The following is a 226,794-nucleotide window of genomic DNA, read 5'->3' as shown; positions in this document are numbered from 1 at the left end:
CTGGCCGACGGCCGCGAGGTCGACCGCGGTCGCTGCGCCGAGCTGCTCGGCTCCCCGACGGTCCCCGAGACCCGCACCCTCGTCGAGGCCGCCACGCCGCCCCCGCGGCGCACGCCGTCGGCCGCCACCGGCGACCCCGTCGCCGAGGTGCGGGGGGTCACCCGGCGCTACGGCACGGTCCTCGCCGTCGACGACGTGTCCCTCGCCCTGCGCCCCGGCGAGATCGTGGGCGTCGTCGGACGCTCCGGCTCCGGGAAGTCCACCCTCGCCCGGCTCGTCGCAGGCCTCGAACCCCCCGACACCGGCACCGTCGCCCTCGCCGGGCGGACGACCGCCGGTCGGCGGCTGCGCCCCGGCTACGTGATGCCCGTCTTCCAGGACCCCGTCGCGAGCCTCGACCGCCGCTGGCCGCTGTGGCGGACCCTCGCCGAGCCCGTCCGGGCCCGCGGCGACACCCTCAGCCGGGAGGCCGCCGCCCGCGCCCTCGCCGACGTGGGGCTCGACGTGGACCTCGACCGCCGCCCGGGCAGCCTCTCGGTCGGCCAGGCCCAACGGGTCGCCCTCGCCCGCGCCCTGCTCGCCGAACCCGCCCTCCTGGTCGCCGACGAACCCACCGCCAGCCTGGACGTCGCCACCACCGCGGCCGTCACCGACCTACTCCGGCACCTGGCCGACCGCGGCACCGCCCTGCTCGTGGTCAGCCACGACCGGGCCCGGCTCGCCGGCTACGCCGACCGCGTCCTCACCATGGCGGCGGGGCGGCTCGACTGACCCGCCCCGACCGCCGTCAGCGCGCGTGGAACGTCGGCGCCGACCGTTCCAGGAAGGCGTGCAGGCCCGCGGCGTAGTCCTCGGTGCCGGCGGTGAACCCGCTGGCCAGGGCTTCGGTGACCGCGGCGGGGGCGCCTGCGGCGGCGGCGTCGACGAGCTGCTTGGCGACCTGTTGGGCGATCGGGGCCGTGCCGAGCAGGTCGTCGACGTACTGACCGACCTCGGCGTCGAGCGAGCCGAAGGCCACCCGGTTGACCAGCCCCCAGGTCTCGGCGGTCCCGGCGTCGATCCGACGCCGGGTGAGGATGAGTTCCTTGGCCCGCGAGGCGCCGACCAGGGCGGTGAGTCGGGCGGTGCCGCCCCAGCCCGGGATGGTGCCGAGGCCGCCCTCGGGCAGTCCGAGGCCCGCGTTCTGGTCGGCGATGCGCAGATCGCAGGCCAGGGCGAGCTCGAGCCCGCCGCCGACGGCGAGGCCGTCGAGGACCGCGATGGTGGGCTGGTGGAGGCGGGCGAGCCGGTCGAGGACGCGGTGGCCCAGCCCGATCCAGCGCCGCCACATGTCCGGGGCGGAGAACCGGGAGAACGCGGCGATGTCGGCGCCGACGGAGAAGACCTGGTCCCCCGCGGTGCGCAGCAGCACGACGCGCACGTCCGAGGTCTCGATCTCGGCGATGCCCCGCTCGAGCTGGTCGAGCATGTCGAGGGTCAGGGCGTTGAGCTTCGCGGCCCGGTCGATCAGCAGGGTGGCCACGTGGCCGCCGCGCGTGTACTCGACGGTCACCGAGCCCACGGTGCCGGTGTCGGTGACGGTCATCGGGCCGCCTCCGCGGTCCGCGGGGTGGCGGTGCGGGCGTGCGGCGCGGCGGGGCTCAGGGTCGGCCCGAGCCACGCCGGGGCGGACGACGCGGTGTGCGTCGTGGCCGGTTCGTCCGCGACCCGTAGGGGGACGGTGTACGCGCGGACCGGTCCGTCCGCCGCGGGCAAGGCGATCGCCGTCATCACTACTCCTGTAACCGGTTACTTGTGCTGTCCGCCGAGACGGTATACGGTCCTGCTTCGCCAGTACAAGGGTGCGTCACCGCAGTTCTGGCTGATGAGTATCCGGTTACCCTTTGATCCGGCTCCACCGGCGCAACACACCAAGGAAGGTGTGCCGACATGACCTCCACTCAGGACGTCCGGGGCGGGCGGGCTCCCGGGCCGGATCGTCGAGCAGGTCACCGCGGCGGACCGGGAGCGATCGCCACCAGGGCCGGGCTCCTGCAGCGCACGACGGGCCCGGCCGTCGAGCTCGGCCCGCTCGGGCGGCCCGCCGACGGCGGAGACGCCGCCTGTTCCGTGACCGGTGCCGCGGTGCCGGTCACGGCGGCTACGCGATCCCGTGACCGCACCCTGATCCCGACCGCCTGACACAGAGAGATCGATGACGATGACGAAGCCCGTTCAGGCCGACATCCCCGCCCCGCCCGACCACGACCCCCAGGTCACCACCGCCGACCTGCGGCGCGCCGCCTGGGCCAGCTCGATCGGCAGCGCGCTGGAGTACTACGACTTCGCGCTCTACAGCCTGGCCTCCGCCCTGATCTTCAGCCCGCTGTTCTTCCCCGGCGCGGACCCGACCACCGGGCTGATCCTCAGCTTCAGCACCTACTTCATCGGCTTCCTCGTCCGGCCGATCGGCGGGATCGTCTTCGGGCGCCTGGGCGACCGGCTCGGCCGCAAGTTCGTCCTGATGACCACGGTCGCCATGATGGGGGCGGCCAGCACCCTGATCGGCGTGCTGCCGACCTACGACGGCGCCGAGGGCGACTGGTACGGCGCAGGCGGGGTCGGCATCCTCGCCCCGATCCTGCTGATCCTGCTCCGCGTGGTGCAGGGCCTCGGCGCGGGCGCGGAGATGGCCGGGGCCTCGATCCTCATGACCGAGTACGCGCCCCGCAGACGGCGCGGGTTCTTCGCCTCCCTGCCGTTCATGGGCGTCCAGGTCGGCACGGTCGCGGCCGCGTTGATCTACTTCCTGCTCTACTCGGCGGGCCGGGAGAGCATCACCGCGACCTGGCACTGGCGCATCCCGTTCCTCGCCAGCATCGTCATCATCGCCGTCGCGGTCTGGCTGCGGCTGCGCCTGAAGGAGTCCCCCACCTTCCGCAAGCTCGAGGCCCGCGACCAGATCGCCGACCACCCGCTGCGCGAGCTGCTCTCGAACTCCCGCCCCACGCTGCTGCGCGGCATCGGTCTCCGGCTCGCCGAGAACGGCTCCTCGTCGATCTACCAGGCCCTCGCCGTCGCCTACGTGACCAGCGCCGCCATCGGTGTCACCGGTCCGATCGGCGCCCTCTCGCTCGTCTTCGCCGCCACCCTCGGCGCGATCATGGTGCCGGTCGCCGGTGCGCTCACCGACCGGTTCGGCCGCGTCCGGGTCTACCGCGGGTTCGCGACCTTCCAGCTCGTCGCGGCCTTCCCGGTGTGGTGGGCGCTGAGCCGGGGCAGCACGGTCCTCACCATCGTGGTCGTCTCGCTCGCCCTGGGCATCGGCACGTGGGGCATGTTCGGCTCGCAGAGCGCGTTCATGACCGAGCTGTTCGGCGCCCGGCACCGCTACCTGGGCGTCTCCGTGGCCCGCGAGGTGTCCGCCGTCCTCTCCGGCGGAGTCGCTCCGCTGGTCGGGGCGGGCATCATCGCGGCCGTGGTCGCCGCCGACGGCGGCTCGGGCACCCCGGGCGCGGGCCTCGGCTCCTGGGTGTGGCTCGCGGGCTACACGGCGCTCCTCTGCGCGATCACCGTCGCCACCACCTTCGTCACCCCCGATCCGAAGGGCCGTGACCTCGAGGACCATCGGGACGCCGTCGACGCGCTGCGGCACACCTGATCCCCGCCCGACGGCGCCTCGCAGGACACGGCCCGCGAGGCGCCGTCGCACGGCCGCGCGACCTCCCCGGGCCGTGGGTCGGCGATGTGCCGGACCGCCTACCATCGGGACCCCGGTCCCGGCCCGGGAAATGAGGGAGGCACCGCGTGGCCAGCGACACGACGCCGACCTCGTCCGCCGCGCGCAAGGCGACCATCCGCACCGTCGCCGCGGCCGCGGGCGTCTCCACCGCCACGGTCTCCCGGGTCATGAGCGGGGTGTCCACGGTCAACCCCGAGCTCGCCCAACGGGTGCGCCGCGTGGCCGAGGACCTCTCCTACCGTCCCAGCGAGGCGGCGCGCGGCCTGGCCCTCGGCGGCCTGCGCAACGTCGGCGTCCTCATGCCGGACCTGGGCAACGCCTACTTCCACGACGTCGTCAAGAGCATGCACCGCGCGGCGTCCGACTCCGGCTTCCGGCTGCTCATCGCCGATCACACCGGCGACCCGGCCGACGAGTTCGCCACCGCCTGGGACCTCATGGGACACGTGGACGGCCTGGCGCTGCTCTCCTCCCGCATCGACCTCCCGCGCCTGCGCGAGCTCGCCCGCCAGAGCACCCCCGTCGTCCTGGTCAACCGCGTGGAACCGGGCATCGACCTGCCCATGGTCGGCGTCGACAGCTTCACCGCCATGCTCGAGATCTGCGCCCACCTCGCCCGGCACGGCCATCGACGGGTCGTCTACCTCTCCGGCTCCGCGCTCGCCTGGCAGGACCGCGAACGGTGGCGGGCGGTGCAGACCAGCGGACGCCTCCTCGGCCTCGACCCCGTCCGGGTCGAAGGCGACGGCACCCTGGAGACCAGCCATGCCGTCGTCGACGAGGCCCTCACGCACGACCCCACCGCCCTGATCTGCTTCAACGACCTCGCCGCGGTCGGCGCCCTGTCCCGACTGCGCGAGGTCGGTCTCCGGGTCCCCGCCGACATCTCCGTCACCGGCTTCGACGACATCGCCATCGGTCGCCACATCTCCCCCACCCTCACCACGGCCAGCAGTCCCCGCGAGGAGCTCGGCCGCCGCGCCTGGCAGCTCATGCAGGCCGCCCTGGACGAGGTGAGTCCCAGCGAGACCGCCACGCTCCTGCCCGCCACGCTCATCCCGCGGGAGTCGAGCGGCCCGGCGCGCTGAGCGGCCGCGCGCCGGGCCGCTATTCAGTGTTGCGGAGTACCGGTACTCGGTGTAGCTTCATACCGGTAGTCAGCGTCACCGAGTAGATGGGAGGTGAGCGATGGCGAACCAGATGACCGAGATGCTCAAGGGCACGCTCGAAGGCATCGTCCTCGCGGTGCTGTCCGCGCGCCCGGCCTACGGCTACGAGATCACCGCGCGGCTGCGCGAGCAGGGCTTCGCGGACATCGTCGAGGGGACCGTGTACGCGCTGCTGATCCGGGTCGAGAAGCGCGGCCTGGTGGACGTGGAGAAGGTCCCCTCCGAGAAGGGCCCGCCGCGCAAGGTCTACACGCTCAACCCGCGAGGCCGCGCGCAGCTCGAGGAGTTCTGGACCACCTGGGACTCCCTCACCGCGCGGATCGAACGGCTCCGCACCGAACACCTGACGACGAAGGAGACCTGATGGCCGCCAAGTGGATCGACACCCTGACCGGGTCGCTCGAGCAGAAGAAGCAGTACCGCCGGGACCGGGACCGCATCGCGGGCCTGCCCGAGCCCTACGGCACGGCCGCGAAGGCGATGCAGCGGTACCTGACGTACTTCGGGGGCATCGTCGACGGCGACATCCTGATCACGTTGCACACCGACCTGGCCGACCTGTGGGAGCGCGCCGCGACCGACGGCACCCCGGTCCGCGAGATCGTCGGTGACGACCCCGTCGGCTTCGCCGAGGACTTCGCGCGGGCCTACGAGGCCGAGCACTGGATCGACAAGGAGCGGGCCCGCTTCACGCGGGCGATCGAGGACGCCGAACGGAGTGAGCAGAAGTGAGCACCGAGACCGCGATCCGGGCCCGCGGCATCCGGAAGTCCTACGGCGACCTGGAGGTCCTGCGCGGCGTCGACCTCGACGTGGCCGCCGGGAGCATCGTCGCCCTCCTGGGGTCCAACGGCGCGGGCAAGACCACCCTCGTCCGGATCCTGTCCACGCTGCTCGGCGCGGACGCGGGCACCGCGACGGTGCACGGCTTCGACGTGGCCACCGCCCCCGCGGACGTCCGCCGGTCGATCAGCCTGACCGGGCAGTTCGCCGCCGTCGACGAGATGCTCACCGGCCGGGAGAACCTCGTCCTCGTCGCGAGGCTGCGCCACCTGCGCGCACCCGGCGCGATCGCCGACGACCTGCTCGCACGCTTCTCCCTGACCGACGCCGGACCGCGCCGGGCCGCCACCTACTCGGGCGGGATGCGCCGCAGGCTCGACATCGCCATGAGCCTCATCGGCGACCCGCCGGTGATCTTCCTCGACGAGCCCACCACCGGTCTCGACCCGCAGGCGCGGATCGAGGTGTGGGACGCCGTCAAGGACCTCGCCCGGGGCGGCACGACCGTGCTGCTGACCACCCAGTACCTCGACGAGGCCGAGCAGCTCGCGGACCGGATCGCGATCCTGCACCGGGGCACGATCGTGCAGCACGGCACCCTCGCCGAGCTGAAGCGGCTACTGCCGCCCACCGAGGTCGTCTACGTCGAGAAACAGCCCACCCTGGAAGAGGTCTTCCTCAGCCTGGTGGGCCCCGCCCCGCACCACGAGGAGTCCTCATGACCACGTACGCACTGGCGGACACCGGCACCCTGACCGGCCGCTCGCTGCGCCACATCCTGCGCAGCCCCGACACGATCGTCACCACCGCGATCACCCCGATCGCCTTGATGCTGCTGTTCGTCTACGTCCTCGGCGGCGCGATCGACACCGGGTCCGGCGGCTCCTACGTCGACTACCTGCTGCCCGGCATCCTGCTCATCACGATCGCCTCCGGCGTCGCCTACACCTCGTATCGGCTGTTCCTCGACCTGAAGGGCGGGATCGTCGAGCGGTTCCGGTCGATGCCGATCGCCCGGTCCAGTGTGCTCTGGGCGCACGTGCTCACCTCGGTGGTGGCGAACCTCGCCTCCGTCGCGGTCGTCGTCGCCGTCGCGCTGGTGATGGGCTTCCGCACCGGGGCGTCGGTCGGCGCCTGGCTCGCCGTCGTCGGCATCCTGGCCCTGTTCACCCTCGCGCTGACCTGGCTCGCGGTGATCGCCGGGCTCTCGGCGAAGTCGGTCGACGGGGCGAGCGCCTTCAGCTACCCGTTGGTCTTCCTGCCGTTCGTGAGCTCCGCGTTCGTGCCTACCGACTCGATGCCCGGCCCGGTGGCGTGGTTCGCCGAGCACCAGCCCGTGACGTCCATCGTGGACACGCTCCGCGCCCTGTTCGCGGGGCAGCCCGTCGGCGGAGGGATCTGGGTGGCGCTGGGCTGGCTGGTCGGCGTCCTGGTGCTGGGCCACGTGCTCGCCGTCGCCACCTACCGGAAGCGGATCGGCTGACAGTGCGGGGGCACGGCTCGGGTCACAGCGCAGGTCACAGCTCGACGCGGGAGCCCATCACCACGGTCCGGTCCACGGGGAGCTTGAAGTAGCCCGCGGGCGTGGCGGCGTTGTGGGCCAGGCCGATGAACAGCCGCTTGCGCCACGACCGCAGGCCCGGTTGGGTGCCGCGCTCGATCGTCATGCGGGACAGGAAGTAGGAGGCCTCGGCGGGCTCGAAGTCCAGCTCGTCGGACAGCCCGCGCGCCTCCTGCAGGACCGCCGGGATGTCCTGGGAGTCCTGGAAGCCGAACCGGGCGCTGACGTGCACGATGCCGTCGTCCTGCGGGCCGAGCTGGTCGACGCTCGCGCGCTCCCCCGCCGGCACGTGGGGCACCTGCTCGGTCAGCACGGACACGATCACCACGCGTTCGTGCAGCACCCGGTTGAACCGCACGTTGGCCCGCAACGCCAGCGGCGCGGTCTCGCTGGTCGGGTGCGGGAACACCGCCACCCCGGCCACCCGCGGCACCTCGTGGTCGCGCATCTCGTCCACGAACTCGGCCAGGGAGCCCTCCAGGTCCCGGCGCCGGGCGGTCACGATCCGGCGACCGCGCTGCCAGGTCGTCATCACCGTGACCACCACGACGGCCACCAGGATCGGCAGCCAGCCGCCGTGGGCGATCTTGGTCAGGTTCGCGGCGAAGAACAGCAGCTCGAGCCCGCCGAACACCACCGCCGTCAGCGCGATCCGCCACCACGGCCACCGCCAGGCCGTCGCCGCGTAGACGAGCAGCAGCGTCGTGGTGAGCAGCAGCGTCCCGGTCACCGCCAACCCGTAGGCGGTGGCCAGGCGCTCCGAGCTGCCGAACACCACGATCAGCACCACCACGCCGCCGTAGAGCAGCCAGTTCACCGCGGGCACGTAGATCTGGCCGCTCTCCTGCTGGGACGTGTGCCGCACCGTCAGCGCGGGCAGGTAGCCCAACCGCACCGCCTGCCGCGACACCGAGAACGCCCCGGAGATCACCGCCTGCGAGGCGATCACCGTGGCCAGGGTCGCCAGCACCACCAGGGGTAGCTGCGCCCAGCCCGGCGCCAGGAGGTAGAACGGGCTCCGCGCGGCGGACGGGTCCTCGACGATCAGCGCCGTCTGGCCCAGGTAGTTCAGGATCAGCGCCGGGAAGACCAGGGCGAACCAGACGACGCGGATCGGGCGGCGGCCGAAGTGGCCCATGTCCGCGTAGAGCGCCTCGGCACCGGTGATCGCCAGCACGACGGCGCCCATCGCCAGGAACGCCGTGAACGGGTGGTCGACGATGAACGCCACCGCGTACGTCGGGGACAGGCCGAGCAGCACGCCGGGGTGCGCGACGATGTGCGGGATCCCCAGCACGGCCAGCGTGAGGAACCACAGCACCATCACCGGCCCGAACAGCCGCCCCACCCGGTGGGTCCCCCAGCGCTGCACCACGAACAGCAGCGTCAGGATGCCCAGGCCCACCGGCAGCACCAGCTCGGCCAGCTGCGGCCGGGCGATCTCGAGGCCCTCCACGGCCGAGAGCACCGAGATGGCCGGGGTGATCAGCGAGTCGCCGTAGAACAGCGACGCGCCCACCACGCCGAGGGCCAACGCGACGGCGGCGCGGCGGGCGAAGGGCCGCGACACCCTCTGGACCAGCGCGGCGAGCGCCATGATGCCGCCCTCGCCGTCGTTGTCCGCCCGCAGCACCAGCGTCACGTACTTGATCGTGACCACGACCGTCACGGCCCAGAAGATCAGCGACACGACGCCGTAGACGTCGTCCACCGTCGGCTTCACCGCGCCGTCGTCGATCGAGAACACCGTCTGGACGGCGTAGAGCGGGCTGGTGCCGATGTCCCCGAACACGATGCCGAGCGCACCCAGCACGAGCCCGCCCCAGCCGCTGCCGTGCGCCGCGGGATGGAGATCGTCTCGCGCGGGCGGCGGCGCCGGGCTCCCGGCCGCCGGAGCCTCGGCGTCGGGCCCGCACGACTCGACGGTCGTGGGCTCGGACGAGGTGGGTGCGTCGGACTGGTCCACGGGCGCAGTCTGCTCCGCCGACCGCACCCGGGCACGTCGGCCCGCCGGAGCGGGCCGGACGGGGCCGTCAGCCCTCGCGGATGGTCATCGTGGCGATCTTGTCGCCGTCGACGTCGAAGACGAACCGGGAGCGTCCGTTCGCGTGGTTCGATCTCCAGTCGCCGACGACGGTCACCGTGCTCCCGGCGACGTCGACCTCCTCGACCGTGAGGGTGCCACGGGAGCCGATGAACTCCTTGTCGCTCCATGTCTTGATGGCGGCCCGCCCGGTGAAGGTGCGCCCCCAGTCGTCGACCACGCCCTCGGCGACGAAGGCGTCCAGGAACGCGCCGTCGTCGTGGGCGTTCACGTGCTCGATGAACGAGGCCACCGGTTCGGGCACCGTCGGTGTGGTCATGCTCGGATCCTCCTCCGCACGTCGGGATCGCGGTCAGCGGGTGGTGTACCCGCCGTTGGCGAAGATCGTCTGGCCGGTGATCCACCAGCCCTCGGACGCCAGGAACCGCACGATCGGGGCGATGTCCTCGATCTGGGTGAGCTGCCCGCCCATGGCCTGGGACTTGTGGAACTCCACGCGCTCGGGGGTCTCCTGGCCGTAGAAGAACGGGGTGTCCATCGGGCCCGGCGCGACCGCCGTGACGGAGATGCCCCGACCCGCGAACTCCTTGGCCGCGGCCCGGGTGAAGTGCTCGACCGGCGACTTGCCGCCCGCGTAGGTCGAGTACCCGTCGGTGAAGGCGGCCAGCAGGGCGGTGACGATCGTGATGATCTTCCCGCCGTCGGCCAGGTGCCTGCCCGCCTCCTGGATGAAGAAGTACGCGGCCTTGGCGTTGATGTCGAACATCGAGTCGTACTCGTCCTCGGTGGTCTCCAGGATCGGCTTGCGCAACACCTTGCCGACCGTGTTCACCGCGACGTCGATGGTCCCGATCGCCGACTCGGCGGCGGTGAACAGCGCGGCGACGTTCGCCGGGACCGTGAGGTCACCCTGGAAGATCGCCCCCTTCACCCCGAGCGCCTCGACGGCCGCGAGGGTCTCCTCGGCCTCCGCCCGGCTCGAGTCGGAGTTGTAGTGGATCGCGACGTTCGCGCCGGCCGCGGCCACCTGGCGGGCGATCAGCCCACCGAGGTTCTTCGCCCCGCCACCGACGAGAACGTTCTTGCCCTGGAGCGTGTGCTCGACCATGTGCTTCCCCTAACGCTGATATGCATCGAAGTATCATCGATACAGGGGCTACCGTAGCAGCGTGGCGGAGCACGCGGGAGGTGACACCCGGCAGCGACTGATCGCCGCGGCCGTGGACCTGATCGCCGCCACGCCGGGCGAGGACTTCTCGTTGCGCGCGGTGTGCGACGCGGTGGGCGTGAAGCTGCCGACGCTGTATCACTTCTTCGGCTCGAAGCAGGGCCTCGTCGACGCGGTCGTCGAGCACGGCTTCGATCTCTACCTCGGCGGGAAGGCCGCGACCGAGTCCTCCGGGGACCCGATCCAGGACATCCGGGCGGGCTGGGACGTCCACGTCGCCTTCGGGCTGGCGAACCCCGGCTTCTACACGCTGATGTACGGCAAGGTCCGACCCGGCCACTCCCCTGCCGCACAGGCCCGCCCGAGCGAGATCCTGCGCGCGCTGACCGGTCGGGCCGCGGCGCAGCACCGGCTCGTGGTGCCCTCGGAGCAGGCGGCGGCGCACGTCCTCGTCGCGAACATCGGCGTGACCCTGCGCCAGATCGTCCTCGCGACCCCGGACCCGGCGCTGTCGGCAGCCGTGCGGGAGGGCGTGATCGCGGCGATCACCGGCACCGGCGCCCTGCGGGACGACCCGCTCGCCGCCGCGATGGAGATCGCCGCCGCACACCCCGACGTGCTGGGCCGCACCCAGACGACGCTGCTCATCGAGTGGCTCACCGCGCTGGCCGAGCGCCGGTCGGACTGAGCGTCGCGACCCGAGTGCGACAGTCTGTCGGATCCGCGCCACGGAGATTCCTCTCGGCGCCCGTGGTGGGCTCCTCCGGAATGCTGGACCTCCGAGCTCACCCGCCGGACTAGAGGCGGCCCCGGCGGCCCGACCGGGCGGCGAGGCACCCGTCCCGCCCTGGATGTGGTGTCGGCGATCCGGGCGGCGGCACGCATGCGGCCCGTCGACGACGTCTCGGGTCACCAGACCTACAACCGCAAGGCATATCGGCGCCCGGTCGGCGTGACGGTCGCCGCCCCCTCCACGCTCCACCCGGCCTGTTCGCGAACCTGGTTGTGGAAGGCACAGGTGCCGCGACCGTTCCCCAAGCTCGTCGCACCACCCTCGGACCAGCGTCGGCGATGGTCGAGATGTTCGATCGGGGCGTCACAGCCCGGTCCGGTGCAGCGGCCGCGGTCCCGGGCGCGGATCCAGTCCGCGAGGACCCTGCCGAAGGCGCGGCGGCGGGAGTCGCCGCCGATGACGATGCCGTCTCGAGTGGCCAGCCTCCGCCAGCCCACACAGCGGGCCTCGTCCAGCAGCGCGGTGGGGCCGAACCCGGGGATCTCCGCGGGCAGCGGGGAGTCGGGGTCCAGCAGCGACTCCACCGGCACCAGGACCTGGATCTCCACCTGCGCCGGGGTCGCGGCGGTCTGTCCGGTGAGGGGTTCGACGAGGGTGTCGGCCATGATCTGCCCGCGGGTGCGGGTGACCGGCTCCGAGGACACCCAGTGTTCGGTGACCGCCTTGCGCAGCGCCGCGTAGCAGCTGATGGCCTGTTCCATGGGCAGCAACGCCCTGATGAGGGCCATGCCGTCCTCGGCCGGGCTGATCGACACGTGCCGGTCGCGGCGGGCGGCACGGGCGCGTTCGGCGAACGTCTCCGGTGCCACCGCCGCCGCGATCGTCCGGGCGAGGTCGGTGATCCGTCGCACCCCGAGCAGGGGCCGGTCGTGCGCGGCGAGGCGCTGGTCCAGTTCGGCGCGTGGGGTGGGGTCGAGGTGTCTGGCGGCGGCGACGATCGCGGCGACCCGACGCTCGTCGAGCTCCCCGGCCGCGAACGCCTCCCGGATCGTGTCCAGCCCGGCGTGCAGGTCCCGCGCGAGCCGCAGCTGAGTGCGTGCCCGTGTCGGCGAGATGCGCAGGGCGAGCCCGAGCTGCCCGACGATGCTCGTTTCGATCCGTTCGGGATCGGCCAGCGCCTCCTCCAGACGGGCCTCGACTTCCCGCTGCGCCGCCGCCCGGACCTCCTCGGCGATCTCCGCGTCGATCCGGTTCCGCAGCGCGACCAGCCGCTCGATCCGCCCGAACCCCGCGGCCCGCTCCTCCCGCGACGGCACGACACGTGTCGCCGCAGGAGAATCCGCCAGGGTTGTGACCATGCAGCCATAGTAGCAGCTCAGAGCACTTGACGCGAACATCTGTTCGACTCCTTCACCTCTCCGCCACCGCTCCTCGAGGCGACGTCTCAGGTCTCGCGAAAGATCCGCGCCACCGCCGCCGTGGAAGGCGCCGCCGCCAGGCCCACCGCGGCCGTCTTGGCGTGCACGCTGATCGGGCGGTGGTCAAAGCCCGGACGCCTCCAGACGGCCCGCCCCACGACCGCCGGTGCCTCGATCGCTCGGCCGGCCACCGCGACCGGGGCTTCAGCACGGCCTCGGGCCCGTCGTCCCGGGCACGCTTGCCGAGCGACGCAACCAGGACGACGGGCAGGCCGTCTCCGCGGTCCTGACGACCCATCGCAGCGGCGTCGCCGTCCGACACTCTGTCGGGATCGCGGTCGGGTCCGCTCGTCAGCGGACGGTTGTCCGGGTGCGGCGCCGCTCGGCACGCCGGCCCGCGATCCTGCCCGGCCTGATCGACACGCCGCTGGTCGGCGCCCAGCTGCACCTCGACGACGCCGTCCGCGCCCGGGCGGACCGGAACGCCGCCAGCCCGACCGGCCGGATGGGCACCCCCTGGGACGTGGCCCACGCGGCGGTGTTCCCGGCCTCCGACGCCGCCGCGTACGTCAACGGCGTCCTCCTCCCGGTCGACGGCGGCCTCGCCGCGACGGTGGCGACCGGCGGCTGACGACGCCCGCCGCCCGCGTGCACGCCGAGCTCCCCGACGCGTGTCCGGGCGCACCGCACCGCAGGACCGGCCCGGCGGTCAGTCCGCGGGTCCGGGCGCCGAGCCGACGGGATCGCAGGCGGGGGGCCGCCCGACGAACTCGAGCAGAGCCGGGTTGACGATCTCCGCGTGGGTGACGGCGATGCCGTGCGGTCCGCCCTCGATCTCGACGACCTCCGCCGCGGGCACGAACTCGGGCACCCTGCGGGCGCCGAACACGATGGGGATGTTGGTGTCCTCGGTGCCGTGCAGCACCAGGAGCGGCACCTCGATCGCCCGCAGGTCGTCCCGGAAGTCCTCCTGCCACGAGTCGACGCAGTGGAGGGTGGCGTACGCACCGGCGTCGGCGGCGACGCGGAAGTTCTGCCTCAGCGCCGCCCGACTGATGCGCCAGCCGAGGTTCTGCGCCGCGACGTAGTGCTGGAGGAGGTAGTTCTCCAGGTACTGGAAGCGGTCGCGGCGGATCAGGCCCTGGATGCCGGCGAAGACCTCGGCCGGGATGCCCGCCGGATCGTCGTCGGACGCGACGAGCTGGGGACCGAACGCCGAGAGCATGACGAGGGAACGCACCCGGTCCGTCCCGTGCCTGCGGACGTAGCGCCCGATCTCGGCCGTCCCCATCGAGTGGCCGACGAGGGTCGCGTCCCGCAGGTCGAGGTGGGCCAGCAGGGCGGCGAGATCGTCGGCGAAGGTGTCGAAGTCGAACCCCGTCGTCGGCCTGCTGCTCCGGCCGAAGCCGCGGCGGTCGTAGGTGACGACGCGGTAGCCGGCCTCGAGCAGCGGGATGGCCTGCGGCTCCCACGAGGTGCCGTCCAGCGGGAACCCGTGGCTCAGCACGATCGGGCGGCCCGATCCGTGGTCGGTGTAGTGGATCTCGATGGGGACGCCGTTCTCGGTCCCGACGGTGACGGTGGGCATGGTCTCGTTCTCCCTGGTCGATGAGTGGTGGGCGGTCCCGACGGGGGCTCAGGTACGGCCGATCACGAACGGCCGGTCGTCCGGTGCCGCTCGACGCGCGGCGAGGATCGCCGTCGCCGCGTCGCCCAGCGGGATGCGCAGCGGCAGGGAGGCGACCTCCGCCGCGTCCGCGACGCCGACCGCGACCTCGTGCGGGCTCATCATCGCCCGGCGCGCCGCACCGGGCTCCAGCAGCGCGGCGTACGGGTCGTCCGGCAGCCGGTAGGTCCTGACCTCGTCGAGTGCGCCGGAGCTCACCGCGCCCGGCTCCAGCAGGGCGACCTGGATCCCGAAGGGCGCGACCTCGATGGCCAGCGCCTCCGCGAGCGCCTCCAGCCCCCACTTCGTGGCGCCGTAGGCGGCGCCCGGCGGCAGCACGATCCGCCCGGCGACGCTCGAGGTGAACAGGAGTCTGCCGCTCCCCCGGGCCCGCATGCCGGGCAGGACGGCCTGGGCCACCCGCAGGGCACCCAGGGTGTTCAGCTCGAACAGCCGCAGGAACTCCTCGGCCGGGATGGCCTCGACGGCGGAGTAGAAGATCTCCCCGGCGTTGGAGACCAGGACGTCGATCTCCCCGGCCGCCGCGACGGCGTCCCGGATGCTCTCCGGGTCGGTGACGTCGAGCGCCAGTCGGCCGTCGACATCGAGATCGGCCAGGGTCTCCGGCTTGCGCGCCGTCGCCACGACCCGGTGTCCCCGGCGGCTCAGCTCGCTCGCGATCGCCCGTCCGATGCCCTTGGACGCTCCGGTGATCAGCACCGACGCCATCTCGCACCTCCTGAGTTCAGATTTTGAACCAACAAGGCGGTACGCTAGCACAGTGAGTTCAGATTTCGAACCGACCGGGGTGCGGATCTGCGGCATGGCGGACGCGCTGCGGGTCGTCGGCGACCGCTGGGCACTGCTCGCGCTGCGCGAGGTCGGCTTCGGCGTGACCCGGTTCTCCGACATCCAGCGGCACACCGGGGCACCGCGGGCGAGCCTGTCCGCCCGGCTGCGCGACCTCGAGGGACACGGGCTGCTCGAGCGACACCGCTACAGCGAGCACCCCCCGCGGGACGAGTACCGGCTCACCGAGGCGGGGCGACAGCTACTCCCCGTCCTCGGGGCGCTGCGGGAGTGGGGCGAGCGGTACGCCCGGTGACGGCTCCGGGTCGACCGGTCAGCGCCGCCGGCTGCGGGTGGCGGCGACCGGGTCCACCGTGGACCAGTCGGCGGCCAGCGCGATGCTCTCCTGGCGGCCGGAGGTGACGTGCTCGAACATCAGGTGGGCGGCCAGGTCGGCCTCGCCGCCGGCGACCGCCGCGTAGATGTCGTGGTGCTCCTCGCACTGCAGCACCAGGTCGCGGCGGTGGGTCAGCGCGAACAGCCACTGGGTGCGGGCGGCGAGCGGCCCCATCATGGCCGACAGCAGGGGGTTGGCCGCCATGTCGACCAGCACGCGGTGGAAGCCGGAGTTGGCGGCGGCGGTCTCGGGATCGTCCCCCCGGGCGATCGCCGCCTCCGCGAGCGCCATCTGCTCACGCAGCCGGGCGAGCCCGGGCTCGGCCGCCCGGGTGGCGGCGAGGCGGACGGCGAGGACCTCCAGGGACTCCCGGACGTCGAACAGGTCCCGGACGTCGTCCGCGGTGAAGGGGGCGACGATCGCGCCCTGCCGCGGCACCAGGACGACCAGGCCGTCGCTCTGCAGCTGCTGCAGGGCCTCCCGCAGCGGGATCCGGGAGACCTGCAGCTCGGCGGCCAGGTCGCGTTCGACGAGCCGCTCGCCCGGCTGGTAGGCCAGCGTCACGATCCGGCGGCGCAGCTCGGCGTAGGTGCTGTCACGCAAGGAGCCGGTCACGCCGACCACGGTAGCCGGAACGGTCAGGGTCCGAGATCGAGCGCGAGGGCGGCGTAGGCGAGATCCTGCAGGGCGACGCCGACGGAGTTGAACAGGGTGATCTCCTCCGGACCCGTGCGGCCGGGCCGCCTGCCTGCGAGGACGTCACCGAGCTCGGTGGCGTAGTGGTCGGGGGTCGTGCTGCCGTCGGCGATCGCGAGACGCACCTCCCCCGACTTGGCGAGCTGGATCTCCCGGCTGTCGACGACGACGGTGGCCCGGGCCATGCCCGCGGAGTCGATCTCGCGGTGGTCCGGCCGCGGCGGGGCGCCGACGGCGTTGACGTGCAGCCCGGGCCGGAACCAGGCCCCCTCGACGACCGGGGTGCGGGCGGGGGTGACGGTGCAGAGCACGTCGCAGGCCTCGACCGCGGCGCGCGGGTCGGCCGCCGCGCGGACCTCGATCGGCGACACCCCGTCGGCGGCCTCGCGCTTGCGCAGCGCGGTGCGGAACTCCGCGACCCGGTCCGCGGTGCGCGACCAGACCAGCACCGTGTGCAGGTCGCGGACCCGGCGCAGCGCCGTGACGTGCTCGACGGCGAGCGGGCCCGCCCCGATCATGCCGAGCACCCGGGCGTCCGGTCGGGCCAGCGCGTCGGTGGCCACGGCGGTGGCCGCCGCGGTGCGCTCGCGGGTGATCCGGCCGCCGGTGAGCACCGCGCGGCGGGCGCCGGTGCGGGCGTCGAGCAGCACGATCGTGGACTGCTGGGCGGGTCCGTCGCCGGGCCCGTTGGCCCGGGCGTCGGTGAGGATCTTGACCGCGGTGAGCCCGAGGCGGTGCGAGGTCGCGATCATGGGCAGCAGCACGGTGTCCGGGCCGGTCTCGGTGAGCGTCGGGACGGGTTGGACGGCGCGGCCGAGGGCCTCGTCGACGTGCACGGCCCGGACCGCGGCGATCAGGGCGTCGGTGTCGACCAGACCGTCGAGGTCGTCGTCGGTGACGATCACGGTCATCGGTACGCCTTCATGAAGCTGTCGTCCGCCAGCTCGGCGTAGCCGGGGGCGCGCACGACCATGTGGCTCTCGGCGAGCATCCGCATCCAGCGGTCACTGGCGGCCGGGTCGATCGCGACGGTGTCCCAGGTCCGCCCGGCCCGCATCTGCGCCACGGCCTCGCGCAGCACGGTGATGTCCTTGCCCGGCCAGCGGGCGGCGAGGACGCCGTCGACCGTCTCGGCCGGGGTGTCCGGCAGCCGGGCCATGGAGGTGGCCAGGCAGGAGACGAAGCGGGTGATCCGGTCGCGGAGCTCCTCGACGCGGTCGGTGCGGCAGTAGTAGACGCTGTTGGGCATCAGGCCGCCGCTGTCGAGGTGGCGGTACACCACGTGCCCGCGGCCCGCGCGCTCCAGCTCGATGGCGGTGACCAGGTCGAGGACGATCGCGTCCCCGAGCCCGGCGTGGAACAGCTCGACGAGCATGGGACCGGACAGGTCCCGCACGAACCGCACCTCGTCGAGGTCGACGCCGGCCTCGCGGATCAGCCCGGCGGTCACGGCGTAGGGGCCGCTGCCGCCGGCACCGGGGGCGAGCACGGTCTTCCCGCGCAGGTCGGCGAGGGTGAAGTCCGGGTCCGGCGCCCGGCCGACGACGACCTTGGGGCAGGTGTGGTTGACCTGCCCGACGACGGTGAGCCTGCGGGGGCCGCCCGCGTACATGCCGGGTACCCACAGCCCGCCGAGGGCCAGGTCGGCGGCGCCGGAGTCGAGGTCGTCGAGGACCCCCGTCCACGGGTCGCGGTCCCGCGCGGTCACCGCCAGGCCCGCCTCGGCGAAGATCCCGGTGACGTCGGCCAGGTACTCGGGCAGGTAGTTCAGTCCGTTGGCGGTGGCGGAGATGCGCAGCTGGTCCATGGCGGGGGTCCTCTCTCAGACGGTGGCCGGCGTGGGCACCGGGGCGTGCTCGTTGACCTGCTCGAGGGTGCGGCCCCTGGTCTCCGGGGCGAACCGGGAGGCGATCACGAGCAGGGCGTACATCACCGCGACCATGCTGAACACCCCGGCGAGTCCCCAGGTGCCGAACAGGGCGACGGCGAGGAAGGGCATGACCGCCCCGGCGATGTTGCCGATGCCGTTGACGATCGAGGTGCCGCTGGCCCGCACGGCCGTCGGGAACAGCTCCGGGGACCAGACCGCGAGCGTGGTGTTGGTGATCATCGTGAAGAACTGGAAGACCGCGCCCAGCACCAGGATCCACAGCGTGGTGTGGCCGAAGGCCGCGAACAGGACCGCGGTGGCGCAGCCCAGCAGCGCGGCGCCCCCGACGGCGGAGCGGCGCCCGACCCGCCCGGCGAGCAGCGCGGCGGCGACCGCGCCGAGCAGCGACCCGATGTTCATGATCATGGTGAAGAGCAGGCTCTCGGAGATCGAGTAGCCGCGGGCGACCAGCAGCGTCGGCATGAGGAAGTTCAGCGTGACCTGTGCGCCGAAGGCCATCCAGGACGCCGCGCCGAGGGTCAGCGTGCGCGGCAGCACCGCGCGGGCGAACACCGCGGCGGGCGAGGACTTGAGCTGGCGCTCCGGGATGTCGGCCTCGGTCAACGGGCCGGTCGGCGGCGTCTCCGGTGCCCGCAACGAGTCCGACGTCAGGGTGGTCAGCGACAGGTTGGCCTCGGCGACGCGACCCTTGGACAGCAGGTAGCGCGGGGTCTCGGGCAGCAGCCTGCGGTAGAAGACCACCAGCAGCGCCGGGGCCGCCAGGAACAGGAAGGTCCAGCGCCACACCGTGTCGTCTCCGCCCAGACCCGCCGCCAGCGGACCCAGGAGCAGGAAGAACAGGCCGTAGGACACGAAGTTGCCGACGCCCCCGGAACCGATGTTCAGGGCCGCCACCAGTGTGCCGCGGCGCTTGGTCGAGACCATCTCCGACAGCATCGCGATCCCGATGGTGAACTCGCCGCCGAGCCCGATGCCGACGATCAGCCTGCTCGCCAGCAGCACCTCGTAGTTCCAGGACACCGCGCTGATCAGCCCACCGAGGGTGTAGATCAGCAGGTTCACCGACAGCGCCGTGCGCCGGCCGTAGCGGTCCGCCAGCCAGCCGCCGAGCAGCCGCCCGATCAGACCGCCGACGACCGTGAAGGTGTTGATCAGGGTCAGCTCGGTGTCGGTGATCCCGAGCGAGAGCTTGAGGTTGGCGCCCATGGCGCCCACCGAGTTCTGCTCGAGGGTGTCGAAGAACATCCCGGCCAGGATGAGCATCAGGACCCAGAACTGGGCGCGGGTGAACCCGGCCCTGTCCAGAGTGGTGGCGATGGTGCCGGAGGGCTGCTCCTCCGGGAGGTGGTTGGCAGACATCTTCTGTGGGCTCCACGTCGGGTGGGTGGCCCTCCCACCGGCGGCGAGGAGGGGCAGAACCGGCCGTGCAACGAACAGTGATAGTGGTATACCGCTAACGTGTTCGGAGGATGTCCTCGCGTTTCACCGACGTAACAGAGCTCGTATATCACTGGACGACATGAGGACCCGCCGGCTGTTGTACGCTCATGTCAGCAACAGCTGACACTTGGAGGGCCGGACGTGGACTCGAACATGGCCTTCGACGCCCTGGCCGATCCGGTCCGCCGCGACATCCTCGGGATCCTCGCGGCCGAGGAGGAGTGCAGCGTCGGGGCGATCGCGGAGCGCATCACGAGCGTCGGTCGCACCGCGGTGTCCACCCATCTGAAGGTCCTGCGGGTCGCCGGCCTGGTCAGCGAGCGCCGGGACGGGCGCTTCCGCTACTACTCGATCGACCCCTCGGGTTCGGCGCGGGACGTGCTGACCCTGCTCCACCAGGTGTTCCGGTCGGGCCTGCGGTCCGTCGGCGACGCGGTACCCCACGCCGTCGAGCACGAACGCCCTGCCTGACACCCGGTAGACTGCGCGTCCTCCCCACGCGACCCGCCGCAGTCTCGACTCCTACCGTCCGGCACGACTGACACCCCACGGGGGCTCGATGTCCGTCCTCACGCTGACCGCGCAGGAGGAGGTGCCTGCGCCGCCGCACGTGGTCTTCGGCCTGTTCGGCGCGGGGGCGGGCGCGGGCTGGGTGTTCGACGCGCTGTGCGACCGGGTGGTCCCCGGCGCCGCCGTCACGTTGCGGGCTCCGCTCGACCCGGACGGCGCCCTGGTCGAGATCGTCGGCCGGATCGGCACCGTGCGGACCGGCCGGATGATCGAGATCGTGCACGACCAGCCGTGGCGCGGCCGGACCGTGCTGCGGTTCGCCGCGCACGGCACGGGCACCCGGGTCCGGCTGCAGTCCGAGCTGGACCAGCCGGGGTTCGAGTGGCTGATGCGCAGGCGCGGGCACGTCCTGCGCACCGCGGCCCACGAGAACACGACCATCGGGCTGCTCACCTCCAAGTCCGGGCCCGGCAACCTGTTCGCCGCGGCCTCGGACAACATGGCCACGCTCGCCCTCGAGGAGATCAACGCCGACGGCGGGCTGCGCGGCCGCCCGGTGGAGCTGGTGGTGGGCGACGACGCGACCGACCCGGCGACCGGGGCGCGGGAGGCGCGCAGACTCGCCGCCGCGGGCTGCCGCACCATCCTCGTCGCGACGACCTCGGCGACCTTCGTCGCCGTGTCCGCCGCGATGGCGGACTCGGGCGTCCTGCTCGTCCAGACCCTGATGAACGAGGGCGGCGTGTCGGGCGGCCTGCGGGTACAGCTGGGTGAGCGTCCCGCCGAGCAGCTCGCGGCGGCGGCCATGCCGATGATGCGGGCGGCGGGCGGGCGGCGCTGGTTCCTGGCGGGCAACGACTACTGCTGGCCGCGGGCCACCCACGCCGCGGCCCGGGACGTCCTGCCCCGGCTCGGCGGCACGCTGGTCGGGGAGCGTCTCGCGCCGCTGGGGACCACGGAGTTCGCCGCCGTCGTCGAGGCCGTGGAGCGGTCGGGCGCCGACATCGTGCTGTCGACGTTCGTCGGCGCGGACGCCGCGACCTTCCAGCGGCAGTGCCACGAGCGCGGTCTGCACCACCGCTGCCTCACCCTCGCCCCGGCCATGGACGAGTCCACGCTGGCCCGCATCGGCGCGGAGGCGACCGCGGGCCTGCACACCGTGTCCGGCTACGTCGAGTCCCTCGAGACCGAGCACAACTCCACGCTGCTGCAGCGCTACCGGGAGCGGTTCGGCCGATGGGCGCCGCCGCTGTCGACCCTGAGCGAGTCGGTGTACGAGGGCGTCCGGATGTGGTTCGCGGCCGCGCTGCGCGCCGGGAGCGACGACCCGCGCGCCGTGGCCGGCGCCATGCACGACGCCCGCTTCGAGATGCCGCGCGGCACCGTCACCCTCGACGCGAACGGCGTCGTCGGGCAGCGCATCCACGTCGCGGAGGCGGTCGGCACGGACCTTCGCGTAGTCACCTCCTTGTAACAAGTCAATATGTCGCAACCCGTTGACATGTGAAGCGGGGTGTTCGTAGATTCACCCGCACCTACGGACGACAGGAGCCCACCTGTGGCTGTTCCCCCACCCGAGCCGGAGCGGCTCGCCGAACTGGGCGCCGACCTGGGCCTCAGCAGCGCGGAGCTCGCGGAGTTCGCCCCCGCCGTCGCCGCCAGCTTCGCCGCGTCCGACGCCGTCGAGGCGCTCTACCGCCGCACCGCCCCCACCGCCCCCGTCCGGGAGTGGCAGCCCGGCGACCACCCCCTGAACGCCTGGGCCGTGACGGCCGAGGTCTCCGGGGTCACCGAGGGGCCGCTCGCCGGGCGCACGGTCGCGATCAAGGACAACGTCGCGGTCGCAGGCATCCCGATGGCCAACGGGTCCGCGACGGTCGAGGGCTTCGTCCCGACCCGGGACGCCACCGTGGTCGAGCGCCTACTCGACGCGGGCGCCGTGATCGCGGGCAAGGCGGTGTGCGAGGACCTCTGCTTCTCCGGTGCCAGCTTCACCTCCCAGCCCCTCCCGGTGCGCAACCCCTGGGACCCCACCCGGAACGCGGGCGGCTCGTCCTCGGGCAGCGCGGTGCTGGTCGCGACCGGCGAGGTCGACCTCGCCCTCGGCGGCGACCAGGGCGGCTCGGTGCGGATCCCGAGCTCGTTCTGCGGGACCGTCGGGCACAAGCCGACCTTCGGCCTGGTGCCCTACACCGGCGCGTTCCCGATCGAGCAGACCATCGACCACCTCGGGCCGATCACCCGCACCGTCGCCGACGCCGCACTCATGCTCGACGTGCTCGCCGGTCGGGACGGGAAGGACCCGCGCCAGCCCACCGTGATCGACCCGGTCGACTACTCGGCCGCCCTCGCGGAACCCGCCGCGGGGCTGCGCGTCGGGGTCGTCACCGAGGGGTTCGGACACGCCAACTCCGACCCCGCGGTGGACGCCGCCGTGCGCGCCGCCGTCGACGTCCTCGCCGCGGCGGGGCTGTCGGTCGGCGAGGTCTCGATCCCCTGGCACCTCGACGCCATGCACGTCTGGAACGTGATCGCGACCGAGGGCGCCGCCTACCAGATGGTGGACGGCAACGCCTACGGGATGAACTGGTCCGGGCTCTACGATCCCGAGCTGATCGCCCACTACCGGCGCGGGCGTGCCGAGCGCGGCGCCGAGCTGTCCAAGACGGTCAAGCTCGTCGCGATGTCCGGCAGGCACACCTTCGCCGTCGGCGGCGGCACCTACTACGCCATGGCCCAGAACCTGGTGCCGGAGGTGCGCGCGGCCTACGACGCGGCGCTCGCGGACTACGACGTGCTCGTCATGCCGACCCTGCCCTACACGGCGCGGGAGATCCCGCCCGCGGACGCCGACCTGGGCACCTACCTCGACACGGCCCTGTCGATGATCGCCAACACCGCCCCGTTCGACGTCACCGGGCACCCCGCCTGCAGTGTGCCGACCGAGCTGGTGGACGGGCTGCCGGCCGGCCTGATGATCATCGGCAAGCACTTCGCCGACGCGACGGTGCTGCGTGTCGCCCACACCTACGAGCTCGCCCGCGGTGGCTTCCCCGCCCCGCGACAGACGACGGGAGTATCCGGATGAACGGTGTCTTCGACCTCGGTGGCACGGACGGGATGGGCAAGGTCCAGACCGTCGAGAACGAGCCGGTGTTCCGCGCGGAGTGGGAGAAGGCCGCCTTCGCGATGTTCTCGAACTGCTTCCGCGCCGGCTTCTTCGGCGTGGACGCGTTCCGGCACAGCATCGAGAAGATGGACGCGGCGGAGTACCTGCTCTCCAACTACTACGAGCACTGGGTGCACGTCGTGGAGGACCGCGGCGCGCAGAAGGGCGTGATCGACCTCGCCGAGCTGGAGGAGCGGACCAAGTTCTACCTCGAGAACCCGGACGCACCGCTGCCGGAGCGCGAGGACCCCGAGCTGCTCGCCTTCGTCGACGCCGTCGTGAAGAGCGGGGCGCCGGCGAACCGGCCGACCGACAAGATCGCCCAGTTCAAGGTCGGTGACCGGGTGCGGGTCAGCGACGACAGCCCCTACGGGCACACCCGCCGCGCGCGCTACGTGCGCGGCCGCACCGGCGAGATCACCGGCGCCCACGGCGCGGCGATCTACCCCGACAGCGCGGGCAACGACGGCCCCGAGGCGCCCGAGCACCTCTACACCGTGCGGTTCACCGCCCAGGAGCTGTGGGGGCCGGACGCCGCCGAGCCCAACAACACCGTGTACTTCGACGTGTGGGAGCCCTACCTCACCCTCGCGTCCGACGACAGGAGCTGACGATGAACGCGCCCACCGACACCCGCCTCCGCACCCAGGAGGAGATCACCGCCCGGGTCAAGGCCCTGGAGGCGATGCTGATCGAGAAGGGGATCATGACCACCGAGGCGATCGACCGCCTCGCCGAGATCTACGAGAACGAGGTCGGGCCGCAGCTCGGCGCCCAGGTCGTCGCCCGCGCGTGGACCGACCCCGAGTTCAAGGAGCGGCTGCTCGCCGACGCCTCCGCCGCCTGTGCCGAGATGGGCATCGGCGGACTGCAGGGCGAGGAGATGGTCGTCGTCGAGAACACCGACACCGTCCACAACGCCATCGTCTGCACGCTGTGTTCGTGCTACCCGTGGCCGGTGCTCGGCCTGCCCCCGAACTGGTACAAGGCCCCGGCCTACCGGGCGCGCATCGTCCGCGAGCCGCGCAAGGTCCTGGCCGAGGACTTCGGCTTCCCGATCCCGGACGACGTCGAGGTCCGGGTCTGGGACTCCAGCTCCGAGCTGCGCTACTGGGTGCTCCCGCAGCGCCCGGCGGGCACCGAGGACCTGGGCGCCTTCGAGCTCGCCGCGCTCGTCACGCGGGACTCGATGATCGGCGTCGGTCCGGTCGGGACGCCGTGATGCGCACCGACACGACCGAGCTCGGCGACGCCCGACGCCGGGTCGAGGCCCTGGTCTGCGACCTGCCCGGCGGCGGGGTGGACGAGCGCATGTTCAGCGAGCCGTGGGAGCTGCGGGCCTTCGCCATGGCCGTCGCGGCCTACCACAACGGCAAGTACGAGTGGAGCGAGTTCCAGCTCTCCCTGATCCAGGCGATCAAGCAGTGGGAGGGCGGCGGCGCAGGCGAGCCGTGGAGCTACTACGAGCACTGGCTGACCGCGCTGGAGTCCGTGCTCGCGGACAACGGCGTGCTCTCCGACGCGGACGTCGACGCGCGCACCCGCGAGGTCCTGGCCGTCCCGAAGAACGCCAACCACCACGAGGCACACCGGGAGCCGGTGGCCGTGTCGCCCGCACGCGGCTGACCCCGCACGCCGCGCGGCCTCCCCGCCCCCCGGGAGGCCGCGCGGCCCTCTCCCCTTCCGCCGCGTCCGTCCGGGAACGCGAGGGCACCACGGAGGACGTCGCCGACTCCGCCTGACCCGTGAGGGCCGACGCGGCCGATGTCCCGGCCCGGCGGGATCGAGTGACCGCCCCGGACAGCGGAGTTGCACACGGCAATCATGGCACTGTGCAATGATGTCGCCGTGCAACGAGTCGACGAACCCTCCACGGACGAGCTGGTCGACGCGGTGATGACGGCGAGCCGCGCGCTGCTCGCCGTCGTCGCCCGGTCCCTCGCCGCGGTCGACGAGGACGTGACGCTCCCGCAGTACCGTGCGCTGATCGTGCTCGCCCAGCGCGGCGCCCGGCGCCCGGTCGACCTGGCGGGCATCCTCGCCGTCACGCCGTCGACCGCGACCCGGATGTGCGACCGCCTGGAGGCGCGCGGCCTCATCGGCCGCGACCGGGTCCCGGACGACCGCCGCGAGGTGCGGGTCAGCCTCACCACGCGCGGCCTCGCGCTGGTCGACGAGGTGACCCGGCGGCGCCGCGCCGAGCTGGGGACCCTGCTCGCCGGCATGCCCCCGGGCGACCGGGACGCGGTCGTCCGCGCGCTGCGCACCTTCGCCGAGTCCGCGGGCGAGGTTCCCGAGCAGGAGTGGGCGGTGCTGCCGTGACGACGCTGCGCCGCGTGCACGGGTGGCTGGTCGCCAGCCAGTACGGCCTCGTCGGGCTCGCCCTGATCATCGGTGCGGGCGCCGGACTGGGTGCCGTCGTGTTCCGCTACCTGATCCTCGCGATCACGAACCTGGTCACGGGGCGAAACGACTACGGCGCGGCGGGCCGCGTCGCCAGCCTGCACCTGCCCGCGCTGGGACCGTGGTTCCTGCTGCTCGCCCCGGTCGTCGGCGGCCTGCTCTACGGACCGCTGGTGTACCGGTTCGCCCCCGAGGCCCGCGGCCACGGCGTGCCCGAGGTGATGCTGGCCGTCGCCCAGAACGGTGGTCGGATCCCCGCGCGGGTCGCGGCGGTCAAGTCGCTGGCCTCGGCGCTGTGCATCGGGACCGGCGGGTCCGTGGGACGTGAAGGACCGATCGTCCAGATCGGCTCCGCGCTCGGCTCCTCGATCGGGCAGTGGCTGCGCGTCCCCGAGCACCGGTTGCGGTTGATGGTCGCGTGCGGGGCCGCGGGCGGGATCTCCGCGACGTTCGACGCACCGGTGGCCGGGGTGTTCTTCGCGCTGGAGATCATCCTGCGCGCCTTCACCGCCGAGGCCTTCGGTGTCGTCGTGATCTCGTCGGTCACCGCGAACGTGATCGCGCACGCCCTCGTCGGGCACGACCATGTCCTGCAGCTGCCCGCGTACTCGCTCGGTTCGGCCGCCGAGCTGCCCCTGTACGGCGTCCTCGGTCTCGCCGCCGGCGTCGTCGGCTGGGGTTTCGCCCGGTTCCTCTACCTCGTCGAGGACGTCTGCGACCGGGTCTGGCGCGGCCCCGAGTGGCTGCGGCCCGCCGTCGGCGGCGTGTTGCTCGGCGCGGTCCTCTTCGCGCTGCCCCAGATGTACGGCGTGGGCTACCCGGTCCTCGAATCGGCCGTCTCGGGGTCGTACGCGCTCGGTCTGCTGGTGCTCCTGCTGGTCGGGAAGATGGTCGCCACCAGCCTCACGATCGGCATCGGCGGCTCCGGCGGTGTCTTCGCGCCCTCGCTGTTCGTCGGCGGCATGCTCGGCACCGCGTTCGGGGTCGTCGCCCAGGCCGTGTTCCCCGGACTCGCCCTCTCCCCCGGCGCCTTCGGGCTGGTCGGGATGGCCGCGGTGTTCGCCGCCGCGAGCCACGCCCCGATCGCGGCCGCGCTGATCGTGTTCGAGCTGACCGGCCAGTACGCCGTCATCCTGCCGCTGCTCGTGGCCGTCGCGCTCGCGACCGGGCTGAGCCACCTGATCTCCCGGGACACCATCTACACGCTCAAGCTGCTGCGCCGCGGCATCGACATCGACGGTGCGGCGGAGCCCGAGCGGCTGCGGCGCGGGTAGCCGCCGGCCCGACGCCGCACTCGCCCCGGTCCACGACGCCGGGGGTCAGGCGGCGTGCTCTCGGCAGGTCTGTGCTTCTGGGCGGGCCCTGAGGCGCTCGTCGTCGATCTCGCGGCCGCACACCACGCAGCGGCCGTACTCGCCGCGGTCCACGCGGTCGAGGGCCTCGCCCACCTCCCGTCGCTGCCTGCGGATCGTGTCGACCGAGAGCTCGCCCTCCGTCGTGTGCGCCAGGTCGGCGCCCGCGTCCCCGAAGTCCTCCCCCGCGGCGCCCTGCTCGGCCAGGGCGTCCCGGCGCGCGGCCTCGTCGGCCGACTCGGTGCGCAGCTCGCCGTCGAGCCGGTCCCGCTCGGCGGTCAGCAGGTCCCGGGCTGTCGTGTCGTCCATTCCCGACCGCTACCCGCGCCGCGGGGCGTCCACACCGCGGGGTTTCGGCGCCGGTCCGCGGGGAAGTGGGGGCGGTGATCGCGATGGTGCAGGGCGGAGCCGACCCGCGGCCCGACGCCGTGCCGCACACCGCCGAGGTGGGTGCGGGTGCCTGAGCAGATCCTGGTCGTCGAGCTGTCGGGCGGGCTGGGCGACCTGGTCATGGCGCTGCCGGTCGTGCACGGCCTCGCCGCCCGGTTCCCCCGCGCCGCGCTGCGGGTGCTCACCCACGACCCCGGTGCGGCCCTCCTGGACTCCGACCCGACCGTGACGGAGGTACTCCGGGCCGCCCGCGGCGCCGAGCCCGAGACGGTCTCGGCGGCGCTCGACGACACCGACCTCGTGGTCAGCACGACCCGGCTGCACGGCATCCCGGAGCTGGTCGCCGAGCGCGGCACGCCGGGCGTCACGGACCTGTGGCGGGATCCGCCGCCGGACGAACCGGTCTCCCGCCGCTACGTCCGGATCCTGGCCGCGGAGGGCCTGCTCGCGCGCTGGTACCGCCCGCCGCGCCTGCACCTGACCGCCGCCGAGATCGCGGCGGCCGATGCCGCCCTGCCCGCCGGCGTGCCGACCGTGCTCGTCCCCGGGGCGGGGATGTCGGTGAAGGTGTGGCCGCACTGGGCGGCGCTGTGCGGGCTGCTCGACCCGCCGGTGGTGGCGGTCGGACCCGGGACCCCGGCGCCGGAGCTGCCGCCGACCGACCTGCGCGGGCTCGCCGCCCGGTTCGCCGCGGTGGGCCGCCGCGGTGGCACCGTGATCGGCGGCGACACCGGCCCGACGCGGGTCGCCGCGGCCGTGGGCGCGCGGACCATCGGGCTGTTCGGGCCCACACTGGCCGAGCGCTACGGGCTGGACACCCCGGCGGTGAGCCTGCAGGGCCTGCCCGGCTGTCCGCACCGGCTCCCGAACGCGATCACCGAGCAGGTCTGTTGGGGGAAGGCGCGCTGCCCGGTGGCACCGCTCCCGGCGTGCCTGGTCGACCTGTCGCCCGCGGCCGTCGCGGCAGCAGCCCGTCGGCCGTGACCGAGCGGCCCGGGATCGCCGTGACCGTCCCCCGCCCGAGCGCCCTCCTGCGCGTGTGTCGGACGGGCGCGGTGTCCGGGTTCCTCCTCGAGGTCTCGGTCCCGGCCCGATCAGGCCTGCGTCCACCGGCCCTCGCTCCGGCGGACCGCGGCGGCCCCGCCCGCGGCGACGAACCGTCCGGTCTCCTCGACGGCCGCCGTCACCCCCGCGAGCAGGTCGATCCCGTCGGCGAGGGTGGCGGCGAGCCGCCCGGCGAAGGCGTCCCCCGCGCCGCGGGGGTCACCCTGCTCGGCCGCGACGGCGGGCACGACGATGCAGTGCGCATCCACGACCAGCACCGCGCCCCGCTCCCCCCGGGTCACGACGACGGCGCGGCAGCCCTGCTCGTCCTGCAGGCCCACCGCGCCGCCGACCGCGTCCCCGTCCTCGTCGACCAGCCCGAGCGCCGCGGTCGCCTCGGCGGCGTTTGGGATGAGGACGGTTCCGGGAACGGGCTCATGGCCCCGCGGGTGCGGGTCCCACACCACGGGCGTCCCGCGGTCGACGGCAGCGGTGAGGAGCTCCCGGACGACCGGGTCGGCGGTGACCCCCCGGCCGTCGTCGGACACGAGCACCGCCCCCGCAGCGTCGAGCGCGCTCCGCAGGCCGTTCCGCACGGTCGCGCCGAACCCGGGGGCCGGGGTGCCCCCGCCGGTGTCGGTGCACAGCAGCGGGCCCTGCGGGCCGTGCCACCGACGCGTGGTCGGGGTGTCGCCCAGGGCCCGGCCCGCGACGACGCGGACGGACGGCTCGAGCAGGCTCCGCATCCCATCCCCGTCGTCGGCCAGGGCGGTGACCAGGGTGGTCGGCACCCCGGAGCCCGCGAGCACGGCCGCCGCGAGTCCGGCTCCGCCGGGCCGGGAGCGCTCCTCGACGACGTCGAGGACGGGCACCGGGGTGTCCGGGCAGAGCCGGTCGACGGTGCCGTGCACGTCGACGTCGAGCCGCACGTCCCCGACCACCACGACCGGTCTCACGAGCCCGCCCCACGGGCGACGGTCGCGGGGACGTCCCCGAGCACCGCGGGACCCGCGAGCAGGACGTCGCCCGCGCGGTCGCGCACACGCCTCACGCCGCGTCCACGCACGGTCCGTGCAGCAGGTAGTCCACCGCCCGCACCAGGTCCGAGGCCACGACCGGGGCCCGCCCGACCTCGTCCACCCGGGTGGCGGCGGTGGGCACGAGGACCGCGACCGCGCCGGCGGCGTGCGCCGCGTCGACGTCCGCGCCGATGTCCCCGACCACCGCCACGCGGTGCGGCGGGAGGCCCAGGGCCGCGGCGGCCGCGAGCACCAGCCCGGGCGCGGGCTTGCGGCACCTGCAGCCCGCGGCGGGGGTGTGCGGGCAGACCTGCCAGGTGTCGAACGGCCCCAGCAGGCGGTCGACCTCGCGGTTCACGGCCTCGACGTCCGACCGCCGGAGGAGACCGCGGCCCACGCCGGACTGGGTGGACACCACCCCGACGGGGAGCCCGCGGGCGCGGACCGCGCCGAGCGCCCGCGCCGCGGTGCGCATCGGTCGCACGGCGGACGGGTCGTCGCAGTAGGGCACGTCGACGACGAGCGTGCCGTCCCGATCGAACAGGATCGCCGCGGGTGGGTTCCAGACCGTGGTCATGGGCGGTCGTCTTGCCTCAGTCTCCGGGCACAAACTCCTCCGGGCGAACTACTACCCTCCGTGACCACCGTGGCGTCGCGTGCATGAAATCGCGACGAGCGGGAAGGCGCGGGCCCATGAGCACGAGGGAACCAGTCGGGGCGCCTTCCCGGTCACCCCGCGGCGCCCGGGGGGTGAGCCGCCGTCCGACCTACCGGTCCCCTGCCACGGCGCCGCTCGAGCACCCCGCCGCCGTCGCGGGCGCGCCGATCCGGTGGGGGCAGGTGCGCAGGCTGCTGGTGGTGCGTCCGGACAACCTCGGAGACGTCCTGCTGCTCGGCCCGGCGCTCGCGGCGCTGCGCGCCGCCGTGCCCGACGCCCGGATCGACCTGCTGGCCTCCCCGGCGGGCGCCGCCGCGGCGCACCTGCTGCCCGAGGTCGACGGCGTGGTCGTGGCCGACGTGTCCTGGCAGCGGATCGCCACCGCTCCCGGACCGCCCGACCCGGGCCTCGTGGGGCGCATCGCGGCCCGCCGCTACGACCTGGCCCTCGTGTCCACCTCCTTCTCCCAGTCCCCCTGGGCCGCGGGCTACGTCTGCCAGCTCGCCGGCATCCCCGTGCGGGCAGGCGCCTCGAAGGAGTTCGGCGGCTCCGCCCTGACGCACTGGGTCCCGGCCCCCGACGACGCCGTGCACCAGGTCGACCGCACGCTGCTGCTGCTCGAGCGGCTCGGGGTGCCCCGGGGCGGCACCCGGTTGCACGCCCGGGTCGACGAGGCCGCCCGCGGTGCCGGGCGGCGGGCGCTGACCGGCGCCCGCCTCGCGACGCAGTGGCCCTACGCCGTGATCCTCCCGGGAGCGTCCTGCGCGTCACGGCGCTACCCGGCCGCCCGCTTCCGGGAGGTCGCCCGCAAGCTGGTGGCGGGCGGGTTGGGGGTCGCGGTGTGCGGCCCCGCGGCCGAGCGCGACCTCGTCGGTGAGATCGCGGCGGACCTGCGCGGCTGCGTGGCGCTGGCGGGCGGGCTGGCCGTGCCCGGCCTCGCCGGACTCCTCGCCGGGGCCGCCGTGGCGGTGACCAACAACAGCGGCGGCATGCACCTGGCGGACGCGGTGGGCACCCCCGTCGTCGCGCTCTTCGCCGGGACCGAGGACCTCGACCAGTACCGGCCCCGGTCCGTGCCTGCCCGGGTGCTGCGCGTCCCCACCGTCTGCACCCCCTGCCGCCAGTTCGCCTGCCCCTACGGCCACGAGTGTCTCGACGTGCCGGCCGCCCGGGTGGCACGGTCGGCCCTGAGCCTCGCCCGAGGCGGTTGAGCGCGTCGCCCCGGTCAGCGGCTCGGCCTCCGGCCCTCCTCGCCGGGCGGCTCGGCCAGCAGCCCGCGCCGCAGCCGCGCCAGGGTCTGGGTCAGCAGCCGGGAGACGTGCATCTGGGAGATCCCGATCTCCTGGGCGATCTGGGTCTGGGTGCGGTCGCCGTAGTAGCGCAGCATCAGGATGCGGTACTCCCGGGCGGGCAACCGTTCCAGGAGGGGCCGCAGCGACCGGAGGTCCTCGACCAGCTCGTAGCCGCCGTCGACCTGGGGGACGCGGTCGGAGACGGACGGCTGTCCGTCCTCGGGGGCGGCGTCGAGCGCCATGGGATGGTGGTCGTCCTCGGCGCGCAACGCCTCGACGATCTCCTCCCGGGGGACGCCCAGCCGTTCGGCGAGCTCGGAGGGGCGCGGCGCGCGGCCGAGCTCCTGCGACATCGGACCGGTCACCTTCCGGATCGCCACGTGGAGGTCCTTGACCCGGCGCGGGACCCGCATGGTCCACGACTGGTCCCGGAAGAACCGGAGGATCTCGCCGCGGACGCACGGGACGAGATAGCCGAGGAAGTCGCCGTGGGCCCGGTCGGGGTCCCATCGGTCCACGGCGCCGACGAGGGCCGTCCGGCCGATCTGCAGGAGATCGTCTCGCGCCCACGGCGTCGACGCCGCCTGCCGCGCGGCGATCCGCTCGGCGACCGGGAGGAACCGCAGGATCAGGGTGGTGCGGAGGGCGTCCCGTTCGGGGTCGTCCTCCGGCAGCGCGGCCATTCTCCGCAGCATCGGGAGGCCGTCGTCCAGGTCGTTCTCGTCGTAGCCGGGTGCACGGGACGGTGCGGACGCGATCGTCATCAACCCTCTCCACAGACCGAGGTGTGGAAGGAGGCGCTGGTTTGACCTCGTCGGCGACTGCCGATCGGACGCACGCTACCGGGTTCCGGGGTGTCCTGCAGCAGAAATTCCCGATGTGTATCCCGGCCCGGTCGGGTTAGTGGGCGGCCTGCAGGGCTGTGCCGGCGGCGGACGGCCTGTCACACTCTTCCGCGACGCGTGTTCGACCACCAGCGCCCGTCTCCGGAACGGAGGCGTCATGCTGCTGCACGAACCGACCGTCCAGTGCACGCCGACCCGGGACGGTCGGTGCGCGATCCTCTCCGTCCGCGGGGAGGTCGACCTGGCCACCCTCCCGGGCTTCCGCCGCGCCGTCGGGCCGCTGCTGGACGCGGCCCCGGTCCTCGTCGTGGGCCTGGACGAGGTCGGCCACCTCTCCGCCGCCGGAGTCCGGTTCCTCGAGGAGATGCGCGCGGTCAAGGAGGACCGGGGCGGTGGGCTGCTGCTCCAGTGCGGCGAGCACCGGCCCGCCCGGCTGGTCCTGCAGGCGCTCGGCATCCCCGTGATCACGGAGCTGCCCAGCCACCTGCGCGCGGGCGCGCTGGTGACCCCGCCGTGAGCCCCGTCCTCAGCCCGATCCCTCGCGCTGGGAGAGCAGGTGCACGGAGGTCCCGCCGGGCAGGCGGTCGACGCGCACCTCCGCCATCAGGGCCGACATCAAAGCGATCCCGTTGCCGCGCCCGGGCACCGAGCCCACCGGTCGCCAGCTCCCCCGGTCCGACACCGCGACGCGCACCCGGCGGCCCGCCTGCCCGTTCTCGACCACCAGCTCGACGCTCACCGTGCCCGGTTCCTCGGTGCGGTAGGCGTGCTCCATCGCGTTGCCTGCGGCCTCGCTCACCGCGGACACGACGGGGCGGATGTCCGCAGGGCGCCAGCGGAGGTTCGTCAGCCAGGCCTCGATCCCCCCGCGGACGACCGCCAGCAGGGCAGGCGACGCGTCGACGACGAGGGTGAGCCAGGGCTCCGTGGTGTTCGGCTCTGCCGTCATGGTGGCCTCCACCCTCAGCCACGGCGCACGGTACCGCCACCGGGGCGCGGCCGGTGCGTCGGCGCGGGTTCGACCCGGGCGGCGCGGGTAGCCGACGACATGCGTTCTCCCCTGCCCGGCCCCCTCGCCGACCTCGCCCGGTCCTGCGACCCGGCGGCCTCGTGAACACCTCCGACCCCACCGCCGGGTTCGACCGGCTGCCGCACCCGGCGCGGGAGCGACTCGCCCGGCTGGCGCGGGCGGCGGCGCTCGGCGCGGCGACCGGGGGACGCAGCAGCGCCGGTCCGGCCGCCGTGGCCCTGACCTCGACCGTCGCCGACCGCGGGCCCGCGGGCCGGCTCGGCACGCCCGTGGGCCGGGTCGTCGCCTGCCTGTTCGCGGTCGGCGAGGCGGTGGGCGACAAGCTCCCCGTGACCCCGCCGCGCACCCGGGCGCCGGGTCTCGCTCCGCGGCTGCTGCTCGCCCCCGTCGCCGCCGTGACCGCGGGCCTGCGGACCACCCGGGATCCCGACGTCTGGACCGTGGCCGAGGCGGCCGCCGCGGTGGCGGCGGCGCTCGCCACGGCCTTCGGCGGCGTTCGCCTGCGCGCGGCGCTGGCCGCGCGGCTCGGCAGCGACCTCCCCGGCGCGCTCCTGGAGGACGCGGTCGTCTCCGGGTTGGCCTGGTCGGGCGCGCACCGCTCGACCCCGTAGGCGGTGTGGAGCCACCACTGTCGTTTCGAAGCCCTCACACGACAGTGGTGGCTCCACACTGCGCTGGTCAGGAGCCGAAGTCGACGACCTGCAGGTTCAGCGGGAGCTGGTCGCGGTGCGGCCCGGCCCACGTCGTGGCGTCGATCGGGACGACGGGTGCCTGCGGCGCGAACGGGGCCACGATCGCGGCCTCGTCGCCGACCACACCGGTTCCGGTGAAGCTCGTGAAGACGAACGGCAGTCCGTTCGACTGCAGGGGCGACGGCCCGTCCATGATGTGGAAGTGCAGGTGCGGGGCGTCGGTGTTGCCGCTGTTGCCGAGGATCCCGAGGACGTCCCCCGTCTTGACCCGGTCCCCGACCTTCACCCGGACCGTGCCGGGCTGCATGTGGGCGTAGAACGCGAAGCGGCCGTTCCCGATGTCCACCACGACGTAGTTGCCGTCCGCGTTCTGCAGGTTCGCGCCCGCAGGCAGGGTGCCGGGCGGCTGGTTGGGCTCACCGTCGAGCACCCGGACCACCGTCCCGTCGGCCGCGGAGAGGATCTCGTCGCCGAAGAACGGGAAGGACGCGTTGTCGGCGGGGTCGCCGGTGTAGAGCTGCCCGGCCGCGTCGAGCTGCACGAAGTCGATCGCGAACCGCTGCGCGACGCGGATGGTGCCGTCCACCGGGAGCGTCGCGCCGCGGTGGGCGGTCACGGCGTCGCAGCAGCCGTTGCCCGCGACCCAGCCCTTCCCCTTCAGCGGCGGCGCGACGACGACCGCCTGCTGGTCGGACACGGCGACGGGGACGCCGGTGAACGTGAGGTTCTTCGTCGCGCCGTCGGGCATCGCCACGGCGAAGGTGTGTCGGACGACCTGCGGCGGGGTCGCGTCCGCCGGGAGGGTCACGTCGAGGAAGAGATCGGCGGCCTCCCCCGGGCCGAACGCGTCACCACTCGCACCCCCGGCGAGCCGGAGCCGCAGGTCGGCCTGCGGGATCGTGGTGAGCGCGGTGTCGCCGTCGCCCAGGACGGCCACGCTGTCGAGGAGCACGCGACCGCCGCTCATGTTGACGATCTGGAGCTCGTACGCCAGGTGGAGGCGGTCGTCCGCGCCCAGGACCGGGTAGATCTCGGGAGACAGGGGTCGGGCGGCGATCGGGGTGAGCACGGCCGTCGCGTCGGGGCCCACCGGGAGCGCGGCCGAGGCGTTCGAGGCGGCCGCCGTGGTCGTCGGCTCCGGCGGCGGGGACGAGGCGCACCCGGCCAGGGTGAGGACGGCCGCCAGGAGGGCGGCGCAGCCGACGCGGGCCGTGACGGTCGTCATGCAGGATCCTCCACAGGTCGGTGCCCCCGACGGCCGCCGCCGGGCAGCGGCGGCGGAGCGAATTCTCTGCGGCGATCGCCTCCGCCCGGAATGGACCTGGGTCCAGTGCGGGAGGGACCTGGGTCCGGTCGGGTCGCCGACTGGACCGTCGTCGGGATGTAGGAGACGATCTGCCGCGGTGAGCAGCGCCCGGTCCGAGTCGCCCCTGCGGGCCTCGCTGCGCCTCGCCCTCCTCCAGCTCGGGGTGGTCGGTGCGGGGCTGACCGCGCTGGAGATCGCCCTGTTCGTGCACGAGGGTGCGGGCCCCGTCCCCGCGCTGGTCGGCTACGCCCTGACCGGGGCCTGCTATCTCGCGGCGGGCCTGGTGGCCTGGTGGCGCCGCCCGTCCGGGCGGACCGGTGCGCTGCTGTGTCTGTGCGGACTCAGCCTGTCGGCCTCCGCGGCGAGCAACATCGCGACGACGGCCACCGCGATCGTCGGCACGGTGCTCGCGCAGCTGCCGATCGGGGTGCTGTTGCACCTGCTGCTGGCGTTCCCGTCCGGCAGGCTGCCCGACCGGTTCTCCCGGCGGCTGGCCGTGAGCGGGTACGTCGTCACGCTGGTCCTGCCGGTGCCGAGCTACGTCTTCCGGCCGTTGCCCGGGGTGCCCCCGGTGCTGTCCGTCGCGGACCGGCCCGACCTCGCCGAGGCCTTCGCCCGGGTGACGACGGCGGCCGGCTTCGTCGTCGTGGCGTTGAGCGCGTTCGTGCTGGTGCGGCGGATGCGCGGGGCGGACCGGGCCCAACGGCGGGTGCTCGCCGCGGTGTCCGGCTACGGGATCCTCACCATCCTGTTCCTGACGAGCAGCTCGATCCTCACCCGGTTCGTCGACATCGATCCCGCGACCCTATTCGCCCTGCAGCTCACGGTGATGGCCGGGGTGCCGGTCGCCTTCCTCGCGGGCCTGCTGCGCGGCGGGTTCGCCCGCACCGCCGAGGTCGAGGAGCTCGGCGCGTGGCTGGGCGCGGCGGAGGGCGACCGGCCGCAGCTGCGGGACGCGCTCGCCGCCACGCTGGGCGATCCCTCCCTGGAGCTGTTGTTCTGGCTGCCCGAGCAGCGGTGCCACGCCGACGCGTCCGGCAGGCCGGTGGCCCTGCCGCCCGCGGGCGGCTCCCGGGCGGCCGTCGAGATCGACGACGTCGGGGCCATCGTCTACGACGCGGTGTCCCTCGCCGACCCGGAGCCCGTCCGGGCGGCGGGCCGGGTGGTCGCGCTGGCGATGGAGCGCGAACGCCTCACCGCCGCGCTGCTGGCCGGTCGCGCCGCGCTGCGCGAGTCGCGCGCCCGCATCGTCGAGTCCGGGGACCTCGAGCGCAGGCGCCTGGCCCGGGACCTCCACGACGGGCTGCAGGCCCGGCTCGTCGTGCTGGCGCTGCGGGCGGGCACCCTCGCCGACCGGACCGCGCCGCCGGTGGACGAGCAGGCCCGGGCGGTGCGCACCGACGCCGAGACGGCCATCGCCGAGCTCCGCGGGCTCGTGCACGGCATCCTGCCCGCCCTGTTGGTCCAGCGGGGGCTGGTCGCCGCGCTGCGGGAGCTGGTCGACCGGATGCCGCTGCCCAGCACGGTCCGCCTGCCCGAGGAGGACGCGCGGCTGCCGGTCACGGTCGAGACCGCCGCGTACTTCACGGTGGCGGAGGCCCTGTCCAACGCGGTCAAACACGCGGCCGCGCAGGCGCTGTGGGTGTCACTGACCCACGACGGCGGCCACCTCGCCGTCGAGGTGCGAGACGACGGGGTCGGCGGCGCCCACCTCACGGGCGGGGGGCTGCGCGGCATCGCCGACCGCGTCGACGCCCTCGGCGGCAGGCTGGACCTGCTCAGTCCCCCGGGCCGCGGCACCCGACTGCGGGTCGAGCTGCCGTGCGAGTCGTGATCGGCGAGGACGAGGCCCTCCTGCGCGAGGGTCTCGTCCTCCTGCTCCAGGGTGCGGGCTGCGAGGTGGTCGGGGCCACCGACACCGCGCCGGACCTCGTCCGGCTCGCCCGCGACCAGCGGCCCGACCTCGTGCTCACCGACATCCGCATGCCGCCCGACCACGCCGAGGACGGGTTGCGCGCCGCGCTCGCGATCCGCGCGGAGCGCCCGGACACCGCGGTGCTGGTGCTCTCCCAGTACGTCCACCGCCAGTACGCCTACGAGCTGCTCGCCGACCGTCCGACCGGGGTCGGCTACCTGCTCAAGCAGCGGGTCGCGGACGTGGCGGGCTTCTGCCGGGACGTCCGGACCGTGGCCGGTGGCGGCACCGTCCTCGACCCCGACGTCGTCTCCGCGATGCTCCACCGGGCCCGCTCCGCGCCGGACCCGCTCGACGACCTGACGCCCCGGCAGACCGAGGTGATCGCGTTGCTGGCCCAGGGCCGGACGAACGCGGGCATCGCCCGCAGGCTCGGCATCTCCGAGAAGGCCGTGGTGCAGCACGTCTCCCGGATCTACGACCTGCTCGGCCTGGCGCTCACCGACGACGACCACCGCCGGGTGCTCGCGGTCATCCGGTACCTCAACGCGTAGCGCAGTGTGGAGCCGGGGCGGGTCAGCCGACCGCCGCGAGCGCGGTGCGGATGACGTCCGCGACCTCCTTGGGGTGCGCCAGCATGACCAGGTGGGACGAGTCGATCTCGGTCACCGTGGCGCCCGCCCGTTCGTAGCCGAACCGCTCGACGTCCGGGTTGATCGTGGTGTCGGACGAGGAGACGACGCCCCAGCTGGGTCTGGTCTTCCAGGCGGCGGCCGGGGCGGCCTCGCCGAACGCGGCGTAGGCGAGCGGCCGCTGCCCGACGGCGAGGACCTTGGCGACCTCGGGGTCGACGTCCGCCGCGAAGATCGACGGGAACCGCTCGACGTCCACGGTGATGTCGACGCCGCCGGGGTAGGGCGTCTGGACGAGGGCGGTCGCGAGCGGGGAGTCGGGGAAGCGGCCCTGCAGCTCGGCGAGGCTCTCCCCCTCCTCCAGCGCGTAGCCCGCGAGGTAGACCAGGCCGACGACGTTCTCCTCGGCACCGGCCACGGTGATCACCGCGCCGCCGTAGGAGTGGCCGACGAGCAGGACCGGGCCGTCGATCGCGCGGACGACCGAGGCGATGTACTCCGCGTCGCCGATCAGGCTCCGGTTGGGCACGGCCGGGACCCGGACCGTCACCCCCGAGGACAGCAGCTCGGAGACCACGGGGGCGAAGCTCGCGGCGTCGGCGAAGGCGCCGTGCACGAGGACGACGGTGGGCTGGGGCATGAGCGACTCCTTCTCGGCGGTGGATCAGGGGTGCAGTGCGTCGTGGAGGAACTCGCCCGCGAGCCTCGTGGCGGTACGGGCGGCGTGCGTGTCGCGCAGGGCGTCGAGCATGACGAAGTCGTGGATGATGCCCTGGAAGCGCACCGCGGTGACCGGCACGCCCGCGGACCGCAGCTTGGCGGCGTAGGCCTCGCCCTCGTCCCGCAGGACGTCCGCCTCGCCGACGATCACGAGGGCCTCGGGCAGCCCGGCGAGGTCGTCGAGGGTGGCGCGCAGCGGGGAGGCGGTGATCTCGGCGCGCTGCGCGGGATCGGTCGTGTACTGGTCCCAGAACCAGTGCATGCCCTCCCGGGAGAGGAAGTACCCGGTGGCGAACTCCTCGTAGGACGCGGTGTCGAACGCGGCGTTCGTGACCGGGTAGAACAGCACCTGCGCGGCCAGGGCGGGGCCGCCGCGCTGCTTGGCCAGCAGCGTGGTCGCGGCGGTCATGTTCCCGCCGACGGAGTCCCCGGCCACGGCGATGCGGGTCGGGTCGAGGCCCTGCTCGGCGCCGCTCGCGGCGACCCACTGCAGCGCGGCGTAGATCTCCTCGATCGCGGTGGGGTAGCGCGCCTCCGGCGAGAGGCTGTAGTTCGTGAACACCACCGCGGCGTCCGCGCGCACCGCGAGCTCGCGGATCAGCCGGTCGTGGGTGTGGGCGTTGCCGAACACCCAGCCCGCGCCGTGGGTGTAGAACACCACCGGCAGCGGGCCGGTCGCGCCGACCGGCTTGAGGATCCGGATCGAGACCTCGCCGGACGGGCCGCCGGGGACGGTCAGGTCGGTCACCTCGGCGTCCGGTCGGGAGACGCCGTCTCCGGCCTGGACCTGGTCGACGGTCTTGCGGCCCTCGACGGGCCCGAGGTCGTAGAGGAAGGGGGGCTTGCTCGTCGCGTCGGCGAAGTCCTGGGCGGCGGGCTCCAGCACGGGTTTGTCGGTCACCGCGCCAGCGTTGCGTGCCGTAGCGGAGGGCGGCATCGGTCGAACGACGCAATGCGGCGGGTTGCGTCGACTCGGGCTCGGACTCAGGCTCCGGCGCCGGCCCCGCGCGCGGGGTGCAGCGCGCGCCGCAGGAACTCCCCGCCCTGCGCGATCGCCTCGGTGGCCGCCTCGGTCGTCTCCAGCGCGCGCAGGGTCACGAAGTCGTGCACCGTCCCCCGGTACCGGGTCGTGGTCGCCGCGACCCCGGCCGCGCGCAGGCGCTCGGCGTAGCGCTCACCCTCGTCCCGCAGCACGTCCGCCTCGGCGGTGACCACGAGCGTGTCGGGCAGGCCCGCCAGCTCGGTCGCGGTGGCCCGGGCGGGCACCGCCAGCGGGTCGGCCCGCGCCGCGGCGTCCGGGAGGTAGGCCCGCCAGTAGCGGCGGACCTGCGCGCTGGTCAGCAGGTACCCGTCGCCGAGGCCACGGTGCGACGGGGTGTCGCACCGGTCGTCGACGAACGGGTAGTAGAGCAGCTGGGCCCGCGGCCGCGGGCCGCCCCGACGGGCGCCGAGCAGGGCGAGCCCGGTGGCCAGCGTCGCGCCGGCGCAGTCCCCCGCGACGGCGACCCGGTCCGGGTCGAACCCCAGGTCGCGGGCGTGCTCGACCACCCACTCCAGCAGCGCGTAGCCCTCCTCCAGCGCGACCGGGAACCGGGCCTCCGGCGTGCGTGTGTACTCCGGCACCACGAACGCCGCGCCGGACGCCGCGACCAGGTCGCGCACCACGCGCGAGTGGGTGTGTGCGTCCCCGATCATGAACCGGCCGCCGTGCAGGTAGAGCACCACCGGCAGCGGCGCGGCGGCCGGCCCGGGCGGCCGCACCGTCCAGAACCCCACGAGCCCGGCCGGGCCGATCTCGGCGACGGAGAACTCCCCCGGCAGCGTCTCCTGGTCCATCGAGTAGCCCTGCGACTCGGCGAGGGCCAGCCTGCCGTCGTGCGGACCGAGGTCACCGAGGAAGGGCGGCGTGGCCGACGACCGGACCAGCCGCGCCACCACCGGGTCCAGCTCGGGTGACCGGCCGGTCTCCTCCGTCGCCATCGGGCCTCGTCCTCTCGACGGGCCGAGTGTAGAACCCCCGAGCGCCGATCTCGGGAAAGCCGACTGTCCCCGCCCACCGCCATCCGCCACACTGGGCACCCGGTCGTCCGCGCGGGGTGAGGAGCGCACATGGGTCTCGTCGGTCGCGACGACGAGATCCGGCGTGTCCTCGCCGCCGTGGACGGTGCGCGCCGCGGGCCGCGCTCCCTGCTGCTGCTCGGCGAGGCGGGCACCGGCAAGACCAGCCTGCTGGAGGTGGGGGCCGAGGCCGCCGCCGCGGCCGGGCACACCGTGCTGCGCGGTCAGGGCTGCGAGGCCGAGGCCGACCAGCCGTTCGCCGTCCTCAACCAGCTGCTCAAGCCCGTGTTCCCGCAGATCGACGCGCTGCCGCCGGACATCGGCGGCGCGGTGCGCACCGCCGTCGGCCTGCTGCGCGAACCGGCACCGACCGAGGCCGTCGCGGTCCGCACCGGCGTGTTGACCCTGCTCGAGACCGTCTCCGCCCGCAGGCCGCTCGTCGTGATCGTGGACGACCTGCAGCTCGTCGACCGGGACACCGCCGAGGTGCTCACGTTCGTGCTGCGCAGGCTGACCATCGAGCGCGTCGCGCTGCTGCTGGCCGCGCGCTCCACGGTGCGTCCCCCGCGGATCGAGGCCACCGTCCCGTTGGTCGAGCTCGGTCCGCTGTCCGAGGTCGCCGCCGCGCGTCTCGTCGACGACCTCCCCGACGCCCCGACCGGCGGCACCCGGCTCGACGTCCTGCACCAGGCGGCGGGCAACCCCCTCGCCCTGGTGGAGTTCGCCGCGGTCGCGGCGCGCGAGGGCGGGCTCGGCGACACGGGCGCGGCCCCCGCCGCCCGGCTGCAGGACATGTTCGCCGCGCAGCTGGCCCGGCTCCCCGAGAACACCCGGACCCTGCTGCTCTACGCCGCGGCGGCCCAGCACGAGGACCTCGCGACCGTCATGGCCGCGGCGGGGCGCGGCGACGACCTCGCCGGGTGGCGGCCCGCCGAGGAGGCGGGGCTGGTCGCCGTCGGCAGGCGGGCGGTCGTCTTCCGCCACCCGCTCGTCCGGGCCGCGGCCTACGAGTCCGCCCCGGCGGCCCTGCGGCTGCGGGCTCACCAGGACTTCGCCGCCCTGCTCGTCGACGACCCGGTGCGCCACGCCTCGCACCTCGCCGAGGCGAGCGTCGCCCCCGACGAGGCGGTCGCCGCCGCCCTCGAGCAGACCGCGGCGGTCGCCCGGATGCGCGGGGGTGTACACACGGCGGCCAAGGCGTTCCAACGGGCGGCGGAGCGCACCCCGGACCGCGACCGCCGCGCCCGGCGCTACGCCCTGGCCATCGCCGCGGCGGACGACTACGGCGACCCCGCCTGGATCCGCGAGCTGCACGGCAGGTTCGACGAGCTCACCGCCGACCCCGACCTGCGCGGCGTCGCCGCCATCGCCGCGGGCCACGGGCTGTCGCTCTCCGGCCACCAACGCGAGGCGTTCGCCCTGCTCGACGAGCCGCTCACCCGGGCCCGACCGACCCATGCCGGGACCGCGATCTCCCTGACCGGGGTCCTCACCGCCGTCTCCGTGCAGTCCGGCCTGCCCGAGCACGCCGCCGCGGCGGCCGCCCACATCCGACGGCTGGTCCCGGGCGCGACCACGGACCCCGGCGGCCCGCTGCCACCCGCCACCCACCCGGCGATGATCGAGAGCATCCGGGCACAGCACCGGCCCGAGCTCGCGCGCGGCGTGCTGGAGAACCCCGACTCCGCCGTCCACCGGCCGCTGCCCGGCACCGCCGAGACCACCCGGCTGCTCTGCCTCGGCGCCACCGCCTGGTTCGCCGACGCCTCGGACATCGCCGTCGACGCCTTCCGCCGCGCCCGGTCCGCGGTCGGCCCCGGCGGCCCGCTCGGCTCCGTCGTCATGACGCTGCCCGCGCTCGGCTCCGCCCTCGTCGACACCGGCCGCTGGCCGGACGCCGCCATCCTGCTCGACGAGCTCGCCGACCTCGCCGTCGTCCACCGGCACCGCTACCTCGACGCGGACGTCGCCGCCCTGCGCACCGAGCTCGCCGCCCTGCGGGGGAGGGTCGGCCAGCCCCTGGACCCGGCGGCCTGGACGGCGGTGGAGCTGGACGAGAACCGCATGACCCACGCCCGGCTGCTGCGCGCCGCGGGGCTGGCCGCGGGCCTGGCGGGCGACCACGACGCCTGCTTCCGCCACCTGCGCGCCCTCTTCGACCGGGCCGGGGAGCCCCTGCACTACTTCCTGTCGGCCCGCTCGGTCGCCGAGCTCGCCGTCGCGGCCCGCGCCGTGGGCGCCCAGGACCAGGCCGCGCCCGTGGTGGCCGCCGTGCGCGCCGCCCTCGGCGACCACCCCACCACCCGCATGCGGCTGCAGCTGCACCGCGCCGAGGCGCTCCTCGGCGAGGGCCGCGCCACCGACGACCAGGTCGAACGCAGCCACCGGCTCGCCGTCATCGACCCCGCCGGCCAGCAGTGGCCGCTGGAGCGCGCCCTCGCGCGGCTGCACTACGGCCAGTGGCTGCGCCGCCACCGCAGCCCCACCGAGGCCCGCCCGCTGCTCAGCTCCGCGCACGACATGTTCACCCGACTCGGCGCCGCGTACCTCGCGGAGACCGCGCGCAGCGAGCTCCGCGCCAGTGGCGCCACCGCCCGGACCGCGCCGGCCGCACCCACCCCGACCGACCCCCTCGGCACGCTGACACCGCAGCAGCGCGAGGTCGTCCTGCTCGCCGCCCGGGGCCTGCGCAACAAGGAGATCGCCGACCAGCTCTACCTCTCCCCCAGGACCGTCGGCTCCCACCTGCACGCCGCCTACCCCAAGCTCGGGGTCACCGGCCGCCACCAGCTGCGGGAGCTGATCGGCGAGCTGCCCGAAGCCTGAACGGAGCACCGCGTGACCGACGACCTGGTCGGACGGCCCCTGGCGGGTCCCGCCCGCACCCATCCCCTGGCCAGGGCCGAGCTGGATCCCGAGCAGGCCGCCGTGCACGACGCCGTCGCCACCGGGCCGCGGGCCGCCCAGGCCCGGGTCCCGCTCGTCGACGACCGGGGCAGGCTGCTCGGGCCGTTCGGCGTCATGCTCCGCTCGCCCCGCATCGGGGGCGCGGTCCAGCAGGTCGGCGCCGCCCTGCGCACCGATCCGGACCTCCCGCCGCGGCTGCGCGAGCTCGCGATCATGACGGTCGCCGCGCACACCCGCTCGGAGTTCGAGTGGACCGCCCACGAGGCCGCGGCCCGCGACACCGGTCTCACGACACCGCAGCTGCAGGCCCTCCTCGACGGCGCCCCGCCCCCGGAGCTCACCGACGCGGAGGCGTGCGCGGTCGAGCTCGGGCGCACCCTGCTGAGCACCCACGCCGTGCCCGACGAGCTCTACGCCCGGGCCCGGGCCGCGCTCGGGGAGCGCAGCCTCGCCGCCCTGACCTGGCTCATCGGCTACTACGCCATGCTCGCGGGCGCCCTCGCCGTCTTCCGCCCCGGCTGAGCGGATGCGCCCGTCAGACCGTGAGGGGCGCGTCCGTGGCCGCGCGGACCTCGTCCTCGGTGACCCCGGGAGCGGTCTCGACGAGCGCCAGGCCGTCCGGCGTCACGTCGATCACGGCGAGGTCGGTGATGATCCGGTTCACCACGGCCCGGCCGGTGTAGGGCAGCGTGTTCTCGCGCAGGATCTTCGGCGAGCCGTCCTTGGCCACGTGCTCCATCAGCACGATCACCCGGCGGGCGCCGTGGACGAGGTCCATGGCACCGCCCATGCCCTTGACCATCTTGCCGGGCACCGCCCAGTTCGACAGGTCGCCGGTCTCCGAGACCTGCATCGCGCCCAGGACCGCGACGTCGAGGTGACCGCCGCGGATGATCCCGAAGGACAGGGCGGAGTCGAAGAACGCCGCGCCCGGCCGGACGGTCACCGTCTCCTTGCCCGCGTTGATCAGGTCGGGGTCGACGGCCGCGCGGGTCGGGTAGGGCCCGGTGCCGAGGATGCCGTTCTCGCTGTGCAGGACCACGTGCACGTCGTCCGGCAGGAAGCTCGGGATCAGGGTGGGGAGGCCGATGCCGAGGTTGACGTACTCGCCGTCGCGCAGCTCCGCGGCGGCCCGGGCGGCCATCTGGTGACGGGTCAGGCTCACGCCGACACCTCCGTGACGGTGATCTTCTCGATGCGCTTCTCGACGTCCGGGGCGTGCACCACCCGTTGGACGAACACCCCGGGCAGGTGCACCTGCGCCGGGTCGAGCTCGCCCGGCTCGACGAGCTCGGCCACCTCCGCGATCGTGACCCGACCCGCCATGGCGCACAGCGGGTTGAAGTTCTGCGCGGTCTTGTCGAACACGAGGTTGCCGTGCCGGTCGCCCTTCGCCGCCGCGACGAGCGCGAAGTCGGTGACGATGGCCTCCTCCAGCACGTGCGGGACCCCGCCGAAGTCCCGGACCTCCTTGGCGGGCGAGGCCACGGCCACGGTCCCGTCGGAGGCGTAGCGCCAGGGCAGGCCGCCGTCGGCGATCTGGGACCCGACGCCGGCCGGGGTGAAGAACGCCGGGATGCCGCAGCCCCCGGCCCGTAGCCGCTCCGCGAGCGTGCCCTGCGGGCAGAGCTCGACCTCCAGCTCCCCGGAGAGGTACTGGCGGGCGAACTCCTTGTTCTCCCCGACGTACGAGCCGGTCACCCGCCGGATCCGCTTGGCGGACAACAGGATCCCGAGCCCCCAGTCGTCCACGCCGCAGTTGTTGGACACGACCTCCAGGTCCGTCGTGCCCGCGGCGTGCAGCGTCGCGATCAGGGTCGAGGGGATGCCGCAGAGCCCGAACCCGCCGACCGCGAGGGTGGCTCCGTCGGGGATGTCGGCCAGCGCCCGGTCGGCGGTGACCACCTTGTCCATGTCGACTCCTCGTGTCGTGCGGGCCTGTCGTGCGCCCCGGGCAGGGAACCCGGCCGGGCCGCAGGCGCCAAGGTAGCGTCCGTTCAGCGGACGCTCCACGCCGAACCCGTCTGTTCCCCGGACGTAGGATCGCGGGGTGGAGGGGCCCGAGGTGTCGCACCCGAGCGGTGCGTCCGTCGTCGCGAAGGTGGGTCTGGTCCTGCGGGCGCTGGGCACCGCGGGCGCGTCCACCTCCGCGGTGGCCCGCGGCACCCGGCTCCCCCGCCCCACCGCGCACCGGCTGCTCACCGACCTCGCCGACCAGGGCTTCGTCGACCGGGACGGCGTCACCGGGCGCTGGCACCTCGGCCCGGAGCTGTTCCTGCTCGGCGCCGCGGCCGCGCCGCGCTACGACGTGAGCCCGCACGCCCGGGACGTCCTCGCCGACCTCGCGGAGCAGACCGGGGAGAGCGCCTACTTCTCCGTGCTGCGCGGCCGGGAGACCGTCTGTCTCGCCGAGTGCGAGGGCAGCTTCCCGCTGCGCTCGCACGTCCTGCACGAGGGCATCCGCTTCCCGCTCGGCGTCGCCTCGGCGGGGCTGGTGATCCTGGCCCACCTGCCGGCCGACGAGGCGGACGACTACCTCGACGCCACCGACCTCACGACCCGCTGGGGCACCGCGCACTCCCGGCGCGCCGTGCGGCGCCGGATCGCCACCACCCGGGACCACGGCTACGCCGTCAACCCGGGCCTGGTCGTCGAGGGCAGCTGGGGGCTGGGGGCGGCGGTCTTCGACGCGACCGGACGACCGACGTCCGCGCTGAGCCTGACCGGCGTCCGGTCCCGTTTCGACGACAAGCGGATCCCGACGCTCGGGCGCCTGCTCCTCGACCGGGCGCACCTGCTCAGCAGACGGGGGCGCTGATCCCGCGTACGAGCGGGTCCGGCCGGGTAGTCCCCGGACATGGCAGGCATGAGCGGGTCCGTGGTGGTCCCGGCCCTCGTCGGGCTGACGGGGTCGGAGGCCGTCGCGCTGGGCGCCGAGGCGGGGGTGATCGTGGTCACCGGCGACGGGGTCGTCGCCACGAGCTCGGCACCCGTCGTCGAACAGGATCCGGCGGCCGCCCTGTCCGTGGACCCGGGCAGCGCCGTGCGGGTCGTGCTCGGCCCCTCGGGGTCCGGGGACGCGCTCGCCCCGCCGCCCGCCACCGACCCCGACGCCCCCGGTCGGATGCACCCGCACGACGAGCCCGACCGGCTCGACCTCGTCGACCGACCCACAGGAGAGCCTGCATGAGCGAAGCCCCCGATCCCCGACCCGACGACCCCCACCACCTCGAGGAGAAGGTCGACCGGCTCGAGGAGGAGGTCCTCGGCCACCGCGTCGACCAGGACCGCCACGACGGCACCGACGACACGGACGTCGAAGGGCAGCCGAGCGCGGACGACGCCCAGGGCGCCGCCCCCGGCGACGAGCCCACCGACTGAGGAGCACCCCGTGACCGAGCACAGGACCGAGCACCCCTCCGACCGCACCGGGGACGCCCCCGGCGGCGAGGGCGACGACCACGCCCTGACCGGGGCGGGCGGCGGCACCGCCCGCGACCGCTACGACCACGAGGGCGGGACGCGCGACTCCGCCGTCCCGTCGGACGCGGGTGCCACCGACGCCGCCGCCCGGGAGCTGGACGCCGAGAACGAGTCCGAGCCGACCCGCAGCGAGTGAGCCCCATTCACTCCACGGGGTCGGGCCGGGAGAACCGGATCTCCTCCACGTCCAGCCCCGACTGGACCTGACGCAGCACGATGTCGTCGATCCGCCGCTCGTCCCGCAGCTCGAGCAGGGCCTCGCGCTTGCGGGCGATCAGCGCGAGGTGCAGGTTCGCGTACTGGTCGTCGTGGCGCAGCACCTGGTCCGCCTCGGGCCCGTCCGCGGCGGCGACCTGGCGCCGCTTCTCCATCTCGATGCGCACCCGCCGCTCGATGTCCTCGTCGACCCCGAGCTCCCGGGCCGTCTCCGGCAGCGAGTCGATCGCCGCGTCGATGATGAACACCTGGGCGTAGCGGCGTTCCTCGGTGACGGAGTCGTCCGGCGGGAGCCGCGCGAACCGCACCACCCGCGGCAGCAGCAGCGCCTGCAGCAGGGTCAGCACGATGACCCCGGAGGTGATCACGACGATGAGGTCGCGGTCCGGGAAGGGGGCGCCGGAGTCCAGGGTCTGCGGCACGGCCAGCACCGCGGCCAGCGACACCGCTCCCCGGAACCCGCTCACCGCGCTCACCGACCGCTGCCGCGCCCCGACCCGGCGCAGGCGCTGCTCGGGCCGCCGGTCGAGGGCCCGGATGAGGTACGGCATGGTGTACAGCCAGGCCCACCGGACACCGATCACCACGGCGGTGACCACCAGGATGTCGACCACCGCCCGCCCGAGCGAGGCGCTGGGGAGCGCCCGGACCGCGGTGTGGGCCTGCAGGCCCACGAGCACGAACAGCGAGCTGCTGATCACCGTCGTGGTCACCGTCCAGAACGGCACCGACGTCTGCCGGGTGACCGCGCCGGTGATGCGCGGCGTGACCTGGCTGAGGAACAGCCCGCAGGCGACGACGGCCAGCACCCCGGAGGCGTGCACGGCCTCGGCCAGCAGGAACGCCGCGAACGGAGTCACCAGCATCGCCAGGTTCTCCAGCATCGGGTCGTCCATCCGACGCCGCACCTGCCAGCTCAGCAGCCCCACGACGGCGCCCGCCAGCAGCCCGCCGCCGTAGGCCAGCACCAGCAGCCCGCTGACGTGGGCGGGTGAGAGGTACTCCTCCCCCACGGTCACCCCCACCGCGAGCCCGTAGATCACCAGCGCGGTGCCGTCGTTGATCAGGCTCTCCGCGCGCAGCGTGGTCACGGTCCGCCGCGGCAGCCGTCGGGCCAGGACGCCGACCGCGGTGGCGTCGGTCGGGGCGAGCGCCGCACCGAGCACCCAGGCGGGTCCCCACGCCAGCCCCAGCGCATGGGCGACGGCCGCCACCGCCGCCGCGGTCACGAAGACCAGGACGGTACTGGTCAGGAGCACGACGCGCAGGTTGTTGCGGATCTCGCGCAGCGAGGTCGTCAGGCTCTCCCAGTACAGCAGCACCGGGAGGAAGACCAACAGCACGACCTCGGGCGGCAGCTGCGCCTCGCGCAGGTGTGGCGCGAACCCGACGAGGACGCCGACGAGCACCAGCAGGATCGCGGGCGCGATCGGGAAGCGGCGCGCGAGGGCACCGCACAGCACCAGCGCGGCGCCCAGCACGACCGCCATCTCCAGTCCCAGCACGACGCCATCGTGACGGGTTTCGCCGCCGACGGCAGGCGTGGCGCGGAGGTGCGGGAGAATCGCCGCGGGACGGCGGGTGCGAAGGCGGGGGTGCGTGGGCGGGGCGAGCGCGTGGCTGGAGCGGCGCCAGGTCCCGATCTACCTCGCGGCCATCGCCGCGGGGCTGCTCCTCGGGCTCGTCGTACCCGGCGCGGGGCCCGGCCTGGAGACCGCGATCAACCCGGTGCTCGGGGCACTGCTCTATGTGACGTTCCTGCAGGTCCCCGCCGCGGAGCTGGTGCGGTCGCTGCGGTCCGGGCGCTTCCTGGGCGCCCTGCTCGTGACCGACTTCGTCGTGGTCCCGCTCGTGGTGGCCGCGATGGTCGGGTTCCTGCCCGCGGAGCCCGCCGTGCGGGTCGGCGTCCTGCTGGTGCTGCTCGCGCCGTGCGTGGACTACGTGATCGTCTTCTCCGGGCTGGCCGGCGCGAACAGCGGCAGGCTGCTCGCGGCCACCCCCCTGCTGCTCCTCGCGCAGATCCTGCTGCTCCCGGTGTTCCTGGCCGTGTTCGGCGGCCCGGACCTCGCGGCGATCGTGGAGGTGGGGCCGTTCCTCGAGGCGTTCGCGGTCCTGATCGTGGGGCCGCTCGCGCTCGCGTGGGCCACCCAGGCCTGGGCCGCCCGCCGCCGGACCGGGCGGCGGGTGGCGGGGGCAGCGGGCGGGCTGATGGTGCCGCTCATGGTCGCGACGCTGCTCACGGTCGTCGCCTCGCAGGTGCCGGTGCTCGGTGGCGACCTGACCGCGGTCGCCGCGGTCACCCCGTTCTACGTGCTGTTCCTCGTGGTGATGGCGCCGCTCGGGACGCTGGTGGCCCGGCTGGCGCGCCTGGGGCCCGCGGACGGCCGGGCCGTGGTGTTCAGCGGCGCCACCCGCAACTCCCTCGTCGTGCTGCCGCTCGCGCTGGCCCTGCCCGACGCGTACGCCGTGGCCGCCGTCGTGATCGTCGCCCAGACGCTCGTGGAGATCGTCGGCATGGTCGCCTACGTGCGGCTGGTCCCGCGGCTGCTCCCGGCGGGCGGCCGACTCCGCTCGTGACGGCGGGCGTGGAGCGCCGGCAGGATGCGCAGCGTTCGCCCATCCGTCCCGACCGAGGGGGCCCGCCATGACCTACGTCGTGGACTTCCAGACCGTGTCGACCGTCGGCCTCGAGTCGTCACCGGTCGCGGACGCGCTCGCCGGCCTGCGGGCGAACGAGGCCCGCTACTTCAAGAACAAGTACGACCACGAGTTCACCGTGGAGCCCGCCGCAGACGCCCGGGACACCGTGGACTGGGTCCACGAGATCCTGCGGGACGAGCGGGACATCGTCATCGACTCCCCACCCCTGGAGGCGACGGCCTTCGAGGTCGGGGGCGTCAGGTGGGCCTACGTCTTCTACGCGAGCGGCCTGTCCGTCAACGTCCTCTACACCCTCGAGGACTCCGGCAAGCGCGCCGTCGGCTTCAAGCTGTCCGACGGCATGGAGGTCCCCGAGGAGCTCGCCACCCGGTTCAAGTTCGCCCGCCAGCGCTCGAAGCTGGCCGGCACCATCCGCGGCTCCTACTTCACCATCAAGACGGAGCACTGACGGGCTTTCGTCCGTTTCGCCCGCCCGTTCGGGCGTGCGAGAACCGATCGCACATCCCCGACTTCTCGGAGCCGGGCCGATTGGTCCACGCTCGAGGGGTGGGCCCGGGCCGCTCAGGCGCGACCCGTCAGGACCGTCGACCCGCCGGCCCCCTCGGCTCAGCCCGACGTGCTCCCGCCGCGGCGCGACCCGGCCTTGGCACCCGGCCGTCCATGATCCACGCTCCGGAAGCCCGGCGGTCGACTCGCGCACGATCCTCTCCCGACGGGTGGATCATTGGCGCGAGACGGACGGGACCACGCCACCACCCATCCGACGGCCCGACGACACGCGGACTCGGTCCAGGAAGGGCCATGATCCATTCCTCGGGAGCGGCGCGGTCGGATCCCGACCGCCTTCCTCCCCACGAGCGGATCATGGGCGAGCGCGAGCGGCCACGAACGGGACAGCCAGAGATGCCTCTCCCACTCAGATCATGCATGATGTGGCAGATCGTGCATTCTTGCTGAGGAGATCCGGATGCCCCCGCTGCCCCTGGACGGGCTCGTCGTCGTCTCGTGCGAGCAGGCGGTCGCCGCCCCGCTCGCCACCCGCCACCTGGCCGACCTCGGCGCCCGGGTGATCAAGGTGGAGCGGCCGGGCGGCGGGGACTTCGCCCGCGGCTACGACCGGACCGTGCGGGGGATGTCCAGCCACTTCGTGTGGCTCAACCGGTCCAAGGAGAGCATCGCGCTCGACCTCAAGGACCCGGCGGGCGTCGAGACCGTGCTGCGGCTGCTGGAGCGGGCGGACGTGTTCGTGCAGAACTTCGCCCCCGGCGCCGCGGAACGCCTCGGGCTCGGCGCCGCCGCCCTGCGCGCCCGCTTCCCGAGGCTGGTGACCTGCTCGATCTCCGGCTACGGCGCGAGCGGGCCCTTCCGCGACGCGAAGGCCTACGACCTGCTCATCCAGTCCGAGGCGGGGCTCGTCTCGATCACCGGGACCGAGGAGGCGCCCGCCAAGGCGGGCATCCCGGCCGCGGACATCGGCGCCGGCATGTACGCGTTCAGCGGGATCCTCGCGGCGCTCTACGAGCGCGACCGCACCGGCGTCGGCACCGAGGTCGAGATCAGCCTCTTCGACTCGCTCACCGAGTGGATGGGCTATCCGCTCTACTACGCCGAGTACGGCGGCACCCCGCCCCGGCGCACCGGCACCAGCCACGCCGCGATCGCCCCGTACGGCACCTTCGCCGCGGGCGACGGGACCGAGGTCGTGCTGTCGATCCAGAACGAGCGCGAGTGGGTGGCGTTCTGCACCGACGTGCTGCGGACCCCCGAGCTGGCCGTCGACCCCCGGTTCGCCACCGGGGCCGGGCGGGTGGCCGAGCGGGAGGCCCTGCAGGCCGCGATCGACGCGGTGCTGTCGACGCTGAAAGGCGAGGAGTTCCTCGACCGGCTGGCCGGGGCGCGGATCGCGCACGCCCGGCAGCGCGAGCTCGCGGACGTCCTCACCCATCCCCAGCTGAGCGCGCGCGACCGGTGGACCGAGGTGGACTCCCCCGTCGGCCCGCTGCGGGCGCTGCGGCCGCCGATCACCCTGCCCGGCAGACCCGCCCGGATGGGCGCCGTCCCCGAGGTCGGCGAGCACACCGACGCGATCCTCGCCTGGCTGGGCGACCGGGGGTGAGCAAGCGCGACCTGGTCGTCGACGCCCTGCGTCGGGACATCCTCGCGGGGACGCTCGCCCGCGGCGCCCGGCTCCGACAGGACGAGCTGGCGCGCCGGTTCGGGGCCAGCATCACCCCGGTGCGGGAGGCGTTGGGCCTGCTGGAGGCCGAGGGGCTCGTGGTGGCCGAACCCCATCGCGGCGTCCGGGTCGCCGGTGTGGACCTGGCGCAGGTGACGGCGACCTACGTGGTCCGCAGGCTCACCGAGGCCTACGCGGTGCGCCGCGCGACGCTCCGCCTCTCCCGGCGCGACCTGGCGCGCGCCCGGGCCCTGCTCGACGCCGAGCCCACCGGGGACGCGGGCGAGGACCCGGCCGCCGCGCGCGACCGCAACCGGGACTTCCACTTCCTCTGCTACGACCGGTGCGGCATGCCCGCCCTGGTCGACCGGATCGCCGCGACCTGGCGGGCGTTCCCCTGGGACCTGACGCTGCACGAGCGCTCCGCGGCCTCGCGCGCCGAGCACGAGGCGATCCTGGCGGCGCTCGAGGCGGGCGATCCCGAGGCCGCCGCCGCGGCGACCGAGCAGCACCTGCGGCAGGGCTTCGCGTCGGTGCTGCTGCAGCTCACCGGACGCCCGGGGCCGGACCCCTTCGACATCGACGTCGACCTCGATGGGGACGCCGAGGAGGCGGCGGTCAGCCGTCGAGGGTGAGGTCCGCGACGATGGTCTTGCCCTCGCCGTCGTGGTGGACGGTCCAGGACTCGACGATCGAGTCCACCATCCGCAGGCCGCGCCCGCGCAGGGCGTGCGCGTCCACCGGCCGGACCTGCGGCGGGGCCGCGGAGCCGTCGGTGACCTCGAGGCGCAGCGCGTGCGGGCCGAGGACCGCGGTGAGCCGGAAGGGGGTCCGGGCGTGGTCGGCGGCGTTCATGGCGAGCTCGTAGGCCACCAGCACGGCGTCGTCCACCCGGTCCTGGTCCACGTCGTTGGCCTGCAGGAACGCGGCGATCTCCCGGCGGACCTCGACGCAGGACTCGGCGGTGGGCTCGTGGTCCCACACCCGCCGCTGCTCGACGGCCGGGGTGTGGGTCAGCAGCGCGACGGCCAGGTCGTCGGTCCGCAGCGGCATCCGCGCGTCGACCGCGGCGAGCACCTGGTCCAGCACCGCGCCGGGCTCGTCCTTCCAGGTGGGCCGGTTCAGCAGGCCGTCGAGCAGGTCGACCAGCCCGTCGGTCCAGAGCACGTCGCCCCGGTCGTCCCGGGCCTCGATGAGCCCGTCGGTGTAGAGCAGCAGCGCCCACTCCCGCGGCAGCGGCACCCGGACGGCGGGCCAGGTCGTCCCCAGCCGCACCCCGAGCGGCACGCCGAGCCCGCGGTCGGGGAGCAGGCTCGGGGTGGTGCCGTCGATGAGCAGCGGCGCGGGGTGGCCCGCCAGGTAGAGGTCGAGGTGGCTGCGGTCCGCGGGCAGCGAGATCATCGCGACGGTGGTGAACAGGATGGCGTCGTGCCGCTCGGTCACCAGCAGCTGGTCGAGCACCGGGAGCACGTACTCGGCGGGCATCCCGGCCAGCACCAGCGTGCGCCACGCGATCCGCAGGCTGACCCCGATCGCGGCCTCGTCCGGCCCGTGCCCGCTGACGTCCCCGACGATCGCGTGCACGCTGCCGTCCGCGATCTCGACGGTGTCGTAGAAGTCCCCGCCGAGCAGCAGCTGCGCGTTCCCCGGCTGGTAGCGGCTGGTCACGGTCAACGCGCGGTCCCGCAGCAGCGGGGTGGGCAACAGCCCGCGGCCCAGCCTGCGGTTCTCCCGCTCGTGCACCTGTGCAAGCTGCAGCTGGCCCGCCAGCCGGTCCGCGCGCCGCCGCTCCACCGCGTACTGCACCGCGCGGGTGAGCAGCGGACCGTCGACCCGCCCCTTGACCAGGTAGTCCTCGGCGCCCGCGGCGACCGCGGCCCGGCCGCGGGTCTCGTCGACGTCCCCGGTCAGGACCACCACGGCCGGGTGGTCGGGCACCTCCAACAGGCGCAGCAGCCCGTCGAAGCCCGCCGCGTCCGGCAGGTTCATGTCCAACAGCACGCAGTCCGCGGCGACCACGGCGGTCAACGCCTCGGCGAGGGTGCGGGCGCGCGCCACGTCCCGGATCTCCCCGACGTCCGCGAAGAGCTCGGTGACGAGCAGCGCGTCCCCGTCGTCGTCCTCCACGAGCAGCACGCGCACCGGAGCCTGCGCCGGTGCGACGTCCTCACCGGAGATCGCGGGCTCGGGGTCCATCATGCGGCCGCCACGGGAGGCACTCTAGCGCCGGCCCCCGGCGGGTGCAGGGCCCAGTGGTCGGCCCGCTGGCCGCTACGGATCGGCGTCCAGATCGGCGTCGTGGACGAGCAGCGCCACCTGCACGCGGTTGTTCAGGTCGAGCTTGGTGAGGATGGCGGAGACGTGCGTCTTCACCGTGGCCAGGCCGATGTGCTGCCGGGCGGCGATCTCGGCGTTGGAGCGCCCGGCGCCGATCTCCAGGGCCACCTGCCGTTCGCGCTCGGCGAGCAGGCCCAGCCTGCGGCGGGCGGCCTGCGCCCGGGTGTCGTGGCCGCCCTCGGCGACGCGGTCGATCAGCCGCCGCATCACCTCGGGGGACAGCACGGGCCTGCCCTCGGCCGCCTGCCGGATCGCCACCACGAGCTCTTCGGGCGGGGTGTCCTTCAGCAGGAACCCGGCGGCACCCGCCCGCAGCGCGCGCAGCACGTGGGCGTCGGCGTCGAACGTGGTCAGGACGACGACCTGCGGCGGGTCCGGCCGCCTGCGCAGCGTCTCGGTGGCGGTCAGCCCGTCCATCCCGGGCATCCGGATGTCCATCAGCACGACGTCCGGTGCGTGCGCCTCGACCAGCGCGATCGCCTCGGCCCCGTCCCCGGCCTCCGCCACCACCTCGACGTCGGGCGCCCCGCGCAGCATCATCGTCAGCCCGAAGCGGACGACGGCGTCGTCGTCCACGACCAGGACCCTCACCGTGTCGGCCACGGCACCCACATCCCCACCCGCCAACCCCCCGACTCCGTCGGGCCGTGTTCCAGCCTGCCGCCGAGCAGGGCGGCGCGTTCCCGCAGCCCGCGCAGCCCCTCGCCGGAGCCCGCGCCCGACGGACCGGACGCCGCGACCGGGCGCGCGTTGACCACCTCGGCCGACAGGCCGGGGCCCGGGCCGCCCTCGATCCGCACCGTCGTCGGCGCGCCCGCCGCGTACCGGCGCACGTTCGTCAGCCCCTCCTGGACGAGCCGGTAGAGGGTGCGGCCCGCGGTGGCGGGCACGTCCGCGGCGGGCACGCCCGTCTCGTCCCGCAGCTCCACGGGTGTGCCCGCCGCGCGCGTCTCCTCGACCAGCTCGGCGACGTCCGCGATCCCCGGCAGCGGCAGCTCCCCCTCGGGGGCGCGCAGCACGCCGATCACCTCGCGCAGGTCCTGCAGCGCCCGGTGCGAGCTCTCGCGGATCACCTCGGCCGCCCTGGCGACCTCCTCGGGGGTGGCGGAGCGGTGGTAGGTCAGCGCCCCCGCGTGCACGCTGAGCAGCGACAACCGGTGGCCGAGGACGTCGTGCATCTCGCGGGCGAGGGTCTCCCGGGCCTCGAGCTGGGCCCGCTCGGCCCGCAGCCGCGCCTCGACCTCCGCGCCCTCGGCCCGCTCCCGCAGCGACGCCACCAGCTCGCGGCGGCTGCGCACCACCAACCCCCACGCGACCGCGACGCTGTACCCGGTCACGCCCGCCGCCAGCACCCACTCGACCGCGATCACCGGCTCGGGCCGCAGCACCACGTACCCGCCGTACGCGAGCAGCGTCGCGGCGAGGAACGTGATCGCGACCCGCGCGGGCCGGTGCACCGCCACCGTGAACAGGGCGACGAGCAGCGGCCCCAGCACTGACTCCGCGAACACCGACACCACGACCAGCGCGGCGGTCAGCGCGACCGGGAACCGCGTGCGCCACCACAGGGCCACGCAGCCGAGCGCGCCGAGGGCGAAGTCGAGCGACAGCAGCCAGGTGGGGGCGCCCGCGGGGTTCGCCAGCCGGTACCGCGCCGCGGACAGGCCGACGAGCACGGCGACCACGAACATCGCCGCGGTCCTGGCCCGGCGCCACCCTCGCTCGCTCATCGAGGACGGAGCCTAGAGCGGTCGTCGCGGCCACACCTCCGTCCGATGGTCGACTCCGCGAGCGTCGTCTCCGTCGGAAGTCGGAGTGCGCCTCCGCCGTCGGTCACCACATCCGAGGCCGACGAGCGATCCGCAGGTGCGGGTGGTCTTCCTAGCGTCCTCGCCATGACCACAGCGACACGCAGTCGACCGACCGCCGAGTCCCGCGCCCCCGGCTGGGGCGAGATCGTCGCGGGCCTGGTGCTGATGGGGGTCGCGGTCTACCGCGTCCCGATCGCGCTGGAGCCGCAGGCCGCCGCGCTGGGACCGTGGTACGACCCGATCCTGCTGGCGCTGCCCGCGGTGGCCGCGCTCAGCGGCTTCTTCGCCGCGGCCCGGACCCGGCTCCGCGACCTCGGCGCCGTCGGGATCCGCCGGGCCTCCGGACCCGCGCTGCTGGCGGGGGCCGGGCTGGGGGTCGTCGCGCTCGGGCTGACCGTCGGCGTGACCCTCGGCCTGGAACGCCTGGGGGTGCCGTCCGGGGCCGCCGCGCCGAACACGAGCGTCCTGGGCCTGGTGATCCTGGGCCTGGTGCTGCCGCTGACCTGGGAGCTGCTGTTCCGCGGCGTGGTGACCACGGCCCTGCTGCGCCACGGCGCGGTCGTCGGGGTGCTGGGCAGCGCGGTGCTCTCCGCCGCCGCCGCACTGCTGGTCCTGTTCTTCCTCCCGACGGCCTCGGTCGGGGTCGTGTCCGCCGCCGTCGTCGGCCTGATCGCCGCCGCCCTGCTGCGGCGCACCGGGTCGGTGTGGCCCGGCGTCGTCGCCCACGTGGTGTGCCACTCGCTCGCGCTCGCCCTGGTGGTGCTGTCGTGAGGCGGCTGCTCGCCACCGGTGTCCTGTCCCTGGTGCTGCTCGCGGGGTGCGGCGCCGGGGACACCCCCGCCGCCGCGGTCGCCACGGACACCCGGTCCGTCACGCACGCGGAGAACGACCGCGTCCCCGAGGGGGCCCGCTGGACCCAGCACTACTTCCCGACGCCCGACGGAGTCGAGCTCCACGCGGACGTCCTGCTGCCCGCGGACCTCCCGCCGGACGGGAAGGTGCCCCTCGTCCTGTCCGCGGGGACCTACTTCGGCCACTCCGGCCAGCTGAGCGTGGAGGGCTTCGCCCACACCGGCCCGTCCGCCCGGTTCGACGACCTGGTCACCGAGGGCCGCCTGCTCGAGCGCGGCTACGGCCTGGTCATGGTGGACCTGCGCGGCTTCGGCGGCTCCACCGGCTGCACCGAGGCGATCGGCGGGAACGCCGACCGCACGGACGTCCGGGCGGCGCTCGACTGGGCCGCCGCGCAGCCCTTCTCCACCGGCTCGGTGGGCATGTACGGCAAGTCGATGGACGGGATCACCGCGCTGATCGGGAACAACCTGGACCATCCGGCGCTCAAGGCCGCGATCGCGCAGGAGCCCATCTGGGACATCCAGCGGAACATGCGTTCCGGCGGCGTCCCCCGCTCCACGACGGTCTCCGTGCCCTCGATCTACAACCAGCTCGCCACCCAGCCCCAGATGCCCGACGACGACCCCCGCTACCTCGCCAACGCCGCCTGGGACTCCCCCGCGGGGCCGCACCCGGAGTGCACGATCCTGAACACGGCGTCCTACATGGACCCGAACCCGGAGTCCGAGACGTGGACGCTCCGGAACCTCGCCGCGCACGCGAAGGGCACCGACACGCCACTGTTCGTCACCCAGGGCTTCCTGGAGTGGAACACCGACGCCGAGGGCATGCAGGAGTTCCTCGCGAACCACGCGGGCCCGCAGCGCGCCTGGCTGGGGCAGTGGGACCACAAGCGCGGCGGGGAACGCACCGCCGACGGCCGCCTGGAGCTGGGCCGCGAGGGCTGGTTCGACGAGGTGTTCTCCTTCTACGACCAGTACCTCAAGGGCGTCGCACCGACGACCGCGTACCCGAACGTGCTGGTCGAGGACAGCACCGGAGCGTGGCGGGCCGAGGAGAGCTGGCCGCGGGCCGACCGGACCGGGTCCGTGGCGCTGGCGGGTGGGTCGTATACGGACGATGGCGCGACCTCGTCCTACGTCCAGCGGTCCGAGCCGGTGGCACAGCCCACCCGGCTGACCAGCATCCCGCGGGTGTCGCTGACCATCCGGGGCACCGGGAACGTCATGGTCCGCCTGCACGACGTCGCCCCCGACGGCAGCGCCGTCGTCTTCGACCAGCAGGTCTCCCTACTCCAGCCCGGCGAGACCACCGTGGCGCTGCGGTCGACGGACTGGACGCTGCCCGCCGGGCACGCCCTCGCCGTCGAGATCGGGACGGTGCAGCCCGGCGCCCCGATGGTGAACGACTGGCTGCCGACCGTCTCGAACCAGGAGATCACGGTGCTGGGCGGGCGGCTGGACCTGGCGCTCGACGATCCCGCCCGGGACACCGCGCAGCCCGGGACACCCGCGCCCTGGATGGAGCTCTACCGGCTCACCCAGGCGTCCACCCCCGCGGCGGTCGCGCCGACCTTCCGACTCCCGTGAGCCCCGGTCTTGACCGTGCCGCGACGGCACAGGTTCTGCTGGGGACACCACCGACGAGAGGAGCACACCCGGTGACCACCACCGAGTCGATCGCCGAAGCCCGCCTGATCCCGCTCGAGGAGTTCTTCTCCGACCCGGAGTTCTCCGGAGCGAGCCTGTCCCCCGACGGCACCCGCATCGCCTATCTCGCCCCGGAGAGCGGCAGGCGCAACGTCTGGGTCCGCGGGATCGACCAGCACCACGCCGACGCGGTGTGCGTCACCCACGACACCCGCCGCGGCGTCGGCAGGTACCACTGGACCGACGACCCGCGCTGGCTGCTGTACGAGCAGGACACCGACGGCAACGAGGACTGGCACCTCTACCGCGTCGACCTCGACGCGCCCGACGAGCCCGCCGTCGACCTCACCCCGCTGCCGCCGGGGTCCCGGGTGGTGGGCGTCGACCTCCTGGAGGGCGTGCCCGGCAGCGTCCTCGTGCTGATGAACCGGCGCCCGCTGTACTTCGACTACTTCCGGGTCGACGTCGCGAGCGGCGAGACCACGCTGCACCTGGAGCAACCGGGTCCGGGCGAGACGGTCCTGCTGGACCCGGCGGGCCTGCCCGTCTTCGCCTCCCGGCTGGTGGACGGCGAGTGGCACGTCGCCGCGGTCGACCCGGACGGGCGGCAGCGGCCGATCCACACCGCGGGCGGGGCCGAGCACCCGGTGGGCGTCCTGCCCCAGTACGTCACGCCGGACGGCCGGGGCCTGCTCCTGGGGTCCTACGGCGACGGTGACGACCTGCAGCTGATCCGGCTCGACCACGCGACCGGCGAGCGGACCGTCGTCGCCGCCGTCGAGGGACACGACCTGGACACCCTCGGGGCGCTCGACCCGCGGCTGCCCCCGATCCTGTTCACCCGGCGCGGCAGCGGCGAGGTGCTGGCCGCCCGCTTCGTGGGCGACCGCGGCCACATCGAGGTGCTCGACCCGGAGTTCGCCCCGGTCTACGCGCAGCTCGCCACGCTGTCCGACGGCGTGCTGGGCACGCTGTCCTCCGACGAGGCGGGCCGCCGCTGGATCGCCACCTTCCTCCACGACCGCGAACCGGCCGTGACCTGGCTCTACGACCACGAGACGGGCGAGCGCCGGGAGCTGTTCCGGCCCTACCCGCACCTCGACGCGGCCGACCTGGCACCGATGCGGGCCGTCCACTTCCCGGCCCGTGACGGCCTGCCGCTGCACGGCTTCCTGACCCTGCCGGTCGGCGGGCGTCCGGAGGCGTTGCCGCTGGTGGTGCTGGTCCACGGCGGACCGTGGGCACACGACAGCTGGGGCTACGACCCGCAGGCCCAGTTCCTCGCCAACCGCGGGTACGCCGTGCTGCACGTCGAGTTCCGCGGCTCCACCGGGTACGGGCGGCGCCACCTCACCTCGGCCGTCGGGGAGCTCGCGCGGGCGATGCACACCGACCTGATCGACGCCGCCGACTGGGCGGTGGCCGAGGGGATCGCCGACCCGGAGCGGATCGGCGTCTACGGCGGGTCCTACGGCGGCTACTCCGCCCTCGTCGCCGTGACCGTGACACCGGACTACTTCGCGGCCTCGGTGGACTACGTGGGGATCTCCGACCTCGTCGAGTTCCTGCGGTCGGTCCCGGAGTTCGCGCGGCCCGGCCTGGTCGCCAACTGGTACCGCTACGGCGGCGACCCGGACGTCCCGGAGCAGCACGCGGACCTGCTGGCCCGCTCGCCCATCACGATGGTCGACCGGATCCGGACGCCGCTGCTGGTCGCCCAGGGCGCCAACGACGCCCGGGTGAAGCAGTCCGAGTCCGACAACATCGTGGCCTCGCTGCGCGAGCGCGGGATCCCGGTCGAGTACCTGCTCGCCGAGGACGAGGGCCACGGCTTCGAGAACCCGGAGAACCAGATGCGGCTCTACCGGGCCATCGAGCGCCACTTCGCCACGCACCTGGGCGGGCGTTCGGGCTGAGTCCGGCAGCCGGGGCACCCGCGGGGGTGATCTCGGGTATGCGCGGGCCGGCTGCGGGTAACGCTTCGGCATGAACGAGTCCGAGGCGACGACGCCTTCGACGGATCACCGCTGAGCGGGGGCGACGATGACGAAGCTGCTCATGCCGCCCGCGCCGGTGTCCGCCGGGCGCGCCGTCCCCGCACCGCGCACCGCGAACCCCGGCCCCGGCGGCGCCGTGGTGATCCATCCCGGCAGCCGCCGGTGGCCGGTCGAGCGGTTCGCCGCGCTGGCCCGCCGCTTGCATCCCGCGGGGACGGTGGTGCTCACCGGGCAGGCCGCCGAGCGGCCGACCGCGCTGGCGGTCGCCGCCGAGGCCGGGCTGCGCCCCGACCAGGTGCTCGCCGGGCGGACGACGGCGGCGGAGCTGGCGGCCCTCGTCGCCGGCGCCGCGCTGGTCGTGACCGGCGAGCCCCTCGTCGCGGACCTGGCCGCCACCCACGGCCGCCCGTCGGTCGTCGTCGGCGGACCGCCGACGACCAGGCCACCCGGGCCGCACCGCGCGCTCGTGCGGCATGGCGACCCGGACGGCCTGCGGATCGGGGTGGACGAGGTGCTCGAAGCCTGCGTCGCCGTCCTCTGAGGGCTGTTCCTACACGGGGAACCGGAGGATCGCGCCGAGCCCCTCGGGCAGGTCGGGGGCGGGGTCCTCGCGGTCGAAGAGCTGCACGTCCGCGCCCGCCGCGACCGCCGCCCGCAGCACCGCGGACGCGGCGGGCACCGGCCCGACGGTCCGGCTGCCCAGCGTGACCAGCTCGGCCTCGGTCAGGCCGAGCGCCCCCGGCTCGGACCCGACCCACACCGCACGCTCCCCGACGGCCTCCGGGGCGAGGAACAGGACCTCGACGGCGGACGCCCGACACGCCGCCACGACCTCCTCCAGACCGCGCGCCGCGAACCCCTCGTCGCGGCCCACTGCCCCACCACCGCGGACAGGTCGGCCACCACACCCCAGGAGGCCGCCTCGGCGGTCGGGCGCCCCCGGGTCCGGAGGTCGACCAGCACCTGCTGCGGGTCGGCGACCAGCACCCGGCCCGCCGGACCGACCGCGGTGGGCGCGTCGGTGACGGCGTCGTCGAGCCTGGTCAGGACGTCGTTCGGCGCCCCCTGATCGGCCAGCCGGTCGCGCAGCGCGCGCCACCGCAGGCGGTCCTGGTCGTCGGCGTCCTCGGTGTCGTGCGTGGTGTCGAGCACGACCGTCGCGAACGGCCCGTCGGACTCGCACACCGGGCGCAACCGGTCCAGGTGCATGTCGTCCTCTCCTCTCGTCGGCTGGAGTGCCTCGGCTACCCCGAGGAGCCCCGACGGCACCTCGGCGGCACCTCAGCGACACCTCGGCGACGTCACCCGAGGCGGTACGCGCGCAGCTTCGCGTAGAGGGCGGTGCGGGAGATGCCCAGCTCCTTGGCCACGGCGGACTTGTTGCCGCGGTGGTCGGCCAGCGCGCAGGCGATCACCGCCGCCTCGGCGCGCTCCAGCGGGGTCGGCGCCCGGCGGGCCGCGGCGGCCGCGACGTCCGCGGGCAGGTCGGCGACCTGTACGACCCCGCCGCGGGCGCGCCGCCCGGCGTCTCGCACCACCCGGAACAGCTCGCGGAGGTTGCCCGGCCAGGCGTGGCGCCGCAGGCCTGCCAGGGCCTCGACGGCGAGGGTCAGCCCGTCCGCGTCGAGGAGCTCCTGGGCGAGCGCGGCCACGGCGTCCGGGCGGCGGCGCAGCGGCGGCACCGCGACCGTCGCGGCGCCGAGCCGGTCCAGCAGCAGCGCGGCGCCCTCGGCGGGCTCGCCGGTCACGGTGAGCCCGAGGTGCGGGCGCGGCGCCCGGTCCAGCTCGGCCGCCACCGCCCGCGCGGCCGGGACGTCGAGCAGCTCGACGTGGCAGAGCACGAGCGGGCCGGGCGGCGCGGCCCGCAGGGCGCGGACCCACTCTCCCAACCCGTCCGCGGGCAGGGTCGCGGCGTCGAGGACGGTCGCGCCGGGCCAGCGGTCGCGCAGCAGGGTCAGCTTCCCGACGCCGGGCTCGCCGGTCACCGCCACCGGCTCCCCGTCCGCGAGCTGCGCCACCCGCTGCGCGGCGACCCGCCACGGATCCGGTGCCGGGGTGGACGGCACTGTTGACCCGACCGTGGACCGCACCGAAGACCGCGACCCGGACCGCGACCCGGACGGCGCACCGGACGGCACGGCCCGGGGGCGCCCGGCGACCGGGTCGACGACGGTCAGCAGCGCCCCCGTGGGCGTCGACCCGTCCCGCAGCACCTCGACGTCCGCGCGCAGCGTGCCCAGCGAGACCTCGCCGCGGTCGGGCAGGTCGCGCACCTCGGCCCAGAGGTCGCGGTGGTCCAGCCCCAGAGCGGCGCCCGCGGCGTCGGTGATCAGCACGTCCTCGCCGACGATCGCGACCGGGCCGGTCCCGCGGCGGCGGGCGTGCAGGAACGCGTCGAGCAGCAGGCGCTCCCGGCGGCTCGCGGACTGCCAGAGCGCGGCGTGGATCTCCTCGACCAGGGTCTCCACGACGACGGTGAGCAGCGGGTTCGTGTGCTCGGCCCGGCAGGTGACGTTGACCGCGCCGACCGTGCGCCGGGTGATCGGGTGGCGGATCGGCGCCGCCACGCAGGTGACGTGGTGGAAGCGCTGCACGAAGTGCTCCGAGCCGCGCACCAGGGCGATCCGGCCGGTCTCCAGCGCCGTGCCGAGCCCGTTGGTGCCGATGAACTCCTCGTCGAAGCAGAACCCCTCGACCACGGACAGGTCGTCGAGCGTGGTCCGCAGCGCGGGCTCGGACACCCAGCGCCAGAGGACGGCGCCGCGCTCGTCGGACAGGGCCAGGCACGAGCCGTCCCCGGTCAGCAGCTCGGCCATCCGGGACAGGATCGGCACCGCGATCCGCGCCAGCCGGGTGTCCGGGTCCGCGTCGGTGAACGGCACGTCGACGTGCTCGGGATCCACGCCGTGCAGCCGCGACCGTCGCCAGGAGGTGAGCACCTCCGGCCGCAGGTCGGTGGGCTCGTCCCCGGACTGGAACCGCTCCCAGGTGCTCACCGTCATGGTCACCTTCCCCGCCGAGACCGCGCCGACAGTGGCCGTCCCCGGCCCGATCATCGGCCGGGGACGGCCCGCACGTCCACTCCCCCGAAGGTCAGCCCTTCTCGGCGAGCTCCTTCTCGTAGCGCTTCGTCATGTGGTCGACGGCGTCGAGCTGGGTCTGGGCGTGCGCCTCGCGCGTGGAGGACGCGCGGTCCTTGGCGGCGAGGGTGCCCGCGGCCTGGTCCTGGAACTCCGGGAACACGTGCTGCGCGATCAGCTCGTAGGACCGGCGGGTGGCCGCCGGGCTCGCCCACTCGTGGCCCAGCAGCAGCATCGCGCCGAACCCGCCCGACTGGTCCCACAGCTTCTGGACCTGCGCCTTCGCGTCCTCGACGGTGCCGATGGCGCCGATTCCCGCCTCGTTGACGAAATCGATCATCTCGCGCAGGTTCGAGCCGTCGACGGCCATCTGCGGGAACGCCGCGACCTTCTGGAAGTACTGGAACCAGTGCTCGATGCCGTACTCGACCTCCTGGTAGGCCTGCTCCCGGGTCTCGGCGATGTGCATGAGCCCGACCAGGCGCCACTTCGACCGGTCCGGCGTCGGCCCGCCGTAGTGCGCGGCCCGCTCCTCGACGACGTTCCAGTGGTGGGCCAGGGCGTCGAACCCGTCCGCGGACAGGGTGGCGCCGATCGACAGCAGCCCGACCCCGTGCTGCCCGGCCATGCGCGGCCCGGTGGGGCTCGCGACGGCCGCGACCGCGACGTCGAAACACGGGTCGGTGTAGGGCCGCAGCTGCAGCTGGGCGTCGACCAGCTCGTGGGTGCGGGTGGTCTGGGTGACGACCTCGCCGCGCAGCAACCGCATGATGATGTCGAGGTTCACCTCGAGCAGCTCGCGGGTGTCGGTCGGGTTCAGGCCGATCATGGACGAGTCGGTGGGCAGCGAACCCGGGCCGCAGCCGAGCATCGTGCGGCCCCGGGTCAGGTGGTCGAGCAGCACCATCCGGTCCGCCACCCAGAGCGGGTTGTGGTAGGCGATCGACGTGACGCCGGTGCCCAGCTTGATGTGTCGGGTGCGCTCCGCCGCGGCGGCGATGAAGATCTCCGGGGAGGCGATGATCTCGCTGCCCGCGGAGTGGTGCTCGCCGATCCAGGCCTCGTCGTAGCCCAGCCGGTCCAGGTGCTCGACCAGCTCGAGGTCGCGCTGCAGCGCGAGCGTGGGGTTCTGGCCCGGGGCGTGGAACGGGGCGAGGAACGTGCCGAAGCGGAGTCTGGTCATCGTCGACCTCCGAGATCTGTGGACGTGCGCTGGACTGAGCTGGACTGAGCCGTGTGCTCCGGCCCACAGGATGACCCCGGGCGCTCACCCGGAGGTGTGCGGAATCCAGACACCTGTGACACCGGGGCGGACCCGTTCGATGTCCGGGCATGAAGTGGTTGCGGGAGGGCGGCTGGTACCTGGTGCTCGACGTCGTGACGCTCGGGATCGGCTCGCCCATCCCGTTCGCGCACGCCGCGGTGCGGCTCAGGCGGCCGCTCGCGTTCGTCTGGCCGGTGCTCTACGCCGCCGCGGTGGTGGCGCTGCTGGTCGCCGTCGAACCGTCCGAGACGCGCACGGACAACACCGTCGGCGGGTTGATCATCGGGTTGATGGTCGTGGCGTTCTGCCACCTGCTGTGGGTGCGGCGCCAGGTGTGGCCCGCCACCCGGGCACCCGTCGACCCCGCCATGGCCGAGGCGCTGGCCGCGCGGGAGAAGCGCGCGCAGGCGCGGCGGATCGTGGCGGAGGACCCGGCGCTGGCCCGCGAGCTGAAGATCGGCCGTCCGGACCTCGACCCGCAGTTCGACGACGGCGGGCTGGTGGACCTCGGCGGCGCCCCGGCCGCGACCATCGCGCAGGTGTGCGCCATCGACCCCGACCTGGCCGACCAGATCGTGCGCACCCGCGAGGCCCGCCCCTTCGACACCCTGGAGGACGCCTTCACCTGGGCCGACATCCCGTACGCCCAGTGGGAGCGCATCCGAGACCGAGCGGTCGTCGTGCGCTGACCCGTGCATCATCTCGATGGTGGAGATATTGTCGGGTCATGGATCCGGTACGCGTGGTCGGTGGCGGTCCCGGCGGGATGCTGCTGGCCTACCTGCTCGCCCGCGCCGGGATCCCGGTGACCCTGCTCGAAGGCCACCGGGACTTCGACCGGCGCTTCCGCGGGGACTCGCTGCACCCGTGGACCCTGGAGACCCTCGACGAGCTCGGGCTGGCGGACGACCTGCTGCGTCTGCCCCACTTCCCGGCCCGGTACTTCCGCTTCCACACCCCCGCGGGCACGCTCACCCCGACCGACTACGGCGCGCTGGACAGCCGGTTCCCGTACGTCGCGCTCATGCCGCAGGCACGGTTCCTGGAGTTCCTCGCCGCGAAGGCCGCCGAGCTGCCGACGTTCGAGCTGCGGCTCGGCGCGCGGGTGACCGGCCTGGTCGTCCGCGACGGGGTCGTCACCGGCGTCGAGGTCGGCGGCGAGCTCGGCGGCGAGCTCGGCGGCGAGCTCGGCGGCGAGGAGCTGCCGGCGAGCCTGGTGGTCGGCGCGGACGGGCGGTTCTCGAAGGTCCGCACCCTCGCCGGGCTGCCCGCGACGTCCCTGGGCGCCCAGACCGACGTCCTGTGGTTCGCCCTGCCGCGTCGCGCCGACGACCCCCCGGAGGCGGACGTCGACCTGTACTTCGGCGCGGACCGGTACGTCGGGCTGCTGGGCGGGCCGGACGAGTGGCAGGTGGGCTACTCGCTGCCCAAGGGCGGGTACGCGGCGGTGCGCGCGGCGGGCGTCGAGCCGATCAAGGAGTTCCTCCGCGAGCACGTCCCCTGGCTCGCCGACCGCGCCGACCTGCTCACCGACATGAACCGGACCACGCTGTTGTCGGTGGACATCGCCAGGGTGGAGCGCTGGTACCGCCCCGGCCTGCTGCTGATCGGCGACGCCGCGCACGTCATCTCCCCGGTCGGCGGCAACGGGATCCTGATGGCCCTGCAGGACGCCGTCGCCGCGGCGAACCGGCTGGTCCCGGCGCTGCGCGCGGGCGGGGTGCACGAGACGGACCTCAGCGCGGTGCAGCAGGACCGGGAGGCCGCGATCCGGGAGGTGCAGGCCGCCCAGGTGCGCACGGAGCGGCGGGTGGTGCGGGCCCGCGAGCGGGACCGCACCATCGCCCCGCCGCGGTTCCTGCGGTGGGTCTTCGCGGTCCCCGGGGTCCGCAAGCGCTCCGCGACGCGCAACGCCTACGGCCCGAACCCGCCCCACCTGTCCCACTCGTGAGTGGCGATGGTCGCTCCGGCGACCATCGCCACTCACGGCGTCCTTAGGGTCGGGGCATGCTGAACGGTGCCGAGCCGCTTGCGACCGTGATCCGGTCGGGCTTCCCCGAGTCCCTCCACCTGGGCCACCTCGCCGTGCTCGGCGGGGCCTCCCGCGGGAACCCCGCCGCGACCTTCCTGCCGCGCTCCTCGCTCAAGCCCGTGCAGGCCGCGGCGATGCTGCGCGCCGGGCTCGACCTCGACGGCGAGCTGCTCGCGCTCGCCGCCGCCTCGCACTCCGGGCTGCCCTTCCACCAGGAGGGTGCGCGGCGCATCCTCGCCGGCGCCGGGCTGGGCCCCGACGACCTGGACAACACCCCCGACGCCCCGCTGGCGGACGCGTGCGCGGAGGCCACCCGCCTCGCCCAGAACTGCTCCGGCAAGCACGCCGCCATGCTCGCGACCTGCGTCGCCGCGGGCTGGGACACCGCGGGCTACCGGGATCCCGGGCATCCGCTGCAGAAGGCGATCCGCCGCCACGTCGAGACCCTGACCGGGGACGACGTCACCCACACCGCCGTCGACGGCTGCGGCGCCCCGCTGTTCTCCTGCACCGTCGGCGGGCTGGCGCGGGCCTTCGCCGCACTGGCCACCGCCGACCCGGACTCACCGGAGGGTCGGGTCGCGGCGGCCGTCCGCGCGTATCCGGAGTGGCTCGGCGGCCCCGGGCGGCCGGTCACCCGGTTCCTGCAGGCCGTGCCCGGGCTGGTGGCGAAGGACGGCGCGGAGGGCGTGTTCGCCGCGGCGCTGCCGGACGGGCGGGCGTTCGCCCTGACCGTGCTGGACGGGTCGGCCCGGCCGGTCCCCGCCGTCGTCGCGCACGTGCTGGCGCAGTGGGGCGCCGAGACCGGGGACGTCGGGCACGTCCCCGTGCTGGGGCACGGCGACGAGGTCGGCCTCGTTCGGGCGATCTGACCGTTTCGGGTGGGTCGGGTCCGGCCGCGTCACCCACCCGGGGATAGCGTGGGGCGGGTGCGCTCCCTGACGCGATCCGTCGCAGGCGCGGCCCTGGTGCTGGTGGTCGCGGCCGGCTGCTCGGCCGAACCCCCGTCCCCGCCGCCCGCCACGCCCACCGCCACCCCGGAGGCGGCGCCCTCCGCACCGGTCACCCCCGGCACCGTGCTGAACCCCGGTGAGCCGCGGGAGCTGGTGACCGGGATGGAGGTGCCGTGGGGCATCGCCTTCCTGCCGGACGGGTCGGCGCTGGTCACCCAGCGGATCCCGGCCACGATCTCCCGCGTCGACCCGGACGGGCGGGTCACCGAGCTGGGCCGGGTCGAGGGCGTCACCCCCACCGGGGAGGGCGGCCTGCTCGGCATCGCGCTGTCCCCGGGCTACGCGACGGACCGCACGGTGTTCGTCATGTTCACGACCTCGAACGACAACCGGGTCGTGAAGATCGTCGCCAACCCGGACGGCACCATCGACGGCTCCCGCGGCAACCAGCAGGAGGTCGTCACCGGGATCACCAAGGGCGGCAACCACGACGGCGGGCGGCTCGCCTTCGGCCCGGACGGCTACCTCTACATCACCGCGGGCGAGGCGGGCCGCGGCGATCCCGCGCAGGACCGGGACGACCTCGGCGGCAAGATCCTGCGGGTCACCGCGGACGGCGCGCCCGCACCCGGCAACCCGTTCGGCACCCCGGTGTACACGCTCGGGCACCGGAACCCGCAGGGCCTGGCCTGGGACCCGAGCGGCCGGCTGTACGCGGCGGAGTTCGGGCAGAACAACCTCGACGAGATCAACCTGCTGCAGCCCGGCGGCAACTACGGCTGGCCGGAGGTCGAGGGGCAGGAGGGCCGGGACGGCTTCCTGGACCCGGTGGCCCAGCAGCCCGTGCGCAACGCGTCGTGGAGCGGCCTGACCTACGCGGGCGGCTCGCTCTACGCGGGCGCCCTGCGCGGCGAGCGCCTGTTCCGCTACCCGGTGAACGCCGACGGCGGCCTGGGCGAGCCGCAGGTCCTCTTCGAGGACGTCTACGGCCGCATCCGCACCGTGGCGACGACCCCGGACGGCCGCGCGATCTGGTTCACCACCAGCAACCGGGACGGCCGGGGCGACCCACGAGACGGCGACGACCGGATCATCGTCCTCCCCCTGTCCTGAGCGCGCCGCCGCCCCTTTACGGTCTCCCCATGAAGGTGGGCAGGTACGTACGGATGGTCGCGACGCCGGGGGCGGGCGCCGCCCTGGCCGACGGCCTGCTGGCCGTCGCCGAAGGGATGCGCGCGGCCGCGGGCTGCGAGCTCTACGTCGTGAACCGCACCCCGGACGAGGAGGACGTCGTCTGGGTCACCGAGGTGTGGGCGGACGAGGCGTCGAGCGACGCCGCGCTCAACCAGGACCTCGGCGAGGCGGGCCTCGGCGCCGTCCTCCCCCTGCTCGCGGCGCCGCCGGAGTTCATCGAGCTCACCCCGATCGGCGGCCCCGGGCTCAGCTGAGCCGCCAGACCGCCGCCACGGCGGCCCACTCGCTGTCGAGGGCGCGGCGGAGCAGACCTCCAGCACCGCCCCGGGCGACAACGCGCGGCGCGGCACCACCGCGATCCCCGCCCCGGCCGCGGCCAGGGCCACGACGGTGCCCGATCCGTCCGCCCGCGTCCGGTAGCGGGGCACCGGGGCGTGCGGCCCGATCCGCCCGCTGATCATCTCCTGCAGCGGGGCGTCGGCCCGCAGCCCGACCATGGGGTGCTCGACGACGTCGGACCAGGTCAGCGCGTCCCGCCCGACCAGCACCCCGCCCGCCGCACCGATCACCACCAGCGGGTCGTCGGCCGGCCGCACCGAGTCCGGGAGCCCCGCCCGCGCGACATCGGCCGAGACCACCCCCAGGTCCGCCTCGCCCGCGGCCAACCTCCCGACGGACTCGGAGCGGCACACCCGCCGAGTCCTCCAGGGCGCGCACCCGCGCGCCGGCCGACGGCAGGCTCAGGTGCACCCGCCGCGCGCCCGCGGTGATCGACCCCTCCGCCACGACGGCGACGAACAACCGCAGGTCGGTGAGGTCGTAGCGCACCCCCGGACGGTACCTACCGGGTGCGCTCGACCCGGCAGGTGCCGGACGCCGTCGTCGCACCCGGCGGCAGGGCGCCGCGCTTCTGTGCCCAGCTCGAATCCCCCGCCTGGTCGGCGGCGTAGCTGTCCTGCAGCCACTGCCCCGCCCCCGGGTCCGCCTCGACGACGAAGAGGTCCCGCACGGACCCGATCGGCGAGTCGAAGGTCAGCACGTAGGACGCGAGCCCGGTGTCCGTGCGGACCGGCGCCTTCGCGTAGAAGGGCAGCCCCTCGGTGAACAGCCGCAGCATCAGCCAGTAGGTGTCCCCGGGGGCCGCGGGCTCGATCACCTCGACGTCCACCCGGATGCTCTGCGGGATGCCCGCCGCGCCGTCCGCACCGGTCACCGCGAGGAACCGGACGGTCCCGCCCGGGCCCGGGTCGCACGCGACGCCGGTGGGGCCGACGGCGAGATCGGCGCCCGGCAGGGCGAGCGGCGACACGGCCGCCGCGGAACCCGCGCCGGACTCCGCGGGGTCGCCCGCGCGCCCGAGGTACAGCCCGAACCCGGTCCCGGCCGCGAAGAGCAGCAGGCCCACGGCGGCGAGCAGCACGGCCCGTCGGCCGCGCCGGGGAGGCGGCGACGGCGCGGCGGCGGGCTCGTCCTCGTCGCCGGGCTCCGCGTCGTCGGTCTGTGGGTCGGGCAGCGCCGCCCACGCCGTACGAGCCTCGGTCCACCGGGCCTCGTACGGGTCCGGGTCCACGCCGTGCACCACGAGGAACGCCCGCACCGACGGCCACCGCGGGAGCGCGGTGCGTCCATCGGGTCCACGGCGCGGGCTGAGCATCCGCGAGCAGGTCGCGGAGCTGACCGTCACCAGATCGGCACCCCGTGTCCGCGCGTCCACGATCGCGTCCTCGACGGACCGGAGCCGGGCGAAGGGGCCCTCGGTGTAGACCGTCCGCAGGTCCGTGACGACCGCGCGCAGGGCCGCGGGCAGCCCGTCCTGCAACGGGTCGAGTCCCTTCTGCGGCACGGCGGTCACCCCCAGCTCGATCTTGGAGGGGGTCGCCGCAATGTTGCCGTTGATTACACATCGCAGGTCAGAGCCTTGCCTTCACGCTTCCGTCACCGATGATCTGTCCATGGGGTTCGCGGGGGTGAGACGGCTGACGCTCCGGGTCGACGCGCCCGCGCGCGCCGTCGTGCAGATCGGCGAGATCGTCCTGCCCGTTCCGGAGGGGACGCCGAGCGCGCCGCCCGCCCGGCCCGGACCGCTGCTCGGCCGCGCCGGGGAGCTGGCCCGGATCGTCCGGGCGGTCGAGGGGGCCGCCCGGGCGGTCGTGGTGACCGGCGGGCCCGGGTCGGGGCGCAGCGCGACCGCCGTCGAGGCCGCCCACCGGCTGGCCCCGCGGTTCCCCGACGGGGTGCTGGCCGAGACGCTCGACGACCGGCCGGTGTCCGCCGCGGACCTCGCCCGGCGGGTGCTCATCGCGCTCGGCGAGCCGGACCCGGCGCCCGATCCCGTGTCCGATCCCGTCACCGATCCCGTGGCCGGGTGCCGCGCCGCGCTGGCCCGCCGCCGGGTCCTCCTCCTGCTCGACGACGCCGCGGACGCCGCCGCCGTCGACCTCCTCCCGCCGGGATCGCGGTCCGCCGTGCTGCTCACCGCCCGCCGCGGGCTGGGCCTGCCCCGGGTCCGGCTCGGCAGGCTCGACCCCGCGGCCGCGGCGGCACTGCTCGGCAGCGACGACCCGAGGATCCTCGCCGCCTGCGACGGCGTGCCGCTCGCGCTGCGGATCGCGGCGCTGCGCCTCGCGACCGAACCCGTCTCCGCCGTGGCCGAGGCGCTGACCCCGGCCCACCGGACCCTCTCCGCGCTGCGGGTCGGCGACCGGGGGATGCGGGAGGCGGTGCAGCGGGCGGCGGCCGCGCTCCGCCCCGGGCCCCGGGCGGTGCTGCGCGGGCTCGGGGCCTTCCCGCTGGCGGACGTGACCGCCGAGACCGCGGCCGCGCTGACCGGGATCTCCCGGGCCGAGGCCGAGTCGGCGCTCTCCGCGCTCGCCGACGCCGATCTGCTGCGCGGCCGGGCGTGGGGCCGGTACGAGATCCCGGTCCTGGTCCGCCGCTTCGCCGAGGAGGACGCGCGCGACCGCGGCGGCCCGCGTGAGACCGCCGCCGCCGGGGACCGGATCGCCCGGGTCTACGCCACGGCGCTGGAGCGCGCGGACCCGAGCTGGTGGGCGGCGGAGTGGCCGAACCTCGTGCCGCTCGCCCGGCACCTCGACGGCCGGGACCGGCACCGCCTCGACCACCTGGCGGACGTCGCCGCCGATCGCCGGCGCAGCCGGGCCCCCTGGGCGGCCTGGTCGGAGATCCAGCGGGCGGCGCTGCGCCACGCCGAGGCCGAGGGGCCACCGCACCGGCGGGCGGCGCTGCAGGTCCGGCTCGCGCACGCGCTGCGCGAGCGCGGTGATCCCGGCGCCGCGCTCGCGATGCTGGCGGGTGCCGAGGAGCGCTTCGCCGACGCGGGCGACCCGGCGGCCGCGGCCGACGCGGCCCGCGCCATCGCGGACGTGCACCGGGACCGGGGCGAGCGGGCGCTCGCCGCGACCGGCTACCGGAGGGTGCTGGGCGCGCTCGCCGCCCACACGGGCGCCGACGCGCTCCGCACGACCGCCTGGGCGCTGTCCGGGCTCGGCGAGCTCGCCGCGGCGGAGGGCGACACCGCGCGGGCGACCCGCCTGCGGCGGGCGGCGCTAGACCGCTTTCGCGCCCTCGACGACGCGGCCGGGCTCGCCGCCGTCGACTACCAGGCCTCCAGCTCCAGGGTGGTCGGCAGCGCCGCGCCATCGTGGCCGAGCAGGGCGAGCACGTCGTCCGGCTCGGGCTCGGGCGGATCGGGGTCGGGCTGGGCGGAGCTCACGGGGGCACCCTCCGGGGTCGCGAGCCACCATCGTCCACCGAATCCGGTCCGCTGATGTGGCACCGGTGCGAGAAGACGGGGGTGGGCTCAGGCGGCGCCGTCGACCCGGACGGCGAGGGCGGCCCGATCGAGCACCCGCAGCCGGCGCGGGCGCGAGCGGTAGCCGGTGTCGACGAGCCCGGCCTCCTGCAGGCGGGCGAGCTCCAGCCCCACGATGCGGGTGCCCGCCCCGACCAGGTCCGCGATCCGGCCCTGCGACAGGGGCACGTCGATGACCACGTCGTCCCCCTGGCCCGGCGTGCCGAACTCGTCCGCGTGGTCCAGCAGCACCCGCCCGATCCGGGTGCCGATCCGGCCCTGGGCGTAGCGGACCCGCCGGTCGGTGACCGCCCGCATCTTCGCCACGACGGCGGCGCTGAGCGCCTGCCCGGCCCGCGGGTCGGCGGCGAGGAAGCGGTCCAGCACCGGACGCGGCAGGACCCGACAGCGGGTGGCCGCGACCGCGCGGACCATGGCCGAGCGCGGCCTGCGGTCGAGGTACCCGAACTCGCCGAGCAGCGAGCCCGGCCCGCGGAAGGCCAGGAACACCTCGTCCCCGGCCGGGTCGGCGACGCTCACCGCGGCCAGCCCGGCCTCCAGGACCAGCATGGACTCCGACGGCGAGCCCTCGAACAGCAGCGTCTCGCCGCTCGCGAACTCGGCCTGGTGCCCGAGCCCGCACAACGCGTCCCAGAGCTCGGCGTCGAGCAGCGCGCTGCTCGGGAGAGCCTCGTGGACCGACACCCGTCACCCCCACGGTCGTCGCGCGGATCGTTCGTCCGCGCACGCAACCTACCGGCCGCCGCCGTCGGGCTCGTAGGCTCCCCGCGGGCGGTTCGGAGTTCGGGGGTGCGGATGGTCGGTCGCCGGGGGGACGGGGACACCCGGGTCTGTGTGGCCGTGGACCTGGAGGGCTACGGCAGGCGGACCGACGCGGGCCAGGAACGCGCCCAGGACGCCCTGGTCACCCTGCTCGACGCCGTGTGGTCGGGCCGGGATGTCGCCCGCCAGCCCAACGGCGACGGCGAGGTGGCGCTGCTCGGCCCCGGGGTGGGGGCCGAGGCGGTCCCCGAGGTGCTGGCCGCCCTGGCCGCGGGGCTGCGCGCGGCGAACGTGGCGGCGCCCGCCGCCGACCGGATGCGGCTGCGGGTGGCCGCGCACCTCGGCCGGGCCCGACCGGCCCGCAACGGGTTCGCGGGCAGCGGCGTGGTCCGCACCTGCCGCGTCCTGGGGGCGCGCGTGCTGCGCGAGCAGCTGCAGCTGCGCCCCGGCGTCGACCTGGTCAGCGCCCTGTCCGAGCCGGTCTTCGCCGTCGCGGCCGCCGACCTGCCGGTCGCCGAGTACCGCCGGGTGCTGGTCAGCGAGCCGGTGAAGGCCTTCCGCGGCTGGGTGTGGCTGCACGTCGGCGCGCCGCTGCCCGCCGCGGGGATCCCGGAGCCCGCCGCGCCGCCCGCGGAGTCGGGGATGCGGATCGAGATCGCGGACGGCGGGCTGGTCGGCAGCATCGTCCAGACCCGGGAGCTGCACGGCGGCCTGACGCTGCGCCGAGACGGTGCGCGATGACCGACCTGGAGCTGCGGATCACCTCCCCCGTCGACACGGTGGTGCAGGTCGGGCGGATCGTCGTGGCGCCGCGGGCGGGCACGGTGGCGGGGGTGCCCGCGGACGTGCCCGGGCGCGAGGCCGAGGTCGTCGCCGTGGTCGAGCTGGTGCGTGCGGGGGCGGCGGTGGTCGTCGTCCACGGGGCGCCCGGCTCCGGCGCGACCGCGGTCGCCCTGGCGGCGGCCACCCGGCTCGAGGCGGACTTCCCGGGCGGGGCCCGCTTCGCGCCGGACCCCGCGCGGGCCGAGCCCGCGGAGCCGACCGGGCGCCCGACCCTCCTGGTGCTCGACGACGTGACCGGCGCCGACCAGGTCCGCGCCGTGCTGCCGCGCGCCGGATCGGCGGTGATCGCGGTGAGCCCGGCCCCGCTCCCGGCCCTCGGGCTGGACGGCGGGGCGCAGGTCGCGGTGCGGGCCACGGCGATCACCGGGCCGCACGCGCTGCACACCCTGCGCTCCCTGCGCTCCCTGTCGGAGGCCGAGCGCACGGTGCTCGCCGCCGCGGTGCGGCTGGTCCGCGCGGGCGCCGCGACGGTCGACGCCGAGTCCTGCGGCGCGCTGGTCGGCGCGGACGTGACCGCGCCCCTGCGGGCGCTGCGGGCCCGCGGCCTGCTCAGCCCGCGGCCGGGCCCGGACGGCCTGACCTGTGCGGTCCCCCGCGCCGTCCGCACCGCCTTCGACGCCGCGTTCGGGGCCGCCTACCGGACCGCGTTCGGGGCCGAGCCCGAGGCCGGACCCACGAGTCCCCCACAGGCGACCCGCGAGCCGGACACCGTCGACACGGCGGCCCTCGCCGTGCCCGCGCCCGCCGTGCCCGCGCCCGCCCCGCCCGACCCGGACCTGCTCGACGCCGTCCTCACCCGCGTCGAGGCCCGCCTGCACGCCCCGGACACGGCTCCGGACCCCGTCACCGCGGCCCTCGCCGTGCTCGCCGTGGCCGAGGCAAGCGGCGACCGCGCCGCGCTCGGCCGCGCCGCCCTCGCCCTCGCCGACGCCCTGGCCGCGGGCCCCGAGCAGGACCGCGCCCGGCGGGCCTACGACGCGGTCGTGGCCACCGCCACCGACGACGACCTCCAGGCCGCCGCGCTGCGCGGCCGCGGGCTCCTCGCCGCCCGCCGCGGCCGCACCGCCGCGGCGCTCGTGGACCTGCGCGCGGCCGTCGCGCTGCAGCAGACCGCGGGGGCGGTCACCGCCGCCGCGACCTGGGTCGCCATCGGCGAGACCGAGCGGGCCGCGGGCCACCCCTGCCCCGCGGTGTCAGCCTTCCGCGCGGCGCTGGCGACCCTGGCCGAGCACGGCGACCGCCTCGCGGACACCTGGACCACCCTGGCCCGCGGACGGGTGCAGACCGGCCCGCTCCCGGCGCTGCCGCTGCCGGACGGCCTCGCGGGCCGGGCCGTCCGCGCCCTCGCCGAGCTGGACCCGACCGCCCCGGCGGCCGCCCTGGTGGTCGCGCTCAGCGCCTCCGGCGCCCGTGCGTGGTAAGTAGTGCCAGAGCACCACTTACCACGCACGAGCGGCGCAGCCGCTATTCGTGCGGGGCCTTGTACGGGGCCAGTGCGCCCGCGTCGACGACGTGGGTGGTGCCGGTGACGTAGCGGGTCTCGTCCGAGGCGAGGTAGAGCACCGCGTTGCTGATGTCGACCGGCTCGACCCACGGGACCGGGAACCCGTTGAGGGTCTGGAAGGCCGCCGTCGCGCCGGCCCGGTCCGCGCCCTCGGCGCCGCCCATGAACAGCGTGTACATCGCCTCGTTGTGGATCATGTCGGTGTTCACCGTGGTCGGGTGCACCGTGTTGCACCGGATCCCGTGCGGCGCGAGCTCGACCGCCAGGGTCCGCATCAACCCGACGACGCCGTGCTTGGCCGCCGTGTAGTGCGCGAGATTGCCGAAGGCGACCAGCCCGGCCGTCGAGCTCGTCAGCACGATCGAGCCGGATCCCTGCTCGATCATCTGCGGGATCACGGCCTTGGTCGACTTCCAGACCCCGGTCAGGTTGACGTCGAGCATGGTCTGCCAGGTCTGTTCGTCCAGCTCCCAGGCGGGGGCGAACGACGCGATGCCGGCGTTCGCGGCCAGGATGTCGATCCGCCCGAACTCCGACATCCCCGCCGCGACCGCCTCCTGCAGCGCACCCAGGTCCCGCACGTCCGCGACACGGCTGACCACCCGCCGGTCGAGGTCCTCGACCTGCTTGACCGTCTCGGCCAGGTCCGCCTCGGTGGCCCCCGCGTAGGGCACCGACTCGACATCGGTGCAGACGTCCACGGCGATGATGTCGGCACCCTCCTGGGCCAACCGCAGCGCGTGGCTGCGACCCTGCCCCCGCGCCGCCCCGGTGATCAGCGCGACCTTGCCCTCGACCCGTCCTGCCATGCTCGCACCTCGTCGGTCCCCGCGAGCCCCGTTGCCCGCACCCCCACCGTCCGCCGGACGTGCCCGATCGTCAATGGCGCCTCCGGCGCCCGTGCGTGGTAAGTGGTGCCAGAGCACCACTTACCACGCACGAGCGGCGGAGCCGCTAGACGACCCAGTCGTAGCTGCGGTCGACGGCGCGGCCCCAGTTGGCGCGCTCGCGGTCGCGGACCTCGGCGGGCATGTCGGGGCGCCACAGGGCGGCGCGGTGCCAGTTGGCGCGCAGCACCTCCAGGTCCGACCAGTGCCCCACCGCGAGGCCCGCGACGTAGGCGGCGCCGAGGGAGACCGCCTCGGAGCCCAGCGGGCGTTCGACGGGGACGTCCAGCACGTCGGCGACGTACTGCATGAGGAGGTGGTCGGCCGTCATGCCGCCGTCGACCTTGAGCCGGGTGACCGGGATGCCGGACTCCGCGTTCATCGCCTCGACCACCTCCCGGGTCTGCCAGGCCGTGGCCTCCAGCACCGCGCGGGCGAGGTGCCCGCGGGTGATGTAGCCGGTCAGGCCCACGATCACGCCGCGGGCGGTGGCCTGCCAGTGCGGGGCGTAGAGCCCGGAGAACGCGGGGACGACGTAGCAGCCGCCGTTGTCCGGGACGGTCATCGCGAGGGTCTCGATCTGGGCCGCGGTGCCGATCATGCCCAGCGAGTCCCGGAACCACTGCACGAGCGAGCCGGTGACCGCGATGGAGCCTTCGAGGGCGTAGACCGGCTCGTCTCCGATCAGGTAGCCGACGGTCGGGATGAGCCCCTGCGCGGAGCCCGCGATCCGGGGCCCGGTGTTCTTGAGCAGGAACGCCCCCGTGCCGTAGGTGCACTTGACCTCGCCCGGTGCGAAGCACGTCTGCCCCACGAGCGCGGCCTGCTGGTCCCCGAGCGCCCCGGCCACCGGGACGCCGGGCAGCACCTCGGTGCACACGCCGTAGACCTCGGCGTTGGACCGGATCTCCGGGAGCATCCGCTCCGGCACGTCGAGGGCTTCGAGGAGCTTCGGCGACCACTCCAGCGTGCGCAGGTCCATCATCATGGTGCGGCTGGCGTTGCTGACGTCCGTGACGTGCACCCCGCCCGTGAGGCGCCAGATCAGCCAGGACTCCATGGTCCCGAACAGCACGTCCCCCGCCTCGGCGCCCTCGCGCGCGCCCGGCACGTGGTCGAGCAGCCACCGCAGCCGCGGCCCCGCGAAGTAGGTGGCCGGGGTGAACCCGCTGGTGCGCGAGTAGAGGTCGGTCAGGCCCGCCTCGACCAGCTCCGCGACGATCGGGCCGGTGCGGGTGTCCTGCCAGGTGATCGCCCGCGCGAGGGGGACGCCGGTGTGCCGGTTCCAGATCACGGTCGTCTCGCGCTGGTTGGCGATGCCGAGGGCGGCGATGTTCTCGGGGCCGAGCCCGGCGCGCTTGAGCGCCTCCGGGACGACCCGGGCCACGTTGCGCCAGATCTCCTCGGCGTCGTGCTCCACACGGCCCGGCTCGGGGTAGTGCTGGCGGTGCTCGCGCTGGGCCACCGCGAGCATGCGCCCGGTGCGGGAGAACAGCAGGCACCGCGTGGAGGTGGTGCCCTGGTCGATGGCCGCCACGACCTGTGAGTGGCGAAAGTCGCCAGAGCGACCATCGCCGCTCACGGGTGTGGTCATCGGCTCACCAGCAGGGCGGAGATCTCACGGCCCGCGGCGCGCAGCAGGTCGGCCTGGGCGGGGCGGGGTTCGCCGCCGCCCCCGAACAGCTGCTCGACGGGTGCGGCGATGCCCAGCGCCGCGACCGTCAGACCGCCGCCGGACCGCAGCGGGACGGCGGCGCCACCCGCCCCGCTCTCGAACTCGCCGACGTCCGTGGCCATCCCCCGGGTCCGCGCGGCGGCGAGGTGGGCCTCGAGCATCGCCACCGTCGACGCCGTGCGGCCGGTGTAGCGGCGCAGCTCCAGGTCCCGCGGCGCGGGCGTCGACACGGGGGCGAAGGCGAGCAGGCACTTGCCCCACGCCGTGGCGTGCAACGGATGGTCGGTGTTGGTCCGCAGGGTCTGCGGCGTGCCGTCGGGGCGGAAGACGTGGTGCACGATGCCGGCCGCCGCCCCCTCGGGCACCGCGAGGTAGACCGCGCAGCCGGTCCCGCCCGCGAGCACGTCCGCCCAGTTCATGGCGCGGGCGCGCAGGTCGTGGCGGTCCCAGCCGCTGGCCAGGGTGCGCAGCCCGCCGCCGAGGCGGTACAGCGCGCTGGCGTGGTCCTGCTCGACGAGGCCCTCGGACCGCAGCGTCGCGACGATCCCGTGCACGGTCGGGCGCGGCAGGTCCAGGGCGGCGGCCAGCTCGGCGAGCGCGAGCGGGCGCCCGGCACCGCCCAGCAGACGCAGCACCGCGGCCGCGCGTTCGATCGACTGGATGGGTCCCGGCACCCCGTCAGGCTACTGTGATCCACTCGACACGAGGTGTTCGACATTGTCGAACGGCGGACGTGGACGCGCTCACCACCCGTTCCTACGTTCTCTGTGTCCGACCCCCGCCGTGCTGGGTCCCCGCACGGCGGGGGTCGTCACGACCGGAAGAAAGGGAGAGTTCGATGCGGAACTCCTATCTCGGCGAGCTGAGCGCCGAGTTCGCCGGCACGATGATCCTCATCCTGTTCGGTACCGGCGTCGTGGCCCAGGTGGTCACCGCGTCGAGCGACAGTCCCCTCGGCGACCACGACTCGATCGCGTGGGCCTGGGGCATCGGCGTGACGCTCGGCGTCTACGTCGCGGGCCGGATCTCCGGCGCGCACCTCAACCCCGCCGTGACCGTCGCGCTGGCCGCCTACCAGGGCTTCCCCTGGCGCAAGGTGGTGCCCTACGCGTTGGCCCAGACCGCGGGCGCGTTCGTCGCGGCGCTGATCGTGCGCGCCACCTACTCCGACCTGATCGCCAAGGTCGACCCGAACCACACCGTCGCCACCCAGGGCATCTTCTCCACGCTGCCGGGCAACGGCGGGGCGGGCGTCTCCATCCCGACCGCCTTCCTCGACCAGGTCGTGGGCACCGCCATCCTGGTGTTCGTGATCTTCGCGCTGACCAATGCGCGCAACAACCCGCCGCTGGCGAACCTCGCCCCGGTCTGCGTCGGCCTGCTGGTCGTCGCGATCGGCATGGCGTGGGGCGCCAACGCCGGCTACGCGATCAACCCGGCCCGTGACTTCGGTCCCCGCCTGGCCAGCTTCATCACCGGCTACAGCACCGCCTGGTCGGACCAGAACGGGACGTTGTACTTCTGGTTGCCGATCGTCGCACCGATCATCGGCGGCCTCGTCGGCGGCGCCTTCTTCAAGATCCTCATCGAGCGCTACCTGACCCAGGAGGAGGAGTTCGCGCCGCAGCCCGTCGGCCGCGAGCCCGCCCCCGAGAAGCAGTCCTGACCCCTCACCGGAGAGGATCCTCCATGCCTGAGTACGTCGGCGCCGTCGACCAGGGCACCACGAGCACGCGGTTCATGATCTTCGACCACGGTGGCAACGAGGTGGGCCGCCACCAGCTCGAGCACGAGCAGATCCTGCCCGAGGCGGGCTGGGTCGAGCACAACCCGGTGGAGATCTGGGAGCGCACCTCCTCGGTCATCCAGACGGGGCTGAACAAGACCGGCCTGTCCGCGTCGGACCTCGCGGCGCTGGGCATCACCAACCAGCGCGAGACGGCCGTGGTGTGGGACCGCAACACCGGGCGGCCCTACTACAACGCGATCGTCTGGCAGGACACCCGCACCGACCGCATCGCGTCCAAGCTCGAGCGCGACGGCCACGGCGACACCATCCGCCGCAAGGCGGGCCTGCCGCCCGCCACCTACTTCTCCGGCGGCAAGATCCAGTGGATCCTGGAGAACGTCGACGGGGTGCGCGCGGCCGCCGAGCGCGGCGACGCGATCTTCGGCAACACCGACAGCTGGCTCGTCTGGAACCTCACCGGCGGCCCGAACGGCGGCGTCCACGTCACCGACGTGACCAACGCCAGCCGCACGATGCTGATGGACCTCGAGACCCTCGACTGGGACGACGAGCTGCTGGCCCTGTTCGACATCCCGCGCGCCATGCTGCCGGAGATCCGGTCTTCCAGCTCGCCCACGCCGTACGGGACGACCCTGGCGAACGGCCCGCTCGGCGGCGAGGTGCCGATCACCGGCATCCTCGGCGACCAGCAGGCCGCCATGGTCGGGCAGGTGTGCCTGGCGCCGGGCGAGGCCAAGAACACCTACGGCACCGGCAACTTCATGCTGCTCAACACCGGCACCGAGCTGGTGCGCTCGGAGGCCGGGCTGCTCACCACGGTCTGCTACCGCTTCGGGGACGAGCCCGCGGTCTACGCCCTGGAGGGCTCGATCGCCGTCACCGGGTCGGCGGTGCAGTGGCTGCGCGACCAGCTGGGGATCATCTCCGGCGCCGCGCAGAGCGAGCAGCTGGCCCGCCAGGTCGAGGACAACGGCGGGGTGTACTTCGTGCCCGCGTTCTCCGGCCTGTTCGCGCCGTACTGGCGCTCGGACGCGCGCGGCGCGATCGTCGGCCTGTCGCGCTACAACACCAACGCGCACCTGGCCCGGGCCACCCTGGAGGCGATCTGCTACCAGAGCCGGGACGTCGCGGACGCCATGGAGAAGGACTCCGGGGTGCACCTGGAGGTGCTCAAGGTCGACGGCGGCGTGACCGCCAACGAGCTGTGCATGCAGATCCAGGCGGACGTGCTCGGCGTGCAGGTCTCGCGGCCGGTCGTGGCCGAGACCACCGCGCTGGGTGCCGCGTACGCCGCGGGCCTGGCCGTCGGGTTCTGGAAGGACACCGACGAGCTGCGCGCCAACTGGAACGAGTCCAAGCACTGGGACCCGGCCTGGACCGAGGAACAGCGCCAGACGGGGTACTCCCAGTGGAAGAAGGCGGTCCAGCGGACGTTGGACTGGGTGGACGTGGACTAGGTCCGGAGTGACCCGACCGGCTCACCCGTCCACCGGCTGTCGAAAGGAAGAAGTGTCATGAGATCCGTCGCGCTCTCCCCGGAGGCCCGTACTCAGGCGTTGCGGGACATGGCGGCAGGCGAGCTCGACGTTCTCGTCGTCGGGGGCGGTGTCGTGGGCGCGGGCAGCGCCCTCGACGCCGCCACCCGCGGCCTGCGCGTCGGACTCGTCGAGGCCCGGGACTTCGCGTCCGGGACGTCGTCGCGCAGCAGCAAACTGATCCACGGCGGCCTGCGCTACCTGGAGATGCTGGACTTCCGCCTGGTGGCGGAGGCCCTGCAGGAGCGGGGGCTGCTGATCCAGAAGATCGCGCCGCACCTGATCCGCCCGGTGCCGTTCGTCTACCCGCTCAAGCACCACGTGTGGGAGCGGGCGTACGCGGGCGCAGGCGTCGCGCTCTACGACACCCTCGGGCTGCTCTCCGGGCAGTCCCGCGGGGTGCCCCACCACCGGCATCTCACCCGGCGGGGCGCCCGCCGGATCGTGCCGTCGCTGCGCAAGGACGCCCTGACCGGCGCCCTGCAGTACTACGACGCGCAGGTCGACGACGCCCGCCACACCATGTTCGTCGCCCGCACCGCGGCGGCGTACGGGGCACACGTCGCGACCCGCGCCCGCGTCGTCGGGCTGCTGAAGGAGTCCGGCCGGGTGATCGGCGCCGAGGTCCACGACCTCGAGTCCGGTACCACGATCAAGGTCCGGGCCAAGCAGGTCATCAACGCGACGGGTGTCTGGACCGACGAGACGCAGGGGCTGGCCGGCGAGCGCGGACGCTTCCACGTCCGGGCGTCGAAGGGCATCCACCTGGTCGTGCCGCGGGACCGCATCCGCTCGGACTCCGGGCTGATCCTGCGCACCGAGAAGTCCGTGCTGTTCGTCATCCCGTGGGGGCGGCACTGGATCATCGGGACCACGGACACCGACTGGGACCTGGACAAGGCCCACCCGGCGGCGTCCAAGGCGGACATCGACTACCTGCTCGAGCACGTCAACGCGGTGCTGGAGCAGCCGCTGACCCCCGAGGACGTCGAGGGCGTCTACGCGGGCCTGCGGCCGCTGCTGGCCGGGGAGTCGGAGTCGACGTCGAAGCTGTCCCGCGAGCACGCGGTGGCCATCCCCGTGCCGGGGCTGGTCGTGGTCGCGGGCGGCAAGTACACGACCTACCGGGTCATGGCGAAGGACGCCGTCGACGCGGCCGTGCACGGCCTGGACGCCAAGGTGCCGGAGTCGGTCACCAAGGACGTGCCGCTGCTCGGGGCCGAGGGCTGGGAGGCGCTGAAGAACTCCGTCGGGGTGCTGGCCGCGCAGTCCGGGCTGCACCCGGCCCGGATCGACGGGCTGATCCACCGCTACGGCTCCCTGGTCACCGAGGTCCTGGACCTGGTGGCGCAGGACAAGCTGCTCGGCGAGCCCCTCGAGGGCGCGCCGGACCACCTGCGGGCCGAGATCGTCTACGCGGCCTCGCACGAGGGCGCCCGCCACCTCGACGACGTCCTCACCCGCCGCACCCGCACCAGCATCGAGACCTTCGACCGGGGGCTCGGCGCCGCGCAGGAGGCCGCGGACCTGATGGCGCCGGTGCTCGGCTGGACCGACGAGCAGAAGGCCAAGGAGGTCGAGCACTACCGGGGCCGGGTCGCGGCGGAGCGCGAGAGCCAGACGATGCCGGACGACGCCACCGCCGACTCCGCCCGCATGGGCGCCCCGGACGTCGTCCCCGTCGCCTGATCGCATTATGGAGCCACAACTGTCGTTTCGGGCCCCCGATTCGGCAGTTGTGGCTCCATAATGCGTGCCGTGACCACCACCACACTGACCGGCGAGCGGGCCGATCTGCTCCAGTCCCTGCGGCGGCACCGGGGGTTCCTGCGCCAGACCGCGGACGGCCTGTCCGACGAGCAGGCCCGCACCCGCAGCACCGTGAGCGCGCTGACGATCGCCTCGCTGCTCAAGCACGTCGCGGACACCGAGGAGCAGTGGATCGCCTTCGCCACCGGGGCGCCCGGGGCGATGGGCGGGGCGGAGGACGGGGACTGGGACGGCGAGTGGGACCCGAACGCCCCGGACCCCCGCTTCGTGCTGTCCGAGGCGGACACGCTCGTCGCGCTGCTCGCCCGCTACGACGAGGTCGCGGCGGCCACGGACGCCGTCGTCGAGACCGCGGACCTCGACCATGCGACCCCGCTGCCCTCGGCGCCCTGGTTCGAGCCGGGCGCGGCGTGGACCCTGCGCCGCACGCTGCTGCACGTGATCGCCGAGACCAGCCAGCACGCCGGACACGCCGACATCATCCGGGAGGCCATCGACGGCGCGAAGACGATGGGTTGACAGATGGGTTGACGAACGCTCGACCGGAAGGTCGGATGGTGATGTGAGTGCATCAACGGAGGCACGGGCGGCGATCGCCGAGGCGGTGGTCGGTCGCGAGCGCGAGCTGACGCTGGTGTTGGCGGCCGTGGCCGCCGGCCGGGACGTGCTGCTGGAGGGCCCGCCCGGCACCTCGAAGTCCACGATGCTGCGCGCGATCACCGAGCACTGGGGCGTGCCGTTCGTGCTGGTGGAGGGCAACGCCGAGCTCACCCCGGCCCGCCTGGTCGGGCACCACAACCCGGCCCGGGTCCTGCAGGAGGACTACTCAGCGGAGAACTTCGTGCCCGGCCCGCTCGTCGAGGCGATGCGCACCGGCGGGTTCCTCTACATCGAGGAGCTCAACCGGGCCCCCGAGGACACACTCAACGTGCTGCTCGGGGCGATGGCCGAGCGTGCGGTGACCGTCCCGCGGGTGGGCACGATGACCGCCGAGCCCACCTTCCGCGTGCTGGCCTCGATGAACCCGTTCGACAACGTCGGCACCGCCCGGATCTCCGACTCCGTCTACGACCGCTGGAACCGCCTCGCCGTCGGCTACCAGAGCGCCGCGGAGGAGACCGACATCGTCGCGCGGCGCACCGGCAGCACGGACGCCACGCTGAACGCCGACGGCGTGGCCCTCACCCGGGCCACGCGCACCCATCCCGAGCTGCGCCGCGGCTCGTCGGTGCGCGGGGCGATCGACCTCGTGGCCATCGCCCTGGAGCTGGCGAAGATCACCCCGGACGCCGACCGCACGCAGGTCGTGCTCGATGCCGCGCTGCTCGCCCTCTCCGCCCGGGTGGGGGTCGACGAGGCCTCCGACGCCACCCCCGAACAGGTCATCACCGAGATCTGGGAGAACCATTTTTTCTCGGCCCCCGGCGGGCAGCGCCGGGTCCGCACCGCCTGACCGTCCCGAACGCCGTCGCGCTGCCCACCGCCGACACCGGTGAGCGACGGACCCTGCAGCCGCTGCGCCGCAAGCCCAAGAAGCTCGACGCCGCGCCGGACCTGTTCGCCAAGGGCAGGGGCACCCCGGTCGTCGCCGAGCTGAACCCCGACCGCGGCGGCGCCGACACCGACCTGCCCGCGGGCGGGCAGGGCGTGCTGGTCACCGCGCAGCAGGCCGCGCAGAAGGAGCTCTCCGAGCTGCTGGAGGACGCCGCCCCCGATCCGACGGTCGTCTCGATGGCCCAGGCCATCGCCCGGCGGCTGGCGGTGCGCCGCCGCCCGCGAGACGCGCGCTCCGAACGCGGCACCGGCGCCCTGGCCTCGGTGCCCTACGCCTACCGCAGCGACGACATCGACCTGGACAAGACCATCGAGATGCTCGCCGAGCACCCGGTGCCGGAGGATACCGACGTGATCGTGCGGGAGCGGATGAGCTCCCGACGCGCGGCGGTGCTGATCGTGGACGTGTCCGGCTCCATGCGCGGGGAGAAGGTCCGCATCGCCGCCGCCACCGTGTCCGCCCTGTCCGCCGACCTGTCCGGGGCCGGGGACCAGCTCGCGCTCGTCGCCTTCTGGTCCGACGCCGCCGTCGTCAAGACGCTGACCGAGCCCGCCACCCCGACCGCGCTGCTGGACACGCTGCTGCGGATCCCCGCCCGCGGGCTGACCAACGTCGGGTTCGGGCTGTCCGTCGCCCATGCCGAGCTCGCCCGCTCCGCCGCCCGCAGGCGCACCGCGATCCTGCTCACCGACGCCGTGCACAACGCCGGACCCGACCCCCGCGACCTGGCCCGCCGCTTCCCCGAGCTGCACGTCCTCCTCGAGACCGACGGCGAGCACGACCTCCCCCTCGGCCGCGACCTCGCCCGCCTCGGCCACGGGACCCTGACCCCGGTACACACCCACCGGGACGTCGCACCGGCCCTGAACCGCATCCTCAACAGATAGGAACCGCTTGTGAGTGCCGTCATCGTCGTCGCCACCATCACGCCCAAGGCCGGCGAGGAGGCCGCCGTCAAGGAGGCCCTGCTCGCCACCATCCCGAAGGTCCACGCCGAGCCCGGCTGCGGGAAGTACGCGCTGCACGAGCGGTCCGTCGACGACGGGGCCGAGTTCGTCATGCTGGAGCGCTGGGAGTCCGAGCAGGACCTGAAGGCCCACGGCGCCGCGCCCGCCCTGGCCGAGCTGGGCGGCGCGCTCAAGGGCAGGTTGGCCGCGCCGCTGGACGTGCGCTACCTGACCGGCATCCCCGCGGGCACCGCGGAGCAGGGCACCATCTAGCGACCCCGGCACGGTGGGGGTGCAGACTCGGGATGTGAGTTCCCTGATCGGCCTCGACGCGATCGAGGCGGCCGCCCGCGAGATCGACGGGCACGTCGTGCGCACCCCCACCGTGCCCAGCCCCGGCCTGTCCGCGCTGCTCGGCGTCCCCGTCACGGCGAAGCTGGAGCTGCTGCAGCGCACCGGCTCGTTCAAGGCCCGCGGCGCCACCGTGAAGCTCCGCTCGTTGACCGCCGCGGAGCGGGCAGCGGGCGTCGTGGCGGTGAGCGGCGGCAACCATGCGATCGCGGTCGCGGACACCGCCGCGGGGCTCGGGATCGCGGCGACCGTGGTCATGCCCGAGGCCGCGTCCGCCGGCACCGTGGCGGCCTGCCGGGCCACCGGCGCCGACGTGCGCCTGACCCCGGACATCGCGGGCGCGTTCGCGCTGGTCGACACGTTGCGGGCGGACGGGCTGACCCTCGTCCACCCGTTCGACGACCCCCGGGTGATCGCCGGCGCCGGGACCGTCGGGCTGGAGCTCGCGCAGGACGCGGGCCCGCTGACCGACGTCATGGTCAGCATCGGCGGGGGCGGGCTCATCTCCGGGGTCGCGGCGGCCCTGGCCGAGCTGCGCCCCGGGGTGCGGGTCTGGGGCGTGGAGACCACCGGCGCCGAGGCGATGTCGGCGGCGCTGCGCGCGGGCGCGCCGACGACCGTCACGCTGTCGTCGATCGTCACGTCGCTGAGCGCGCCCGCGGTGTCGGAGCTCACGCTCGCGCACGTCCGGAAGCTGGTCGAGGAGGTCCTCGTCGTCAGCGACGAGGAGGCCGTGCGCGGCTCCCGGGACCTCGCCGACCACGCGAAGGTCTGGGCCGAGCCCGCCGCGGGCTGCCTGCTCCCGGCCGCCCGCCGGATCCTGGAACGCCACCCGGACGCCCGCCTGGGCCTGGTGATCTGCGGCGGGAACGTCTAGCGCCTCCGGCGCTCGTGCGTGGTAAGTGGTGCTAGAGCACCACTTACCACGCACGGGCGCCGGAGGCGCAATTCCCGGGCGGGTCGCGGCGTTGTGCGGGGTGTGGACGTCCAGGACGTGGTGGTGATCGGGGCCGGGCAGGCCGGGTTGTCGGCGGCCTACGGGCTGGCGCGGACCGGGCTGGACTTCACGGTGCTCGACGGCGAGGCGGGGCCGGGCGGGGCGTGGCGGCACCGCTGGGACTCGCTGCGACTCTCCGACGCCCACCGCGTCCACCCACTGCCCGGGATGGACTTCGCCCCCGAGGACGCGTCCCGCCCCGCCAACCGGGTCGTGCCCGAGTACTTCGCGGCCTACGAACGAGAATTCGCCCTCCCGGTCGTCCGGCCGGTGCGGGTGAGCGCGGTCCGGTCCGTCGGGGAGCTCCTGCGGGTCGAGACCGACCGGGGCGACTGGACCGCGAAGGCGCTGGTCAACGCCACCGGCACCTGGAACCGGCCGTTCGTGCCGCACTATCCGGGCGTCGAGACCTTCCGCGGGCGACAGCTGCACACCGTGGACTTCCCGGGCGCCGAGGCGTTCGCCGGGCAGCGGGTCGTCGTGGTCGGGGGCGGCAGCTCGGCCGTGCAGTTCCTGCTGCAGATCGCGCCGGTCGCCGCCGCGACCACCTGGGTCACCCGCACCCCGCCGCGGTGGCGGTCCGGGCCGTTCGACGAGAACGCGGGCCGGGAGGCGGTCGCGCTCGTCGAGGAACGGGTGCGGCAGGGCCTGCCGCCGCGCGCCGTCGTCAGCGTGACCGGGCTGCCGCTGACGGACGCCAACCGGGCCGGGATCGAGTCGGGGGTGCTGCAGCGCAGGCCGATGTTCACCGCCGTCACCCCGACCGGGGTGCGGTGGGGCGAGCACGAGGAGCCCGCGGACGTGCTGTTGTGGGCCACCGGGTTCCGGCCCGCGGTCGGCCACCTCGCTCCCCTGCACCTGCGCTCGCCGCACGGCGGCATCGCACTGGACGGCACCCGCGCCGTCGCCGACCCCCGGGTGCACCTCGTGGGCTACGGCCCCTCGGCCAGCACGATCGGCGCCAACCGCGCGGGTCGGGCCGCGGCCCGGGAGATCGCCGCGTTCCTCACGGGGTCCGCTGCCGCTCCCGGCGCAGCGTGACGTACTCGCGGATCACCAGCACGATGATCGCGACGTCCAGCGCCGCGAGGAACGGCAGCACGATCGACCCCGTGTGCACGGCGCGCAGGATCTCGTAGACGACGAACGCCCCGAGCACGAGCACCGCGACCGGGTAGGCGGGCAGCCACTTGCGCAGCAGCGCGACGACCAGCGCGAGCTTCACCACCCCGTGCAGCGCCAGGTAGAGCACCGCGAACGTGCGGTCGCCGGAGACGAACTCCGACGTGCCGGCGACGAAGTGACGGGCGAGCGAGCCGTCGGGGTCGCCGAGCAGGTCCCTGGCCAGGACCTCGGCGACGAGGCGATGGACCGTCGCGCCCGACACGACCGTCAGGAGCAGGGCGCCGAGCAGCTCCGCCGCGCCGTCGACCCCCTTCACCACGAGCGCGATGCGGAAGAGCCGCTCCGTGCGGCTCATCGCGTGATGCCCGTGTGTCCCAGGGAGTACCGGCCGGGCTGCGGCCACACGCAGAGGCCGTGCGGTCCGTCCCCGACGTCGATCTTGCGGATCAGCGAGCCGTCCGCCGTGGAGAGCACGTAGACGGCCCGGTCGTAGCGGCCGGAGAGCCAGAGCTGGGTGCCGTCCGCGGTCACGTTGCCCATGTCGGGGCTGCCGCCGCCGGGGATCCACCACTTGGCGACGGGGTCGCCGGTGTAGGCGTCGAGCACGCTGACCGAGCCCTCGTGGCGGTTCGTGACGTAGAGCCGCGTCGCGTCCCGGGAGAGGTAGAGGCCGTGGGCGCCGCCGCCGGTCGGGATCTCCCGCACGACGTGGGTGGCCGCGCCGTCCAGCACCCAGACGCCGTTCTGGTCGGAGTCGGCGATGTAGAAGACCGAGCCGTCCGGGGCGAGCTTGATGTCCTGCGGGCCCATCATCGTGTTCCGCGTCGGCAGGTCGATCATGCGCAGCAGGGTGCGGTGCTCGAGGTCGACGACGGCGACCCGGCCCGCGAACTCGCAGGTGAACACGGCCGTCCGACCGTCGGGGGTGTAGTCGGCGTGGTCGATGCCCGCGCAGTCCGGGGTCGGCAGCTCGCCCTGCTCCTGCCAGGTGTGCGGGTCGTAGAAGACCAGCTTGCGGCGGGCCTCGGCGACGGAGATCGCCGACGTGCCGTCCGGCGTCGCGTACATGTTGTACGGGTCGACGACCGGGATGGGCGCGCCCGGTGTCCCGGTCGTCGGGTCGAACGGGACGATCTTGTTCGTGGTGTCGTCGGTCGCGTAGAGGGTGCGCATGTCCCAGCTCGGGACGACGTGCTGCAACTCGCCGCCCAGGTGGTAGGTCCCGACCGTCTGGAACGTCGTGGGGTCGATGACCTGCACGTCACCGGACTTGGTCTCGGGCACGTAGACCAGCGGCTTGGCCCCGCGCACCGCGTCGGAGAGCATGTTCGCGCCCGCGGCGGCGTACACGTTGTGCGGGTCGGTCACCGGCGGCATGCCCGTCGGAGCCACCGCCGCCGTGGGCGGGGCGGCCGGTGGCGGCTCGGTCGGGGCCGGTGCGGGCGCGGCGCTGCACCCGGCCGTGGCCAGGACGAGGACGGCGGCCGCGAGCAGCCGAGAACGCATTCCCACCGAACGTGTCTCCTTCAGCCGAACAACCTGGTCGCGGTCACCGGGGTGAGTCCGCGCGCGGCGAGATCCGCGAGCACACCCGGGACGGCCTGCAGGGTCCCGGGATGGCCGAGGTGCATGCTCACGACGCTGCCCGCGGTCGCCGCCGCGACGTTGCGGCGGATCGCCGCGACGCCGGGGTCGGTGAAGTCCTGCGAGTCGACGTCGTAGCTCAGGACGGTGGGGTATCCGGCCGCCGCGGCCAGGGCGATGACCTCGGGCGTCGCGTGCCGGCTCTGGGAGGGGCGGAAGAAGGCCCCGGGCCCGCCCGTCGCGGCGGCGATGAGGTCGCGGCAGCGTTCGATCTCGCTGCGCGCGGCGGCCGCGCCGAGGGCGTCGACGTCCCGGTGCGCGTAGGTGTGGTTGCCGATCTCGTGGCCGAGGCCGGTGACGACCTTCGCGGCGTCGGGGTGCTGTTCGAGCCAGGTCCCGACGGCGAGCACCGTCACCGCCGCCCCACCCTGCTGCAACGCCGTCAGGACCCGGCGGGCCAGGTCCAGGTCACCCGCACCGTGGAAGGTGAGCGCCACCTCGGGGCGACCGGTGGTGGCCCGCTCGACCTCGCCGACCGGCGGGGCGGACGGGGCCGCCGTGGGTGCCGGGGCCGTCGAGGGTGTGGGGGTGGGTGCCTGCGGATTCGCGACGGGTGTCCCGGGCTCGGTGGCCGAGCACGCCGCGAGCACCGGGAGGGCGAGGGCCGCCCCGAGCACCGCGCGGCGCGGCGCCACCCTCTTCCCCACGCTCACGGGGCGACCCTAGCCCCCACCCTGAACTGGGGTTTCCTTGGTCGTCCCCAGGGAATTCCTTTACGGTGCGACGGCGCAGGACGCGGTCCCCGAGAAGGTCGAGCCGTCCCACGTGCGCCCGTCGAAGACGATCTCGAGGCGGCCGTCGCGCACCGTGGCGGTCGCGGTGGCGGAGCCAGCCTTCCCGTCCGAGGTCACGTACGAGGTGTCGTAGCTCCACCCGGCCCCGGTGGTGTTGAGGGAGGGCTCGACGACCGGCGTCGACCCGAGGGTGAGGTACAGCCCGTCGAGCTCACCCTGGGCCGCGGCGTCGTCACGGATGCTGACGGCCTCCGGGGTGCACCGGCCGTCGGCGGCCACGCCGGTCAGGTCGTAGGTCCGTGTTCCCGCGACGGCGCGCGGATCGGCGGTGAACCGCACCTGCGCCTGGGGCGGGGCGTCCACCGCCACGGCGGGCGCGGCGGCGGGGGCGGCCGCCGTGGCGGGGCCGGAACAGCCCCCCACGGTGACCAGGAACAGGGAGGCCAGAAGCAGTCGTCGCATGGGGGAACGCTACGAACGGTGCCCGTCCCGCCCCAGGTGATCAGCAGGCGTCCGCGCGGTGGTGGTGGCCCCACCCCGGCGGGGTCCGTGGGCGGTGGCGCGGGCTCGGCCGCCGGCACCGCCCACGGAGCGTCAGGCCTCGACCTCGGTGCCGTCCTGCGCCCACCGGGTGTGGAAGGAGCCCTCGGCGTCGATGCGCTTGTAGGTGTGGGCGCCGAAGAAGTCCCGCAGGCCCTGGATCAGGTTCGCCGGGCCGCGCTCGCGGCGGTAGCCGTCGTAGTAGGACAGCGAGCTGGAGAACGCCGGGATCGGCACCCCCTGCTCGGTGGCCTTGACGATCACCCGGCGCCAGGCGTCCTGCGCGTTCGCGACGGCCTCGGTGAAGTACGGGACCATCAGCAGGTTGTCCAGGTCGGGGTGCTCGTCGTAGGCCTCGCGGATCCGGTTGAGGAACCGCGCCCGGATGATGCAGCCGCCCCGCCAGATGGTCGCCATCTCGCCCAGCTTGAGGTCCCAGCCGTTCTCGACCGACGCGGCGCGCATCTGGGCGAAGCCCTGCGCGTACGCGACGACCTTGGAGGCGTACAGCGCCAGGCGGATGTCCTCGATCAGGGACTCGTCCACCTCCTTCGACGGCGTGGGGCCCGCGAGCACGCCCGCCGCCGCCTTGCGCTCGGAGCGCAGCGCGGACAGCCCGCGCGCGAACACGGCCTCGGTGATGCCGGTCAGCGGGATGCCGAGCTGCAGGGCGTCGATCGCCGTCCAGGTCCCGGTGCCCTTCTGGCCCGCCTGGTCCACGATGACGTCGACGAGCGGGCGCCCGGTCTTGGCGTCCGTCTTGGCGAGGACCTTGCCGGTGATCTCGATCAGGAAGGAGTCGAGGTCGCCGGAGTTCCACTCCTCGAAGATCTTGCCCACGGCCGGCGCGTCGAGCCCGACCACGTTCGTGAGCAGGTCGTACGCCTCGGCGATGAGCTGGATGTCGGCGTACTCGATGCCGTTGTGCACCATCTTGACGTAGTGCCCGGCCCCGCCCGGCCCGACGTGCGTGACGCACGGCGTCCCGTCCACGACCGCCGCGATCGACTCGAAGATCTCGCGGACCTCCTCGTACGCCGCGGGGTCGCCGCCGGGCATGATGCTCGGCCCGAGCAGCGCGCCCTCCTCGCCGCCAGAGACGCCGACGCCCATGAACCGCAGCCCGTTCGCCTCGCACTCGGCGGTGCGGCGCACGGTGTCCGGGAAGTGCGAGTTGCCCGCGTCGATGATGATGTCGCCCTGGTCGAGGAGCGGGGTCAGCTCCTCGATGACGCCGTCGACGGGCTTGCCCGCCTTGACCATGACGATGATCTTGCGAGGGGTCTCGAGGGAGTCCACGAAGTCCTTCACGGACTCCGATGCCGTGAAGTCGCCCTCGGCGCCGTAGTCGGCCATGAACTGCTCGGTCTTGGCGTACGTGCGGTTGTGCACGGCCACCGGCACCCCGCGGCTCGCGATGTTCCGGGCCAGGTTGGCCCCCATCACCGCGAGGCCGGTGACGCCGATGCGGCTCTTCTCCGCCATGGGTTCCTCTCCGTCGCCGAGGCACCCCGCCCGATCCGACCCGGGATGCCGTCCTCCGCCCATCCTGCCGCGCGCCGCCCGCCCGGGGCGAGTGCAGTGGGAAAGCGCATGCGCTAGGCCTGCCACAGCGCGTGGATGCGGGCGGCGAGGCGGTGGTGCGCGGCGACCGCGACCGGCGGCGGGGCCGTGAACAGCGGCCCGTCGGCGCCCCAGTGCCGCAGCACCTCGGCGTCCTCGCCGGGATCGAGGTCGAGCAGGCCGTGCACCAGCGCCAGGTCCCGGACCAGCACGGCCAGCGCCTCCGTGGCCACGGGCGCGGCCGGGGCGCGACGACCGGGCAGCAGCGCCGTCCCGAGCCTGCGCCCGGCGGCGCCGATCTCCGCGACGTCCTCGGGCCGGACCCGGACGAACACCAGCGGCGGGCTGAGCCTCCACGGTTCGCGCCGCGCGGTCGTCGCGGGGAGCAGCGCGGAGCGCAGTCGTCGCGCCGTCGCCCGGTCCACAGCGGACGCCACCGAGTCGACGAGCCGCCGCCAGTCCGCGGGCGCCACGGGCAGCGCCCGACGCACCTCCCCCATCCGCCCAGCATCGGTGTGCCCCGGGCCGGGGGACCATACGTGGACCTGCGTACACAGATGTGCGCACCTGCGCGGAACGCTGCGGGCCCGTCCCGCCCGGCTTGGTAGGTTTCTCGGGGAATCGGAGGTGGGCGTGGCGGCACGGGGGCCCAGGACGTCCACCAGGGTGGCCAACCTGATCGCGGACCGAGTGCTCGGCGACGCACTGCCCGAGGGCACCCGGCTGCCCACCGAGAAGGAGATGATGGCCGAGTACGGCGTCGCCCGGACGACCGTGCGGGAGGCCCTGCGGCTGCTCGAGAGCCGCGGGCTGGTCGCGATCAGGCCCGGCTCGGGCGGCGGTCCGGTGGTGAAGCGCCCGGAGTTCTCCTCCCTCGGCAACGTGCTCACGCTGTTCCTGCAGCTGGAGTCGGCCACGCTCAGCGAGGTCATCGACACCCGGCTGGCCCTGGAGCCCGTCGCGGCTCGGCTGGCCGCGGCCCGCATCACCGAGAGCCAGCTCGACGAGCTCGCCGCCTCCCTCGACGCGATCCGGGCCGCCCCCGAGGATCTCGCCGTGTTCGCCCACCACAACGCCCGGTTCCACTCCGTCATCTACACGGCGACGGGCAACCCGGTCCTGCGGATCGTGCTGGAGACGCTGTTGATGCTGGTCCGGGACGTGGCACCCGAGGAGGGCCACCCCGAGGCGACCCGGCACGCCGCCGTCGAGGCCCAGCAGGAGGTGCTCGACGCCCTGCGCCGCCGGGACGAGCCCGCGGCGGCGGCCGCGATGACCGCCTTCGTCGAGGCCACCGCCCGCTACTACCGGCGCCGTCTCGGCTCGGTCATCTCCGAGCCCGTCCACTGGCAGCTCTGAGCGGTCCCCCGGGGCCGCACCCGGTCAGGGGAGGGCGGCGAGGCGGTGGGCGGCGACGGACTCCAGCAGGTCGTCGACCGGGGTGAAGAGCTGGGCGTTCGCGACGGCGCGCCGGAAGTGGCGGTGCAGCTCGTGCTCCCAGGTGAAGCCGATGCCGCCGTGCACCTGGATGGCCTCCTCCGCCGCGGTGGTCGAGGCGCGGGTGGCGAGGACGCGGGCGGTCGCGGCGGCGACGGCGTCCTCGGGGCGGCCGACGGCGTCGAGCACGGCGGAGCGCGCCAGCTCGACGGCGACGTGGAGGTCCGCGAGCCGGTGCTTGATCGCCTGGAACGACCCGATCGGCCGGCCGAACTGCTCCCGCGTCCTGGCGTACTCGACGGCGAGGTCGAGGCAGCGCTGGGCCGAGCCGAGTTGCTCGGCGGCGACGAGCGCGAGCGTCGCCGGGACGGGCCGGGCCTGCCCCACCACCTCGGCCGCGACCCCGGCGAACCGCACCCGTGACAGCGGCCGGGTCAGGTCGAGGGAGTCCCACGGGGTGATCTCGGCCGCGGCGGCGTCCACGACCGCGATCGCCGAGCCCGCCACCACGACGAACACGTCCGCCGTGTCCGCGCCGAGCACCGTGTCGATCGCGCCGTCGAGCCTCAGCACAGCGCCGTCGCGCACCGCGGGCACCCCGCTGACCAGCGCCGCGACCCGTTCACCCGAGGCGAGGGCCGGCAAGGCCGAACGATCCGACGCGGTGGCGAGCACGGAACCGGCGAGGGCGATCGAGGCGAGGTAGGGGCCTCCGGCCAGGACCCGGCCCAGCTCCTCCACCACCACGGCCGCGTCCTTGACCGTGCCGTCCGCCCCGCCGTCCGCGGAGGCGAACGGGATCTCGGTCAGGCCCAGCTCGACGAGCCCGGCCCAGGGCGACTCGCCCGGCGCCAGGTCGGCGAGGAACTTGCGCAGCGTGTCCCGCAGGTCCTGCTGCTCGCCGGTGGGTTCGAGGGTCATCCCGCGCTCCGGGGTTCGCGCGGGAGCCCGAGCGCCCGCTCGCCGATGATGGTCCGCTGGATCTCGTCCGAGCCGCCCGCGATCCGGTAACCGGGGGCGCCCAGCAGGTGTTCGGCCCAGCCCCAGGTGTCCGGGACCCCGGTGTCGGCGAGGATCCGCGGCCCGAGCAGATCGGCCGCGACCCGGCCGATGCGCGTCAGGTTCTGGGTCCACACCAGCTTGCCGACCGAGCCCTCCGCACCCGGTGCGGCACCGGCCTGCTCACGCTCGGCGATCCGCCGGTTCCACAGTGCCGCGGCGCGTTCGTAGACCGCGGCCTCGCCGAGCGCCACCCGGACCCGGGGGTCGTCCGCCCTGCCCCGGGCGCGGGCCGACCGGACCAGGTCGTCGACGCCGCCGCCCGCGGACACCACTCCGCCCGAGGAGCTGCGCTCGAAGGACAGGGTGGTCAGGGCGACCTTCCAGCCCTCGCCCACCGCGCCGAGCCGGTACTCGTCGGACACGGTCACGTCGGTCAGGAAGACCTCGTTGAACGTCGAGCCGCCGGACATCTGCCGGATCGGCCGGATCTCCACCCCGGGGGTGTCCATCGGCAGCAGGAACGCCGTCATCCCGGCGTGCTTGCGGACCGTCGGGTCGCTGCGGGCGATCAGCAGGCCCCACTCGGCGAACTGCGCACCGGAGGTCCAGACCTTCTGCCCGTCGATCCTCCAGCCGTCCTCGGTGCGGACCGCGCGGGTGGACAGCGACGCCAGGTCGGAGCCCGCGCCCGGCTCGGAGAAGAGCTGGCAGCACAGCAGGTCCCCGCGCAGGAACGGGCGGACGAACCGCTCGCGCTGCGCCGCGGTGCCGAGCAGGTGCACGGTCGGGGCGACCAGGTCCACGGTGACCTGCAGGGTCTCGTGCCGCTCCGGCACTGCGTACTCCGCCTCGATCGCCGCGTACTCCCGCTCGTGCGCCGCGGTCAGGCCCGGCCCACCCCACTCGGGACCCCAGGTGATCGCGCCGAAGCCGGCGTCCACCCGGCGGGCCTGCCACTCCCGGCAGCGCTGCAGCAGCGCGCGCTCCTCGGCGTCCGTGCGGTCGTGGAAGATCGCGTACGAGGGTGCCTCCGCCTGCCGGGGGCCCGCCTCGGCCGCCAGCCAGGCACGGCACTGCTCGGCGAAGCTCATCCCGACCTCCTCTCGATCATGCGTACCGTGAAGGTCTGCTCGAACCGGTAGCCCGCCTGCAGGTCGAGCGGCTCGCACCCGTTGAGCGACTGCTTGGCGAGGATCACCGCGGAGCGGTCCTTGGCGGCGACCGACCGCGCGAGCCGCAGCGCCGCGGGCCGCAGGTCCTCGTGCGCCACGACCTCGACCGGGGCGCCCCACGCGGCGAAGGTGCGGGCGTCGACCGGTTCGGCGGTGAAGAACATCCGCCGCATCGCCTGCTCCGGCAGCATCCGCGCGGTGAACCGGCCGCCGCCGAGCACGCCGACGGTCATCTCGGGCAGCCCGAAGGTCGCCCGCTCCGAGGCCACCACCAGGTCCGCCGACGCGACCAGGCCCAGTCCACTGCCCAGCGCGGCACCGTGGACCGCCGCGATCACCGGCACCGCGCACTCCAGCAGCGCCGCGAAGCTGCGGCGCACGGTCTGCATGTAGGCCTCGGCCGAGGCGCCGTCCAGGACCGCGAAGTCGTTCAGGTCGTTGCCCGCGCAGAACACGTCGCCGCGGCCGGTCAGCACGACGGCGCGGATCTCCTCGTCGGCGGACACCGCGTCCCAGACCCGGCCCAGCTCCGCGTAGGTGGCGTGGTCGAGGGCGTTGACCGCCCCCCGGGCCAGCTCCAGCACCGCGACGCCGGGCTCGGGTCTGCTCACGTGGACGTGCTCGGTGGACTCCAGCCGTGCCATCTAGCGCTCCTCGCTCGCCCGGACGGTGGTTCCCGCCATCTGCTGCGGCACGGTGTCACGGTCCGACACCCACGCCCGCAGCGCGAACTTCTGGATCTTGCCGCTGGCGGTGCGCGGCAGCACGTCCACCAGGAACAGGCTCTCCGGGATCTTCTGCACCGCGACCTCGCGGGCGCGCAGGTGGGCGGTCACCTCGTCGAGGGTGAGGGTGGCTCCCGGGGCCGTGACGACGAACGCGCAGCCCCGCTCCCCCGTCCGCGGGTCCGGGCCCGCGACGACGGCGACCTCCGCCACCGCGGGGTGCTCGCCGAGCAGGTTCTCCACCTCGTACGTGCTGATCTTCTCGCCGGAGCGGTTGACGATGTCCTTGATCCGCCCGACGATGTGGATCGCCCCGTCGGCGTCGAACCGGGCGAGGTCGCCGGTCCGGAACCAGCCGTCCTCGGTGAACGCGGCCTCGTTCAGCGTGTCGTCCAGGTAGCCGAGGCAGGTGTCCGGACCGCGCCAGAGCACCTCGCCCCGCTCGTCGACCCGCACCTGCGTGGGCGCGATCGGGATCCCGTCGCTACGGGTCCGCACGGCCACGTCGTCCCAGCGGTTCGACGCCGTGACCGACGGGCCCTCGGTCGCCCCGTACATCCGGGTGATCACGCCGAGGCGCCCGGCCCGGCGGGCCAGCTCGTCCGGGATGTCCGCGCCGCCGCACACGATGTAGCGGATCGACGGGGTGTCGACCTGCGCCTTCTCGGCCTCGGCGACCAGTCCGGAGAGGAACGGCGTCGAGAAGATCATGTAGGTGGCGCCCTCGGCCGTGATCGACGCGAGCGCCTCGGCCGGGTCCCATCGGTCCATCAGCACGACCGGCCCGCCGGTGAGGAAGGGCAGGGTGAGCGCGCAGTTCACGCCGGTGATGTGGGTGACCGGAGACGGGTTGAACACCACGTCGCGCTCGTTGAGCCCGAAGGCCTCGACCATCGAGCGGTTCTCGAACAGCAGCGTGTTGTGGCTGTGCAGTGCGCCCTTGGGGTCCGCGGTCGTGCCGGAGGTGTAGAGCAGCAGACAGACGGAGTCCGGGTCCGGGTCCGTGGCGGGGACCGCGACGGGATCGCCGCGCAGCTCTTCCCAGTCGTCCAGCGAGACGACGTGCCGCAGGTCGGGGAGGTCGGCGCGCAGGCTCGCGTAGAGCTCCGGGTAGTCGACGCCGCGGTACTCGCCCGGGACGACCGCGACCGTCGTGCGGGCCTGGCCGAGGATGAACCGCAGCTCGCGGCCCCGGTAGATCGGCACGATCGGGTTCGCGACGGCGCCGAGCCGCATGATCGCCTGGAAGAGCACCACCGCCTCGGCCCGGTTGGGCAGCTGGAAGGACACCACGTCGCCCGGGCCCACGCCTCGGGCGTGCAGTCCGGCGGCGACGGCCTCGGTCTCGCGGGCGATGTCGGCGAAGGTGAGCCTGCGGTCTCCGTCGACCACCGCGAGCGCCTCCGGCCAGAGCGCCGCGGCACGGGCGAGGTGGTGTCCGACGGGCACGTCCCGCCAGGCGCCGATGCGCCGGTAGTGCTCGGCGACGGACGCGGCGGGGGGACGGGTGGGCTTCATCGCGCCTCCTAGCTTCAGTCGCGACCCTAACATGTACATATTCGCGATCAAGGCCCGTGATCGACCGGTCAGAGCGCTCTTGAACATGTACATGTTCAGCGGCTACCGTCCGCTCGCCGCGTTCTTCCACACAGAGGTCGGAGACGTCTCGTGACCGCCAGCACCGAAGTCCGTACCGACGCGAAGACCCGACGGCGGGGAGTCCTCGCCGCCGCCGTCGGGACCGTCGTCGAGTACTACGACCTGACCGTCTACGCCTACCTCGCGGTTGTCGTGAGCCCGCTGTTCTTCCCGGGCGACGACCCCACCGCCGCGCTGCTGGCGAGCCTCGCCGTGTTCGCCTCCGCCTACTTCATGCGACCGATCGGCGGCATCGTGCTCGGCCGCATCGGGGACCGACACGGCCGCAAGCGCGCGTTGCTGCTGTCCGTGCTGCTCATGGGCGTCGGCACACTGCTGATGGCCTTCCTGCCCACCTACGCGATGGCCGGGCTGCTCGCGCCGGTGCTGCTGGTGCTGGCCCGGCTCGTGCAGGGCTTCTCCGCCGGCGGTGAGCTCGGCGGCGCGCTGACCTACGTCTACGAGACCGTCGGCCGGGAGCGGAAGGGGCTGGGTGCCTCCTTCGTCGCGGTGGGCTGCAACGGCGGGTTCGCGCTGGCCGCGATCGCCGTCGGGGCCACCGCCGGGCTGACCACACCCGAGCAGATGAGCGCGTGGGGCTGGCGGATCCCGTTCCTGCTCGGCCTGCCGCTGCTGCTGTTCTGCCTCTGGACGCGGACCCGGATCGCGGACACCGAGGAGTTCGCCGAGCAGGCCGAGGTCGCGCGCACCCCGTTCCGCACGGTGCTGCGCCACCACCCGAAGCCGCTGCTGCAGGTGTTCGGCCTGGGCCTCGCGCAGAACGCGGGCGGCTACATGGTGCTGACCTACATCGGCATCCACCTGGTCCGACAGGGCGGGTACGGCCAGGCCGCGGTGGCGTGGACGACGGCCGGGGTGATCACCGTCGTCGCGCTGCTGATGCCGGTGGCCGGGCTGCTCGTGGACCGCTTCGGCAGCAGGCGGATCGTGCTCGCGGGGCTGCTGCTCACCGCGGGCGCCGCCTACCCCGCGCTCGCGCTGATGTCCGGGCACGGTCTCGCCGTGGCCGCGGTGGCGTACCTGCTGTTCGCGCTGGGCACCCCGCTGATCCAGGTCGGCACGGCGCCGCTGTTCCCGGCGCTGTTCCCCACGCCCGTCCGGCTGACCGGGGTGGCGCTGGCGTTCAACCTGGCGACGGTCGCCGCGGGCGGCACCGCCGCCTACATCGCGACCTGGCTGATCAGCGCCACCGGGAACGCGCTGTCCCCGGCGTGGTTCCTGGTCGGGGCCTGCGTGCTCGGTCTGGTCGCGCTGGCGACGGTCTCTAGAACGCAGGCCAGGGGATGGCCGGGCCGTAGCCGGAGGGCTCGGGGAAGAGCGGGACCGCGAGCATGAGGTCCACCCGCTCGGTCAGGGCCCGGATCTCGGACAGGGTGATGTGCGGGCCCAACCGGTCCTCCAGGTCGCCCGCCAGCTCGGCGCGCAGCCTGCCGAGCGCCTCGATCTCCGCCTCGGACAGCTCCTCGCCGACCCACCCCCACAGCACGGTGCGGAGCTTGTCCTCGGTGTGCATGGTCAGCCCGTGGTCCACGCCGTAGACCCGGCCGTCGTCGCCCGCCAGGACGTGCCCGCCCTTGCGGTCGGCGTTGTTGGCGACGACGTCGAACACGGCCATGGCACGCAGCCGCGGGTCGTCCGCGTGGACCAGCACGGCGGGTGCGCCGTCGTCGTCCCGCGCGCGCAGGACGCCCTTCCAGCCGGGCTTGATCTCCTTGGGCGAGCACACGTCCACGAGGTCCTCGGTGGTCTCGGTGTCCACCCAGGCCTGGACCATGCCCGGGCCGAACGGTCCGTCCCGCAGCACGGTCGGGGGCACGACGTGCAGCCCGGCGGCCTCGCTGACCAGGTAGGACGCGATCTCGCGGCCGGCGAGCGTGCCGTCGGGGAAGTCCCACAGCGGGCGTTCGCCGCGCACCGGCTTGTACACGCACTCGAAGGTGTGCCCATGGGCGGCGATGGTGCCGAACAGGGTGGCGTTGGAGGCGGCGACCATCCGCCCGGTGACCTCGATCCGACCGCGTCGGAGCACCTCGAGGATCTCGGGATCGCGCAGGTCGGGTCCGGTGTGTCCGGTCAAGGCCGTACTACTCGGCCGCTTCGTCGCCGGTCGCGCCCATCGGCGAGCGCTGGTGGAACCCATTGAGCCGCACGCAGACGTGACCCTGCGGGTCGAGCGGCTCCGCGCACAGCGGGCACGGGGCCCGGCCGGCGGAGACGACCTTCTCGGCCCGGTCCGCGAAGGCCTTGGCCTGCGTCGGGGACAGGAACACCCGCAACGCGTCCGGCCCCTCGTCGGTGTCGTCGAGGACGACGGACTCGTCGACCTCCTCCTCGGTGACCGCGAGCAGCTCCACCACGATGGACCTGCTGTCGGCGTCCCACCCCAGGCCCATGGTGCCGACCCGGAACTCCTCCTCGAGCGGCACCGCGAGCGGGTCGTTGTCCGAGGACGGCCCCGACGGCGCGACCGCGGCGGCGGGCCCCGCGTCGCCACCGAACCGGCGCTCGACCTCGGTCAGCAACGCCTCGATGCGCTCGGCGAGCACCGACACCTGCTGTTTCTCCAACAGCACGCTGATGGTGCGCGCCTCCTCGACGGCCTGCAGGTAGAAGGCCCGGTCCCCGGGCTCGCCGACGGTCCCGGCGACGAACCGCTCGGGCTGACGGAAGACGTGGATGACGCGTGACATGGCGATATCCAGACTAGGCCACGCGACGGCCACCGGCACCCCGGTATGACCAGGTCGTGGTCAGGCCCCTGTGGACCCGCCGACCACGGCCTCCTCGGCGGGCTTCTCGTCCTTCTTCGGGATCAGCGCGGCGACGTCCCCGCCGACGTCGTTCACCCGGGCCACGAACGGCCGCGTCGGGGTGTAGGTGATCACCGAGAGGGAGCAGTTGTCGACGACGATCCGCTGGAAGTTGTCCAGGTGGGTGGCCATCGCGTCGGCCACGACGGACTTGATCGGGTCCCCGTGGCTGCACGCGACCCAGACGGCGTTCGGCCCGTGCTCCTCGGCGATCCGCCGGTCCCAGCGCCGGATGGCGGCGACGGCGCGGCACTGCATCTGCGCCAGCCCCTCCCCACCCGGGAAGACCGCCGCGGACGGGTGCGCCTGGACGACCCGCCAGAGGTCCTCCTTCGCCAGGTCCTTGAGCTCGCGACCGGTCCACTCGCCGTAGTCCACCTCGGTGAGGTCCGGCTCCACCGACGGGTCCAGCCCGCGGGCCTTCGCCAGCGGCTCGACCGTCTGCGCGCACCGGGTCAGCGGCGAGGTGACGATCGCGGCGATCGGGACCGGAGCGAGCCGCTCCACGAGCTGCTCGGCCTGGCCGCGGCCCTTGTCGTCCAGCTCCACCCCGGCCGTGCGGCCCGCGAGCACGCCGGACGTGTTGGACGTCGAACGGCCGTGGCGGACGAGGATCAAGGTGGGCACGGACTCGACCCTACGTGGCGGAGACGGCGCCGATCGCCAGTGCCGCCATCAGGGCCACGCCGAGGGCGATCCGGTAGGCCACGAACACGTAGACGGTGTTCTTCTCGACGAACTTGAGCAGCCAGGCGATCACCGCGTACCCGACGACGCCCGCCACGACGACGGCGACGATCATCTGGAACGGGCTGGGCCCGTCGCCCGCGAAGACGTCCGGGAGGGTGAACAGCCCGGACGCGAACACCGCCGGGATGGCGAGCAGGAACGAGAACCGCACCGCCGCGGCCCGCTGCAGGCCGAGGAACAGCCCGACGGTGATCGTGCCGCCGGACCGCGAGACGCCCGGGATCAGGGCCATGGCCTGCGCGAAGCCGAGGATGATGCCGTCCCGCATGGTCAGTTTCTCGACCGGGCGCTCCTGCGTGCCGAAGCGCTCGGCGAGGCCGAGCAGCACGCCGAACACGACGAGCGTGGTCGCGATGAGCCACAGGTTGCGCGCGACCGTCTCGATCTGGTCCTTGAACAGCATGCCCAGCACGCCGATGGGGATGGTCCCGATGATCACCATCCAGGCCATCCGGTACTCCTGCGTCGCGCGCACCTCGGGGTCTCGCAGGCCGCGGAACCAGGTGACGACGAGGTTCCCGATGTCCTTGGCGAAGTAGACGATCACCGCGAGCTCGGTGCCGATCTGGGTGACGGCGGTGAACGCGGCGCCCGGGTCGTGGCCGAAGAACACGCCGGAGACGATCCGCAGGTGGCCGGAGGACGAGATCGGCAGGAACTCGGTGAGTCCTTGGACGAGCCCCAGGACGATGACCTCAAGCCAGCTCACGGAGCGTCACCGTAGCGGCAGCGGGGTGGCCGACCTCGCCCGCACCCCCGGATGGCACGCTCCCCCCGTGCAGCGCAGGAGGGTCGGCGGATCGGGTCTGCAGGTCTCCCGGATCGGGCTGGGCACCATGACCTGGGGCGAGGACACGGACGCGGACGGCGCGGGCGAGCAGCTCCTCGCCTTCACCGAGGCGGGCGGCACGCTCGTCGAGACCGCGGACGTCTACGGCGACGGCACCGCGCAGCAGGTCCTCGGCGGGCACCTCGCGGACGGCCTGGTCGCCCGGGAGGACGTCGTGATCGCCGCGCGCGGCACCCCCGCGGGCGGGGCCCTCGGCGAGGGCTCGGCGCGCGGCGCCCTGCTCCGCGGGCTCGACGCGACGCTGCGCAGGCTGCGCACCGACCACCTCGACCTCTGGCAGCTCCCCGGCTGGGACACCCACGTGCCCCTGGAGGAGACGCTGTCCGCGATCCAGGTCGCGGTGCTCGCCGGCAAGGTGCGCTACGCCGGTCTGGTCGCGCCGTCGGGCTGGCAGCTGGCCACCGTGGCCGAGCGCGCGCGGTCCGTCGGGAACCTGGTCGCGCCGGTGTCGGTGCAGGTCGAGTACTCGCTGCTGACCCGTTCGGCCGAGCGCGAGCTGCTACCCGCGGCCCGCCACCACGGGCTCGGGCTGCTGGCGTGGGCACCGCTCGGTCGCGGCGTGCTGACCGGCAAGTACACCGACGGCACCCCCTCGGACTCGCGGGCCGGCTCGCCGAACCTCGCCGCCTACGTCGAGGCACGGCGCAACGAGCGCAGCGCCCGGATCGTCCAGTCCGTGCTCACGGCGGCGGACGGGCTCGGGACCTCGCCCCTCGCGGTCGCCCTGGCCTGGGTGCGGGACCGGCCGGGCGTGGCGGCGGCCGTCGTCGGGGCTCGGGACGCGGCGCAGCTGGCCGCGTCCCTGGCGACGGAGAAGATCACGCTGCCGCCGGAGATCCGGGCGGCGCTGGACGATGTCAGCACCCCGTGATTTCCGTATGGTGGCTTCGTGTAACCCCCGGTTCACCGGGGGGCGCGAGCACGGCGGGAGGTGACCGGTGGCGACCGGTTCTGTGGAGGCCGTCGATCCCGACGGGAATATCACCGTGGAGGGGGACTGGGAGTACCGACCCCTCCGCATCGACGGCGACGTGCCGCGGATGACGGCGGCGGTGCGCCTGGCGATCCAGGCCGAGTACGCGGGGTGGGAGCTCTCCAGGGTGCGGCTGTACCCCGGCGGCGTCCGCAAGGTGTGGCTGCGCCGCAAGCGCACCAAACACATGCTCCCCGAACTCTCCTACTGACCCCCGGCGTCGTGGAGCCACCACTGTCGTCTTCGGGGACCGAAACGACGGTTGTGGCTCCACGATGCGGTCAGTGTTCCCAGGTCAGCGGGGGTGGGGCGGCGGAGCCCTTCGGGCCGGGGACGCCGCGGAAGCCGTAGGGGGCCGGGTCCCGGCCCGGCTGCACGAACCAGCACTCCCCCGGCTCGCCGCGCTCCAGGATCGCCTCGATCGCGTCCGCGACGTCCTCGGCGGTGAGCAGCGGGAAGTCCCCGAACTGCGCCTTCTGCTCCACGATCAGCGGGGTGTCGGCGAACCCGGGACAGACGGCGTTGATCGTGATCCCGCGCGGCGCCAGCGCCGCCGCGGCCGACCGCACGTACCCGACGACGGCGTGCTTCGACGCCGTGTACAGGGCGTCCCCGGGCATGCCCACCAGGCCGGCCAGACTCGCCGTCGCGACGATGCGGCCGCCGCCCGCCCGCGTGAGCGCGGGCACCGCGGCGGCCGTGCCGAAGACCACGTGGTCCACGTTCACGCCCATGATCGCCCGGTAGCCTGCGAGGTCGAGGTCCTCGACCCCGGACTGGCCGGAGGTGATGCCGGCGTTCAGCAGCACCGTGCGCAGCGGGCCGATCTCCTCGGCGGCCGCGACGGCCGCGGCCACCGCCTCCGGATCGGTGACGTCCGCGACGTGCGACGACCCGCCCAGCTCGCGGGCGAGCTCCTCGGCGGGCGCCCGGTCGACGATCAGGACGTGCTCGCCCGCCGCGGCGAGCCTGCGGGCGGCGGCGGCACCGATGCCGGACGCACCCCCGGTGACCAGCGCGACCATCAGACGTTCCGCAGGAAGGTGTCCATGACCCGGGCGCCGAACTCCAGCGCGTCCACGGGCACCCGCTCGTCGATGCCGTGGAACAGCGAGGCGAAGTCCAGGTCCGGGGGCAGGCGCAGCGGGGCGAACCCGAAGCAGCGCATGCCCAGCTCGCTGAAGGCCTTGGCGTCGGTGCCGCCGGAGAGCATGTAGGGCACGGTCCGGGCCGTCGGGTCCTCGGTGCGCAGGGCGGCGGCCATGGCGTCCACCAGCGGGCCGTCGAACTCGGTCTCCAGGCCGGGGAGGTCCTGGATCCACTCGCGCGTGACGTCCGGCCCCAGCAGCTCGTCGACCTCCGCCAAGAAGGCGTCTCGGCGGCCCGGGAGCACGCGGCAGTCGACCGTGGCCTCGGCCGTCGACGGGATGACGTTCGCCTTGTAGCCGGCGCTGAGCATCGTCGGGTTGGCCGTGTCCCGGACGGTCGCGCCGACCATGCGGGCGACCGGGCCGAGCTTGGCGAAGGCGCCCTCGATGTCGGAGTCCGGGAACTCCATGCCGGTCAGCTCGCGCACCGAGTCCGCGAAGGCCCGCACGGTGTCGGTCATGACCAGCGGGAAGCGGTGGTTGCCCAGCCGCGCGACCGCCTCGGACAGGATCGTGACGGCGTTGTCGTCGTGCAGGAACGAGCCGTGGCCGGGCCTGCCCTTGGCCCGCAGCCGCATCCAGGCCATGCCCTTCTCGGCCGTCTCGATCAGGTAGACGCGCTGGTCCTCGGCCAGGGTCAGGGAGAACCCGCCCACCTCCCCGACGGCCTCGGTGCACCCCTCGAACAGGTCCGGCCGGTTCTTCACCAGCCACTGCGACCCGTAGGCGCCGCCCGCCTCCTCGTCCGCCAGGAACGCGAACACGATGTCCCGCGGCGGCACGTAGCCCTCGCGCTTGAACCGCCGCGCGACGGCGATCGTCATCGCGACCATGTCCTTCATGTCGACCGCGCCGCGGCCCCACACGAAGCCGTCCTGCACCGCGCCGGAGAACGGGTGCACCGACCACTCGCTCGGCTCGGCGGGGACGACGTCGAGGTGGCCGTGGACGAGCAGCGCGCCGCGGCTCGGGTCGGCCCCCGCCAGGCGGGCGAAGACGTTGCTGCGCCCGGGGGCGCCGGAGTCCAGGACCTCGACCTCGTAGCCGACCTCGGACAGCTTCGCGGCGACGTACTCGGCGGCCGCGCGCTCCCCCACCACGGTCGTCGGGTCGCCGGTGTTGGACGTGTCGATGCGGATGAGGTCCGAGCACAGCTCGACCACCTCGTCAGCAGCGGTGACAGGGCCGGTCATGACCATGTTCCTACCACCTGCAGGCCCCCCGAACCGCTCCGCTATGCTTTCCCCGTCGCACCGGGCAGCGCCCGGTGAGGTCCGAGTGGCGGAATGGCAGACGCGCTAGCTTGAGGTGCTAGTCCCCGAGTAGGGGGTGGGGGTTCAAGTCCCCCCTCGGACACACACGCACGAATCACACGGGTCGATCCCGTGCATGCCCGGCCCGTTGTTCGGGCTGTTGAGCATTCCCTCCCCACGGCCACGGCCGTGGTGCGCCCCTCCCCCGGCCGGATCTGCTGAGGATCTGCTGAAGGGGCGGATCGTCGATCCCTGGTTGAGCCCTCCTGATCTCGCCAGCATCGATCGCGTGGCCGCCCTCCGCGGAGGGATGCGCCGTTCCCGAACCCCTGCACACCCGTGCCCGTGCGTCAGGAGTAGCCATGCCCCCACCCGATCGATCAGGAGACGGTCCGCGCGGAACGCGGGGACTGTCCCGCAGGTGGTTCCTCGGCGGTGCCGGTGCGGTCGCGGCCGGGGCGGCGGTGGTCGTGACGCCGCGCGTCGTCGAGAACGTGACCACTCCGACCGTGACGACCCCCGGCCAGAACCTGGTCGAGCTCACCCTGCGGGTGAACGGCGACCGGGTCCGGTTGGAGACCGACCCGCGCGCGACCCTGCTCGACACGCTGCGTGAACCGCTCGCGCTGACCGGCACGAAGAAGGGCTGCGACCGCGGCCAGTGCGGCGCGTGCACCGTCCAGGTCGACGGGCGCCGGGTGCTGTCGTGCCTGACGCTGGCGGCGGCCGTGGACGGCACCGAGGTGACCTCGATCGAGGGCCTCGCCGACGGCGACGAGCTGCACCCCATGCAGCAGGCCTTCCTCGACCACGACGGCTTCCAGTGCGGCTTCTGCACCCCCGGACAGATCATGTCGGCGGTGTCCCTGGTGCAGGAGGGGCGGGCGGGCTCGGACGAGCAGATCCGCGAAGGCATGTCCGGCAACATCTGTCGGTGCAGCGCCTACCCGTTCATCGTCGACGCCGTCCGGTCCGGGCGGGAGGCGATGGGCTGATGCGACCCTACGACTTCACCCGGCCCGGATCGGTGCGCGGAGCCCTGGCCGAGGCGCACGCGGGCAGCGCCTACCTCGCGGGCGGCACCACCCTGGTCGACCTGATGAAGCTCGAGGTGCTGGCCCCATCGAGGGTGGTCGACATCAACCGGCTCCCCTTCGACGGCATCACCGTCGACTCCGACGGCCTGCACATCGGCGCGCTCGAGCGGATGAGCGACGTGGCGGCGGACCAGGCGGTCCGCACCGGCTTCCCGATGATCAGCCAGGCCCTCGAGCTCAGCGCCTCACCACAGCTGCGCAACATGGCCAGCATGGGCGGCAACCTGTTGCAGCGCACCCGGTGCAGCTACTTCCGGGACCTGACCACGCCCTGCAACAAGCGCACACCGGGCAGCGGCTGCGCCGCGCTGACCGGGCACAACCGCATGCACGCCGTGCTGGGCACCAGCGAGGCGTGCGTGGCCACGCACCCGAGCGACGTCGCGGTCGCCCTCGTCGCGCTCGACGCCCGGGTACACCTGGAGGGCCGGGACGGCGACCGCACCGTCGCACTCGCGGACTTCTACCGGCTGCCCGGCCAGACCCCGCAGGTCGAGAACGACCTGCGGCCGGGTGAGCTGATCACCGGGCTGACCGTGCCCCCGCTGCCGTGGGCGTCCCGCTCGCTGTACCTGAAGATCCGCGACCGTCAGTCCTACGAATTCGCGTTGACGTCCGTCGCGGTCGCGCTCGACCTGGACGGCGCCCGCATCCGCGGCGCCCGGGTCGCGGCAGGCGGGGTCGGGACCCGTCCCTGGCGGCTCGGCGCGGTGGAACAGGCGCTGGTCGGTCGCACCGCCACCCCCGACACCTACGAGGCCGTCGTCGCGTCGGTGGCCGAGGACGCCCGCACCCTGCCGCACAACGTGTTCAAGCCGGCCCTGCTGCGCCGCACCCTGGTGCGCGCCCTCGTGACCCTGGGAGGTCGGTCGTGAGCACTCCGATCGGCAGCGACATCGCCCGGGTCGACGGTAGGTTGAAGGTGACCGGCGCGGCCCGCTACTCCGCCGACCACCCCCTCGACCGGCTCGCCCACGCCCACGTCGTGGTGAGCGCGATCAGCCGCGGCCGGGTCCGGTCGATGAACGTCGACGACGCCCGCGGCGCCCCGGGCGTGCTCGCGGTCTACACCCCGTTCGCGGCGCCGCGGCTCTACCCCGTGCCGAACGTCATGGTCGAGAACTACGCGGTGCTGCAGGACCCGGAGGTGCGCTTCCGCGGCCAGGTCATCGGCGTCGTGGTGGCCGAGACCCCGGAGCAGGCCCGCGACGCGGCCGCGCTGGTCACCGCCGAGTACGACGAGACGCCCGCCCGGACCTCCCTGTCCGCGGGCCTGCCGGGGGTGCCCGTGTTCCCGCTGGAGGAGGGCGCACCGGTCAACCCGACGGTGCTCGCGCCCGGCGTGGCCTCGATCGACGCCGCGCTGAGCGCGAGCGCGGTGGTGGTGGACGCCGCGTTCACCCAGCAGCCGCAGAGCCACGTGCCGCTCGAGCCGCAGAACACCACCGCGGTGTGGCAGAACGACCACCTCACCGTGTACTCCGGGTGCCACGTCCCCCCGCTGTTCGCGCTCATGCTCGCGACGCGGGTCGGGGTGACCCCGGACCGGGTCCGGGTGATCAGCACCTTCGTCGGCGGCGGTTTCGGGTCCAAGGTGCCGGCCTGGAGCGACGCCGCGCTCGCCGCGGTGGCGGCCCGCGAGCTGGGCCGCCCGGTCCGGCTGGTGCTGACCCGGGAGCAGAGCATGGTCCTCGCCGGGCACCGGCCGCTGATCACCCAGCGGGTCCGGCTCGGCGCCGACCGCGACGGCACCCTCACCGCGCTCGCGCACGACAGCGCCTCCGAGATGTCCGCGGTCGGCGGCTGGCCCACCGCACCCGCGGCCCAGACGAGCGGCGTCCTCTACCGCACCCGCAACCTCGCCATGGACCAGCGGCTGGTCGAGCTGGACACCCCCGCCACGCGGGCGATGCGCGCCCCGGACGAGGCCCCCGGCGCGTTCGCCCTGGAGACCGCGATGGACGAGCTCGCCGTCGCGCTGGAGATGGACCCGGTGGAGCTGCGGCTGCGCAACGAGCCGACGGTCGTGCCCGTCACCGGGCAGGCGTGGACGAGCAGGCGTCTGGCCGACTGCTACCGCATCGGGGCCGAGCGCTTCGGGTGGGGCGACCGCAATCCGGTCCCCGGCGCCCGCGTCGAGGGCGACTGGGCGTTCGGGGTCGGGATGGCGAGCGCGGTCTACCCCGCCCACGCCACCCCGACCCAGGTGCGGATGCGGATGCGGGACGACGGGACCGTCGTGGTGTCGGCCTCGACCCCCGACCTCGGCACCGGGACGTACACGATGGTCTCCATCGCGGCCTCCGACGCGCTCGGCGTGCCGATCGCGCAGATCACGCCCGAGCTGGGCGACTCCAGCCTGCCGCTGGGCGGGGCGGCCGTCGGGTCGCGGGGCACCAGCATGCTGGCGCCCGCGATCCAGACGGCCGCGCAGGCGCTGATCACGGCGCTGACCGACCTCGCCGTCCAGACCACCGGATCGCCGTTCCACGGCCGCGACCCCGCCACGCTGGCCTACCGGCAGGGCCGGATCGAGGTGGGCAGCGACTCCGCCTCGTTCGCCGAGCTGCTCGCCCTCGCCCGGCTGCCCGCGGTCGAGGTCACCCCGCCGCCGCCACTGCCGGCCGCGGGGAACCTCGCCGCGAACGGTTTCGGCGCGCACTTCTGCGAGGTGCGGGTCAACCGGTTCACCGGCGAGATCCGGGTCACCCGGTTCACCAGCGTCTTCGACGTCGGGCGCGTCATCAGCGCCCGCACGGCGCGCAGCCAGCTCGTCGGGGGCATCGTCTTCGGCATCGGCGGCGCGCTCCTGGAGGCGAACCCCATCGAGGAGGACGGCCGCTTCGCCTCCGGCAACCTCGCCGACTACCTGGTGGCCGTGAACGCCGACATCCCCGCCATCGACGTCGGCTGGCTCGACTACTCCGACACCGCCTTCAGCTCGGCCGGGGCCCGCGGGCTCGGCGAGCTCGGCAACGTCGGCAGCTCCGCCGCGGTCGGGAACGCCGTCCACAACGCCACCGGCATCCGCGTGCGCGACCTCCCGATCACGCTCGACAGGCTGATCGGCTGACCGCACACCCGTCGGCCAGCCGGACAAACCACGGAAAACGCCCGAACGGGTGACCGTTCGACGCCCGCCCACCGCGTAGACAGGAAGGGAGGACGCCCGCAGCACGGGCGACGGGGGGCGGGTGTGATCGACCGGGCCGGACTGGCGGAGTTCCTGCGGCGCCGCCGCGCGTCCCTGCAACCCGAGGACGTCGGGCTCGCGCGGGGCACGCGCCGCAGGACCGCCGGGCTGCGCCGGGAGGAGGTGGCCGCGCTCTGCCACATGTCCACCGACTACTACACCCGCCTCGAGCGGCAGCGCGGGCCGCACCCCTCCGAGCGGATGATCGCCTCCCTCGCACAGGGCCTGCACCTGTCCCCCGACGAGCGTGACCACCTCTTCCGGCTCGCCGGACACCACGCACCGCCCCGCGGCGCCCACGGCGACGCCGTCAGTCCCGGGCTGCTGCGCATCCTCGACCACCTCGTCGACACGCCTGCCGAGATCGTCACCGAGCTCGGGGAGACGCTGCGCCAGACCCCGCTCGGTGTCGCCCTCACCGGTGACCGGACCCGCTACCGCGGTCCCGCCCGCAGCATCGGCTACCGCTGGTTCACCGACCCCGCCACCCGGCTGCGCTACGCCCCCGAGGACCACGCCCACCTGTCCCGGATGTTCGCCGCGAGCCTGCGCGGGGTCGTCGCACTGCGCGGGCCGGCGTCCCCGGCGGCGCGGCTCGTCGAGCTCACCGGCGCCCGGAGTGCGGAGTTCCGGAAGGTGTGGGACGACCACGAGGTCGGCGTCCGCCCACGCGACGTCAAACGTCTCGTCCATCCCGAGCTCGGTCTGCTGGACCTGCACTGCCAGCGGCTGCTCGACCCGCAGCAGTCCCACTCCCTGCTCGTCTTCACCGCCGAACCGGGCAACGCGACCCAGGAGAAGCTGCGGCTGCTCGCCGGCGCCGGGTCGGGGTCGGCCCGCGGCTAACACCCCGCCGGTCCCCGGCGAGAACAGACCGTGCTCGTCCGCGACGTGATGTCCGCCTTCCCCGCCGTCATCCGCACCGGAGCGGACGTCCGCCGGGCCGCGGAGCTGCTCAGCGTGTCCGAGGTGGGTCACCTCATGGTGCTCGACGCGGACGACCGGTTCGTCGGCCAGCTCGCCGAGGACGACCTGATCCGGGCCCTGGTGCCCGACCTCGACGGGGTGCTCGCCGCGGGCGCCACGATGGCGGACGCCTTCCGCGTGTTCACCGAGCGGGGGCGCGAGGTGGCGGACCGCCCGATCGACCCGCTGGTCCGCCGGGAGGCGGTCACGGTGGGCCCGGACGATCCGCTCGCCAAGGTCGCGGTGGCACTGCTCGACCAGGGGCTGCGCCGGATCCCGGTGGTCGTCGACGGGGCCCTGCTGGGCACGGTCTCGCGCGCGGACGTCTGCCGGGCGGTCCTCTACCATGCCTGACGTCCGGATCCTCGTCGCGATCACGGATCTCGTCGGCGGCCGCACGGCCGAGCGGACCGTGCTGCTGCCCGTGGTGCTGGGCAGACAGGACGGCGCGGGCACGCTGACCCTGCCGGACCCCGAGGTCTCCCGCAGCCACGCCCGGCTGGAGCTGGTCGAGGGCGAGGTCGTGGTCACCGACCTGGGCAGCTCCAACGGCACCCGGGTCAACGGCGAGGTGGTCACCCGGCACGCCGTGGCGCCGACGGACGTGCTGCGGCTCGGGCGCTTCGAGCTGCGGTGGCGGGCCCCGGGGGCACAGCGGGACGCGGTGACGTTCGTCGGCACCGCCCCCGCCCCCGCCCGGCCGACGGTGTCGCCCGCCCGGGTCGTCGTCGCCACCGCGGAGCGGACCAACCGCGTGCAGGGCCACGAGCTCGACGGGTTCCTCTCCACCGAGTTCGGCCTGCTGCCGGCGGCGCCGCCGCTGCTGTCCCTGCCGGCGAGCCACGCCGCGTGGGACGAGGTGGCGGCCGAGCTCCCCCGCCGCTACGGCGGCCTGCACCTGCGCCGCCTCCTCGAGAACCTGCCCGAGCTGGACACCTCCCCCGACGCCTTGCCCGACGACGCGCTGTACCGCGCGTCGACGATCCTCGGCACGTTCGCGCACGCCTACCAGTACCTGACGACCGACCCGCCGAGCGCGCTGCCGCCCGCGGTGCTGCGGCCGTGGACCGCCGTGTCGACGCGGCTGGGCAAAGAGCTGCCGTCGATGTCCTACACCGACCTGTTCCTCTACAACTGGCGGCTGCGCGACCCCGCCGGGCCGCGGGCGCTGGACAACATGGAGCTGCTCGTCCCGAACTGGGGCAACGGCGCCGAACGCATCTTCTACCTGGTCACGACCGAGTTCGCGATGAGCCTGACCCCGGTGCTCGCGGCGATGGTCGACGCCCAGGACGCCGTGCTGCGCGAGGACGAGACCGAGGTCGGTGAGGCCCTGCTCCGCGTGCTCGACGGCCTGCGGGCCGCCACCCAGGTGATCTACCCGCAGCTGGACCCCAACCCGCGCGGCAGGCACTTCCTCGACCAGGTGGTCTGGGCGAAGACCGTCGGGACGGCCGGGGTGCCGGTCGTCGACGGCGCCCCCAGCCCCAGCGGCACGGCGCAGCCGCACGTCCACGCGATCGACGCCTTCCTCGAGCGCGCCGAGTACGGCTCGCTCGTCGGGCGGCAGAGCACCTACCTCGCGGGCCACTTCCCGCGGCACTGGACCGAGTTCGTCGCGGCGCTGCGCGAGGTCTCGGTGCGGACCTTCGTGGAGCAGCGCGGCCGCGCGGACCTGCGCGGGCTGTACAACGCGGTGCTCGACGCCTACCTCGGTGACCGCGGCTGGATGGGCCTGCACCGGATCAAGGCGTACGGGTTCCTCGAGGTCGCGTTCAAGGTGGGCAGGCAGGTCACCACCGGGGCCCGGTTCACCGGGCTGTTCAAGGACCGCACCTGGGACGCCGTGGACGGCGAGCTCGCCCTGGTCCGCGAGGAGCGCAGGCCCCCCGTGGGCAGGCCGGTGGTGTTCGGCAGGCCGGTGCGCGGCCGGCTCGTCGCGGACGCCGAGGGCGGCGGCTGGACCTGCCACCTGCAGCTCGACGTCAGCGGGCAGGGCGTCTACCACCTGCCCGGTGACCGGCTGGGTGTCCTGCCCGAGAACGACGACGACCTGGTCGAGCGGACCCTGCGGGCGCTGCAGGCCACCGGGGACGAGCTCGTCCCGCTCACCGAGCGGTGGCGGCAGGCGGTCCGGCTGCGGGCCGGGTTCTCCGACGACGTCGACGTCCTGCCGCTGCGCACGCTGCTGCGCTTCGCCCGGATCCGGCCGATGGACCGACCGGTGGCGAAGCGCCTGCTCGCGCTGTCGGCGTCCGGGGCGCTGGGCCGGGTCGTCGACGCCCGGATGGAGGACCAGTGGGAGCTGTGGGACGTGCTGAACCTGCTGCACGCGGGCGGGTTCGACGTCACGCGGCTGTGGGCGGGGCACGTCGAGGAGTCGCTCGCGGCGCTCGTGCCGCCGGAGACCTTCCGGCTGTACTCGCTGGCCGGCGCGACGGCGCCGGGTGAGCCCGCGGAGACGCTGTCGCTGGTGGTCCGCGGCCTGGGCTACACCTCCGCCCGCTCCGCCTTCTCCACCGCCCGCGAGCGCCGCGGCACGGCCTCGCACTTCCTGCGGCGCATGGCCACCGACCCGCGGCACCGCAACAAGCGGCTGTCGTTGCGGATCGTGCCCGCGCCGCGGTTCCGGCTCCCGGACGGCCCGGACACCCCCATGCTGATGTTCGCCGCGGGCTCCGGGGTCGCGCCGTTCCACGGGCTCGTCGCGGCCCGCGGGGAGCGGCCCGCGGTCCTGTACGTGGGCGCGCGCACGGCGGGCGACCTCGACCTGGCGGACTTCGACGCGGCCGCCGCCCGCGGCGGGTTCACCCTGCACACCGCGTTGTCCCGCGAGGACGCCACGCTCATGTTCGACGGCACGGCCCACGCGCCCTCCGCGGGCACCCGGGCGCGGGTGCCGGACCTCGTCGCCGCGCACGACCCCTGGGACCTGCTGCGCACCGCCCGGGTCTACGTGTGCGGGCGCACCGACTTCGCGGTCTCGGTGATCGAGGCGCTCAAGGAGGTCGCGCGGCCGCGCACCGATCCCGACGAGTTCGTGCGCAGGCTGGTCGCGGAGGACCGGCTGCAGCTGGACGTCTTCACCACCTACGGCGGGCACGCCCAGCAGGGCCGGATGCTGGAGGTCTCGGAGCTGGTCCGGCACCCCGCCACCGCCGCGACGCCGTGGATGGCGGTGAGCGGCAAGGTCTACGACATGACCGAGTTCGTCCACCTGCACGTGGGCGGGCCGCACATCGTGCTCAACAACTGCGGGCTCGACGGCACGGACGCCTACCAGCGCGTGCTGCACCACGCGCACGCCGAGATCGACGCCCAGCTCGGCATGTACGAGCTCGGCACCCTGCGCAGGCTGCGGTTCGGCGGCCGCTGGGGTGTGGTGCCCACGGCGGAGGGGCTGCGGTTCCTCTCGCTGGACGACCTGTTCACGACCTGGGTGCGCACGATCTACCTGGTCGTCGGCATGCAGAACGCGCTGGTCGCGGACGTCGGGTTCGCGGACCGGGCGGCCACCGGGCCGGACGATCCGGGTGAGCTCACGCCCTACAAGGCCCAGTTCCTCGTCGAGGGGCACCGCCGTTTCCTGGTCAGCTACCTCGACGGCCTGCTCGACGACGACCTGCGCACCCTGTGGCGGCTCACCGCCGGGTACTGCGCGGACGACGTGGACCTGCGCACGGCGGACCGGACCCTGGCCGCGCTGGCCGAGACGGCGGGCTACCGGCAGGTGCGCGGGATCGCCGCCCACCTGAAGGACCTGGTCGGGCAGGTGGAGCGGGGCGGGCGGGCGCCGAGCGCGCTGGTCCCCGCGTGCCGGCTGCTCGCGGCCGAGGACGTCCGGCTGCTGTCGGAGATCACCCTCGCCCTGCGGGAGGGGATCCTCGCGTTCGAAGAGCACGAGGAGGCGGTCCGGGAGGCGGCGGGAGCGCGGCTGGTGGCCGCCGTCGACGCCGCCTTCACGGCCGTGACCGGCTACTACGCCCGGCTGGCCACGGGGTTGGCCGAGCTGGGGATCGTGGTGCCGGAGGGGCTGCCGGACGTCGCGGACGATCCCGTGCCCGAGGACGGCGGGCTGCCCGGACACGGCGGCGCGCTCGATCGTTAACACCGGGGCCCGTCGCACCGAGGAACCGGCGAGGCGGGGGAGGCGGCGTTGCAGCAGATCGGGCACTACCGGCTGGAGGAGCTCCTCGGGGTCGGCGGGATGGGCGAGGTCTACCGCGCGTTCGACACCCGGCGGGACCGGATGGTGGCGCTCAAGCTGCTGCCGGAGGGGCTGGCCAAGGACCCGGAGTTCCTCCGGCGGTTCCAGCGCGAGTCGCACGTCGCGGCGCGGCTGCGGGAGCCGCACGTCATCCCGATCCACGACTACGGCGAGCTCGACGGCCGGCTGTTCATCGACATGCGCCTGGTCGACGGCGAGAACCTGCGGACCATGCTCGAACGCACCGGCCCGCTCGCCCCCGAGGAGGCCGTCGCGGTGATCGGCCAGGTCGCCGAGGCGCTCGAGGCGGCGCACGCGGACGGGCTGGTGCACCGGGACATCAAGCCGTCGAACGTGCTGGTGACCCCCGGCGGGTTCGTGTACGTCGTCGACTTCGGGATCGCCCGCACCGTCGGGACCGCGCGCACCTCGGTGACGATCACCGGCGTGACCGTCGGGACGCTCGACTACATGGCGCCGGAGCGCTTCACCAACCAGACGATCGACGGCCGCACGGACGTCTACTCGCTGGCCTGCCTGCTCTACGAATGCCTCACCGCGACCGGCCCGTTCCCCGGCGAGGACCTGCCGTCGCTGATGTTCAACCACCTCTACACCGACCCGCCGCGACCCAGCGAGGCGCAGGCCGGGCTGCCCGCCGCGCTCGACGACGTCGTGACCCGCGGCATGGCGAAGTCCCTGGACGGCCGGTTCCCCACCCCCACGGCCCTCGCGGCGGCGGCCAAGGTGGCGCTGCAGAGCGGGGTGGCGCCCGCCGCACCCGCGCGGCCGCTGGACCGCACCGTGCAGTCGGTGCTCGCCGCGCCGCCCGCGGACCTGCGCACCGCCACCCCGGTCGCCGAGCCTCCCGCACCTCCCCTGACCCCGGTTTCCGTGCCGCCTGCTCCCGAGCCGCCTGCTCCCGAGCCGCCTGCTCCCGAGCCGCCGGTGGCCGAGGAGCCGGTCGCGGAGGAGCCCGTCACCGCGACGGCGGACACCGCCCCGCCCGCGGACCCGGACGCGACCACCCGGATCACCCTGGGCGAGGTCCCGCCCCCGCCCGCGGGCGCGGAGCCACCGCCCACGGACGACGGCGACCGCACCGTGGTGATCGGGGCGGGGACGCCCCCGCCGCCGCTCTCCGCCCCCAAGTCCGGGCGCGGGCGGACCTGGGTGGCCGTCGGTGCGTCCGTGCTCGCCGCCGCCCTGGCCGCCGTGCTCGTCTTCGTGCTGGTGCGGCCCGGTACGCCGGCCGCCGCGACCCACGACCACGACGCGGCCGCACCGACCGGCCCGGTCCCGACCGTGGCCCAGAACGCCGCCGTGCCGGCCGCGGAGCAGGCCGCCCCGCAGGTCGCGACGGCCATCGCCGTCCCGACGGTGAACGGCACCATCCCCGTCGGCCCCACCCCCGGATACCTGGAGGTGGCGCCGAACGGCCGGTTCGCCTACATCGCCAACCGGGACGCGGGCGTCGTCACGGTGCTGGACACCAAGATCAACCAGGTCACCGCCACGATCCCGATCCCGGCCGGTCCGCCGCAGTTCGTGTCCTTCTCACCGGACGGCTCGCGGGCCTACGTGAGCATCTACAACACCGAGAAGACGGTGAACCTGATCGGCGTGCTGGACACGTCGTCGAACACGCTGCTGACCACCATCCCGGTGGGCAAGCGGCCGTTCGCGTCGGCGACGACGCAGGACGGGAAGCTGCTCTACGTCCCCAGCCACGACGACGGCAAGCTGGACCTGATCGACACGACCACGGACACGGTGGTCCAGGAGATCACCGTGCCGCCGAACCCGCACTGGGTGGTGTTCAGCAAGGACGGCAAGACGCTCTACACGGCCAACCACGAGTCCAACGTGGTCTCCGTGCTGGACGTGGCCACCAACACCGTCCGCACCACCATCCCGGTCGGGACCAGCCCGCACGCCACGGCGCTGTCGCCGGACGGCTCCCGCGTGTCGGTGGTCAACTTCGACAGCAGCACCGTCTCGGTGATCGACACCGCCACGAACGCGGTCGTCGCGACCGTGCCGGTGGGCAAGAAGCCGCAGGACATCGCCTACACCGCGGACGGGCACTACCTCTACACCGCGAACGTCGACGGCAACTCCGTCTCGGTGATCGACACCGCGACGAACCAGATCACCGCGACCATCCCGGCACCGTCGCCGACCAGCGTGTCGATGCTGCCGAACGGGCGGCAGGCCTACGTCACGCTGCTGGGGGCCGGGGAGGTCATGGTGCTCGACGCGAGCGCCACCTGAGCCCTCCCCGGCAGCCCGCTGCGCCTGCGCAGCAGGACCAGCGCACCCGGGAGCGTGCTCACCAGGGTGAGCACGCCGTAGACCACCGCGGTGCTCAAGCCCTGGGCCGCGCCCAGGCCGACCGCGCCGAAGGCCAGGGCGGCAGCGGCCTCGCGCGGGCCGAACCCGCCGACGTTGACCGGCAGGCCCATCACGAACAGCGCCAGGACCAGCAGCGGCAGCACCTCGACGGTCGGCGCGGACACCCCGACGGCGCGCGCGGCGACCAGGAACAGGCCGAGGTACCCGACCAACGCGAGCAGGGAGAGGCCGAGCACGGCCGGGGACGTCCCGCGCACGGCGTCGCGCAGGAGGGTGCCCAGTGCCGACCGGACCCGGCGGACGGCGAGGACCAGACCCACCCCGAGTCCCCCCGCCCCCAGGACGAGGGCCCACGGGATGTGGAGCACCTGCAGGACCGCGGGCTCGACGGCCAGCACCGCGACGCCGACCAGCACCAGCACGATCTGGCCCGCGGACTTCTCGATCACGACGGCGCGGGCGGAGCGCCCGACGTCTCCGGTGGCGCGGCCGTGCGCCACCGCCCGCCCGACGTCCCCGAGCACGCCCGCCGGGAGCACGGTGTTGAGGAAGAGCGCCTGGTAGCAGTCGGCGACCGCGGGGCGCAGCCGCATCGGCATCCCGAGCCTGCGCGAGACCAGGGCCCACCGCCACGCCCCGCACACCGTGGTCGCCGCGCCGATGGCCAGTGCCGCGGCGATCGCGGGGAGGTCCACTGCGCGCAGGCCGTCCAGGAACGGCCCGGCCCCGAGCCGCCACACCACGACCCCCAGCAACACCAGCGCCGCAACGGTGCGGGTGCGGGGATGGGTGAGGGCACGTTTCGTGCGCTCACTGCTGCATGATCGCGGTTTCCGTGCGCCGGCCGCGGTGTCCGCAGCAGTGAGCGCACGAAACGTGCCGGACCGGGACCGGCGCTCGGTCGTGGTCATGCGGCGACTCCCACCAGGATCGTGTGCAGCTCCCCCGCGGCCTGGGGCCAGGTCCGCAGGCCCGCGCGGCGGGCCAGGGCGGCGCGGCGCAGCGGGGCCGGGTCGGCGAGGACGCGGTGCAGCGCCGCGGCCAGCGCGGCGGGGTCCTCCGCCGGGACGAGCAGCGCCGCGTCGCCGACCGCCTCGCGCACCCCGCCGACGTCGGATGCGACGACCGGGAGGCCGCGGGCCAGGGCCTCGGTCGCCACCATGCCGTAGGACTCGCGGCGCGACGGCTGGACCAGCAGGTCGGCGGCGGCGAACTCCGCGTCGAGCGCGGCCCCGGTGAGCGGTCCGACGAGGGTGACCCGCGGGTGGCGCGCCAGCGCGGCGGCGAACTCCGGCGCCCGGTCCGGCGAGCCCACGAGCCGGCAGGTCCAGGCGGTGTCGGCGAGCCGGTCGAGGGCCGCGAGCAGCACGTCCTGCCCCTTGGTCGGGGTCAGCGAGCCGACGCAGAGCAGGGCCCCGCCGCCCGAGCCCGGCGCGACGGGGGCCGGGTCGACGCCCGGCCGGACGACCGCGACGTCGGCGAGCCCGTGCACCGCCCGCAGCCGCTCCGCCGACCACGCGCTCGTCGCGACGACCGCGGCCGCCGCGTGCAGCACCGCCCGCTCCCGGGACTCGAGCGCCGGGTGCGCGCCCGCCTCGTCGCCGAGCGGCAGGTGCACCAGCACGACCAGCCGCAACCGCGCCGCCTCCGGCACGACGACGGTGGGCGCGGCGCAGGCCACCAGCCCGTCGAGCAGGACCGTCTCGCCGGCGGGGACCGCCGCGAGCGCCGCGGCGAGCGCGGTGAGGTCGGCGGGGGCGGGATGCGGCCACGCACCCGCGGCGAGGACCTCCGCGACGGGGTAGGGGGCGCCGGGGGCCGCGAGACCCCCCAGACTCGCGGAACCCGGCGCCACCGCCGCGTCGGGTCCCGCGAGCGCGGTGAGGATCCGGCGGTCGTAGACGTTCCCGCCGCTCGGGCGGCGGGGGTCGTCGACGTCCGCGGGGAGCACCGCGCGCATCACAGCGGGCGGGTGTAGGTGGCCCAGGCGACGTGCGACTCGTGCAGCGTCACCTCGAGCGCGGTGAGCCCGCGGGCACCGGGGCCCAGCTCGTCCGCCGCGATCCGCCCCGCCAACCGGTCCGCGACGACCTGCGCGAGGAACTCGGTGGAGGTGTTGCGGCCCGCGAACTCGGGGAGGTCGTCGAGGTTGCGGTAGGTCAGCTCGGCCAGCACGGCCTTGAGCGCCTCCGACGCGAGCCCGATGTCCACGACCAGGTCGTCGGCGTCGAGCTCGGGGCGGCGGAAGGTCGCGTCCACCACGAACGTCGCACCGTGCAAGCGCTGGGCGGGCCCGAAGACCGCACCGGTGAAGCTGTGGGCGACCATCATGTGGTCGCGCACCGTGATCCCGAACATGTGAGCCCCTTTCAGTAGTCCACACGGACACAGAGGCCGGACGGTTCACCCAGGATTCCCGGCAGGCGCTCGGCCAGGGCGGAGAACGGCACCGCGTCCGTGATCACCGCGTCGAACCGCGGGTCGGCGAGCAGCCGCAGGGCGAGTGCCATCCGGTCGGCGTAGCCCCACCGGGCCCGCCGCGCCCCCGCGACCATCCCGACCTGCGAGGACCGCACGGTCAGCCGCCGCGGGTGGAAGGCGCCGCCCAGCTGCACCGACACCGGCGCGTCCCCGTACCAGGACAGCTCGATCACCGAGCTCTCCACACCGAGCAGGTCCAGGGACCGCTGCAGCCCGGCCGAGGTGCCCGACGTGTGGAACACCAGGTCGCAGTCCCCCGCGGGGTCGTCCACACAGGACACCCCCCACGGCGCGAGCACCGCGGACCGGTCCCGCGGGTCCACCACCTGCACGCGCACCCCCGGGATGTCCGAGAGCAGCGCCGCGACGCAACAGCCGACCATCCCCGCCCCCACCACGGCGATCCGGTCCCCCACCCGCGGGCCCGCGTCCCACAGGGCGTTGACCGCCGTCTCGACGGTCCCGGCGAGCACCGCGCGCGCCGCCGGCACGTCGTCGGGCACGGGCACCAGCGCGGACGGGGGCACCGCGTAGACGTCCTGGTGGGGGTACAGGCAGAACACCACCTCGCCCGCCGCCGTGCGCCCGACGTTGAGGTACCCGTACTTCACCGGCCCCGGGAACTCGCCCTCCTGGAACGGCGCCCGCATCTCCGCGGCCTGCGTGGCCGGGACCCCGCCCCGGAAGACCAGCGCCTCGGTCCCGCGGCTGATCCCGGAGTGCAGCGTCCGGACGAGCACCTCGCCCGGTCCCGGCACCGGGTCCGGGCCCTCGACCAGGGCGGCCGCGCCCGGGGTGGTCCAGAGCGCCCTCACAGCGCCCTCACAGCGCTCTCACGACGACCGGGGGAAGTACTGCAGGAACATCAGGTCCCCGATCTGTCGGGACTTGCCCAGCGTCATCCGGTTCCCGGGCCCCTGGGGGAACGCCGCGGCGTTGACGAAGCGGGGCGCCTTCGGCTGCCCCACGAAGAAGGGCGCGTAGACCACGTGCAGCTCGTCGACCACGCCCGCCGCGAGGAACAGGGTGTGCACGGCGCCGCCGCCCTCCACCATGAGCCGCTCGATCCCGCGCTCGTGCAGGTCGTGCAGCAGCCGCTCGACGGTCAGCGGGTCGCCCGCGCCGACCACGGTGGCCCCGGTGAGGGTGCGCTGCAGCCGCGCCACCTGCGCGTCACAGGTGTAGACGTACCGGGCGGTGTCCCCCGCGGTGAAGAACCGCGCGTGCGGGTCGACCTTGCCGCAGCGGGTCAGCGTGACCTTCGCGGGCGACGCGGGTCTGCCCGCGGCGACCCGCGCCGCCCGCCGCTCGGCGGAGCGGACGAGCAGCCGGGGATCGTCGGCCCGGATGGTGCCCGCCCCGACCAACAGGGCGTCCGACCAGGCGCGGACCTCGTCCACGCGGTCGAGGTCCTCGTCGTCGGACAGCAGGAGCCGCGCGTCGGCGACGTCGTCGATGTACCCGTCGAGTGAGACGGCCGCCGAGGCGATCACATACGGGCGCACGGGTCGATGGTGCCCCCTGCGCCACCGCCGACACCACGGCCGGGTCTCGGCTCCGCCGTTCGGCCCAGCAGCCGAGATCCCGAACGGCGGCGAACGTGGCCGCCGCATCCATCCGTCGGATCTCAGGTCCGGGCCCGCGCGCGCAGCGCCCAGGTCACCACCGCCGCGGAGACCATGACGACCCCCACCACCCACAGGCCGGTGCGGTTGCTGCCGGTCGCGTCCGACAACGCGCCGGTGACGTAGGGCGCCACGAACCCGGACAGGTTGCCCAGCGAGTTGATCAACCCGATCCCGGCCGCGGCCGCGGCGCCGGTCAGGTACGCCGTCGGCAGCGACCAGAAGCCGGGCAGCGCGGCGAGCACCCCGCAGGCGCAGACCGTCACGGCGACGACCGCCAACCACGGGTTCGCCATGTACAGCGCGACCGGGATGGACAGGCCGCCGACCAGCGCGGGGACGGCGACCCGGATCGTCGGGTTCGCGGCGCGCCGGGTCCAGAGGATCATCGCGACGAGCCCGACGGCGTAGGGGATCGCCGTGATGAGCCCCTGCTGCACCGTCGTGAACCGGGTGCCGTACTGCACCGCGAAGTTCTTCACGATCGTCGGGAGGAAGAAGCCCAGGGCGTACAGGCCGTAGACGATGCCGAAGTACACCCAGCTCAGCGCCAGCACCCGCGGGCTCCTGAGCGCGCCGAGGACGGACTTCGGCCCCTCCTCCGAGACCTGCGCGCCCTCGGCCGCGACGGCCCGCTCCAGGGCGTCTCGTTCGTCGGCGGGCATCCACCTCGCCGCCGCCGGGCGGTCGGTCAGCGCGAACCACACGACCACGGCCAGCAGGATCGCGGGGATCCCCTCCACCAGGAACATCACCCGCCAGCCGGACAGCCCCCACAGCCCGTGGCCGTGCTCGATGATCAGCGAGGACACGACGGCGCCGAGCGCGGTGGAGATCGGGACGGCCGTCATGAACCAGGCGGTCATCCGGGCGCGCTGCCCGGCCGGGAACCAGTAGGTCAGGTACAGGATGATGCCGGGGAAGAAGCCCGCCTCCGCCACCCCGAGCAGGAACCGCAGCACGATCAGCACGGTCGCGTTCGGCGTGAACGCCATGATCGTGGCCACGATCCCCCAGGTCACGAGGATGCGCGCGATCCAGCGCCGGGCCCCGAAGCGGTGCAGCAGCAGGTTGCTCGGCACCTCGAGGAGCAGGTACCCGATGAAGAACACGCCCGCCGCGACCCCGAACATCGTGGCCGAGAGCCCGAGCTCCTCGTTCATGCCGTTCGGGCCCGCGAACCCGATGTTGACCCGGTCCAGGTAGTTGACGAAGTACAGCACGATCAACAGCGGGATGAGCCGCCGCCCGGCCCGGCGCACACCCGAGCGGACCAGCTGCTCGTCCCGGCCGACGTCGGTGTCGGAGGACATGGGAGCTCCCCTTGTCGCTAGAAGGCCTTGCCGGGGTTGAGGATGCCCCGCGGGTCGAGAGCCTGCTTGACGGAGCGGTGCAGGGCCAGCACCGCCGGGCTCAGCTCCGCCGCGAGCCCCGCCCGCTTCAGCAGCCCGACGCCGTGTTCCCCGGTCACCGTGCCGCCGAGCTCGAGCGCCGCGGCGACGATGTCGTCGAACGCGCGCTGCGCCCGGGCGCGGGCGGCGTCGTCGCCGTGGTCGACGATCAGCAGCGGGTGCAGGTTGCCGTCGCCCGCGTGGGCGATGTTGGCGATGGTGATCGCGTGCCGCTGCGCGGTGGCCTCGATGCGGGCGAGCATCTCGGGCACCTTCGCCTTCGGCACGCAGACGTCCTCGGTCAGCACCGGGCCCAGCCGTTCCAGGGCCGGGTAGGCGAGTCTGCGGGCGGCGAACAGCGCCTCGGACTCCGCCGCGTCCGTCGCGCGCACCGCGAAGGTCGCGCCGGCGCCCTCGAAGCACTCGACCATGCGCGCCGCCGCCGACTCCCCGGCCGCTCCGGGCTCGTCGAGCCGGGCGAGCAGCACGACCTCCGCCTCTACCGAGAGCCCCATGTTCTTCCAGTCGTCGACCGCCTTCAGGCAGTGCTTGTCGACCAGCTCCAGGGCCGCGGGGGTGAGCCCGGCGGAGGCGCTCGCCGCGACCGCCTCCCCGGCGTCCACGATGGACGAGAAGTACCCGGCGACGGTGATCGAGGGCGGCGGCAGCGGGCGGAGCTTCACGGTGACCTCGGTGACGATCCCCAGCGTGCCCTCGGACCCCACCATCAGCCCGGCCAGGTCGTAGCCCGCGACGCCCTTCGCCGTGCGGCGCCCGAGCCGGACGAGCTCGCCGGTGCCGGTCACGACCTGCAGGCCGAGCACGTAGTCCCGGGTCACGCCGTACTTCACACAACACAGCCCGCCCGCGTTGGTGGCGACGTTCCCGCCGATCGTCGACCACGGCGAGCTGGCCGGGTCCGGCGGGTACCAGAGACCCTCCTTCGCGACGGCGGCGCGCAGGTCGTCGTTCACCACGCCCGGCTGGACGACGGCCAGCCGCTCGAGCGGGTCGATCTCCAGGACCCGGTCCATGCGGTCCAGGGCGAGCACGACGCACCCGTCGACGGCGTTCGCGCCGCCGGACAGCCCGGTCCCCGCCCCGCGGGCGACGACCGGCACCCCGTGCGCGTAGCAGGCCCGCACGACCTGCGCGACCTCCTCCGCGGAGGCCGCGCGGACGACGGCCAGCGGGATCCCGACGGGGGCCCACTCGGCCTCGTCGTGCGACAGGGAGGCCGTCACGTCCGGGTCGGTGAGCACCCGGCCCGCGGGCAGGTCCAGCGCGTCGAGCACGCTCGCCGCTCGCTCGGGAAGGTCCACCTGCGGATGGTAGAGCGCCTCCGGCGCTCGTGAGTGGTAAGTGGTGCCAGAGCACCACTTACCACTCACAGGCGGCGCAGCCGCAGGTCTGCCTCGGCCCGGAATCGCGCCACGTTGGCGAGCTTGATGTCCTCGTAGCCCCGCACCAGGTCGGCCAGCTCCGCGATCTCGACGAGGGCGTCCTCGTCGGCGGTGCGGGACAGCGCCTCGCGGACCAGGGCCTGGTACTCCCCCACCAGCTCCCGCTCGACGCGGCGGACCCCGGCGTAGCCGAACACGTCGAAGGCGGTGCCGCGCAGGCCCTTCGCCGCCCGCAGCCCACGGAAGGCCAGGTCGGCGGTGCGCCCGGAGAGCCGCATCTTGTTCTTCATCCCCAGGGCGCGCAGGACGGGCGGGTGCAGCAGGACCGAGACCTTCGCGTCCGGCCCGAACTCGGCGTCCCGGCGGGCCTTCTCCGCCGGGTCCAGGTGCAGGCGGGCGACCTCGTACTCGTCCTTGTAGGCCAGCAGCTTGTGCAGGCCGCGGGCGTAGGCGGCACCGACCCGCTCGCCTGCCGTCAACGCGACGCGGCGGACCTCCTCGGCGTAGCGCGCGGCCAACGCGGCGTCCTGGAAGCCGGTGAGGTCCTCGACGCGGACCGCGAGGACCTCGTCGAGGGTCTCCGCCGGGCCGGTGCCGGGCTGCGGGTGCAGGGCGGCACCGAGGGCCGCACGGACGGCCGCGGCGTCGAGCACCGCCGCGCGGCCCCACCGGAACGCGGTCAGGGTCTTCTCGACCGACGCGCCGTTGAGCCGGATCGCCTCCTCGAGGGCTCCGGCGGACACCGGCAGGCAGCCTGCCTGGTAGGCGGCGCCGAGCAGCACCATGTTGGTGGGCATGTGGTCGCCGAACAGGGTCTCGGCCACGGCCTGCGCATCCACCGCCACCACGCTCGCGGTGGCGTCGGCGATGCGGGCGACGGCGTCGTCGGCCGTGTCCAGCACCCCGCCCCGGACCATGGCGGCGGTCGGCACGACCGCGGTGTTCAGCACCGCCACGGTGTGCTCGGGCCGGGCCACGGCGAGGTTCGCCGCCGCGGCCGCGCCGAGCACGTCGAACCCGAGCAGCACGTCCGCGGTGCCGCGCGAGGCCCGCACCGCGCCGCGGACCGGCTGCTTCGCGATCCGGACGTCCGAGACGACCGGGCCGCCCTTCTGCGCCAGCCCGACCTGCTCCAGCCCCGCCGCGAACAGCCCGTCCAGGTGCGCGGCCATCTGCAGGATCTGCGAGGCGGTGACCACGCCCGTCCCGCCGATGCCGGGCATGCGGACCAGGGTCTCGTCGCCGTCGAAGCGCGGCTCGGGCTCGACGAGGGCGACCGGCAGCTCCGGCGGGGTCCGCACGACCGTGCCCGGCTCCACCAGCAGGAACGACGGGCAGTCTCCCTTGAGACAGGACAGGTCGGAGTTGCAGGACGACTGGTGGATGCGGGTCTTGCGGCCGAACTCCGTCGCGACGGGCTGCACCGACAGGCACGTCGACTGGTCCCCGCAGTCCCCGCAGCCCTCGCACACCCGCTCGTTGACCACGACCTTCTCCGCCGGCGTGGGGAGCTTGCCCCGCTTGCGCAGCCTGCGCTCCTCGGCGGCGCAGCGGTCGTCGTGGATCAGCACGGTCACCCCGTCGAGCGCGGCGAGCTCGGCCTCCACCTCGGCGAAGTCGTCCCGATGCCGCACGTCGAGCGCCGTTCCGCGGTACTTCGCGGGGTCGTCGGTGGTGACGACGATCTTGCGGACGCCCTCGGTCTCCAGCAGCGCCACGATCTCCGGGACCGACAGCCGCCCCACGGCCTGCTGGCCGCCGGTCATCGCGACGGCGTCGTTGTAGAGCAGCTTGTAGGTCATCGTCGCCCCGCCCGCGACCGCGGCGCGGATCGCGAGCGAGCCGGAGTGGTGGAAGGTGCCGTCGCCGAGGTTCTGCACGAAGTGCCGGTCGTCGGTGAAGGGGGCCAGGCCCAGCCACTGGGTGCCCTCGCCGCCCATCTGGGTCAGGCCGATCTGCGTCCCGCGGCCCTCCGGGTTGATCGCGATCATGGCGTGGCAGCCGATCCCGACCCCCACCAGCGTGCCGTCCGCGGCCTTGGTCGAGGTGTTGTGCGGGCAGCCCGAGCAGAAGAACGGGGTGCGGGCGGCCAGCGGCAGCGTGATCCGGGACGGCCGCCGCACCTCGACCAGCGGGCGCGGCAGCCGGTCCGCCCCGATCCGCGCGGCCAGCGCCTGCGCGACCTCCTCGGCCCCGAGCTGACCGCGCGCGGTGAGCAACGGGCGGTCGTGGTCGTCCCGGCGGCCGATCACCAGCGGCGCGTCCGGGACGCGGTAGAGCGCCTCGCGCAGGTGCCCCTCCAGGAACGGCACCTTGTCCTCCACCACCAGCACCTCGTCGAGGCCCGCGGTGAGCCTGCGCAGCTCGGCGGCGTCGGTCGGCCAGGGCATGTCGAGGCGGATCAGCCGGATGCCCAGGTGCGCGCACGCGGCCTCGTCGAGGCCCAGGTCGTCGAGCGCACGCTGCAGGACCGCGAACCCGGTGCCGCTCGCGAGGAGCCCACGGGTCGCGCCCGCCGGCGCGAAGACCGCGCGGTTCAGGCCGGTCTCGCGCGCGTACCGGCGGGCCAGGTCGAGGCGGCGGGTGAGCATGTCGTGCTCGGCGTCGAGCGCGGACGGCCCGACGAGTGCGCCCGCGGCCGGGCGGGCCTGCGCGGGCGGGAGCGGGATGCCGTCGCGCAGGTGCGCGAGGTCCACCGTCGCGGAGGCGTCGGCGTTGTCCGCCACGATCTTCAACCCGGTCCACAGACCCGAGGCCCGGGACAGCGCCACCGCGTGCAGCCCCAGCCCGATGATCTCCTCGACGGTGCCCGGCGCCAGCACCGGCATGACCAGGCTCTGTGCCATCGGCTCGCACGAGCTCGGCACGGTCGAGGACTTCGACGCCGGGTCGTCACCGATGATCGCCACCGCCCCGCCCAGGGTCGCGGTGCCGGCGAGGTTGCCGTGCCTGATGGCGTCCGCCGCCCGGTCGAGCCCGGGGTTCTTGCCGTACCAGAACCCGACCACGCCCTCGTGTCGCCGCCCCGGGACCTGGCCCAGCAGCTGGGTCCCCGCGACCGCGGTGGCGGCGAGCTCCTCGTTGACCCCCGGCTGGAACACGATGCCGTCGAGGAACCGCTGCGAGCGCAGCAGCTCCGAGTCCAACCCGCCCAGCGGCGAGCCCTGGTAGCCGGACACGAAGACGCGCGTGTCCAGGCCCCGGTCGGTGTCCAGGGCGCGCTGCTCGATCATCAACCGGACGAGTGCCTGGATGCCGGTCAGCAGCGCCCGGCCCCGGTGCGCGGCGTAGCGGTCGTCGAGGGTCACCATGGTCACAGTGCAGCGAGCGACGACGCGGCACGCAAGCGACTCGGGGGAAGTGCCCCCGAGAACGCAAAATATTGCCGTCCAGGCCGTCGTCAGCCGTAGTCTCTTGCGCGTGGCGGATGTGGATGACCTGGATCACCGACTGCTCGGGCTGCTCCTGGAGGACGGGCGGCGGACGTACTCGGACATGGCGGGCGTCGTGGGGCTGTCGGTGGCGGCGGTGAAGCGGCGGGTGGACCGGCTGCAGGAGATCGGCGTGATCACCGGGTTCACGGTGCGGGTGGACCACACGAAGCTCGGCTGGGGGGTGGAGGCGTTCACCGAGCTGCGCTACGCGGGCTCGACGGGGGTGGCGGACATCGTCGCCACCGCGACCACCGTCCCCGAGGTGCAGGCCGTCTACACGATCGCGGGCGACCCGGACGCGCTCGTGCACCTGCGGGTGCGCGACGTCCCGCACCTGCAGCACGTCATCGACCGGCTGCGGACCGCGGCCACCATCGCCGGCACCAAGACGCTGCTCGTCCTGGGAGCATGGACCCGCACCTGAGCCCAGCAGAGGAGTCCCCGTGCAGACCTTCACCTTCCCCGGCCGGGACGGCACCGAGATCACCGCCTACCGCTGGACCCCGACCGGCCCGCCCCGCGGGCTCGTGCAGCTCACCCACGGGATGGGCGAGCACGCCCGCCGGTACGCGCCCCTGGCGTCGGCCCTGGTGGAGCAGGGTTTCGCGGTGCAGGCGCAGGACCACCGCGGGCACGGCGCCACCGCCGTCACCCAGGGGGTGCTCCCGGGCGGCTGGCCCGCGCTGGTCGACGACATCGGGGTGCTCCTCGAGCTCGGCCGCGCGGAGTTCCCGGGCGTGCCGGTGGTGCTGCTCGGCCACTCGATGGGCTCGTTCGCCGCGCAGCAGTGGATCCTCGGGCACTCCGACGCCGTCGACGGGCTGGTCCTGTCCGGCACCGCGCTGCTGGACCTGCTCGAACCCGCGCTCGACCTGTCCGGCCCGATGGACCTGTCGTCCTTCAACGCGCCGTTCGAGCAGCGCACCGGGTACGAGTGGCTCTCCCGCGACCCCGCCCAGGTCGACCTCTACGTCGCCGACCCGGAGTGCGGTTTCGGGCTCGACGTCGAGGGCACGCAGGGCATGTTCGCGGGCGGCCGCGCGGTCGTCGACGTCTCCGCGATCCGCCCGGACCTCCCGGTGCTGATCACCGTCGGGGACGCGGACCCGGTGAACGCCGGGCTCGCCCTGGTCACACCCCTGGTCGACCGGCTCGCCGCCGCCGGGGTGAAGGACGTGACGCTCTCGGTGTGGCCCGGGGCCCGGCACGAGGTGTTCAACGAGACCAACCGGGACGAGGTCGTCGCGGACCTGCTCGCCTGGCTGGACCGGGTGGTCCCGGGCGCGTCCTCCTAGAGCAGCTCCTCCGGGATCGGGACCACGCGGCTGCGCAGGTACTCGCCCAGACCCTTGGCCTGCGGGTCGGGGCGGGTGCTCGACGCGACGCCCGCGCCCAGGATGTCGTGGACCACGACGTTGAGCGCCTTGAGGTTCGGCAGCGCGTGCACCTCGATCTCCAGGTCTGCGACCTCGGGTCCGAGCAGGTCGCGGGCGGTGTCGGCGGTGAGGAACCCGCGCAGCCAGGCGTACTCGGCCTCGGTGCGCACCCACACCCCGATGTTCGCGTCCCCGCCCTTGTCCCCGGACCGCGCCCCGCAGACCGTCCCGAGGGGCAGGTCCCTCAGCGCGGCACCTTTGCGCTGACGGCCGATCCGCACCTCGGCGCCGGATGCGGATGCGCTGTCAGTGCGGGGTGGGGCGACGGGCGCATCGACCCGCACCTCGGCAACCGATGCGGATGCGCCGTCAGTGCGGGGTGGGGCGACGGGCGCGCCGACCTCCGGGTCCGGGATCACCCGGCGCTCCCCGCCCGGCAGCACGACCGTGTGCGTGACCGCCTCCCGCGGCACGGCGGCGGGGCGGTAGACGCCGTAGGCCGACTCCGCGGTCGGCGGGGTGGTCGTGTGGAAGCCCGCGTAGCCGCCGAGCGCCAGCTCCATCGTCGCGTTCGAGAACGCCCGGCCGACCAGCCTCGGGTCCGGGTCCTTCACGGTGATCCGCAGGTGGGCGGTCGCCTGCTCGTTCGCCGGCGCGTCGGGCCGGTCGAAGCGCAGCAGCCGCACGTCCACCTCGGCGAACCGGTCCCGGCCGCCGAGCACGGAGAACAGCAGCTCCTCGGCCCACGCGGCCTTGGCCTCGACGTCCAGGCCGGTCAGGACGAGGGTCATGGTGTTGCGGTAGCCGCCCGCGTCGTTCAGGGCCACCTTGAGCGTCGGCGGCGGCGCGCTGCCCCGGACGCCGGAGATCCGCACCCGGTGCTCCCCCACCTGCGCCACCGCGATGGTGTCGAAGTGCGTGGTGCAGTCCGGCCCGAGGTAGGCGGGGGCGCCGATCTCGTAGAGCAGCTGCGCCGTGACGGTGCCGACGGAGACCAGCCCGCCGGTCCCGGGGTGCTTCGTGATCACCGACGAGCCGTCCGCCGCGACCTCCGCGATCGGGAAGCCGGGATAGCGCCGGTCGGTGATCTCGGACAGGAACGAGTAGTTCCCGCCGGTCGCCTGCGGCCCGCACTCGATCACGTGGCCCGCCACGACCGCACCGGCCAGGGCGTCGAAGTCCGCGGGGGACCAGCCGTGCCACCAGGCCGCCGGGCCGACGACGAGCGACGCGTCCGTGACCCGTCCCGTGACGACGACGTCCGCCCCGGCCGACAGGGCCTCCGCGATCCCCCACCCGCCGAGATAGGCGTTCGCGGACACGGGCTTCCCCTCGACGGGCGGGCGGACGGCACCCAGCGACCCGCGCAGGTCGTCTCCCTCCACGTAGGCCACCCGGGCCCCGGTCCCGAGCGCCTCGATCGCGGCGGCGAGGCCCGCCGGGTTGAGCCCGCCCGCGTTCGACACGACCTTGATCCCGCGTTCCAGGCACAGGGCGAGCACGTCTCGCATCTGGGCCAGGAAGGTCTTGGCGTAACCCGCGTCGGGGTCCTTGGCCTGGGCCTTCGCCAGGATCAGCATGGTCAGCTCGGCGAGGTAGTCCCCGCACAGGACGTCGATCGGGCCGCCCTCGACCATCTCCCGCGCCGCCCGCAGCCGGTCGCCGTAGAAGCCGGAGCAGTTGCCGACGACCACCGGCCGGGTCACGCGAACGTCCCCGGCTCGCGTCCGGTGCCCGGTGCACCGGCGAAGGCCTGTCCGATCTCCACCCACTCCTGCGCGGCCGGGCCGGTGACCACGAGCGCGAGGTCGTCCCGGTGCCGCCGCTGGGTGATCAGCAGTGCCCAGTCCAGGGCGGTGCCGGTGATCCGGTCCGCGGCGTCCGCGGGCCCCCAGGTCCACAGCGAGCCGTCCGGCGCGTCCAGCTCCACCCGCACGGGGGCGTCCGGCACGGGACGGCCGCGGACGGCGTGGCTGAACGCCCGCGCCCCCACCCCGATGTGCGCCACGTGCCGCAGGCGCGCCGAGGGTTCGCGAATCACGCCCAGGGTGTCCGCGACGTCCTGGCCGTGTGCCCAGGTCTCCATGATCCGCGCGGTCAGCGACGAGGCCGCGCTCATCGCGGGCCCGAACCACGGCACCCGCAGCGCCGGGTCGAGCGCGGCGAACGTGCGGACGAGCCGGGCACGGGAGGCGTCGAACCAGGCCAGCAGCTCGCCGCCGGAGAGCCCGCGGTAGCGCGCCGCGACCTCGTCCGGGTTCACCCCGCCGCGCGCCTCCAGCTCGGCCTTCTCGGCGGCGAACACCTCCGGCTCGGTCGCGGACGTGACCGTGACGTCGTCGAAGTAGGCCAGGTGGGAGACCTGGTCGGCGATGGACCAGCCCGCCGCCGGGGTGGCGCGCTTCCAGTCCGGCTCGTCGAGCTCGGCGAGCAGCGCGCGCAGCACCGCCGACTCGGCCTCCAGGTCGGCCGCGAGCAGCGGCATCGAGACGGGCACTCAGATCCCCTTCCAGACCGGGGTGCGCTTGTCGCGGAAGGCCGCCGGGCCCTCCTGGGCGTCCGCCGAACGGTAGACGGGCGCCCAGATCTCCTCGGCTCGGTCCCAGACGTCCGGCCTGCCGAGGTAGGCCGTCTCCTTGGCCGCCCGGACCGAGAGCGGCGCGTTCGCCGCGATCCGTTCGGCGAGCTCCTGGGTGCGGGCCCGCAGGTCCGCCGCGGGCACCACGTGGTTGACCAGCCCGAACGCCTGGGCGCGGGCGGCGTCGAGCGGGTCCCCGGTGAGCAGGATCTCCAGCGCGATCCGCGGCGGCACCAGCCAGGACAGCGGGGCGGCCCAGGGCGACCCGCGCCCGACCTTGACCTCCGTGACCGCGAACCGCGCGTGCTCGGCCGCCACGACGAGGTCGCACTGCTGGGCCAGCAGGAACCCACCGGCGTAGGCCACCCCGTTCACGGCGGCGATCGTGGGCTTGCGCACCTCGACGTTGCGCCCGAACTGCGGCAGGAAGTCCGGGGGCGGGATCTCCAGGGCGGTCTCCGCCATCTCCTTGAGGTCCCCGCCCGCGCAGAAGGCCTTGTCCCCCGCACCGGTCAGGACCAGCACCACCGCGTCGGGGTCGGCGACGAAGCGGCGCGTGCCCTCCCACAACCCGTCTCGCACGTCCCTGCTCAACGCGTTCCGCGCCTCGGGCCGGTCGATGGTCAGCCAGGCGACCCCGGCCACCACCTCGTACGTGACGCTCACTCGACCACCGCCAGCACCTGTCGGGTCTCCACCTGGTCGCCCTGGGCGACCCGGACCTCGGCGACGGTGCCGTCCACGGGCGCGGTCACGGTGTGCTCCATCTTCATCGCCTCCAGCACGACGAGCGGCTGCCCGGCCGTGACCGCGTCGCCCTCGGTGGCGAGCACCCGGACCACTCCGCCGGGCATCGGGGCCAGGAGCGAACCGGCGTGGGCGACGGCGTCCGGATCGGCGAAGCGGGGCACCTCGACCAGGGCGACGGACCCGTCCGGCCCGTCCACGAACGTCGTGTCGGCCACGGCGTGCACGGCGTAGTGCCGCCGCACCCCGCCGACCTCGAGGTCCACGTCGGTGGGACTCGCGGCGAGCACGCGCACCTCGAGGGGCTCGCCGTTGACCGAGGCGGTGAACCCGTCCCGACGGAACGAGTAGGAGACGTCGAACCCCTCGTAGCTGCGCCGTTGCGGCAGTCCGCCCACGTTCCGCCATCCCGATGGCAGCCCCCCGAGCACCCGCGCCGACGCCCGGTCCGCCGCCTGTGCCGCGAGCGCCGCCGCGAGCGCCCGTGCGTGGGAAGTGGTGCCAGAGCACCACTTGCCACTCACGAGCTCGGCGTGCCTGGTCAGGTAGCCGGTGTCGGTGCGGCCCGCGAGGAACTCCTCCTCGCGCAGGATCCCCACGAGCAGGTCCCGGTTCGTGGTGACGCCGTGGAGCTGCGCCTGTTGCAGGGCGCGGGCCAGGGTGCGGGCGGCCTCGGCGCGGGTGCGGCCGTGCGCGATCACCTTGGCCAGCATCGGGTCGTAGTGCGGGCCGACCACCGAGCCGTCTGCCACGCCGCTGTCCACGCGGACGCCCGGCAGCTCCGGGATGCGCACGCGGTGCAGGGTGCCCGTCGCGGGCAGGAACCCGGCCGGGACGTCCTCGGCGTAGAGCCGGACCTCGATGGCGTGCCCGTCGATTGCGGCCCGGGTGACCGACGCGGGCAGCGGCTCCCCTTCGGCCACCCGCAGCTGCAGCGCCACCAGGTCCAGCCCGGTGACCAGCTCGGTGACCGGGTGCTCCACCTGCAACCGGGTGTTGACCTCGAGGAAGAAGAACTCGCCGCGCTGGTCCATCACGAACTCGACGGTCCCGGCGCCGGTGTACCCGATCGCCTTCCCGGCCGCGACGGCCGCCGCGCCGAGCTCGGCCCGCAGCGCGGGGTCCACCGCGGGGGACGGCGCCTCCTCGACGATCTTCTGGTAGCGCCGCTGGATGGAGCACTCCCGCTCGAACAGGCTGACGACCTCGCCGTGGGTGTCCCCGAGGATCTGCACCTCGACGTGGCGCGGGTCGACGACGAACCGCTCCAGGAACACCGTCCCGTCCCCGAACGCCGAGGCGGCCTCGCGCCGGGCGCCGTCCACGGCGGCGCCCAGCTCGGCCGGGGTGTGGACCACGCGCATGCCGCGCCCGCCGCCCCCGAAGGCGGCCTTGACCAGCACGGGGTACCCGATCTCCGCGGCGAGCGCCCCGAGGTCGGACTCCGGCCCGACGGTGGCCCCGGGCAGCACCGGGACCCCGGCGGACTCCATGAGCGCCTTGGCCTCGAGCTTGGAGCCCATCGACGCGATCGCCTCGGGCGTCGGGCCGACGAACGTCAGGCCGGCCGCGGCGCAGTCCCGTGCGAACCCGGCGTTCTCCGACAGGAAGCCGTAGCCGGGGTGCACGGCGTCCGCACCGGTCGCGCGGGCCGCGGCGATCACCAGGTCGCCGCGCAGGTAGGTGTCCGACGGGGCGGCGCCGGGGAGCCGCACCGCCTCGTCGGCGAGCCGCACGAACGGGGCGTCCGCGTCGGGGTCGGAGTACACGGCGAGGGTGCCGATGCCCAGGTCGTGCGCGGTGCGCATGACGCGGGCGGCGATCTCACCGCGGTTGGCCACCAAGAGTTTCCGAATCACGGGCCTCACATCCGGAAGACGCCGAAGCCACGGCGGCCTGCGACGGTCTGGGAGTGCACGGCCGACAACGACAGGCCGAGCACGGTGCGGGTGTCCCGGGGGTCGACGACGCCGTCGTCGTAGAGCTTCCCGGTGACGTAGAAGGCGTGCGACTCCGCCTCGATCTGCTGTTCGATCGCCCGGGTGCGGGCGGCGTCTCCCTCCTCGTCGAACGGTCTCCCCTGCGACGCGGCCGACGCCCGCCCGACGATCGACATCACCCCGGCGAGCTGCGCCGCCCCCATCACCGCGAGCTTGGCGCCGGGCCAGGCGAACATCAGCCGCGGGTCGTAGGCGCGGCCGGACATGCCGTAGTTCCCCGCCCCGAAGCTCGACGCCATGTTGATCGTCAGGTGCGGGACGCGGCTGTTGGTCACGGCGTTGATCATCTTGGCGCCGTCCTTGATGATCCCGCCCTGCTCGTAGTCCTTGCCGACCATGTAGCCGGTGGTGTTCTGCAGGAAGACCAGCGGCGTGTCGGTCTGGTTGGCCAGCAGGATGAACTCGGACGCCTTCTTGGCCTCCTCGCTGAACAGCACGCCGCGGTGGTTGGCCAGGACCCCGACCGGATAGCCGTGGACGCTCGCCCAGCCGGTGACCAGGGACGTGCCGTAGAGCGGCTTGTACTCGTCGAAGTCCGAACCGTCGACGGTGCGGGCGAGCACCTCGCGCGGGTCGAAGGGCACCTTGGGGTCGGGCGGCAGGATCCCGAGGATCTCCTCGGGGTCGTAGCGCGGCGGCGCGGGGTCGCGCGCCGGGGCGGGGCCGAGCTTGTGCCAGTTGATCCGCGACAGGATCCGCCTGCCGAGCCGGATGGCGTCCTGCTCGTCGGCGGCGAAGTAGTCCGACAGGCCCGAGACGCGGGAGTGCATCTCGGCGCCGCCCAGCGACTCGTCGTCCGACTCCTCGCCGGTGGCCATCTTGACCAGCGGCGGACCGCCGAGGAACACCTTGGCGCGCTGGTCGACCAGCACCGCGTAGTCACACATGCCGGGGACGTAGGCGCCGCCCGCCGTGGAGTTGCCGAAGACGAGCGCGACGGTCGGGATCGCCAGCGACGACAGCTCGGTGAGCTCGTGGAAGATCCGCCCGGCGGGCACGAACAGGTCCGCCTGGGTGGGCAGGTCCGCGCCGCCGGACTCCACCAGGTTGATCACCGGGAGCCGGTTGATCCGCGCGATCTCCAACGCGCGCAGCGTCTTGCGCAGCGAGTACGGGTTCATCGCCCCGCCGCGCACGGTGGGGTCGTGCCCGATCACCACGCACTCCACGCCGGACACCGCGCCGATCCCGGTGAGCACCGAGGCACCCACGGTGAACTCGGTGCCCCACGCGGCCAGCGGGGAGAGCTCCAGGAACGGGCTGTCCGGGTCCAGCAGCAGCTCCAGCCGCTCCCGCACGGTGAGCTTGCCGCGCTCCCGGTGGCGCTGCGTGTAGCGCTCGCCGCCGCCCGCGACGGCGAGCTGCAGCTGCTCGTCGAGCTGGGCGATCACCTCCAGCTGGGCCGCGCGATTGTGCGCGTAGGCCTCCGCGGAGGTGTCGAGCAGGGACGTCAGCACGGTCATGAGTAGTGCTCCCCGAACCGGTCGCGGACGACGTTCTTCTGGATCTTCCCGGTCGACGTGCGGGGCAGCTCGTCGACGACGATCACGGCCTTGGGCACCTTGTACCCGTCGAGCCGGTCCTTCAGCGCCGTCCGCAGCGCCTCGGGGTCGACCACCGCCCCGGGCTTCGGGACCACGACCGCGGTGATCGCCTCGCTCCACCGCGCGTGCGGCAGCCCGACGACCACCACCTCGGCCACGTCCGGCGCGGCGTCGTACACGGCGCGCTCGACCTCCAGGGACGCCACGTTCTCGCCGCCGGTCTTGATCACGTCCTTGGAGCGGTCCGCGAACCAGAGCACGCCGTCCTCGCCGAACCGGCCGACGTCCCCGGAGTGGAACCAGCCGTGCCGGAACGCCTCCGCGGTCGCCTCCGGGTTGCGCAGGTACTCCTGCATGGTCGACGGCCCGCGGTAGACGATCTCCCCGGTCGCGCCGCGCGGCAGCAGCGTGCCGTCCTCGGCCATGATCCCGACCTGCACGCCGGTGAGCGGCGTGCCGACGGCGCCGACGTGCGTGAGCTGGTGCTCCGGCCGGAACAGCGTGGTGATCGGGGACATCTCGGTCTGCCCGAAGAGCAGGCTGAACTCGCACCGGAACCCGTCGAGGCAGGCCTTGATCTGGGACTCCGGCATCGCGGCCATGGCGTAGGTGGCGCGGCGCAGGCTGCCGAGGTCCCGATCGCCGAACGACGGGTGCTCCAGCGCCGCCCGGTACATCATCGGCAGCCCGAACACCTGCGTGATCCGCTCGCGCTCGATCGTGTCGAGGAAGCGCTCGGGCTCGAAGCCGCGGTGCACGTGGATCGTGGCGCCGACGGTGATCGCGGGCGTGCAGAAGGCGTTCAGCTGGGCGGTGTGGAACATCGGCATCATCGCGACGAAGCGGTCCGCCGCGGACCAGCCGTTGTCCAGCGCCGCGGACATCGACTCCAGGTGGATGCCCAGGTGGGTGCCCACCACGCCCTTCGGGAACGACGTGGTGCCGGACGTGTAGAGGTAGCTCAGCGGGGCGCGGTCCGGGATGTCGACCTCGACCGGGGACGCGTCCGCGGACTCCAGGTCGGCCAGGGACTCCGCCACCACCACGTCCGCGACGCCGGCCTCGGCGACCGCGGGCGCCGTCGCCTCGACCAGCCCGCGCTCCACCACCAGCCCGCGCGCCCGCGAGTGGCCGAGCACGTAGGCGACCTCGGAGGCCCGCCAGCCCAGGTTGATCGGCACGCAGACCACACCCGCCTTGGCGCAGGCGTAGTAGACGGCGAGGAACTCGGCGCTGTTCGCCGAGGCCAGGGCCAGCGCGTCCCCCACGGCGTACCCGCGCTCGAGCAGGCCGCGGGCCAGCCGGTTCACCCACGCGTCCAGCTCGGCGTAGGTCCAGCGGCGGTCCCCGTCGACCACCGCGAGCTGCTCCGGGCGCGCGAACGCGCTGCGGGTGAGCTGGTCACCCACGTTGACCCGCTGGATCAGGGAGCTCATCAGTACGACCTCGGCAGCCCGAGGCTGTGCTGCGCCACGAAGTTCAGCACCATCTCCCGGTTCACCGGCGCGATCCGCAGCAGCCGGGCCAGGCCCCAGTACGGGAGCAGGCCGAACTCCTGCGCCACGCCGTTGCCGCCGTGGGTCTGCATCGCGGCGTCGCAGGCGGCCAGCGCCGCCTCCGCGGCCCCGTACTTGGCCATGTTCGCCGCCTCCCCGGCCGGATGCCCGTGCTGGTGCAGCCACGCCGCCTTGCGGGTCATCAGCGCCGCGAGCTCGGTCTCGATCTTCGCCTTGGCCAGCGGGTGCGCGACGCCCTGGTGGGTGCCGATCGGCTTCCCCCACACCTCGCGCTCGCCCGCGTACCGCGCGGCCCGGGACAGGGCGTAGCGCGCGATCCCGACGCACAGCGCCGCGCCCGTGATCCGCTCCGGGTTGAGCCCGTGGAAGACCTGTCGGAACCCCTGGCCCTCCTCGCCGACCAGCGCGGAGGCGGGCAGCCGCACCTCGTCGAAGTGCAGCGTGAACTGCTTCTCCGGCAGCATGACGTCCACGGGCAGGATCGACTTCTGCAGCCCCGGCGCGTCCGTGGGGACCAGGAACAGCGACAGCTGCCCCTCGTCCCCGGTCCGGGCGACGAGCAGCAGCGCCTCGGCCTCGTCCACCCCGGAGATGTAGTACTTCTCGCCGGTCACCACCCACTCGTCCCCGACCCGGCGGGCCCGGGTGGTGAGCTTGTGGGTGTTCGACCCCGCGCCGGGCTCGGTGATCGCGAAAACCACCTTGCGACGCCCGCTCGCCAGGCCGGGGAGCCACTCCTTGCGCTGGGCGTCGGTGCCGTACTCGACCAGCACCTCGGCCGAGATGGCGTGCGTGACCAGCAACAACAGGATCGGCGCGCCCTGCGCGGCAATCTCCTCGCAGACCAGGGCCAACTCGACCAGCCCGCCGCCGCCCCCGCCGTACTCCTCGGGGACGTTCACCCCCGCGAACCCCGCGTCCCCGAGCGCGTGCCACAGCTCGGTGCACTCGGTGCCCGCCCGGGCGTGCTCGGCGTAGTACGCCCCGCCGAAGGGGGCGGCGATCGCGCCGACGGCGGCCCGCAGGTCGCGGTGCTCGTCGGACTCGGTGAAGTCCACCCTGACTCCCTCTGAAGTGATTTTCCGTTCACTCGTAGCGGACCGTACCGCGAGACTGTCACACTTGGCCAGGTGTCCACCGCACCCTCGCGCACGCACCGGCCCCGCCGGGACCCGGACCGCCGCGAGCGCATCCTCGCCGCCGCCGCCGAGCTCGCGGCGCGGCGCGGCTTCCACACCGTCGGCATGGCGGACATCGGCGCCGAGGCCGGGATCGTCGGGTCCGGGATCTACCGGCACTTCGGCAGCAAGGACGCCATCCTGGTCGCCCTGCTCGACCGGGTGATGGAGCGGCTGCAGTCCGGCGCCGAGGAGATCCTCGCCCGGCCCGGGAGCGACCGGGAGCACCTGTCCGCGCTGGTCGAGGACCACATCGCCGTCGCCATCCAGGACCGTGACGTGCTGGCCGTCTACCACCGGGAGATCCACACCCTGGCCGAGGAGGACCGGCGGCGGCTGCGCCGGGCGCAGCGGCACTACGTCGAGGACTGGGTGCACGTGCTCGCCCCGCTGCGCCCCGACCTGTCCGACGGCGAGGTGCGCCTGGCCGTGCACGCGGCCATCGGCGCGATCCAGTCCACGCTGTTCTTCCGCAGCGGCCTCGCCGACGAGCGGCTCGCGGCGCGGCTCGACGTGATGACCCACGCGTGTCTGGGCATCGACGTGGATCCGCGAGTGAATCTGCAGTGACTCGGGTCTTGCCGGGAGTGACTCGGATCACGCATCCTGGGCGGCATGCTGCCTGAGATCCCGCACGGCACCGCGCTGCCCGACGCCGCGACGATCGACGTCGAGACCCTGCGGGGGCGTCGCGCGGTGCACCGCTGGGAGCGGACCTCGGTCGGGGACGTCTTCGAGCGCCTGACCTGGAGCCACCCGGACACACCCGCGCTCGTCGCCGCGGACGGCGCCTTCGGCGAGTTCCCGTCGGTCACCTACCGCGAGGCGGACGCCGCGGCGAACCGGGTCGCCCACGCGCTGGCCGCGGCGGGCCTGCAGCCCGGCGACCGGGTGCTGCTGATCTGCGAGAACAGTGTCGACGCACTGCTGGTGAAGATCGGGATCGCGAAGGCGGGCATGGTCGCGGTGCCGCTGAACCCCCAGCTCGCGCCGGACGTGGTGGAGGACCTGGTCCGGCGCACCGAGCCGCGGTTCACGGTGGTCGACGCCGAGCTGTGGGGCCGGGTCGAGCAGGTGTTCGCCGTGACCGGGCTCGCGGTGGGCGCCACCATCACGGTGGGTGGGGGTCCGGTCGCCGGGAGCCCGAGCCTGCGGACCCTGCTCGCCGACCACCCGGACACCGAGCCCGAGGTCGAGATCCACGGGGACGACGTCTGGCAGCTGCTGTTCACCTCCGGCACCACGGCGATGCCGAAGGGCGTGATGGTCACCCACTCGGCCACGCACCTGGCCGCGCTGAACTTCACGGTGTCGCTGACCCGTGGCGTGCGCCACGACTCCGACCTGCGGCTCTGCACGTTCCTGCCGATGATCTACCACGTCGGCGACCAGATCTTCACCTTCTCGACCTGGCTCGCGGGCGGCACCCTCACCCTGGGCAGGCGCCCGGCGCCCGGACCGGTCGCGCAGGCCGTCGCCGAGAGCGGGGCGACCGCGCTGTGGGCCGGGTCGCCGCAGTTCGTGGCAGCCCTCGCGGACACCCTCGACCAGCGGCCGGACCTGGACGTCGGCTCGCTGACGATCCTGGTCTACGGCTGGGGCGCGCTGGCACCCGCGCTGCTGGAGCGGCTGTCGGCGCGCACGGCGGAGGGCTTCGTCGCGCTGGGGATCTTCGGGCAGACCGAGGCCATCGCGTGCCACCGGTTCTGGCCCAGCCGCTGGCCGGAGGTGCACGCGCGCACCGCGCCCGCCGTCAACTACGTGGGGCTCCCGAGCGGGATGCTGGCCTCGGACGTCGTGGACGCCGCGGGCGACCCCGTGCGCGGCGGCGAACCGGGCGAGGCGGTGTACCGCTCGCCGATCATGACCGCCGGCTACTACAAGGACGTCGAGGCGACCCGGGAGGCGTTCCGCGGCGGGTGGTTCCACTCCGGGGACTCCGCCGCGGTGGACGACGACGGCCTGCGGATCATGGTCGACCGCTACAAGGACATCGTGAAGTCCGGCGGGGAGAACGTGTCGAGCATCCGGGTCGAGGCGGTGCTGCACGAGCACCCGGACGTGCTGCGGGCCGCGGTGATCGGACTGCCGCACGCGCACTGGGGCGAGGCGGTGACCGCCGTGGTCGTGCCGCGGGAGGGGCACGAGCCCGAGGCGGACGAGCTCGTGGCCTGGTGCCGCGCGCGGCTCGCGGGCTACGAGACCCCGAAGGCCGTCGTGTTCGCCGAGTCACTGCCGGACACCGTCGGCGGCAAGATCCTCAAGTACCGGCTCCGGCAGCGCTACGCCGCCCTCTACGAGCAGGCCCCGACGACCTCCACCTGATCCCCGCGTCAGGAGAAGGCCGCGGCCAGCGCGTCGGCACACTCCCGGGCGCCGTCGGCGGGGAGCAGGAGCAGCCCGGGGACCGTGAGCGGCGGGGCGAAGGGTCGCAGCATGGCGCCGCAGGAGGCCAGACCGGCCTGCTCGCCGTAGACGACCGTCCAGTCCCGGTCGCCCGCCGCGATCTCGACCGCGGTGTCCTCGACCGACCGGACCTCCCGCCCGCGTTCGGGATCCAGGCCCTCCTCGGCGCAGCGGCCGAGCACCGCGGCCTCGAGGGCCGGGTCGGCGGGCAGCCGCAGCCGCAGGTCCTTCAGCTCGCGGACCGCGACCGGGCCGCCCGCCGCCGGGTGGGCGCGGGGCAGCACCACCCGCAACGGCTCCTCCCACAGCCGCACCGACCGCGTCCCGGGGACCTCGCCGCGGACCAGCGCCGCGTCGAGCTCGCCGCGCCGGATCGCGCGCGCGTGGTCCGCCGCCCGGCCCTCGACCAGCCGCAGCCCGAGCTCCGGCGACGACACCCGCAGCGTCCCGACGCCGCGGCGCAGCCGCTCCCCCAGCCCCGGGCTCGTCCCCAGCCGGAAGACCCCCGTCCGCCCGGACGCCAGGTCCTCGGCCACCGACCGCACCCGGTCGACCGCGGCGAGCGCGGCCCGCGCCTCGACGAGCAGCCGGGCGCCGTCCCCGGTCAGCGCGACCCGCCGCGGGGTGCGGTCCAGCAACCGGACGCCCAGCTCGCGTTCGAGGCGCCCGATCTGCTGGCTGACCGCGGGCTGCACGATGCCCAGCCGCTCGGCCGCGCGACCGAAGTGCAACTCCTCCGCGACCGCGACGAAGTAGCGCAGCTGCCGGACCTCCACGGGCACCTCCATCACCGATCGTGATCGCTGCACAGGGTAGGTGCTCGTTGCTCGGCGCGGCCGCCGCGAGTGGGCTGGGGACATGCGCATCGGACTGTGGATCGACGAACACCGCCCCTTCCCGGAGGTGGTCGCCGACATCGAGAAGGCGGCCGCGGCCGGCTACGACACGGCCTGGATCGGCGAGCGCGCCGGCTGGGACGCCCTCACCGTGTTCGCCGCCGCGGGCGATCGGGGGATCGGTCTCGGCACGGCCGTGACCACCACCTACCCGCGCCACCCGCTCGCGCTCGCCGCCCAGGCCCTCACCACGCAGGCGGCGACGGGCGGGCGGTTGACCCTGGGAATCGGGCCGAGCCACGGCCCGGCGGTCGAGGACCGCTACGGGCTGACGTTCGACCGACCGGGCACCCACACCGAGGAGTACCTGGGGATCCTGCGGCCCGCGCTGGCCGGTGCCGCGGCCGACCTGGACGGACGCGTACTGACCGGGCACGGCGGCGTCGTCGCGCCCGGGGTGTCCGCGCCGCCGGTGCTGCTCGCCGCGCACGGACCCCGGATGCTGCGGCTGGCGCGCGACCGGGCGGACGGCGTGCTCACCACGTGGACCACCCCGCGGGCGGTCGCCGAGGAGATCCGTCCCACGGTCGGGGACGACGTCGCGGTCGTCGCGGGGGTCGTGTTCGCCCTGACCGGCGACCCGGACGGCACCCGCGCGGAGATCGGCGCGGCGTTCGCCCTCGCGAACGACCTGCCCACCTACCGGCGCTGGCTGGACCTGCAGGGACTCGCGGGCGCGGCGGACACGGTCGTGGCCGGGGACGAGCAGGTCCTCGGCGACGCGGTGCGCGCCTTCGCCGACGCCGGCGTGACCGAGATCTCGGCGATCCCGGCGGGGGTCGGGGCGGAGCGCGAGCGGACGCTCGCATTCCTCGCCACGCTGCGCACCTGACCGGACACCACCGCGCCCGGAACCGGGCGAAACGCCAGGAAACCCGCGTCGAGATGTCCGGTCATTACGGGCCCGCTCTCGGTACGCGGACGTCGGCTTGTCCGGTCCACCACGGGCGTCCACCATTGGGGTATGACGACGACCGCGCCGCGCACCCTTCGTGTGCGCACCCTGCGGTCCTTCGATCTGGAGCGGTTCTGGCCGTCGCGCCGGAGCCACGCGTTCGACGAGGGGTGTCGGTAGGGAGCCGCGTCTCCCCTGCCCACCACCCGTGCGTCGACCTCCGCCGGGACCCCGGCGATCCGGGGTGCCCGCGCGTCCCCGGAAGGATCCCGAACCCCGCCATGCCCGCCCCCGCCCTGCGCCGCCTCGTCACGGTCGGTGCTGCCGCCCTCGCGGCCGTCGGTCTCGCCGCCGGTTGCTCCCGCGCCGCGGAGACCCCCGCCTCCTCGACCCCGGCGCAGAACACCACCCCCGCGGCCGAGCTGCGCCTCGGGTACTTCCCGAACATCACCCACGCCCCCGCGCTGATCGGCGTGGCGCAGAACTTCTACGCCGAGGAGCTGGGCAGCGACACCACGCTGACCACCCAGACCTTCAACGCCGGACCGGACGAGGTGAACGCCCTGCTCGGCGGCTCGCTCGACGCCGGGTTCATCGGCACCAGCCCCGCGATCAACGCCTTCGCCAAGTCGAACGGCGAGGCGATCCGGCTCATCTCGGGGTCCACCCAGGCCGGCGCCCAGCTCGTCACCAGCCCGGACATCACCTCGCCCGAGCAGCTCAAGGGCAAGATCATCGCGACGCCGCAGCTGGGCAACACCCAGGACGTCGCGCTGAAGAAGTGGCTCGGCGAGCAGAACCTGCAGATCGGTGAGGGCCCGGACAAGGTCACCGTCCAGAACATCGACAACCCGCGCACGCTGGACCTGTTCAAGCAGGGCCAGGTCGCGGGCGGGTGGCTGCCCGAGCCGTGGAGCTCGCGGCTGGTCGACGCCGGGGCGAAGGTCCTGGTGGACGAGAAGAGCCTGTGGCCGGACGGCAAGTTCCCGACCACGGTGCTGATCGTGCGCACGCAGTTCCTGCAGGAGCACCCGCAGACCGTCGAGGCGCTGGTCAAGGGGCTGCAGCGGTCCATCGACTTCGCCACGTCGAACCCCGACCAGGCGAAGACCATCACGAACGACTCGATCAGGGCGATCACGAACTCGGCGCTCGCCCCGGCCGTGCTGGACCGGGCGTTCACCGAGCTGAGCTTCGACAGCGACCCGCTCGCCTCGACCTTCCCGCAGCTCGCCGAGGACAGCGTCACCGCCGGGGTCACCCCGACGGAGACGGACGTCCACGGACTGTTCGAGCTGACCGCGCTCAACACCGTCCGCCAGGCGGACGGCAAGCCCGCGGTGAACGCCGCAGGCCTCGACAAGCAGGGGTGACGCACGTGACGGTGCAGATGGAGCAGCGTGAGGCCGTGAGCACGGCGGTGGAGTTGTCCGGCGTCGGCAAGACGTTCGGGGCGGGCGGGTCCGCGGTGACCGCGCTGCGCGACATCGACCTGCGTGTGGCCGAGGGCGAGTTCGTCTGCCTGCTCGGCGCGTCGGGCTGCGGCAAGTCCACCCTGCTCAACCTGATCGCCGGGCTGGACGAGGCGACGACGGGCACGCTCTCGGTGCGCGCTGCCCGGCCGTCGTTCATGTTCCAGGAGGCGGCGTTGATGCCGTGGCTGACCGCCACGCGCAACGTCGAGCTGGCCCTGCAGCTCGCGGGCCTCGGCAAGGCCGCCCGCCGCGAGCGAGCCGCCGAGCTGCTCGCCCTCGTCCGGCTGGACGGGGTGGGCGACAAGCGCCCGCACGAGCTCTCCGGCGGCATGCGCCAGCGGGTCTCGCTCGCCCGCGCGCTGGCCGCGGCCACCGCGCGCGGCGACCAGGGTCCGGGCCTGCTGCTGATGGACGAGCCCTTCGCCGCGCTCGACGCCATCACCCGGGACGCGCTGCAGGGTGAGCTGCTGCGCGTCTGGGAGGCCACCGGGACCACGATCGTCTTCGTGACCCACGACGTGCGCGAGGCCGTCCGGCTGGCCCAGCGCGTGGTCCTGCTGTCCTCCCGCCCGGGCACCGTGGTGCGCGAGTGGCAGGTCGACGGGGACGAGAGGGTCCTGCACGAGGAGATCACGGGCCGGCTGCGACAGGTGATCACGAGCCATGCCGCCTGAGCTCGACCAGCGCGACACCGACCGGGACACCCTCGCCGGCCTCGACGCGCTGGACACCCCCACCGTCCGCCGCACGTCCTGGTGGCGGCGGCTGAGCAGCTCGGTCCTGCCGCCGGTCGTCGCGCTGGTGCTGATCATCGTCGTCTGGCAGATCGTCTGGGCGACGGCGGTCCTGCCGGAGTACCAGCTGCCCGCGCCCGCCGCGGTGTGGGACTCGTTCCTGCAGATCGTGGCGGACGGCAGCATCTGGTCGATCCTGTGGACCTCCATCAGCCGGGCCTTCCTCGGCTTCCTGATCGCGCTGGTCATCGCCACCCCGCTGGGGCTGCTGGTGGCGAAGGTGCCGGTGGTGCGCTCGGCGATCGGGCCGCTGCTGTCCGGGCTGCAGAGCCTGCCGTCGGTCGCGTGGGTGCCCGCCGCGGTGCTGTGGTTCGGGCTGACGGACGCCACGATCTACTTCGTGGTGCTGCTGGGCTCCGTGCCGTCCATCGCGAACGGCCTGGTCGCGGGCATCGACCAGATCCCGCCGATCCTGCCGCGGGCCGGGCGGGTGCTCGGCGCGCGTGGGCTCGCCGCGGCCCGGCACGTGCTGCTGCCCGCCGCCCTGCCCGGGTACCTGGCGGGCTGCAAGCAGGGCTGGGCCTTCGCCTGGCGCTCGCTGATGGCCGCGGAGATCATCGCCGCGGGCCCGGCGCTCGGCCTGGGGCTCGGCGCGTACCTGAAGCAGGGCAGCGACTTCAACGACATCGCGGGGGTGTTCTCCGCGGTGCTGTTGATCCTCGTCGTCGGCATCGGCATCGAGCTGCTGGTGTTCCGCCCCCTCGAGCGCAGGGTGCTGCAGGCGCGCGGCCTGGCGCTTACCTGACCCGAACACTCCCCGCACCGGGGGTGCACCCGCGAGCGCGATCGTGGTCCGCATGAAGCGAACACTGATCGTGAGTGGCGTGCTCGTCGCCGGCCTGGCGGCGGGTTCGGGCATCGCCCTGGCCGACGGCGGGTCGACGGCGCCGCCGACCACCTCGTCCGCAGCCCCCTCGTCGGGGTCGGAGGCCATCTGCACCCAGCGGATCCCGAAGGCGCTCGACCGCGTCGGCAGGCTCATCGCGCGGATCGAGGGCGACGCGTCCACCACGGGGTCCACCGCCGCTCTGCAGGCCCGGGCCGCCAAGGCGCGCGCCGCCGGGCGCACCGCACTCGCCGACCTGCTCGACGCCCGCGTCCAGGACCGCCCGCAGCGGCTGCAGGACCTGCAGGACCTGCAGCACCAGCTGACGGACATCCAGACCCGGGACTGCGGGAAGTGAGGCGGGGTGCGCTCCTGCTCGGCGTGGTCGGCACGCTGCTGCTCGCGGGGTGCGGCACCGGGTCGACCCCGGTCCCACCGCCGCCACCGGCCGCGACCGCAAGCGCCGACACGCCGGAGAGCGCGGACGCCCGGCTCTCCCGGATCGAGTCCGAGCTCGACGCCGTGGAGCACGACCTCGACCTCGACGACCAAGGGGGCTGAGGTCGCCGGCACGATCGGGCCATGACCGACCGGGGCCTCGTGCTCGTCGTCGAGGACGACCGCGCCATCGCGGACCTCGTCCGCCTCTACCTGCGTCGGGACGGGTACGGCGTGCACGTCGAGGAGACCGGGGAGGGTGGGCTCGCCGCGGTGCGGCGGCTGCGGCCGGTGGCGGTGGTCCTCGACGTCGGGCTCCCCGGGCTCGACGGCATCGAGGTCTGCAGGCGGCTGCGGGCCGAGGACGACTGGACCCCGGTGCTGTTCGTGACGGCCCGGGACGACGAGGTCGACCGCATCGTGGGCCTGGAGATGGGCGGAGACGACTACGTCACCAAGCCCTTCAGCCCGCGCGAGCTGGTCGCCCGGGTCCGGACGGTGCTACGGCGCGCCGCCGCCCGCCCCGCGACGGGCGAGGAGGTCCTCGAGCTCGGCGGCGTCACGATGAACGTGGACCGCCGCCGGGTCACGGTCGGGGGCGTCGAGGTGGCGTTGACCTCGACCGAGTTCGACCTGCTCGCCCACCTGCTGCGCCGTCCGGGCCGGGTCTTCTCGCGGGCGCAGCTGCTGGGCGCGGTCTGGGGGTACACGACGGGCCCCGGCACCCGCACGGTGGACGTGCACGTGGCCCAGCTGCGCGGCAAGCTCGGCCCCGGCAGCCCGATCCGCACCGTGCGCGGGGTGGGCTACGGGGCGGACGCCCCGTGACGACGGTCGCGGTCGTCCCGGCGCGGGCGGCACGGACCGGGTTGGCGTGGCGGATCGCCGCCTGCTGCCTGCTCGTCGCGGTGGTCGCCGTCCTGGTCGCCGCGCTCGTGTCGCTGCGGCTGATCTCGCGGACCGCCGAGGAGGTCACCCGCGCGGTGCTCGCCGACCAGGCCGACGTGGTCGCCGCCCAGCTCGCCGACCCCGATGCGGCGGCGCGGCCGTGGGCGGGTCTGCGGCAGGTGGTGGCCGTGCTGCGGGGGCAGGGGGTGGCCGTCGTCGCGGTGGGCGGGGACCGGCCCGCCTTCGTCGGCGCCCCCGACCCCGCGGTCCGGGAGGTGCTGCGCCGGGCGGGCGTCGACGGCTCGGCCGTGACCGCGCCGGTGTCCGCGAGCGTCGGGGGCTGGGTGGTGGAGGCGCGCCCGTCACCGGGTGGCGGGTTCGCGCTGGTCCGCAGCGCGGACGCGGGGCCGCTGCCGAACGGGATGATCCGGCGCAACCTGGGTTTCGCGCTGCTGTCCGGCGCGGGCGTGGCGATCGTGGTCGGGCTCGTCGTCGGCGGGCTCGCGGCCCGGCCGCTGCGGCGGACGGCGCGGGCCGCCCACGCGCTGCGCACCGGCAGGCGGGACGTCCGGGTCCCGGTCCGCGGTCCGAGCGAGGTCGCCGAGGTCGCCGCGGCGGTCAACGACCTCGCGGACGCGCTCGCGCGCAGCGAGGGCCGCAGGCGCGAGTTCCTGCTGTCCGTCAGCCACGAGCTGCGGACCCCGCTGACCGGCGTGCGCGGGTTCGCGGAGTCCCTGGTCGACGGCGTGGCCGACGGTCCGACGGCCGGGCGGACGATCCTCGCGGAGTCCCGGCGGCTGGAGCGGCTGGTCGACGACCTGATGGAGCTGGCGCGGCTGGAGGCGGACGACTTCCGGATCGACACGGTGCCCGTGGACCTCGCGGCGCTGGTGACCGAGGCGGCCCCGGTGTGGGCCGAGCGCTGCCGGGTTACGGGCGCGGTGCTGAGGGTGGAGGTCGGTGGGCCGGTCCCGGTCGCCGGTGACCCCCGCCGGCTCCGCCAGGTGCTCGACGGGCTGGCCGAGAACGCCCTGCGCGTCACGCCCGCGGGCCGACCACTGGTGCTCGCGGCTCGGCCACCGGGGGTGCTGGAGGTCCGCGACGGCGGGCCGGGGCTCGCCCCCGACGACTACGCGGTGGTGTTCGAGCGCGGCACCCTGCACGAGCGCTACCGCGGGCACCGGCCGGTCGGCGCGGGTGGCGTCGGCCTGGCCCTGGTGCACGGCCTCGTCACCCGGATGGGCGGGCGGATCACGGCCGCCCACGCCCCCGAGGGCGGCATGCAGGTCACGACCGAACTCCCGCCACCCTGAGGCATTGTGGAGCCACAACTGTCGTTTCGGGCTCCGAAAACGACAGTTGTGGCTCCACAATGCGGGGAGGTCAGGGCTTCGGGCTCAGGGCGAAGCCTTCAGGGATGACGAGGTCGTCCCGGGAGAGCTCGTCGATGCCGGACTTGCCCAGGCCGAGCAGGGTGGAGTCGATGCCCTGGCGCAGGACCTCGAGCACGTTCATCACACCGTGCTGGCCTGCCGCCGCCATGCCCCACAGGTAGGCGCGGCCGATCAGTACGGCCTTGGCACCGAGGGCGAGGGCCTTCACCACGTCGGACCCACGGCGGACGCCGCCGTCCATCAGCACCTCGATCTGGTCGCCCACGGCGTCGACGATCGCGGGCAGGGCGCGGATCGAGGCGGGCGTGCCGTCGAGGTTGTTGCCGCCGTGGTTGGACACCGAGATGGCGGTGACGCCCGCGTCGACGGCCCTGCGCGCGTCGTCCGGGTGCATGATCCCCTTGACGGCGAACGGGCCGCCCCACTGCTCCCGCAGCCAGGCGACGTCCTCCCAGGTCACCGGCGGGGTCTGCATCCACTGGAAGTAGGCGCCGAAGAAGGTCGGCGGCTTCTCGTCCCCGATCGCGAGGTTCGGGGTGGTGAGGTCGGGGAGCTTCCCGCTCTTGGCGAAGTCCCACAGCCAGCGCGGCTTGCGCAGCACCTCGGGCGCGAAGTGCAGCGCCGCCTTGAGGTCCACCTTCTCCGGGATCATCGGGGCGTCCCAGTCCCGCGCCGAGTCGAACGACCAGTCCAGGGTCATGATCAGACCCTTGGCGCCCGCGGCCTTGGCCCGCTCGGCGCGGGCGAGCAGCTGGTCCCGGGAGCCGACCCAGTACATCTGGAAGAAGGTCTTGTCGTTGACCGCGGCGACGTCCTCGATGCTGCGGGAGGCGAAGCTCGACAGCCCCATGGCGACGCCCGCCCCGGCCGCGGCACGGGCGACCGCGACCTCCCCCTCCGGGTAGACGGCCTGCACGCCGGTCGGCGAGATGATCACCGGCATCGAGAGGTCCTGCCCCATGACCGTGGTGCCCTTGGCCCGCTCGGCGGGGGCGTCGGCGATGCGGGGGCGGAATCCCAGCTCGTCGAAGGCCGCGACGTTGTCCGAGATCGTCAGCCCCTTCTCGGTCCCGGCGACCAACGCCAGGTAGACCGACCGCGGCAGCCGCTTCTTCGCTCGCCGCTGGGCCTCGGCGACCGTCTCGAACCATTCCTTCGTGCTGGCCATCTCGCCTGCCCCTTCGCAGCTGGACGTCTCTGGTGGCCGCCACCCTACTATTTCGGCACTCAGTGCCATAGTGGGTTCCGGACAGACCCTGTCCGAACCGACGGGACACACCTGGACACACGAACGGCCCGCGACCGGAGAGGTCGCGGGCCGTTCGGGGCCGGGTTCTAGTCGGCGCGCCGCAGCGGGGGGTTGCGGCGCAGGGCCGACCGCGTCACCGACAGCTCGTGCGCCACCTCGGCGGCGATCAGCTCGGCGTGCAGGTCCACCTGGTACGGGTCACCGGACAGGGCGCGGTGACGGGTCACCAGGTCCTCCAGGGAGTCCAGCAGGCGGGTGACGATCTCCGTGCGGCGGTCGTCCCGGGTGGGCTTCGGCAGCCGGACGGTCGGGGGTTCCTGACTGGGGACCGACGGCGTCGGTGCCGTGCGGTCGTCTGTCGGGGCGGTCATGACGTGCTCCTACGGGGCGGACGGATCAGGGTGGCTGGGGCGGTGGCCGACGTGGTGGACCGACACAGCGCGCTCGACGTCCGCAGGTGGTCGACGGTGCGACGACGGATCAGGCGCTTCTGGTTGCGCATCTCGTTCTCCGGACGTGACGACGGGGACGGCGGTCAGCGACCGCGACACCAGCCGTGCACGGCGTGGCCGACGCGCAGCACCGAGCGGGGCGCACGAGGCGCCCGACGCTCACCACCGTTGTCGGCCACGCACCCAGGCTGCCCTTCCTCCCGCTGCGCGGCAACCGATTTCGGTGACGAAGGGTCAAGGTCACAACCGGGAACCATCGCGCTCCCCCGCACGTCTCGGGTGCCACCCACACTCCGGGCGACACGCTCGGTGACCCCCGGGCGTCAGGCGGGCTGCGGCACGGCCCGCGCAGCGAGCCGCTCGGCGTGCGTGGGCGGGTCCGACGGGACCCCCGCCGGGCGGCGCGCCTCGAACTCCGCGCGCAGCGTCGGGAGGATCTCACCGAGCAGGTCGAGCTGCTCCAGCACCGTCTTCTCCGGCAGGCCCGCGTGGTCGACGAGGAACAGCTGGCGCTGGTAGTCGCCGAAGTGCTCGCGGAAGGTGAGCGTGCGGTCGATCACCTGCTGCGGACTGCCGACGGTCAGCGGGGTGCGCTCGGTGAAGTCCGCCATCGAGGGGCCGTGGCCGTAGACCGGGGCCTCGTCGAAGTACGGCTGGAACTCGTTCCAGGCGTCCTGGCTGTTGCGGCGCATGAAGAACTGTCCGCCGAGCCCGACCGTCGCGGTGTTCGCCGGGCCGTGCCCGTGGTGTTCGAACCGCTGCCGGTAGAGCCCGATCAGCCGGGTGTAGTGCTCCGGCGGCCAGAAGATGTTGTTGGCGAAGAAGCCGTCGCCGAAGTAGGCGGCGATCTCCGCGACCTCCGGCGTGCGGATCGAGCCGTGCCAGACGAACGGCGCGACGCCGTCGACCGGGCGCGGCGTGGAGACGAACCCGTGCAGCGGGGCCCGGAAGCGGCCCTCGAAGTCGATCGGGCCCTCGGCGTCCCAGAGCGCCCGCAGCAGCTGGTAGTTCTCGACGGTGAGCGGCACCGAGTTCTCGATCTCCTGGCCGAACCACGGGTACACCGGGGCGGTGTTGCCGCGGCCGAGCATCAGGTCGACCCGCTCGGGGCCCGCCAGGTGCTGCAGCATGGCGAAGTCCTCGGCGATCTTCACCGGGTCGTTCGTCGTGATGAGCGTGGTGGACGTGGACAGCACCAGCCGCTCCGTGCTCCCGGCGATGTAGCCGAGCAGCGTGGTGGGTGACGACGGGACGAACGGCGGGTTGTGGTGCTCGCCGGTGGCGAACACGTCCAGCCCCACCGCCTCGGCGTGCCGGGCGTAGCGGACCATCGCGCGGATCCGCTCGTGCTCGGACGGCGTGACGCCCGTCGTCGGGTCCCGGGTGACGTCCCCGACCGTGAAGATCCCGAACTGCATCTCTCCCCCTCTTGTTGCAACGGCAATCATCTCAACGGTGAGCGGTCGTCTGGTGTTCCCCGGCGGTCCGCGGGCATGCACGGCCCCCGCGGCGCGCCGGGCGGCGTGCCGTCCACCGCGCGGGACGGGATAGCCGTCGACCGGTCGTCGAGGGACGGAACGCCCTTCGCTAGCGTTGTGCCCGCAGTCACCCACTGGTGTCGGGGATGGACTCTCCGGCGTCGGTGACGGACCACGTTCCCCGGCCCGTCGCCCGCCGCGAACCCGCGAGGAGGAGGCCACGTGAGCACCCAGCTCTCGGATGGACTGACGGTCCTGGCCGTCGACGACGAGGAGCCTGCGTTGCAGGAACTCGCCCATCTGCTGGGCGAGGACGCGCGGGTCGGCACGGTGCTGACGGCGCCGGACGCCACCGAGGCGCTGCGGATCCTGGGCTCGCGACCGGGTGCCAACCCGGGCGAGTCCGGCGTGGACCTGGTGTTCCTCGACATCCGGATGCCGGGACTCGACGGGCTCGAGCTCGCCCGGGTGCTGTCGGCCATGGCCGCGCCTCCGCCCGTCGTCTTCGTGACCGCCCACGACGACCGCGCCGTCGACGCCTACGAGATCGGCGCCGTCGACTACCTCCTCAAGCCGCTGCGCTCGGAGCGGCTCGCGGGCTCCATCGACCGCACCATCGCCAGCCGCGCCGGGGTGCGGCCCGCCTCGGCGCCCAGCGCCCCCGCCCCGACCGGTCGCCCCCCGGCGCCGCAGCCGCCGGAGGACGAGGTGATCCCCGTCGAGCTGGCGGGCACCACCAAGCTCGTCCCCCGCTCCTCGGTGCGCTTCGTCGAGGCCCAGGGCGACTACGCCCGCCTGCACACCACCGAGGGCAGCCACCTCGTCCGCATCCCGCTGTCGGTGCTCGAGGAGCGCTGGCGCGAGGCGGGGTTCGTCCGGATCCACCGCGCCTACCTCGTCGCGCTGCCGCTGATCACCGAGCTGCGGCTGTCCGGCTCCGGCTACGTCGTCCGCATCGGGCACGGCCCCGGCACCCCCGAGCTCCCCGTCTCCCGCAGGCACACCGCGGCCCTCAAGCGCATCCTGCGCGGCCGCCCGCCCCGCGAGGACGGCCCGACCGGCCCGCTGGCCCGCATCCGCTGAACCGGGGAGCGAGCAGTAGGTCACGGATCGTCACGATCCGCCCCGGCTCGTCCCTCCTGTCCGGCTCGGCGCGGCGACGGTGTCCCCGTCGCCGGATCGGCCGCGCCCGCAGCGCCGACAGCCGCAGTGAGCTGGGCCGGACGGCGGCCGGACCGGCCGCGTTCGGCTCACTCCGGCGAACGGTGCGGGTCGCTCGGGGCCGTCGTCGCGCGGAACCGGTAGGGGCGCCCGAACGGAGGTGGTGACGGGCAGTATCGTCTCGGCCATCTCGCCGTGGAGATTCCGACCGTGAGGACGGCAGGAGCACCCCCGCGTCTGCCGTGACCACTCCGAGCCACTCACGTGCCGGCCCGACCGCAGCCGCATGTGCAGAAAGGGGTGTCCCGGTGGCCGACGACCCGCGACGCGGACGCTCCGATGCACGCCCGGTCGAGGCGCCCCCCTCCCCCGACGCCCGCGCTGCCGACCCCCGCACTGCCGACGCCCGCGCCGCCGATCTCCGCGGTCCCGACGGGCACCGCGACCGGCGCCCGCCCCGCGCGGACGAGCCCTGGCCCCGGCGCGCCGACCGGTCGCGCCCCGAGCCACCGCCGCGCGCCGACCCGCCCTGGACCGCGGGCCGCCACGCCCAGCAGCGGCCGGACGTCCCGGGCCCGGGCGGGGCCGTGGCGCCGCGGGGTCCCGGGGCCCCCTCGCACGGCCGCGGAATGCCCGGTCCCGACCGCAGCGGCCCGGCGGGATACGCACCGCCGGGACGCGCGGGAACCGGCGGCGGGCCCGGCGGTGGAGCCCGCGGACCGGCGACCCCGAGCCGACCCGGCGGTGCCCCCGAGCGCAGTGGATCGGTGCGCGGCGGTGCGGACCCCGGCGCCCAGAGCCTCGACCGCAGCGGCTCGGGTCCGGGCGGTGCGGGTCCGGGCGGTGCGGGTCCGGGCGGTGCGGGTCCGGGCGGTGCGGGTCCGGGCGGTGCGGGTCGAGGCGGTCCGGGTCCCGGCGCACCCGGGGGGCGCGACCGCAGCGGATCCGGCGCGCCCGGTGCACCCCGCCGCCCCGACCCGAACGGCCTGCGCGGCCCTGACAGCCGACCCGCGCCCGCGGGCCCCGGCCCCGGCTCCCCCGGCTCCGGCCGCCGCCCCGCGCTCGACCCGAACGGTCCCCGCGACCGCTCCGCGCCCGGCGACCGGCCCGGCGACCGCAGCACCCCCGGCGACCGCTCCGCTCCCGGCGACCGGCGGGCGGCCGCCGGACCGGGCGCCCTCGACCGCAGCGCGCCCCGCGGCCCGGCGGGCACCGGCGCCGACCGCAGCAACGCCGACCGCAGCGCCTCCCGCGGCGGGCCGGTCGTCCCGGCCCCCGGCGGCCCCGCGGGCGACCGTTCGGCGCCCCCGCGCAGTCCCCGAGACGGCGGTCCCCGAGACGGCGGTCCCCGCGACGGCGACGACCGCCCCGGGACCGCGCGCCCGGTGGGGCGCAGCGGCCGCGGCGCCCCACCCGGCGTCCCGCCCCAGAACCGCCGCGCCCCCGTCGGCGCGGGCGGCGCCGCCGACGCACCCACCGCGCTCACCGAGCGAGCCGACCGAGCAGATCGCGCCGACCGAGCCGATCGCGCCGACTGGGGCGGCCGCTCCCGGACCACCACCCGCCCTGGCACCGAGAATCGCGCCACCGACCGCGTCGCCCGCAGGCGGGCCGAGGCGACGGCCGAGACCGCCGCGGCCTCCCCGGCCGCGAAGCGGCGCGACCGCACCGCCCGCCGGACGCTCGGCGCGGCCCTGGCCACCACGGCCGCGTCGACCCTCGTGCCCGGCTCCGGGCACCTCCTGCTGCGCCGCACCCGCACCGGGGCGGTCATCCTCGGCCTGTTCCTCCTGCTCGTGGCGGCCGCGCTCGTCGTCGCGTTCACGCTGCGCCGCACCACCCTCGTCGAGTCGGTGCTGTCCACCTCGGTCCTCGCCGCGGCCGCCCTCGCGGCACTCGCGATCGGACTGGCGTGGGTCGCCGTCGTCGCCCGGACGTACGCGCTGGCCCGCCCCCGGAACATGGGACTGGGCAAGAAGATCCTCGGCACCGGCACCGCGGCGGTGCTGTGCATGGCCGTGGCGGTCCCGTTCGGCTACGCCGCGGACCTCGCCAACTCCTCGCGGTCGCTGCTGAACGAGCTGTTCGACGGCGGCCCCGGCGGCACGGACGCGACCGTGGCGCTCGGCAAGGACCGGCTGAATGTCCTGCTCCTGGGCAGCGACGCCGGACCCGACCGCACCGGCACCCGCACGGACACCATGATGCTGGCGAGCATCGACACCACGACCGGCCGCACCACCCTGTTCGGCCTGCCCCGCAACATCCAGCGCGCCGAGTTCACCCCGGGCACCCCCATGGCGAAGGAGTTCCCGAACGGCTTCCACGACCCGAGCGACCCGCTCTCGGGGAACTACCTGCTCAACGCCGTGTACGCCTACGCGCACGACCACCCGGCCCTCGCGCCGAAGGGGCCGACCGACGACATCGGTCTGAACCTGCTGCAGGACTCGATCTCCTACATGACCGGCCTGCCCATCGACTACTACCTCGAGGTCAACATGGCCGGGTTCTCCAGCCTGGTCGACGCGATGGGCGGGGTCACGGTGAACGTCGGGCCCACGCCGATCCCGATCAACGGGGTCACCGCGGACGGGCGGCACGTCAAGCCGGACGGGTACATCCAGCCGGGCGTGCAGAACCTCGACGGCGACGAGGCCCTCTGGTTCGCCCGCTCGCGCCGCGACAGCACCGACTACGACCGGATGAGCAGGCAGCGCTGCCTGATCAACTCGGTGCTGGAGCAGAAGAGCCCCGCGGACCTGATCGCGAACTTCCAGTCGGTGGCCACGGCCACCAAGGAGAACGTCGACACCAACATCCCGCAGCAGGTCCTGCCCGCGCTCGCCGCGCTGGCCGGGGAGGGCTTCAGCCTGCAGAGCATCGCGTTCGACCCCAGCCTGCCGGACCCGTCCGAACCGGACGGCAAGTTCAACACCGGCCGCCCGGACGTCGAGTACATGCGCCAAGTCGTCCAGGACGCCCTCAACCCGCCCGCACCCACGCCCACGTCCGCGCCCGCGGCGCCCACCACCTCCCCCCGGGCGGAGTCGACGGCGACCTCGGGCTCGGACGAGACGGCGGAGGGCCGGGCGGCGCCCAGCGACCTCGCGCAGTCGTGCGCGGCCACCGCGGCCGGCGCCACCGACCAGGAACCGGACACCGGCGGGAACTGACGGCCCGTTCGCGCACCGGACACCCCGGGGCAACACACGGCGAGCACGGCGGCGTCTACGCTCTCTGCTGCGCGCGGTCCTGCGACGATGCCCGGGCTGCGGTACACCAGTGTCCGGTACGTGCCGGCGATCCCAGAGGGGCAGATCTTCCGTGGCCGAGTCGAGCAGCACCGGAGACCGCAAGCAGGTCGTCATCGTGGGCGGTGGGTTCGGCGGCGTGCGCGCGGCGAAGGCCCTGGCGGGTGCCGACGTGGACGTGACGCTCGTCGACCGCACCAACCACCACCTGTTCCAGCCGCTGCTCTACCAGGTGGCGACCGGGATCCTCTCCCCCGGCCTGATCGCGCCCGCGCTGCGCCGCGTGGTGAAGGGCCAGAAGAACACCCGCACCCTGCTGGCCGAGGTCTACGACATCGACGTGGACAACCGGGTCGTGCGGTCGCTGGGGCCCAACGCGCAGCACATCGACCTGCCCTACGACTACCTCGTCGTCGCGGGCGGCGCCGGGCACGCCTACTTCGGACACGACGAGTGGGCGCAGTACGCACCGGGCATGAAGAGCATCGAGGACGCCCGCATGCTGCGGAGCCAGATCCTCGGCTCCTACGAGCTGGCCGAGCTCTCCACCGACGACAAGGAGCGGGAGGCGCTGCTCACGTTCGTCGTGGTGGGCGCCGGGCCGACCGGTGTCGAGATCACCGGGCAGCTCGCCGAGCTCGCGCAGTACGTGCTGCCCGAGGAGTACCGCTCGATCGACACCCGGCAGGCCAAGATCATCCTGCTGGACGCCGCGCCGTCCGTGCTCCCGCCCTTCGACCCGAAGCTGCAGCGGTACACCCAGCGCAGGCTGGAGAAGATGGGTGTGGAGATCCGGCTGAACACCGCCGCCACGGACATGGACGCCGAGTCGATCACGGTGAAGGGCCCCGCGGGCGTCGACACCATCGTCAGCCGCACGAAGATCTGGGCGGCGGGGGTCAAGGCGTCCCCGCTGGCCACGACGCTGGCGAAGGCCACGGGCACCGAGACCGACCGCGCCGGGCGCCTCGCGGTCGACCCGGACTGCTCCGTGCCGAACGCCGAGGGCGTGTACGCGATCGGTGACATGGTCTCCACCGTCGACCGGCTCCCGGGCGTGGCGCAGGTGGCCATGCAGCAGGGCACCTACGTCGGCAAGCAGATCGTGAACCGGCTCAAGGGCGACACGACCACCCCGGCGCCGTTCAAGTACTTCGACAAGGGCTCGATGGCGACCATCGGCGCCCGGCAGGCCGTGGCGGACGCGATGGGCCTCAAGCTCACCGGGTGGCCCGCCTACCTGCTGTGGTGCTACGTCCACGTCGCGTTCCTGATCGGCTGGGGCAACCGGCTCGGCACCCTCTACAACTGGGTCCGCTCGCTGCGCTACGCCCGCAACCGCGGCCACCGCCTGATCGACATGACGGGCGCGAAGGCGGTCGCGGAGCAGCACGAAGCCGCCTGATGACGCCCGCCATGCAGGTGCTCGTGCGCGAGGTCGAGCGCACGTGGGACCTGTTCCGGCGGGCCGTCTACGTCGACCGGGACGTCGCGGCGGCGCTCGCCCTGCTCGACGACGCCGCGACCCTGGTCGACATGCCCGCGATGACGGGCGGGAACTCACCCGCCGAGATCGCCGAGCACCTGGCCGGTCTGGCCCTGCCCGCCGATCTCGCCGTCGAGCGGGTCTCCCGGACCGTCGACACCCGCCGGGTCGTCGACGAGCTCCGCTGGACCTTCACCCACGACCGCGAGCTGTCCTGGCTGCTTCCCGGCGTGCCCGCCACGGGGCGGCCCGCGCGGGTCCTGGGGATCTCCGTGGTGGCCGTCCGACACGCGCGGATCACCTCCGTCCGCACGCTCTGGGACGTCCGACGGGCGGAGTCCCAGGTGGGGGCCGTGGTGACCGCCCGCCGACCGGAACCGGCCGCTGACGGTTCTGTAACACCGTCACAGTCCTCGACGAGGCTCTGACGTGGGGGTTCCGTGCGCGTCGTTGCGCGGCGTCTGGCACTCTTTGGGCCACGCTGTACCAGGTACGACCACCGACGCACCCCGAGCAGGGTGGTCGATGGGAGACGAGAGGAGCACACCATGGCACTGCCCACGCTGACCCCCGAGCAGCGCGCGGAGGCGCTCAAGAAGGCCGCGGCCGCTCGCACGGCGCGCAAGGAGCTTCGCGAGAAGATCGCCAACGGCACCGAGACCATCCCCGCGGTCCTGGACCGGGCGAAGACCGACCAGATCGTCGGCAAGACCAAGGTGGCGGACCTGCTGAAGAGCCTGCCCGGCTACGGCCCCGCCAAGGTCACGGCGCTGCTGGAGCAGACCGGCATCGACGCGTCCCGCCGGGCCGCGGGCCTGGGCGACCGCCAGCGCCAGGCGCTGCTGGACGCCCTGAAGTAAGCCGTAGGCATCGCTTTCCGCCCCGGTCCGGCCTCCCGCCGGACCGGGGCGGCGGCGTCTGCGGGGGGGTCCTTAGGGTGAGCGGGTGGACATCGAGGTGGCACCCGGGGTCACGGTGTGGGCGGAGTCGGTCGGTGCGGGCGAGCCCCTGCTGCTGGTGATGGGCGCGAACGCCTCGTCCGCGGCCTGGCCCGCGGAGCTGGTCGACCGGCTCGCCGAGCACCACCGGGTCCTGCGCTACGACCACCGGGACACCGGCCGCTCCACCCACGCCTTCGACGAGCGGCCCTACGCGATCGCGGACCTGGCCGCGGACGCCGTGGCCGTGCTCGACGCGTTCGGCGTCGACCGGGCCCACGCCGTCGGGATGTCCCTGGGCGGCACGCTGGTGCAGCTGCTGCTCGCCGACCATCCGGACCGGCTGCGCTCGGCCACGGTGTTCTGCACGGCGGCGCTGAGCGGGTGGGGGGCTGTGGAGCTGCCCGGCCCCGACCCGGCCCTGCTGCGGATGTGGGGCGAGTTCACCGACGAACGCACCCGCGAGCAGGAGCTGGACTGGCGGGTGGAGCACTGGCGGCTGCTGCACGGCACCGGGGTGGAGTTCGACGCCGAGTGGTTCCGCGCCCTCGAGGAACGCGTGATGGCCCACTCCGGCCGCGAGGACAACCCCGCCGCCCACGCCGTCGCCGACCCGAGCGGCCTGGAACGGGACCTGAGCGCCAACGCGCTCCCGGTCCTGGTGATCGAGGCCCCGGAGGACCCGGTGAACCCGCCCCCGCACGCCGCGCACCTGGCGTCCACGATCGCGGGCGCCGAGCTGGTCCGGGTGGAGGGCCTGGGCCACGCCCTGGCACCCGCGCTGGTCCCGGAGCTGGCGGCGACGATCCTGCAGCACACCCGGGCGGCGGGGCGGGTCAGGCCGTGAGCACGTCCTGGACGTCGAACTCGAACCCGTCGGCACGGGCCACGTAGACCTCCTGCTGCAGCTGGTTGCCCTGCAGGCGGACCCGGCCGCGGGGTCCCTCGTAGGTGAGCCCGCCCCCCGCCGTGATCAGCTGTGGGATCTCCAGGCTCCCGGCCCGCCGGACGAGGTGGGCGAGCAGGAGCATCGCCTCGTAGCAGGACTCGCCGATGCTGTTGAGCGGAGGCGCGGACGAGCCGAACCGGCGGTAGTAGCGCGCGGCGAACTCCAGGCTCGCGGTGGTGTTGAGGCCCTCGAAGTAGCCCGCGGCGGCGAACAGGCCGCGGTTGGCCGCCGTGCTGCCCGCGAGCAGCATGTTCTCCTCGACGTGGGGACTGAGCCGTTCGACGCCCCCGACCAGCCCGTAGCGGGCGAACTGGCGGTTGAACTCGACGCCGTCGTGCCCCACCAGGAGCATCAGCACGCCCTCCGCGTCCGCCGCGTCGATCGCGCGCAGCACGGGGGTGAAGTCCTCGGTGCCGAGCGGGACGAAGAACTCCTCGACCAGGGGCGCCCCGGCCGACCGAGCGTGGGCGCGGGCCGCGGCGGCGGTACCGCGGGGCCAGATGTAGTCGTTGCCGACCAGCAGCCAGCGGCGCACGCTGAGCTCGTCCGCCATCCAGCGCATGGCGGGCAGGAGCTGGCTCGTGGGGGTCTCCCCCGCCATGAACACCCCGGGAGTGCGCTCACCGCCCTCGTGCAGCGGGGCGTAGACGTAGGGGACCCGGCCCGCGGTGCGCAGCGCCACCTCGCGCCGCACCGCCGAGATGTGCCAACCGGTCACGGCGTCGACCTCGCCGAGAGTGATCATCGCATCGACCGTGTCGGCGACCGCCCGCGGGGAGTCCGCCCCGTCGACGGGGTGGAGGCGGACCTCGCGCCCGAGCAGGCCGGAACCGGCGTTGAGCTCCTCGACGGCGAGTGTGGCGCATGCCTCACAGGACGGGCCGTAGATGCCGGCCGGGCCGTGCAGCGGCACGACGAAGGCCAGGTCGACGGTATCTCGTGCCATGCGACCACGCCCCTCCGGATGCTCCCCGCCCGGAACCGTCTGTGAGATGCTACCGGATGGAATCACCGGTCGACTCGATCAGGAGCCACGCGTGCAGGACATCACGGACCGGACCAGCCTCGCGCTCCGGCTGGCCCAGGTCGCGCGCGCGGTGAACGGCTGCCTCGCCGAGCCGCTCGCCGCGGGCGGCCTCTCGCTGGACCAGTACCGGGTCCTGCTGCAGCTCGCCGACGGCGAGGGCCATGCGATGGCGGATGTCGCCCTCGGCGCCCTCATCCCGGCCCCGACCTTGACCCGGGTGGTCGACCGGCTCGTCAACGGGGGCCTGCTGCACCGCCGGGTCGATCCGCTCGACCGCAGGCGGGTGCTGCTGTTCCTGTCCCACCGCGGACGGCCCGTCCTGCGCCAGGTCCAGCTGGCGGAGGAGGAGCTGCAGCAGCGCATCGAGGCTCGCCTCGGGGTCGCCGACCTCGGCAGGCTCGTCGACGACCTCGACCGGCTGGAGCGCTGCGTGGATGGCGGCGACAGTTAGTTCCATTTGAAATTAACACTCGTGAAACTAAATCGGGTCGAGCACCTCCTACTGTCCTGACGAGCGCGCCGACCCGGGCGCGCGGCACCTGTCGTGACGTCGAGGAGTCATCTCATGCACGGTCCGCACGACGTCGGAGGCCGAGACGGTCTCGGCCCCGTGATCGAGGTCTTCAAGGACCCGGAACAACCCGCGTTCCGCTACCCGTTCGAGGGGCGCATGCACGCGCTGACCGCGATGGCGATCGCGAACGGCGCGTTCAACCTGGACGAGCAGCGCCACGGCATCGAGCTCATGCCGTGGGCCCACTACACCGACTCGAACTACTACGAGCACTGGCTCTACTCGGTCGAGAAGCTGTTGAACGACAAGGGGATCATCACCCACGAGGAGATCGACGAGCGCGTCCGCACCCAGGCCCCCGGGCGGATCGAAGCCCACCCCGAGAAGCCGACGCCGTCCACGGCCGCGGCGGACCGAATGATCAAGATCCTCTGGGAGGGCACCCCGCACGACGTCCCGACCGACGTGCCCCCGCGGTTCGCCGAGGGCGACGCGATCGTGGTCCGCAACATCAACGTCACCACCCACAACCGGCTGCCGGGCTACCTCAACGGGGTGCGCGGCACGGTCGCCCGCCACCACGGCGCCCACCACGACCCCGCGACCAGCGCCCACGCGCAGCGGGACGTGCCGCACCACCTCTACACCGTCCGCTTCGCCAAGCTCGACCTCTGGGGACCGGAGGCCGCGGCCGAGGAGGGTGCCTACGACCTCTACGCCGACCTGTTCGAGGACTACCTCGACACCGCCCCCACGACCACCCCGGGAGAGACCGCGTGACCACCCCCGAGAAGCTCGAGTCCGGCGCACTGAGCTGGATGGACGTCGACGACATCGAGGCCCGCGTCCGCGCGCTCGAGTCGCTGCTGGTCGAGCGCGGCCTCGCCGAGTCGCAGGCGGTCGACGCCGTCGTCAACTCGTTCGAGACCGACATGGGTCCGATGAACGGGGCCCGGGTCGTGGCCCGAGCCTGGACGGACCCGGAGTTCAAGGAGTGGCTGCTGCGCGACGGCACGGCGGCGATCGCGTCGATGGGGTTCACCGGCCTGCAGAGCGAGCACATCCTCGCGGTCGAGAACACCGACTCGGTGCACAACGTGATCGTGTGCACGCTGTGCTCGTGCTACCCGTGGACCCTGCTGGGCATCCCGCCCGCCTGGTTCAAGTACCCGCAGTACCGGGCGCGGGTGGTCAAGGAGCCTCGGGCGGTGCTGTCGGAGTTCGGGGTCGAGCTCGGCGCGGACGTCGAGATCGCGGTCTGGGACACCAGTGCCGAGCTGCGCTACCTGGTCGTCCCGCAGCGACCCGCGGGGACCGAGGACTGGACCGCCGACCAGCTGGCGGAGATCGTCAGCCGGGACTCGATGGTCGGCGTCGCACTGGTGGAGGTGCCGGCATGAGACACCCTCTGTCAACCTTCGGGTCAGGCGGCTCGGCCGAGGGCTCGGTTGCGGTTGGCGACGTGGACGGCCTCGTCGTAGAGGACACCTCGGGTCAGGCAGTGCCAGAGGATCTCCAGCCAGCGGTTCCCCAGGGCCCGCAGCGCGTTGTGGTGACTCTTTCCGGCAGCGATCTTCCCGTCGTAGAACTCCCGCGCCCAGCCGCTTCGAGTAAGGCTGCAGAACGCCCATTGGTGCACGGCGTCACCGAGGTATCTGTTGTGCGCCAGGCGTCTCGCGACGACGAAGTCGCTTTTTCCCGAGCGTCGGGTGACCGGGGCTCGACCGGCATAGCACTGCAGACCGTTCGGAGAGTCGAACTGCCCGAGGTGCTCACCGATCTCACCGGCGACCCGAGCTGCGAGTCTGTCTCCCAGGCCGGGGAAGCTCAGGTAGATGTCCCCGCCCGGGAAGGCCTTCCCCGGGTCGGGCTCCTCCACGGTGTGATCACGCCGGGTTCGCCGCCCTCCCAGGAGCAGCTCACCCATGCGCTGTTCCCAGCCGCGGCGGGCCTCGTGCAGGGCGAGGAGCTGGACCGCGGCCAGCCGGATCCCGGCGGCCTTGGCGCGCACGAGGTAGTCCCGCGTGGGCAGCGACGGCACGGTCAGAGCGGCGGTGACCCGGTCGGCGAAGCGGCCGGGCCAACCGTGCCGGCCGGCGCGGGCGAACGCCTCGAGCTCGTCGCGGGTCGCAGCGGCGAGCTCGTCCTGGGTCGGCCAGCGCTCCAGCAGTCGCAGCACCGTCGGAGCACCGAGGTCCTTCCCGGCAATGATCAGCGCGGCGGGGTAGGTGGTCTGCAGGTCGGCTCGGAGCCGGTTGAGCAGGCGGCGTTGGTCACGGGCGGCGCGTTCGTCGTCGCGGCCGATTGCGCGCAGCTCGCCTGCGATCGGCCCGTGCGGGACCAGCGTCTTGAGCACGGCGTGGCGGTCGAGCGCCAGCAGACAGCAGATCCTCGCGTCCTCGGCGTCGTCCTTCTTCCGCGCCGGGCCGCGGCGGCGGGCCACCAGGTCCGGGTTGACCGGCAACACGGTGAACCCGGCGTCGAGCAGGGCTTCGACGAGCAGCCCGTGGCGGGTCTCGATGACCACCCGGACCTCGGCCGGGTCGGGCTCCAGGCGCAACGCACGCTCGACCAGAGCAGCGACACCGTCCGGTCCGTGCGCGATCCGGAACTGCTCGACCACGCCTTTCTCCACCGTGCCGAGGGCGACGTCATGAAACTCCTCAGCCCAGTCGATGCCGATTCCCAGCACCCGCTTCTCTCCTTCCGCCGATCACATTCTGCTCGCTGTGCTCGGCGGACCGGGAAGGCGCTGCGTCGTGCTGATGAACCAGTCCTCGCGGGACCACACCCTCCTGGACATCAGACCTTCGCCGGGGCCCGGCAGGGGCGCCGTCTCATGCCAGTCCTCAAGGGACAAGCGCCGAAAGCGCTCCCTGCCGGGAACCACCGTGCGAAAGGAAGGTAGAGCCATCAGCGTCACCGTGGACCTGGAGGGCTCGGCCGCGATCCCGCGGTCCAACGGCGAACCGGTGTTCGACGCGCCGTGGCAGAGCCGCGCGTTCGGCATGGTGGTGAGCCTGCACGAGTCGGGCCTCTACCCGTGGGACGAGTTCAAGGCCCGGCTCATCGAGGAGATCGACCGCAGCGGCATCGACGAGACCTGCGACCCGGCCCTGTACTACCGCCAGTTCACCGCGGCCTTCACCCGGCTGATGGTGGAGAAGGGCCTGCTCGACGGCGAGGAGATCGCCCTGCGCACCCTGGCCGAGCGCGAGGCCCTCAGCCACGACGAGTCCGACCCCGACCACACCCATCCGCACTCCCACTGACCCCGCACACACGAACGGCGCGTTCGCTCACCGGGTGTGAGTGAACGCGCCGTTCGCCGTGGGAACTCCGGACCCTAGCGCAGGGCGGCGGCGCGGGCCCGCAGGTCGGCGTGCAGACCGTCGTAGGCCCGGGCGGGCGGCAGCAGGTCCTTGCGCAGCTTGGTCAGCGCGCTGTAGTTCACGTCGACCACGTTGGCGAGCGGGGCGAGGGAGATCTGGGTGAGCAGCTGGTAGCCGTCGAGCGGGTCGAGCCCGTAGAGCTCGCCGAGCCAGCCGATCATGCCGACCTGGCTGGCCCGCCACGCGTCCTCCAGCGGCCGGGCCGACCCGACGACGACGAGGTGGTCGTCGCTCTCGATCCGCGGCCAGGACGGGGCGGGGCGGTCCGGCCCGCCCTTGACGAGGTCCACGATCAGGGTCACGTCCATCGCCCCCTCGACGGCGGTGCCGCAGGACTCCCCCTCGCCCTGCCGGTAGTGCCCGTCGCCGATCGAGAACAGCGCGCCCTCGACGTTCACCGGCAGGTAGCAGGTGACGCCGGCCCGCATCTCCGGCGTGTCCATGTTGCCGCCGAAGGTGTCCGGCACCAGGGACGAGCGCACCTCGCGCAGCGGCGGCGCGACCCCGACCGTGCCGAGCATCGGGTCGATCGGGAGCTCCAACCGCAACGGGTCGCCTCCCGCCGTGGGGTACGTGGACTCGAACAGCACGGTCCGACGGGCGCGGTCGAGCTGGTAGATCCAGGTCCGTTCGGGCAGCGCGGGGTGCAGCATCGCGGTGCGGTCGGTGGCCGTCAGCCCGCCGAAGAAGGGCACCGTGGTCGAGGCCGCCCAGTCGCGCGCGGGCTCCACGGCGACGAGGTGGATCGCCAGGGTGTCCCCCGGCTCGGCGCCCGCCACCAGGAAGGGGCCGGTCTGCGGGTTGAGGTAGCGGGTGTCGAGCAGCTCGCTCGGCCGCTGGTCGGTCCGCTGCAGCACGCCGCCGAAGGCGTCCTCCGTCCACAGCCGCAGGACGTCCCCGGGCTGCACCGTCGCGACCGGCGGCGCGCCGCCGAAGGTCCACACGAACTGGTCCGGCCGCGGGATGAAGTCGATCTCGCTCATGGTGCTCCGCATCGCTCTCAGCTGGAAGTGATGCACGTGATGGACGCTGCTGCGCCTCGCACGCACTCAGGGATGAGCATGTCAGAGGGGACGAAGCCCGTCGTTCATTCCATATGAAATTAACTCATGTGAAATGAACTCTCCCTAGGCTTTTGCCCATGAACCTCCGCCTGTCCGACAACACCGCGCTCGCCGTCAGCGTGGGGGTGCTCGGCGCCGTGTCGACCTGGCTCACCGCGACCGTGCTGCCGGTCCCCGTGTGGGTGCTGTTCCTGGCCTGGGCCTCGTTCTTCTTCTGCGGCGGTGGCCGCGCCGGCGCGGTCCGCGGGTTGCTCTGCAACCTCGCGGGCATCGTGATCGCGACCCTGACCCTCCTGGTCGTCACCGCGGGCGGGGGCTCGGTGCTGCTGCTCGGCGCAGCGGTCGGGGTGGGCAGCGCCGCGATGATGCTCAGCTCCCGGATCGGCGTGCTCGCGGCGGCGCCCGCGATCGTGTTCGGTTTCGCGATGACCGTCGGCACGATCGCCGCCACCGGCACGCCGATCACCACGGTGTCGGCCACCAATCCGGCGCTGCTCGCCGCGGCGGCCGCGGTGGCGGGCGTCGTCTTCGGACTGGCGTCCGAATGGCTGGCGGGGATGCTCCGCGGCCGTCGCCGCGACCCCGCCCCGTCCTGACCGCCCCGTCCTGACCGCCCGGTCAGCGCGCCCAGGTGTAGCGGCGCTCCGGGCGCCCGGTGCCGCCGTAGCGCAGGTGGACCCGCGCCGCGCCGGTGTCCACGAAGTGTTCGAGGTACCGTCGCGCGCTCACCCGGGACAACCGGGTCTGCTCGGCGCACTCGGTGGCCGAGAGGTCGCCGCCGTGCTCGCGCAGGACCCGCTCCACCAGGGCGGCGGTCTCACCGGTGAGCCCCTTGGGCAGGCGGGTCGAGCCCGCGCCGAAGAGGCGGTCGATGTCCTCCTGCCCCGCCCGGTCGAGCCCCGCCAGCCTGCCCCGCAGCCGTCGGGCGCGTTCGACCTGCTCGGCCAGCGCCCGCGAGTCGAACGGCTTCACGAGGTAGTGCAGCGCCCCGCCGTGCAGGGCGGCGGCCACGGTCGCGGCGTCGTCCGCGGCGGTGATCACCAGGACGGACGGGTCGTCCGGGGCCCCGGTCCGCAGCGCGCGCAGCACGTCGATGCCGGACATGTCGGGGAGGTAGACGTCCAGCAGGACGAGGTCGGGCCGCAGCTCCCGCGCCTGCTCGACGGCGTCGGCCCCGGTGTGCGCCACCCCGACCACCGTGCAACCCTCGATCCGCCCCACGTACCCGCTGTGCACCTTGGCGACCATGAAGTCGTCGTCCACGACCAGCACCCTCACGCGAGGACCGCCGTGAACGTCGAACCCGAGACGGCGACGCTGCCGGACCGGCGCAGGCACACCTCGCGGACCAGCGCGAGCCCCAGCCCGCGCCCGCCGGGCGACTCCGCGGCCTTGGTGGTGAACCCGTGCCGGAACACCTCCTCCGCCAGGTCCGAGGCCACCCCCGGCCCGGAGTCCCGCACCCGCACGTGCACCGCGCCCTCCCGTTCGGCGATGTCGATCTCGACCCAGCCGTCGGGGCCGCGGCCCGACACGGCGTCGAGCGCATTGTCGACCAGGTTGCCCAGCACGGTGACGAGGTCGCCGCCGAGCGCCGGGTCGCCCGAGGCGTCGAGGTGGGCGCCTGCGGCGAACCGCAGCTCCACGCCCCGCTCCTGGGCCAGCGAGGCCTTCGCCACCAGCAGCGCCGCCACCGCGGGCTCGGCGACCCGGTCCACCACCTCGCGGCGCCAGCCCTCCGCCGCCGCCACGACCCCGCTGACGAACCGCCGCACCTCGTCGTGCTCGCCGAGCTCGGTCAGCCCGGCGATGGTGTGCAGCCGGTTGGTGAACTCGTGGGCCTGGGCGCGGAGGGTGTCGGTGAGGCTGCGGGAGGCGTCGAGCCGGTCCTGCAGCGCGGCGAGCTCGGTGCGGTCGCGCAGCGTCACCACCGCGCCGGCGTCCAGCTCGTTGCGGTTGAGCACCAGCACCCGCCCGCCGTGCACGACGACCTGGTCCTCGCCGCGGACCGCGCCGGTCAGCACGTCCCGCAGCCGGGCGTCGAGGCCGTCCAGCGCGTCCCCGACCCGCAGCCCGAGCAGCGCGTGCGCCGCGGGGTTGATCAGGGTGACCTTGCCGCCGTCGAGCCCGACCACGCCCTCCTTCACCCCCAGCAGCATCGCCTCCCGCCGCTGCACCAGCTCGACGATCTCGGCGGGCTCGAGCCCGAGCGTCTGCCGCCGCACCCGCCGGGCCAGCAGCAGCGACCCGCCCACGCCCAGGACCAGCGCGAGCCCGAGCAGCGCGGCGACCTCACCGCGGGCCGGCGCCAGCGCCTCGAACAGGGTCGGCGCCCGGATGCCCGCGGACACCACGCCCACCACCTCGCCGCCCTCCACGACCACCGGCACCTCGGCGACCACCGAGCGCCCCTGCTCACCGGTCCAGGCGCGGCCCGCGAACGCGGTGGACTCGCCGACCTCGAACGCGGTGCCCAGCTCGGCGGGGTCCGGGGAGCTGCGGACGACCCGGCCCGCGTCCACCACCACGACGCGGTCCGCCCCGGACAGGTTCTCCGCGCTGCGGGCGAAGCTCGCCAGCAGGTCGACGTTGCGCTCGACGAGCCCGGCCCGGATCCCCGGGGTGGCCGCGACGTCCTCGGCCACCGACAGCATGCGCCGGCCCTGGGTCTCCTCGAAGGCGCTGTGCGACTGGACGGCCGCGAGCGCGGCGACCGCCGCCAGCAGGATCACGACGACGACGAGCTGCCAGACCAGGAACTGGCGGGCCAGCGGGCGTCTGCTCCCGCGGACCGCTCGGCGTCGGCGCACAGGAGCACCCTACGACCGTCCGGTCCATGACCAGAACGACCACAACCACCCTTGCGGACAGAAGCGAGACAGCCGTCACTCCCGACCCGCACGATGAGCGCACTTCGACGACGAGGGGAGACGACGGTGTCCACACGGGAGAGATCCCGCACGAGATGGTCGGCGATCGTGGCGATCGTCGCCGCGGCCGCCGCCGTCCTGTTGGTGCCGCCCGCGGTGGGGGCACTGACCGGGGGCGGCGACGGGACCCAGCTGCGCGGGCTGCGCATGCTGGTGCCGAACTCACCGGGCGGCGGCTACGACGTCACCGCCCGCACGGCGGCCAAGGCGTTCGAGGAGTCCGGCCTGACCGGCTCGGTGGAGGTGTTCAACCTCCCGGGCGCGGGCGGCACGGTCGGCCTGGGCCGCACGGTCAACGAGAGCGGCAACGACCGGCTCGTCATGTCGATGGGGCTGGGCGTGGTCGGCAGCGTCTACACCAACTCCTCGCCCTCCACCCTGGCCGACACGACGCCGATCGCGCGGCTCACGCAGGAGACCGAGATCGTCGTCGTCGGCAAGGACTCGCCCTACACCTCGCTGCCGCAGCTGCTCGCGGAGTGGAAGGCGGCCCCGGGCCGCGTCCCGGTGGGTGGCGGCTCCTCGCCCGGCGGGCCGGACCACCTGGCGCCCATGCTGATGGCCGAGGCCGCGGGGCTCGATCCGCGCACCGTCAACTACGTGGCCTACGACGGCGGCGGGGAGCTGCTGGCCGCCGTCCTCGGCGGCAAGGTGGCCTTCGGCGTCTCCGGCCTCGGGGAGTACGCCGACCAGATCGACGCGGGCGAGCTGCGCGTGCTCGCGGTGACCGCCGGGGAGCGCATCCCCGGCGTGGACGCGCCGACCCTGCGCGAGTCCGGGCTGGACGTGGAGTTCACCAACTGGCGCGGGATGGTCGCGCCGCCGGGCCTGTCCGCCGAGGGCCGCGCCGAGCTCGAGGCGGCCTACGCCGAGCTGGTCGCCACCCCGGAGTGGGCCGCCGCCCTGGAGCGCAACGGCTGGACCGACGCGTACCAGCCCGGGCCCGAGTTCGGGGCCTTCCTGGAGAGCGAGAACGAGCGCGTGGCCGGTGTGCTGCGAGAACTGGGGCTGACGTCATGACGATCACCGAGGAGCGGCCCGTCGAGCGTGCCGGGTGGTGGCGCGCGCACTCCGAGCTGGGCGTGTCGATCGTGCTCGGCGCCGTGGGTGTGCTGGTCGTCGTGGACACCGCGCTGGAGAGCGGCGGCTCGGTGTCCGACCCGCTGGGGCCGCGCACGATCGCGTTCGTGCTGGGCGGGGCGTTGTTGCTGCTGTCGGCGCTGCTCGCGGTCGACGTGCTCCGCGGCGGGCACGGCGAGGCGGAGGCGGGCGAGGACGTCGACCTGGGCACCCCCGCCGACCTGCGCACCGTCGGGAAGCTGGCCGGGGTCCTGGTCGCGACCGCGGCCCTGATCCCGATCCTGGGCTGGCCGATCGCCGGGACCGTGCTGTTCTGGGGCGCTGCGGCGACCCTGGGCTCCCGCACGCCCGCCCGGGACGTCCTCATCGCCGCCGGGGTCTCGCTCGTCACCTGGATCGTGTTCGACGGCCTGCTCGGGGTGGACCTGCCGGGCGGCCCGCTGATGGGGGTGTTCGGGGCATGATGGAGTCCCTCGCGAACCTGATGGGCGGCTTCGCGGCCGCCCTGACCCCGGGGAACCTGCTGTTCGCCGCGATCGGGGTGCTGCTCGGCACCGCGGTCGGGGTGCTGCCGGGCATCGGTCCGGCCATGGCGGTGGCGCTGCTGCTGCCCGTGACCTACGCGTTCGACCCGACCGGCGCGTTCATCATGTTCGCCGGCATCTACTTCGGCGCGATGTTCGGCGGCTCCACCACGTCGATCCTGCTCAACACCCCCGGCGAGAGCGCCTCGGTGATGGCGGCGATCGAGGGCAACCCCATGGCGCGCAGCGGACGCGGCGCCCAGGCGCTGGCCACGGCCGCGATCGGGCACTTCGTCGGCGGCGTGTTCGGCGCGATCGGGATCGTGCTGCTGGCGCCGTTGATCGCCTCGGTGGCGGTGAACATCGGGGCGCCGGACTACTTCGCGATCATGGTGCTCGCGTTCGTGGCGGTGGCGGGCGTGCTGGGCGCCTCGCGGGTCCGCGGGTTCGCCTCGCTGGCGATCGGGCTGACGATCGGCCTCGTCGGGCTCGACCCGATCAGCGGGCAGGCGCGGCTGACCTTCGGCGTCCCGCAGCTGGCGGACGGCATCGACGTCGTCATCGTCGCGGTCGGGCTGTTCGCGGTCGGCGAGGCCCTCTGGGTCGCGGCGCACCTGCGCCGCACGCACCAGGAGATCATCCCCGTCGGGCGGCCGTGGCTGTCCAAGGCGGACGTCAAGCGGGCCTGGAAGCCCTGGATGCGCGGGCCGTTCATCGGCTTCACCTTCGGGTCCATCCCCGCGGGCGGCGCCGAGATGTCCACCTTCATGGCGTACGTGACCGAGCGGCGGCTGTCGAAGCACCGCGACGAGTTCGGCAAGGGCGCGATCGAGGGCCTCGCGGGTCCGGAGTCGGCGGCCAGCGCGTCGTCGGCGGGGACGCTGTCCACCATGCTCACCCTCGGGCTGCCGACGACGGCGATCGCCGCCGTCATGCTCGCGGCGTTCCAGCAGTTCGGCATCCAGCCGGGCCCGCTGCTGTTCACCAACGAGCCCGACCTGGTGTGGACGCTGATCGCGAGCCTGTTCATCGGCCTGGTGCTGTTGCTGCTGTTGAACCTGCCGCTGGCGCCGCTGTGGGCGAAGCTGCTGCGGATCCCGCGGCCCTACCTCTACGCGGGCATCCTGTTCTTCGCCTGCATCGGGGCGTACGCGGTGTCCGGGCAGGCGGTGGACCTGCTGGTGCTGTTGGTGATCGGCGTCGTGGGATTCGTGATGCGCCGCTACGGCCTGCCGGTGCTGCCCGCCATCATCGGCGTGATCCTGGGTCCCGACGCCGAGCTCCAGCTGCGCCGCGCCCTCCAGATCGCCGACGGCGACGTGACCACGCTGGTCAGCACACCCCTCGCGATCACGGTGTACACCATCATCGCCGCCCTCCTGCTGTTCCCGCTGATCCGCAGGACGACACGCACGAAGGTCGACGCCTGACGATGCATTGTGGAGCCACAACTGTCGTTCCGGAGCCCGAAACCGACAGTTGTGGCTCCACAATGCGGGGTCAGCGGAAGAGGGCGCGGGCCAGGCCTGCGGTCTGGCGAGGGGTGAGGTCGGGGAGGTAGGCCCGGGCCAGGGCGTTGCCGATCGCCGGGAGGGCCGCGGTCTCCGGGTAGGCGAGGAACCAGGGGCGGTACTCGGGCTGGAACTTCGCCTTGAAGGCCAGCAGTGAGCGGAAGCCGTACACGGGCTCGAGCCGGCGACCGGCCCCGTCCAGCAGCTTCTGCAGGGCGGGCGGGCGCTCGCCCCGGTCCAGCCGGGCCAGCGGCGCGCCGGAGAGCGAGAGGAACTCCGCACCCTCGGCCTGACAGCTCAGCGCGGCCGAGGCGATCAGGAACTCCATCACCCCGCGGAACGCCGCCTCGTCCGAGCGCCGCCGCATGAAGTCCAGCGTCCACCCGACGATCGCGCCGTCGCGGTGCACCGGCAGCCAGCTCGTGACGCCGTGGACCGTGCGTTCGGTGTCGACGGCCACCAGCAGCCGCACGGCCGGGTCGGCCAGCTCGTCGAGCCCGCCGAGGGTGAAGCCCATCTCGGGCAGCCCCTTGTCCGCCACCCACTCCTCGCTGATCGCCCGGATCTGGTCGGTGACCGCGAGCGGCGCCTCGGCGAAGGTCGTCCACTCCGCGGTGACCCCGGCCTTGCCCGCCTTGTTCAGCGCCGTGCGGACGTCCTGCCACTTCCGCCCGGTGAAGGCGAGCGCGCCGAGCGGCAGCACGGTCTCCTCCGCCACCTGCACCGTGCGCCAGCCCAGTGCCTCGGCGTCCCCGGCCACCCGGGCGTCGACGCTGTAGAAGCACGGCGTCCAGCCCTGGTCGCGGCAATGCGCGGCGAAGCCCGCCACGGCGTGGGGGTTCCGCTCCCCGACGGGCCCGCCGGTGGTGATCGCGACCCCGCCGATCACCCGGTAGGCGACGGCCGCGCCCTCGGTGAACCAGTAGGTGTGCCCGGCCCAGGTGGCCATGTGGGCCAGGGTCCCGCCGCCGACGGCGACGAGCGCGCGCACCCGGTCGCCGTCCGGCTCGGCGGAGCGCAGCCGCGGCCGGGCGAGGGTGCGCGCCGCCGCCACGACCACCACCAGCCAGAACACCGGCCCGGTCCACTCGAACAGCACCACCGCGGGCCAGTCCACGGGCAGGAACGCCGGCGGGAACCCGACGAGGTACCCGCCCGGCACGAGCCGCAGCGGCACGTCGGCGAGCAGCGCGGCCACCCCGGGCGGCCGGTCGAACCCGGCGCGCAGCAGGAACCCCAGCGCGACGTACGCCGCCGCGGCCACCACCGCGGCCCCGACCACCGTCTTGACCAGGCCGCGGTAGGTCCCGACGGGGGCGTGGACGTCGAACACGCGGCGGGAGGCCACGAGGAGCACCGCCACCAGCAGGGGCTGCAGCAGCGGAAGCGCGACCAGCACGAACGCGTGCAGGTGCACCCCGGCGCCGAGCACGATCCGCTGCTGCATCGGGCTCGCCGCGAGCACCAGGCCGAGGGCGGTGAGCCCCAGGTTCAGCCCGAGCGCCACCCCCCACGCCGCGCGCCTGCCCCGGCGCAGTCCCTCCGCCGCGACCAGCAGCAACAGCACCGGCATGATCGACAGCAGCGCGGGGCCGAGCCCGGAGAAACGCAGCCGCGACTGCAGCTCCGCGCACTCGCGCGGCGACCCGTCCGCACACACCCCGGCGACGGTCGCCGGGTCCGGCGCGGTCGCCGCGAACACGAACCGCAGCACCGACAGCGGCCCCACCCGGGTCTGCGCCCACGCGGCGATCAGCGGCCCGAGCGCCGACGCGGCGACCACGAGGGCGACCAGCACCCGGGTCTCCGCGCGGGTCGGGCGGGAACGCCCGACCCCGCGCCGCCGCCCGAACACCACGGCACCGAGGGCCAGACCCAGCAGCCCGGCCGCGAGACGCAGCAGGTCGCCGATCAGCCCGGAGTACAGCGCGAGCATGACCAGCGCGATGACCAGCACCAAGCGCAACCTGCGGCGCCACAGCGCGGGCAGCCCGGCGCTGACCGCCAAGACGCAGCCGACGACGGCGGTCCCGGGGCCCACCGCCGTCGACGCGGCGAGCTGGTCCGCCCACCGGCCGTCCGCCAGCCGGTCCAGCAGGGCGACCGCGCCCAGCCCCACCAGCGACCCGCCCACCTGCACGACGACCGCGAGCGCCGCGGTCCGGCGGCTCCCGATCCGGCGCTCGGCCACCGGCAGCAGGGCCAGCACCATCGCCGTCGACAGCAGGTAGGAGTCCAGGCCCTGACACCACAGCGCCGAGGTCACCAGCCCCCACCAGGCGCCGTCGCGCAGCGGGCCGAGCCCGGCCCCGACGCGCGCGGCGAGCTCCGGTGCGGGGCCGTGCAGCAGGCTGCCGGTCAGGGCGCCGAGCGTCCACAACACCACGACGAGCCCGACGGTCAACGGCGCCCGCCGGACGAGCCGGAGCAGCCTGCCCCGGCGGTCGTCCGCGAGGTCGGTGGCGGGGACGGGCGTCTCGTCGACCGCCGTCGTTCCACTCACGGCCCTACTCTGGCATCCCCGGGCCGACCCCTCCCGTCGGGTGCCCTACCGGCTCAGGCCGGCAGCCGCTCCCCCGCCGCCACCGCGACGGTCAGGGTGTTCTCCGCGGGCGGCAGCGGGCAGGTGGCGAAGGCGGTGAAGGCGCAGGGCAGGTTCACGACGCGGTTGAGGTCCAGCTGCAGGTGACCGTCCGGGCCGGGCTCCCCGACCTTGAGGATGCGGCCGCCGCCGTAGGTGCTCACCCCCGAGGTCGCGTCCCGGAAGTGCAGGGACAGCCCGTCCGGTTTGCCCGCTAGGGCCACCAGCTCCTGCGGCAGGCCGTCGAGCGTGAAGCGCACGGTGCCCACCGCGGTCGGGAAGTGGTTCAGGCCCTCCACCACCGCGCCGACCGTGATCCGCCGGGGGGACGGGTAGGGCGTGAACCGGGCGTCGACGATCCAGCGGTCCTCGACGGGGAAGGTGGGGACGCCGGTGAACGCGGTCCGGGTGGGCGCCTGCGGGTCGCGTACCCGCAGGGCGTAGGCGTTCGTGCGGCGCGCGATCTCCACCGTGCGGTCCCCCACCTGCACCAGCTCGCCGGGCAGCCCGTCCGTCGGCTCCAGAAGCACGGTGCCGTCGACCGGCACCCCGCCGACGACCAGCCCGTCCGCCGCGGCCGCCGTGAGCTCGACGCCCGCGCCGGTCGCCCGCCAGGTCCCGGGCAGGCCGGGGTAGCTCGTGGGCTCCTCGGGGACCCACTCCAGCGCGGTGAGGCTCAGCCAGCCGTGCGGGAGCCGCAACTGCTCCTCGCGCTCGGCGTGCCAGGTCGTCCAGTCGAGCTCCGTCGTCGTCACGTCGGGGGAACACGCGGGCCCCCGCGCGCATTTCGCCCGTCCCGACCAGTGGACACAGGCTCGACCGAACGGCCCAATGGTCCGGACGCGTTCGACATGTGGACACCCGTTTGACCCGCTCCCCCCGGATGTGGTGTGGTCGGGTCATGGCCGGGTTCCTGCTGACGCGTCGTCGGCACGTCGATCACCTGACCGTGGTGTCCTGCGCCTGTCGCTGAGTCGAATGCCGCCTTCCCGCCTTTCGACAGGAGCACCGTGTCCACTCCCCTGAAGTTCGCCTACTGGGTCCCCAACGTCTCCGGCGGGCTCGTCACCTCCACGATCGAGCAACGGACCGACTGGGGCATCGACTACAACCGGCGGCTCGCCCAGACCGCCGAGCGCGTCGGGTTCGAGTACGCGCTGTCCCAGGTCCGGTACATGGCGTCCTACGGCGCCGACCACCAGCACGAGTCCACGAGCTTTTCGCTGGCGCTGCTGTTGGCCACCGAGAAGCTCAAGGTCATCGCCGCGGTGCACCCCGGGCTCTGGCACCCGGGCGTCCTGGCCAAGTGGATCGCGACGGCGGACCACCTCTCCGGCGGCCGCGCCGCGGTCAACGTGGTGAGCGGCTGGTTCAAGCAGGAGTTCACCGCGCTCGGCGAGCCCTGGCTGGAGCACGACGAGCGCTACCGCCGCTCCGCGGAGTTCATCCGGGCGTTGCGCGAGATCTGGACCAGCGACCAGGCCGAGCTGCGCGGGGACTTCTACCGGATCCACGACTTCGACCTCAAGCCCAAGCCGGTCGACGTGCCCGGCCGTCCGCACCCGGAGATCTTCCAGGGCGGCAACTCCACGGCCGCCCGCCGAAACGGCGGCCAGGTGGCGGACTGGTACTTCTCCAACGGCAAGGACTACGACGGGTTCACCGAGCAGGTGCTCGAGGTGGGCGCGCACGCCGCGGAGGCGGGCCGCACGGTCCGGTTCGGGCTCAACGGGTTCGTCATCGCCCGGGACACCGAGAAGGAGGCCCGGGAGCAGCTGCGCGAGATCGTCGCGAAGGCGAACCGGCCCGCCGTCGAGGGCTTCCGGGACGCCGTGCAGCAGGCCGGATCGTCCACCGGGGACAAGCGCGGGATGTGGGCGGACTCGACCTTCGAGGACCTCGTCCAGTACAACGACGGGTTCCGCACCCAGCTGATCGGCACGCCGGAGCAGATCGCGGACCGGGCCATCGAGTACAAGCGCCGCGGCGCCGACCTGCTGCTCCTGGGCTTCCTCCACTTCCAGGAGGAGATCGAGTACTTCGGCGAGAAGGTGCTGCCGATCATCCGCGAGAAGGAAGCGGCGCTCGAGCCCGCGCTCGTGAACTGACGTGCCCCTGCTGACCCGGCGCCGGGTCATCGACCACGCCCGCGCCGTCACCACGTCCTGTCCGGGCCACCTCAGGTCGCACGTTTCGTGCACTCACTGCTGCATGATCGCGAGAACCGTGCGCTGAGTGCGGTCTCGACCGCAGTCACCGCACACTTCCGGTGATCTTCGCGGGTGCGCTCATGATCGCTGTTCCTGTGCGCTCACTGCTGTTCCCGCAGCGCTCACCGCACACTTTCGACGATCTTGCCGCGCTGACGGCACGAAACGTGCAACCACCGCCACCCACACCCACACCTCCCGCGCACCGCCCGTCCGCGCCGGACACCCGCTCGCTCGGGTCGCCGGTGTGCGCACCCGACCGCCCGACGCCCCTGCGTCCCGCGGGCGGGCGTGCGCGCACCCACACACTCCACAAAGGACTCTCTCATGACCACGCTCGAAGCCCGCTTCGCCCACACCCCGACCACCGCCGACGAGTGGCTCGACCGCGCTCGCGAGGTGCGCGGGATCCTCGCCGAGGACGCCGCCGACCGCGACCGCGCGGGCCAGACCCCCTACGACGAGGTGGCCCTGCTCAAGGACTCCGGGCTCGTCACGCTGCTCGGCCCGACCGAGCACGGCGGGGGCGGCCAGGAGTGGCCGCTCGCCTACCGGGTGATCCGGGAGGTCGCCGCCGGGGACGGCTCGATCGGCCAGCTCCTGGGCTACCACCTGCTCTGGTTCTGGGCCGCCCGGCTCGTCGGCACCCCGGAGCAGATCGCGGCCGTCGAGGCCGAGGCCACCCGGAACCGCTGGTTCTTCGGCGGCGCGGTCAACCCGCGGGACGCGGACGTCCTGATCCGCGACGAGGGCGACAGCATCGTCTACTCCGGACGCAAGTCCTTCTCGACCGGCAGCAGGGTCTCCGACCTCACCGTCCTCGAGGGCGTGCTCGAGGGGACCGACACCCACGTCTTCGCGATCGTGCCGAGCGCCCAGCCCGGCCTGACCTTCCACGACGACTGGGACAACATCGGCCAGCGGCTCACCGAGAGCGGCGGCGTGACGATCTCCGACGTCCGGGTGCCGTGGGCCGAGGCGGCGGGCTTCCGCGACAAGGTCTTCGAGGCCCGCACCTACAACACCCTCAACGTGCCGATCATCCAGCTGGTGTTCGTCTCGTTCTACCTGGGCATCGCCCGCGGTGCCCTCGAGGAGGCCGCCGCCTACACCCGCACCCACACCCGTCCGTGGCTGCACGGGGGCCGGGACCGCGCCGTCGACGAGCCCTACCAGCTCGACCTCTACGGCGACCTGACCGCGAAGCTCTGGGCGGTCGAGGCCTTCGCCGACCGGGTCGCCGAGGAGGCCCTCCCGATCCACCGCGACCCCGACGCCGTCACGCCCCGACAGCGCGGGGAGCACGAGGTCCGGGTGGCCGCGGTGAAGGCGCGGGCCACCGAGGTGGCCCTGGAGGTGACGAGCCGGGTCTTCGAGGGCCTCGGCGCCCGGGCGACGACGTCGGAGCTGGGCTTCGACCGCTTCTGGCGCAACGTCCGCACCCACACCCTGCACGACCCGGTGGCCTACAAGCGCCGCGAGGTGGGCGCCCTCGTGCTCACCGACGAGGTCCCGGAGCCGACCTGGTACAGCTGACCGCCCCGTGAGCGGCGATGGTCGCCGGAGCGACCATCGCCGCTCACAGGTGGGAGCTGGTCCGTTCGGGGTGGGGGGTGCGGGGCGTGCGCACGCGCGGGAGGAAGCGGCCCGTCCGCGAGACGTAGCTCGCGTACTCCTCGCCCAGGGCCTCGGTGAGACCGGGCTCGCGGACGGCACGGGCCTGGATCTGCACCGCGGCCACGGTCAGGACCGTGGCCAGGACCCCGAGCGCGGTGGGCGCCATGACCAGCGCACCCGCCATCGCCACCACCATGCCGGTGAAGGCGGGGTTGCGGACCTTGGCGTACAGGCCGTCGCTGGTCAGGGCGAGGGAGCGGCCGTGGCGCCTGCGCGCCGACCCCATCTGCAGCAGGGCGGCCAGCACCAGCGCCAGGCCCAGCAGCGCCAGGCCCGCGCCGGTCACGATCCACCCGGGCGCGCTGAACCACGCGATCGGCTCGATCACGTCGAACGCCACCAGCAGCGGGGCGACCACGCCGAGCAGCAGGGCCGCGCCGAGCAGTGCGCGCGACCACCACGAGGCGCGCCCGGCCGGCGGGGCCGAGCGCCGCGAGCCCGCTCGCGCCCACCGCCGTCCGACGGCGATGACGGCGATCGCCACGAGCATCAGCCCCACCGCGATCCAGGCGCCGGTGTGGTGGTTCAGCGACTCGGCGGCGACGGTCCACGGGTTGCGGCCGGTCAGCTCGGCGATCGCCTCCCACAGCAGGACCACGCCGAACACGAAGAAGCCGACCGCCGCCCCGTAGCGGATGGTCCGCTCCGGCAGCCGCTTGCCGAGCGCGCGGCCGATCACGATGGCCAGCGCGTCCGCCGCGACCATGCCCAGGGTGGAACCCAGCCACACTCCGAACCACCCGTGCTGGGTGGCCAGGGTGATGGTGGCGAGCATCGTCTTGTCGCCGAGCTCGGCGAGGAAGAACGCCACCGTGACCGCGACGAGCGCGGACCGGGCGGTCTGGCCCGCCTTCTGCTTCTCCTCCTCGGTGAGCCGGTCGCCGCGCAGCGTCCACGCACCGAACACGAGGAACGCCAGCGCCGCCGCGAGCGCGATCCACCCGGTCGGGATGGTGGCGCCCAGGCCGTACCCGACGGCCACGGACACGAGGTGCACCACCGAGGTGGCGATGGTGATGCCGATGAGCACGGGCCAGGCGCGGTAGCGCGTGGCGAACGTCAGGGCCATGAGCTGGGACTTGTCGCCCAACTCGGCCACGAAGATCACGCCGAAGCTGATCAGGAAGGCGCTGAGCACGCCGTTCATGTCTCCCTACCCCTCGATCTGGGGCCGGGTCGAAGGGAGGACCACTTCGACCCGGACGATGCCGGATCGAAGGTCTCGCTCGCCCGACCCGGGGTCGGGCCTCGCGGCCGGGAGCCATGGGGCGCCAGTATGTCGACCGCGAAGTTGGGAGCTACTCCCCTTCGCTGGGCTGACTGTACCTCATCGATCCAGACCGGCGTCCAGACGGGAGTGAGCTGCTTCACCGTGTCGCGGGCTCGACGTGTGTCGTACGTTCGTTCAGGAGAGCCGACACCTGGAGGACCCATGCCAGACGCCGTCATCGTCGACGCGGTGCGCACCCCCATCGGGAAGCGCAACGGCACGCTCGCCGACGTCCATCCCGCCGACCTGGCGGGGTACGTGCTGCAGGACCTCCAGCGACGCACGGGCATCGACCCGGAGACCGTCGACGACGTCGTGTGGGGCTGTGTCAACCAGGTGGGCGACCAGGCGGCGCAGATCGGCCGGTACGCGGTGCTCGCCGCGGGCTGGCCCGAGACGGTCGCCGGCATCACCGTCAACCGGGCGTGCGGGTCGAGCCAGTCCGCCTTCGACTTCGCCGCGGGCATGGTCATGGCCGGCCAGTACGACGTCGTCGTCGCCGGTGGCGTCGAGTCGATGAGCCGGGTGCCGCTCGGCGCGGGCCGCGACCTCGGCCGCCCGTTCGGCCCGCTGGTCCGGGAGCGGTACGCGGCCGACCTGACCAGCGGCGAGTTCCCCGGCGGGGACTTCAACCAGGGCGTCGGCGCCGAGCGCATCGCGAAGAAGTGGGGTTTCAGCAGGCGGCGGCTCGACGAGTACGCGTCCCGGTCGCACGAGCTGGCCGCCGCGGCGATCGACTCCGGCGCCTTCGCCGGCCAGCTCGCCCGCATCCCGGGCAAGGAGGACTTCACCGCGGACGAGGGGCTGCGCCGCGGGACCACCCCGGAGAAGCTCGCCGCCCTCAAGCCCTCCTTCACCGCGGACGGCGTGATCCACGCGGGCAACGCCTCGCAGATCTCCGACGGCGCGTCCGCCGTCCTGATCACCACCCCGGAGCGGGCCAGGGAGCTGGGCCTGACCCCGATCGCGCGCTACCACTCGGGCGCGGTGTCCGGCGCGGACCCGCTGATGATGCTCACCGGACCCATCCCCGCCACCCAGAAGGTGCTCAAGCGCTCCGGCCTGTCGATCTCCGACATCGGGGCGTTCGAGGTCAACGAGGCCTTCGCCCCCGTCCCGCTCGCCTGGCAGGCGGAGCTGGGCGCCGAGGACAAGGTGCTCAACCCGCTCGGCGGCGCCATCGCCGTCGGGCACCCGCTGGGGGCCTCGGGCACGATCCTCATGACGCGGCTGCTGCACCACATGCGGGACAAGTCGATCCGCTACGGCCTGCAGACCATGTGCGAGGGCGGCGGCACCGCGAACGCGACCATCGTCGAGCTCCTCTGACCGGGCGCGGCGATCGTCGCCGGAGCGACGATCGCCGCGCCCGGCCGTCATGACGCCCGTTTCCCAGAACAACCACAGGGAAGTCTCAGCTTCAGGGCTCACAGTCGGTGTCATGACCGACGAGCAGCGGGGTCAGACCCGGCCCGATGGGGACGTTGCACCGCACGCCACCAGCGCCGGGGACTCCTCCACCCAGCAGACCCAGACCGTCCCGGGCGGCGGCGACGGCGCCTCCTACGAGGCCCGTTCCGGCTCGCCGTACGCCTACGGACAGAGTTCCGTGTACGGCACCCCGGGGTACGCCCAGAGCGTGAGCGGAGACCAGGGCAGGCCCTACGGCAGCCCCGCGTACGGCCCGTACGCGGGCTCCCAGCCGACCTACGGCGCGCCGGGGATGCCCGGCACCCCCGGAGACGGGCCCACCGACCCGCCGTCCGGCACCACCGCGGTGCTCGACGGGGACAAGCCCGGCAAGCCGTCGCGGCCGATGACCGGGATCGTGGTCGCGGCGCTCATCGCGGGCCTGGTGGGCGGCGGCGCCGGCTTCGGCGGCGCGTACGCCCTGCTCGACCGGCCCTCCGCGGCGTCGAGCAGCACGCTGACCGGGCAGCCCGCCACGAACGCGTCCACCGCCCCGATCGACGGGAGCGTGCAGGCCGCGGCGGCGAAGGCCACCCCCAGCACGGTCGACATCCGGGTGACGACCTCCCAGGGCACCGCCGAGGGCTCCGGGGTGATCCTCACCGCCGACGGGGACGTCCTGACCAACAACCACGTCGTCGCGGGCTCGACGGGCCGCATCCAGGTCACCCTGTCCGACGGCAGCACCCACACCGCGACGCTCGTCGGCACCTCGCCGAGCTACGACCTCGCGGTGCTCAAGCTGGACGGCGTCTCCGGGCTCACCGCCGCGACGCTCGGCCGGTCCGCGGACGTCGCCGTCGGGCAGCAGGTCGTGGCGATCGGCTCGCCGCAGGGGCTGACCGGAACCGTCACCACCGGCATCGTGTCCGCGCTGAACCGGACCGTCGCGGTCCAGGGCGAGGACGGCTCCGGCGTCGTCTACAACGGGCTGCAGACCGACGCGCCCATCAACCAGGGCAACTCCGGCGGCCCGCTGGTCAACCTCGACGGCCAGGTCGTCGGCATCAACTCGGCCATCGCGACCGCGGGGCAGAGCACCGGCTCCGTCGGCCTCGGCTTCGCGATCCCGGTCGACCAGGCGCGCCGGGTCGCCCAGGAGATCATGGACACGGGGCACGCCACCAAGCCCGTCCTCGGTGTGCAGGGGTCGACCGGGGGCTCGAACTCGGCCACCGCGGGCGCCACGGTCGAGCAGGTCACGCCCGGCGGCCCGGCCGCCGCGGCAGGCCTGGCGCAGGGGGACGTCGTGACGAAGGTCGGGGACGCGACCGTCAGCGACTTCTCCGACCTCATCGCCCGGATCGGCTCCTACAGCCCCGGTGACCGGGTCACGCTCACCCTGAGCTCGGGCCGCACCGTGGACGTCACGTTGGGGAGCACCGAGGACACCGGTGCCACCACCAGCAGCGGCGGCACCACCCAGAGCGTGCCCCAGCAGCAGAACCCCTTCGGCGGCCTCAACCCGTTCTCCCGCGGGGGCAACTGACCTCGTGAGCGGCGATGGTCGCCAGGGCGACCATCGCCGCTCACGGCTTCCCTCACGGCTGTCGCAGCCACTCCCGCACGGCGTCGGAGTCGGCGCCCAGTGCGGGCGGGGTGCGGCGGTACTGCGGCGGGGTCAGCGACCACTCCACGGGGTTGCGGACCGTCCCGACGCCCCCACCCGGGTGGACGACCGGGTCCAGGCCCAGGCTCTCCGCCAGCGCGACGCCCTGGTCCACCGTGTTGATCGGGCCGCAGGGCACCCCGGCGGCACTCAGCACGTCGAACCACTCCTGGGCGCCGCGGGTGGCCAGCCGCTCCAGCAGCAGCGGCCGCAGCTCGTCCCGGTTGCGGTTGCGGTCCACCATGGAGCCGAACCGCGGGTCCGTGAGCAGCTCCGGCACCCCGAGGGCGCCGCACAGCCTGCGGAACTGGTGGTCGTTGGCGGCGATGACGATCAGGTCGCCGTCCGCCGTCGGCAGCGGCTCGTACGGGAACAGGGACTGGTGCGCGTTGCCCATTTGGGTCGGGACCACGCCGCCCGCCACCCAGGCGGAGGTCTTGTCGACCATGCAGGACAGCGCCGTGGACAGCAGGTTCGTCTTCAGGTGCTGGCCCTCGCCGGTGGCGTCCCGGTGGCGCAGCGCCCCCAGGATGGCGGTGCTGGCGTGCAGCCCGCACATCACGTCGAACAGCGCGATCGCGGCCCGGGTGGGCTCGCCGTCCACACCCCCGGTGAGGCTCATCAGCCCGGACGTCGCCTGGACCACCAGGTCGTAGCCGCCCAGCTGCGCCCCGCCCCGGTCGCCGAACCCGGTGATCGAGCAGTAGACGACGCCGGGATTCGCGGCCCGGACGGTCGGCTCGTCGAGCCCGAACCGGGCCGTGGTGCCCGCCATGAAGTTCTCGATCAGCACGTCGGCGCGGGCGGCGAGAGCCTGGGCGGTGGCCCGGTCGTCCGGGTCCTTCAGGTCCAGGACGATCGAGTGCTTGTTGCGGTTGATCGAGAGGTAGTAGGTCGCCTCCGGCCCGTCCGGCCGCTCGACGACGGGGGGTCGCCAGGTCCGGGTGTCGTCCCCGTGCCCCGGGCCCTCCACCTTGATCACGGTGGCGCCCATGTCCCCCAACACCATGGTGGCGTAGGGGCCTGCGAGCACCCGGGAGAAGTCGGCCACCACGAGCCCGGCCAGCGGCCCGGCGGATTCCTCGTCGATCACCCCCCGACCTTAGGTCGCGGCTGCGCCGCCCGTGCGCGGTAAGTGGTGCCAGAGCACCACTTACCACTCACGAGCGGCGCAGCCGCTGTCCGGAAGGCGAGGTCAGAGGACGATGCCGAGCACGATCAGGGCCACCCCGACCAGCGCCGCGCCCGCCGCGATCCACGCCCAGATCTTCTGGCCACCGCGGGCGGAGTCGGTGAGCTCCTCCTCGGTCCGCGTGGACAGGACGAAGGGCACCGCGGACTCGCGGGGCGGGCGGATGACCAGCGGGCCGTCGCGGTCGTCCACCTCGCCGAGGACGTACATCCGGGTGCCGGGCCGCAGCACGTGCTCGGTGTGCTGGTAGCCGATCGTCTCGTCGCGGTCGCCGCCCATCAGCGCCCCCAGTACCCCGGCGACGCCGGCGGGCTGCCGGTCATGGGCCTGCTCGAAGCGGTCCAGGACCTGCTCGGCACCGTCGGGGCGGCGGCCGCCGTGGTCGACGCCGATGGTGTGCCCGTCCCGCAGCAGCGCCCAGCCGTGCGGGGAGGTCATGTCGGAGACGGTCTCGGTGCGGGTGCTCACGCGCGTGTCGCCGTCGGTGTCCCGGTCGTAGTGCTTGTAGCGGCGCTGCACCCGCGTGGAGTACCAGACGCAGTCGGTGCCGGTGAGCTCGGAGCGCAGCATCCCGATGGGCGCGGGCACGGTCTCACCGACCACCTCGCACACCTTGCGGAAGTTCCCCGGGCCCGTGAGCTCGGTGGAGATCCGCTGCAGCTCCAGCAGCTCCCGCACGGACAGCGTCTCCGCCGCCATCATGGCGTGCACCTTGCGCTGCGACCGGGCAGCGCCCCAGAGGCAGCCGGCGGCCGCCACCAGCAGGATGATCCCGATCCACAGCATGTCCCTCGTCCTCTCGCGTCGGTGAGGAGAACGCTAGGGATCGCCCGGGCCGTGGGCCTCAGTGCTACTACCACCTTCGTCGTGAGTGGTAAGTACCGCTCTGGCACCACTTTCCACTCACGGGCGCCTGCGGCGGACCGGATCCAGCCGGCGAACGACCAGCCCCGTCACGACCACGAGCACCAGCCCCATGCCCGCCAGCACACCGGCGCCGAGCAGCCAGTGCGCCGCGTCGTGGGTCCAGAGCGGGTCGGGGCCCTCGCGGGCGGTGAGGTTGAGATCGGCGGTGACCGCGCCCATCGCGTAGGCCCACCGCGAGGGCACGAGCCAGGCGAACTGCTCGAGCCCCGGCCGGTCGAACACCGGGAACAGCCCGCCGGACACGACGAGCTCGACCATGAGCACCAGCACGAGCAGCGGCATGCCGCGGTCGGCGTTGCCGATGGCGGCGGAGACGACGAGCCCGATCAGCATCGTCGCGACGGTGACGCCGACGACGGCGAGCAGCACCTCCAGCAGCCCGGAGCCGAGCAGGACCGCGTCGTCCGGCATCCGGCGCCCGACGAGCGCGAGCAGGGTGAAGACCGCCGCCTGCAGCCCCGTGATCAGGCCCAGCACCGCGAGCTTGGACAGCAGGTACGCCGGGATGGACAGGCCGATGGCGCGTTCGCGGACGTAGACGGGCCGTTCCTTGACCAGCTCGCGGATGGACGCGGCGATGCCCATCAACGCCCCGCCGAGGATCAGCACGAGCATCAGCTGGCTCGGTTGGAACTCCTTGAGCTGGACCGCCTCGCGCGTGCTCAGGCCCGAGTCCCCCGGGACGAGCCGGGCCAGTGCGGCCAACACCAGCGGCAGCCCGACGAGGAAGGCCGCGTACTGCCGGTCGGCCGCGATCACCGCGAGGTAGCGGCGGCACAGGACCGACAGCTGGGTGCCGAAGCCCTGCTGTCGCCGGGCCGCGGTCGGTGCGGCGCGCTCGACGATCCGCGGCATCCCCATCGTCGGCTGGGCGACGTACTCGGAGTGCTGTCGGGAGGCGCGGTACCGCTGGGCGAGCTGCTCCCCCGCCACCTGCTCCAACAGCAGGAACATCTCGGCGTAGTCCGGGGTGCGGAAGTACTCCAACGCCTCCCGCGGCGGCCCGAAGTAGGCCACGTGCCCGCCGGGGGCGAGGACCAGCAGCCGGTCGCAGAGGTCCAGGTTGAGCACGGAGTGCGTCACGACGACGACCGTCCGCGCCCCGTCCGCCAGCCCCCGCAGGGTCTGCATCACCGACTTGTCCAGGCCGGGGTCCAGACCGGAGGTGGGCTCGTCGAGGAAGAGCAGCGACGGCTTGGTGAGCAGCTCCAGCGCGACCGAGGTGCGCTTGCGCTGGCCGCCGGACAGGGTGTCGATGCGCTGCTCGGCCTGCCCGGTGAGGGTCAGCTCGGCGAGCACCTCGTCGATCCGCCGTTCCCGGTCGGCCTCCGGGACGTCCGACGGGAACCGCAGCCGGGCGGCGTAGCGCAGCGCGCGGCGCACCGTGAGCTGCGGGTGCAGCACGTCGTCCTGGGGGACGAGGCCGATGCGGTGGCGCAGCTCGTCGTACTCGGCGTAGAGGTCGCGGCCCGCGTACCGGACCTCGCCGACGTCCGCCGGGCGGGCCCCGGTCAGCGCGTTCAGCAGCGTGGACTTGCCCGCCCCGGACGGCCCGACGACCGCGAGCAGGCTGCGGCCGGACAGCGCGAACGAGACGTCTCGCAGCAGGGTCTTGCCCGAGTCGGTGGTGACGCTCGCGCCCTGCACCGTGAACCCGACGTCTCCGGTGTCCTCGGCGGAGACGAGCCGGTCGCCGTGCAGCTGCAGCAGGGCGTGGCCGATGCCGATGACGTCCCGCGCGCCGATGTCGGCGGTGGTGACCCGGACCCCGTTCACGAACGTGCCGTTCCCGCTGTTCAGGTCCACGATCCGCCAGCTCGCGCCGGTGCGGTGCAGCTCGGCGTGGCGGCGGGAGACGAGCAGGTCGTCCAGCACGACGTCGTTGTCCGGGAGCCTGCCGATCGTCAGCCTGCCGGTGCCGACGTGCCGGACGGACGTCTGGCCGCCCTGGCGGGTGAGGACCTCCGCCACGGGGGCCGCGGGCGCGTGCGGGGCCGGCCGCACCTCGACGATCGCCGAGTCGTCGGTGTCCCCCAGCCGGACCGACACCGGCCCGGCCAGCGACAGCGACGTGACCCGCCTGCCGTCGACCCAGGTCCCGTTGCGGGACGCGTCGGTGAGCAGCCAGCCCTGGGGCGTCAGCTCGACGACGACGTGCCGCCGGGAGGCGCGCGGGTGTCCGACGTCGAGATCCGCCTCGGGCCCGCGGCCGATCACGAACGGCCGCCCGGTGGGGACCGGGAGCGTGCGACCCCCCACGACGATCTCCAAGGGGGGCGGCGCCATGGCGGGAGAGTAGCGATGCGCGAAGTTACCCGTCAGTCATAGGATCGCGGTCACAACCGACACCCGTGGAGTCGACGATGACGAACCTGGCCGCGAACCTGGTCGCGACCGCCCGCACGCAGCCGCAGCACCCGGCGATCAAGCTGGACGAGTACGTGCTGGACTACGCCGCCCTGCACGCCGCGGCCGCGGCCGTGGCCGGGGACCTGCGCGAGCAGGGCGTGGAACCGGGCGACCGGGTCGGCCTCGTGCTCCCGAACGTGCCCGCCTACCCGATCCTGTTCTACGGCGCGCTGCTCGCGGGCGCCGTCGTGGTCCCGATGAACCCGCTGCTCAAGGCCCGCGAGGTGGAGTACTACCTGGGCGACTCCGGCATGAAGGTCGTCTACGGCTGGGACGGGTCCGGGGACGTCGTGCCGACCGCGGCCGAGGCCGTCGGGATCACCGGGATCGTCGTCCCGGCCACCGGCCCGACCGGGCTGCGGGGCACGCCCGTCGAGGAGCCGGTCGAGCGCGCGGACGACGACACCGCCGTCATCCTCTACACCTCCGGCACCACGGGCCAGCCCAAGGGCGCCGAGCTGACCCACCACAACCTCGCCTCCAACGCGGCCACCACCAGCGAGACCCTGATCGAGATCGGCCCGGAAGACGTGATCATGGGCTGCCTGCCCCTGTTCCACGTGTTCGGCCTGACCTGCGGCCTCAACGCCGCCGTCCGGGCGGGCGCCACCCTGACCCTGATCCCGCGCTTCGACCCGGCCAAGGCGCTGCAGGTGGTCGCCCGGGACGGTGTCACCGTGTTCGAGGGCGTGCCCACCATGTACGCGGCCATGCTGCACAGCCCCGACGCGGGCAGCGCGGACATGTCCTCGCTGCGCACCTGCATCACCGGCGGCTCCGCGATGCCCGTGGAGATCCTCAAGCAGTTCGAGTCCACCTTCGGCTGCCAGGTCTTCGAGGGCTACGGCCTGTCCGAGACCGCTCCGGTCGCCTCGTTCAACCAGCCCGGCCACGAGCGCAAGCCCGGCACCATCGGCTTCCCGGTCCGCGGCTGCGAGATGCGCGTGGTCGACGACGAGGGCCGGGACGTCCCCGACGGCGAGCCCGGCGAGATCGCCATCCGCGGCGAGAACGTCATGAAGGGCTACTGGAACCGCCCCGAGGCCACCGCCGAGGCCATCCCCGACGGCTGGTTCCGCTCCGGCGACATCGCCACCCGGGACGCCGACGGCTACTACACCATCGTCGACCGCAAGAAGGACCTGATCATCCGCGGCGGCTACAACGTCTACCCGCGCGAGGTCGAGGAGACCCTCTACGAGCACCCCGCCGTCGCCGAGGCCGCCGTGATCGGCATCAAGCACGCCGACCTCGGGGAGGAGATCGGCGCCGCCGTCGCCCTCAAGCCCGGCGCCGAGGCCACCGCCGAGGAGCTGCAGCAGTTCGTCAAGGAGCGCCTCGCCGCGTACAAGTACCCCCGCAGCGTCTGGCTCGTCGAGGCCCTGCCCAAGGGCCCGACCGGCAAGATCCTCCGCCGCAACGTCGAGCCCCCCACCGAGTAGCAGCGAACGGCGCGTTCGCTCACCAGGAGTGAGCGAACGCGCCGTTCGCCGGTCAGGGGGTGGGGCTGCGCCTGCGGCGGACCACCGCCGCGACACCCGCGGAGAGCGCGCTGACCACCACGACGAGCGCGGCGGCGACCAGCGACGCCACCAGCGGGTTGTCGAAGATCCCGCCCGAGAGCACGCCGAGCAGGGCGTACGCGATCGCCCACGCCACGCAGGCGGCCAGGGCGGTCGGCAGCAGCCGCCGCCAGGGGTAGCCGAGCGTGCCCGCGGCCACGAGGGTCGGGATCCGGCCCGCGGGCACCAGCCGCCCGACGACGATCAGCTGCCACCCCCACCGCGTGAACCGCACCCGCGCGGACTCCAGCTGCTCGGGCGTGCGGCCCCGGGAGACGAGCCGGACCGCCCGCTCGCCGCCGATCTTGGCGACCGCGTAGGTCACGACGTCCCCGACCCACGCCCCGAGCACGGACACGACCAGCACCAGCGGCAGGGACAGGTGGTGGGTGGTCATCGCGACGGCCGCGGCCGCGCCGACCAGGGCGCCCGTCGGGACCACCGGGACGATCGAGCCGAGCAGCACGGCGAACGCGAGCGCCGGGTACCCGATGGTCTGCGGGTCGGTCCAGTCCACGGCGAGCGTGCTCACCCGGCCCCCTGCAGCGACACGTCCTCGCCGGGCCGGGCGATGCGGACGCGGTGGGCGTTGCCGAGTTCCGCGGCCGCGGCGGCGAACCGGTGCGGCGGGTCCTGCAGCAGCGCCCGCATGCGTTCCCCGTGTCCGGCCGGGGCGCGGGTGAGGCCCGCGACGGCGAGGGTGCCCCAGTGCACCGGGACCGCCAGCCGCGGGCGCAGCACGTCCACCGCGGCGGCGGCGCGCTCCGGGTCGAGGTGCCCGGGGCCGAGGTTCGGGCCCCAGCCCCACACCGGGAGCAGCGCGACGTCGAGCTCGCCGAAGGAGCCCATGCCGTCGAACAGGTCGGTGTCGCCCGCGGCGTAGACCCGCAGCCCGTCCGCCTCGAGGATGTGGCCGAGCGCCGGGGAGTCGGGTCCGCGGGTGGAGCGCGGGCCCCAGCGGTGCCCGGAGTGGTCGGCGTAGGTCGCGGTGATCCGCAGGCCGTCGTCCACGATCGTCTGCCCGACGTCGATCTCCTCGACCCGGCGGATCCCGCGCCTGCGCACCCACTCGGCCGAGCCCCGCGGGACGATCACCCGGGTGTCCGGGCGCAGCAGCCGCAGCGAGGGGACGTGCAGGTGGTCGCCGTGCAGGTGCGAGATCAGCACGACGTCCGCGTCCGCCCAGTCCTGCGCCCGCAGCGGCGCGACCACCCGGCGCAGCAGCGAGACCCGCGAGGTCAGCACCGGGTCGGTGAGCACGACCTTCCCACCCAGCTCCAGCCGGACGGTGGAGTGGCCGAGGAAGCGCAGCGCGGGCACGCCGAGAGGCTACGCGAACCGCACGGGCTGCCCCGTCGACTCCAGCACCGCCTGCCACAGGTCGCCGTTGGGGTCGACCTGGTTGCGCTTGCTGACCGCCAGCTCCATCGGGATGTGCACGAACCGGCGCCGCACCCGCCCGACGACCATGGCCGTGCGCCCCGACATCGCCGCGTGCACGGCGGCCTGCGACAGCCGCACCGTGTACACGCTGTCGTACGGGTTCGCCGGCACGGAGCGGATCGCGTACGAGGGGTCGATGTAGCGCACCGAGGTCTCGATCTCGCGCGCCGCGAAGTCGTCCTCGATCCGCGCGCGCAGGAAGCGGCCGATGTCCCCCAGCCGTCGGTTGCCCGACGCGTCCGTGGACGAGACCTCCTCCATCAGCTCCTGCCCGGCCCCCTCCGCCACGACGACGACGGCGTGCCCGCGCTGCTTCACCCGGTCCCGCAGGTGGTCGAGCAGGGAGTCCAGCGAGAACGGGACCTCGGGGATCAGCACGACGTCGGCGTCCGAGCGGGCGAGCGAGGCGTAGCAGGCGATGAAGCCCGAGTGCCTGCCCATCAGCTTGACCAGCCCGACGCCGTTGGCCGTGGACTTGGCCTCGACGGTCACCGCGCGGATGGACTCCGCCGCCCGGGAGAAGGCCGTTTGGAAGCCGAAGCTCTGGTCGATGTAGGGGATGTCGTTGTCGATCGTCTTCGGGATGCCGACGACGGCGATCTTCAGGTTGCGCTCCCGCACGACCCGCTCGATGGCCATGGCGCCGCGCATGGTCCCGTCGCCGCCGATCACGAACAGGATGTTCAGGTGCATCCGCTCGAGGCAGTCGACGATCTCCTCGGGGTCCTGGGCGCCGCGGGAGGTGCCCAGGACGGTGCCGCCGTCCGTCGCGATGTCCCGGACGTACTGCGGGGTGAGCTCGACCTCGTCGTAGCCGTAGGAGGAGATGAAGCCCTGGAAGCCGTTGCGGAACCCGACGACGCGCTTGACGCCGTAGTGGTAGGTCAGCGAGCGGACCAGGCCCGCGATCACGTCGTTAAGCCCCGGGCACAGCCCGCCGCAGGTCACGATGCCCGCGCGGGTCTTGGACGGGTCGAAGTAGATCTTGCGGCGCGGCCCGCAGGGTTCGAGGCCGGGCAGCTCGTCGAGGGAGACGCCGCGGGCGCGGATGCCGGCGACGGTGTCGTCGAGCAGCACCCGGTCGTCCTCGTCGACGTAGTGCTCGGTGGTCGCGCGCGCGTCCAGCAGGTGAGCCATCGGGGACTCGATGCGGCTGGTGCCGAGCTTCGCGATCGCGAGGTCCGCCTGGGTGACGCCCTGCGAGCGGGAGAGGTGCACGACGTTGTCGGCCGACAAGGGGGTTCCCTCCGTAGCGTTCCCGAGCGTTCGGAATCGAATCAGACCATACCGAGCACCCGGTCGACGGTGATCAGGACGACGACGCGCTCCGGGTTCGCGCGCGGCGTGCGGTAGCGCTTCGCATAGCGTACTTCGGCGTCCCGCACCGCCTCCGGATCGTCGAGCACCACGGCGGTCCCCTCCAGCGAGGACCAGCGCCGCCCGTCGACCTGGGACACGACCACCCGCCCCGTGGCCCGCGCGTTGACCGCCTTCTGCGAACCGCCCCGGCAGATCACCCGGGCGGTGCCCTCCTCGACGTCGATCGTGGCGCCCACCGGCACGACGTGCGGCGTGCCGTCGGTGCGCAGCGTCACGAGGGTGACGAGGTGCCGCTCGGTCCAGAACTCCCGGAACTCCTCGGAGACGACGTCGGGGGCCAGCCGGGTGCGCAGGGGACGGTCCATGGCGTCATCTTGCGCCGTGGCCGGGGCGGGCCGGGGTGGGGGCGGGTGCGGGACGGGCGATCGCGCCGATGTTCGCGGCCACGACCAGGGCGATGGCCACCGCCGAGAGGACCGTGAGGGGTTGGTCGAGGACGAGGGCGCCCGCCAGCGCGGCGACGGCCGGGGACAGGCTCATGATCACGGCGAAGGTGCTCGCCGGGACCGTGCGCAGCGCGAGGATCTCCAACGAGTACGGGAGCAGCGAGGACAGCACGGCGACGGCGGCGCCGAGGGCCAGGACCGTCGGGTCCAGCAGGTCCGCCCCCGCCTCGGCGATCCCGACCGGGGCCACGAGGAGGGCCGCCACGCCGAGCCCGAGGGCCAGGCCGTCGAGCCGCGCGAAGGTCCGCCCGGCCCGCTGCGCGAGCAGGATGTAGCAGGCCCACAGCGCGCCCGCCGCCAGCGCGAACGCCACCCCGACCGGGGACAGCGCGCCCGCGTCCGCCGCCCCCAGCAGCGCGACGCCGGCGAGCGCCAGACCCGCCCACACCCACCGCAGCGTCCCCCGCGCGGTGAGCACGGACAGGGTCAGCGGCCCGAGCACCTCCAGGGTCACGGCGACACCGAGTGGGATGCGCGAGATCGCCTCGTAGAAGCACAGGTTCATGCCGCCCAGGGCCAGGCCGTAGCCCAGCGCGGTCAGCACGTCGGCCCGCGTGCGCCCGCGCAGGGTGGGCCGACAGACCAGCAGCAGCGCCGCCCCGGAGAGCCCGAGGCGCAGGGCGACCGCGCCGCCCGCGCCGACCCGCTCGAACAGCAGCGCCGCCACGGCGGCACCGAACTGCACGGAGAACTGCCCGCCCACGACCAAGCCCACACGTCCCACACCACCGACGCTAGGGACCGCGAACGCCGCCGAGAAATGCCGTTCTCCCGGTGTTTATGCTCTGCAGGCATGAGCGCGGAGCTGCGGCACGTCCGGGCCTTCCTCGCGATCGCCGACGCCGGGACGATCACCGGCGCGGCGCGCGCGCTCGGGATCGGGCAGCCCGCGCTGTCCCGCACGCTGGCCCGCCTGGAAGGCCACCTCGGCGTGCGCCTGGTGGACCGCTCCACCCACCATCTCGCGCTGACGGCGGCGGGCGCGGCGTTCCGCGAGCGGGCCCGCCGGGTGGTCGCCGAGGTGGACGCCGTGCTCGACCCGGCCCGGCTCACCGAGTGGACCACCGCTCCCCTGCGCCTCGGCTACGCCTGGTCGGCGCTCGGCGAGCAGACCCCTGAGCTGCTGCGCCGCTGGCGGGCCGCCCGCCCCGGGCTCCCGCTCGAGCTCGTCCAGATCGACACCGCGGACGTCGGGCTGGCCGACGGGCGGGCGCACGCGGCCGTCGTCCGGGGGCGGGTGCGGGTGCCGGGCACCCGGTCGGTCCGGCTGCCGGACGAGCGGCGCGTGGCCGCGCTCCCCGAGGGCGACGAGCTGGCGGCCCGCCCGTCGGTGCTGCTCGCCGACCTGGCCGCCCGCACGGTCGCGCTGAACGACGAGACCGGCACGACGACGCCCGGGCTCTGGCCCGCGGGCGCGCGCCCGTCCGTCTCGTGGGTGGGCTCGACGGCGGAGTGGCTGGTGGCGATCGCGTCCGGGCGGGCGGTCGGGGTCACGGCGGCCGCGACCGCGGTGCTGCACCGCTTCCCCGGCGTGGCCTACGTCCCGATCGCCGACGCGCCGCCGCTGCCGGTCCACCTCGTCTGGCCCGACCCGCCGACCCACCCCGCGGTCCCCGAGCTCGTCGCCCTGGTCCAGCGGGTCAGTGGGGCGGAGGACACCCCTCGGGGGTGATCACGTGGGCAGGAGGGTCACGGTGCCCGCGCCCCCGTCGACCCGGACCCGGTCGCCGGTGTGGAGGCGTGTGGTCGCGTCCCCGCAGCCGACGACGGCCGGGATCCCGAGCTCGCGGGCGACGATCGCGGCGTGCGACAGCGGCGCCCCGACGTCCGTGACCACGGCCGCCACCCGGGGGAACAGCGGGGTCCAGCCGACGTTGGTCACGGTCGTCACGAGGATCTCACCGGGGTGCAGCGCGGCACCCTCGTCGACCGAGGTCAGCACCCGCGCCACGCCCTCGACGACGCCGGCGGCCCCCGCGAAGCCCGTGATCGCGCCGCTCCGGACCGGCGGCTGCGCCCCCTCGACCCAGACGTCGGCGCGACGGTCGGGGTCCGCGGCCCAGGCGAAGGGGTCGAAGGAGCCGCGGACGAACGACGGGTACGGCGGGAGGGCGGCGTAGCGGGCGTGCACGACCCTCCGAGCGGCGGCGCGTTCACCCAGCTCGGCGGCGCCGCGAAGGCCGGAGAGCAGCTCGTCGAGCTCCAGGAAGGCGACCGGCGGCTCCAGGATCGCGTCCGCGCGGGCCGTCCACGCCCGCAGCACCGCGAACACCCGGACCACCTCGGAGCGGGAGCGCTCCCGACCCTCGGCCGCCGCGTTCCAGGACCGCACCGCGCGGCGGACGATCGGGGCGCGCCGGGCGGGCAGCCGCGCCCACGCCGCGTCCCGCGCCGCCCGGCGGGCGTCGAGCAGGGCGCCCGCCGCGGCGGCGCCGTCGACGGTCGACGCGGCTCCCGACCCGGGAGGGGTCCCGACCTCGAACTCGTCCGGGCCGCGGTGGCCCCACCGCCTGCGGTACTCCTCCGCGGTGAGCTCACCCCGCGCGACCTGCACCGCGCCGACGACCGGGCCCATGCTCGCCAGGTCGGCGCCGGTGGTGAGGGCGGCGGCGTCGGCGGGCCCGGCGAGCTTCTCGACGATCCACCGCGCGCCCAGCAGTGCCTGCGGGTCGCTGCGGCCCGCGACCTGCAGCATGTCGCTCGCCCGTTCCAGCAACGGCCGCAGCTCGGCGTCCCAGAGCGCGGCGAGGCCGGGGGCGTCGAGGTCCGCGATCCGTGCGACGAGCGCGGCGCAGTGCTCGGGATTCCCCTCGAGGAACGCCGTGACCTGCGGCTTCTCCCGCCGCACGGTGCGCAGCATCCCCCGTGCCGCGGGGATCAGCGCCCGCACCAACGCACGCCGCTCCAGCCTCGGCCGCGGCAGGTCGACGCCGGGCGGGATCCGGCCGAACGCGGAGCCGACGAGCCTGCGGAACACCGCGCGCGGCACCCCGACCGCCCCCGCGATCGCCGCGGACTGTGACAGGTCCATGTACGGGCGACCGCCGATCCGGCCGTACGCCTCGAAGCCGGGCAGCGCGGACGTCGTCATCGCGTGCGCGCTGAAGATCCGGATGAAGGACCAGGTCAACGGCGTCGGGGTGCCGGGGAGCGCCTCACCGAGGTTGGTGTTGGTCCACAGGTGGTCGCGACCGCGGGAGTCGTTCCACGGATCGAGGACCGAGGTGATCGGGCGGGCCTGGAGCAGCGCGAACGCGCCGTCCGCGAGCGCCCACTCCAGGTCCGTCGGGTCGCCGTACAGCTCGGCGACCCGCCGGCCCAGCGCCACGAGCTCGGCGATCCGGACGTCGTCGAGCACGGCGGCCCGCCGCAGCTCGTCGGGCACCGGGCGTTCCTCGGTCCCGGCCTCCGTCACCACGGTCCTGACCGCCTTGTCCCCGGTGCGCCGCTCGCGCACCGCCCCGGTCGCCGCGTCGGCCACCACCGAGTCGGGGGTGACCGCGCCGCCGACCACGGACTCCCCCAGCCCCCACGCGGCGTCGACCAGCATGCGGTCCGTCGCCCCCGTCACGGGGTCCGCGGTGAACAGCACGCCTGCGGCCTCGGCCGCCACCAGCACCTGCACGACGACCGCGATCTCCGCGTCCGCCACCCCCGCGCGGGCCCGGTAGGCCACCGCCCGCGCGTTCCCCAGGGAGGCCCAGCAGCGCTGCACGGCCTCGAGCACGGCGTCCGCGCCCCGCACGTTCAGGTAGGTGTCCTGCTGCCCCGCGAACGACAGCCCCGGCAGGTCCTCGGCGGTGGCCGAGGACCGCACCGCCACCGCCGGCGCGCCGAGCTCGGCGTAGGCGGCCCGGATCGCCGCCGCCACGCCGTCGGGCCGCGCGCGAAAGGCCTGGTGGGCCGCGATCGTCACGTGGAAGCCCGCGGGCACGGGCAGCCCGGCGCGGGCCGCGCGAGCCAACGACGCCCCCTTGCCGCCCACCGTCGCCAGGACGGCCTCGGGGCTCGCGAGCGGGAGCACGAAGGCGTCCATGGCGGAACGGTACCGCCGCGGCACATGAGAGATACTTGGCAAACGCAAGGTTATCGCTTGCCGTTGGCAACGACTCGTGGTCACCTGAAGGTGGCCCGGTCGGGCCCCGAACGGATGGAGATCACTCCCGTGAGTGCCGGCGTGGCCGAATCGCCCAGCAGTGTCGCGACCGGGCGACCGGAGAGCCCGACCGTGGCGATCCTGGTCCTCGCGTCGTGCGGCCTCCTGATCTCGCTGATCCAGACGATGGTGGTGCCGCTGCTGCCGCAGTTCCCCCGCCTGATGTCGGTGTCGCCCTCGACCGCGGCCTGGCTGGTCACGGCCACCCTGGTCGCCGGTGCGGTCTCGGCGCCGGTGCTCGGCAGGCTCGGCGACATGTACGGCAAGCGCCGCATGCTCGTCGTCGCGCTCGTGCTGATCGTGGTGGGCTCGGTGATCGGCGCAGTCGCCCCGAACATCGCCCTGCTGCTGGTCGCGCGCGTGCTGCAGGGCACGGCGTTCGGGGTGATCGCGCTCGGCATGAGCCTGATGCGGGACATCCTGCCGCCGGGGCGGGTGGGCAGCGGCGTGGGGCTGATGAGCGCCTCGCTCGGCGTCGGCGGGGCGATCGGCCTGCCGCTGACCGGGCTCGTCGCCCAGTTCGCGAGCTGGCGCTGGCTGTTCGCCGGGGCCGCGGTGATCGGCGTGCTGCAGATCGTGCTCGTCCAGCGGCTGATCCCGGAGTCGCGGGTGCGCACCGGCGGCCGGTTCGACGTCCTCGGCGCGGTCTGGCTGGGTGTCGCGCTGGTCTGCCTGCTGCTCGCCGTGTCGAAGGGCAGCGAATGGGGCTGGGCGGGTGCGCGGGTCCTGGGGCTGCTCGCCGCGGCCGCCGTGCTGCTGCCGCTGTGGGGCGTCTACGAGCTGCGCAGGCGCGGCCCGCTGGTGGACCTGCGGGTGTCCGCCCGGCCCGCGGTGCTCTGGACCAACGTCGCCACGCTGTGCATCGGCTTCTCGATGTTCGCCACGTTCATGCTGGCCACCCAGGTCCTGCAGGCCCCGGTCGAGACGGGCTACGGGTTCGGCATGTCGCTGATCGCGGCGGGCCTGGTGCTGCTGCCGCTCGGCGGCGCGATGGTGATCTTCTCGTCGACGTCCGCGCTGATCTCCCGGCTGCGGGGGCCGCGCACCACGCTCGTCGTCGGGCTGGCGCTGATGGTGCTCGGCAACGCGGGCTTCGCGCTCCTGCCGAGCTCGATCCCGGCGCTCATCGGGATCGCGACGGTCGGCTCCGTCGGCGCCGCGCTCGCCTACTCCGCCCTGCCGCTGCTGATCATGCGGGCGGTCCCCGAGACCGAGACGGCCGCGGCGAACAGCCTCAACACGCTCATGCGCCAGCTCGGCACCTCGACCTGCACCGCGGTCGTGGCGGCCGTGAGCACGGCGATGGTGATGACCGTGGACGGCGAGGTCCACCCCACGGGCGGCGCCTTCAGCGTGGTGTTCCTCGCCGCCGCGGGCGCGGCCCTGGTCGGCATGGTGATCGCGATGCTGACCCCGGCGCCGGTCGCGGTGGGCGTCCGGGCCGAGGCGACCGCCTGAGGACGGGTTGCTGGCGACAACCCAGGCGCGCGACTACCCTGGCGCGCATGCCGGACCCCGTCGACTTCGCCGAGTGGGACAGCGGGACCTGCTCGGTCGCCCGCACCGCCGCGCTGATCGGTGACGCCTGGACGGTGCTGGTGCTGCGGGACCTGTCCAACGGGGTCCGCCGGTTCGACGACCTGGCCGCGCACCTCGGCATCGCCCGCAACGTGCTCACCCGCAGGCTGGCAGGCCTCGTCGAGGGCGGTCTCGTGGTGAAGACGCCCTACCGCGAGCCCGGGCGCCGCGAACGCCACGAGTACCGGCTCACCCCGGCGGGTCGGGACCTGCGGATCGTGCTGAACGCCCTGAAGGACTGGGGCGACGAGCACCTGGCGGGCGAGGCGGGCCCGCCGAACGTCACCCGCCACGAGGGCTGCGGCGCCGAGGTGCACGCCGAGCTGCGTTGCGCCGACGGCCACTGGATCGGCCCGGGCGATCGCCTGCGTTCCGAGCCGGGCCCGGGCGCCCGCCTACGGGCCGCCGGCTGACCGACGGACCGCGCGTTCCGCTCGGGTCAGCGGGTGTCCCGGCGCAGCGGGTGCTCCGGGGGGATCTCGACGATCCCGATCACGACGCCGTCCGGGTCCGCGATCCACATCTCGTCGAGCCCCCAGGGCTCGCGGCGCGGCTCGCGGGTGACGGTCACCCCCGCGTCCACGATCTCCTTGTGCGCGGCGGCGAGGTCGCGCACCTGCATCCACAGCGCGACCCCCGTGCGCGGGCGGTCGGCCGGTTCCGACGCGTGTCCGGAGACCTCCAGGAAACCGCCGCCGAGGTGGAACACCGTGCCGCCGGGGAACTCGCGGTAGACCGCGAGGCCGAGGCGGTCCCGGTAGAAGGCGGTGGTCACGTCCGGGTCGGCCGGGCGCAGCAGCACCCGGCCGGCGAGGATCTCCATTGCGGCGACTCTACAGCCGCGCGGCGGGCAGCCCCTCCGGCCCGACGGCCTCGTCGGGGTCGATCCGCAGGGCCGTCATGATCCGGGCCAGCCCGAGGTAGTGCGCGGCGGTCAGGGCGATCTCCACGATCTCGCGCTCGGCGAACCGCGCCGCGAGCGCCGCATAGTCCTCATCGGACACCTCGCCGTCCCGCACGAAGGACTCGGTGAACACGAGCGCGGCGCGCTGCGCCTCGTCGAACACGCTCAGGTCGCCGCGGTCCAGCGCCGCGATCTGGGCGTCGGTGCCGCCCGCGGCCTTCGCGATCGGCACGTGCTGCTCCCACTCGTAGCGCGCCGCGAGCCGCCCGACCTGGAGGATGACGAGCTCGCGCACCAGCGGGTCGAGCGCGAGGTCGGACAGGATCGCGCCGCCGTACCGCAGCCACGGCCGGTAGGCCGTCTCGGCGTGCGCCAGCATCTGGAAGACGTGCAGCGCCGGCATCGAGGCGACGGTCGAGGCGACGGCGGGCGGGGCGGTCTCGGCGGTGAGGTACGTGACGCGGGCCATGGCCTGCAGACCCTACGGAGCGGCGACGACCGCCGCCACGGCACGCCGCCCCCTCCGTCCATTGCGGACGGTGTACCCCGCTCAACTGGGCGGACCCGACGGACTCGCCGGTAGAACCATTCGGTACAACTCGCCGGTAACATTTAATCGGATACCCGACAATGACGATCGGCAGACGAGTGTAGACCCAGGTCACCTTCCGATCTCCGTGCAATTCCCGCTACGGTAATCGCACCGCCCGACGTTCTCACCTGGTCCCCGCGTCGCCGTCCGCCGCCGGTCAGACCAGGAACTTCGGCGCGCCGTGACACGGAATTCCGACTGGAGGCACCGTATGAAGCCGTTCGTGGTCAACCGCCACGGTCGCCTCGTCTTCCCGGCCAACTTCTCACCCGATCTCGATTTCTCGGTACTGGACTCGGTCGCCGCCGCCGAAGCGGTCATCACGCGCGATTTCGAGTCCAAAGCCCCTACCGGAACGGACATCGCGGGGCGTACCTACACGCGCCGCTTCGATCTGCTGCGGGACCTGGGCCAGAACCTGTTCTGGGTCAACCGGTGGGCGCTGACCCTCTACGACAAGCGCCCCACGCGCTGGCGGGACCTGCCGCGCACCCGGGAGGACGTCTTCCTCCCCACCGTCACCCCGTGGGTCGACGGCGCCGCGAAGGTCGAGGCCGTCCGCGCAGCCTGGGCGGGTCTGCCCGCCGGGCCTCACGGCGAGGTCGAGGAGCGGCTCTTCGCCCTGCTGTTCGACGTCTGGGCGCACCGTCGCCACCACGCCACGGGCCTCGCCGCCGTCAAGCCGACCGTGTCGGAGTTCCTCGACACCCCCGGCGCCCTGACCTTCGTCCTGCCCGAGCTGGAGCCGGACTACCCCGTCTTCTCCACGACCGAGATCCACGACGTCGCCGAGCCCGCCCCCGAGCTGGAGGCGCTGAGCCGGTGGGCGATGGTGCTGCACAACCAGTACCCGTGGACGCGGTCGCGGACCGAGCTGCGCGAGGCGGACGCGATCGGCGACGACGACGTCGTCATCGCCTTCCATCCGCGCACCCGGGAGGTGGCGGCGTTCCTCGACCGGGTCCGCCACGGCGCGCCCCTGAGGACCCGCCCCTCCCGGAACACCCCGACGCCCGCGGCGCCCGCCACGCCGTACCCGCCGGTGAAGATCGCCGACCAGGCGGTCAAGCCGACGATCGAGGCGCTCGCGATCGTGCGCGGTGAGCACGTCTGCGAGAACGAGGACGTCGTGCGGAACTCGAGCTTCTCCTGGTCGCCGATGAGCGCCGCGGAGATCAGCACCAAGACCGGCATCGAGCGGCGCCGCTACTCCGAGTACGACATCGGGGACCTGGCGCTGGCCGCCGCGGACGCCGCGCTGGCCCACGCGGGCCGCCGGCCCGAGGAGATCGGCGCCGTGCTCGTCGCGACCTGCACCAGCGACCGGTTGATCCCGTCGATGTCGACGTGGCTGTCCGGCGAGCTGGGGATCCTGCAGACGCACTGCTCGGCGGACATCGTCGCGGCGTGCGCGGGCCTGCCCTACGGGCTCGCCGAGGCGATCCGCCAGCTGCAGGAGGTGAACCGCCCGGTCCTGCTGGTCTGCGTCGAGAAGTTCAGCGACAAGATCGGCGCGGTCCGGACCTCCCGGATGATCTTCGGGGACGGCGCCGCTGCGCTCGTCGTCGCACCCGCCGCGGAGGGGTCGGCGGGAGACGTCGAGTACGTGCAGACCTACGCCTCCGGACCGACGGCCCAGGTGAACTCGATCATCTGGCCGAACCCCGAGTTCGACAACGACATCACCGTCTACGGACCCGAGGTGAAGGCGCTCGTGGCCCGCTACCTCGAGCAGATGATCACCGAGCTCGACGGTCTCGGCGTGCTCGACGAGATCGAGCTGATCGTGCCGCACCAGGCCAACCGGACCATGATCGTCCAGCTCGCCGAGAAGGCCGGTCTGCGGGCCGACCAGCTCTACTTCGACATCGGCGACATGGGGAACGTCTCGGCCGCCTCCATCCCGATCGCCCTGTTCGACGCGGTCCGCGACGGTGTGATCGACAAGCCGACCAGGGTCTTCGCCCCGGGCTTCGGCGCGGGTGCCGTCGGCGGCTACGCGGTGCTGACCGTCGACCCGTCGATCATGGCCCCGGAGGTCGTGCTCCCCCGCGTGACCGGCGCGGTGCCCGCACCCCGCACGCCCGCGGCGCCCGCGGCGGTCGCCCCCACCACGAGCGACGACGTTCGGGTGGCCTTCGGTGCCTGAGCGGTATAGCAGGATGGGCTCCGTGAGTTTCTCCCGGATTGCGATCGTCAACCGCGGTGAGCCCGCGATGCGGCTCATCCACGCCGTGCGCGAGTGGAACGCGGCGGGACACCACCCGCTGCGCACCATCGCGCTCTACACCGCCGTGGACCGGCGCGCGATGTTCGTGCGCGAGGCGGACGAGGCCGTGCTCATCGGCCCGGACGACCCCGACCACCTCGGCCCGTCGCCGTACCTCGACTACGCGGAGCTCGAGCGCGCGCTGCGGGTCGCCCGTGCCGACGCCGTGTGGCCGGGCTGGGGGTTCGTGTCGGAGAAGGCGGAGTTCGCCGAGCTCTGCCGCACGCTCGGCATCACCTTCGTGGGGCCCTCCCCGGAGGTCATGCGGGACCTGGGCGACAAGATCGCGGCCAAGAAGCTCGCCGAGCGCGTCGGCGTGCCGCTGGCGGCGTGGTCCGGCGGCCCCGTCGCGGACCTCGCCGAGGCCCGGGAGAAGGCGGAGGCCATCGGCTACCCGCTGATGGTCAAGGCCACCGCGGGCGGCGGCGGGCGCGGCATCCGGAAGGTGAACCACCCCGACGACCTCGCCGAGGCCTTCGAGCGGGCCTCCTCCGAGGCGGCCAAGACCGCGGGGGACGCGACCGTCTTCCTCGAGCGCGCCATCTCCGGCGGCAGGCACGTCGAGGTCCAGGTCGTCGCCGACGCGACGGGTGACGTGTGGACGCTGGGCATCCGGGACTGCTCCGTCCAGCGCCGCAACCAGAAGGTCATCGAGGAGTCCGCCTCCACCGCGCTCGACGCCGAGCAGGAGGCCCTGCTGCGCAGCTCGGCCGCCGAGCTCGCCCGCGCGGCCGGCTACGTCAACGCGGGCACCGTGGAGTTCCTCTACGAGCCCAAGGAGCGGCTGCTGTCGTTCCTCGAGGTCAACACGCGGCTGCAGGTGGAGCACCCGGTCACCGAGGCGTGCACCGGCGTGGACATCGTCAAGCTGCAGCTGCACATCGCGGGCGGCGGGAAGCTCGCCGACATCGCCGCCGAGACGCCCCGCGGGACCGGCCACGCCATCGAGGCCCGGCTCACCGCCGAGGACCCGGAACGCGAGTTCGCCCCCGCCCCCGGCCTGATCCAGCACCTCGCGCTGCCCTCGGGCCCGGGGATCCGGGTGGACACCGGCGTGGCGACCGGGGACCTCATCCCGGCCCAGTTCGACTCCATGATCGCGAAGATCATCGCGTGGGGCCGGGACCGGGACGAGGCGCGGGCGCGGCTGCTGCGCGCCCTGCGCCAGACCGCCGCGGTGATCGACGGCGGCACCACGAACAAGGCCTTCCTGCTCGACCTGCTGCAGCGCCCCGAGCTCGTCGAGGGCGACACCGACACCACGTGGCTCGACGGGCTGATGGCGCAGGGCTACACCCCGCCGCGCAGGCTCGACGTCGCGCTGCTCGCCACCGCCGTCGAGGCGCACGACGGGCACGTGGCCCGCCAGCAGGACCGGCTGTTCGCCGCCGCCGAGCGCGGCCGTCCCGAGGTCGGCGCCGAGACCTGGCACCAGACGGACGTCCGGGCCGTCGGCGAGAGCTACCGGCTGCGCGTGGCCCGCGTCCGGGCCAAGCGCTACCGCGTGGAGCTCGACGGCACGCGCGTCGAGGTGGACGTCGAGCACGTCGGCCGGTTCGAGCGCAGGCTCACCGTCGCGGGCACGACCTACTCGGTGCTCGCCGCGCCGCAGGGCAGCGACTACCTCGTCGAGGTCGACGGGGCCGTGCACCGCATCTCCGGCGGCGAGGCGGGCATGGTCCGCGCGCCCGCCCCCGCCATGGTCGTCGCCGTCCCGGTCACGGCCGGGCAGCAGGTCGCCGAGGGTGACGTCGTCGCCGTCGTCGAGTCGATGAAGCTCGAGACCGCGCTGCGCGCGCCCTTCGCGGGCACCGTGGCCGAGGTCCTCGTGCCGGCGAACACCCAGGTCGAGGGCGGGACGAAGCTCGTCCGGCTGGAGCCCGCCGCGGAGGGCGGCGCCGTCGAGGCGAGCGGCGACCGCGCCGATCTCACCGCGCTGGCGGGCACATCGGTCACCGACGACCCGGCGGACGTCGCCGCGGACGTGCTGACCGCGCTGCGCTGGCAGGTCCTCGGCTACGACGTCGACGCCCGCGAGGCCGCCCCGCTCGTCTCCACGCTGGACAAGGCCCGGGCCGCGCTGGCAGGCGCCGACCCGGCCGTCCTCGCGGGCGAGACGGCCGTGCTGCGCATCTTCACCGACCTGTCCGCGCTGTCGCGCAACCGGCGCGAGCGCGCGGGCGAGGACACGGTCGAGCCGGACGACGGCCGCAACCCGCAGGAGTACCTCCACTCCTTCCTCCAGTCCCGGGACACCGAGGGTCTGCCGCAGTCCTTCGTCGCGAAGCTGCGCCGGGCACTGGCGCACTACGGGACCGGCCCGGACGGTCCGGACCTCGAGCCCGCGCTGTACTGGATGTTCCTGGCGCACAAGCGGGCCACCGCGCACGAGGCCGTGATCCGCGGGCTCCTGCAGTGGCGGCTCGCGCACCCGGAGTCCCTGGCGCACCTGCCCGAGGACTACCTCCGCACGCTGGACGACCTCGTCGTCGCCACCCAGCTGCGGCACCCCGTGGTCGGCGACCTGGCCCGCCGGGTCCGCTACCACTGCTTCGACGCCCCGGCCGTGGAGGCCGAGCGGGAGCGGGTGCGCCGCGAGGTGCGCCAGGAGCTCGACGCGCTGCCCTCGGCGGGCGACCGGGACGCGGCGATCCAGCGGCTGGTCGGCTCGTCCGAGACGATCCTCGGGGTCTTCGCGGCGCAGCACAACGCGGCCCTGCTCGAGGTCATGACCCGGCGGTACTACCGCATCCGCGAGCTCGAGGACCTGCAGGTCATCGACGCCGTCGGGTTGCCGCTGCTCACCGCGCGCTACACCCACGCGGGCAGGCCGCGCACCGTGCTCGCCACGGTGATCGACAACAACGACCCGCGCCGCGCGCTGGCCGCCGCGAACCAGATGCGGCGCCGGGTGGAGGAGCTGCCCGAGGGCGACAAGGCCCTCGTCGACCTCTACGTCACCTCGACGCACACCGACGACGGCGGCGACCCCGACGCCCGCGCCGAGCGCGTCCGCGCCGCGGTGGGCGCCGTCCCGGTGGACAAGGTCGCCCGGATCGCGGTGGCGGTGCTGCCCAACCGGGAGGCCGACGCGCTCGCCGACCCCGGCCCCGTCTGGTTCACGCTGCGGCCCGAGGCGGACGGCACGCTCGTCGAGGACCGCACGCTGCGCGGCCTGCACCCGCTCGTGGCCGAGCGGCTCGGGCTGTGGCGGCTGTCGAGCTTCGACCTGCGCAGACTTCCGTCTGAGACGGACGTTCATCTGTTCCACGCCACCGGCAAGAACGTGCGCGAGGACCAGCGGCTGATCGCGCTGGCGGACGTCCGGCGGCTGACCGTCCTGCGGGACGGCAGCGCCGACGCGCCCTCCGGCGAGCCTGCGGGCGGCGGTGTCATCCGGTCGGTGCCGGAGCTGGAGCGGGCCATCGACGCCTGCCTGGACTCCCTGCGCAGCGCGCGCAGCGCCGACCCCGCCCTGGCCAAGCTCGGGTGGAACCGGATCGTGCTGCACGTCTGGCCGGTCGTCGACATCCCGTTCTCCGAGCTCGACGCGGTCGTGCGGCCGCTCGCGGCGCGGACCGGGGCGCTGGGCCTCGAGCAGGTCCAGGTCGACTTCCGCACCGCCGAGGGCGCGCACCTGCTGCGGCTGACCCGCCCCCCGGGCGCGGGCCTGACCGTCAAGCTCGACGAGCCGCCGACCAGCCCGATGCGCGAGCTGGACGCCTACGCCCAGAACGTCATCAAGGCGCAGCGCCGCGGCGCGGTCTACCCGTACGAGATCGTCGGGATGCTGGGCGAGTTCCAGGAGTACGACCTGCTCGACGGCTCGTTCGCGCCGGCCACGCCGGTCGACCGGGCCCCCGGGCTGAACACGGCCAATCTGGTGCTCGGCACGGTCACCGCCACGACCGCCAAGCAGCCCGAGGGCATGACCCGCGTGGTGCTGATCGGCGACCCGACCCGCGGGCTCGGCTCGCTGGCCGAGGCCGAGTGCGCCCGCGTGTGCGCGGCCATCACGCTCGCGCGGGAGCTGCGGGTGCCGATCGAGTGGTTCGCCGTGTCCTCGGGCGCGCGGATCGCCATGGACTCCGGCACGGAGAACATGGACTGGATCTCCCGGGCGCTGCGCGCGGTCGTGGAGTTCACCCAGGAGGGCGGCGAGATCAACATCGTCGTCACCGGGATCAACGTCGGCGCCCAGCCCTACTGGAACGCCGAGGCCACGATGCTCATGCACACCAAGGGCATCCTGGTCATGACGCCGGACAGCGCGATGGTGCTGACCGGCAAGCAGTCCCTGGACTACTCCGGCGGCGTCTCGGCCGAGGACAACTTCGGCATCGGCGGCTACGACCGGATCATGGGCCCGAACGGCCAGGCGCAGTACTGGGCGCCGGACCTCGGCGCCGCCGTCGACGTGCTGTTCCGGCACTACGAGCACTGCTACGTGGTGCCGGGCGAGCGGTTCCCGCGGCCCGCGCCGACCACGGACCCGGTGCAGCGGGACGTCACCACCGCGCCGCACGCCGGGCCGGAGTTCGCGACCGTCGGGGAGATCTTCTCCGCCGAGACGAACCCGGGCCGCAAGAAGCCCTTCGACATCCGCTCGGTGATGCGGGCGGTGACCGACGCCGACCACGAGCCGCTCGAGCGCTGGGCGGACATGCACGACGCCGACTCGGTCGTCGTGTACGACGCCCACCTCGGCGGCCAGCCCGTGGCCCTGCTCGGCATCGAGTCCAAGCCGGTCCCCCGGCGCGGCATCGTGCCGGTCGACGGCCCCGAGCAGTTCACCGCGGGCACGCTGTTCCCCAAGTCGTCGAAGAAGACGGCACGGGCGATCAACGCGGCGTCCGGCAACCGGCCCCTGGTCGTGCTGGCGAACCTGTCCGGGTTCGACGGCTCGCCGGAGTCGCTGCGCGGGCTGCAGCTGGAGTACGGCGCCGAGATCGGGCGGGCCATCGTCAACTTCGACGGGCCCATCGCCTTCTGCGTCGTCTCCCGCTACCACGGCGGCGCGTTCGTGGTCTTCTCCGCGACGCTGAACGACTCGATGGAGGTCGCCGCCGTCGAGGGCTCGTACGCGTCGGTGCTCGGCGGGGCGCCCGCCGCGGCCGTCGTGTTCGCGGGCGAGGTGCGCAAGCGGGTGGCCGCGGACCCGCGGGTGACCTCGCTCGAGGAGCGCATCGCCGCGTCGTCCGGCGCCGAGGCCGCGGGCCTGCGGGCCGAGCTCGCCGCCGTCCGGTCGGACGTCCGGTCGGAGAAGCTCGGCGACGTCGCCGAGGAGTTCGACTCCACCCACTCCATCCAGCGGGCCCAGCGCGTCGGGTCCGTCCACCAGATCGTCGATCCCCACCAGCTCCGGCCGTACCTCGTCGACGCGGTCCGCCGGGGCATGTCCCGAGTACTCGAGCGTCAGGAGACGTAGAAGATGACGAACGCCGCCCCTGCTCCCCGCACGGACGCCCAGCCCGAACCTCGCGTCGCCGTCGTCACCGGCGGGGCCCGGGGGATCGGGGCGGCGATCACCACCGCTCTCGCCCGCGACGGCGTGCACGTCGCCGCCGGGTACTCGTCGAACGCCAAGGCCGCCGAGGACCTGGCGGAGAAGCTGGGGGCGGAGGGGGCGTCGGTCTCCGTGCACCAGGGCAACGTCGGGTCGCCCGAGGACTGCGAGCGCGTCGTCGCCGACGTGCTGGAGCGCTACGGCCGCATCGACTACCTGGTCAACAACGCCGGGATCACCGTCGACAAGACCGTGCGCAAGATGACGGTGGACGACTGGCACGCCGTGCTGCGGGTCAACCTGTCCGGCGCCTTCTACATGACCAAGGCCGTGCTGGACCACATGACCGGCAACGGCTTCGGCCGGATCGTGAACATCTCCTCCGTGATCGGCGAGTCCGGCGCGGTGGGGCAGGCGAACTACGCGGCGTCGAAGTCCGGCCTGTTCGGGTTCTCCAAGTCCCTCGCCCAGGAGGTGGCGCGCAAGGGCGTCACGGTGAACTGCGTGGCGCCCGGCTACATCGAGACCGAGATGGTCGCGGCGGTGCCCGAGGAGGTCCTGCAGAAGCTCCTCAAGGGCGTCCCGGTCGGCCGCCTGGGCCAGGCGGACGAGATCGCGCGGGCCGTCCAGTTCCTGGTCGACGAGCGGGCGGGCTACATCACCGGCTCCGTGATCAGCGTCAACGGCGGGCTGGACATGGACTGAGCCGTGCCCACCGGTTGCCGACCGGAGGATCCTCCGGTTTCATGGCGGGCGTGCGCCACTGGTTCATCACGGGAGCGTCCGGCGGGCTCGGGCGGGAGCTGACCACCCGGGCCCTGCAGCGTGGGGAGCGGGTGACCGCGACCGTCCGGCGGCCGCAGTCGCTCGACGACCTGGTCGCGGCCCACGGCGACCGGCTGACCGTCGCGGTCGCGGACCTGGCCCGGCCCGCGGACGTCGAGCGGGTCCTCGCGGACGTGGGCCCCGTCGACGTCGTCGTGAACAACGCCGGGTACGTGGTCGCCGGGGCCGCCGAGGAGATGTCCGCGGCGGACGCCCGGGACCAGGTCGAGGTGCTCCTGCTCGCGCCCATGCGGATCACCCAGGCCTTCCTGCGGCCGATGCGCGAGCGCGGCGGCGGCCGGATCCTGCAGATCTCCAGCATGGGCGGGCAGGTCGCCGTCCCCACCCACAGCGCGTACCACGCGGGCAAGTGGGGGCTCGAGGGCTTCACCGAGAGCGTGGCGCAGGAGATGGCGGAGTTCGGCGTGCACCTGAGCATCGTCGAGATCGGCGGCACCCGCACCGGTTTCGCGACGGCCATCCGGTTCACCGAGGAGACCGAGCCCTACCGGCACGGGGCGACCGGGCGGGTCCGCCGCGGCCTGGAGTCCCTCACACCCGAGTCCCTCACCGGCGACCCGGCGAAGATCGCCGCCGTGATCGACGAGCTCAGCCGAGACCCCGCCCCGCCCGTGCGCGTGACCCTGGGCACGGACTCCCACCAGGCCGTCCACGCCGCCCTGACCGAGCGACTGAACGTCCTGGAGTCCCAGACTGTCCCGTCCGTGGCCTTCACATGATCGTCGGGACTGGAGCGGGAGCCGCGCTGAGCGCGGATCCCGCTCCAGTCGCGGTGATCATGCCGCCAGGGCGAGGGCGCGTCGGACCACCGCCCGCACGTGGTCCGGCCGCTGCGTGACGTCCGCCCAGGTGAATCGCAGGACGGTCCACCCGGTGAGGGCGAGGGAGTTCTGCTTGGTGCGGTCGCCCTGGAACCGGCCCGGCTCGACGTGCCAGGCCCAGCCGTCCAGCTCGATCGCGACCCGCTGCTCCGGGAAGGCGACGTCCGCCTCCCAGGAACCGATCCGCAGGTTCGCCACCCAGCCGGTGAGGTGCGCGTCCCGCAGGATCTGGAGGAACAGCCGTTCCAGCCTCGACGCCGTCCGGTCCTGCGCCGCCACCAGCAGCGGGCGCAGCCGAGACCATCCCCGCGCGCCCAGGTTGCGGTGGTACGCGGCGACGAGGGGCGGCAGGGGGACGTGGCGCTGGAGCGCGCGGTCGAGGAAGGCTGCGCCGTCGGGCAGCGCCAGGGCGGTCTCGAGGACCGTCAGCTCGACCCCGGTGAGTCGGATGCCTCGCCGGACACCCAGATCCTCCGGCGCGAGGTCGCGACGGCGGACCGCGATCCCCGGCCGCCCCCGCAGACGACTCCGCTGCGGCACGGTCACCCCGGCGACCGGCGGGGCGCGGTCGGCGAGGCCGTGCACGAACGCCGCAGCCGGCCCGGACAGCACGCCGCGCGGGCCGAGCCACAGCGCGACCGCCCAGGTGCGGGACGTGTCGGTCCACGGATGGTCGGACGCGTGGAACACCCGCGGGTGGACCTGCCGCCAGCGCCGCGAACGCACCCGCCTGCGCACGGCATCGTCCGACAGGCCGCAGGTGAGGGCCTGCCCGAGGCCCACCGTGCCGCCCTGTCGCGCGAGTACCACCGCGAGATCCACGGCGGGGAGGATGCCCGACGGCGACGATCCCGGAGGCGGATCGGGAGAAGACGTTCACATGATCACCACGACTGGAGCGAGACCCGCGCTGAGCGCGGATCCCGCTCCAGTCGCGGTGATCATGTGCCGCGGGTGCAGAGGCCCTTCGCGGCCAGGATGCGCTCCACCGCCTGGTCGGTGTCGGGGAGACCGGCCTGCTCGACGGCGTCGAGGATCGGGCCCGGCCGTTCGACGTTGCTCACCAGCGCCATGTCGGCGCCCGCCTGCAGGGCGGCGAGGCTCGCCTGGGCGGGGGTGAAGCTGCCGCTGATCGCCTTCATGGCGCCGAGGTCGTCGGTCATGACCATGCCGTCGAAGCCGAACTCGCCGCGCAGCAGCTGGTAGACGGCCGGGGTGAGGCTCGACGGCAGCGACCCGGTCAGGCCGGGGACGTCCAGGTGGCCGACCATCACCCCGACGTGCTCCTGGTCGAGCGATCCGAGCAGGTCGGCGTAGGGCTTCAGGTCGTCCTGGCGGAGCTGGTCCAGCGGCGGCACCGAGACGCGGCCCTGGTGCGAGTCGCCGGAGGAGTGCCCGTGCCCCGGGAAGTGCTTGAGCACGCCGTAGACCCCCGCCGCGCGCTGTCCCTCCTCCCAGGCCCGCGCGTACCGCGTGACGACGGCGGGATCGTTCGAGAACGACCGGTCGCCGATGACGTCGGTGCGCGGCTGGTCGGACACGTCGACGGTCGGGGCGAGGTTCCAGGTCACCCCGCGTGCGAGCAGCTGCCTGCCGCGCTCCTCCCCCAGCGCCCGCACCTGCTCCGGGGTCCGCTGCGCCATCTGCCGGGCGCTGGGCAGGTCGCCGTCGAGGGCGTCGATGCGCTGGACGCGGCCGCCCTCGTCGTCGACCGCGACCGCGACCTTCGTCGGCGAGGCCTGCTGGACGGCGGCGAGCGCGTCGTTCTGCAGCAGCGCCGTGGGGTTGCCGCCGATGAAGATCCCGCCGACGTGGGAGTCCCGGACCGTCGCCACGGCCGCGGCCGGGTCGGCGGGGTCCACGCCGATCATCAGGCGCTGGGCCACCCGGTCCCGCGGGCTCATCGCCGCGACCAGCGGGGTGCAGGTGTTCGGGTCGGGTGCGGGGGCGGCGGGGGCCGAGGCCGGGGCAGCGGCGTCCTCCGGGGCCGGGTCGCTGTGCGACGAGAGCCCGATCCCCCCGCTCACGCCGGCGACCAGCGCCCCCACCACGAGTCCGGTGGTGAGGACGGAGACCATCCGCCGCCGTCGTCGGGGCGCGGGCCGATCGGGGTCGGTCCGCGCGGTCTCGCCGGGAGGGAAGCTCTCGATCCGCATCGCGCCCCAGTGTCCCCGACGCGGGACTCGCGGGTTCGAACCGGGGGACTCGCGCACCCGCGAGTCCCTCGGTTCGGACCCGCGGGTCGGACATCCTCAGGCGGGCGGCGGGACCTGCTCGCCCTCGACCGGGGGGCCGGGCGGGGTGCCGTCGCCGAAGGGGCGGCCACCCAGCGCCTCGCGCCCGTGCGGCTCCAGCCAGCCGGACGTGTCGGGGCCCTTCGGCACGATCCCGCTCGGGTTCAGGCTCCGGTGCACCCCGTAGTAGTGCTGCTTGATCTGCAGGAAGTCGATCGTGTCCCCGAAGCCGGGGGTCTGGAAGAGGTCGCGGGCGTAGGCCCACAGGACCGGCAGCTCGGTGAGCTTCGTCCGGTTGCACTTGAAGTGGCCGTGGTAGGCCGCGTCGAACCGGACGAGGGTGACCCACAGCCGGACGTCGACCTGGGTGATCCTGTCCCCGAGCAGGTAGCGCCGCCCCGCCAGCCGGGACGAGAGCGCGTCGAGCCGGGCGAACAACGCGTCGTACGCCCGGTCGTAGGACTCCTGGGAGCGGGCGAAGCCGCACTTGTACACGCCGTTGTTGACGTCGTGGAAGATCTCGTCGCTCAGCGCGTCCAGCTCGGCGCGGTGCTCCGCCGGGAACAGGTCCGGCGCGCCGGGCCGGTGGAACTCACGCCACTGCGTCGCGAGGTCCTCCTCCAGCTCCAGGTACGCGTTGGTGGCGACCTTCCCGCTCGCCACGTCCACGACCGCGGGCACGGTGACGCCCGCGGAGTACCCCGGCACGGCCCTTTCGTAGGCCTCGCGCAGGTACTCGATCCCCAGGACCGGGTCGACGTTCCCGGGGTCGTTGTGGAAGCGCCAGGACCGCTCGTCGTGCAGCGGACCGGCGATCCCCAGCGACAGCACGGGCTCGAGCCCCAGCAGCCGCCGGGAGATGATCACGCGGTTCGCCCACGGGCAGGCCCGGGCGCCCACCAACCGGTAGCGCCCGGGCTCGACCGGCCACGACGAGGACCCGTCCGCGGTGATCCGCTCCTGCACACCCAACGGTTCCCGCACGAAATCGCCGTCGCTCATGGTCGGAACCTACCCACGGGAGAAGAAGGCGCGCACGTCGGCGGCCACGTCTCCCGGCCGCTCCAGCGCCGCGAAGTGCCCGCCCTCGGCGAAGGTGCTCCAGTGGGTGATCGCGGAGTTGTCCCGCTCGGCGAAGGCCCGGATCGTCTGGAAGTCCGCAGCGAACACCGCCACCCCCGTGCGGGCCCGGTTGACCTGCGGTTCCGCGCCCGCCCGCGCCTCCTCGAAGTAGAACCGCGCGGCCGAGGCCGAGGTGTTGGTGAACCAGTACAGGGACGCCTGGGTCAGCACCTGGTCGCGGGTGACCAGGGACGTCCCGTTGCCGAAGCTCTCGAACAGCTCCGAGTACGCCAGCTGCCCGACGGGTGAGTCCGACAGCGCCGCCGCGACCGTCTGCGGGCGGGAGGCGTTCATCTGGTTGTAGCCGCCGACGGACTGGAACCACTGCATGAACTCCAGCGCCGCGTAGTCCGCGGGGCCGAGGTCCGCGAACTCCGCCGGGTCCCCCGAGGGGAACGAGAACAGCTGCAGGACGTGCAGGCCCAGGAACCCGGGCGGGTCCAGCAGCCCCAGCTCGCGGGCGACCATCGCGCCGGCGTCGCTGCCGTGGACCCCGTAGGAGGCGTAGCCGAGCTCCCGCATCAGGGTGTCGAAGGTGCGCGCCACCTTCGCCAGGGTCCAGCCGGTCCCGACCAGCGGCGTGCTGAACCCGAAGCCGGGGATCGACGGGATCACCACCGAGCAGGCGTCCTCGGCCCGCCCGCCGTGCGCGACCGGGTCCACCAGCGGCCCGATCACGTCGAGGAAGTCCACGAAGGACCCCGGCCAGGTGTGCACGAGCAGCACCGGGACGGCGTTCGGCTCCGCCGACGGGACGTGCAGGTAGTGGACGGTCTGGCCGTCGATCTCGGTGAGGTACTGCGGGAAGGCGTTCATCCGCTCCTCCTGCGCCCGCCAGTCGAACCCGTCCCGCCAGTACCCGACCATCTCGGCGAGGTAGTGGTTCGGGGTGCCGTAGGTCCAGTCGTCTCCGGGCGCGGGCTGCGGCAGCCGGGTGCGGGCGAGGCGGTCGGCCAGGTCGTCGAGGTCGGCCTGCGGGATCCGGACCGTGAAGTTCGTCGTCATGGGGAGGACGGTAGGAGGCGATTAGGCTAGTTTTGGTCCTATTCCACCCAGGAACCGTCTCCTGACCCTCCTCGGCCTGCTGCAGACCCGTCCGGACTGGACGGGGACCGAGCTCGCCGAGCGGCTCGGTGTGAGCGGGCGGACCGTGCGCACCGACATCGCGCGGCTCCGCGAGCTCGGCTACCCCGTCCACGGTGTCCGCGGCGGTGCAGGCCACTACCGGCTGGGGGCGGGCGCCAAGCTCCCGCCCCTGCTGCTCGACGACGCCGAGGCCGTCGCCGTCGCGATCGGCCTGCGGGCCGCCACCGGGGTCGGCGGTCTCGAGGACAGCAGCGCCCGCGCGCTGGCCAAGCTCGAACAGGTGCTGCCGGACCGACTGAAACGGCAGGTCGCGGCCGTGCACCAGGCCACCGACCAGGGGCCGCGCAACACCGACACGGCCGATCCCGACCCGGAGGTCGACCCGGCCGTGCTCACCGCGCTGGCCACGGCGATCCGGGACCGCGAGCACGTCCGGTTCGACTACCCCGGCGCGGAGTGGCCCCTGCAGGTCGAGCCCTACCGGCTGGTCAGCTGGCAGGGCCGCTGGTACCTGGTCGGCCGCACCGACACCTGGCGGACCTTCCGCGTCGACTGGCTCGGGCTGCGGATGCGCACCGGTCTCCGCTTCACGCCGACGGCGCTGCCGGGCGGCGACTACACGGCGTTCGTGCTGCGGGACGTCGCCTCCACCGGCTGGGCGGTCCACGCCCGCATCACCGTGCACGCGCCCGCGGCCGTCGTCCTGGCTCGGATCAACCCGGCGGTGGGGCTCGTCGAGCAGCGGGACGACGAGACGTCGGTGCTGGTCACGGGGGCGGACAGCGTCGAGACGATCGCGGTGTACGTGGGGCTGCTGGGGCTGGACTTCACGGTCACCGAGCCGCCGGAGCTGGTCGACCGGGTCCGGGCGCTGGCCGCCCGCTACGAGCGCGCCGTCACACCCCGGGAGTGATCGCCCTGTGGTCGAATCGGGGCCATGGTGAGTCTGGACGCCGTCGTCCGCCCCGGGTCCCGTGTCCTGCTCGGGGACGGCTGCGGCGCGCCCTCCTCGCTGTACGGCCCGCTCAGCGAGGTGGCCGACGGGGTGCGGCTCGTCCTCGGCTGGCTCCCCGGCCGCGCGGACGGCCTGGACCTGGGCGCGTTCGCGGACGTGCGGGTGCTGGGGGGCGGACCCGGGCTGCGGCGGCCGATCGAGGCGGGCCTCGCGCACGTCGTGCCGTGCAGGCTGTCGGCGATCCCGGGCATCCTGGCCTCGACGCTGCGGCCGGACCTGGTGATCGCCCAGCTGGTCCGCGGGCCGGACGGGCTGCACCTGGGCGCCGAGTCCTCCTACGTCCGAGGGGTGATCGACGCGGGCGTGCCGGTCGCCGCGGTGCTCAGCAGCGCGGCCCCGCTCGCCGAGGCGGGACCGCCGATCCCGCCGGAGCAGGTCACGATCGTCGGCGAGACCGACGAGCCGCCCGCCGTCATCCCGAACGCCACTCCCACCGCGGCGGACGAGACCATCGCCCGCCACATCGCCGCGCTCGTCCCCGAGGGCGCCCGCGTGCAGGTCGGGCCCGGGAGGCTCGCGCAGGCGATGGTCGGTGCACTGGAGGTGCCGGTGCACGTGGACTCCGGGCTGCTCCCCGAACCCGTCGTCGATCTCGACGAGAAGGGCCTGCTGCGGTCGGCGAGCGCGGCCTACCTGTGCGGCACCGAGCGGCTCTACGACTGGGCGCGCGGCCGCCGCGTCCTGCACCCCATCGAGCACACCCACGACCTCGGCCGACTGTCCACCGGGACCCCGCTGATCGCGCTCAACGCCGCCCTGGAGATCGACCTCGACGGCCAGGTCAACGTCGAGGGCATCGGCGAGGTCGCCGCCGGGATGATCGGCGGCCACCCGGACTTCGCCGCGGCGGCCGCCCGCGGGCGGGGGGTGTCGGTGATCGCCCTGCCGAGCACCGTGAAGGGCGAGCCGACGCTCGTCGAGCGCCTGTCCCGGCCCGTCACCACCGCCTCGCACGACGTCGAGGTGGTGGTGACCGAGCGCGGCGTCGCGGACCTCAGGGGCCTGGACCGTCGGGAACGCCGACACGCCCTCGCCGCCCTCTGGTCCTGACCGCGCCCGCATTGTGGTCAGGCGGTCAGGAACTCCCGTAGGGCCGCCAGCGTCGCGTCGAGGTTCTCCTCCACCAGGAAGTGGCCCGCCTCCGGGATCGCCCAGCCGGTGACCAGGGCGGGATCCGCGGCCCGGGTCCGCCAGACGTCCACCGGCGACTCGGCGTACCCGCCGACCGCGCCGCGCTCCCCCCACAACACCAGGGTGGGGCAGCGCAGCGGGCCTGCCGTGGCGTCGTGCTCCACGTCGATGCCGGCGCCCGCGCGGTAGTCCTCGAGCATCGCGTGCCGGCGCGCGGGATCCGCGAACGCCTCCTCGTAGACCGCGAGGGCCTCCGCGGGGTGCGCGTCCAGGCCGCTCCCCCAGCTGTCCAGGACGGCGTGCAGGTAGCCGATGGGGTCCCCGGCGAGCAGGTTCTCCGGGATCGGGGCGGGCTGCAGGTACAGGAACCAGTGGTAGTAGGCGGTGGCGATGCGCCGGTCCACGGTGGCGTAGACGTAGTCGGTCGGCATGATGTCCAGCAGCGCCAGCCGGGTGACCCGCTCCGGGCGGTCCTGGGCGAGCCGGTGCGCGGTCCGGGCGCCGCGGTCGTGGCCCACCACCGCGTACTCCGAGAAGCCCAGCTCGGCCATCAGCGCGGCCGGGTCCGCCGCCATCGCGCGGAACGAGTAGTCCCCGTCCGGCGCGAGCTCAGACCGGCCGTATCCCCGCAGGTCCGGCGCCACCACCGTGTGGTTCTCGGCCAACGCGTCCATCACCGGCCACCACATCACGTGGCTCTGCGGGTACCCGTGGAGCAGGAGCACCGGCGGCCCCTGGCCCGCGCGCTCCGCGTGGATCGTCGGCCCGGACCCCGATGTCGTCACCGTCTGCCTGATCATGGTGGGTATCGAACACCCAGACCTTGAGCACGAGGAAGCGCAGCAGCCCGCCCAGCACGCTCGCCGCCGTGACCGCGGCCGTCTCCTGGAGGGTGGTCGCGCCGTCGATCAGCTCGTCCACCACCAGCAACACGGCCGAGCTGTAGAAGGCGTAGAACACGACCGTGCCGAGGTCCTGGACCCAGACCCGCCAGCGGTGGGCGCTCGCACCGTCGAAGGTGAACCGGCGGTTGAGCTCGGTGCTGACGGCCGTGCTCAGCAGCAGCGCGACGAGGTTCGCCGGGATCGCCTCCAGCGCCACCCGGAAGAGCAGGTACAGGCCTGCGTTCACGGCGGTGCCGACGCCGCCGACCAGGGCGTACCGCGTCAGCTGCGCGACGACCGGCAGCCGGAGTCGCAGGTGCGAGAGGTCTCCGAACGGGGAGTGGAAGCCCGCGGCGCCGATCGCTCTGCTCGTCACCGTCGATCACCTTCCTCCGCCTCGTCCCGGTACGAGTCCCTTTATCGCACCGCGGAGTGGGCGCCCGCTCGCTCCCACCTGTGGGAACGCTGTGAAAGACGATCTCCAGTCCGCGATGTGACCAGGACTACCCGTCACCGTTCCGTGGCACGCGCGTTGACCCTGTGAGGTGGATCGCCCCCGGTAGGGTGATCCGTGTGCACTCGATCGGGGGGTCCGGAATGCGCCGCACGGTGGTGACAGTGGTCTCGACGGCGCTGCTCGCGCTGGCGGGGGCCGGCATGGGTGCGGTCGCGATGGCCCAGACCCCGGGCACCCCGCCCGGCCACGCCTACGGCACCTACGTGGCGATGAACGGCACGTCGGACGAGGGTGCGTGGTCCCCGCAGTCGGACGCGATCGTCGATCCCGAGCTCGGGACCTGCTACGACCTGACGTCCTTCGCCACCGGTCCGGCGGAGTGGACGGAGTCGGTCAACCGCACAGACGCCGTCGCGCTGTTGAGCGGCAAGTCCTGCGCGGAGCTCACCGAGGGTGAGCCGGACGCGCAGCACCACGCCCCGCGCTGGACGCGGCCGCACGAGAACTCGAGCGGGTTCACGTTCCGCTCGGTCCGGTTCAGCAACATCCCCTAGCCGAGATGAACCTCAGGGCGATCCGACGGGGGTCGGCATCGCCCTGAGGTTCATCTCGGCGGGTCAGAAGTCGAAGAACACCGTCTCCTGCGCACCCTGCAGGTGGATGTCGAAGCGGTACTCCGTCTCGCTCACCCGCTCCGCGATCAGGGTGTGCCGCCGCTCCTGCGGGACCGCGGCGAGGACGGGGTCGTCCCCGGGCTCCGGCAGGTAGATGCGGGTGACCACGCGGTCGAGCAGCCCGCGGGCGAACACCGAGACGTCCAGGTGCGGGGCCTCGCCGGGCAGCGCGCCGGGCAGCAGGGTGTGGACCTCCCAGCGGCCGGTCCCGTCGGTGCAGCTGCGGCCGAAGCCGCGGAAGTCCGTGCCGCCGGACAGCGGGTGGGGGAACCGGCCCTGCGGGTCGGCCTGCCAGGTCTCGATCATCGCGTCGGTGATCGGCGCGCCCGCGCCGTCGTAGACGGTGCCGCCGATCGTCACCCCGCCGGAGGGGACGACGTCCGGGCCGTCCGCCCAGTCGAGGCCGATCCGCAGGTAGGGGCCGACGGTCTGGGACGGCGTGAGCTCAGGCATGGGGCTCCTCGAACGGGGTCTGATCGCGGCCGCGCAGCACGATGTCCCAGCGGAAGGCCAGCGCCCAGGCGGGCTGCGTCGCGTCCATGTCGAAGGCCGAGACCATCCGTTCCCGCGCCTTCTCCGGCGCGGAGCGGTAGATCGGGTCGAACGCGAACAGCGGGTCGTCCGGGAAGTACATCTGCGTGACGAGCCGCTGGGTGAAGGCCTGGCCGAACAGCGAGAAGTGGATGTGGGCGGGGCGCCACGCGTTGTGGTGGTTGCCCCACGGGTAGGCGCCCGGCTTGATCGTGGTGAACGAGTACTCGCCGAGCGAGTTGGTGACCACCCGGCCGCCGCCGGTGAAGTTCGGGTCGAGCGGCGCGGCCCACGTGTCGTTCACGTGGGCGTAGCGACCCGCGGCGTTCGCCTGCCAGACCTCGACCAGGGTGTCCGGGACCGGGCGCCCGTCGGAGTCCAGGACCCGGCCGGTCACCACGATCCGCTGGCCCTGCGGCTCGCCCGCGTGCTGGCGGGTGAGGTCGTGGTCGTTCGGCCCGATGGTGCCGTGCAGCAGCGGGCCGGTGACCTCGGTCAGCCGCTGCGGCACGACGATCGGCGCCTGGGTGGGATGGCGGAGGCCGGTGCTCTTGTACCCGGGTGAGTCCAGCGGTGGATGGACGTCTTCGGCCCGCACGTACTGGTGCATGCGGTCAGCCTGCCCGGTCTCGCACCCCGGTTCGACATCGCTTCCGCTCTGCGGAAGAATCGCAGGCGTGAGCGTCGCCGCCCGGGTGCTGGACGTGCTCGGCGCCTTCACCGACGCCACCCCCGTCCTCACCCTCACCGAGATCAGCAGGCGCACCCGCCTGCCGCTGACCACCACCCACCGGCTCGTCGGCGAGCTCGCGGCGTGGGGCGCCCTGGAGCGGGCGGACTCCGGCGCGTACCGCGTGGGGCTGCGGCTCTGGGAGGTCGGCTCGCTGGCCCCGCGGGGCGTCGGGCTGCGGGAGCGGGCGATGCCGTACCTGGAGGACCTGCACGAGGTCACCCGGCACAACGTCGTGCTCGCCGTGCTCGACGGCGCCGAGGTCGTCTACGTCGAGCGGCTGTCCGCGCACGACGCCGTCAGCATCCGCAGCCGCGCGGGCTCCCGGATGCCCGCCACCGCGACCGGGGTCGGGCTGGCCCTGCTCGCCCACGCGGATCCCGAGCTGGTGGACCGGGTGCTCGCCGCGCCGGTCCGGCGGTTCACGCCCGCGACGGTCGTGGACCCCGCGGAGCTCCGCAGGCTGCTCGGCGAGGTCCGGCGCACGGGGGTGGCGATCAGCGTGCAGCAGATCGAGCTCGTCTCGCAGTCGGTCGGGGCGCCGGTCCGGGACGCGACGGGTGTCGTCGCCGCCCTGTCGATCGTCGTCCCGGCCGAGTCCAACCCCCACGCCTACGCCCCGGCCGTGCTGGCCGCGGCGCGCGGGATCTCCCGCGCCCTCACCGGAGCGAACGGCGCGCTCGCTCGGTAGGTGTGAGCGAACGCGCCGTTCGCGCGAGACTTGTGGGTCGACCCCGCGCAGGCCACGATCTTGCCGTGGACGTCGTCGAGTACCGACCGACCCGGGACCAGTACGTCTGGACGTTCGGCGGGGCGCCGCCGTCGCACACGATCCGGCCCGGGACGCTGCTCAAGCTCTGGACCGAGGACGCCTTCTCCGGACGTCTGACCTCGACCACGGACCGGCCGAGCGCGGTGCTGGACATGACCGAGGTCAACCCCCAGACCGGACCGTTCTTCGTCGAGGGCGCCGAGCCTGGGGACACCCTCGCCCTGCACATCGTGGACCTGCGACCGGCCCGGGACTGGGGCGCGTCGACCACGATCCCGTTCTTCGGCGCGCTGTCGGGCACCGACCGGACCGCGCTGCTGCACGAGCCGCTGCCCGAGCGCACCTGGATCTACGAGCTGGACCGGGCCCGCAACACCGTCGCCTTCCAGGCGCAGAGCGTGGACCTGCGGCTCGAGCTGCCGTGCAACCCGATGCTGGGCACCGTCGGCGTGGCCCCCGCCGGCCGGGAGGTCCGGTCGAGCCTGGTGCCCGACGCGTTCGGCGGCAACATGGACACCCCCGAGATGAAGCCGGGCGTGACCTGCTACCTGGGCGTCAACGTCGAGGGGGCGCTGTTCTCCGTCGGCGACGGGCACTACCGACAGGGCGAGGGCGAGAGCTGCGGCACCGCGGTCGAGGGGGCGATGGACGTGACCCTGCTCGTCGAGCTGATCAAGAACACGGCCACCCCCTGGCCGCGGATCGAGTCGGACACCCACTACACGGTCGTCGGGTCGTCCCGGCCGCTGGAGGACGCCTGGCGGATCAGCCAGGTCGGGATGATCGACTGGCTCGGGCAGCTCTACGGGTTCGACCGGCTCGACGCCTACCAGCTGCTCACCCAGGTCGCCGAGTCGCCGCTGGCGAACGTGGTCGACACCAACTACTCGGCGGTCACCAAGGTCGCCAAGTCCCTGCTCCCCACGGGCTCCGCCTACGGCGGCATGCACGCCCACCTGCGCGAAATCGGAGGATCCGTCTGATGGATCTGCAGCTCAGCGGCAAGAAGGCCCTGGTCACCGGGGGAACCAAGGGGATCGGCGCCGCCGTCGTCGAGATGCTGGCGGCCGAGGGCGTGCGGGTCGCGTTCTGCGCGCGCAACGAGGACGAGGTCCGCACCCGGGTCGACCTGCTCGGGTCGAAGGGGTATGACGTCGCCGGCCGGGCCCTCGACGTCGGGGACGCGGCGGCCCTGACCGAGTGGGTGTCCGACGAGGCCGAGTACGGCATCGACATCGTGGTCGCGAACGTCAGCGCGCTCGCGATCGGGCCGGGCGAGGAGAACTGGCGGAGCTCCTTCGAGGTCGACCTCATGCACACCGTGCGGATGGTCGAGGCGGCCATGCCGTCGCTGGAGGCCTCGCCGTCGGCGTCGGTGATCGCGGTGTCCAGCGTGTCCGGACGGGAGATCGACTTCGCGGACGGCTCGTACGGCGTGATGAAGGCCGCGATCGTGCACTACGTCTCGGGCCTGTCCGTCGACCTGGCCGCGAAGGGGATCCGGGCGAACGTCGTGTCGCCGGGCAACACCTACTTCGAGGGCGGCGTGTGGGCCGGGATCGAGCAGGGGAACCCGGAGCTGTTCGACACGGCCATGGGCCTCAACCCGACGGGCCGGATGGGCACCCCCGAGGAGGTGGCCTACGCCGTGGTGATGCTGGCGAGCCCGCTGGCGTCGCGGATCACCGGGACCAACCTGGTCGTCGACGGCGCGCTCACGCGGGGCGTGCAGCTCTAGTGCGCGACTTCCGACTCGACATCCCGGACGCCGAGCTCGACGACCTGCGCGACCGGCTGCGGCGCACCCGCTGGCCGGAGGCCGCCACGGTCGGCGGCTGGACCCAGGGCGTGCCGCTGGACTACGCCCGCGAGCTGACCGCGTACTGGGCGGACACCTACGACTGGAGACGCTGCGAGGCCGAGCTCAACGGCTGGCCGCAGTTCACCACCGGGCTCGACGGCGGCGCGGACGACTGCCTGGAGATCCACTTCCTGCACGTCCGGTCGCGGCACGAGAACGCGCTGCCGCTGCTGATCACGCACGGCTGGCCGGGGTCGGTCGTCGAGTACCTCGGGGTGCTCGGCGAGCTGACGGACCCGAAGGACCCGGCGGACGCCTTCCACGTCGTCCTGCCGTCGATGCCGGGGTACGGGTTCAGCGAGAAGCCCGCGGTGTCCGGGTGGGGCGTCGAGCGGATCGCCACGGCGTGGGCGCAGCTGATGGACCGGCTGGGCTACGACCGCTACGGCGCGCACGGCGGCGACTGGGGCTCCATGGTGACCAGCGCGCTGGCGTCCGGGCTGCCCGAGGCGCTGGCCGGCATCCACCTCACGATGCCGCTGGCCGACGCCCCGCCGGAGGACGAGCGCAAGCCGCTGTCCAAGGACGAACGGGCCGCGAAGATGTTCGCGAAGCGCTTCGCGGTCTCCGGCACCGGCTACTCCGCGGAGCAGTCGACCCGCCCGCAGACCCTCGGCTACGGGCTGACCGACTCCCCCGTCGGGCAGGCCTGCTGGATCATCGAGAAGTTCTGGGACTGGACGGACTGCGCGGGACACCCGGAGAACGTGATCTCCCGCGACCGACTGCTGGACAACGTGATGCTCTACTGGCTGCCCGGCACCGCCGCCTCGAGCGCGCGGCTGTACTGGGAGAGCTTCCGGCGCCAGCGGCTCGACACGGTCGAGGTCCCCACCGGGGTCACGATCTTTCCGCACGAGATGACCCGGCTGCCGCGGCACTGGCTGGAGCGGCGGTTCACCGACCTGCGGCACTACTCCACGCCGGTCGCGGGCGGGCACTTCGCCGCGCTGGAGCAGCCGGAGACGCTCGTGGACGAGCTGCGTGCCTTCTTCCGGCCGCTGCGCTGACGGGACGCTGCCACGGCAGTGACACTCCGCTGAACGGAGCAGCACTCTGCGGTACCTGAACGAGTGAGATGCGTTGCCGCTGAGAGATCGACATCACTTCTGCGTCACCGCCGTACCCCTATCGAGTGACCGTCGTTGAAGTGAACGTCTGCGGGTGGTGACACCGGCGGACATCCCCGGAAACGTTCAGGTCGCAGCCGGTGCGGTGGCTCGTGAAAGTCCACTGTGGTCGGTCGATGCGGCGCGCCCACTCCAGGAGCCGTGATGTCTCGCTTCACCCGTACCGCCCGCATCGTCGCCGTCAGCGCCCTCGGGGTGCCGCTCACCCTGGCCGGGACCGGCGTCGCCCAGGCGTGCGAGACCCACCACGACTCCGGCCCGGGCCGCCAGACCGCCGTCCAGGGCGGGAGCCTGGTGGGCCTGCTCGGCCAGGTGAACCCCGCGCTCAACGTCGGCGGCGTGCTGTCGAAGGGCTCGGTGGACCAGAAGGCGTACTCGGCGTCCTCGGCGAACTCGGGCGTGCAGCAGTCCGGTGGGCACGGCTCGGGCCGCCGGACCGCGGTCCAGGGCGGAGACCTCGTCGGCGCGCTCCTGCAGGTGAACCCGGCGGCGAACGTCGGCGGCATCGGCAACTCCGGCCCGGTGCACCAGAACGCCTACTCGGCGAGCTCGGCGAACTCGGGCGTGCAGCAGTCCGGCGGCTCGGGGCATGGGCACGGCGGGCACGGCGGGCACGACGCCAGCGGCGGCCAGGAGTCCTTCCAGGCCGGTGACCTGGTCTCCGGGCTCGTGCAGGTCAACCCGGCGGTGAACGCGGGCGGCATCCTGAACTCCGGCGACGTCACGCAGACCGCCTACTCGAACTCGTCGGCCAACTCGGGCGTGCAGCAGTCCGGTTCCGGCGGGCACGGCGGCGGGCACGGTGGCGGGCACCGCGGCGGGTCGCAGAAGGCCGCGCAGGGCGGCAGCCTGCTCGGGCTGAACCTGCAGGTCAACCCGACCGTCAACATCGGCGGCATCCTCAGCTCGGGCGACGTGCACCAGTCCGCCGCGTCGACCGGTTCGAGCAACTCGGGCGTGCAGCAGTCCTGATCGTCCGCGCCCGGTGCTGGGGAGCGCCGGATCGCGGGGCAGTCGCGTCGCTGGGGAGCGGATGCGCGGCTGCGGGCGTGGAGCGGTGGCCCCGCTCCACGCCCGACCCTCGCTGCGAGGAGCCGTGAGGAGCGGGGAGGAGCGGCCGCCGCAGGCGGACCGGAGGAAAGTGCACGGACGGGCCCGGGTCGCGCAGGCGGCCCGGGCCCGGTGCGTGGGTGGGGTCGCGCGGTGGCACCCCTACCGCGGCAGCCCGCCCGCCGCACGCAGCAGCAAATGCATCGCGAGGTCGGTGGAGCGCTCCCGGATGTCCCCGCGCGAGCCCGGCAGGACCGGGTCGCGGGTGATCACCTGGCCGTCCGCCGTCGTCACGCAGAAGCAGACGTAGCCGACCGGCTTGGCCTCGGTGCCCCCGCCGGGGCCCGCCACCCCGGTGACCCCGACGCCGATCGACGCGCCGAACCGCTCGCGCGCCCCGTCCGCCAGGGCGCGGGCGACCTCCGGGGACACCGCGCCGTGCTCGGCGATCATCTCCGCGGGCACGCCGAGCAGCGCGGTCTTGGCCTCGTTCGAGTACGCGACCACCCCGCCGTTCACGTACGCCGACGAGCCCGCGCGGTCGACCAGCCGGGCCGCGACCATGCCGCCGGTGCAGGACTCCCCCGTCGCGACGGTGAGCCCGTGCTCGACCAGCGCGGCGGCCAGCAGCTCGTCGGTGGTGGTGCCGAACGCGCTGATCAGGTTCTTGCGGTGGCGCGACACGATCTCGTCCGCGATCTCGGCGGCCAGCTCCTCCGCGCCGGGCAGCGGGTGCAGGTCCACCTCGAGCTCGGAGCGCCGCAGGCAGGTCGTGACCTCCACCGCGGACAGGTCGCGGGCGCGCTCCATCTCCCGCAGGGTCTGGGCGATCTCGGACTCCGGCAGCCCGAAGAAGCGCAGCGACCGCGGCTCGGCCCGCGGGACCGTGGCCAGAAGCTCCACCACCGGGGGCGCCGCGAGCACCGCGGGCCACATGCCCTGCAGCTCGCGCGGGGGACCCGGCAGGACCACGACGAGCGGGCCCGCGGGTTTGCGCACCACCAGCCCGGGCGCGGTGCCGACCGGCTCCAGCGGGACGGCGCCGCGCGGCACCATCGCCTGCTTGCGGGTCGCCTCGTCGAGCGCCGGGCCCGCGAATCCGGTCCGCTCGGCCCACCGCGCGACGCGGCGGTGGATGAGCGCCTGCATCGTCTCGTCGAGCTCCAGCGGCGCCCCGACGAACCCGGCGACGATCTCGGTGGTCAGGTCGTCCGCCGTGGGCCCCAGCCCGCCGGAGGTCACCACCAGGTCGAACTCCGCGACGTGCTCCAGCGCCGCGACGAGGTCCGTGGGCCGGTCCCCCACGATCTCGATCCGGGCGACCTCGAACCCGAGCTCGCCGAGCTCGCGGGCCACCCAGGGTCCGTTCGCGTCCCGCACCGTCCCCGTCAGCAGTTCGCTGCCCGTCACGACGACGCCCGCCCGCGGCCTCTGATCACTCACATCCGGACGGTACCTGCGTACTCAGTGTCGTCACAGCGGCAATCCCGCACACTCGGCGTCATGGTTCCGGAACACGGACCGACCTGGGTCGGGCGCACCGAGGTGGACGACCTGGCGGGTCTGCAGGTCGAGCCCGGGTACCGGCACGCCCGGCTGCTGGTCACCGCGGGTGGCGACGCGCTCGGCGAGATCACCGTCGGGTTGCGCCGCGGGGTCGCGGACGCCGTGGGCCGGGCCGAGGCCGTCCGGTTGCAGATCGGGCCCGTCCACGCCCGCCGCTCGGTGCCGTCCTCCGACGAGCCGCTCACCGTCGTCGTGCCGACGCGGCGGCGGCCGGAGGGCCTGCTGCGCACGGTCCGCTCGGTGCTGGCGGGCGATCACCCCGCGGTGACCGTGCTGGTCGTCGACCACGACCCGGCGGACGACCGCACCCGGCTCGCCGTCGACGCGCTCGCCGACCCGCGCGTCTACTACCTGCGGGACACCTGTCGGGGCGCGGCGGCGGCCCGCAACCGCGGCCTCGTGGCGGCGACGACGGGGATCGTCGCCTTCACCGACGACGACACCGAGGTCGATCCCGGCTGGGCCCGCCGCGTGGCGGGCGCGTTCCTGGATCCGCAGGTGGCGGGCATGACCGGGCCGGTGCTGGCGGCGCGCCTCGACCTGGACCAGGAGCGCGTCGCCGACCTCGCGCGCCCGCGCGCCCAGTTCCGGCCCCGCCGCATCGCGCTCGAGGGCACGGCCCTGCTCCCGCTCTCCCGCTCGCTGCTGGGGGCGGGCTCGAACATGGCGGT

At 74.1% G+C, this 226,794-nt stretch carries 213 protein-coding genes, 1 tRNA gene and 2 pseudogenes (2 of these 216 cut by a window edge); 115 read left to right on the top strand and 101 right to left on the bottom strand.

Features of this window, described 5'->3' with window-relative positions; all coding sequences use genetic code 11:
- Nucleotides 1–771, top strand: partial view of an ABC transporter ATP-binding protein gene (locus L3X23_RS32975; RefSeq protein ID WP_237197392.1) — the 3' portion only. The gene continues 645 nt to the left of window position 1, outside the view; the window shows 771 of its 1,416 coding nt (coding positions 646–1,416); the start codon falls outside the window, past its left edge; it ends in the stop codon at nucleotides 769–771.
- Nucleotides 772–787: 16 nt separating this feature from the next.
- Here L3X23_RS32975 and L3X23_RS32970 read toward each other — a convergent pair whose 3' ends face one another.
- Nucleotides 788–1,585 (bottom strand): enoyl-CoA hydratase/isomerase family protein, encoded by a 798-nt coding sequence (locus L3X23_RS32970; protein WP_237197390.1) that lies wholly within the window; start codon nucleotides 1,583–1,585, stop codon nucleotides 788–790.
- Nucleotides 1,582–1,770, bottom strand: coding sequence for a hypothetical protein (locus tag L3X23_RS32965; protein WP_237197389.1), 189 nt, complete (start codon nucleotides 1,768–1,770; stop codon nucleotides 1,582–1,584). The genes L3X23_RS32970 and L3X23_RS32965 overlap by 4 nt, the downstream gene beginning before the upstream one ends.
- Nucleotides 1,771–1,929: 159 nt before the next feature.
- On the opposite strand from L3X23_RS32965, the gene L3X23_RS32960 reads away from it, so the two are divergent.
- From L3X23_RS32960 to L3X23_RS32930, 7 genes are all read left to right on the top strand, one after another.
- Complete coding sequence (locus L3X23_RS32960) at nucleotides 1,930–2,181, top strand: hypothetical protein (protein ID WP_237197386.1); 252 nt, start codon at nucleotides 1,930–1,932, stop codon at nucleotides 2,179–2,181.
- Between the two features lie 19 nt (nucleotides 2,182–2,200).
- A complete protein-coding gene (locus tag L3X23_RS32955; RefSeq protein WP_237197384.1) occupies nucleotides 2,201–3,640 on the top strand; it encodes an MFS transporter in 1,440 nt (479 codons plus the stop codon).
- A 146-nt stretch (nucleotides 3,641–3,786) separates the two neighbouring features.
- Nucleotides 3,787–4,809 (top strand): LacI family DNA-binding transcriptional regulator, encoded by a 1,023-nt coding sequence (locus L3X23_RS32950; RefSeq protein ID WP_237197383.1) that lies wholly within the window; start codon nucleotides 3,787–3,789, stop codon nucleotides 4,807–4,809.
- A gap of 100 nt (nucleotides 4,810–4,909) precedes the next feature.
- On the top strand, nucleotides 4,910–5,254 hold the full coding sequence (locus tag L3X23_RS32945) for a PadR family transcriptional regulator (RefSeq protein ID WP_093088581.1): 345 nt from the start codon (nucleotides 4,910–4,912) through the stop codon (nucleotides 5,252–5,254).
- The gene (locus L3X23_RS32940; protein WP_237197381.1) at nucleotides 5,254–5,622 is read left to right on the top strand and encodes a DUF1048 domain-containing protein; all 369 of its coding nucleotides are present in this window, start codon (nucleotides 5,254–5,256) and stop codon (nucleotides 5,620–5,622) included. Before L3X23_RS32945 ends, L3X23_RS32940 begins: the two co-directional genes overlap by 1 nt.
- A complete protein-coding gene (locus L3X23_RS32935) occupies nucleotides 5,619–6,395 on the top strand; it encodes an ABC transporter ATP-binding protein (RefSeq protein WP_237197379.1) in 777 nt (258 codons plus the stop codon). The genes L3X23_RS32940 and L3X23_RS32935 overlap by 4 nt, the downstream gene beginning before the upstream one ends.
- The gene (locus L3X23_RS32930) at nucleotides 6,392–7,156 is read left to right on the top strand and encodes an ABC transporter permease (RefSeq protein ID WP_237197378.1); all 765 of its coding nucleotides are present in this window, start codon (nucleotides 6,392–6,394) and stop codon (nucleotides 7,154–7,156) included. Before L3X23_RS32935 ends, L3X23_RS32930 begins: the two co-directional genes overlap by 4 nt.
- 34 nt (nucleotides 7,157–7,190) lie before the next feature.
- On the opposite strand, the gene L3X23_RS32925 is transcribed toward L3X23_RS32930, so the two are convergent.
- The 3 genes from L3X23_RS32925 to L3X23_RS32915 all read right to left on the bottom strand — a co-directional run bounded on the left by L3X23_RS32925 (nucleotide 7,191) and on the right by L3X23_RS32915 (nucleotide 10,386).
- Nucleotides 7,191–9,200, bottom strand: a complete 2,010-nt coding sequence (locus tag L3X23_RS32925; RefSeq protein ID WP_237197376.1) for a potassium transporter Kup — start codon at nucleotides 9,198–9,200, stop codon at nucleotides 7,191–7,193.
- A 67-nt stretch (nucleotides 9,201–9,267) separates the two neighbouring features.
- On the bottom strand, nucleotides 9,268–9,597 hold the full coding sequence (locus L3X23_RS32920; RefSeq protein WP_237197373.1) for a nuclear transport factor 2 family protein: 330 nt from the start codon (nucleotides 9,595–9,597) through the stop codon (nucleotides 9,268–9,270).
- A 33-nt stretch (nucleotides 9,598–9,630) separates the two neighbouring features.
- Entirely contained in the window at nucleotides 9,631–10,386 is a 756-nt protein-coding gene (locus tag L3X23_RS32915; protein ID WP_237197371.1) for an SDR family oxidoreductase, read from the bottom strand.
- 61 nt (nucleotides 10,387–10,447) lie between these two features.
- On the opposite strand from L3X23_RS32915, the gene L3X23_RS32910 reads away from it, so the two are divergent.
- Nucleotides 10,448–11,134 (top strand): TetR/AcrR family transcriptional regulator, encoded by a 687-nt coding sequence (locus L3X23_RS32910; protein WP_237197369.1) that lies wholly within the window; start codon nucleotides 10,448–10,450, stop codon nucleotides 11,132–11,134.
- Between the two features lie 230 nt (nucleotides 11,135–11,364).
- Here L3X23_RS32910 and L3X23_RS32905 read toward each other — a convergent pair whose 3' ends face one another.
- A complete protein-coding gene (locus L3X23_RS32905; protein WP_237197367.1) occupies nucleotides 11,365–12,537 on the bottom strand; it encodes a DUF222 domain-containing protein in 1,173 nt (390 codons plus the stop codon).
- A 430-nt stretch (nucleotides 12,538–12,967) separates the two neighbouring features.
- Between L3X23_RS32905 and L3X23_RS32900 the strand changes: the two genes are divergently transcribed.
- Nucleotides 12,968–13,228, top strand: a complete 261-nt coding sequence (locus tag L3X23_RS32900) for an SDR family oxidoreductase (protein WP_237197365.1) — start codon at nucleotides 12,968–12,970, stop codon at nucleotides 13,226–13,228.
- Between the two features lie 78 nt (nucleotides 13,229–13,306).
- Here the strand turns inward: L3X23_RS32900 and L3X23_RS32895 are convergent, their stop codons facing one another.
- Both L3X23_RS32895 and L3X23_RS32890 read right to left on the bottom strand, forming a co-directional pair.
- Entirely contained in the window at nucleotides 13,307–14,185 is an 879-nt protein-coding gene (locus L3X23_RS32895; RefSeq protein WP_237197363.1) for an alpha/beta fold hydrolase, read from the bottom strand.
- 48 nt (nucleotides 14,186–14,233) lie between these two features.
- A complete protein-coding gene (locus L3X23_RS32890; RefSeq protein WP_237197361.1) occupies nucleotides 14,234–14,992 on the bottom strand; it encodes an SDR family oxidoreductase in 759 nt (252 codons plus the stop codon).
- Nucleotides 14,993–15,044: 52 nt separating this feature from the next.
- On the opposite strand from L3X23_RS32890, the gene L3X23_RS32885 reads away from it, so the two are divergent.
- The gene (locus tag L3X23_RS32885) at nucleotides 15,045–15,368 is read left to right on the top strand and encodes a helix-turn-helix domain-containing protein (protein ID WP_237197358.1); all 324 of its coding nucleotides are present in this window, start codon (nucleotides 15,045–15,047) and stop codon (nucleotides 15,366–15,368) included.
- Between the two features lie 18 nt (nucleotides 15,369–15,386).
- Here L3X23_RS32885 and L3X23_RS32880 read toward each other — a convergent pair whose 3' ends face one another.
- The 4 genes from L3X23_RS32880 to L3X23_RS32865 are packed head-to-tail and all read right to left on the bottom strand — an operon-like array spanning nucleotide 15,387 to nucleotide 19,395.
- Complete coding sequence (locus L3X23_RS32880; protein WP_237197356.1) at nucleotides 15,387–16,064, bottom strand: GntR family transcriptional regulator; 678 nt, start codon at nucleotides 16,062–16,064, stop codon at nucleotides 15,387–15,389.
- 23 nt (nucleotides 16,065–16,087) lie between these two features.
- Nucleotides 16,088–17,056 (bottom strand): ornithine cyclodeaminase family protein, encoded by a 969-nt coding sequence (locus L3X23_RS32875; protein WP_237197354.1) that lies wholly within the window; start codon nucleotides 17,054–17,056, stop codon nucleotides 16,088–16,090.
- Nucleotides 17,053–17,952, bottom strand: a complete 900-nt coding sequence (locus tag L3X23_RS32870; protein ID WP_237197352.1) for an ABC transporter substrate-binding protein — start codon at nucleotides 17,950–17,952, stop codon at nucleotides 17,053–17,055. The genes L3X23_RS32875 and L3X23_RS32870 overlap by 4 nt, the downstream gene beginning before the upstream one ends.
- A gap of 15 nt (nucleotides 17,953–17,967) precedes the next feature.
- Nucleotides 17,968–19,395: an MFS transporter gene (locus tag L3X23_RS32865; RefSeq protein ID WP_237197350.1), complete on the bottom strand. Its 1,428-nt coding sequence runs from the start codon at nucleotides 19,393–19,395 to the stop codon at nucleotides 17,968–17,970.
- A gap of 222 nt (nucleotides 19,396–19,617) precedes the next feature.
- On the opposite strand from L3X23_RS32865, the gene L3X23_RS32860 reads away from it, so the two are divergent.
- The 8 genes from L3X23_RS32860 to L3X23_RS32825 all read left to right on the top strand — a co-directional run bounded on the left by L3X23_RS32860 (nucleotide 19,618) and on the right by L3X23_RS32825 (nucleotide 26,832).
- Complete coding sequence (locus tag L3X23_RS32860) at nucleotides 19,618–19,947, top strand: helix-turn-helix transcriptional regulator (protein WP_237197347.1); 330 nt, start codon at nucleotides 19,618–19,620, stop codon at nucleotides 19,945–19,947.
- An 88-nt stretch (nucleotides 19,948–20,035) separates the two neighbouring features.
- Nucleotides 20,036–21,460 carry a substrate-binding protein gene (locus L3X23_RS32855; protein WP_237197345.1) on the top strand — a complete coding sequence of 475 codons (1,425 nt, stop codon included), beginning with the start codon at nucleotides 20,036–20,038 and terminating at the stop codon, nucleotides 21,458–21,460.
- 84 nt (nucleotides 21,461–21,544) lie between these two features.
- Nucleotides 21,545–23,074 carry an amidase gene (locus tag L3X23_RS32850; protein ID WP_237197343.1) on the top strand — a complete coding sequence of 510 codons (1,530 nt, stop codon included), beginning with the start codon at nucleotides 21,545–21,547 and terminating at the stop codon, nucleotides 23,072–23,074.
- The gene (gene nthB / locus L3X23_RS32845) at nucleotides 23,071–23,766 is read left to right on the top strand and encodes a nitrile hydratase subunit beta (RefSeq protein ID WP_237197341.1); all 696 of its coding nucleotides are present in this window, start codon (nucleotides 23,071–23,073) and stop codon (nucleotides 23,764–23,766) included. The genes L3X23_RS32850 and nthB (L3X23_RS32845) overlap by 4 nt, the downstream gene beginning before the upstream one ends.
- A 2-nt stretch (nucleotides 23,767–23,768) precedes the next feature.
- Nucleotides 23,769–24,377: a nitrile hydratase subunit alpha gene (gene nthA / locus L3X23_RS32840; protein ID WP_093088532.1), complete on the top strand. Its 609-nt coding sequence runs from the start codon at nucleotides 23,769–23,771 to the stop codon at nucleotides 24,375–24,377.
- Nucleotides 24,377–24,781 carry a nitrile hydratase accessory protein gene (locus L3X23_RS32835; RefSeq protein WP_237197340.1) on the top strand — a complete coding sequence of 135 codons (405 nt, stop codon included), beginning with the start codon at nucleotides 24,377–24,379 and terminating at the stop codon, nucleotides 24,779–24,781. The genes nthA (L3X23_RS32840) and L3X23_RS32835 overlap by 1 nt, the downstream gene beginning before the upstream one ends.
- A 222-nt stretch (nucleotides 24,782–25,003) precedes the next feature.
- Nucleotides 25,004–25,477, top strand: coding sequence for a MarR family winged helix-turn-helix transcriptional regulator (locus L3X23_RS32830; RefSeq protein WP_237197337.1), 474 nt, complete (start codon nucleotides 25,004–25,006; stop codon nucleotides 25,475–25,477).
- Nucleotides 25,474–26,832: a chloride channel protein gene (locus tag L3X23_RS32825; protein ID WP_237197336.1), complete on the top strand. Its 1,359-nt coding sequence runs from the start codon at nucleotides 25,474–25,476 to the stop codon at nucleotides 26,830–26,832. The genes L3X23_RS32830 and L3X23_RS32825 overlap by 4 nt, the downstream gene beginning before the upstream one ends.
- Before the next feature lie 45 nt (nucleotides 26,833–26,877).
- Here the strand turns inward: L3X23_RS32825 and L3X23_RS32820 are convergent, their stop codons facing one another.
- Nucleotides 26,878–27,219: a TraR/DksA C4-type zinc finger protein gene (locus L3X23_RS32820; RefSeq protein ID WP_237197334.1), complete on the bottom strand. Its 342-nt coding sequence runs from the start codon at nucleotides 27,217–27,219 to the stop codon at nucleotides 26,878–26,880.
- Nucleotides 27,220–27,366: 147 nt separating this feature from the next.
- On the opposite strand from L3X23_RS32820, the gene L3X23_RS36440 reads away from it, so the two are divergent.
- The gene (locus tag L3X23_RS36440) at nucleotides 27,367–28,284 is read left to right on the top strand and encodes a glycosyltransferase family 9 protein (protein WP_237197332.1); all 918 of its coding nucleotides are present in this window, start codon (nucleotides 27,367–27,369) and stop codon (nucleotides 28,282–28,284) included.
- 110 nt (nucleotides 28,285–28,394) lie between these two features.
- On the opposite strand, the gene L3X23_RS32810 is transcribed toward L3X23_RS36440, so the two are convergent.
- Together L3X23_RS32810 and L3X23_RS32805 are read right to left on the bottom strand one after the other, a co-directional pair.
- Nucleotides 28,395–29,300, bottom strand: coding sequence for a PfkB family carbohydrate kinase (locus L3X23_RS32810; protein ID WP_237197330.1), 906 nt, complete (start codon nucleotides 29,298–29,300; stop codon nucleotides 28,395–28,397).
- 91 nt (nucleotides 29,301–29,391) lie between these two features.
- Entirely contained in the window at nucleotides 29,392–29,940 is a 549-nt protein-coding gene (locus L3X23_RS32805) for an HAD-IIIA family hydrolase (protein ID WP_237197328.1), read from the bottom strand.
- A 173-nt stretch (nucleotides 29,941–30,113) separates the two neighbouring features.
- Here L3X23_RS32805 and L3X23_RS32800 point away from each other — a divergent pair, with 173 nt between their 5' ends.
- The gene (locus L3X23_RS32800; RefSeq protein WP_237197325.1) at nucleotides 30,114–31,232 is read left to right on the top strand and encodes a glycosyltransferase family 9 protein; all 1,119 of its coding nucleotides are present in this window, start codon (nucleotides 30,114–30,116) and stop codon (nucleotides 31,230–31,232) included.
- A gap of 14 nt (nucleotides 31,233–31,246) precedes the next feature.
- On the opposite strand, the gene L3X23_RS32795 is transcribed toward L3X23_RS32800, so the two are convergent.
- Complete coding sequence (locus tag L3X23_RS32795) at nucleotides 31,247–32,077, bottom strand: sigma-70 family RNA polymerase sigma factor (protein WP_237197323.1); 831 nt, start codon at nucleotides 32,075–32,077, stop codon at nucleotides 31,247–31,249.
- 238 nt (nucleotides 32,078–32,315) lie between these two features.
- Here L3X23_RS32795 and L3X23_RS32790 point away from each other — a divergent pair, with 238 nt between their 5' ends.
- Nucleotides 32,316–32,675, top strand: a complete 360-nt coding sequence (locus L3X23_RS32790; RefSeq protein WP_237197322.1) for an STAS domain-containing protein — start codon at nucleotides 32,316–32,318, stop codon at nucleotides 32,673–32,675.
- A gap of 9 nt (nucleotides 32,676–32,684) precedes the next feature.
- On the opposite strand, the gene L3X23_RS32785 is transcribed toward L3X23_RS32790, so the two are convergent.
- The gene (locus tag L3X23_RS32785; RefSeq protein ID WP_237197320.1) at nucleotides 32,685–33,107 is read right to left on the bottom strand and encodes an ATP-binding protein; all 423 of its coding nucleotides are present in this window, start codon (nucleotides 33,105–33,107) and stop codon (nucleotides 32,685–32,687) included.
- 161 nt (nucleotides 33,108–33,268) lie between these two features.
- Between L3X23_RS32785 and L3X23_RS32780 the strand changes: the two genes are divergently transcribed.
- Nucleotides 33,269–33,799, top strand: a complete 531-nt coding sequence (locus L3X23_RS32780; protein WP_237197319.1) for a hypothetical protein — start codon at nucleotides 33,269–33,271, stop codon at nucleotides 33,797–33,799.
- A gap of 67 nt (nucleotides 33,800–33,866) precedes the next feature.
- Here the strand turns inward: L3X23_RS32780 and L3X23_RS32775 are convergent, their stop codons facing one another.
- Entirely contained in the window at nucleotides 33,867–35,105 is a 1,239-nt protein-coding gene (locus L3X23_RS32775) for a M23 family metallopeptidase (RefSeq protein WP_237197317.1), read from the bottom strand.
- A 178-nt stretch (nucleotides 35,106–35,283) separates the two neighbouring features.
- On the opposite strand from L3X23_RS32775, the gene L3X23_RS36435 reads away from it, so the two are divergent.
- Together L3X23_RS36435 and L3X23_RS32765 are read left to right on the top strand one after the other, a co-directional pair.
- Nucleotides 35,284–37,020, top strand: a complete 1,737-nt coding sequence (locus tag L3X23_RS36435; protein WP_237197315.1) for a sensor histidine kinase — start codon at nucleotides 35,284–35,286, stop codon at nucleotides 37,018–37,020.
- Nucleotides 37,008–37,655 (top strand): response regulator transcription factor, encoded by a 648-nt coding sequence (locus tag L3X23_RS32765; RefSeq protein ID WP_237197313.1) that lies wholly within the window; start codon nucleotides 37,008–37,010, stop codon nucleotides 37,653–37,655. The genes L3X23_RS36435 and L3X23_RS32765 overlap by 13 nt, the downstream gene beginning before the upstream one ends.
- 22 nt (nucleotides 37,656–37,677) lie before the next feature.
- On the opposite strand, the gene L3X23_RS32760 is transcribed toward L3X23_RS32765, so the two are convergent.
- The 3 genes from L3X23_RS32760 to L3X23_RS32750 are packed head-to-tail and all read right to left on the bottom strand — an operon-like array spanning nucleotide 37,678 to nucleotide 40,433.
- The gene (locus L3X23_RS32760; protein WP_237197310.1) at nucleotides 37,678–38,373 is read right to left on the bottom strand and encodes an alpha/beta fold hydrolase; all 696 of its coding nucleotides are present in this window, start codon (nucleotides 38,371–38,373) and stop codon (nucleotides 37,678–37,680) included.
- Nucleotides 38,374–38,397: 24 nt separating this feature from the next.
- Entirely contained in the window at nucleotides 38,398–39,390 is a 993-nt protein-coding gene (locus tag L3X23_RS32755) for an alpha/beta hydrolase (RefSeq protein WP_374204961.1), read from the bottom strand.
- Between the two features lie 47 nt (nucleotides 39,391–39,437).
- Nucleotides 39,438–40,433 carry an alpha/beta hydrolase gene (locus tag L3X23_RS32750; RefSeq protein ID WP_237197306.1) on the bottom strand — a complete coding sequence of 332 codons (996 nt, stop codon included), beginning with the start codon at nucleotides 40,431–40,433 and terminating at the stop codon, nucleotides 39,438–39,440.
- Nucleotides 40,434–40,562: 129 nt separating this feature from the next.
- Here L3X23_RS32750 and L3X23_RS32745 point away from each other — a divergent pair, with 129 nt between their 5' ends.
- A complete protein-coding gene (locus L3X23_RS32745) occupies nucleotides 40,563–43,337 on the top strand; it encodes an AAA family ATPase (protein ID WP_237197303.1) in 2,775 nt (924 codons plus the stop codon).
- 12 nt (nucleotides 43,338–43,349) lie between these two features.
- Nucleotides 43,350–43,940, top strand: a complete 591-nt coding sequence (locus L3X23_RS32740) for a carboxymuconolactone decarboxylase family protein (protein ID WP_237197301.1) — start codon at nucleotides 43,350–43,352, stop codon at nucleotides 43,938–43,940.
- Nucleotides 43,941–43,953: 13 nt separating this feature from the next.
- Here L3X23_RS32740 and L3X23_RS32735 read toward each other — a convergent pair whose 3' ends face one another.
- Nucleotides 43,954–44,583 (bottom strand): CoA transferase subunit B, encoded by a 630-nt coding sequence (locus tag L3X23_RS32735; RefSeq protein ID WP_308116972.1) that lies wholly within the window; start codon nucleotides 44,581–44,583, stop codon nucleotides 43,954–43,956.
- Nucleotides 44,580–45,332 (bottom strand): CoA transferase subunit A, encoded by a 753-nt coding sequence (locus L3X23_RS32730; protein WP_237197300.1) that lies wholly within the window; start codon nucleotides 45,330–45,332, stop codon nucleotides 44,580–44,582. Before L3X23_RS32730 ends, L3X23_RS32735 begins: the two co-directional genes overlap by 4 nt.
- A gap of 136 nt (nucleotides 45,333–45,468) precedes the next feature.
- On the opposite strand from L3X23_RS32730, the gene L3X23_RS32725 reads away from it, so the two are divergent.
- From L3X23_RS32725 to L3X23_RS32710, 4 genes are read left to right on the top strand one after another with little or no spacing between them, the layout of a single operon-like run.
- Nucleotides 45,469–46,236 (top strand): IclR family transcriptional regulator, encoded by a 768-nt coding sequence (locus L3X23_RS32725; protein ID WP_237197297.1) that lies wholly within the window; start codon nucleotides 45,469–45,471, stop codon nucleotides 46,234–46,236.
- A 39-nt stretch (nucleotides 46,237–46,275) separates the two neighbouring features.
- Nucleotides 46,276–46,608: a PASTA domain-containing protein gene (locus L3X23_RS32720; RefSeq protein WP_093088454.1), complete on the top strand. Its 333-nt coding sequence runs from the start codon at nucleotides 46,276–46,278 to the stop codon at nucleotides 46,606–46,608.
- On the top strand, nucleotides 46,605–46,799 hold the full coding sequence (locus L3X23_RS32715; RefSeq protein ID WP_237197295.1) for a hypothetical protein: 195 nt from the start codon (nucleotides 46,605–46,607) through the stop codon (nucleotides 46,797–46,799). The genes L3X23_RS32720 and L3X23_RS32715 overlap by 4 nt, the downstream gene beginning before the upstream one ends.
- Before the next feature lie 10 nt (nucleotides 46,800–46,809).
- Nucleotides 46,810–47,037, top strand: coding sequence for a hypothetical protein (locus tag L3X23_RS32710; protein WP_237197293.1), 228 nt, complete (start codon nucleotides 46,810–46,812; stop codon nucleotides 47,035–47,037).
- 7 nt (nucleotides 47,038–47,044) lie between these two features.
- On the opposite strand, the gene L3X23_RS32705 is transcribed toward L3X23_RS32710, so the two are convergent.
- The gene (locus tag L3X23_RS32705) at nucleotides 47,045–48,622 is read right to left on the bottom strand and encodes a Na+/H+ antiporter (protein WP_237197291.1); all 1,578 of its coding nucleotides are present in this window, start codon (nucleotides 48,620–48,622) and stop codon (nucleotides 47,045–47,047) included.
- A gap of 94 nt (nucleotides 48,623–48,716) precedes the next feature.
- Between L3X23_RS32705 and L3X23_RS32700 the strand changes: the two genes are divergently transcribed.
- From L3X23_RS32700 to L3X23_RS32685, 4 genes are all read left to right on the top strand, one after another.
- Nucleotides 48,717–49,694: a bile acid:sodium symporter gene (locus L3X23_RS32700; RefSeq protein ID WP_237197289.1), complete on the top strand. Its 978-nt coding sequence runs from the start codon at nucleotides 48,717–48,719 to the stop codon at nucleotides 49,692–49,694.
- Nucleotides 49,695–49,761: 67 nt separating this feature from the next.
- Nucleotides 49,762–50,226 carry a phage tail protein gene (locus tag L3X23_RS32695; protein WP_237197287.1) on the top strand — a complete coding sequence of 155 codons (465 nt, stop codon included), beginning with the start codon at nucleotides 49,762–49,764 and terminating at the stop codon, nucleotides 50,224–50,226.
- A gap of 519 nt (nucleotides 50,227–50,745) precedes the next feature.
- Entirely contained in the window at nucleotides 50,746–51,894 is a 1,149-nt protein-coding gene (locus L3X23_RS32690; RefSeq protein WP_237197285.1) for a CaiB/BaiF CoA-transferase family protein, read from the top strand.
- Nucleotides 51,891–52,589, top strand: coding sequence for a GntR family transcriptional regulator (locus L3X23_RS32685; RefSeq protein ID WP_237197283.1), 699 nt, complete (start codon nucleotides 51,891–51,893; stop codon nucleotides 52,587–52,589). Before L3X23_RS32690 ends, L3X23_RS32685 begins: the two co-directional genes overlap by 4 nt.
- On the opposite strand, the gene L3X23_RS32680 is transcribed toward L3X23_RS32685, so the two are convergent.
- The 3 genes from L3X23_RS32680 to L3X23_RS32670 all read right to left on the bottom strand — a co-directional run bounded on the left by L3X23_RS32680 (nucleotide 52,573) and on the right by L3X23_RS32670 (nucleotide 56,021).
- Complete coding sequence (locus tag L3X23_RS32680) at nucleotides 52,573–54,153, bottom strand: SpoIIE family protein phosphatase (protein WP_237197281.1); 1,581 nt, start codon at nucleotides 54,151–54,153, stop codon at nucleotides 52,573–52,575. The genes L3X23_RS32685 and L3X23_RS32680 overlap by 17 nt on opposite strands.
- 72 nt (nucleotides 54,154–54,225) lie before the next feature.
- The gene (locus L3X23_RS32675; RefSeq protein WP_237197278.1) at nucleotides 54,226–54,894 is read right to left on the bottom strand and encodes a response regulator transcription factor; all 669 of its coding nucleotides are present in this window, start codon (nucleotides 54,892–54,894) and stop codon (nucleotides 54,226–54,228) included.
- Nucleotides 54,879–56,021 (bottom strand): histidine kinase, encoded by a 1,143-nt coding sequence (locus L3X23_RS32670; protein WP_237197276.1) that lies wholly within the window; start codon nucleotides 56,019–56,021, stop codon nucleotides 54,879–54,881. Before L3X23_RS32670 ends, L3X23_RS32675 begins: the two co-directional genes overlap by 16 nt.
- Nucleotides 56,022–56,186: 165 nt before the next feature.
- Between L3X23_RS32670 and L3X23_RS32665 the strand changes: the two genes are divergently transcribed.
- The 4 genes from L3X23_RS32665 to L3X23_RS32650 all read left to right on the top strand — a co-directional run bounded on the left by L3X23_RS32665 (nucleotide 56,187) and on the right by L3X23_RS32650 (nucleotide 61,144).
- Complete coding sequence (locus tag L3X23_RS32665) at nucleotides 56,187–56,873, top strand: type II CAAX prenyl endopeptidase Rce1 family protein (RefSeq protein WP_237197273.1); 687 nt, start codon at nucleotides 56,187–56,189, stop codon at nucleotides 56,871–56,873.
- Nucleotides 56,870–58,546, top strand: a complete 1,677-nt coding sequence (locus tag L3X23_RS32660) for a CocE/NonD family hydrolase (RefSeq protein WP_237197272.1) — start codon at nucleotides 56,870–56,872, stop codon at nucleotides 58,544–58,546. The genes L3X23_RS32665 and L3X23_RS32660 overlap by 4 nt, the downstream gene beginning before the upstream one ends.
- A gap of 71 nt (nucleotides 58,547–58,617) precedes the next feature.
- Entirely contained in the window at nucleotides 58,618–60,522 is a 1,905-nt protein-coding gene (locus L3X23_RS32655; RefSeq protein WP_237197267.1) for an alpha/beta fold hydrolase, read from the top strand.
- Nucleotides 60,523–60,649: 127 nt separating this feature from the next.
- The gene (locus tag L3X23_RS32650; RefSeq protein ID WP_237197265.1) at nucleotides 60,650–61,144 is read left to right on the top strand and encodes a glycosyltransferase family 9 protein; all 495 of its coding nucleotides are present in this window, start codon (nucleotides 60,650–60,652) and stop codon (nucleotides 61,142–61,144) included.
- A gap of 9 nt (nucleotides 61,145–61,153) precedes the next feature.
- On the opposite strand, the gene L3X23_RS32645 is transcribed toward L3X23_RS32650, so the two are convergent.
- The 4 genes from L3X23_RS32645 to L3X23_RS32630 form a co-directional block, all read right to left on the bottom strand.
- Nucleotides 61,154–61,363 (bottom strand): hypothetical protein, encoded by a 210-nt coding sequence (locus L3X23_RS32645; protein ID WP_237197263.1) that lies wholly within the window; start codon nucleotides 61,361–61,363, stop codon nucleotides 61,154–61,156.
- Entirely contained in the window at nucleotides 61,327–61,812 is a 486-nt protein-coding gene (locus tag L3X23_RS32640; RefSeq protein WP_237197261.1) for a hypothetical protein, read from the bottom strand. Before L3X23_RS32640 ends, L3X23_RS32645 begins: the two co-directional genes overlap by 37 nt.
- A gap of 92 nt (nucleotides 61,813–61,904) precedes the next feature.
- Complete coding sequence (locus L3X23_RS32635) at nucleotides 61,905–63,605, bottom strand: sigma-54-dependent Fis family transcriptional regulator (protein WP_237197259.1); 1,701 nt, start codon at nucleotides 63,603–63,605, stop codon at nucleotides 61,905–61,907.
- 91 nt (nucleotides 63,606–63,696) lie between these two features.
- Nucleotides 63,697–64,866, bottom strand: a complete 1,170-nt coding sequence (locus tag L3X23_RS32630; protein WP_237197255.1) for an LLM class flavin-dependent oxidoreductase — start codon at nucleotides 64,864–64,866, stop codon at nucleotides 63,697–63,699.
- 149 nt (nucleotides 64,867–65,015) lie between these two features.
- Here L3X23_RS32630 and L3X23_RS32625 point away from each other — a divergent pair, with 149 nt between their 5' ends.
- Genes L3X23_RS32625 through L3X23_RS32605 form a run of 5 tightly spaced genes read left to right on the top strand, consistent with a single transcriptional unit; the run spans nucleotide 65,016 to nucleotide 69,380 of the window.
- On the top strand, nucleotides 65,016–65,636 hold the full coding sequence (locus L3X23_RS32625; protein WP_237197254.1) for a hypothetical protein: 621 nt from the start codon (nucleotides 65,016–65,018) through the stop codon (nucleotides 65,634–65,636).
- Between the two features lie 38 nt (nucleotides 65,637–65,674).
- Nucleotides 65,675–66,898, top strand: a complete 1,224-nt coding sequence (locus L3X23_RS32620; RefSeq protein ID WP_237197253.1) for an FAD-dependent oxidoreductase — start codon at nucleotides 65,675–65,677, stop codon at nucleotides 66,896–66,898.
- Between the two features lie 56 nt (nucleotides 66,899–66,954).
- Nucleotides 66,955–67,851: an asparaginase gene (locus tag L3X23_RS32615; protein WP_237197250.1), complete on the top strand. Its 897-nt coding sequence runs from the start codon at nucleotides 66,955–66,957 to the stop codon at nucleotides 67,849–67,851.
- A 57-nt stretch (nucleotides 67,852–67,908) separates the two neighbouring features.
- Nucleotides 67,909–69,045: a sorbosone dehydrogenase family protein gene (locus tag L3X23_RS32610; RefSeq protein ID WP_237197248.1), complete on the top strand. Its 1,137-nt coding sequence runs from the start codon at nucleotides 67,909–67,911 to the stop codon at nucleotides 69,043–69,045.
- Nucleotides 69,046–69,074: 29 nt separating this feature from the next.
- Nucleotides 69,075–69,380, top strand: a complete 306-nt coding sequence (locus tag L3X23_RS32605; protein WP_093088420.1) for a putative quinol monooxygenase — start codon at nucleotides 69,075–69,077, stop codon at nucleotides 69,378–69,380.
- 132 nt (nucleotides 69,381–69,512) lie between these two features.
- Here L3X23_RS32605 and L3X23_RS32600 read toward each other — a convergent pair.
- From L3X23_RS32600 to L3X23_RS32590, 3 genes and pseudogenes are all read right to left on the bottom strand, one after another.
- Nucleotides 69,513–69,764: pseudogene (locus L3X23_RS32600) on the bottom strand (LysR family transcriptional regulator); the annotation flags it as partial.
- 91 nt (nucleotides 69,765–69,855) lie between these two features.
- Nucleotides 69,856–69,912, bottom strand: a pseudogene (locus L3X23_RS32595) (hypothetical protein); the annotation flags it as partial.
- A 55-nt stretch (nucleotides 69,913–69,967) separates the two neighbouring features.
- Nucleotides 69,968–70,978 carry a hypothetical protein gene (locus L3X23_RS32590; RefSeq protein WP_237197246.1) on the bottom strand — a complete coding sequence of 337 codons (1,011 nt, stop codon included), beginning with the start codon at nucleotides 70,976–70,978 and terminating at the stop codon, nucleotides 69,968–69,970.
- Nucleotides 70,979–71,093: 115 nt separating this feature from the next.
- On the opposite strand from L3X23_RS32590, the gene L3X23_RS32585 reads away from it, so the two are divergent.
- Entirely contained in the window at nucleotides 71,094–72,914 is a 1,821-nt protein-coding gene (locus L3X23_RS32585) for a hypothetical protein (protein WP_237197244.1), read from the top strand.
- A gap of 32 nt (nucleotides 72,915–72,946) precedes the next feature.
- Here L3X23_RS32585 and L3X23_RS32580 read toward each other — a convergent pair whose 3' ends face one another.
- Nucleotides 72,947–73,642, bottom strand: coding sequence for a Crp/Fnr family transcriptional regulator (locus tag L3X23_RS32580; protein WP_237197242.1), 696 nt, complete (start codon nucleotides 73,640–73,642; stop codon nucleotides 72,947–72,949).
- A 105-nt stretch (nucleotides 73,643–73,747) separates the two neighbouring features.
- Between L3X23_RS32580 and L3X23_RS32575 the strand changes: the two genes are divergently transcribed.
- Complete coding sequence (locus tag L3X23_RS32575) at nucleotides 73,748–74,461, top strand: hypothetical protein (protein WP_237197240.1); 714 nt, start codon at nucleotides 73,748–73,750, stop codon at nucleotides 74,459–74,461.
- Nucleotides 74,458–75,984, top strand: a complete 1,527-nt coding sequence (locus L3X23_RS32570) for a hypothetical protein (protein ID WP_237197238.1) — start codon at nucleotides 74,458–74,460, stop codon at nucleotides 75,982–75,984. The genes L3X23_RS32575 and L3X23_RS32570 overlap by 4 nt, the downstream gene beginning before the upstream one ends.
- Before the next feature lie 43 nt (nucleotides 75,985–76,027).
- Here the strand turns inward: L3X23_RS32570 and L3X23_RS32565 are convergent, their stop codons facing one another.
- The 3 genes from L3X23_RS32565 to L3X23_RS32555 form a co-directional block, all read right to left on the bottom strand.
- Nucleotides 76,028–76,876: a mycofactocin-coupled SDR family oxidoreductase gene (locus L3X23_RS32565; RefSeq protein ID WP_237197236.1), complete on the bottom strand. Its 849-nt coding sequence runs from the start codon at nucleotides 76,874–76,876 to the stop codon at nucleotides 76,028–76,030.
- 145 nt (nucleotides 76,877–77,021) lie between these two features.
- Complete coding sequence (gene glpK, locus L3X23_RS32560; RefSeq protein WP_308116971.1) at nucleotides 77,022–78,491, bottom strand: glycerol kinase GlpK; 1,470 nt, start codon at nucleotides 78,489–78,491, stop codon at nucleotides 77,022–77,024.
- 53 nt (nucleotides 78,492–78,544) lie between these two features.
- Nucleotides 78,545–79,303 (bottom strand): IclR family transcriptional regulator, encoded by a 759-nt coding sequence (locus L3X23_RS32555; protein ID WP_093088395.1) that lies wholly within the window; start codon nucleotides 79,301–79,303, stop codon nucleotides 78,545–78,547.
- Between the two features lie 164 nt (nucleotides 79,304–79,467).
- Here L3X23_RS32555 and L3X23_RS32550 point away from each other — a divergent pair, with 164 nt between their 5' ends.
- The 9 genes from L3X23_RS32550 (at nucleotide 79,468) to L3X23_RS32510 (ending at nucleotide 88,575) form a co-directional block, all read left to right on the top strand.
- Nucleotides 79,468–80,295 (top strand): MIP/aquaporin family protein, encoded by an 828-nt coding sequence (locus L3X23_RS32550; protein ID WP_237197232.1) that lies wholly within the window; start codon nucleotides 79,468–79,470, stop codon nucleotides 80,293–80,295.
- A 23-nt stretch (nucleotides 80,296–80,318) separates the two neighbouring features.
- Nucleotides 80,319–81,836, top strand: a complete 1,518-nt coding sequence (gene glpK, locus L3X23_RS32545; RefSeq protein ID WP_237197231.1) for a glycerol kinase GlpK — start codon at nucleotides 80,319–80,321, stop codon at nucleotides 81,834–81,836.
- 57 nt (nucleotides 81,837–81,893) lie between these two features.
- Entirely contained in the window at nucleotides 81,894–83,603 is a 1,710-nt protein-coding gene (locus L3X23_RS32540; RefSeq protein ID WP_093088388.1) for a glycerol-3-phosphate dehydrogenase/oxidase, read from the top strand.
- Nucleotides 83,604–83,663: 60 nt separating this feature from the next.
- On the top strand, nucleotides 83,664–84,203 hold the full coding sequence (locus tag L3X23_RS32535) for a DinB family protein (RefSeq protein WP_374204960.1): 540 nt from the start codon (nucleotides 83,664–83,666) through the stop codon (nucleotides 84,201–84,203).
- A gap of 43 nt (nucleotides 84,204–84,246) precedes the next feature.
- Complete coding sequence (locus tag L3X23_RS32530) at nucleotides 84,247–85,137, top strand: MoxR family ATPase (RefSeq protein ID WP_237197227.1); 891 nt, start codon at nucleotides 84,247–84,249, stop codon at nucleotides 85,135–85,137.
- 194 nt (nucleotides 85,138–85,331) lie between these two features.
- On the top strand, nucleotides 85,332–86,126 hold the full coding sequence (locus tag L3X23_RS32525; RefSeq protein WP_237197225.1) for a VWA domain-containing protein: 795 nt from the start codon (nucleotides 85,332–85,334) through the stop codon (nucleotides 86,124–86,126).
- 9 nt (nucleotides 86,127–86,135) lie between these two features.
- Nucleotides 86,136–86,459, top strand: a complete 324-nt coding sequence (locus L3X23_RS32520; RefSeq protein ID WP_237197222.1) for a putative quinol monooxygenase — start codon at nucleotides 86,136–86,138, stop codon at nucleotides 86,457–86,459.
- A gap of 34 nt (nucleotides 86,460–86,493) precedes the next feature.
- The gene (locus L3X23_RS32515; protein WP_237197219.1) at nucleotides 86,494–87,414 is read left to right on the top strand and encodes a threonine/serine dehydratase; all 921 of its coding nucleotides are present in this window, start codon (nucleotides 86,494–86,496) and stop codon (nucleotides 87,412–87,414) included.
- 93 nt (nucleotides 87,415–87,507) lie between these two features.
- Nucleotides 87,508–88,575: an FAD-dependent oxidoreductase gene (locus L3X23_RS32510; RefSeq protein WP_237197217.1), complete on the top strand. Its 1,068-nt coding sequence runs from the start codon at nucleotides 87,508–87,510 to the stop codon at nucleotides 88,573–88,575.
- Here L3X23_RS32510 and L3X23_RS32505 read toward each other — a convergent pair.
- From L3X23_RS32505 to L3X23_RS32480, 6 genes are all read right to left on the bottom strand, one after another.
- Nucleotides 88,541–89,014, bottom strand: a complete 474-nt coding sequence (locus L3X23_RS32505; RefSeq protein WP_237197215.1) for a DUF2127 domain-containing protein — start codon at nucleotides 89,012–89,014, stop codon at nucleotides 88,541–88,543. The genes L3X23_RS32510 and L3X23_RS32505 overlap by 35 nt on opposite strands.
- The gene (locus tag L3X23_RS32500) at nucleotides 89,011–90,165 is read right to left on the bottom strand and encodes a YncE family protein (RefSeq protein WP_237198187.1); all 1,155 of its coding nucleotides are present in this window, start codon (nucleotides 90,163–90,165) and stop codon (nucleotides 89,011–89,013) included. Before L3X23_RS32500 ends, L3X23_RS32505 begins: the two co-directional genes overlap by 4 nt.
- 20 nt (nucleotides 90,166–90,185) lie before the next feature.
- Entirely contained in the window at nucleotides 90,186–90,956 is a 771-nt protein-coding gene (locus L3X23_RS32495; protein WP_237197212.1) for a polysaccharide deacetylase family protein, read from the bottom strand.
- Nucleotides 90,957–91,016: 60 nt separating this feature from the next.
- Nucleotides 91,017–91,499 (bottom strand): hypothetical protein, encoded by a 483-nt coding sequence (locus tag L3X23_RS32490; protein ID WP_237197210.1) that lies wholly within the window; start codon nucleotides 91,497–91,499, stop codon nucleotides 91,017–91,019.
- Nucleotides 91,500–91,631: 132 nt separating this feature from the next.
- A complete protein-coding gene (gene gndA / locus L3X23_RS32485; protein WP_237197209.1) occupies nucleotides 91,632–93,062 on the bottom strand; it encodes an NADP-dependent phosphogluconate dehydrogenase in 1,431 nt (476 codons plus the stop codon).
- A gap of 113 nt (nucleotides 93,063–93,175) precedes the next feature.
- Nucleotides 93,176–93,640, bottom strand: coding sequence for a hypothetical protein (locus L3X23_RS32480; protein WP_237197207.1), 465 nt, complete (start codon nucleotides 93,638–93,640; stop codon nucleotides 93,176–93,178).
- A 166-nt stretch (nucleotides 93,641–93,806) separates the two neighbouring features.
- Between L3X23_RS32480 and L3X23_RS32475 the strand changes: the two genes are divergently transcribed.
- Nucleotides 93,807–94,499 (top strand): FadR/GntR family transcriptional regulator, encoded by a 693-nt coding sequence (locus tag L3X23_RS32475; RefSeq protein ID WP_237197205.1) that lies wholly within the window; start codon nucleotides 93,807–93,809, stop codon nucleotides 94,497–94,499.
- A gap of 24 nt (nucleotides 94,500–94,523) precedes the next feature.
- Here L3X23_RS32475 and L3X23_RS32470 read toward each other — a convergent pair whose 3' ends face one another.
- From L3X23_RS32470 to L3X23_RS32455, 4 genes are read right to left on the bottom strand one after another with little or no spacing between them, the layout of a single operon-like run.
- The gene (locus L3X23_RS32470; protein WP_237197202.1) at nucleotides 94,524–95,498 is read right to left on the bottom strand and encodes an acyl-CoA dehydrogenase family protein; all 975 of its coding nucleotides are present in this window, start codon (nucleotides 95,496–95,498) and stop codon (nucleotides 94,524–94,526) included.
- The gene (locus L3X23_RS32465; RefSeq protein ID WP_237197199.1) at nucleotides 95,495–96,670 is read right to left on the bottom strand and encodes an acyl-CoA dehydrogenase family protein; all 1,176 of its coding nucleotides are present in this window, start codon (nucleotides 96,668–96,670) and stop codon (nucleotides 95,495–95,497) included. Before L3X23_RS32465 ends, L3X23_RS32470 begins: the two co-directional genes overlap by 4 nt.
- The gene (locus L3X23_RS32460; RefSeq protein ID WP_237197197.1) at nucleotides 96,667–97,395 is read right to left on the bottom strand and encodes an enoyl-CoA hydratase-related protein; all 729 of its coding nucleotides are present in this window, start codon (nucleotides 97,393–97,395) and stop codon (nucleotides 96,667–96,669) included. The genes L3X23_RS32465 and L3X23_RS32460 overlap by 4 nt, the downstream gene beginning before the upstream one ends.
- Nucleotides 97,396–98,994 (bottom strand): AMP-binding protein, encoded by a 1,599-nt coding sequence (locus L3X23_RS32455; protein WP_237197194.1) that lies wholly within the window; start codon nucleotides 98,992–98,994, stop codon nucleotides 97,396–97,398. It lies immediately after the preceding gene.
- Between the two features lie 150 nt (nucleotides 98,995–99,144).
- Here L3X23_RS32455 and L3X23_RS32450 point away from each other — a divergent pair, with 150 nt between their 5' ends.
- On the top strand, nucleotides 99,145–100,470 hold the full coding sequence (locus tag L3X23_RS32450) for an MFS transporter (protein ID WP_237197191.1): 1,326 nt from the start codon (nucleotides 99,145–99,147) through the stop codon (nucleotides 100,468–100,470).
- Here L3X23_RS32450 and L3X23_RS32445 read toward each other — a convergent pair.
- Genes L3X23_RS32445 through L3X23_RS32430 form a run of 4 tightly spaced genes read right to left on the bottom strand, consistent with a single transcriptional unit; the run spans nucleotide 100,400 to nucleotide 103,404 of the window.
- On the bottom strand, nucleotides 100,400–101,212 hold the full coding sequence (locus L3X23_RS32445) for an SCO1664 family protein (protein WP_374204959.1): 813 nt from the start codon (nucleotides 101,210–101,212) through the stop codon (nucleotides 100,400–100,402). The genes L3X23_RS32450 and L3X23_RS32445 overlap by 71 nt on opposite strands.
- Before the next feature lie 7 nt (nucleotides 101,213–101,219).
- On the bottom strand, nucleotides 101,220–101,825 hold the full coding sequence (locus tag L3X23_RS32440; RefSeq protein WP_093087340.1) for a DUF3090 domain-containing protein: 606 nt from the start codon (nucleotides 101,823–101,825) through the stop codon (nucleotides 101,220–101,222).
- 60 nt (nucleotides 101,826–101,885) lie between these two features.
- Nucleotides 101,886–102,572, bottom strand: a complete 687-nt coding sequence (locus tag L3X23_RS32435; RefSeq protein WP_176921439.1) for a histidine phosphatase family protein — start codon at nucleotides 102,570–102,572, stop codon at nucleotides 101,886–101,888.
- Nucleotides 102,573–102,582: 10 nt separating this feature from the next.
- A complete protein-coding gene (locus L3X23_RS32430; protein WP_237197189.1) occupies nucleotides 102,583–103,404 on the bottom strand; it encodes an undecaprenyl-diphosphate phosphatase in 822 nt (273 codons plus the stop codon).
- A 67-nt stretch (nucleotides 103,405–103,471) separates the two neighbouring features.
- Between L3X23_RS32430 and L3X23_RS32425 the strand changes: the two genes are divergently transcribed.
- Together L3X23_RS32425 and L3X23_RS32420 are read left to right on the top strand one after the other, a co-directional pair.
- Nucleotides 103,472–104,416, top strand: a complete 945-nt coding sequence (locus L3X23_RS32425) for an aldo/keto reductase (RefSeq protein WP_237197187.1) — start codon at nucleotides 103,472–103,474, stop codon at nucleotides 104,414–104,416.
- 67 nt (nucleotides 104,417–104,483) lie between these two features.
- Entirely contained in the window at nucleotides 104,484–104,729 is a 246-nt protein-coding gene (locus L3X23_RS32420) for a DUF5703 family protein (protein WP_093087334.1), read from the top strand.
- 70 nt (nucleotides 104,730–104,799) lie between these two features.
- Here L3X23_RS32420 and L3X23_RS32415 read toward each other — a convergent pair whose 3' ends face one another.
- Both L3X23_RS32415 and L3X23_RS32410 read right to left on the bottom strand, forming a co-directional pair.
- On the bottom strand, nucleotides 104,800–105,543 hold the full coding sequence (locus L3X23_RS32415; protein WP_237197185.1) for an SDR family NAD(P)-dependent oxidoreductase: 744 nt from the start codon (nucleotides 105,541–105,543) through the stop codon (nucleotides 104,800–104,802).
- Complete coding sequence (locus L3X23_RS32410; protein WP_093087402.1) at nucleotides 105,543–106,859, bottom strand: M20/M25/M40 family metallo-hydrolase; 1,317 nt, start codon at nucleotides 106,857–106,859, stop codon at nucleotides 105,543–105,545. Before L3X23_RS32410 ends, L3X23_RS32415 begins: the two co-directional genes overlap by 1 nt.
- Nucleotides 106,860–106,938: 79 nt before the next feature.
- On the opposite strand from L3X23_RS32410, the gene L3X23_RS32405 reads away from it, so the two are divergent.
- From L3X23_RS32405 to L3X23_RS32370, 8 genes are all read left to right on the top strand, one after another.
- A tRNA-Leu gene (locus L3X23_RS32405) sits at nucleotides 106,939–107,022 on the top strand.
- Between the two features lie 427 nt (nucleotides 107,023–107,449).
- Nucleotides 107,450–107,914 carry a (2Fe-2S)-binding protein gene (locus L3X23_RS32400; protein ID WP_237198185.1) on the top strand — a complete coding sequence of 155 codons (465 nt, stop codon included), beginning with the start codon at nucleotides 107,450–107,452 and terminating at the stop codon, nucleotides 107,912–107,914.
- On the top strand, nucleotides 107,914–108,891 hold the full coding sequence (locus tag L3X23_RS32395) for a xanthine dehydrogenase family protein subunit M (protein ID WP_237197182.1): 978 nt from the start codon (nucleotides 107,914–107,916) through the stop codon (nucleotides 108,889–108,891). Before L3X23_RS32400 ends, L3X23_RS32395 begins: the two co-directional genes overlap by 1 nt.
- The gene (locus tag L3X23_RS32390; RefSeq protein ID WP_237197181.1) at nucleotides 108,888–111,089 is read left to right on the top strand and encodes a xanthine dehydrogenase family protein molybdopterin-binding subunit; all 2,202 of its coding nucleotides are present in this window, start codon (nucleotides 108,888–108,890) and stop codon (nucleotides 111,087–111,089) included. The genes L3X23_RS32395 and L3X23_RS32390 overlap by 4 nt, the downstream gene beginning before the upstream one ends.
- Nucleotides 111,090–111,212: 123 nt before the next feature.
- Nucleotides 111,213–112,055 carry a helix-turn-helix transcriptional regulator gene (locus L3X23_RS32385; protein WP_237197180.1) on the top strand — a complete coding sequence of 281 codons (843 nt, stop codon included), beginning with the start codon at nucleotides 111,213–111,215 and terminating at the stop codon, nucleotides 112,053–112,055.
- 30 nt (nucleotides 112,056–112,085) lie between these two features.
- A complete protein-coding gene (locus L3X23_RS32380; RefSeq protein ID WP_237197177.1) occupies nucleotides 112,086–112,529 on the top strand; it encodes an HPP family protein in 444 nt (147 codons plus the stop codon).
- Nucleotides 112,522–116,283 (top strand): FHA domain-containing protein, encoded by a 3,762-nt coding sequence (locus L3X23_RS32375; protein ID WP_237197175.1) that lies wholly within the window; start codon nucleotides 112,522–112,524, stop codon nucleotides 116,281–116,283. The genes L3X23_RS32380 and L3X23_RS32375 overlap by 8 nt, the downstream gene beginning before the upstream one ends.
- A gap of 48 nt (nucleotides 116,284–116,331) precedes the next feature.
- Nucleotides 116,332–118,656 carry a protein kinase gene (locus tag L3X23_RS32370; RefSeq protein ID WP_237197173.1) on the top strand — a complete coding sequence of 775 codons (2,325 nt, stop codon included), beginning with the start codon at nucleotides 116,332–116,334 and terminating at the stop codon, nucleotides 118,654–118,656.
- On the opposite strand, the gene L3X23_RS32365 is transcribed toward L3X23_RS32370, so the two are convergent.
- The 8 genes from L3X23_RS32365 to L3X23_RS32330 form a co-directional block, all read right to left on the bottom strand.
- A complete protein-coding gene (locus L3X23_RS32365) occupies nucleotides 118,599–119,495 on the bottom strand; it encodes a lysylphosphatidylglycerol synthase transmembrane domain-containing protein (RefSeq protein WP_237197172.1) in 897 nt (298 codons plus the stop codon). The two genes, L3X23_RS32370 and L3X23_RS32365, sit on opposite strands and share 58 nt — an antisense overlap.
- Nucleotides 119,496–119,644: 149 nt before the next feature.
- Complete coding sequence (locus tag L3X23_RS32360) at nucleotides 119,645–120,697, bottom strand: glycosyltransferase family 4 protein (protein ID WP_237198184.1); 1,053 nt, start codon at nucleotides 120,695–120,697, stop codon at nucleotides 119,645–119,647.
- Nucleotides 120,697–121,095: a 6-carboxytetrahydropterin synthase gene (locus tag L3X23_RS32355; protein WP_237197170.1), complete on the bottom strand. Its 399-nt coding sequence runs from the start codon at nucleotides 121,093–121,095 to the stop codon at nucleotides 120,697–120,699. The genes L3X23_RS32360 and L3X23_RS32355 overlap by 1 nt, the downstream gene beginning before the upstream one ends.
- An 11-nt stretch (nucleotides 121,096–121,106) precedes the next feature.
- The gene (locus L3X23_RS32350) at nucleotides 121,107–122,033 is read right to left on the bottom strand and encodes a zinc-binding alcohol dehydrogenase (RefSeq protein WP_237197168.1); all 927 of its coding nucleotides are present in this window, start codon (nucleotides 122,031–122,033) and stop codon (nucleotides 121,107–121,109) included.
- An 18-nt stretch (nucleotides 122,034–122,051) separates the two neighbouring features.
- Nucleotides 122,052–122,723 (bottom strand): dihydrofolate reductase family protein, encoded by a 672-nt coding sequence (locus tag L3X23_RS32345; protein ID WP_237197166.1) that lies wholly within the window; start codon nucleotides 122,721–122,723, stop codon nucleotides 122,052–122,054.
- Nucleotides 122,724–122,845: 122 nt separating this feature from the next.
- Nucleotides 122,846–124,156 (bottom strand): MFS transporter, encoded by a 1,311-nt coding sequence (locus L3X23_RS32340; RefSeq protein ID WP_237197165.1) that lies wholly within the window; start codon nucleotides 124,154–124,156, stop codon nucleotides 122,846–122,848.
- Between the two features lie 17 nt (nucleotides 124,157–124,173).
- Nucleotides 124,174–125,556: an FAD-binding oxidoreductase gene (locus L3X23_RS32335; RefSeq protein ID WP_237197163.1), complete on the bottom strand. Its 1,383-nt coding sequence runs from the start codon at nucleotides 125,554–125,556 to the stop codon at nucleotides 124,174–124,176.
- A gap of 65 nt (nucleotides 125,557–125,621) precedes the next feature.
- Nucleotides 125,622–128,948: an indolepyruvate ferredoxin oxidoreductase family protein gene (locus L3X23_RS32330; protein ID WP_237197161.1), complete on the bottom strand. Its 3,327-nt coding sequence runs from the start codon at nucleotides 128,946–128,948 to the stop codon at nucleotides 125,622–125,624.
- Nucleotides 128,949–129,057: 109 nt separating this feature from the next.
- On the opposite strand from L3X23_RS32330, the gene L3X23_RS32325 reads away from it, so the two are divergent.
- Nucleotides 129,058–129,495: an Lrp/AsnC family transcriptional regulator gene (locus L3X23_RS32325; protein ID WP_237197158.1), complete on the top strand. Its 438-nt coding sequence runs from the start codon at nucleotides 129,058–129,060 to the stop codon at nucleotides 129,493–129,495.
- A 19-nt stretch (nucleotides 129,496–129,514) separates the two neighbouring features.
- Nucleotides 129,515–130,366, top strand: a complete 852-nt coding sequence (locus L3X23_RS32320) for an alpha/beta hydrolase (RefSeq protein ID WP_237197156.1) — start codon at nucleotides 129,515–129,517, stop codon at nucleotides 130,364–130,366.
- On the opposite strand, the gene L3X23_RS32315 is transcribed toward L3X23_RS32320, so the two are convergent.
- Genes L3X23_RS32315 through L3X23_RS32285 form a run of 7 tightly spaced genes read right to left on the bottom strand, consistent with a single transcriptional unit; the run spans nucleotide 130,363 to nucleotide 139,891 of the window.
- Entirely contained in the window at nucleotides 130,363–132,153 is a 1,791-nt protein-coding gene (locus L3X23_RS32315) for an acyclic terpene utilization AtuA family protein (protein ID WP_237197153.1), read from the bottom strand. The two genes, L3X23_RS32320 and L3X23_RS32315, sit on opposite strands and share 4 nt — an antisense overlap.
- On the bottom strand, nucleotides 132,150–132,944 hold the full coding sequence (locus tag L3X23_RS32310; protein WP_237197150.1) for a TIGR03084 family metal-binding protein: 795 nt from the start codon (nucleotides 132,942–132,944) through the stop codon (nucleotides 132,150–132,152). The genes L3X23_RS32315 and L3X23_RS32310 overlap by 4 nt, the downstream gene beginning before the upstream one ends.
- On the bottom strand, nucleotides 132,945–133,691 hold the full coding sequence (locus L3X23_RS32305; RefSeq protein WP_237197148.1) for an enoyl-CoA hydratase/isomerase family protein: 747 nt from the start codon (nucleotides 133,689–133,691) through the stop codon (nucleotides 132,945–132,947).
- The gene (locus tag L3X23_RS32300; RefSeq protein WP_308116970.1) at nucleotides 133,688–135,631 is read right to left on the bottom strand and encodes a biotin carboxylase N-terminal domain-containing protein; all 1,944 of its coding nucleotides are present in this window, start codon (nucleotides 135,629–135,631) and stop codon (nucleotides 133,688–133,690) included. Before L3X23_RS32300 ends, L3X23_RS32305 begins: the two co-directional genes overlap by 4 nt.
- A 5-nt stretch (nucleotides 135,632–135,636) precedes the next feature.
- On the bottom strand, nucleotides 135,637–137,235 hold the full coding sequence (locus L3X23_RS32295) for an acyl-CoA carboxylase subunit beta (RefSeq protein ID WP_237197146.1): 1,599 nt from the start codon (nucleotides 137,233–137,235) through the stop codon (nucleotides 135,637–135,639).
- Nucleotides 137,232–138,752, bottom strand: coding sequence for an AMP-binding protein (locus tag L3X23_RS32290; protein ID WP_237197144.1), 1,521 nt, complete (start codon nucleotides 138,750–138,752; stop codon nucleotides 137,232–137,234). Before L3X23_RS32290 ends, L3X23_RS32295 begins: the two co-directional genes overlap by 4 nt.
- Complete coding sequence (locus tag L3X23_RS32285; RefSeq protein WP_237197142.1) at nucleotides 138,752–139,891, bottom strand: acyl-CoA dehydrogenase family protein; 1,140 nt, start codon at nucleotides 139,889–139,891, stop codon at nucleotides 138,752–138,754. The genes L3X23_RS32290 and L3X23_RS32285 overlap by 1 nt, the downstream gene beginning before the upstream one ends.
- Nucleotides 139,892–139,963: 72 nt before the next feature.
- Here L3X23_RS32285 and L3X23_RS32280 point away from each other — a divergent pair, with 72 nt between their 5' ends.
- Together L3X23_RS32280 and L3X23_RS32275 are read left to right on the top strand one after the other, a co-directional pair.
- Nucleotides 139,964–140,581, top strand: a complete 618-nt coding sequence (locus L3X23_RS32280) for a TetR/AcrR family transcriptional regulator (RefSeq protein ID WP_237197139.1) — start codon at nucleotides 139,964–139,966, stop codon at nucleotides 140,579–140,581.
- Between the two features lie 45 nt (nucleotides 140,582–140,626).
- Nucleotides 140,627–142,336, top strand: a complete 1,710-nt coding sequence (locus L3X23_RS32275) for an AMP-binding protein (RefSeq protein ID WP_237197138.1) — start codon at nucleotides 140,627–140,629, stop codon at nucleotides 142,334–142,336.
- An 8-nt stretch (nucleotides 142,337–142,344) separates the two neighbouring features.
- On the opposite strand, the gene L3X23_RS32270 is transcribed toward L3X23_RS32275, so the two are convergent.
- Nucleotides 142,345–143,193, bottom strand: a complete 849-nt coding sequence (locus tag L3X23_RS32270; protein ID WP_308116969.1) for a LysR family transcriptional regulator — start codon at nucleotides 143,191–143,193, stop codon at nucleotides 142,345–142,347.
- Nucleotides 143,194–143,275: 82 nt separating this feature from the next.
- On the opposite strand from L3X23_RS32270, the gene L3X23_RS32260 reads away from it, so the two are divergent.
- From L3X23_RS32260 to L3X23_RS32225, 8 genes are all read left to right on the top strand, one after another.
- Nucleotides 143,276–144,145 (top strand): TIGR03564 family F420-dependent LLM class oxidoreductase, encoded by an 870-nt coding sequence (locus L3X23_RS32260; RefSeq protein WP_237197136.1) that lies wholly within the window; start codon nucleotides 143,276–143,278, stop codon nucleotides 144,143–144,145.
- 344 nt (nucleotides 144,146–144,489) lie between these two features.
- Complete coding sequence (locus L3X23_RS32255) at nucleotides 144,490–145,581, top strand: ABC transporter substrate-binding protein (RefSeq protein ID WP_237197134.1); 1,092 nt, start codon at nucleotides 144,490–144,492, stop codon at nucleotides 145,579–145,581.
- A 17-nt stretch (nucleotides 145,582–145,598) separates the two neighbouring features.
- On the top strand, nucleotides 145,599–146,357 hold the full coding sequence (locus tag L3X23_RS32250; RefSeq protein ID WP_237198181.1) for an ABC transporter ATP-binding protein: 759 nt from the start codon (nucleotides 145,599–145,601) through the stop codon (nucleotides 146,355–146,357).
- Nucleotides 146,347–147,222 (top strand): ABC transporter permease, encoded by an 876-nt coding sequence (locus L3X23_RS32245; protein ID WP_237197132.1) that lies wholly within the window; start codon nucleotides 146,347–146,349, stop codon nucleotides 147,220–147,222. The genes L3X23_RS32250 and L3X23_RS32245 overlap by 11 nt, the downstream gene beginning before the upstream one ends.
- A gap of 52 nt (nucleotides 147,223–147,274) precedes the next feature.
- Entirely contained in the window at nucleotides 147,275–147,661 is a 387-nt protein-coding gene (locus L3X23_RS32240; RefSeq protein WP_237197130.1) for a hypothetical protein, read from the top strand.
- The gene (locus L3X23_RS32235) at nucleotides 147,658–147,864 is read left to right on the top strand and encodes a hypothetical protein (protein WP_237197128.1); all 207 of its coding nucleotides are present in this window, start codon (nucleotides 147,658–147,660) and stop codon (nucleotides 147,862–147,864) included. Before L3X23_RS32240 ends, L3X23_RS32235 begins: the two co-directional genes overlap by 4 nt.
- 21 nt (nucleotides 147,865–147,885) lie before the next feature.
- Complete coding sequence (locus tag L3X23_RS32230) at nucleotides 147,886–148,569, top strand: response regulator transcription factor (RefSeq protein ID WP_237197126.1); 684 nt, start codon at nucleotides 147,886–147,888, stop codon at nucleotides 148,567–148,569.
- Nucleotides 148,566–149,942: a HAMP domain-containing sensor histidine kinase gene (locus tag L3X23_RS32225; RefSeq protein WP_237197124.1), complete on the top strand. Its 1,377-nt coding sequence runs from the start codon at nucleotides 148,566–148,568 to the stop codon at nucleotides 149,940–149,942. Before L3X23_RS32230 ends, L3X23_RS32225 begins: the two co-directional genes overlap by 4 nt.
- A gap of 70 nt (nucleotides 149,943–150,012) precedes the next feature.
- Here the strand turns inward: L3X23_RS32225 and mftD are convergent, their stop codons facing one another.
- The 3 genes from mftD to L3X23_RS32210 form a co-directional block, all read right to left on the bottom strand.
- Nucleotides 150,013–151,191 carry a pre-mycofactocin synthase MftD gene (mftD, locus tag L3X23_RS32220; protein WP_237197121.1) on the bottom strand — a complete coding sequence of 393 codons (1,179 nt, stop codon included), beginning with the start codon at nucleotides 151,189–151,191 and terminating at the stop codon, nucleotides 150,013–150,015.
- 167 nt (nucleotides 151,192–151,358) lie between these two features.
- Complete coding sequence (locus L3X23_RS32215) at nucleotides 151,359–151,643, bottom strand: hypothetical protein (RefSeq protein WP_237197119.1); 285 nt, start codon at nucleotides 151,641–151,643, stop codon at nucleotides 151,359–151,361.
- A gap of 404 nt (nucleotides 151,644–152,047) precedes the next feature.
- A complete protein-coding gene (locus L3X23_RS32210; protein ID WP_237197116.1) occupies nucleotides 152,048–153,142 on the bottom strand; it encodes a CE1758 family FMN-dependent luciferase-like monooxygenase in 1,095 nt (364 codons plus the stop codon).
- Between the two features lie 282 nt (nucleotides 153,143–153,424).
- Here L3X23_RS32210 and L3X23_RS32205 point away from each other — a divergent pair, with 282 nt between their 5' ends.
- From L3X23_RS32205 to L3X23_RS32175, 6 genes are all read left to right on the top strand, one after another.
- Nucleotides 153,425–154,285, top strand: coding sequence for a LytTR family DNA-binding domain-containing protein (locus L3X23_RS32205; protein WP_237197113.1), 861 nt, complete (start codon nucleotides 153,425–153,427; stop codon nucleotides 154,283–154,285).
- Between the two features lie 845 nt (nucleotides 154,286–155,130).
- Nucleotides 155,131–157,539, top strand: coding sequence for an LCP family protein (locus tag L3X23_RS36430; protein ID WP_308116968.1), 2,409 nt, complete (start codon nucleotides 155,131–155,133; stop codon nucleotides 157,537–157,539).
- 151 nt (nucleotides 157,540–157,690) lie between these two features.
- On the top strand, nucleotides 157,691–159,022 hold the full coding sequence (locus tag L3X23_RS32190) for an NAD(P)/FAD-dependent oxidoreductase (protein ID WP_093087255.1): 1,332 nt from the start codon (nucleotides 157,691–157,693) through the stop codon (nucleotides 159,020–159,022).
- Nucleotides 159,022–159,531, top strand: a complete 510-nt coding sequence (locus tag L3X23_RS32185) for a nuclear transport factor 2 family protein (RefSeq protein ID WP_237197111.1) — start codon at nucleotides 159,022–159,024, stop codon at nucleotides 159,529–159,531. The genes L3X23_RS32190 and L3X23_RS32185 overlap by 1 nt, the downstream gene beginning before the upstream one ends.
- Nucleotides 159,532–159,651: 120 nt before the next feature.
- On the top strand, nucleotides 159,652–159,963 hold the full coding sequence (mihF, locus tag L3X23_RS32180; protein WP_093087251.1) for an integration host factor, actinobacterial type: 312 nt from the start codon (nucleotides 159,652–159,654) through the stop codon (nucleotides 159,961–159,963).
- Nucleotides 159,964–160,048: 85 nt separating this feature from the next.
- The gene (locus L3X23_RS32175) at nucleotides 160,049–160,888 is read left to right on the top strand and encodes an alpha/beta fold hydrolase (RefSeq protein ID WP_237197108.1); all 840 of its coding nucleotides are present in this window, start codon (nucleotides 160,049–160,051) and stop codon (nucleotides 160,886–160,888) included.
- On the opposite strand, the gene L3X23_RS32170 is transcribed toward L3X23_RS32175, so the two are convergent.
- Entirely contained in the window at nucleotides 160,878–161,936 is a 1,059-nt protein-coding gene (locus tag L3X23_RS32170) for a substrate-binding domain-containing protein (protein ID WP_237197106.1), read from the bottom strand. The genes L3X23_RS32175 and L3X23_RS32170 overlap by 11 nt on opposite strands.
- A gap of 91 nt (nucleotides 161,937–162,027) precedes the next feature.
- On the opposite strand from L3X23_RS32170, the gene L3X23_RS32165 reads away from it, so the two are divergent.
- The 3 genes from L3X23_RS32165 (at nucleotide 162,028) to nthA (L3X23_RS32155) (ending at nucleotide 163,931) form a co-directional block, all read left to right on the top strand.
- A complete protein-coding gene (locus L3X23_RS32165) occupies nucleotides 162,028–162,468 on the top strand; it encodes a MarR family winged helix-turn-helix transcriptional regulator (protein ID WP_237197104.1) in 441 nt (146 codons plus the stop codon).
- A 114-nt stretch (nucleotides 162,469–162,582) separates the two neighbouring features.
- Complete coding sequence (nthB, locus tag L3X23_RS32160; RefSeq protein ID WP_237197102.1) at nucleotides 162,583–163,311, top strand: nitrile hydratase subunit beta; 729 nt, start codon at nucleotides 162,583–162,585, stop codon at nucleotides 163,309–163,311.
- The gene (gene nthA, locus L3X23_RS32155) at nucleotides 163,308–163,931 is read left to right on the top strand and encodes a nitrile hydratase subunit alpha (protein WP_237197100.1); all 624 of its coding nucleotides are present in this window, start codon (nucleotides 163,308–163,310) and stop codon (nucleotides 163,929–163,931) included. Before nthB (L3X23_RS32160) ends, nthA (L3X23_RS32155) begins: the two co-directional genes overlap by 4 nt.
- A gap of 23 nt (nucleotides 163,932–163,954) precedes the next feature.
- Here the strand turns inward: nthA (L3X23_RS32155) and L3X23_RS32150 are convergent, their stop codons facing one another.
- Nucleotides 163,955–165,223 (bottom strand): transposase, encoded by a 1,269-nt coding sequence (locus L3X23_RS32150; protein ID WP_237190731.1) that lies wholly within the window; start codon nucleotides 165,221–165,223, stop codon nucleotides 163,955–163,957.
- 199 nt (nucleotides 165,224–165,422) lie between these two features.
- Between L3X23_RS32150 and L3X23_RS32145 the strand changes: the two genes are divergently transcribed.
- Complete coding sequence (locus L3X23_RS32145) at nucleotides 165,423–165,803, top strand: nitrile hydratase accessory protein (protein WP_237197098.1); 381 nt, start codon at nucleotides 165,423–165,425, stop codon at nucleotides 165,801–165,803.
- A 74-nt stretch (nucleotides 165,804–165,877) separates the two neighbouring features.
- Here the strand turns inward: L3X23_RS32145 and L3X23_RS32140 are convergent, their stop codons facing one another.
- On the bottom strand, nucleotides 165,878–166,906 hold the full coding sequence (locus L3X23_RS32140) for an acetamidase/formamidase family protein (protein WP_237197096.1): 1,029 nt from the start codon (nucleotides 166,904–166,906) through the stop codon (nucleotides 165,878–165,880).
- A 158-nt stretch (nucleotides 166,907–167,064) separates the two neighbouring features.
- Between L3X23_RS32140 and L3X23_RS32135 the strand changes: the two genes are divergently transcribed.
- A complete protein-coding gene (locus tag L3X23_RS32135; protein ID WP_237197094.1) occupies nucleotides 167,065–167,583 on the top strand; it encodes a DUF1097 domain-containing protein in 519 nt (172 codons plus the stop codon).
- A 22-nt stretch (nucleotides 167,584–167,605) separates the two neighbouring features.
- On the opposite strand, the gene L3X23_RS32130 is transcribed toward L3X23_RS32135, so the two are convergent.
- Nucleotides 167,606–168,265 (bottom strand): response regulator, encoded by a 660-nt coding sequence (locus L3X23_RS32130; RefSeq protein WP_237197092.1) that lies wholly within the window; start codon nucleotides 168,263–168,265, stop codon nucleotides 167,606–167,608.
- Nucleotides 168,262–169,797 carry an ATP-binding protein gene (locus L3X23_RS32125; protein ID WP_237197090.1) on the bottom strand — a complete coding sequence of 512 codons (1,536 nt, stop codon included), beginning with the start codon at nucleotides 169,795–169,797 and terminating at the stop codon, nucleotides 168,262–168,264. The genes L3X23_RS32130 and L3X23_RS32125 overlap by 4 nt, the downstream gene beginning before the upstream one ends.
- Nucleotides 169,798–169,965: 168 nt before the next feature.
- Between L3X23_RS32125 and L3X23_RS32120 the strand changes: the two genes are divergently transcribed.
- The 3 genes from L3X23_RS32120 to L3X23_RS32110 are packed head-to-tail and all read left to right on the top strand — an operon-like array spanning nucleotide 169,966 to nucleotide 172,951.
- Nucleotides 169,966–170,937, top strand: a complete 972-nt coding sequence (locus L3X23_RS32120; protein ID WP_237197088.1) for a tripartite tricarboxylate transporter substrate binding protein — start codon at nucleotides 169,966–169,968, stop codon at nucleotides 170,935–170,937.
- Nucleotides 170,934–171,461 carry a tripartite tricarboxylate transporter TctB family protein gene (locus L3X23_RS32115; protein ID WP_237197086.1) on the top strand — a complete coding sequence of 176 codons (528 nt, stop codon included), beginning with the start codon at nucleotides 170,934–170,936 and terminating at the stop codon, nucleotides 171,459–171,461. Before L3X23_RS32120 ends, L3X23_RS32115 begins: the two co-directional genes overlap by 4 nt.
- Nucleotides 171,461–172,951: a tripartite tricarboxylate transporter permease gene (locus L3X23_RS32110; RefSeq protein WP_237198179.1), complete on the top strand. Its 1,491-nt coding sequence runs from the start codon at nucleotides 171,461–171,463 to the stop codon at nucleotides 172,949–172,951. The genes L3X23_RS32115 and L3X23_RS32110 overlap by 1 nt, the downstream gene beginning before the upstream one ends.
- Nucleotides 172,952–173,021: 70 nt before the next feature.
- Here the strand turns inward: L3X23_RS32110 and L3X23_RS36425 are convergent, their stop codons facing one another.
- Nucleotides 173,022–175,535: a bifunctional lysylphosphatidylglycerol flippase/synthetase MprF gene (locus L3X23_RS36425; protein ID WP_237197084.1), complete on the bottom strand. Its 2,514-nt coding sequence runs from the start codon at nucleotides 175,533–175,535 to the stop codon at nucleotides 173,022–173,024.
- Between the two features lie 53 nt (nucleotides 175,536–175,588).
- A complete protein-coding gene (locus L3X23_RS32100; RefSeq protein WP_237197082.1) occupies nucleotides 175,589–176,368 on the bottom strand; it encodes a DUF1684 domain-containing protein in 780 nt (259 codons plus the stop codon).
- Nucleotides 176,369–176,623: 255 nt separating this feature from the next.
- Here L3X23_RS32100 and sfnG point away from each other — a divergent pair, with 255 nt between their 5' ends.
- A complete protein-coding gene (gene sfnG / locus L3X23_RS32095; protein WP_093087238.1) occupies nucleotides 176,624–177,721 on the top strand; it encodes a dimethylsulfone monooxygenase SfnG in 1,098 nt (365 codons plus the stop codon).
- Between the two features lie 429 nt (nucleotides 177,722–178,150).
- The gene (locus L3X23_RS32090) at nucleotides 178,151–179,359 is read left to right on the top strand and encodes an acyl-CoA dehydrogenase family protein (RefSeq protein WP_237197080.1); all 1,209 of its coding nucleotides are present in this window, start codon (nucleotides 178,151–178,153) and stop codon (nucleotides 179,357–179,359) included.
- A 43-nt stretch (nucleotides 179,360–179,402) separates the two neighbouring features.
- Here the strand turns inward: L3X23_RS32090 and L3X23_RS32085 are convergent, their stop codons facing one another.
- Nucleotides 179,403–180,647 carry a TMEM165/GDT1 family protein gene (locus tag L3X23_RS32085; protein WP_237197077.1) on the bottom strand — a complete coding sequence of 415 codons (1,245 nt, stop codon included), beginning with the start codon at nucleotides 180,645–180,647 and terminating at the stop codon, nucleotides 179,403–179,405.
- 285 nt (nucleotides 180,648–180,932) lie between these two features.
- Between L3X23_RS32085 and L3X23_RS32080 the strand changes: the two genes are divergently transcribed.
- Together L3X23_RS32080 and L3X23_RS32075 are read left to right on the top strand one after the other, a co-directional pair.
- Nucleotides 180,933–182,099: a thiolase family protein gene (locus L3X23_RS32080; protein ID WP_237197075.1), complete on the top strand. Its 1,167-nt coding sequence runs from the start codon at nucleotides 180,933–180,935 to the stop codon at nucleotides 182,097–182,099.
- Between the two features lie 112 nt (nucleotides 182,100–182,211).
- Entirely contained in the window at nucleotides 182,212–183,729 is a 1,518-nt protein-coding gene (locus tag L3X23_RS32075; protein WP_237197073.1) for a trypsin-like peptidase domain-containing protein, read from the top strand.
- A 52-nt stretch (nucleotides 183,730–183,781) separates the two neighbouring features.
- Here the strand turns inward: L3X23_RS32075 and L3X23_RS32070 are convergent, their stop codons facing one another.
- From L3X23_RS32070 to L3X23_RS32060, 3 genes are all read right to left on the bottom strand, one after another.
- Nucleotides 183,782–184,939, bottom strand: coding sequence for a CaiB/BaiF CoA transferase family protein (locus L3X23_RS32070; protein WP_374205016.1), 1,158 nt, complete (start codon nucleotides 184,937–184,939; stop codon nucleotides 183,782–183,784).
- A gap of 105 nt (nucleotides 184,940–185,044) precedes the next feature.
- Nucleotides 185,045–185,827, bottom strand: a complete 783-nt coding sequence (locus L3X23_RS32065; RefSeq protein WP_237197068.1) for an E3 ubiquitin ligase family protein — start codon at nucleotides 185,825–185,827, stop codon at nucleotides 185,045–185,047.
- A gap of 117 nt (nucleotides 185,828–185,944) precedes the next feature.
- Nucleotides 185,945–188,254 carry an FHA domain-containing protein gene (locus tag L3X23_RS32060; RefSeq protein WP_237197065.1) on the bottom strand — a complete coding sequence of 770 codons (2,310 nt, stop codon included), beginning with the start codon at nucleotides 188,252–188,254 and terminating at the stop codon, nucleotides 185,945–185,947.
- Nucleotides 188,255–188,331: 77 nt separating this feature from the next.
- Between L3X23_RS32060 and L3X23_RS32055 the strand changes: the two genes are divergently transcribed.
- Nucleotides 188,332–189,819: a long-chain fatty acid--CoA ligase gene (locus tag L3X23_RS32055; RefSeq protein WP_237197063.1), complete on the top strand. Its 1,488-nt coding sequence runs from the start codon at nucleotides 188,332–188,334 to the stop codon at nucleotides 189,817–189,819.
- Between the two features lie 52 nt (nucleotides 189,820–189,871).
- Here L3X23_RS32055 and L3X23_RS32050 read toward each other — a convergent pair whose 3' ends face one another.
- From L3X23_RS32050 to L3X23_RS32030, 5 genes are read right to left on the bottom strand one after another with little or no spacing between them, the layout of a single operon-like run.
- Entirely contained in the window at nucleotides 189,872–190,471 is a 600-nt protein-coding gene (locus tag L3X23_RS32050; RefSeq protein WP_308116967.1) for a VTT domain-containing protein, read from the bottom strand.
- Entirely contained in the window at nucleotides 190,468–191,250 is a 783-nt protein-coding gene (locus L3X23_RS32045) for an MBL fold metallo-hydrolase (RefSeq protein ID WP_237198177.1), read from the bottom strand. Before L3X23_RS32045 ends, L3X23_RS32050 begins: the two co-directional genes overlap by 4 nt.
- An 18-nt stretch (nucleotides 191,251–191,268) precedes the next feature.
- Nucleotides 191,269–192,618, bottom strand: a complete 1,350-nt coding sequence (locus L3X23_RS32040) for an ATP-dependent 6-phosphofructokinase (protein ID WP_237197061.1) — start codon at nucleotides 192,616–192,618, stop codon at nucleotides 191,269–191,271.
- A gap of 41 nt (nucleotides 192,619–192,659) precedes the next feature.
- Nucleotides 192,660–193,067: a TIGR03618 family F420-dependent PPOX class oxidoreductase gene (locus tag L3X23_RS32035; protein WP_093087227.1), complete on the bottom strand. Its 408-nt coding sequence runs from the start codon at nucleotides 193,065–193,067 to the stop codon at nucleotides 192,660–192,662.
- Nucleotides 193,068–193,071: 4 nt separating this feature from the next.
- The gene (locus L3X23_RS32030; RefSeq protein WP_237197059.1) at nucleotides 193,072–193,932 is read right to left on the bottom strand and encodes a DMT family transporter; all 861 of its coding nucleotides are present in this window, start codon (nucleotides 193,930–193,932) and stop codon (nucleotides 193,072–193,074) included.
- Nucleotides 193,933–194,001: 69 nt separating this feature from the next.
- On the opposite strand from L3X23_RS32030, the gene L3X23_RS32025 reads away from it, so the two are divergent.
- Nucleotides 194,002–194,880, top strand: coding sequence for a LysR family transcriptional regulator (locus L3X23_RS32025; RefSeq protein ID WP_237197056.1), 879 nt, complete (start codon nucleotides 194,002–194,004; stop codon nucleotides 194,878–194,880).
- Here the strand turns inward: L3X23_RS32025 and L3X23_RS32020 are convergent, their stop codons facing one another.
- The gene (locus L3X23_RS32020; protein WP_237197054.1) at nucleotides 194,881–197,244 is read right to left on the bottom strand and encodes a PEP/pyruvate-binding domain-containing protein; all 2,364 of its coding nucleotides are present in this window, start codon (nucleotides 197,242–197,244) and stop codon (nucleotides 194,881–194,883) included.
- A 129-nt stretch (nucleotides 197,245–197,373) separates the two neighbouring features.
- Between L3X23_RS32020 and L3X23_RS32015 the strand changes: the two genes are divergently transcribed.
- Together L3X23_RS32015 and L3X23_RS32010 are read left to right on the top strand one after the other, a co-directional pair.
- Nucleotides 197,374–198,822 carry an MFS transporter gene (locus L3X23_RS32015; RefSeq protein ID WP_308116966.1) on the top strand — a complete coding sequence of 483 codons (1,449 nt, stop codon included), beginning with the start codon at nucleotides 197,374–197,376 and terminating at the stop codon, nucleotides 198,820–198,822.
- Nucleotides 198,823–198,869: 47 nt separating this feature from the next.
- Entirely contained in the window at nucleotides 198,870–199,355 is a 486-nt protein-coding gene (locus tag L3X23_RS32010; protein ID WP_237197051.1) for a helix-turn-helix domain-containing protein, read from the top strand.
- A 26-nt stretch (nucleotides 199,356–199,381) separates the two neighbouring features.
- On the opposite strand, the gene L3X23_RS32005 is transcribed toward L3X23_RS32010, so the two are convergent.
- Complete coding sequence (locus L3X23_RS32005) at nucleotides 199,382–199,765, bottom strand: VOC family protein (RefSeq protein WP_237197049.1); 384 nt, start codon at nucleotides 199,763–199,765, stop codon at nucleotides 199,382–199,384.
- A 10-nt stretch (nucleotides 199,766–199,775) separates the two neighbouring features.
- Nucleotides 199,776–200,315: a carboxymuconolactone decarboxylase family protein gene (locus tag L3X23_RS32000; RefSeq protein ID WP_237197047.1), complete on the bottom strand. Its 540-nt coding sequence runs from the start codon at nucleotides 200,313–200,315 to the stop codon at nucleotides 199,776–199,778.
- Nucleotides 200,316–200,649: 334 nt separating this feature from the next.
- Between L3X23_RS32000 and L3X23_RS31995 the strand changes: the two genes are divergently transcribed.
- Genes L3X23_RS31995 through L3X23_RS31980 form a run of 4 tightly spaced genes read left to right on the top strand, consistent with a single transcriptional unit; the run spans nucleotide 200,650 to nucleotide 209,778 of the window.
- Entirely contained in the window at nucleotides 200,650–202,587 is a 1,938-nt protein-coding gene (locus L3X23_RS31995) for a 3-oxoacyl-[acyl-carrier-protein] synthase III C-terminal domain-containing protein (protein ID WP_237197044.1), read from the top strand.
- Nucleotides 202,588–202,600: 13 nt separating this feature from the next.
- Nucleotides 202,601–208,135 (top strand): carboxyl transferase domain-containing protein, encoded by a 5,535-nt coding sequence (locus tag L3X23_RS31990; protein ID WP_237197041.1) that lies wholly within the window; start codon nucleotides 202,601–202,603, stop codon nucleotides 208,133–208,135.
- A gap of 3 nt (nucleotides 208,136–208,138) precedes the next feature.
- The gene (locus tag L3X23_RS31985) at nucleotides 208,139–208,918 is read left to right on the top strand and encodes a beta-ketoacyl-ACP reductase (RefSeq protein ID WP_237197040.1); all 780 of its coding nucleotides are present in this window, start codon (nucleotides 208,139–208,141) and stop codon (nucleotides 208,916–208,918) included.
- A gap of 41 nt (nucleotides 208,919–208,959) precedes the next feature.
- Nucleotides 208,960–209,778: an SDR family NAD(P)-dependent oxidoreductase gene (locus L3X23_RS31980; protein WP_237197038.1), complete on the top strand. Its 819-nt coding sequence runs from the start codon at nucleotides 208,960–208,962 to the stop codon at nucleotides 209,776–209,778.
- Between the two features lie 57 nt (nucleotides 209,779–209,835).
- On the opposite strand, the gene L3X23_RS36420 is transcribed toward L3X23_RS31980, so the two are convergent.
- From L3X23_RS36420 to L3X23_RS31960, 4 genes are all read right to left on the bottom strand, one after another.
- Nucleotides 209,836–210,702 carry a DUF559 domain-containing protein gene (locus tag L3X23_RS36420; protein WP_237197035.1) on the bottom strand — a complete coding sequence of 289 codons (867 nt, stop codon included), beginning with the start codon at nucleotides 210,700–210,702 and terminating at the stop codon, nucleotides 209,836–209,838.
- Between the two features lie 119 nt (nucleotides 210,703–210,821).
- On the bottom strand, nucleotides 210,822–211,958 hold the full coding sequence (locus tag L3X23_RS31970; protein ID WP_374205015.1) for a glycoside hydrolase family 3 N-terminal domain-containing protein: 1,137 nt from the start codon (nucleotides 211,956–211,958) through the stop codon (nucleotides 210,822–210,824).
- Nucleotides 211,959–212,132: 174 nt separating this feature from the next.
- Nucleotides 212,133–213,116 carry a glutathione S-transferase family protein gene (locus tag L3X23_RS31965; RefSeq protein ID WP_237197031.1) on the bottom strand — a complete coding sequence of 328 codons (984 nt, stop codon included), beginning with the start codon at nucleotides 213,114–213,116 and terminating at the stop codon, nucleotides 212,133–212,135.
- A gap of 9 nt (nucleotides 213,117–213,125) precedes the next feature.
- Nucleotides 213,126–214,241, bottom strand: coding sequence for an epoxide hydrolase family protein (locus tag L3X23_RS31960; RefSeq protein ID WP_237197030.1), 1,116 nt, complete (start codon nucleotides 214,239–214,241; stop codon nucleotides 213,126–213,128).
- A gap of 40 nt (nucleotides 214,242–214,281) precedes the next feature.
- Here L3X23_RS31960 and L3X23_RS31955 point away from each other — a divergent pair, with 40 nt between their 5' ends.
- Together L3X23_RS31955 and L3X23_RS31950 are read left to right on the top strand one after the other, a co-directional pair.
- Nucleotides 214,282–215,235: a YafY family protein gene (locus L3X23_RS31955; protein WP_237198175.1), complete on the top strand. Its 954-nt coding sequence runs from the start codon at nucleotides 214,282–214,284 to the stop codon at nucleotides 215,233–215,235.
- Between the two features lie 24 nt (nucleotides 215,236–215,259).
- On the top strand, nucleotides 215,260–216,387 hold the full coding sequence (locus L3X23_RS31950) for an acetyl-CoA hydrolase/transferase C-terminal domain-containing protein (RefSeq protein ID WP_237197028.1): 1,128 nt from the start codon (nucleotides 215,260–215,262) through the stop codon (nucleotides 216,385–216,387).
- A gap of 17 nt (nucleotides 216,388–216,404) precedes the next feature.
- On the opposite strand, the gene L3X23_RS31945 is transcribed toward L3X23_RS31950, so the two are convergent.
- Together L3X23_RS31945 and L3X23_RS31940 are read right to left on the bottom strand one after the other, a co-directional pair.
- Complete coding sequence (locus L3X23_RS31945) at nucleotides 216,405–217,142, bottom strand: alpha/beta fold hydrolase (RefSeq protein WP_237197026.1); 738 nt, start codon at nucleotides 217,140–217,142, stop codon at nucleotides 216,405–216,407.
- Nucleotides 217,078–217,728: a GtrA family protein gene (locus L3X23_RS31940; RefSeq protein WP_237197024.1), complete on the bottom strand. Its 651-nt coding sequence runs from the start codon at nucleotides 217,726–217,728 to the stop codon at nucleotides 217,078–217,080. Before L3X23_RS31940 ends, L3X23_RS31945 begins: the two co-directional genes overlap by 65 nt.
- 197 nt (nucleotides 217,729–217,925) lie before the next feature.
- Here L3X23_RS31940 and L3X23_RS31935 point away from each other — a divergent pair, with 197 nt between their 5' ends.
- Nucleotides 217,926–218,363: a hypothetical protein gene (locus tag L3X23_RS31935; RefSeq protein ID WP_237197023.1), complete on the top strand. Its 438-nt coding sequence runs from the start codon at nucleotides 217,926–217,928 to the stop codon at nucleotides 218,361–218,363.
- 63 nt (nucleotides 218,364–218,426) lie between these two features.
- Here L3X23_RS31935 and pcaG read toward each other — a convergent pair whose 3' ends face one another.
- Together pcaG and pcaH are read right to left on the bottom strand one after the other, a co-directional pair.
- On the bottom strand, nucleotides 218,427–218,936 hold the full coding sequence (gene pcaG, locus L3X23_RS31930; protein WP_237197021.1) for a protocatechuate 3,4-dioxygenase subunit alpha: 510 nt from the start codon (nucleotides 218,934–218,936) through the stop codon (nucleotides 218,427–218,429).
- Nucleotides 218,929–219,624 carry a protocatechuate 3,4-dioxygenase subunit beta gene (gene pcaH, locus L3X23_RS31925; protein WP_237197018.1) on the bottom strand — a complete coding sequence of 232 codons (696 nt, stop codon included), beginning with the start codon at nucleotides 219,622–219,624 and terminating at the stop codon, nucleotides 218,929–218,931. The genes pcaG and pcaH overlap by 8 nt, the downstream gene beginning before the upstream one ends.
- Nucleotides 219,625–219,691: 67 nt before the next feature.
- Between pcaH and L3X23_RS31920 the strand changes: the two genes are divergently transcribed.
- The 5 genes from L3X23_RS31920 (at nucleotide 219,692) to L3X23_RS31900 (ending at nucleotide 224,479) form a co-directional block, all read left to right on the top strand.
- On the top strand, nucleotides 219,692–220,435 hold the full coding sequence (locus L3X23_RS31920; protein ID WP_237197017.1) for an IclR family transcriptional regulator: 744 nt from the start codon (nucleotides 219,692–219,694) through the stop codon (nucleotides 220,433–220,435).
- A 65-nt stretch (nucleotides 220,436–220,500) separates the two neighbouring features.
- The gene (locus tag L3X23_RS31915) at nucleotides 220,501–221,499 is read left to right on the top strand and encodes an acetamidase/formamidase family protein (protein WP_093087180.1); all 999 of its coding nucleotides are present in this window, start codon (nucleotides 220,501–220,503) and stop codon (nucleotides 221,497–221,499) included.
- Nucleotides 221,499–222,254: an SDR family NAD(P)-dependent oxidoreductase gene (locus L3X23_RS31910; protein ID WP_093087178.1), complete on the top strand. Its 756-nt coding sequence runs from the start codon at nucleotides 221,499–221,501 to the stop codon at nucleotides 222,252–222,254. Before L3X23_RS31915 ends, L3X23_RS31910 begins: the two co-directional genes overlap by 1 nt.
- Nucleotides 222,254–223,387, top strand: coding sequence for an epoxide hydrolase family protein (locus L3X23_RS31905; protein WP_237197016.1), 1,134 nt, complete (start codon nucleotides 222,254–222,256; stop codon nucleotides 223,385–223,387). The genes L3X23_RS31910 and L3X23_RS31905 overlap by 1 nt, the downstream gene beginning before the upstream one ends.
- A gap of 264 nt (nucleotides 223,388–223,651) precedes the next feature.
- The gene (locus tag L3X23_RS31900) at nucleotides 223,652–224,479 is read left to right on the top strand and encodes a hypothetical protein (protein WP_237197014.1); all 828 of its coding nucleotides are present in this window, start codon (nucleotides 223,652–223,654) and stop codon (nucleotides 224,477–224,479) included.
- A gap of 240 nt (nucleotides 224,480–224,719) precedes the next feature.
- Here the strand turns inward: L3X23_RS31900 and L3X23_RS31895 are convergent, their stop codons facing one another.
- A complete protein-coding gene (locus tag L3X23_RS31895; protein WP_237197012.1) occupies nucleotides 224,720–226,000 on the bottom strand; it encodes a competence/damage-inducible protein A in 1,281 nt (426 codons plus the stop codon).
- A gap of 60 nt (nucleotides 226,001–226,060) precedes the next feature.
- On the opposite strand from L3X23_RS31895, the gene L3X23_RS31890 reads away from it, so the two are divergent.
- A protein-coding gene (locus L3X23_RS31890) for a glycosyltransferase family 2 protein (RefSeq protein WP_237197010.1) crosses the window boundary here: on the top strand, nucleotides 226,061–226,794 show its 5' portion. The gene runs 451 nt beyond the window's last position; only the first 734 of its 1,185 coding nucleotides appear in the window; the start codon lies at nucleotides 226,061–226,063; its stop codon lies beyond the right edge, outside the window.

Source organism: Pseudonocardia sp. WMMC193 (genome assembly GCF_021728735.1).
GTDB lineage: Bacteria > Actinomycetota > Actinomycetes > Mycobacteriales > Pseudonocardiaceae > Pseudonocardia > Pseudonocardia oroxyli.
The sequence above is the reverse complement of the archived record's forward strand: the minus strand, read 5'-3'. Positions and strand labels throughout refer to the sequence as shown.

Coding starts and splice junctions, on each gene's coding strand:
- L3X23_RS32085 (WP_237197077.1), bottom strand. CDS start 180,647: ATGAACGGCGTGCTCAGCGCCTTCCTGATCAGCTTCGGCGTGATCTTC.
- L3X23_RS32640 (WP_237197261.1), bottom strand. CDS start 61,812: ATGCACCTGGACCGGTTGCGCCCGGTGTGCGAGTCCGACGGGCCGTTC.
- L3X23_RS32920 (WP_237197373.1), bottom strand. CDS start 9,597: ATGACCACACCGACGGTGCCCGAACCGGTGGCCTCGTTCATCGAGCAC.
- L3X23_RS32480 (WP_237197207.1), bottom strand. CDS start 93,640: ATGGGGGAGGTGCGTCGGGCGCTGCCCGTGGCGCCCGCGGACTGGCGG.
- L3X23_RS31970 (WP_374205015.1), bottom strand. CDS start 211,958: ATGGTCTCCGTCCTCACCACCGGACTCGTGGTGGGGGCGCTGGTCGCC.
- L3X23_RS32790 (WP_237197322.1), top strand. CDS start 32,316: ATGCTGCTGCACGAACCGACCGTCCAGTGCACGCCGACCCGGGACGGT.
- L3X23_RS32230 (WP_237197126.1), top strand. CDS start 147,886: ATGACCGACCGGGGCCTCGTGCTCGTCGTCGAGGACGACCGCGCCATC.
- L3X23_RS32750 (WP_237197306.1), bottom strand. CDS start 40,433: ATGGCGACGGAGGAGACCGGCCGGTCACCCGAGCTGGACCCGGTGGTG.
- glpK (WP_237197231.1), top strand. CDS start 80,319: ATGCCTGAGTACGTCGGCGCCGTCGACCAGGGCACCACGAGCACGCGG.
- L3X23_RS32465 (WP_237197199.1), bottom strand. CDS start 96,670: ATGAGCTTCGCCGAGCAGTGCCGTGCCTGGCTGGCGGCCGAGGCGGGC.
- L3X23_RS32875 (WP_237197354.1), bottom strand. CDS start 17,056: ATGACCGTGATCGTCACCGACGACGACCTCGACGGTCTGGTCGACACC.
- L3X23_RS32625 (WP_237197254.1), top strand. CDS start 65,016: ATGAAGTGGTTGCGGGAGGGCGGCTGGTACCTGGTGCTCGACGTCGTG.
- L3X23_RS32615 (WP_237197250.1), top strand. CDS start 66,955: ATGCTGAACGGTGCCGAGCCGCTTGCGACCGTGATCCGGTCGGGCTTC.
- L3X23_RS32025 (WP_237197056.1), top strand. CDS start 194,002: ATGAGCGCGGAGCTGCGGCACGTCCGGGCCTTCCTCGCGATCGCCGAC.
- L3X23_RS31980 (WP_237197038.1), top strand. CDS start 208,960: ATGGCGGGCGTGCGCCACTGGTTCATCACGGGAGCGTCCGGCGGGCTC.
- L3X23_RS32955 (WP_237197384.1), top strand. CDS start 2,201: ATGACGAAGCCCGTTCAGGCCGACATCCCCGCCCCGCCCGACCACGAC.
- L3X23_RS32855 (WP_237197345.1), top strand. CDS start 20,036: ATGTCCGTCCTCACGCTGACCGCGCAGGAGGAGGTGCCTGCGCCGCCG.
- L3X23_RS32440 (WP_093087340.1), bottom strand. CDS start 101,825: ATGTCACGCGTCATCCACGTCTTCCGTCAGCCCGAGCGGTTCGTCGCC.
- mftD (WP_237197121.1), bottom strand. CDS start 151,191: ATGGCCAGCACGAAGGAATGGTTCGAGACGGTCGCCGAGGCCCAGCGG.
- L3X23_RS32355 (WP_237197170.1), bottom strand. CDS start 121,095: ATGTTCGGGATCACGGTGCGCGACCACATGATGGTCGCCCACAGCTTC.
- L3X23_RS32775 (WP_237197317.1), bottom strand. CDS start 35,105: ATGACGACCGTCACGGCCCGCGTCGGCTGCGCCGCCCTCCTGGCGGCC.
- L3X23_RS32965 (WP_237197389.1), bottom strand. CDS start 1,770: ATGACGGCGATCGCCTTGCCCGCGGCGGACGGACCGGTCCGCGCGTAC.
- gndA (WP_237197209.1), bottom strand. CDS start 93,062: ATGGCGGAGAAGAGCCGCATCGGCGTCACCGGCCTCGCGGTGATGGGG.
- L3X23_RS32455 (WP_237197194.1), bottom strand. CDS start 98,994: ATGAAGCCCACCCGTCCCCCCGCCGCGTCCGTCGCCGAGCACTACCGG.
- L3X23_RS32550 (WP_237197232.1), top strand. CDS start 79,468: ATGCGGAACTCCTATCTCGGCGAGCTGAGCGCCGAGTTCGCCGGCACG.
- L3X23_RS32295 (WP_237197146.1), bottom strand. CDS start 137,235: ATGACCGTGCTGACGTCCCTGCTCGACACCTCCGCGGAGGCCTACGCG.
- L3X23_RS32820 (WP_237197334.1), bottom strand. CDS start 27,219: ATGGACGACACGACAGCCCGGGACCTGCTGACCGCCGAGCGGGACCGG.
- L3X23_RS32415 (WP_237197185.1), bottom strand. CDS start 105,543: ATGGTCGCGCTGGTCACCGGGGGTGCGTCCGGCATCGGTGCCGCCGCC.
- L3X23_RS32135 (WP_237197094.1), top strand. CDS start 167,065: ATGAACCTCCGCCTGTCCGACAACACCGCGCTCGCCGTCAGCGTGGGG.
- L3X23_RS32395 (WP_237197182.1), top strand. CDS start 107,914: ATGCGACCCTACGACTTCACCCGGCCCGGATCGGTGCGCGGAGCCCTG.
- L3X23_RS32945 (WP_093088581.1), top strand. CDS start 4,910: ATGGCGAACCAGATGACCGAGATGCTCAAGGGCACGCTCGAAGGCATC.
- L3X23_RS31900 (WP_237197014.1), top strand. CDS start 223,652: ATGTCTCGCTTCACCCGTACCGCCCGCATCGTCGCCGTCAGCGCCCTC.
- L3X23_RS32240 (WP_237197130.1), top strand. CDS start 147,275: ATGAAGCGAACACTGATCGTGAGTGGCGTGCTCGTCGCCGGCCTGGCG.
- L3X23_RS32720 (WP_093088454.1), top strand. CDS start 46,276: ATGGCAGGCATGAGCGGGTCCGTGGTGGTCCCGGCCCTCGTCGGGCTG.
- L3X23_RS32915 (WP_237197371.1), bottom strand. CDS start 10,386: ATGGTCGAGCACACGCTCCAGGGCAAGAACGTTCTCGTCGGTGGCGGG.
- L3X23_RS32035 (WP_093087227.1), bottom strand. CDS start 193,067: ATGGACCGTCCCCTGCGCACCCGGCTGGCCCCCGACGTCGTCTCCGAG.
- L3X23_RS32500 (WP_237198187.1), bottom strand. CDS start 90,165: ATGCGTTCTCGGCTGCTCGCGGCCGCCGTCCTCGTCCTGGCCACGGCC.
- L3X23_RS32215 (WP_237197119.1), bottom strand. CDS start 151,643: ATGACCGCCCCGACAGACGACCGCACGGCACCGACGCCGTCGGTCCCC.
- L3X23_RS32540 (WP_093088388.1), top strand. CDS start 81,894: ATGAGATCCGTCGCGCTCTCCCCGGAGGCCCGTACTCAGGCGTTGCGG.
- L3X23_RS32745 (WP_237197303.1), top strand. CDS start 40,563: ATGGGTCTCGTCGGTCGCGACGACGAGATCCGGCGTGTCCTCGCCGCC.
- pcaH (WP_237197018.1), bottom strand. CDS start 219,624: ATGCACCAGTACGTGCGGGCCGAAGACGTCCATCCACCGCTGGACTCA.
- L3X23_RS32620 (WP_237197253.1), top strand. CDS start 65,675: ATGGATCCGGTACGCGTGGTCGGTGGCGGTCCCGGCGGGATGCTGCTG.
- L3X23_RS32970 (WP_237197390.1), bottom strand. CDS start 1,585: ATGACCGTCACCGACACCGGCACCGTGGGCTCGGTGACCGTCGAGTAC.
- L3X23_RS32630 (WP_237197255.1), bottom strand. CDS start 64,866: ATGACCAGACTCCGCTTCGGCACGTTCCTCGCCCCGTTCCACGCCCCG.
- L3X23_RS32715 (WP_237197295.1), top strand. CDS start 46,605: ATGAGCGAAGCCCCCGATCCCCGACCCGACGACCCCCACCACCTCGAG.
- L3X23_RS32330 (WP_237197161.1), bottom strand. CDS start 128,948: ATGGTGACCCTCGACGACCGCTACGCCGCGCACCGGGGCCGGGCGCTG.
- L3X23_RS31910 (WP_093087178.1), top strand. CDS start 221,499: ATGGATCTGCAGCTCAGCGGCAAGAAGGCCCTGGTCACCGGGGGAACC.
- L3X23_RS32245 (WP_237197132.1), top strand. CDS start 146,347: ATGCCGCCTGAGCTCGACCAGCGCGACACCGACCGGGACACCCTCGCC.
- L3X23_RS32255 (WP_237197134.1), top strand. CDS start 144,490: ATGCCCGCCCCCGCCCTGCGCCGCCTCGTCACGGTCGGTGCTGCCGCC.
- mihF (WP_093087251.1), top strand. CDS start 159,652: ATGGCACTGCCCACGCTGACCCCCGAGCAGCGCGCGGAGGCGCTCAAG.
- L3X23_RS32185 (WP_237197111.1), top strand. CDS start 159,022: ATGACGCCCGCCATGCAGGTGCTCGTGCGCGAGGTCGAGCGCACGTGG.
- L3X23_RS32090 (WP_237197080.1), top strand. CDS start 178,151: ATGACCACGCTCGAAGCCCGCTTCGCCCACACCCCGACCACCGCCGAC.
- L3X23_RS32930 (WP_237197378.1), top strand. CDS start 6,392: ATGACCACGTACGCACTGGCGGACACCGGCACCCTGACCGGCCGCTCG.
- L3X23_RS32000 (WP_237197047.1), bottom strand. CDS start 200,315: ATGGCCCGCGTCACGTACCTCACCGCCGAGACCGCCCCGCCCGCCGTC.
- nthA (WP_093088532.1), top strand. CDS start 23,769: ATGAACGCGCCCACCGACACCCGCCTCCGCACCCAGGAGGAGATCACC.
- L3X23_RS31990 (WP_237197041.1), top strand. CDS start 202,601: ATGGGCTCCGTGAGTTTCTCCCGGATTGCGATCGTCAACCGCGGTGAG.
- L3X23_RS32570 (WP_237197238.1), top strand. CDS start 74,458: ATGACCGACCTGGAGCTGCGGATCACCTCCCCCGTCGACACGGTGGTG.
- L3X23_RS32795 (WP_237197323.1), bottom strand. CDS start 32,077: ATGACGATCGCGTCCGCACCGTCCCGTGCACCCGGCTACGACGAGAAC.
- L3X23_RS32290 (WP_237197144.1), bottom strand. CDS start 138,752: ATGAGCTCCCTGATCCAGCGGGTCAACGTGGGTGACCAGCTCACCCGC.
- L3X23_RS31985 (WP_237197040.1), top strand. CDS start 208,139: ATGACGAACGCCGCCCCTGCTCCCCGCACGGACGCCCAGCCCGAACCT.
- L3X23_RS32210 (WP_237197116.1), bottom strand. CDS start 153,142: ATGCAGTTCGGGATCTTCACGGTCGGGGACGTCACCCGGGACCCGACG.
- L3X23_RS32870 (WP_237197352.1), bottom strand. CDS start 17,952: ATGGACCAGCTGCGCATCTCCGCCACCGCCAACGGACTGAACTACCTG.
- L3X23_RS32665 (WP_237197273.1), top strand. CDS start 56,187: ATGACCACAGCGACACGCAGTCGACCGACCGCCGAGTCCCGCGCCCCC.
- L3X23_RS32895 (WP_237197363.1), bottom strand. CDS start 14,185: ATGCCCACCGTCACCGTCGGGACCGAGAACGGCGTCCCCATCGAGATC.
- L3X23_RS32375 (WP_237197175.1), top strand. CDS start 112,522: ATGCCTGACGTCCGGATCCTCGTCGCGATCACGGATCTCGTCGGCGGC.
- L3X23_RS32695 (WP_237197287.1), top strand. CDS start 49,762: ATGACCTACGTCGTGGACTTCCAGACCGTGTCGACCGTCGGCCTCGAG.
- L3X23_RS32065 (WP_237197068.1), bottom strand. CDS start 185,827: ATGCTGTGGATCGGGATCATCCTGCTGGTGGCGGCCGCCGGCTGCCTC.
- L3X23_RS32005 (WP_237197049.1), bottom strand. CDS start 199,765: ATGGAGATCCTCGCCGGCCGGGTGCTGCTGCGCCCGGCCGACCCGGAC.
- L3X23_RS32960 (WP_237197386.1), top strand. CDS start 1,930: ATGACCTCCACTCAGGACGTCCGGGGCGGGCGGGCTCCCGGGCCGGAT.
- L3X23_RS32340 (WP_237197165.1), bottom strand. CDS start 124,156: ATGTCCTCCGACACCGACGTCGGCCGGGACGAGCAGCTGGTCCGCTCG.
- L3X23_RS31950 (WP_237197028.1), top strand. CDS start 215,260: ATGGTGAGTCTGGACGCCGTCGTCCGCCCCGGGTCCCGTGTCCTGCTC.
- L3X23_RS32785 (WP_237197320.1), bottom strand. CDS start 33,107: ATGACGGCAGAGCCGAACACCACGGAGCCCTGGCTCACCCTCGTCGTC.
- L3X23_RS32490 (WP_237197210.1), bottom strand. CDS start 91,499: ATGCGACGACTGCTTCTGGCCTCCCTGTTCCTGGTCACCGTGGGGGGC.
- L3X23_RS32680 (WP_237197281.1), bottom strand. CDS start 54,153: ATGATGGACCCCGAGCCCGCGATCTCCGGTGAGGACGTCGCACCGGCG.
- L3X23_RS32890 (WP_237197361.1), bottom strand. CDS start 14,992: ATGGCGTCGGTGCTGATCACCGGAGCGTCCAAGGGCATCGGACGGGCG.
- L3X23_RS32505 (WP_237197215.1), bottom strand. CDS start 89,014: ATGAGCCGCACGGAGCGGCTCTTCCGCATCGCGCTCGTGGTGAAGGGG.
- L3X23_RS32055 (WP_237197063.1), top strand. CDS start 188,332: ATGACGAACCTGGCCGCGAACCTGGTCGCGACCGCCCGCACGCAGCCG.
- L3X23_RS32460 (WP_237197197.1), bottom strand. CDS start 97,395: ATGGCACGGCTGGAGTCCACCGAGCACGTCCACGTGAGCAGACCCGAG.
- L3X23_RS31960 (WP_237197030.1), bottom strand. CDS start 214,241: ATGACGACGAACTTCACGGTCCGGATCCCGCAGGCCGACCTCGACGAC.
- L3X23_RS31995 (WP_237197044.1), top strand. CDS start 200,650: ATGAAGCCGTTCGTGGTCAACCGCCACGGTCGCCTCGTCTTCCCGGCC.
- L3X23_RS32260 (WP_237197136.1), top strand. CDS start 143,276: ATGCGCATCGGACTGTGGATCGACGAACACCGCCCCTTCCCGGAGGTG.
- L3X23_RS32360 (WP_237198184.1), bottom strand. CDS start 120,697: ATGCGCGCGGTGCTCCCCGCGGACGTCGACGACCCCCGCCGCCCGAGC.
- L3X23_RS32060 (WP_237197065.1), bottom strand. CDS start 188,254: ATGGCGCCGCCCCCCTTGGAGATCGTCGTGGGGGGTCGCACGCTCCCG.
- L3X23_RS31965 (WP_237197031.1), bottom strand. CDS start 213,116: ATGAGCGACGGCGATTTCGTGCGGGAACCGTTGGGTGTGCAGGAGCGG.
- nthB (WP_237197341.1), top strand. CDS start 23,071: ATGAACGGTGTCTTCGACCTCGGTGGCACGGACGGGATGGGCAAGGTC.
- L3X23_RS32650 (WP_237197265.1), top strand. CDS start 60,650: ATGACGAAGCTGCTCATGCCGCCCGCGCCGGTGTCCGCCGGGCGCGCC.
- L3X23_RS32010 (WP_237197051.1), top strand. CDS start 198,870: ATGCCGGACCCCGTCGACTTCGCCGAGTGGGACAGCGGGACCTGCTCG.
- L3X23_RS32535 (WP_374204960.1), top strand. CDS start 83,664: ATGCGTGCCGTGACCACCACCACACTGACCGGCGAGCGGGCCGATCTG.
- L3X23_RS32760 (WP_237197310.1), bottom strand. CDS start 38,373: ATGCCCCAGCCCACCGTCGTCCTCGTGCACGGCGCCTTCGCCGACGCC.
- L3X23_RS32755 (WP_374204961.1), bottom strand. CDS start 39,390: ATGCCGCCCTCCGCTACGGCACGCAACGCTGGCGCGGTGACCGACAAA.
- L3X23_RS32250 (WP_237198181.1), top strand. CDS start 145,599: ATGGAGCAGCGTGAGGCCGTGAGCACGGCGGTGGAGTTGTCCGGCGTC.
- L3X23_RS32075 (WP_237197073.1), top strand. CDS start 182,212: ATGACCGACGAGCAGCGGGGTCAGACCCGGCCCGATGGGGACGTTGCA.
- L3X23_RS32115 (WP_237197086.1), top strand. CDS start 170,934: ATGACGATCACCGAGGAGCGGCCCGTCGAGCGTGCCGGGTGGTGGCGC.
- L3X23_RS32410 (WP_093087402.1), bottom strand. CDS start 106,859: ATGACCGGCCCTGTCACCGCTGCTGACGAGGTGGTCGAGCTGTGCTCG.
- L3X23_RS32140 (WP_237197096.1), bottom strand. CDS start 166,906: ATGAGCGAGATCGACTTCATCCCGCGGCCGGACCAGTTCGTGTGGACC.
- L3X23_RS32470 (WP_237197202.1), bottom strand. CDS start 95,498: ATGACCCTCGAACCCACCGGCGAGCAGCAGGACCTGCGGGACACGCTG.
- L3X23_RS32170 (WP_237197106.1), bottom strand. CDS start 161,936: ATGGCACGAGATACCGTCGACCTGGCCTTCGTCGTGCCGCTGCACGGC.
- nthB (WP_237197102.1), top strand. CDS start 162,583: ATGCACGGTCCGCACGACGTCGGAGGCCGAGACGGTCTCGGCCCCGTG.
- L3X23_RS32670 (WP_237197276.1), bottom strand. CDS start 56,021: ATGAGCGAGCGAGGGTGGCGCCGGGCCAGGACCGCGGCGATGTTCGTG.
- L3X23_RS32905 (WP_237197367.1), bottom strand. CDS start 12,537: ATGGTCACAACCCTGGCGGATTCTCCTGCGGCGACACGTGTCGTGCCG.
- L3X23_RS32805 (WP_237197328.1), bottom strand. CDS start 29,940: ATGACCACGGTCTGGAACCCACCCGCGGCGATCCTGTTCGATCGGGAC.
- L3X23_RS31945 (WP_237197026.1), bottom strand. CDS start 217,142: ATGGACGCGTTGGCCGAGAACCACACGGTGGTGGCGCCGGACCTGCGG.
- L3X23_RS32865 (WP_237197350.1), bottom strand. CDS start 19,395: ATGTCTGCCAACCACCTCCCGGAGGAGCAGCCCTCCGGCACCATCGCC.
- L3X23_RS32020 (WP_237197054.1), bottom strand. CDS start 197,244: ATGGACGCCTTCGTGCTCCCGCTCGCGAGCCCCGAGGCCGTCCTGGCG.
- L3X23_RS32690 (WP_237197285.1), top strand. CDS start 50,746: ATGCCCCCGCTGCCCCTGGACGGGCTCGTCGTCGTCTCGTGCGAGCAG.
- L3X23_RS32080 (WP_237197075.1), top strand. CDS start 180,933: ATGCCAGACGCCGTCATCGTCGACGCGGTGCGCACCCCCATCGGGAAG.
- L3X23_RS32940 (WP_237197381.1), top strand. CDS start 5,254: ATGGCCGCCAAGTGGATCGACACCCTGACCGGGTCGCTCGAGCAGAAG.
- L3X23_RS32110 (WP_237198179.1), top strand. CDS start 171,461: ATGGAGTCCCTCGCGAACCTGATGGGCGGCTTCGCGGCCGCCCTGACC.
- L3X23_RS32730 (WP_237197300.1), bottom strand. CDS start 45,332: ATGGACAAGGTGGTCACCGCCGACCGGGCGCTGGCCGACATCCCCGAC.
- L3X23_RS32275 (WP_237197138.1), top strand. CDS start 140,627: ATGCTGCCTGAGATCCCGCACGGCACCGCGCTGCCCGACGCCGCGACG.
- L3X23_RS32835 (WP_237197340.1), top strand. CDS start 24,377: ATGCGCACCGACACGACCGAGCTCGGCGACGCCCGACGCCGGGTCGAG.
- L3X23_RS32635 (WP_237197259.1), bottom strand. CDS start 63,605: ATGACGGTGAGCACCTGGGAGCGGTTCCAGTCCGGGGACGAGCCCACC.
- L3X23_RS32565 (WP_237197236.1), bottom strand. CDS start 76,876: ATGGCAGGACGGGTCGAGGGCAAGGTCGCGCTGATCACCGGGGCGGCG.
- L3X23_RS32605 (WP_093088420.1), top strand. CDS start 69,075: ATGAAGGTGGGCAGGTACGTACGGATGGTCGCGACGCCGGGGGCGGGC.
- pcaG (WP_237197021.1), bottom strand. CDS start 218,936: ATGCCTGAGCTCACGCCGTCCCAGACCGTCGGCCCCTACCTGCGGATC.